This window comes from Georgenia sp. SYP-B2076 (assembly GCF_003991205.1).
In the GTDB taxonomy this organism is placed as follows: Bacteria; Actinomycetota; Actinomycetes; order Actinomycetales; family Actinomycetaceae; genus Georgenia.
Genome location: NZ_RXOZ01000033.1, coordinates 111,208 through 287,575 on the forward strand (window position 1 = coordinate 111,208; position 176,368 = coordinate 287,575).

The following is a 176,368-nucleotide window of genomic DNA, read 5'->3' on the forward strand; positions in this document are numbered from 1 at the left end:
CTTCTCCGCCTGCCGGATGAGTCTGTCGCAGACGGCACGCACCACGGCGGGGTCCCCGTCAGGGCCCAGGAAGGCGGCATAGACGTGGCGGCGCTCGACGACGTGGCTCACCAGTGCGGTCAGCCACCCCGCGTACTCCTCCATGTCGTCCGTGCCCGGTGCGGCGGGGGCGGCGATCCGCGTCAGCAGGTCGGCGACGAGTGTCTCGGCAAGTTCGGCGACGCTGTCGAAGTGCTTGTAGAAGGTCGTGCGGTGCACACCGGCGCGCCGGCACAGCGCCGAGACATCGATGTCGGCCGGCGGCATCTCCTCGGCCATGTCCATCAGGGCCTCCTGGAGCGCAGCGAGGGTGCGCTGGGCGCGCGGGTCCGAGCTTCGGTAAGCAGCCATGGACGTAATGTCGCAGGTCACAGGGCTATAAGTCCATTGGTGCTACGAATGATGGCCAGCGGGCTCCGCGGGACAGCGCGCGGACGGTGCCCAGCGCGGACGGTGCCCCCAGCAGGACTCGAACCTGCAACCTACGGATTAGAAGGCCGTTGCTCTATCCATTGAGCTATGGGGGCCGCACTACCAGAGATTAGCGGCACGGGCCCCCCTCCCGCGGCGACCCCCACGTGCGCACCGGCGCGCGTCCCGTCGCACCCTGTCGTATCGCCGATAATGGCCGGGTGCCCCCTCAGCCCACGGATGTCGTCGACCGCGCCGGCGTCGACCGCGCCGATGCCGGGCCCACCGACGCCGGGCGCGGGGACGTCCCGCCGTCCGCCCGCGTCGGCGTCCTCACGGACCTGCGGGCCCACGTGGAGCGTGTGCGCCTCCCGCTCGACGTCCCGGGCGCACCCCAGCTGCGCGCGCTGCGCGAGGAGCTGCTGACCCAGATCGACACCCGCCTGCTCCCGCGGCTGCGCGAACCCGCGGCGCCCGCCGTCGTCGTCCTCGCCGGCTCCAGCGGTGTGGGGAAGTCCACGCTGCTCAACTCGGTGGTCGGCGCGGACGTCAGCGCGGCGGGCGTGCTGCGCCCGACGACGCGCCGGGCCGTCCTGGCGGTCCACCCGGACGACGCCGCCGCGCTCCGCGCGAACCCGCTCGCCGGTCAGGTCGACGTCGTCACGGACGACGTCGTGCCCGCGGGCCTGGCGCTGCTGGACGCGCCCGACATGGACTCCGTCCACGCCGAGCACCGCGTCACGGCGGCCGCGCTGCTGGACGCGGCGGACCTGTGGGTGTTCGTGACCACCGCCGCCCGCTACGGGGACGCCCTGCCGTGGCGCCTGCTCACTCGCGCCGAGGAGCAGGGCGTGGCCACCGCCGTCGTGCTCAACCGGGTGCCGGCGCGCGTGCTGGCGGAGGTCCGCCGCGACCTCCTCTCCCGCATGGCCGCCCTCGGTCTGGGCTCGGCACCGCTGTTCCTCGTCCCGGACGCCGGCCCGCACGAGGGGCCGCTCGATCCCGCTGCGGTCGCCGAGCTCGGCGGCTGGCTCTCGCTGGTGGCGGGCCGCCACCAGCTGGCCGGGATCGTGCGCCGCACCGATCGTGGCGCGCTGACCGGGATGGCGGACCAGCTGCTCGCCCTCGCCGCGGGGGTCGAGGCCCAGGTGGACGCGACGGCGGAGCTTCGGGCCGCCGCGGCCGACGCCGCGAGCGCGGGCGCCCTGGCGGTGGCCGACGCGATCCGTGAGGGCCGCGCGGCGGACGGCGCCCCCACGACCCGCTGGCTCGCGCTCACCTCGACCGGCGGCCCGCTCGCCCCGGTGGTCGCCGGGGCCCGGGTGCGGGCCGGCTGGCGCGGGCGCGCGCTGGCCGACCGGAGCGCCGCCGCGCGCGCGGCGGGGGTGGAGGCCGCGGCGGAGGTGGAGGCAGTCCTCGGGGACGCCCTCCGCGCCGCCGCCGCGGCGGCGCTCGCGGCCTGGCAGCCGGTCCGCCTCGGCGCGCAGCGGCTCGGGGGGCCCGCCGCGCCGACGTCCGCGCTGGGCGCCGTCCCGTCGGCCGGGTCACGGGCCGCCGGCGCCGTGCAGGCCTGGCGGGACCGGGTGCTCGCCGACGCCGCGCCCCTGGCGCCGCGCGTCGCCAGGGTGATGGACGCCGAGTCGCTGGCCGCCCTCGTCGTGGCGGCCGCGGCGGGACTGCGCGGGGCGAGCGTCGCGGTCGGGACCACGCTGGGCGACGACGGCGCGGCGCTGGTCGAGCGGGCCCGTGCGGACCTCCTGGGCCGCGCCGGGGAGGCCGTGCGCGGCGCCGTCCAGCCGTACCTCGACGCGCTCGACCCGCCGGCCCCCGAGCTCGCCGCCGCCCTGCGGCTGCGCGCCGCCGACCTCCGGGAGCAGGCATGACCTTGACGACCACCGTGACGGCGACGCCGGCGCGGCACACCCCGCACGGGGCGGCGCTCGCCGACCGCGCCGCCGCGCTGACGGCCGCGCTCGACACGGCGGGCGCGCAGGTCGACCCCTTCGTGGCCGCCCGGGCCCGCGAGGGCCTCGCCGGCGTGCAGGCACGCCTCGCCGTCGGCGTGGACCGCACCGTGGTGGCCCTCGTGGGCGGCACCGGTTCGGGCAAGTCCTCGCTGTTCAACGCCATCTCCGGGCTGCGCTTCGCCGACGTCGGCGCCCTGCGGCCGACGACGGACGAGGCGGCGGCCTGCGTGTGGGGCGGCAACGCGGACGCGCTCCTGGACTTCCTCGAGGTCTCGCCGGCGCGGCGCATCGAGCGGGAGTCCGTGCTCGACGGCGAGAACGAGCGGGCGCTGCACGGGATGGTGCTCCTCGACCTGCCCGACCACGACTCCATCGCCCTGGAGCACGCGGCCGAGGTGGATCGGCTCCTGCCCCTGACCGACGTGCTGGTCTGGGTGGTGGACCCGCAGAAGTACGCCGACAACGCCCTGCACGAGCGCTACCTGACCGCCCTGCGCGGGCGTCAGGAGAACATGCTCGTGCTGGTCAACCAGGTCGACACGATCCCGCCCGCAGCCGTCGAGCGGGTCCGGGAGGACGTGCGGGCCCTGCTGGTCGCCGACGGCCTAGACCGGGTGGAGGTCCTGGCGACGTCGGCGCTCGAGCACACCGGCATCGAGGCGGTACGCGAGCGGCTCGGCCGGGCCGTCGCCCGGCCGTCCGTGGCGGCCAGCACCGCCGCCGCCGAGGTCGACGCGGTGTGCGCGCGCCTCGCCCCGGCGGTCGGCGCCGCGGGCGCCGACGCGACCCCCGGCGAGGTCGCCGTGGCCGACGCCGCGGCCGCCCTGGCCCGCGCGGGCGGAGCCGTGGCGCTCGCCGACTCGCTCCGGCCCTCGGGCCGCGGGGACGGCCCCGCCCGGCCCGAACCAGCGGCGGAGGCGGCCGTGGCGGCCCTGCGGGACGGCTGGGTGGCCCGGGCCCGGGAAGGGCTGCCGGCCCGCTGGGCGGCGGCGGTCGACGAGGCGGTCGCGCCCGCGGCCACGCTGCGCGCGGCCGTGACCGAGGCCGTCGGCGCCGTCGCGGTGCCGGCGGCACGCAGCCGGCGCGCGGACCGCCAGATCCTGTTGGCGGCCCTCTTCGCCGTCGCCGGGGCCGGCTGGGCCGCCGTCGCGCTGGTCCAGGCGTCCGGATGGCTCGTGGTCCTCGCGCCGGCGGCCGTCGCCGTGGCCGCGGGCGCCGTGCTGCTCGCCCGCGCCCGGGCCGTCCGGCGGGCCGACGTCGCGGCCCTGTCCGCGGACTACGTCGAGCAGGTGACAGTGCGGTGCCGCCGCGTCGTGGAGGAACAGCTGGTGTCGCCGGTGGCGCTCGTCCTGGGCCGCCACCGTCAGCTGCGCGGGGCGCTCGACCACCGCTGACACCGGTACGTCCACAGCACGCGCTGATGCCGTCGCGTGCACAGTCCGGGCGGCGTGGCCTGTCACCCACCCGCCGGGACCGGCACCGTGGCGCCCGGGGCCGGCGCCGGGCCCGCCCCGGACGGAGGAGCGAGCATGAGCGACAAGGTCGAGATCACGGTCCGCGGCCGGGTGGGCACCGAGCCGGTGCGCCGGGTCGGGGCGAGCGGCACCACGTGGGTCACGTTCCGCCTGGGGGCCACGCCCCGGGCGCGCGACCGCGTCACCGGGGAGTACAAGAACACCGAGACCCAGTGGTTCACCGTCAAGACGTGGGGCGACTTCGCCGAGAACGTCGGGGTCTCCCTCGGCCGCGGCGTCCCCGTCCTCGTCCAGGGCAGGGTCTACGTCGACACGTGGTCCGGGGAGGGCGGCGAGCGCTGGGACCACGTGATCCACGCCCAGACCATCGGGGTGGAGCTGTTCGGCGGCACCGTGAAGTACCTCCGGACGATCCGGGAGAGCGCCGCCGCACCGCCCGAGGGGGCGCCGGGCGCCACCCCGGACCTCACCGGACTGGACGGCCAGGGGGAGCGTCCGCTGTCCGACGGCGCGCCCGCGGCGCGCCCAGTGGACCCGGGGGACGACCCCGAGGACGGCACCGACCTCGACGAGAAGCGGCCCGGCTACCTGATGTCGGACTCGGGGATCCCCGTCGGGTGACCACCGCCGGGCGGCTCGCGGCCGGATGGCCTGCGCCGGCCGAGCCGTGCGGAGACTCACCGCCGGCCCGCCGGCCCGCCGGTCCGCCGGCGGGGCGGGCAGGCGACGGGTATCGGGGCGGTCGGGCACGTGGAGGAGCCCGCGCGGCTCGGGAGGGTGGGCAGCATCGCGTCCGGGCGATGAGGGGCGGACCATGGGCGTGTCCTACCCTGGTACCCGAAGCGGCCTGCCTGGCGGGCAGGCCGACCCCCACGCGAAGTGATGCGGAGAGCAGTGGCTGAGTACATCTACTCGATGGTCCGGGCGCGCAAGGCCCACGGTGACAAGGTCATCCTCGATGACGTCACCATGGCGTTCCTGCCCGGCGCGAAGATCGGCATGGTCGGCCCCAACGGCGCCGGAAAGTCCACGATCCTGAAGATCATGGCCGGGCTGGACACCCCGTCCAACGGCGAGGCCCGGCTGACCCCCGGGTTCACGGTCGGCATCCTGCAGCAGGAGCCGCCGCTGAACGAGGAGAAGACGGTCCTCGGCAACGTCCAGGAGGGTGTCGCCGACATCCTCTCCAAGGTCGAGCGGTTCAACGAGATCGGCAACCTCATGGCCGAGCCCGACGCCGACTTCGACGCGCTCATGGACGAGATGGGCAAGCTCCAGACGGAGATCGACGCCCGCAACGCGTGGGACCTCGACGCCCAGCTGGCCCAGGCGATGGACGCGCTGCGCTGCCCGCCGCCGGACGCCGACGTCACCGTCCTGTCCGGCGGTGAGCGCCGCCGCGTGGCGCTGTGCAAGCTCCTCCTCGAGCAGCCCGACCTGCTGCTCCTCGACGAGCCCACGAACCACCTGGACGCCGAGTCCGTCCTGTGGCTCGAGCAGCACCTGACCAAGTACCCCGGCGCCGTCATCGCCGTCACCCACGACCGGTACTTCCTCGACCACGTCGCCGAGTGGATCGCCGAGGTCGACCGCGGCCGCCTGTACCCCTACGAGGGCAACTACTCCACGTACCTGGAGAAGAAGGCCGCCCGACTGGACGTCCAGGGCAAGAAGGACGCCAAGCTCCAGAAGCGCCTGAAGGACGAGCTCGAGTGGGTCCGGTCCAGCGCCAAGGGCCGCCAGACCAAGTCCAAGGCACGTCTGGCCCGCTACGAGGAGATGGCCGCCGAGGCGGACCGCACCCGCAAGCTTGACTTCGAGGAGATCCAGATCCCGCCGGGCCCGCGCCTGGGCTCCGTGGTCCTGGAGGCCGAGGGCGTCAAGAAGGGCTTCGGGGACCGGGTCCTCATCGAAGACCTGTCCTTCTCGTTGCCCCGCAACGGCATCGTCGGCGTCATCGGTCCCAACGGCGTCGGCAAGACCACGCTGTTCAAGACCATCGTGGGCCTCGAGCCGCTCGACGGCGGCGACCTCAAGATCGGCGAGACCGTCAAGCTCTCCTACGTCGACCAGAGCCGTGGGGGCATCGACCCCACCAAGACGCTGTGGGAGGTCGTCTCCGACGGGCTGGACTTCATCCAGGTCGGCAACGTCGAGATGCCCTCGCGCGCCTACGTCTCCGCGTTCGGCTTCAAGGGGCCGGACCAGCAGAAGCCGGCGGGCGTGCTCTCCGGCGGTGAGCGCAACCGGCTGAACCTGGCCCTGACCCTCAAGCAGGGCGGGAACCTCCTGCTCCTCGACGAGCCCACGAACGACCTGGACGTCGAGACCCTCGGGTCGCTGGAGAACGCCCTGCTGGAGTTCCCGGGCTGCGCCGTCGTCGTCACGCACGACCGGTGGTTCCTCGACCGGGTGGCCACGCACATCCTGGCCTACGAGGGCACCGAGGAGGACCCCGCGAACTGGTACTGGTTCGAGGGGAACTTCGACTCCTACGAGGCCAACAAGATCGAGCGGCTCGGCGCGGACGCGGCGCGCCCGCACTCCGTCACCTACCGCAAGCTCACGCGCGACTGATCGTCGGCCGGCCGGGCGGGGCCCACAGGGTGCCGTCCGGCCGTCGTCGCTCAGACAGCGGCGGCCGCCGTGCGGCCGGCAGAACCGCCCGCACGGGCCGAGACGGCCGGGGGACCGGCGGGAGGGACCGGCATGGCACGGCTGACGATCCCGGTGAGGCTCCGATGGAGCGACATCGACGGCTACCAACACGTCAACAACGCGAAGATGTTCACCATCCTCGAGGAGGTGCGCATCGCCGCCTTCTGGGCGAGCACGCCCGGCGACGCGGAGTTCGACGGCGGTGCCGTGGCCGGCGGCGGACCGGTGGCCGGCGGCGGACCGGCCGGTTCGGAAGCGACCGCTCCCGAGGGCGCCGCGACGGACGACGGCGCGCGGCCGGGCACGAAGGTCCTCGCCACCGGTCCGGGCTCGGGCACGAACACCTACATCGCCCGGCAGGAGATCGAGTACCTCGCGCCGGTGCCGTACACGCTGCGGCCGCTGCCGGTGGAGCTGTGGATCTCGCGCCTCGGCGGCGCGAGCCTGGACGTCTGCTACGAGATCCCCGGCCCGGACGGCGTGGCGGCCCGCGCCATGACCACGATCGTCCTCATCGACGAGAAGAGCGGCAGGCCGCGACGCATGACGGAGGCGGAGCGCGCGACGTGGGCGGCCTTCCTCGACGCCCCGGTACAGTTCCGCCGCCGCCCCGACGGCACCGACGCGTAGGCCCGCGCGCGGGGTGTTGGACCGTCAGCTGAGCAGGCCGCGGACGGCCTTCTCGACGGCGCCGTGGGTGTCCGGCGGGGTCGCCTCCGACGGGGCGCCGACCTTCCTGGCCAGCGCCGGGTCGATCGTCTCGCCGCGCTCGGCCAGGTTGATGACTCGGGCGTCGACGTAGGAGGCGCGCGCCACCGCCGGGGTGTTGCCCAGGTAGGCGGCCACGGACTTCACCGCCGCCCGCTCGGCGCGCTTGCGGGCGGTGGCGGTGGCCGCCCCCGGGGTGCGCCTGGCCAGCTCCAGCGCGGCCAGCACCGTGCCGTGCCAGGTGCGGAAGTCCTTCGCGGAGGCGTCCGCGCCGAGGCGGAGCTTGATGTAGTCGTTGATGTCGCCGCTGGTGATGTCGTGCCAGCCGCGGTCGTCCTGGTAGGCGAGCAGCTCCTCGCCGCCGCCGCGCCGGCGGCGCATCGTCGTCAGGGGCGCGACGAGCTCGTCGTCGTGCAGCTCCAGCCGCCGGGCCTGCCCGGACTTGGCGCGGTACGCGAAGGTGAGCCGGCCGTCCTGGCCGATGCGCACGTGCCGCTTGCGCAGCGTGGCCAGCCCGTAGCTGCCGTTCTCGTCGGCGTAGGTCTCCCCGCCCACCCGGAAGAACCCCAGGTCGAGCAGCCGGAAGGCCACCGCCAGGGCGCGTTCCTTCGGCATGCCGGGCTTGCGGAGGTCCATCGTGACCCGCCGCCGCGCGGCCGGCAGGCGCTCGGCCAGCTCGAGGACGCGCTCGTGCTTGGCGGCGTCGCGCGTGGCGCGCCAGGCGGGGTGGTACAGGTACTGTCGGCGCCCGGCGTCGTCGGTGCCGACGGCCTGGATGTGGCCGTTGGGGTCCGGGCAGATCCACACGTCCCGCCAGGCCGGCGGGATCACGAGGGACCTGCAGCGGGCCACGACCTCGGGGTCCGTCACCCGCGTGCCGTCCGGGTTGAGGTAGGAGAACCCCTTGCCCGCGCGGCGGCGGCCGTACCCGGGCTTCTCCGGGTGCGACCGCCGCAGGCGCACGCCGACGACCGTCTTCATGAGGCCAGTCTGGGCAGCGGGTCGCCGCGCCGCCACGCGAAGGGGGCGGCGCGGGTGGCCGGCGGCGCGGCGCGGGTGGCCGGCGGCGCGGCGCCGGTGGCCGGCGGCGCGGCGCAGGCCGGACCGCCGGGGACCTACCGCGCGTCCGGCACGCGCACCATGCCCTCCTGCGCGACGGTGGCGACGTGGGTGCCGGAGCGGTCGAAGACCTTCGCGATCCCGAGGCCCCGACCGCCCTGCGCGCTGGGGGAGTGCTGGACGAAGAGCAGCCACTCGTTGACGGAGACGGGACGGTGCCACCACATGCTGTGGTCGAGGCTCGCGACGCTCAGGCCCGCCGTCTGCCAGCTGAGCCCGTGCTCGCGGAGCACCGGCTCGAGCATCACCTGGTCGCAGGCGTAGGCGAGCAGCGCGCGGTGCTGGAGCTGGGTGGTGCCCTCCGGCAGCGGGGAGCGCGCCCGCATCCACAGCATCTGCTCGTCCGTGCGCTCCTGGGTGGGGCGCAGGTAGACGTTCTCGCCGACGTGGCGGATGTCGAAGCCCGCGATGGAGGACATGAACCGCGCGGCGGGGTCGTCGATGGCGCTGAAGAGGGTGATGGCGCTGGTCAGCCCCTCGGGGTCGGGGGCGTCGGGGGCGCGCTCGCTGTGGTCCCGCCCGGGTTGGTCCTCCTGGTAGGAGCTGATCATCGACAGGATGGGCTTGTCGTGCTGGAGGGCGTGGGTGCGGCGGGTGCTGAAGGAGCGGCCGTCGTGGAGGCGCTCCACGGCGAACGTGATCGGGACGTCGAGGCGGCCCGGCCGGAGGAAGTACCCGTGCACGGAGTGGAGCTGGCGCACGCCGTCGCCGTCGTCGGGCAGGGTCTCCCCGGCCGCGATGATGGACTGGGCGAGCACCTGCCCGCCGTAGACGCGGGCGTTGAGCTGCGGCAGGGACGTGCCGGAGAACTGGTCGTCGCCCAGGCGCTCCAGCCGCAGCGTCCGCAGCACGGAGGCCAGGGGTTCGCCGGCGGTCGGGGGGACGGTCAGGGGACGCTCGGGCATCCGCGCTCCTTACAGGTGGTTCGGGACAGACGGTTCGGGGAGGCGCGGCTCAGATGAGCGGCGCCCGGCTCGCGTCCGGGGTGTTGACCATCGCGTGCGCGGCGCGCACGAGGTAGTCCCAGAGCTGCCGCTCGAGCTCGGGCGCCAGGTCGAGCTCGTCGACGGCGTCGCGCATGTGGCTCAGCCACCGTTCCCGCGCGTCGGGGGTGACGGCGAAGGGCATGTGGCGGCGGCGCAGCATGGGGTGGCCGCGGCGCTCGGAGTACGTGGTGGGCCCGCCCCAGTACTGCTCCAGGAACATCCGCAGGCGCTCCTCGGCGCCTTCCCAGTCGTCCTGGGGGTACAGCGGCGCGAGCCCCGCGTCGGCGCGGACGCCCTGGTAGAAGCGGTGGACGAGGCGCGTGAAGGTGTCGTGCCCGCCCATGCTCTCGTAGAGCGAGGCCATCTCGAGGGGGTTGGTGCTCACCCGGCCATCATCCCAGGCTCACAGGCCCAGCTCCGTCAGCACCGGCAGACCCGCGCGCACCGCGGCGCGGGCGGCCTCCGCGGACTCCGCGTCGACGGCGGCGCGGGCCAGCTCGCGGCAGCGCTGGAGGTCCGTGGCCCCCAGCACCGCGGCGACGTCCGCCAGGGCCCGCGGGGTCATGGACAGGCTGGAGACGCCTAGGCCGACGAGCACGACGGCGAGCGCCGGGTCGGAGGCCGCCTCCCCGCACACGCCCACCGGGCGGGACTGCTGGGCGCCGCCGCGGCAGGTCTCCTCCACCAGGCGCAGCACCGCCGGCTGCCAGGAGGTGGACAGCTCGGCGAGCGAGCCGAGCATCCGGTCGGCGGCCATCGCGTACTGCGTGAGGTCGTTCGTGCCGATGGAGGCGAAGGCGGCCCGCGCGAGGATCGGCCCGGCCAGCAGGGCGGCGCTGGGGACCTCGACCATCACTCCCGCCGTGGTGAGCCCGTGCCTGGCGCACGACGCGACGAACTCCTCGGTCTCGGGCACGGTCGCGATCATCGGGGCCATCACCCAGACGTCGGCGGACTCCGCCGCGGCCGCCTGCGCGATGGCCTCGAGCTGGTGCTCGAGCACCTCCGGGGCGCGGCGCGCCGTCCGCAGGCCCCGCACGCCGAGCGCGGGGTTCGCCTCCTGGGTGTCGGTGACGAACGGCATGGGCTTGTCGGCGCCGGCGTCGAGGGTGCGGATGACGACCTTCCGGCCGGGGAACGCGGCCAGGACGGTGCGGTAGGCGGTCACCTGTTCCTCGACGCTGGGCTCCTGGCCGCGGTCCAGGAAGCAGAACTCCGTGCGGAACAGGCCCACCCCCTCCGCGCCGGCGTCGGCCGCCGCGCGGGCGCCGGCCGGGTCGCCGACGTTGGCCAGCAGGGCCACGGGGTGGCCGTCGGCGGTCTGCCCGGAGCCGGCGAAGGTGCGCACCTGTGCGGCGCGCTCGGCCGCGCGCCGCACCGCGGCCTCGTCGGGCGCCAGGTCGATGGTGCCCGCGGCGCCGTCGACGAGCACGACGCGGCCCTCGGTCAGCGCCGCGGCGTCCGTGACGCCCACGACGGCGGGGATGCCCAGGGCGCGGGCGAGGATGGCGGTGTGCGACGTCGGGCCGCCCTCGACGGTGACGATGGCCCGGACCCGCGCCGGGTCGAGCAGCGCGGTGTCGGCGGGGGCGAGGTCGCGGGCGACGAGGACGAACGGCTCGTCCCGCTGCGGGACGCCGGGCACGGGGGCGCCGGTGAGGACGGCGATCAGGCGGTCCCGCACGTCGGCGACGTCCCGGGCCCGCTCGGCCATGTAGCCGCCCAGCGCCCGGAACTTGTCGGCCACCTCGCCCGCCGCCTCCCACGTCGCGCGGGCGGCGGGGAGCCGGTCGGTGGTCACCTTCTTCGCGGCGGAGCGCAGGAGGCTGCGGTCGCTGGCCATCTGCGCGGTGGTCTCGAGCAGCTCGCGCCGCTCGCCCTCCACGGTGGCGGCCGACGCCTTGAGTGCGGCGGAGACCTCAGCGGCCGCCTCGGCGATGCGGGCGGCCTCGGCCTCGACGTCGACGTCGTCGCCCAGCCGGGCGCTGGCCGGTTCCCCTGCCGGTTCGCTCAGTCGCGCCACGGGGCCCGCGGCCTGGCCGGCGCTGACGCCCACGCCCCTCAGGACCGTGGCGCCCGCCGGCGGCGCGGCGGGCGCGCCCAGGGGGGCGGACGGCGGGTTGAGGGGCTCGGGCGGACCCCCGGCGGGGGCTGCGGCGGTGGGGGCTGTGGCGGCTCGCGGGGCGCCGGTGCCCTGCTGCTCGGTGCTCATCTGCGTTCCCGTCGACGGCGGATGCTTTGGGGTCATCATGCCGCTGACCGGCTGCGCTGTCCCTCCCGGCGTTCCCTGTGAGCGACGTCGCAGTTCTGGCGGGCGGCCCTTCGGCGCGCAGGTAGGCTTGGCGGATGAGACGGCGGGCACTCGTGCCCGCGTGAGAAGCGTGAGTGTGGAGGTAGCAGATGAGCAAGGCCGAAGACATCCTGGCCGCCCTGGGAGGTGCCCCCAACGTCGTCGAGGTGGAGCCGTGCATCACCCGGCTGCGCGTGGAGGTCCGCGACCCCGCCGCGGTGGGGGAGGGGGACCTGAAGTCGACGGGTGCCTTCGGGGTCGTCCGCTCGGGGCGCGTGGTCCAGATTGTCGTGGGCCCCGAGGCCGACGGCCTGGCCGAGGAGATCGCCGCCCTGCTCTGACCCGGCGGCTCGGACCCGGTGCCCGGTGCGGGCGCGCCCAGCGCGCCCGCACCGGGCACGACCATGTCCGGGCCCGGGCGCCCGCACGTCCCGGGACCGGACGAGAAGCACGCCGACGGCCGGCCGGCGTGGTCCGCGAAGGCCGTGACGCCGTCGTTCTGGCAGGATCGAGGACTCACGCCGCCGACCGTGGCCGTGCCGGACGAGTAGGAGCGAGATGACGTCAACGCCAGCCCCGGTCACCGAGGTTCCCAGCGAGGCCCTGCGGCGGCTCGCCGACGCGTGCGAGGTGGCCACGGAGTTCTGGGACTTCACCGGTCACCACCGGGTGGTCTCGGCCGCGACGATCCGCGCGGTCCTCACCGCGCTCGGGGTGCCGTGCCGCACCGACGCCGACGTGCCGGCGGCCCTCGCCGAGGTCGAGGCGGCGCCGTGGCGCTCGCCCCTGCCGCCGTCGGTGGTGGTGCGCGGCGGCCGCGAGCACGACCTGGCCGTCCACGTCCCCGACGGCGAGTCCGTCACCGTGCACGTCGAGCTCGAGGGCGGCGCCCGTCGCGTCCTGGCCCAGCGCGACGCGCAGGTCGAGCCCCGCGACGTCGACGGCGTCCTGACCGCGCGGACGACCGTCGTGCTGCCCGCCGACCTGCCCGAGGGCTGGCACGAGATCGTCGCCGAGATCTCGGGGGCGGGCACCTTCACGACGGCGCTCGCCGTCACCCCCGACCGGCTGCCGGAGCCGTCCGGCGCGACCTCCCGCGGCTGGGGCTTCATGGCCCAGCTGTACTCGGTGCGCTCCGCGCGCTCCTGGGGCGTCGGGGACCTGGCCGACCTGGCCGAGCTGACGAGCTTCTTCGGTGAGCTGGGCGCGGACTTCCTCCTGATCAACCCCCTGCACGCGGCCGAGCCGACGGGGCACATGACGCCGTCGCCCTACCTGCCCGTGACCCGGCGCTTCGTCAACCCGCTGTACATCCGGCCCGAGCAGATCCCCGAGACCGCCTACCTGCCCGGCCCGCAGCGGGCCCTCGTGGAATGGGCGGCCGAGGAGGTCCGGCCCGTCAACGCCACCACCGACCCCATCGACCGGGACGCCTCCTGGACGGCGAAGCGGCAGGCGCTGGAGGTCATCCACGCGGTGGGGCGCAGCAGGTCCCGGCAGCGCTCGCTCGCGCGTTTCCGCGCCGCGGAGGGCAAGGGGCTCGAGGACTTCGCCCTGTGGTGCGCGCTGACGGAGAAGTACGCCGGCCGCCGGTGGCCCGACGAGCTGACGGACGTGCACTCCCCGTTCGTGGCGCGGGCGCGCCGCGACCTCGCCGACCGCGTGGACTTCTACGCCTGGCTGCAGTGGGTGGCCGACGAGCAGCTCGCCCACGCCCAGCGGGTGGCCAAGGAGTCCGGCATGGGCATGGGCGTCATGCACGACCTGGCCGTGGGCGTGCACCCCGACAGCGCCGACGCCTGGGCGCAGCGCGAGGTCTTCGCCCAGGGCATCGGCGTGGGCGCACCGCCGGACATGTACAACCAGCAGGGCCAGAACTGGCACCAGCCGCCGTGGCGGCCCGACGCGCTGGCGCGGACCGCCTACGCCCCCCTGCGTGACATGGCCCGCACGGTGCTGCGCCACGCCGGGGCGGTGCGCGTGGACCACATCATGGGCCTGTTCCGCCTGTGGTGGATCCCGGCCGGCATGGGCGCCGGCGACGGCACGTACGTGCGCTACGACCACGAGGCGATGGTGGGGGTGCTCATGCTCGAGGCCGCCCGCGCCGGCGCCGTGGTCATCGGCGAGGACCTCGGCACGGTCGAGCCGTGGGTGCGGGACTACCTCACCGAGCGGGGCGTGCTGGGCACGTCCGTGCTGTGGTTCGAGAAGGACGAGCACAACCAGCCGCGCGAGCCCGAGGAGTACCGCCACCTGGTGCTGGCCACCGTGGACACCCACGACCTGCCGCCCGCCGCGGGCTACCTCGCCGAGGAGCACGTGGACCTGCGCGAGCGCCTCGGCCTGCTCATGGACCCGGTGGCGAAGGTACGCCTGGAGGCGCGCATGGAGCGCGAGCGGATGATCGCCCGGCTGCGCGAGCACGGGCTCGTGGGCGCCGCCCCGACGGAGCGGGAGATCATCGAGGCGCTGCACGCCTACATCGTCCGCACGCCCGCCGTCCTCGTCGGGGTCTCGCTGACCGATGCCGTGGGGGAGCGGCGCACCCAGAACCAGCCGGGCACGGACACCGAGTACCCCAACTGGAAGGTGCCCCTGGCGGACGGCGCCGAGCGGGTGGTCATGGTCGAGGACCTGCCCGGCTCCGCGCGCCTCCTCTCCCTGGTCGCCGCGGTGCGGGCGGCCCTCGGCGAGGACGACCGCCTGGCGTAGCGGGACGGCGACGGAACCGTAGCAGCAAGCGCTATCCGCGCTCCGTGCCCGGGATGCCCCGGCAGTGGTCGGTCCGCCGCCCCCGGGCGCCGGCGGCCTCGCTGCTCCTCGACGTGGGTCGCTACCGGACGGGCCTCCCACGGCCGTCGTCGCCCTGGGCCCGGCCGGGCGCGGCCGTCCCCTCCTGGGCGGCGACGGCGCCCGCGTCGCCGGCCGGCACGGGCTGCGACTCCTCCTCGGCGGCGCGCCGGCCGGTCGTGACGGCGGCGGCCTGCTGGGCCTCGTCGAAGACCGAGGGGGCGCCGCCACCGGCGACGTCGCCCTCCTGCTCCCGGCCGGGCGTGCGCAGGTTCCATCTCTTGATCGCGAAGCTGAAGATGAGGTAGTAGACCACCGCGTACCCGAGCCCGATGACGATCAGCCACAGCGGCCGGGTGGCGATCCCGAAGTTCAGCACGTAGTCGATCGCGCCCGCGGAGAAGGTGAACCCGTGGTGGATGTCCAGGGCGTTGACGAGCGCCAGCGAGGTACCGGTGAGCACGGCGTGCACCGCGTACAGCGGGAACGCCACGTACGCGAAGGCGTACTCGAGCGGCTCGGTGATGCCCGTGAGGAACGCGGTGAGGGCGACGGAGACCATGATCCCGCCGGTGACCTTGCGCCGCTCCGGCCGGGCGTTGCGCCAGATGGCCAGGGCCGCGGCGGGCAGCGCGAACATCATGATGGGGAAGAACCCGGTCATGAAGGTGCCGGCGGCCGGGTCGCCCGCCAGGAAGCGGGCGATGTCGCCCTGGACCACCGCGCCGGTGTCGGGGTTGGTGAACTGGCCGAACTGGAACCACGGCAGGCTGTTGAGGAGGTGGTGAAGCCCGAAGGGGATGAGCAGCCGGTTGACCGTGCCGAAGACGAAGCCGCCGATCACGGAGTTGCCCGGGTGGGTCACCCACTCACCGAACCCGCCGATGACGAAGTTGAAGGCCGGGTAGACGAGCGCGAACAGCACGGCGACGACGACCGAGACCAGCGCCGTGATGATCGGGACCAGCCGGCGCCCGCCGAAGAACGCCAGGTAGGGCGGCAGCTTCGTGCGGTAGAACCGCTGCCACAGGAGCGCGGCGATGATGCCGATCGTGATGCCGCCAAGCACGCCGTAGTTGATGGTGGGCGTGCCGTCGGGGCCGGGCGCGCCGAACGTCGGGGCGAGCGCGTCCAGGACCGCCTTGAAGGTGAGGTAGCCGATGAGCGCGGCGAGGGCCGTGGAGCCGTCCGACTTGCGGGCGAAGCCGATCGCGACACCGATGGCGAAGATGATCGGCAGGTTCCCGATGATGGCGGTGCCGGCGGCCGCGAGGACGTCCGCGACGGGCTGCATCCAGCCCATGCCGGCCCAGCTCGACACCCCCTTCGCCCCCAGCATGTCGGGCTGCCCGAACCGGAGCATGAGCCCCGCGGCGGGCAGGGTGGCGATCGGCAGCATGAGCGAGCGACCTACCCGCTGGGCCTGCGCGAAGCCGGGGATGTGCCGCTTCTGTCTGGCGGCCGTGACACCTGCGGCGGTGGCGGTCATCCGTGCTCCAAGAGTGGTCGAGGAACGCCCGGCCACCGGCGAGGCACGCCGGTGCGACGCTCCGTGGTCCCGGGCCGGGAACGGGCAGGCTCCCGCACGGTCTGGCTCACTACAGCGGTCCGCCGACGCGCTGTCAAGAGATGCCGCCGCCGCCCCCGGCCGGTGGCCGCGCCGGGCGGCCGACACCCGGGCCCGCGGGCCGGCCGGGAGCGCGCCGCCTTGACAGGCCCCGGTGCTGGGGGTCTGATCAGCATGACCGGGCCAGCGGGGTCCGGTGCGGGCGCCCGACGGCGCGCGGCGGGGGCTGCCCCCGCCGTAGGAGCACGGCGTGATGCCGTGACGGAGGAGCACAACATGAGCCAGGCGGAGCAGATCCTCGCGGCCCTCGGCGGGGACGCGAACGTCCTCGACCTCGAGGCGTGCATCACCCGGCTGCGCGTCGAGGTGGAGGACCCCGCCAAGGTGGACGAGGCGGCCCTCAAGGCCGCCGGCGCGTTCGGCGTCGTCCAGCAGGGCTCGGCCGTCCAGGTGGTCGTGGGACCGCAGGCGGACACCATCGCCGAGGACATCGAGGACCTGCGGTGACGCTGAGCATCACCGCGCCCGTCGCCGGCACCGTCCTCGCGCTCGCGGACGTGCCGGACCCCGTCTTCTCCGCGGCCCTCGTCGGCCCCGGCATCGCCGTCGACCCCGGCGACGTCCCGACGGCGGAGGTGGTCGCGCCCGTGGCGGGGACGATCATGAAGTTCCACCCGCACGCCTTCGTCATCATCGCCGAGGACGGCACGGGCGTGCTCGTGCACCTCGGCCTGGACACCGTCCAGCTCGGCGGCAAGGGCTTCACCCTGCACGCCGCCGAGAAGGACGTGGCCGCCAAGGGGCAGCGCCTCGTGACCTGGTCACCGCAGGAGGTCCACGCCGGCGGCCGCTCACCGGTCACCCCCGTCATCGTGATGGAGCGCAAGGCGGACCAGCTGAGCCTCAGCGTCGCCCCGGGGGACGTCGTCGCAGCGGGCGACGAGCTCTTCACGTGCGGGTGAGCGGCTGAGTGGCCGGCGACCCGCTGGCCGCCCGGGTCGGCGCCGTGCTGCGCGCGCCCGGGGCGGGGCTGCTGCTCGACCTGGACGGGACCCTGGTGGACTCGGAGCCGACGCACCGGGCCGCGTTCCGCCGCTACTTCGGACGCCGCGGGTGGCAGGTGCCGGACGAGACGATCCGCCTCTTCGCCGGGCGCCGCGGCACGGAGGTCTTCGCCGAGCTCGACGGACCGTGGGCCGGCGAGGACCCGGCCGCGCTCACCGACGCCGTGCTGGCCAGCCTGGACGTCGCCGCCCATCCGCCGACCCCCGTCCCCGGCGCCGCCGCGGCGGTGGCCGGGTGGCGCGCCGCGGGCGTGCCGGTCGCGGTGGTCACCTCGGCGACGCGGGCCTGGGCCGGCGCCGCGCTCGCGCTGCTCGGGGTCGCCGACCTCGGCGTCGCGCTCGTGACGGCCGAGCTGACACCGGTGGGCAAGCCCGATCCCGGGCCGTACCGCCGCGGCGCGGAGGTGCTGGGGGTGGCCGCGGATCGCTGCGTGGCCGCGGAGGACACCCCCGCCGGGATCGCCTCGGCCGTGGGCGCCGGCGTGGGACTCGTCCTGGGCGTGACCACCAGCCACGGCGCCGACGCGCTCCGCGCCGCCGGCGCCCACGAGGCCGTCGGCGACCTGACGGCGCTCGTGCCGCCGGTCGCGCGGGCGGACGGGGCCTGAGAGCACAGACGGAGCCCCGCCCCTCGTCCGGGGCGGGACTCCGTCTTCGGCTCCGTGGCCCAGGCTCAGGCCTGGCGCGCGCGCCGGTCGGCCTCCTGGGCCCGCACGGCGCGGCGGGCAGCGTCGAGGTTCTCGGTCACGAGCCGGCGCAGCGCGGGCGCCGCGTCCTCGTGCTCGGCGAGCCACGCCTCCGTCAGCGCGACGACGTCGACGCCCAGGGGCTGGGCCAGCCCCGCGAGCTTGCCGGGGTAGAGCCCGATGACGATGTTCTGCGCCATCTCGCTCGTCTTCTTCTCCCACACGTCCACCAGGACGTCGAAGTACGCACCCGCGGAGGGCGCGAGCAGGGCACGGTCGTGGACCTGGGTGAAGCCCGCGATGACGTTGGACTGGACGGCGTTGGGCAGGGCGTCGGACTCGACGACGTCCGCCCACGCCCGCGCCTTGTTCGCCGCGGTGGGAACGGCCGCGCGGGCCCGCGCCGCCTGCTGGTGGCCGCTCGCCGTGGCGTCGCGCCCCAGCTCGGCGTCGATGTCCGCCTCGCCCGCGCGCCCGCCGGCGACCAGGCCGAGGAGGAGCGCCCAGCGCAGGTCCGTGTCCACGGCCAGGCCCGGCAGGGCGGACGAGCCGTCGAGCAGGGCGGCGAGGGTGTCGAGCTGCTCGCCGGTGACGGCGTGCGCGGCCACCGCGCGGACCAGCTGGAGCTGGGTGTCCGAGCCGCCCGTCGCCGCGCGGGCCAGGTCGAGGAGGCGGTCCGCCACGGTCGCCGAGAGCTCGTCCCGGGCCTCGGGCGCCGTGTAGGAGCCGAGCGCGGCGGCGAGCTGGCGCAGCAGCACCTGGACCACCGAGGAGTCCGTCTCGGCGGCGATGGAGGCCAGCACGAGGTCGATGAACTTCCGCGCCGCCCACTCGCCGTCGCGGGTCATGTCCCACGCGGACCCGAGCACGAGCGCCCGGGGCAGCGACTCGGCGAAGCCGCCCAGGTGCGCCACGGCCGTGGCGAGCGAGCGCTCGTCCAGCCGGACCTTGGCGTAGGCGAGGTCCTCGTCGTTGACGAGCACGAGGTCCGGGCGCCGGGTCCCGACCAGCTCGGGCACCTCGGTGCGTGGGCCGTCGACGTCGAGCTCGACGCGGACGGTGCGCTCCAGGCGCGCCTGCGGGCCCTCGCCGATGACGTCGTACCCGCCGATCACGAGGCGGTGCGGGCGCAGCGTGGGGTGCTCCGCGGGGGCCTCCTGGACCACCGTGAACGAGGTGATCGTCTCGCCGTCGCCCGCGGGCTCGGTGGCGATCTCCGGGCGCAGCAGCGTCACGCCCGCCTGCTCGAGCCAGACCTTCGACCACGAGGCGAGCTCGCGACCGGACGTGGCCTCCAGCTCGACCAGGAGGTCCTTCAGCTCGGTGTTGGAGAAGGCGTGCTTGGCGAAGTAGCGGCGCACGCCCTCCAGGAAGGCGTCACGGCCCACCCACGCGACGAGCTGCTTCAGGACGGACGCGCCCTTGGCGTACGTGATCCCGTCGAAGTTGACCTCGACGTCCTCAAGGTCGTTGATCGTCGCGACGATCGGGTGCGTAGACGGCAGCTGGTCCTGGTTGTAGGCCCACGACTTCTCCAGCGAGGAGAACGTGGTCCAGGCGCTGGTCCAGCGCGTGGCCTCGGCGGCGGCCAGGTGAGAGGCGTACTCGGCGAAGGACTCGTTCAGCCACAGGTCGTTCCACCACCGCATGGTGACGAGGTCACCGAACCACATGTGCGCGAGCTCGTGCAGGATCGTCACGGCCCGGCGCTCGACCGTGGCCTCGGGCACCTTGGACCGGAAGACGTACGTCTCGACGAACGTCACGGCGCCGGCGTTCTCCATGGCCCCGGCGTTGAACTCGGGCACGAAGAGCTGGTCGTACTTCTCGAAGGGGTACGGGCGGCCGAACGCCTCCTCGTAGAACGCGAAGCCCGCGCGGGTGATGTCCATGATCTCCTCGGCGTCGAGGTGCTCGGCCAGGGAGGCGCGGCAGTACACCCCCAGCGGGATGGTGCGCCCGTCCGCGGACGTCAGCTCCCCGGTCACCCGGTGGTACGGCCCGGCGACGATCGCCGTGAGGTAGGAGGAGATGACCTGGGTGGGGGCGAAGCGCCACGTGGTGGAGGACGACCCGGCCGGCTCCGGCGCGGCGCTCGCCGTGCCCGAGACGACCGTCCAGCGCTCCGGCGCCGTGACGGTGAAGGCGAAGGTCGCCTTGAGGTCCGGCTGCTCGAAGACGGCGAACATGCGCCGGGAGTCGGCCACCTCGAACTGGGAGTAGAGGTACGCCTCGCCGTCGACCGGGTCGACGAAGCGGTGGAGGCCCTCACCGGTGTTCATGTACCGGCACGTGGCGACCACCCGCAGCTCGTTGGCCGCGGCGAGGCCGTCCAGGGCGATCCGGGAGTCGGCGAACGCGGCGATCTCCACCGGGCGGCCGTTGAGGGTGATCTCCTCGACCGACTCGGCGATGAGGTCGATGAAGGTGGTGGCGCCCGGCGTCGCGGTGAAGCGCACCGTGGTGGTGGAACCGAAGACCCGGTCCCCGCGGGTGAGGTCGAGCTCGACGTCGTAGCTCTCGGTGGCCAGGGTGGCGGCCCGTTCCTGGGCCTCGGCGCGGGTGAGGTTCTCTCCGGGCATGGATCTCCTTCGGTGAGCGACGACGGCTTCGGGGCCGCGTCGTGGCTGCGGGTGCGTCCTGGCGTCCGTCTGCTCCGGCGGGCGAGGGCGCAGGGACCTCGATCCTCCCACGCGCGACGGTCCGGGCCGGCCTGGCACCTGCGCCGATGCACGCGCCGCGTCGGGAGTCCATAGCCGCGACGCACGGTTCGCCCGCGTCCGACCTGTCCGGTCCGCCCATTGACGCCCGCCGTGACCACACCGACGCTGACTGGCGTCGGTGACCGTCGGCGACCCGCTGAGGCACTTGCGCGTCCACGGCTCGTCCGGGTCCATCCGGGGAGCCGTGAGGCCGACCACCGACGTCCCACGGCCATCGGAGGCAAACATGCTGTCACACCGGAGGGCCGGCCGCCCCAGGTCGGTCCTCGCCGTCATGACCTCGTTCCTGCTCGTGCTCCTCGTCGCGTCGCCGTCCCGGGCGGACGCCGACGACCGGGTCGCCGGTCACGCGCGGACCTGGTCCGTCGCCGTCGGGCAGGAGTCGGAGCACATGGCCATCGAGGGGATGGCCTTCCTCCCCGACGAGATCTGGATCAACGTCGGCGACACCATCAGGTGGCGGGCCAACTCGGCAGAGATCCACACGGTCACCTTCCTGGCGCCGGGCGAGGCGCTGCCGGAGTTCAACCCCATGGACCCGCGGCACCTCAACCGGCAGGGCGGAGACAACCACGACGGCACGACCTACCTGAACTCCGGGATCATGTCGACGATGGAGGACACCGGGCTGGACGCCACGTCGGTGCACACGTACAAGCTCACGTTCACCACCACGGGCGACTTCACCTACTACTGCGTCGTCCACGGGCGGACGATGCGCGGGACGGTCCACGTGCGGCCGGCGGGCACGGCGTACCCGCACACCCAGAAGGCCTACGACTCCCAGGCGCGCAAGGCCACCGCGAAGATCCTCGCCGACGGCCGCGCCTTGCGCAGCCGTGCCGCGGAGCAGGCGACGAGCCACCGGGTGTTCATCGGCGCCGCCGACGAGACGGCCATGGTCATGCGGTTCGTCCGGCAGGACGTGACCGTCCACGTCGGGGAGTCCGTGACCTTCGACAGCAGCCTCAACAGCTACTTCGTCCCGCACACCGTGACCTTCGGGCCTGAGCCGGACTCGATCTTCGCGCCGCCGGTGGGCGACCCGACGAACTTCACCGGTGGCGAGCTCAACTCCGCCATCCTGCCCCCGGGCCAGAACTTCACGGTCACCTTCAACAAGGCCGGCACGTTCACCTACATCTGCACCCTCCACGACGACATGGGCATGGTCGGCACCGTCGTCGTCAACCGCTGACGCGCCGCGCACGCACCGGTGTCGCCCCGCGGCCCTGCCCGCTGGGCGACACCGATGAGCGACGGCCCCGTCCGGTGGCGCAAGATGGGGGGCATGAGCGAGACCACCGGAACCACGACCGCCCACACCGCAGACTTCTGGTTCGACCCCATGTGCCCCTGGGCCTGGATGACCTCCCGCTGGATCGGCGAGGCGCAGCAGGTGCGCGACCTCACCGTCCGCTGGCACGTGATGAGCCTGTCGGTGCTCAACGAGGGTCGGGACCTGCCCGAGGAGTACGCCCGCCTCATGGAGCGCGCCTGGGGACCGGTCCGCGTGGTCAACGCCGCCCGCCAGTTCCACGGCGAGGACGTCGTCAAGCCGCTCTACGACGCCCTCGGCACCCGCATCCACCCCGGCGGCCGCGGTGACGACCTCGCGGCCGTGATCGACGAGGCGCTCGAGGAGGTGGGCCTGCCCCGTGACCTGGCGCGATACGCCACCACCGACGAGCTCGACGAGTCCCTGCGCGCCTCCCACCAGGAGGCCATCGACCTCGTCGGCGAGGACGTCGGCACGCCGGTCGTCGCCGTCGACGGCGTGGGCTTCTTCGGTCCCGTCGTCACGCCCGCCCCGAAGGGGGAGGCCGCCGGCCGGCTGTGGGACGGCGCCGTCCTCGTGGCCACCACCCCCGGCTTCTACGAGATTAAGCGCACACGGACCTCGGGCCCGGTCTTCGACTGACATGGCGTAGCGTGACGTGGCCCGATCCCGGGGACGAGCAAGGAGAGTTGATGGCACAGGCAGGGACCGGCAGGCTTCGGACGGGTGAGACGGCCGTGGTTGCGGTTTCCGCCGTGCTGGTACTCGTCTTCGTGGTGCTCCTCCTCATGCGGATGGCGGGCCCGGGCGAGGCGGCCGCGTCGGCGAGCACCGCTCCCGAGGAGCCCGCCCCCGCGACACCCAGCCCGACGGCTGCGCCGGTCGGTGAGGACCTCTCCGGCGTGGACTTCGACTTCGCCGCCCCGAGCGGGAACATCGCGTGCGCGATCGGCGCCGAGCGGGCGCTGTGCGGGATCGCCAGCTTCGACTTCGCCGAGCGGATCCCCGCCGCGGAGGTCGCGGCGTGCCCGGGCACCGTCGGGCACTTCGTCGAGGTCACCGCCGAGGGCGCCTCCCTCGTGTGCGACACCTCCGGCCAGGACCTCACGATCGATGCCACGGGCATCGCGACCCTCGACTACGGCCGGCAGCAGAGCAAGAACGGCTTCACCTGCGACTCGACCAGGGACGGCATGTCCTGCGTGCACGACGAGACCGGCTACTCCTTCTCGGTGCGCCGCGCCGGCTACACCCTCTCGTAGCCGCAGATGACCCTCACCCGTAGCGCCTCGCTCGAGGGCGCCCTCGGCCCCCGCGCGCTCGCGGCCGCCATCTTCGCGATGGCCGTCGGCGGGTTCGCCATCGGCACCACCGAGTTCGCGACGATGGGGCTCCTGCCCCGGATCGCCGAGTCGTTCGACGCGACCATCCCGCAGGCCGGCTACCTCGTCTCGGCGTACGCGCTCGGCGTCGTCGTGGGCGCGCCGGCGATCGTCCTCGCGCTGCCCCGCGCCCCGCGCACCGGCCTGCTCGCCGGGCTCGCGCTGGCCCTCGCGCTCGGCAACGGCCTGTCCGCCCTCGCGCCGACGCTGCCCACGGAGCTCGCCGCGCGCTTCCTCGCCGGCCTGCCGCACGGGGCGTACTTCGGCATCGCCGCGCTCGTCGCCTCGGCGATCTCCCCGCCGCAGCGCCGGGCCCGGTCCGTCTCCCTGGTCATGGTCGGGCTGACCGTCGCGACCATGCTGGGCGTGCCCATCTCGACGGCGCTGGGCCAGGGCCTCGGCTGGCGCTCGGCGTACTGGCTCGTCACCGCCGTCGCCGTCCTCGCCTTCCTGGCCATCTGGCGCTGGGTCCCGCCGGTGGCGGTGCGCCCGGGGGCCTCGGCGCGCCGGGAGCTCAGCGCGCTGCGCTCGAGCCAGCTGTGGCTCGCGGTGGCCACGGGTGCCGTCGGCTTCGGGGGCATGTTCGCCGTCTACAGCTACATCACGCCGTCGATGACGCAGGTCGCCGGGATCAGCGAGACCGACGTGCCCTGGGTGCTCGCCGTGTTCGGCGTCGGGATGACGCTGGGCACGCTGCTGGGCGGGCGGGTCGCGGACCGGTCCCTGTTCGGGGCGATCTTCGGCGGCCTCGCCGCCATGGCGGTCACGCTGGCCGCCTTCGCCCTCTGGGCGACCGGCCCGGTGCCGGCCATCCTCCTCGTGCTGCTCGTGGCCGTGGCCAGCCAGCTGATCGGGCCCGCGCTGCAGACCCGCCTGCTGGACGTCTCCCGGCAGGGACCCTCGCTCGGCGCGGCGCTGCACCACAGTGCCCTCAACATCGGCAACGCCCTGGGCGCGTGGGTCGGCGGCGTCGTCATCGCCGCCGGGTACAGCTACCTCGCCCCGGCGTGGGCCGGGGTCGCCCTCGCGCTGGCGGGCCTGGCGGTGGCGGGCTTCGCGCGACTGCTGGAGCGGCGCGCCGGCCCGCCCGGCCCCTCGGACATGATCGGCTGACCCGGCACCGGGGCCGGCATCCCGCACGGGGGAGCCGGCCCGGGCCGCTGCGCGGCGGCTACCAGATGCGCACGCGCTCCTCCGGCGGGAGGAACAGGGCGTCGCCGTCCTGCACGCCGAACGCCTCGACGAAGGCGTCCATGTTGCGCACCACGCCGTTGCAGCGGAACTCGTCGGGGGAGTGCGGGTCGATCGTCAGGAGCCGGATGACCTCGGCGTCGCGGGCCTTCTCGCGCCAGATCCGGCCCCAGGAGACGAACACCCGCTGCAGCCCGGTGAGGCCGTCGATGACCGGCGCGTCGGCGAGCCCGGCGAGGCCGCCGGCCCGCAACGCGATGTCGTAGGCCTTGATGGCGATGGACAGCCCGCCGAGGTCGCCGATGTTCTCCCCGATCGTCAGGGCGCCGTTGACGTGGTGCGAGCCGTCCAGCTGGGCGGGTGAGAACGCGTCGTACTGGCTGATGAGCGCCTTGGTGCGCTTCTCGAACTCCGCGCGGTCCGCGTCCGTCCACCAGTCGGTGAGCCGGCCGGTGCCGTCGTACTTGGAGCCCTGGTCGTCGAAGCCGTGGCCGATCTCGTGCCCGATGACGGCGCCGATCCCGCCGTAGTTCCACGCGTCGTCGGCCGCCGGGTCGAAGAACGGCGGCTGGAGGATCGCGGCGGGGAAGACGATCTCGTTCATCGTCGGGTTGTAGTAGGCGTTGACCATCTGCGGCGGCATGAACCACTCGTCACGGTCCATGGGCCTGCCGAGCTTGGCGAGGTCGCGGCGTTCCTCGAAGAGGTTCGCGGCCCGCACGTTGCCCAGCACGTCGTCCGCGTGGACCTCGAGGGTGGAGTAGTCGCGCCACTTGTCCGGGTAGCCGATCTTGGGCGTGAAGGCGTCGAGCTTGCCCAGCGCCCGCGCCTTCGTCTCCTCGCTCATCCAGTCGAGGGAGGAGATCGACTCGCGGTAGGCGGCGATGAGGTTGTCGACCAGGCGCTGCATCGCGGCCTTGTGGTCCGGCGGGAAGTGCCGGGCCACGTACAGCTCGCCGACCGCCTCGCCGAGGGCCCCCTCCACGAGGGCGACGCCGCGCTTCCAGCGCTCCCGGAGCTCCTCCGCGCCGGTGAGGGTGCGGCCGTAGAAGTCGAAGTTCTCCTCCACGAAGGCCTGCGGCAGGTACGGCGCGCGCGCGTGGACCACGTGCCACGTGAGCCACATCCGCAGCGAGTCGACGTCGAGCGACTCCCAGGCCGCGGCGAACGCGACGAGGTACGAGGGCATCGCGACGATGAGGTGGTCGAAGGCGCCGTCGGGCACCCCCAGCGCGGCGCGCCACAGCTCCCAGTCGAAGCCGGGCGCGGTGGCGACCATCTCGTCCCACGTCATGGGGTTGTTGATGAGGTCCGCCTCGCGCGACCGGACCTTGTCCCAGTGCCCGGCCGCGAGCGCCGTCTCGACGCCCATGACCCGTTCGGCCGCGCCCATCGCCTCGCCCTCGGTCACCAGGCCGCTCAGCGCCAGCATCGAGGCCACGTGCGCGACGTAGGCCGTGCGGGTGGCCGCGTGGGCCTCCTCGCGGTAGTAGGACTCGTCCGGCAGCCCAAGGCCGGACTGCCAGAAGAACACGATGTAGCTCTCCGGGTCGTTGAGGTCGGTGTCGACCCCGTACCCGACGCCGCCGGTCACGCCCGTCGGCTGCAGGGCCCCCATGGCCCGGGTGAGCGCCTCCCGGTCGAGGGCAGCGGTGAGCAGCTCGAGGTCCGTGCGCAGCGGGGCCGTGCCGAGCGCCTCGATGCGCTCGGTCGCCATGAAGGAGGCGTAGACGTCCCCGATCTTCCTGGCGTTCTCGGGGCTGCCCTCGGCGGGCCCCTCACCGCCGGCCGCGGCGTCGATGATCGCCCGCACCCGCTCCTCGGAGAGGTCGCGCAGGGCGTGGAACGAGCCGTCACGGGCCCGGTCTGCCGGGATGACGTGCTCGCGCAGCCACGTGCCGTTGACGTGACGGTAGAGGTCGTCCTGCGGGCGCACCGCGCGGTCCATGGCCTCGAGGTCGCTCATGGGGACGGGAGAGCTCACGTTCGTCGTGGTCATCCTCCGACCCTACGGCAGCGGGCCCGGGCGGGTCTCGCGGGCCGGCGGCACCCTGGCGCCCCGGCCACGGGGCCCGACGGTGGTCGCTGGCGTGAAGTGCCCGTGAACATTGGCACAATGACCCCTATGCGTATCCATATTGCCGGCGACCACGCCGGGTTCGAGCTCAAGGCCGCGCTCGTCGGGCACCTCCAGGCGGCCGGTCACGACGTCGTCGACCACGGCGCCCTGACGTACGACGCCGAGGACGACTACCCCAGCATGTGCATCGCCGCCGGCGAGGCCACCGTCGCGGACCCGGGCTCGCTCGGCATCGTCCTCGGCGGCTCCGGCAACGGCGAGCAGATCGCGGCCAACAAGGTGGTCGGCGTGCGTGCGGCGCTGGCATGGAACGTCGAGACGGCGAAGCTGGGGCGCGCTCACAACAACGCCAACGTCGTCGCCCTCGGCGGCCGCATGCACAGCCTCGAGGAGGCCACCACGATCGTCGACGCCTTCCTCGCCGAGCCCTTCTCGGGCGAGGCCCGCCACCAGCGCCGCATCGACCAGCTCCTCGAGTACGAGGCCACCCGTACCCGCTGAGCCCGCTCGTTGTAGGCGCGCCCGCCGGGCCGGCCGTCCGGGCGCCGGCTCGACGGGCGGTCGTGCGTCAGAAGCCCCAGCTGGTGGCCGGCGCGACGGGCCACGCGAAGGCCGCCGACGCCGGCGCCAGCGTGCCGGGCACGAGCTCGGTGACGCGGGCGGCCAGCGCCAGCGCGCCGAGCGTCGTCCCGCCGAGGTACGCCGAGGCGAGGTCGGCGACGTCGAGCGCGAGGCCCGCCGGCTCGTCGGTGCGCTCCGCCGTCGCGCCGTCCGGTCCGCCGCGCAGCCGCCAGCGGCCGTCGTTGCTCGCCAGCACGGCGTCACGGACCTCGAGCACGACGTCGACGCCGGCCTGGTAGCGGCGCGCGGCGAGTGCCGCGGGCACGTCCAGCAGACGCAGCCAGACGTCGTCGTGCGTGATCGCCTGTGCCGCGCGGTGGTCCAGGAGGAGGCCGTGGAGCGCGTCGTCGGGCGCGAGGTGCCCGGTCTCGACGGTGCCCATGAGGTCCAGGTCCACCAGCGCGGCCCACAGGGCGCGGGCGGCGGCCGCGTCCAGCGCGACGGCCTCACGCACCTGCACCACGCCCTGGGGCAGGTGGGAGCCCGACCAGACGGAACGACGGCGGAACAGCGCGTAGCCGCGCGGCTCGCCGGCGGGGGCGCGGACGACGGCGATGCGCAGCGCCTCCGCCCCCCGCCGGTCCGAGGGGCGGTCCCGCAGCGGGCGGCCGCGCAGCGCCGGGCTGTCCCGGGTGATCCAGCCGGGGCGGTCCACGGCGCGGTGCACGCCGTCCACGAGCGGCCCGTGCCGCGCCGCGTCGGCGCGGTCGAGGTCGACCACGAGCTCGTCGGCGCCGGCCACCTCGCGCATGGCCGCGCCGCGCGGCAGGGTCATGTGCAGGTGCTGGGTGGCGACGCCGTAGCCGTAGCGGCCGTAGATGCCGACTTCGGCCGCGTTCAGCGTCGAGAGGACCTCGCCGCGGGCCAGGGAACCGCGCAGGTGCGCGGTGAGCATCCCCCGCGCCAGCCCGCGGCGACGGTGGCCCGGGTGCACGCTGACCCACGTCAGCCCCGCGGTGGGGACACGCGCGCCGCCCGGCACGGGCAGCGCGAAGGCGTAGGACGAGTGAGTGGCGACGAGGCGCGGCGAGGCGCCGTCGCGCTCGTCCCACACGCCGACGGAGCGACCCGGCTCCAGCGGCCAGACCATGACCGCGGCGTCGTCAGGCTCCGGCTCCTCCGCGAACGCCCACTCGTCGACGTCGAGCATGGCGCTGCGGTCCGCCTCGTCGTCGAGGACGGCCAGGCGGTACCCGGCGGGCAGGGAGACGTGGGGGGCGATGGCCTCGGTCGCGCCGGCGTGGGTGTTCACGCGAGGAATCATGACATTCCGTCGCGGCCGGCCGGTGGGGCCCGCTCCTCGGGTTGGTCGCGGTCAGGCGCCGGCCGGGCGCACCGTCTGCCGCCGGACCGCCTGCTGGGCGGCTCCCACGGCGAGGACCATGCTCAGCGGGACGAGCACCACGACCACGACGGGCAGCAGCGCCGTCAGCCCCGCGCACACCGCCACCAGCGCGCCCTGGACGAGCCAGCGCGCGAGCTCGGGGACCCCCGCCGGCCGGCGCTGGGCGACGGCGGCGCCGCGCGCGTGCTCCCCGGCGTCACCCGGCGCCAGGAGCAGCGCCCGCCACGAGCGCGCCCGCACCCCCTCGGCCACCGCGCCGCACAGCAGCCACGCGGCCCCGGCGACGACCGCGCCCACCCATCCGCCGACCACCAGCGCCACGGCGAGGGCCACGAGCGGCAGGAGCGCGGCCGAGGCCAGCGACCCGAGCACCAGCGCGCGGGTGTCCGACGTCCGGGCACGGGCGAGCCCGACCACCATCACCGCGACCGCGGTGGCCACGAGCCAGCCGCCGACTGTCGTCGCCAGCGCGCCGATCGCCGCCGGCGCGCCGGCGGCCGCCACCCCGGCCGTGAGGGCGGCGGCGGCGAGGACCCCGGCGACGACGAGCATCCACAGCGCGTGCCGGCGGGCGCCCTCGCGGGCGGCGTCGACCACAGCCCGGACGTCCAGGTGCTTGTGGGGGACGGAGTCGTCGCAGTGCTCGCAGCGGTAGGGGTCGTCGGCGGGGGCGGGTGCGGCGGCGTTGGTGGTGTGCTGGCTCATCGTGCTTGCGATCATAAGCGGGTGCACCCAGAACGGACGGACCTGACCGAGCTCGTGCTCGACGTCGTCGAGCAGATCCCCCCGGGGCGGGTGACCACGTACGGGCTCGTCGCCGAGGCCGTCCACGCCCGCACGGGCCGCAGCCACGCGCGGCATGTGGGAACCATCATGTCGACCTACGGGGCCGAGGTGCCGTGGTGGCGGGTGGTGCGCGCCGACGGCACCCTTCCGCGGGCGCTGCGCGCCAGCGCCCTGGCGCACTACCGGGAGGAGGGCACACCCATGAGCCCGCTCGTCGGCGGAAAGGTGGAGCTGCGCCGCGCCCTGTGGGACGCGCCGGAGTGCTGGCAGGCCCCACCCGGGTTGCCCGCCCACGACGACCCGAGGGGCGGGGCCAGTGCCTGAGGGACACACGGTCCACCGGCTCGCGCACGCGTTCGGCGAGCTCTTCGGCGGGCAGAGCCTCGCCGTCAGCTCGCCGCAGGGGCGGTTCGCCGACGGCGCCGCCCTGCTCGACGGCACGGTCCTGCGGGGCACCGAGGCGCACGGCAAGCAGCTGTTCCTCGCCTTCGCGCCGGACGGCGCGCCGCGTTCGGCCGACCACCCCGACGGGCCCGGCGGCCACGACGTGCGGTGGTTGCGCGTCCACCTGGGGCTGTATGGGTCGTGGACGTTCGCGGGCGACGAGACGTTCCACGCGCCGCACGCCATCGGCGCCCCGCGGCGACGGGTGGGGGAGGAGGAGACGCCGCTCGCCGCCTCACCCGACGAGGACGAGGGCATGGACCTCGCCGACGGGGGCGTGGACCTCGCCGACGCGGACGCTCCCGGCCCGTCGACGCCCGGAGTGCCTGACGGCGGGTGGCCCGGGACGGCGGCACCCTGGCACGCGCCCGACCCGCGGGGCGCGGTGCGGGTGCGCCTGCTCGGCGAGCACGGGGTCGCCGACCTCACCGGCCCGACGGCCTGCGAGGTGATCACGGACGTGGAGAAGTCCGCGGTCCACGCGCGCCTCGGCCCCGACCCGCTGCGCGCCGACGGCGACCGCGAGGCGTTCGTCCGCGCGGTGCGTGCGCGGCGTCGCGCGATCGGCGAGCTGCTCATGGACCAGTCGGTGATCGCCGGGGTCGGCAACATCTACCGTGCCGAGGCGCTCTACCGCGCGCGGGTGCACCCCTTGCGCCTGGGGCGGGACGTCCCCGCCGCGCGACTGCGCGCCATCTGGGACGACCTCGCGGTCCTCATGGCCGACGGCGTGGCCACGGGCCGGATCGTCACGACCCGGCCGGAGGACCGCCGCGACCCCGAGGACCGGTGGTACGTCTACCACCGCTCCGGGCGGCCGTGCCTCGTGTGTGGGAGCAAGGTGTCCGAGGCGCCCATGGCCGGGCGCCGGCTGTTCTGGTGCCCGCGCTGCCAGCGCGCACCGCGCCGGTCGTAGGGCGGCCAGGCGCGCGCCGAGTGGGCGGGGTGCGGGCCGGGACGGGCCGCGCTCCGGCGTCGGACCCCGGGCGGGTGCGGCGCGGGGACGGGCCGCGCGCCGGCGTCGGAACGGCGCGGGACGCGCTCAGATGTACAGCGCCGGGTCCGCCCAGGGGTCGAGCTGGAGCGCGGCGGGCGCCGAGCGCGGCCGGGCCGGGATCCCCACGGCGACGGCGCCGGCCGGGACGTCCCTGACGACGACGGCGTTCGCCCCGATCTTGGCGTCGGACCCGATGGTGACCGGGCCGAGCACCTTGGCGCCGGCGCCGATGACCACGCGGTCGCCGACGGTGGGGTGGCGCTTGCCGCGGCTCATGGAAACCCCGCCGAGGGTGGTGCCGTGGAACATCACGACGTCCTCGCCCACCTCGGCGGTCTCGCCGATGACCACGCCCATGCCGTGGTCGATGAACAGCCGCCGGCCCAGCGACGCGCCCGGGTGGATCTCGATCCCGGTGCGCGCCCGCGCGAACTGCGAGAGCAGCCGGGCCGGCAGCTTGAGGAGCGGGTTGGCGTGCCACATCCGGTGTGCCAGGCGGTGGAGCCACAGGGCGTGCACGCCGGGATAGGCGAGCGCGACCTCCACCAGGGTGCGCGCCGCCGGGTCCCGGCGGCGCGCGGCCTGCAGGTCCTCCAGCAGCAGCTGGCGGAACGGCAGGTGAGAGTCGTGCACGTCAGTCGACCAGGCCCTCGAACAGGATGGTGGAGAGGTAGCGCTCGCCGGACGACGGGATGATCACGACGATCGTCTTGCCGGCCATGTCCGGGCGGTGGGCGATGTTCACGGCCGCGGCCAGCGCCGCCCCGGAGGACAGCCCGACAAGCAGGCCCTCCTCGGTCGCGGCGCGGCGGGCCCACGTCACGGAGGTCTCGGCGTCGACGTCGAGGACCTCGTCGTAGATGCTCGTGTCCAGGATCTCGGGCACGAAGTTCGCGCCGATGCCCTGGATCTTGTGCGGGCCCGGCTGGCCGCCGTTGAGGATCGGGGACTCGGCCGGCTCCACCGCGAACATCTTCACGCCGGGCTTGCGCTCCTTGAGCACCTGGCCGACGCCGGTGATGGTGCCGCCCGTGCCGATGCCGGAGACGACGGCGTCGACCTGGCCGTCGGTGTCGGCCCAGATCTCCTCGGCGGTGGTCTTGCGGTGGATCTCCGGGTTGGCCTCGTTCGCGAACTGGCGGGCCAGGACGGCGCCCTCGCGCTCGGCGGCGATCTCCTCGGACCTGTCCACGGCGCCCTTCATGCCGGCGGCCGGCGGGGTGAGCACGAGCTCGGCGCCGAAGGCGCGCAGCAGCGCCCGGCGCTCCTTGCTCATCGACTCGGGCATGGTCAGGACCACCTTGTAGCCGCGGGCCGCGCCGACCATCGCGAGCGCGATGCCGGTGTTGCCCGACGTCGCCTCGATGATCGTGCCGCCGGGCTTGAGCTGCCCGGAGGCCTCGGCCGCGTCGACGATCGAGACGCCGATGCGGTCCTTGACGGAGCTGGCCGGGTTGTAGAACTCGAGCTTGGCGAGGACGGTGGCGTTCGCGCCGTCGGTAATCCTGTTGAGGCGGACGAGCGGGGTGCGCCCGATGAGCTCGGTGACGTCGTTGTAGATCGTGGCCATGGTGTTCCTCTTCCTGGATGCGATACCGGGCCGGTGGGTCTCGGCCCGAATGGTGAGATCGGTGCGTGGGACCGGCGGTGGTCCCGCGGGGGCTGGAGCGCCAGGCATGCGGGGTCGCACGCTTGAGCCGGGCGCTCTACAGACAGACGGGGCGGCAGGAGGACAGCACGACGACGGAACGGGCGACGAGCGTCTCGCTCACAGCGGCGTCCTCACTTCCGTGGTGGGCCGGCGGCGAACCGGCGACGGCACGCCGACATCGGTCGGCCCCCGGGCTGGCGCTGGCCGACGTGGAGCGCCGACCTTGAAGCCTCAACCACCTTAGCGTGCGACGTGCACCACACGCACGGCGCCCCGCCGGGCGTGGGCGCAGGCGCGGGCGAGCTCTGCGCACGCGCGGTCGGGTTTCTGGAGGCTGCGTGGTCGGTGAACCTGCCGGTTGCGCCATCCGTAGACCCGGAGGTGCGCCGGCGGTGGATCTGGGCGCGTCATCGATGGGCCCAGAGGTCGCCCCGCCCGCGGACCCGCAGGCCGGCGCGCGCTGCGCCCGCCGGTTTCGCCGGCCGGCCGCGCCTGCTGGCCTCGCAACTCGCCGCGACACTCCGCCGCGCCCCGCTGCGCCCGCCGTGCGCGACGGCGTCGCTGCGCGCGCCGGCCTCGCAACCTCGCCGCGTGCGGGCCTCGCTGGGCCCGCCGTGCCGGGCCCCGACACCTTCTACTCGCGCCAGCAGAACCAGGTCCGACGACGCGGCCGCAGATGGCGACGACCGTCAGCCTGGCGGAGCGGCGGAACCGTCAGCCCGGGGGAGAGGCGGAACCGTCAGCCCCCGAGGCGCAGCCCCGGCGGCTCACCGGGCGCCGGCGCGGGAGCGCTCGGCGAAGGTGTTGAGCAGCGCCGCGCCCGTCGCGGCGTCGTCAACGGTGACGACGAAACGGCGGCCGCCGGTGCGGTGCACGGCGATGGCCTCGCCAGCACGGACCACCACGCCGACCGTGCCGTCCAGGGAGATGCGCAGCCCCCAGCCGCCGAACTGGCGGAACGGCCTGACCTCCGTGACCTCGGCTCGCTCGATCTCGGCCGAGGGGACGTGCTGGCGGGGCCAGCCCAGCGCCCCCTTGGCGGTGAGGCCCGAGGCGTCCACGCGGACGTCCCACACGAACATCGTGAGCACGGGCGGCAGCACCGCCACGAAGATGACGAAGACGAACCAGCTTTCCGCCGCGACGCCGAGGGCGATGCCGAGGGCGACGTACAGGGCGCCGAGCGCCCAGGCCCACCGTTGCACGCGATGGCCGGCGCTCACGCGGTGCGCCCACACCGCCCGTTCGTGCGCGCCGAGCGTGGCCCGGCTGGCGCCGTCGGGCACGGGGGCGGTCGTGGGACGCTCCGGGTCGGCGCCGGCGAGCAGGCCGGCCGCGAAACCGGCGAGTACGGCGGCCGCGGTGGCCAGGGCGAGGCCGAGGTCGGGGACGGCCGCGCGGTGGGGGTCGTCCAGCCCCAGCTGTGCGGCGGCCTGGGCGACGAGGATGCCCGTGAAGTACACGGCGGTCCCGGTCGCCAGCGCCAGCACCATGCGGCGCGTCAGCGCGGTACGACCCACGGTCAGCGACAGCACCGCCAGGACGACGAAGCTCGTCCCGCTGATCACGCCGGTGGTGATGAACAGCTCTCGGACGGGGCCGACCCGGTCCACGCCCCCGACGCCCCAGTGCAGCGCCACCTGCTCGGGCAGGCGCGGGACCCACCTCAGGACGAGGCCCCACCCCGCCGCGATCACGGCCGCGGGGACGACCACACCGAACAGCCACGCCCGCGCACGATGGGGCAGGGGCGCGCGGGTGGTGTCGGCCACGCTCATCGCTTCTCCTCGGGTGTGTCGATCATCGTGGCGACCGCCGACAGGGGCATGTTCAGCTCCCGTGCGACGTCGCGCACCTGGCTGATCGCCCGGCGCAGCTGTTCGTAGCGCTCGGCCGCGTGGGCCGTGATGACCGCACCGCGGCCGCGGCGCAGCTCGAGCAGGCCCTCGTCGCGCAGCACCTGGTAGGCGTGCAGGACGGTGTGCTGGTTGACCTCGAGGGACGCGGCGAGATCGCGCGCGGAGGGCAGCCGGTCGCCCGAACGGGCGTCGCCGGAGACGACGGCGGTGCGCACCTGCCCCGCCAGCTGCTCGAAGAGCGGTTGGGGCGAGGTCGGGTCGATGCGGAGCAACATACGGACAGAGTATTGCTCTAGCGCAACTAGAGCAATACGCTTCCGGCCCGGTCGGTTATGCCGGCCGCAACCGCGGGTCCGGCACCGCGTCGCGGACCCAGTGGCGGACGACGTCGTTGAACAGCCCGACGTCCTCGACGTTCCACGCGTGGTGCATAGCGGGCGCGATACGGCACAGGGCGTGCGGCACGGCGCGAAGCAGGTCGGGGAACGAGCGCCGGACCGACGCGGGCTCCTTGCCGCCGGCGACGGCGAGCAGCGGCCCGCGGTAGGCACCCAGTCCCGCCGGTGTGCCGCCGTCGAACACCTCTCTCATCATGCGCACGGCGTTGTCCTTGGTGACGGTGAGGCCGTGGTCGACGAAGAGGCTGCGGGAGTCCTCCGGCAGGCCGAAGGCGCGGGACTGGGCGTGCCAGAACCATCTCTTGTCCCACAGGTTCAGCTGCGCGTTCCCCAGCCGCCGCGTGCCTCCGTGCACCCCGGTGAGCGGCACCCCGCTGATCAGCCCGGACTCCACCACCTCCGGGTGCTCGGCCAGCAGGCGTGTCGCGACCACCCCGCCGAGGGAGAGGCCGACGACGTGCGCCCGCCCCCCGCGTGCGTGCGCGGCGATGGTCCGCGCGACGTCCGCGGCGGTCGCCGCCAGGCTGTCCCAGCGCTCGTGCGCGCGGTCGCCGAACCCGGGCAGGTGCGGCGTGAGGATGTGGAAGTCCGCGAGGCCGGTGACCTGCGGGTCCCACATCCAGTTGGCGACGTTGCCGCCGTGCAGGAAGACGATCGTCGTGCCGGCGTGCGCACCGGATGAAGGATGCTCGACGGGGTAGCCGCCTGGTCGGGCCGAGGCGTGGGCGGTCATGGCAGGTTCCTCTCGACGGTGTCCAGCCATTCGAGCTCGGCGCGGACGTGGGTGAGCCCGTTCTCCAGGGTGGCGAGCATGAGATAGCCGCCGCGGTCGTGGGCCTCGGCGTGGCGCGCGCGCCTGGCCGTGAGCTCCGTGAGCAGGACCTCAGCCTGTGCGCGACGCTCGCGAAGGAGGTCGAGCACCTGCTCCCTGCCCAGGCTCCCCGCGAAGAAGATCCGCGCGAGGAACGGTTCCCGCTCGGCGTGGGGCGTGAGGTCGGAGGCGAGCCACTCCGTGAGCGCGCGGCGGCCGGCCTCGGTGATGTGGTGCTCCTGGCGGTCGGGAAGGCCGACCCCCGGGACCACCTCGACGGTGGCGTAACCGTCCCTCACCAGGCCGGCGAGGGTGCGGTAGACCTGGGCTTTGTCCGCCGCCCAGAAGTGGCGGATGGTCGAGTCGACGTGCTTCTTCACGTCGTAACCGGTCATGGGCGCGATGTTGAGCAGGCCGAGGATCAGTCGTGCAAGCACCATGCGCATAGTAGACCACACAACTAGTCGATAATACGTCTATGCGCGTTCCCCGCGCTGAGGCTCGCGTCCCGGTGCCTGCGCGCGCTCGCTCGCGCTCGCGGTGCCTGCGCCCGCCGTCGCTCGCGCCTGCGCTCGCGTTCCCGGCGCCGCGCGGCCGCTGTCGGCGGCGGCGGGGGAGGTGGCGGCGGATCGGGCGAGGCGGCGGGAGAGCGGGCCTGCGGTCAGCGGACCGGGTGCTCGACGACGGTGGTGCCCGCCGGCCGGGGTGCGGCGGCGCCCGAGGTCAGGGAGGCGAGCAGAGACGTGAGGGCCTCGCCGTCGTCGGCGGCCAGAGTGAGCCGGACGGCGGACGCGCCGTGCGCGACGTCGTAGACGCTCACCCCGCGCGCGTGCAGCTCGGCCTCGATCCGGCCTGCGGCGGCATGGGGGAGGTCTACCTCCCACAGCCCGAGGCGCTCGAGGGAGACCACCGGGGCGACTTCCAGCGCCCTCTGGACGGCGTCGGAGTAGGCCCGCACGAGCCCGCCGGTGCCGAGCTTGACCCCGCCGAAGTAGCGCACGACGACGGCCCCGACGTCGCTCAGTCCCGACCCGCGCAGCGTCTCCAGCATGGGCATCCCCGCGGTGCCGGCGGGCTCGCCGTCGTCCGAGGAGCGCTCCACCCGGTTCGCGCCGGGGACCTCGACGACGAACGCGGAGCAGTGGTGCCGCGCGTCCGGGTACCGGCCGCGCGCGTCGGCCACGAGACGCCGCGCGTCGCCCTCGTCGTCGATGCGGCGCAGTACGGTGAGGAAGCGCGAGCGGCGCACCTCCGTCGTCGCGGTCACGTCGTCGCCGCGGGCCAGCCGGAGGTCGCTCACCATCCGAGTATCCCGCCGCGCGCGCCGACCGGCCCCAACCTACGGCTACCGCGACCGCGCCGACCCGCGACCACCGTGACCGCCGCGATCCCGGCGTGGGAATGTCCCGCCGCGCCCCGCGTTCTACAGGCGTCGGGAACGACCCCGGCACCCGTTCAACAGAGAGGGGACGCGCCGATGGCCAAGAGCACCGAGCTGCGACCCGTGATCAAGCTGCGGTCCACCGCCGGGACCGGGCACACCTACGTCACCCGCAAGAACCGGCGGAACGAGCCCGACCGCCTGGTCCTGCGGAAGTTCGACCCGGTGGCCCGTCAGCACGTGGAGTTCCGCGAGGAACGGTGACGACGTCGCGACGGCGACCCGGAGGGGCCGGCGTCGCCCTTGCACCCGTATCGACAAGGACAGGTCATGAAGAAGGACATCCACCCCGCATACGCCCCGGTCGTCTTCCGTGACTCCTCGGCGAACTTCGCCTTCCTCACCAGGTCGACCCTCACCTCGGGGAAGACCATCGAGTGGGAGGACGGCAACACCTACCCGGTGGTCGACGTCGACATCTCGTCGGCCTCGCACCCCTTCTACACGGGCCGCTCGCGCGTGGTCGACACCGCGGGCCGCGTGGAGAAGTTCCGTCAGCGCTACGGCAAGCGGCCGGAGAACAAATAACTGGCGACCCGCGCCGCGCCCGGCGGGCCGCCCGACGGCTTTCGGGGGGCATGCGCGGCCAATGTCACACCCGGTGTAGGCTGTCCAGGTTGGCTAGACGGTCCTTCCACGTGGGAGGGTAGTCGTCGGCAACATCCCTCTACGTACGGAAGGAGCGGCAAGGGCATGGCAGTTCCGAAGCGCAAGATGTCCCGCAGCAACACCCGCTCTCGCCGGTCCCAGTGGAAGGCGGCGCTCACCGAGCTCGTCGTCATCCGCGTCCAGGGCCGCGAGGTCAAGGTGCCGCGGCGACTGGCCAAGGCTTACCAGAAGGGCATGCTGGTCGAGGGCTGACCCTCACCAGTGCCTGACGACGGGCCCCCCCACCGACTCGGTGAGGGGGCCTTTCGCTTGCCCGGCGGCGGGCCGTCCGGACGCGACCGCGGCCCGGAGAACGACGAAGCCCGAACCCAGGAGGGTTCGGGCTTCGTCGTGGATGTCGTGCCAGATGGAGCGGGTGACCGGGATCGAACCGGCACCATCTGCTTGGAAGGCAGAGGCTCTACCATTGAGCTACACCCGCGGGGGATCCCGCACGAGGATTCTAACCAGATCTGACGGGTACCTCCGCACCGGCGCACGACGGCGACCGGGATGGCCCCCGTGGTCTCCGCGGGCCGTGCGGACGTGCCGGGGCCGGACGGCGCGGGGGACGCCCGTCGGACCCGTACAATCTCGGTGGCGCCGTCACCGGCGCGACGGGATGTGGCGCAGGTTGGTAGCGCGTCCGCTTTGGGAGCGGAAGGTCGTGGGTTCGAATCCCGCCATCCCGACCGCTGTGAAGTCGCAAGACACCGCCTACAGCCCGGACCCTCAGCTCGAGGCGCGCGCTGCGAGGTGCACCGGCCAGGTGCAGGCAGGTCGCCAGGCACCGCCAACTCGGCCGGACGCCGGCATCGTCGCCGGCGCCCGTGTCGCAAGCGGCCGGCTACGCAGGCGAACCGATCTGCCGGGTCGCGCGCGGACAGCGCCGCCGTGTCGCCGCGAGCCCGGTGTCACGCGTCCCTGCGCCTCAGCACCACGGCGCCGGCTCCGAGAGCCACGACGGCGTAGGCGCCCACGACTCCCACGCCCTCCCACGCGGCGAGCGGTGACGCAGCCGAGAACGCGTTGCTGACCGACAGGAACGACGTCGCCGCAGGCAGTGGCAGGTAGGTCATGGCGTCCTGGACCCAGTCGAGGTTGACGAACTGCAGGACGCCCGGCAGCAGCAGGAGCACGGTCACGACAGCGGTGATCGTCCCAGCGGTGCTGCGGATGATCGCGGCGAGACCGAGGGCGAACAGGCCGGCCACCACAAAGAAGTACGTCATACCGCCGACGACCTGCCACGTCCGGGCGTCGTCCAGTGCCGGCACGAGGTCGTGGCCAGACAGGAGGGGCGCCGAGACCAGGGCCGCAACCACGAGGCCGACGACGCTGACACCCACCGTCACCACCGTGATGGTCAGTGCCTTGGCGGCCAGCATGCTCAGCCGGCGAGGCACCGCGCTCAGGGTCGACCTGATCATGCCGGTGGAGTACTCCCCTGTGAGCAGCAGGGCGCCCAGCACCGCGACCGTGAGCACCCCGACCTGGTACCCCCCGGTGACGACCTCTGCACCGATGATCTCGAACGAGGCGGCTTGCTCACTCGTGGCGCCGGGCGCTCCGGCGGGGATCCGACCATCGAGCATGAGCCCCACCCCGTAGGCCTGCAGGAGGGCGAAGCCCGACATGAGGACGACGGTCAACCCCAGCGTCCACCACGTCGAGCGCAACGAGAAGAGCTTGATCCACTCCGAACGCAAGGTCCCGCCGAAGGTGAGACGAGGATGAACGTCGCGGAGGTGCCGGCGCGACGCGACGGCCGGGGATGTGGTGACGGGGCTCATCGGATCAGGCCTTCCTGTAACCGACGGCGTAGTACCGAAGGTGTGTCCCTCCGCGTCCCGCGTGAGGTTCAAACGGGCATCCTCGAGGCCCGGCGTGCTGCGGGTGAACGCACGCAGCCCCCTGGAACGAACTGCGAAAGGGCCACATGAACAGCGATCATGGGCCATTTCCGGTCCAGAAAGCGCCAAATACTCCGATATCGTCGATCGGGTTTCCCCAGAACCGTGATCTCAGCCCTATCCGCGTTCGATCCACATGCCCGGCCGGCGCGGGTCACACGATCGAGGTGCCGGTCTCGTTGACCGTCATCTCGCCGGTCGTGGCGTTGCCGCCTGACCTGGGTCCGCCCGCGGGTGGACGCCGGCCCGCTCCGTGCGGACCAGGGCGGTCCTGGGCGGGTCGGGCGACCGCGCACGCCGTCGCGCACTAACCGCCCCGGTGGACCTCGATCGTCGGCGGCGTGGCCAGGCTCTGGCCGACCACGCAGTAGCGCTCCGTCAGCGTCCCCAGCTTCTCGAGCTGCTCGTCGGTCGCGTCGGTGTCCAGCGTGACGGTGAGGACGACGTCGGTGACGCCGACGGGTGCGGCCCGGTCCACGCCGAGCGTGCCCCGCGCGTCGAAGCGTCCCTCCGCGACCAGCTCCGCCGCGCGGACGTCGACCCCGAGGGCGGTGGCCACGCTGCGCAGGGTGACGCCGGCGCAGGCCAGCAGCGCCTCGAGCAGCATGTCCCCCGAGCACGCGTCGGAGCCGTCCCCGCCGGTGGCCCGGTGCAACCCGGCCCGTACCGGTCCCGCCCAGCTGCCGACCGTCGCGGTGATCCCGCCGTCCGCGAACGTTCCGTGCGCGCGCAGCGGCGTGAGCGCGGCCCGCGGGTCCTCGCGGTAACGGTCCTTGAGCGGCCGCTGCCGCTCCCTGAGCTCCGCGGCGTCCATGGCGCCAGTATCCGCGCGGGTCTGCGGGTGGGCCAGCCTCAGGGGCGCCCGTGTCCGGAGGCGTGGCACCTCGGCCACCGCCCACCGCGCCGGCGGACTCACCGGCCGCGGCGCGGGGGCGTGCTTGGTTGGGCTGGGCGGCGTGCTCGCGGGCCCATTGTCCTCGCCGTGCGCATGTGACCGTCCTCACACATGATGTGGCGATGACGAGAGTGATCAGCCCGACGACATGTGAACGGTGCACAGGCGAGCTGGGGCGCCATCGGCATGTCCAGCTCGTGACGCCGCCGAGGGGCGGGCGCGCCGAGCACGTGTGCTGCGCCTGCCACGCCGCGGCGCTGGGCCTGCCGGAGGTGGACCTCGCCTGCCGCCCGCCGAGCCGGGCGCTCGGCCGGGCGGCGTAGGCGCCGCAGCACCCGGACGGCGGGTCCGTTGACCGCCGTGACCGGACGGCTTCTGGCCACCGATGGTGCTCGAACTTGCCCTCGTGACCTAGGATTGGTCGGTCTGCCCACTGGGCAACCCGGCGAGGTGCCACGAGCAGGCATGACCTTCCCCGTCGTCCTCCGGCGGGAAAACCCGACCGTCCATCCGATGAGTGGAGAGCACCGCAGTGAAGAGCGCCGTCGAGAACCTTGAGCCCACCCGGGTCAAGCTGACCGTGGAGGTGTCGTACGACGAGCTCAAGCCGAGCCTCGACCACGCCTACTCCCACATCGGGGAGCAGGTCAACGTGCCTGGCTTCCGCAAGGGCAAGGTCCCGCCCCGCATCCTCGACCAGCGCGTGGGGCGCGGCGCCGTCATCGAGCACGCCGTCAACGACTCCGTCCCCGGGTTCTACAACCAGGCCGTCGCGGAGACGGACATCAAGCCCATGGGCCAGCCGAGCATCAACGTCACCGAGATCCCCTCGGTCACCGGGGCCCCGGGCGGCCAGCTGATCTTCGAGGCCGAGGTCGACATCCGGCCCGAGATCACGCTGCCCGCGCTGGACGGCATCGAGCTCACCATCGATGACGTGACGGTGACCGACGACGACGTCGCCGAGCGCCTGGACGCCCTGCGCGAGCGCTTCGGCTCCCTGGTGGGCGTGGACCGCCCCGTGGCCGACGGCGACTTCGTCGTCATCGACCTCACCGCCAAGGTCGGCGACGAGGAGGTCGACTCCGTCTCCGGCGTCTCCTACCAGATCGGCTCGGGCAACATGCTCGACGGGCTGGACGAGGCACTGACCGGCGCGAGCGCGAACGAGACGAAGGTCTTCACCGCGGCCCTGGCCGGCGGCGAGCACGCCGGTGAGGACGCCGAGGTCACCGTGACCGCGACGGCTGTCAAGGAGCGGGACATGCCCGCCGCCGACGACGACTTCGCCCAGCTGGCCTCCGAGTTCGACACGATCGAGGAGCTCCGCGAGGACCTGCGCGCCCAGGTCGCCAAGGACAAGGCCGCCGACCAGGCGGTCCAGGCCCGTGACCGCCTCCTCGAGCGCCTGCGCGAGGCCACCGACTTCCCGGTCCCGGCCGGCGTCGTCGAGGCCGAGATCAAGCGCCACCTCGAGGCCGAGGGCAAGGAGGAGGGCGACGAGCACGGCGAGGAGGTGCGTGAGGAGATCACCGACCTCATGCGCGACCAGCTGCTGCTCGACACCCTCGTCGAGGAGCTCTCCGTGGGCGTCACCCAGAACGAGCTCCTCGAGTTCCTCATCTCCAACGCCCAGCAGTACGGCATGGAGCCCAACCAGTTCATCCAGGCCGCGTCGCAGACCGGCCAGCTCCCGGCGTTCATGGGCGAGATCGCGCGCAACAAGGCCCTCGCGGTCGCGCTGCGCAAGGTCGTCGTCAAGAACGGCGCCGGCGACGTCGTCGACCTGAGCGAGTTCATCGGCTCCGACGAGCTCGACGCCGCCGGCCCCGAGGACGCCGCTGCGTCGGCCGAGAGCGCCGAGTCGGCCGAGTCGGCCGAGTCGGCCGAGTCCGCGGACTCGCCCGAGAGCCCCGAGTCCGCCGACTCGCCCGACGAGGCCGGCGAGGCGACGGCCGAGAAGCCCGCCGCCAAGAAGGCCCCGGCCAAGAAGGCCCCGGCCAAGAAGACGGCGAAGGCCGACACCGAGGCGAAGGCCGAGGAAGCCCCCGCCAAGAAGGCCCCGGCCAAGAAGGCACCCGCGAAGAAGGCGGCCGCCAAGGCGGACGAGGCGTAGCCCTCCCTCCAGACCCGGCGTCACAGACGGGCCCGACCCCCACGGGGGCCGGGCCCGTCCGCGTACCGGGGCGGCCGGCGGTGCACCGCTCGGTGAACGTGCGCCGTGAGCGAAAAGGGCGGTCGGGAGAAAGGATCTGGTGGGTGGCGGCGTTAGTGTCCAGACACGGACCAGAACCGGTCGAGACGCCGGGGTCGACACCCGGGCAAGAAGGAGCATGCACGTGAGCGAGCAGATGCCGCAGGCCAGGACCGAGACGACAGGCATGGGCCTGAACGACAACATCTACAACCGGCTGCTCAAGGAGCGCATCATCTGGCTCGGCTCGGAGGTCCGCGACGAGAACGCGAACGCCATCTGCGCCCAGATGATGCTGCTGTCCGCCGAGGACCCGGACAAGGACATCTACCTGTACATCAACTCGCCGGGTGGGTCGATCACCGCCGGCATGGCGATCTACGACACGATGCAGTACATCCAGCCCGACGTCTCCACCGTCGCCATGGGGATGGCCGCCTCGATGGGGCAGTTCCTGCTCTCCTCCGGCACGAAGGGCAAGCGCTACGCCACCCCGCACGCCCGCGTCCTGATGCACCAGCCGTCCGGCGGCATCGGCGGCACGGCCACGGACATCCGGATCAACGCCGAGCTGATCCTCCACATGAAGCGGACGCTGGCGGAGCTGACCGCGGAGCAGACCGGCAAGACGGTCGAGCAGATCAACAAGGACTCCGACCGGGACCGCTGGTTCACCGCCCCTGAGGCCCTGGAGTACGGCTTCGTCGACCACGTCGTCGAGAGCTCCTCCTCCGTGCCCGGCGGCGGCGGCACCAACACGAAGTGACGCCCCCGAGCCACGTCGACCCTCTCACCCCAGGAGTTCCCTTGAACAGCCCATTCCTCGCCCAGACCGGTGCCATGCCGGCGTCCACCGCCCCGGCCATGCCGTCCTCGCGGTACGTGCTCCCCCAGTTCGAGGAGCGCACGGCCTACGGGTACAAGCGGCAGGACCCGTACACCAAGCTCTTCGAGGACCGCATCATCTTCCTCGGGGTGCAGGTGGACGACGCCTCCGCCGACGACGTGATGGCACAGCTCCTCGTCCTGGAGAGCCAGGACCCGGACGGCCTGATCACGATGTACATCAACTCCCCGGGCGGCTCGTTCACGGCCATGACGGCGATCTACGACACGATGACGTACATCAAGCCGCAGATCCAGACGGTGTGCCTCGGCCAGGCGGCCTCGGCCGCCGCGGTGCTGCTCGCCGCCGGCTCGCCGGGCAAGCGCCTGGCGCTGCCCAACGCGCGCGTGATGATCCACCAGCCCTCCCTCGAGGGCGGCGGCTACCTGCAGGCCTCGGACATCGAGATCCACGCCAACGAGGTGCTGCGCATGCGCACCTGGCTCGAGGACACCATCGCGATGCACTCCGGCACGCCCGTCGAGCAGGTCCGTCTCGACATCGAGCGCGACAAGATGCTCACGGCCGAGCAGGCCAAGGAGTACGGGCTCGTGGACCAGGTGCTCGAGTCGCGCAAGACGCCGGTGCTCACGAAGGCCTGAGCGGGTCGCTCCGGGGGTGACGCCCGGGCGCGTGCCGTCCGGATTCGGGCGCGCACGCGGCCCGGGCGTCTCCGCACCCGGGATGTCCGCGCGGCGGGCAGGACAGACATGTGCCGCGTGGTGTGGAATGGTGAGGTACGGCCGGCGCGGCCGCACGTTGTAGGTGGACGAGACGAGAGGGTGGTGGGGCCCGGTGGTTCGCACAGGTGAAGGGGCAGACCTGCTCAAGTGCTCGTTCTGCGGGAAGAGCCAGAAGCAGGTCAAGAAGCTCATCGCAGGCCCGGGTGTGTACATCTGCGACGAGTGCATCGACCTGTGCAACGAGATCATCGACGAGGAGCTCGCGGAGTCGAGCGAGCTCGGGCTGGTCGACCTGCCCAAGCCGAAGGAGATCTTCGACTTCCTCGAGGAGTACATCATCGGGCAGGACCCCGCCAAGCGGTCGCTCGCCGTCGCCGTCTACAACCACTACAAGCGGGTCCAGGCCAAGGAGAACTCCGCCCAGGACGACACGAGCGTCGAGATCTCCAAGTCGAACATCCTGCTCATCGGGCCGACGGGCACGGGCAAGACCTACCTCGCGCAGACCCTGGCGAAGATGCTCAACGTCCCGTTCGCCATCGCCGACGCCACGGCGCTGACCGAGGCCGGCTACGTCGGTGAGGACGTGGAGAACATCCTCCTCAAGCTCATCCAGGCCGCGGACTTCGACGTGAAGAAGGCCGAGAAGGGCATCATCTACATCGACGAGATCGACAAGATCGCGCGCAAGAGCGAGAACCCGTCGATCACCCGCGACGTCTCGGGCGAGGGCGTGCAGCAGGCCCTGCTGAAGATCATCGAGGGCACGCAGGCGTCGGTGCCGCCGCAGGGCGGCCGGAAGCACCCGCACCAGGAGTTCCTGCAGATCGACACCACCAACGTGCTGTTCATCGTGGCGGGCGCGTTCGCGGGCCTGGAGGAGATCATCTCCGCGCGGGCCGGACGCCGGGGCATCGGTTTCGGCGCGCCGCTGCGCTCCGCCGACCAGGAGGTCGACCTCTTCGGTGAGGTCCGCCCCGAGGACCTGCACAAGTTCGGCCTCATCCCGGAGTTCGTCGGCCGCCTGCCCATCGTCGCCACCGTGAGCACGCTGGACCAGTCGGCGCTGGTGCGGATCCTCACCGAGCCGCGCAACGCCCTGGTCAAGCAGTACCAGCGCATGTTCGAGATCGACGGCGTGGAGCTGGAGTTCACCGACGACGCGCTGGAGGCCATCGCCGACCAGGCCCTCCTGCGCGGCACCGGCGCGCGTGGCCTGCGGGCGATCATGGAGGAGGTCCTCCGCGAGGTGATGTTCGAGGTGCCCTCGCGCGACGACGTCGCCCGCGTGGTCATCAGCCGCGAGGTGGTCCTGGAGAACGTCAACCCCACCCTCGTGCCCCGCGAGGCGGTCACGAAGCGGCGCACGCCGCGCGAGAAGACCGCCTGACCGCAGCATCGACGCCTGGCCGGGCCGCCCATTCTGGGCGGTCCGGCCAGGCGCGTTCGGGGGCCGGGACCGGCCCGGGAGTGCGCCCGGGAACGCTCCAGGGGCGCCCCGGGAGAGCGCCCCTGGGGCGCCCCGCGAGCGGCGCGGGAGCGGCCAAGCATCGGCGCGGGAGCGGGCCGAGGGGCCCCGCGGTGCGGGCCGACGGCGCGGCCGTGGCACCAAGTGACCATGAGGACAACTGCCGCCGGGGCGGTCTAGCCGTGCCCCGCACAGTGGGGCACAGTGGTGCCCACCACTGGTCCCGACAGAGTGAGGTTCCTGATGCGACTTGACCGGATCACGGCCGACCTGCCCACCGACGTCCCGTTCGCGACCGTCGTGCTCGACGCGACCCGCGAGAGCGAGACGGGGGAGCAGGCCGTGCTGACGCGGTGGAAGGACCTGCGCCGCTCGCTCGAGGGCCAGGGGGCCCCGGAGGACGCCCTGGAGGCGCTCGAGGAGCGCGTCCGGGTCATCAGCCGCGCCGGCGGCCAGCACGGTCGCGTGCTGGTGGCTGCGGGTGGCGAGATTCTCCTGGATTGTTCCCTCGCCGAGCCCCCCGCGGCCGACGAGGCCCTCTTCGCCGAGGGGCCGAACGCCTTCGCCCTGGCGCGGGTCGCCGACGAGCACGTCCGCTACCTGCTCGTGGCCGTGGACCGGTCCGGTGCCGACCTCACCCTGCACGACTCGGCCCAGGCGGCCGCCGCGAAGAACGGGACCACCTCGCTGGAGGGCGGCCACGACGTGCTGACAAAGGCGGGCGCAGGCAGCCGCGCGCAGGGCGGCTTCCGCACCGGGGGCCGCGCCCAGCGCCGGTTCGAGACGCGCGCGGAGGACTCCTGGGAACGCAACGCCGAGGCGGTAGCCGCCGAGCTGGATCGCATCGTCGGTCAGCGGCACCCCGAGCTGGTCGTGCTCACCGGCGACGTCCGGGCACGCGCGCTGGTCGTCGACGCCGTGGGGCCCGCCACCCGTGAGGCCCTCGCCGTGGTCGAGGGCGGCTCACGCGCCGACGGCGTGAAGGAGGGCGTGTTCGCGGCGCGGGTCCGCGACACGCTGCAGGAGTTCCGTCTGCGCCGCCGCGAGGTGGTCCTGGACCGGTTCCGGCAGTTCCAGGGGCAGGACGGCCCGGCGCTGACCGGACGGATGGACGTCCTGGACGTGCTGCGCCGCGGCCAGGTGGCCGAGCTCATCGTCACGGAGGCCGTCGCCGGGCCGCCGTCGTCGCTCGCGGGGAAGAACCTGTGGGTGGGCGACACGCCGCTGGAGATCGGGCTGAGCGAGCAGGACGTCGCCGACCTCGGCGTCTCCACGCCGCGGAAGATGCGCGCCGACCTGGCCCTCGGCCGGGCGGCGCTGGCCCAGGGGGCCGGCATCACCGTGGCCGACGAGGCCAGCATCGCCCTGGCCGACGGCGTCGGTGCGCTGCTGCGGTGGCACGACGCCGCGACCCCGAACGACAGGGTCTTCAGCCAGAGCGCCGACGCGCACCGGGTCTGACCCCGGGCGGCGGGGCGGGGCGGACGAGGCGGGCGGGGTGACGCCGCTGCACCGCCTCGTCCGCCGGCGCCGGTCCCGGCCCGGCCACGCGGGTTCCGGCCGGCCAGCGCGGGTTCCGGTCCGCCCCGCGGTCGCGGCGGCGCGGGCCGCGTCCCGAGCCCGGCGGCGCGGTCCCCGCGGTGGCCGGTGGGTGGACGCCGCTGGGCGCGCCCGCCCCCGCACGTAGGATCGGGCCATGACTGAGGGGATCCACCGCAGCAACGAGCCCGCCGAGGTGCCCGGCGAGCTCCGGGAGGCTCGGGCCACCATCGACAACATCGATGCGGCCCTGGTCCACCTGCTGGCCGAGCGGTTCCGGTGCACGAAGAAGGTCGGGGTCATCAAGGCGCACCTCAACCTGCCGCCGTCCGACCCGGGCCGCGAGGAGCGGCAGGTCGCCCGCCTGCGCGCGCTCGCCGAGGAGGCCGGCCTCGACCCGGTCTTCGCGGAGAAGTTCCTGAAGTTCATCGTCGAGGAGGTCATCCGCCACCACGAGGACATCGCCGGCACGATGGCCGAGGACGGCGCCCAGCAGGCCGTGCCGGGCGCGGTAGGCCCCCGGGCCTGAGTGGCCCTGTCGCCCCCCGCGCCTTCGCGCCGGTGAGCGCCCTCCTGCCGTGCCGGTCTATCCCGTTGGCTCAATCCACGGAGGGTCGGGACCTTTCCGCAGCGCCGACGGCCACGCGGTTCTGGTGGCGGACGCGCGGAGCCCTCGGGGTGGGCGTGGTCGCCATGGTTGCCGTGGCCTTGCCCCACACGCGAGGCACGGCGCCGCGCCACCCGGTCGGCGAGGTAGAACCTCTCCGGCGAGCCAGCACATCTCGGCCTTCTATCTCGCCGCAGTTGTTCTACCTCGGACGGTCTCCCCTCAGAAGGGGGGACCTGGCCGCGGATCTCACGCCGGTTCCCGGTGGTCCCAGGCGGTGCGACGAACAGGCGGGCGGTCCTCGGCGGTCTCCCGCCCGCCGAAGCGGGCCCCGGGGAAGGCGTCCGAGGAGATGACCGGTCGCCGCGGCAGGGGGCGAGCGCCTGGACAGGGCGCGCCCCTCCGCCAGTCCCTGTTAGTAGATGACCGCTCGCCGGCAGAAAGCGCTCGCCGGCATGGGGGAGGCGCGCCGATCAGCCGTAGATCGACTCGACGTCCGCGGCGAAGTCCTTGAGCACCAGCGCGCGCTTGACCTTCATCGAGGGGGTCAGGTAGCCGTTCTCCTCGGTGAAGTCCGTGGTGAGCACCTTGACCTTGCGGATCGACTCGGCCCGCGAGACCACGTCGTTGGCGCGGGTGACGGCGCGGTCGAGCGCCGCCAGCACGCGCTCGTCGGCCGCCGCCTCCTCGACGCTCATCGCGGGCAGGTGGTGGTTGGCCAGCCAGCCCGGGAGCATGTCCGCGTCGAGGGTCACCAGGGCGCCGATGAACGGCTTGCCCTCGCCCACGACGACCACCTGGGAGACGAGCGGGTGGCCGCGCAGGCGGTCCTCCAGGACGGCGGGGGCGACGTTCTTGCCGCCCGCGGTCACGATGATCTCCTTCTTGCGGCCCGTGATGCGCAGGTAGCCGTCGTCGTCGAGCGTGCCCAGGTCACCGGTGACGAACCAGCCGTCGGCGTCGAAGGCCTCCGCCGTCGCCGCCGGGTTGTTGTGGTAACCGCGGAAGACGTTCCCGCCCTTGACCAGCACCTGGCCGTCCTCCGCGATGCGGACCGACGTGCCCGGGTAGGGCGGCCCGACGGTGCCGATCTTGACCAGGCCCGGCCGGTTGACGGTGGTCGGGGCGCCGACCTCGGTGAGGCCGTAGCCCTCCAGGACGACGACCCCGATGCCGCGGTAGAAGTGACCCAGCCGCTCGCCCAGGGGCCCGCCGCCCGAGACGGCGTAGACGAGGCTGCCGCCCATCGCGGTGCGGATCTTGCCGTAGACGAGCCGGTCCGCCAGCGCCCGCTGGGCCTTGAGGGCGGCGGACGGGCCCGCGGCGCTCTCCAGCGCCCGGGAGTACTCGATCGCGACCTTCGCGCCCCAGCGGAAGATGCGCTGCTTGGTGCCGGAGCCGGCCTTCGCGTCGGCGGCGTTGTAGACCTTCTCGAACACGCGCGGGACGGCGAGGAGGAAGGTGGGCTTGAACGCGTCGAGGTCGGCCACGAGGTTCTTCGCGTCCGGGACGTGGCCCATGACGGCGCCGGAGTACACGCACAGCACCTCGACGAACCGGGCGAAGACGTGCGCGAGCGGCATGAACAGCAGCGTGCGCTTGTTCCCGCCGCGGACCACCTGGCTGAAGTTCGGGTCGTCGCTGCCGTTGACCACGAGGGAGACGAAGTTCCCGTGGGTCAGCTCCACGCCCTTGGGCCGGCCGGTGGTGCCGGAGGTGTAGATGATCGTGGCGAGGGAGTCCATGCCGAGGGCGGCGGTGCGGTCCGCGACCTCATGGTCGGCCACGTCCGCGCCGGCCTCGACGAGCTGCGCGACGGCGCCGTCGTCGATGACGAAGACGCGCTCCAGGCCCGGCACCTTCCCGATCAGGGCCCGCGCGATCTCGGCCTGCGCCCGGGTCTCGGCGAAGACGACCTTGACCTCGGCGTCGGACACGATCCACTCGACCTGGGCGGCCGAGGACGTCTCGTAGACGGAGACGGGGACGGCGCCGGCGGACCAGGCCGCGAAGTCGAGCACGGTCCACTCGTAGCTGGTGCGGCTGAGGATGGCCACCCGCTCGCCCGGGGCGACGCCGAGCGCGACGATGCCCTTGGCGACGGCCGCGACGTCGGCGGCGAACGCCCGGGTGGTGACCGGCACGAACTCGGTGCCCAGCGCCGACTTGCGCTCGAAGATCGTGCCCTCGGGCGACTTCGCGAGCCGGTCGGTGAGGATCCGGGGGATGGACATCTCCGGGCTCAGGCGCCCCACGCCGGGGGTGCTCGCCTCACGTCCCGCGCTCAGCTGGTGCGTGCCTGTCTCGTCCATCAACGTCCCTCCAGTGTGGCCGCCCGGGGCGGCCGCGGACGTCGCCGCCGGCGGGGATGCCCCGGCCGACGGCGACGCGTGGTCTCAGCGGCGCGGCTCGGCCTCGTCGAGCTCGTGCCCGGTCACGTCGGCGTGCTCGGCGGCGGACGACCCGACGATCTCCAGGTCGCCGCGGACCCGCCCGGCCGCGCGCAGGTCGCCCAGCGCCTGCTGGAGGTACGCGACGGCGGCCGCGGGCACCTCGAGGCGGGCCCGGGCGAAGGTCGTGCGCTGGGACACCTTGGCCTCGGACTTGACCTTGCGCAGCGCGGCCAGGGCCTGGCCGGTGGCGCCGATCAGGGCGGGGTCGCCACCCGCCGCCGCGGCGCGCAGCGGCTCCGCCGTCGGCCAGGCCGCCTGGTGCACGGAGCCGGCGCGGTACCAGCTCCACACCTCCTCGGTGGCGAAGGGCAGGACCGGGGCGAACAGGCGCAGCATCGTGTCCACGGCGATGGCCAGCGCGGCACGGGCCGAGGCGACCTCGGCGTCCGGCAGCGTGCCCTCGCGGTTGTAGGCGCGGTCCTTGACGAGCTCGAGGTAGTCGTCGCAGAAGGTCCAGAAGAACGTCTCGGTCGTCTCCAGGGCCCGGGTGTGGTCGTAGGCGTCGAGGGCGGCCGTGGCGGCCTCGACGACGTCGGCCAGGCCCGCGAGCATCGCCCGGTCGATCGGGGTGGTCACGGCCGCGGGGTCGAGCACGATCGGGGCGTCCCCGCCCATGGTGAGCGCGAACTTGCTGGCGTTGAGGATCTTGATGGCCAGCCGCCGGCCGATCTTCATCTGCCCGACCTCGAACGCGGCGTCGGTGCCCAGGCGGGCCGAGGCCGCCCAGTAGCGCACGGCGTCGGAGCCGTGCTCCTCGAGCAGGCCCATCGGGGTGACGACGTTGCCCTTGGACTTCGACATCTTCTTGCGGTCGGGGTCGAGGATCCAGCCGCTGATGGCGGCGTGGCGCCACGGGAGCGCCCCGAATTCCAGGTGCGCCCGGACCACGGTGGAGAACAGCCAGGTGCGGATGATGTCCTGGCCCTGGGGGCGCAGGTCCATGGGGTAGACGCGCTCGAACAGGTCGGGGTCGCGCAGCCACCCGCCGGCGATCTGCGGGGTCATCGACGACGTCGCCCAGGTGTCCATGATGTCGACCTCACCGACGAAGCCGCCGGCGACGCCGCGCTGGTCCTCGGTGTAGCCCGCCGGCACGTCGATGCTCGGGTCCACCGGGAGCGCGGCCTCGTCGGGCACGAGCACGCGGTCGTAGTCCGGCTCGCCGTCGGCGTCCAGGGCGTACCAGACGGGGATCGGCACGCCGAAGAAGCGCTGGCGGGAGACCAGCCAGTCGCTGTTGAGGCCGCCCACCCAGTTCTCGTAGCGCACGCGCATGAACGCCGGGTGGAAGTCGAGCTCCTGCCCGCGCTCGAGCAGCTCCTCGCGCAGGTCCTGCCCGGAGCGGCCGGTGTACGGGCGCCCGCCGTTGCGGATGTACCACTGCCGCGACGTGACGATCTCCAGCGGCTTGTCGCCCTTCTCGAAGAAGTTCGTCTTGCGCTGGGTGGGGGTCGGCTCGCCGTCGAGGTCCCCGGCGTCGCGCAGCGCGTCGACGACGGCGGTGCGCGCGGAGAACGTCGTCTTGCCCGCCATCTCGGCGTAGAGGGCGCGCCCGGTCTCGTCGGTGATCCAGTCCGGCGTCTCGCCCAGGATGCGGCCGTTGCGGCCCAGGACCGGACGGGTGGGCAGGTCGAGCTCGCGCCACCACTGGACGTCGGTGAGGTCGCCGAAGGTGCAGCACATCGCGATGCCGGCGCCCTTGTCCATCTCGGCGGCCGGGTGGGCGAGGACGGGCAGCTCGACCCCGAACAGCGGCGAGGTCACGGTGGTGCCGAAGAGGGCCTGGTAGCGCTCGTCGTCGGGGTGGGCGATGAGGGCCACGCAGGCGGCCAGCAGCTCGGGGCGGGTCGTCTCGATGTAGAGCGCCTCGCCGCCCGGCTGGTGGAAGGCGACCTTGTGGTAGAAGCCGGGGTAGTCGCGCGCCTCCAGCTCGGCCTGGGCGACGGCGGTCTGGAAGGTGACGTCCCACAGCCCCGGCGCGGCGGCCTGGTAGGCCTCCCCGCGGGCGAGGTTGCGCAGGAAGCCGGCCTGCGCGACGAGCTGGGAGTCCTTGCCGATGGTCTGGTAGTGGTGGTCCCAGTCCACGCTGAGGCCGAGGTGGCGCCACAGCGCCTCGAACTGCTGCTCGTCCTCGGCGGTGAGGCGCTGGCACAGCTCGATGAAGTTCTTCCGGCTGACCGGGATCTGGTCCGCGGCCTTGACGGACTTGCCCTCGCCGCCGATGTGCGGGGGCGTGAAGTCCGGCTCGTAGGGCAGCGACGGGTCGCAGCGCACGCCGTAGTAGTTCTGCACGCGCCGCTCGGTGGGCAGGCCGTTGTCGTCCCAGCCCATCGGGTAGAACACCGACTTGCCGCACATGCGCTGGTAGCGGGCGACGACGTCGGTGTGGGTGTAGCTGAACACGTGGCCCACGTGCAGCGACCCGGAGACCGTGGGCGGCGGGGTGTCGATGGAGTAGACCTGCTGGCGGGTCGCGGTGCGGTCGAAGGCGTAGGTGCCGGCCTGCGTCCACGTGGAGTTCCAGCGGTCCTCGAGGCCGTCGACGCTCACCTTGTCCGGTACCGACGGGGCCGGGAGGGTCTCGGCTTCGGGGACGGTTCCGGTCAGGGGTGCTTCGCTCATGGTGGGAGATTCTTTCACGTCGGCGGCAGTGGGCGCCGTCACGGTCCGCGGACGCCGGCGGGCCGGCTCGCCGGCGGCCGCCACGGAGGTAGAACAAGGACGAGGTAGAACAGTTGCGGCGAGGTAGAACGCTCAAACCTTCTACCTCGCCGCAACTGTTCTACCTCGCCGCTGTTCTACATCGCCGCGCGGGTGACGATCGGCCGCGCGGGCAGTCGCGCGCTCAGGCCATCCGGTCCACGAGCATCCCGGCGAAGGTGCCCAGGGCGTCCTTGATCTTCCCGGCCGGCACGGGCTCGAGCTCGGCGACTGCGACGGCGGCCCAGGTCCCGGCGACCTCGCGGGCCTGCGCGACCGACGTCGTGGTTGCGCAGGCCGGTGACGACGGGGCGCAGGGTGTCGTTGGAGTGGAGCGCGGCGCCGAGCCGGCCCAGCACGGCGGCGCCGTCAGCGTCGCGCGATGGTGATCAGCCTGTCGAGGATGTGCTCGCCGTCGGTGCGGATGCCGTCGTGCTGGTAGTCGTTGGTGATCCACGGGCGCAGGCCCTTGATCGCGCGGGCGGTGGCGAGGGACAGCTCCAGGGGCACGAACATGTCGTCGACGTAGATCGCCGCCGCCACCGGCACGGTGTTCGCGGCGAGCACCTTCGGGTCGTACAGCGCGGGGAAGTCCTCCTTGGCGGCGAGGAGGTCGGCGGCGTCGGCCAGCGGCCGCAGCGCCGGGTCCTCGCGCAGCTGCCACGGGTAGATGTGCTCGCCCGTGAGGTAGTACGGGGTGGCCGGCCAGGCCGGGTCGGCGTCCTCGGCCATCGAGGCGAACTCCCCGCGCACGCGCTCCGCCGCCCAGTGCGTGGCCGACCCCTGCGCGTAGATGGCCTCGTGCAGGACGGCGTAGAGCGGGTTGCCCGCGTAGCTGACCAGGGCGCCGACGTCGGCCAGGAATGACCGGGTCAGCCGCCGGGCGCCGCCGACGCTGACGAAGGGCTCCTCGAGGACGTAGTGCAGCGCGTCGAAGCCGAGGTCCGCGCCGAGCCGGATCCCGATCTGCCGCAGCCGGCGGGCGGAGAGCCGCTCGCCCGTGGGGAGCAGCTCCTCCGTGCCGGCCAGGTGCTGGGCGACCTCCCGCAGGCGCGCCTGGTCGTCCGGGTAGCGGGCGAAGTACTGGTGGTTGCGCCGGGCCGTCTTGGCGTAGGTGAGGCGGTAGACCTCCTCGGCGGTCGCCGTCAGGCCGGGGAGCCCGGCGACGACGAACGCCTCCCGCAGGCCCTCCGGGGCGCGCGAGAGGTACGCCGTGATGACGAACCCACCGAAGGACTGCCCGAGCACCGACCAGGGCCGGCCGCCGGCGAGCTCGCGGCGCAGCGCCTCGGCGTCCGCGACGATGGCATCCGCCCGGAAGTGCGCGAGGTAGTCCGCCTGCGCGGCCGCGTCGCCGCGGGCCGTGACGGTCACGGCGTCCGCCGGGCTCGAGTGCCCGGTGCCGCGCTGGTCGAGGAGGACCACCCGGTAGTCCTCCAGGGCCCGGTCGACCCAGCCGGTGATGCGCGCCGGCCGGTCCCCGCGGCTGCCGGGGCCGCCCTGGAACCAGACCAGATGGGGGCGCTCGGCGCCGCCGTCGCGCACGATCTCCCGCGCGAAGAGCTGGATGGTCTCGCCGGCCGGGGCGGCGGGGTCCAGCGGGACCGCCAGGCGGTGCTCGTAGACGTCGTGCCCGTCGATCCGGTAGCGGGAGGTGTCCATGGACCGATTCTGCCCTCCCCGGCCGGGGCCCGGACCCCGGCCGGGGTCCGGATCCCGCCCGGTGTCGCGGCCGTCTACCGGGCGCGCATCATGGGCGCCGTGCTGGCCGGGGCCCCGCCGGACTGGGCGTCGGAGAGCCGGGCGACCGTGGCCTCGGCGCGCCGCACCCGGGCCAGGGCGTGGCCGGGCAGGGCGTCGGCGAGGAACTCGTACGCGTCGGCCGTCTCGCGGGCCGCGCGGTCGCCGGTGCGCGCGGCACCCACGGTCGCTCCCCACCAGTCGGCGATGTCGCCCCAGCCCGGCGCGGCCAGCGAGCCGCCGAAGTGCTGCACCGCCAGGGCGGAGCACAGCACCGCGAACCGCAGCCGCTGCTCGAGGGCCCAGCCCTGCAGGGTCCCGGTGACCAGCGCGGCGGCGAAGACGTCCCCCGCGCCGGTGGCGTCGATGGCGTCGACGCGCAGCGGCTCCACCTGGACCTCCTGCCCCGTCGCTGAGTCGACGGCGAGGGCGCCCTCCGCGCCCAGGGTCACCACGGCCAGGGGCACGTGCTCCGCCAGCAGCCGGGCCGCGGCCGCGGGCGAGTCCGCGCGGGTGTACGCCATCGCCTCCACCGCGTTGGGCGTGAACGCGTAGCAGCCCGTCAGCCGGTCCAGGTGCGCCGCGTCCCAGACCTCGGTGGGGTCCCAGGCGGCGTCGGCGAAGACCAGCGAGCCGGCGTCCGCCACCGCCCGCCACCACGGCACCTCGTCCCGTGCGGTCTCGGTCAGCTCCGCCACGACGGCGCGGGCCGGCGGGGCGGCGGCGATGAGGTCCGTGGCGGCGTCGGGGTCGGGATGCCCGTGGGTGACCATCGCCCGGTCGCCCCCGGAGGCCATCGACACGGTCACCGAGGTGTGCCAGTGCTTGTAGCGGCGGGACGCGGACAGGTCCACGCCCTCCTGCTCGCCGAGCACGGTCCACAGCCAGTCCGCGTACGCGTCGTCGCCGAAGCCCGCCGCGAGGCCGGTGCGCAGCCCCAGCCGCGCGGCCGCCACCGCGAGGTTCGCGATGCCGCCGGGGGCGGAGCCCATGCCCTCGGCCCACACCTCCGTCCCGGCGCGCGGGGTGCTGGGCAGCCCCGTGAAGACGATGTCGAAGAAGACCGGCCCGGCGACCAGCAGGTCCAGGGCGGCGTCGGCGGGCTCGGGGCTGGGGGGCTGGGTGCTCATGGTGAGGACGATCCTCCCATCCCGCTAGCGTGGCCTGGTGATTCTCACCATCCTCGGCGGCGGCGGGTTCCGCGTGCCGCTCGTCTACCAGGCCGTCGCGGCCGCCCGGGCACGCGTCGACGTCGACCAGGTCGTCCTGCTCGACGACGACCCCGACCGGCTCGCCACGATGACGCGCGTCCTCGCCCAGCTCGCCGACGAGGCCGCCGACGCGCCGGCCGTGCGCGCCACCACGGACCTCGACGACGCCGTCACCGGGGCGGACGTGATCTTCTCCGCCATCCGCGTGGGCGGGACGGCCGGGCGGACCCACGACGAGCGGGCCGCGCTCGGCGAGGGCCTCCTGGGTCAGGAGACCGTCGGGCCCGGGGGTCTCGCCTACGCGTTGCGCACGGTGCCGGTGGCCGACCGGGTCGCCGCGCGCATCGCCCACCTGGCGCCGGCCGCGTGGACGATCAACTTCACCAACCCGGCGTCCATCGTCACCGAGGCCATGCGCGCACGCCTGGGCGGGAGGGTGCTGGGCATCTGCGACACCCCCATCGCCCTGGTGCGCCGGGCGCTGCGGGCCGTCGGGCGGGACCCCCTCGCCTTCGACCGCGGCGACGTCGAGGTCGACTACGCCGGGCTGAACCACCTCGGCTGGCTGCGGGCGCTGCGCGCCGACGGGCGGGACCTGCTGCCGGGGCTGCTCGCGGACGACGCCGCCCTCGCCGGCCTGGAGGAGGTCCGGCTCATGGGCGCCGACTGGGTGCGCGCGCTCGGCGCGCTGCCCAACGAGTACCTGTACTACTACGACTTCACCCGCGAGGCCGTGGCCGCCATCGCGGGGCAGGAGAGCACCCGCGGGGAGTTCCTCGCCGTCCAGCAGGGCGGCTTCTACGCGGCGGCCGCCGCCGAGCCGGGCCGGGCGCTGGCGCTGTGGCGGGAGGCCCTGGCCGTGCGGGAGGCCACCTACATGGCCACCGAGCGGGAGAGCGCCGACGCCGGGGCACGCGAGTCCGAGGACCTGGGCGGCGGCTATCACGAGGTGGCCGTCGACCTCATGGCCGCGCTGCTCGGCGCCGAGGAGCACCGCATGATCCTCGACGTCGCGAACCGCGGCGACGACGGCGCCGCGATCCTCCCGGGCCTGCCGACCGACGCCGTCGTCGAGGTGCCGGTGCGCGTGGACGCCACGGGCGTGCACCCGCTGGCGCTGCGCACGTCCCTGGCGCCCGCGATGCTCGCCCGGGTCGCCGCGGTGAAGGCCAGCGAGCGGCTGATCATCGAGGCCGCCCGCACCCGCTCGCGCGAGACGGCGTGGAAGGCGTTCGCGGCGCACCCGCTCGTCGACTCCGCGGCGGTCGCCCGGCGGCTCGTCGACACGCTCTGAGGCCGGCGATCGCCCGGCCGATTCGCCTGCACGGCACGGCCCGCTGAGGGACGCTATGCGGGTGCACCGGCGCGCCCGCGACCGGGCCGAGAGGGGGACGACGATGACCATCCGACTCTGGTCACGCGAGGCCGAGCCCGAGGCCTCCGCGGAGTTCCGGCGCGTGCTGTGGACGGGCGAGCACAGCCAGCTCGTGATCATGACGATCCAACCGGGCGGTGACATCGGCGAGGAGACCCACTGGGACAACGACCAGATCCTCAGCTTCGTCTCCGGGTCCGGGAAGGCCGTGGTCGAGGACGACGAACAGTTCGTGACCGCCGGCGACATCGTGGCGGTCCCGGCGGGCACCCGGCACAACTTCATCAACGTCGGCCCCAACCCGCTCGTGCTGTACACGATCTACGGGCCGCCGCACCACGCCGACGGCGCCGTGCACGCGACCAAGGAGGACGCCGAGAAGGCCGAGGTGTCCGGGCAGGACGAACCGCCGCAGGGCTGAGCGCGGGCGCTCTCCGGCCGGGCGCGCGTGGGCGGCGGGCCGGGCGCGCGTGGGCGGCGGGCCGGGCGCGCGTGGGCGGCGGGCCGGCCGGCGCCGGCCGGCCGGCAGGTGGCGGCGGGCCGGCCGGCGCTGGCGGTCCCGCGGGCGCCACGCCCCCGCCGGTCCGCGAGGACCTCCTCCTGCTGGCGGCGATCTTCCACGACATCGGCAAGGTCCCCGGCGGCCGCCACCACGCCGAGGCGGGCGCGCGCCTCGTGGGCCCGATGATGGACCGCCTCGGCCTGGCGCCCGCGGACCGGGACACCGTGGTCCTGCTCGTGCGCGAGCACCTGCTGCTCGCCGAGACCGCCACGACGAAGAACCTGCGCGACCCGGTGGTCATCGCGCACGTGGCCGACGCCGTCGACGAGCGCCCCGAGGTCCTGGCGATGCTGCGGCGCCTGACCGAGGCCGACGCGACGGCCGCCGGCCCGCAGGCGTGGACGTCGTGGCGGGCGGGGCTGGTCGACACCCTTACCGCTCGGGTGGCCGCCACTCTCGCGTTACCCTGACCTACAGTCCTTCTCCCTGCCGACCCGAGGTACCGCCTTGTTCGCCAACCTGTCCGACCGGCTCACCGCCTCCTTCAAGCAGCTCCGCGGCAAGGGGCGCCTGTCCGAGGCTGACATCGACGCGACCGTCTCGGAGATCCGTCGCGCCCTGCTCGAGGCCGACGTCGCCCTCCCGGTCGTGCGCTCGTTCACCGCCAACGTGCGCGAGCGGGCCAAGTCCGCCGAGGTCTCGGCCGCGCTGAACCCGGCGCAGCAGATCATCAAGATCGTCAACGCGGAGCTGGTCGAGATCCTCGGCGGCGAGGCGCGCGACCTGCACTTCGCCAAGCACCCGCCGACGGTCATCATGCTCGCGGGCCTCCAGGGCGCGGGCAAGACGACCCTGGCCGGCAAGCTGGGCAGGTGGCTGCGCGAGCAGGGCCACACGCCGCTGCTCGTCGCCTCCGACCTCCAGCGGCCCAACGCCGTCACCCAGCTCCAGGTGGTCGGCGGGCAGGCCGGCGTGCCGGTGTGGGCGCCCGAGCCCGGCAACGGCGTCGGCGACCCGGTCGCCGTCGCCCGCTCCGGCATCCAGCACGCCCGCGACAAGCTCTACTCCGTCGTCGTGGTCGACACCGCCGGACGCCTCGGCATCGACACCGAGATGATGCAGCAGGCCGCCGACATCCGCGACGCCGTCGACCCGGACGAGATCCTCTTCGTCCTCGACGCCATGATCGGGCAGGACGCGGTCACCACCGCCAACGCGTTCGCCGAGGGCGTCGGCTTCACCGGCGTGGTCCTGTCCAAGCTCGACGGCGACGCCCGCGGTGGCGCCGCGCTGTCCGTGCGCGGCGTGACCGGCAAGCCGGTGCTCTTCGCGTCCACCGGCGAGAAGCTCTCCGACTTCGAGCGCTTCCACGCCGACCGGATGGCCTCCCGCATCCTCGACATGGGCGACATCCTCACCCTCATCGAGCAGGCCGAGCGCACGTTCGACGCCGCGCAGGCCGAGGAGATGGCCAACAAGATCGCCGGCGACGGTGACTTCACCCTCCAGGACTTCCTGGCCCAGCTGGCCCAGCTGAAGAAGATGGGCTCGATGAAGAAGATGCTCGGCATGCTGCCGGGCATGGGCCAGATGCGTGAGCAGCTGGAGAACTTCGACGAGCGCGAGGTGGACCGCGTCGAGGCGATCGTCCACTCGATGACGCCGGCCGAGCGCACGAACCCCAAGATCCTCAACGGCTCGCGCCGCCAGCGCATCGCCCGGGGCTCGGGTACCACCGTCACCGAGGTCAACGCGCTCATGGAGCGCTTCGAACAGGCCAAGACCATGATGCGGCAGATGGCGCGCGGCGCCGGCAAGGGCATGCCCGGCATGGGCATGCTGCCCGGCGGCGGGAAGAAGGCGAAGGGCCGGATGGCGCCCCCGCCGAAGAAGGGCAAGAAAGGCAAGTCCGGGAACCCGGCCAAGCGCGCCCAGCAGGAGCTCGAGGCCTCCCAGCAGGTGGCGCCGCAGGCGCGGGCCGGCTCTGCGTTCGGGCTGGGCCAGCCGAAGGCGCAGGAGGTTCCCGACCTCGAGGAGCTGCAGAAGTACCTGCGCTGACGCCCCCCTCCCTCGCCGAGCGGTCAAGTACTGACCGGGCGGCCATCAGCGCTGCCGTGGTGAGCCGGCGGGCGGCGCCGACGTCGCCGCCCGCCCCCGGGAACAGCCGCCCGCCCCCGGGAACAGCCGCCCGCCCCCGGGAACAGCCGCCCGCCCTTGGGAACACGGGGAAGACTTCGTACGGATAGTCAGTACGAAGTTTTCGGCGTGCGAGCGGAGCCGGCGAAGCGCCGAGGTTGGGAGAGCGCCGTCAGCGTCGTCAGGCTCAGCCGCCCCGTGAGGCCAGCTCGATAGCCCACGCGCGGGCGCGCGCCTGGGCGGTGTCGGACGGCGGAGGGCCGGCGTTGACGGGCGCGCGCGGCGGCACCGCCCCGGTTCCGGGGTCAACCGAGGCCCCGGGGTCAACCGGGGCCCCTGGGCCATCCCCGGCCCCTGGGCCAACCCCGGCCCCTGGGCCATCCCCGGCCCCCGGGCCAGCCCAGGCCCCCGGGCCAACCCGGGCCCCGCCGGCTGCTCCGAGATCAGCCCGGGCGTCGGCCCCGGCGCCGCGGTACCGGTCCGCGGCCAGCCGCGGGCGGCGGCGGCCACGAGGTCTGGCGGCAACGCAGGGCCCATGGCGGTCATCTCCTCCCGCTCACTCCCGTGCACACACGCGACCACGCACCCACGCAGCCAGACACGCAGCCGCGGCCTCCCTACCTGCCCATGCTGGCACGCCGGCGCGTGAGAACGTAGGGCGCATGAGTGACGTGCTGCACCTCCAGGGGACCGTCGTCGTCGACGACCGCACCGAGCTGCCCGAGTGCTGGGTGACGGACGGCCGCCTGAGCCTGACCCTGCCGGCCGGGGCGGAGACGGCCCGCACCCTCACGGGCTGGGTGCTGCCCGGGCTCGTCGACGTCCACTGCCACATCGGCCTCGGTCCCGACGGCGAGGTCGACTACGAGGAGGCGCTCCTCCAGGCGAAGGCCGACCTCGACGCCGGGACGCTGCTCGTCCGTGACGCCGGCTCGCCCATGGACAACCGCTGGGTGCAGGAGCGCACGGACCTGCCGGTCCTCATCCGCGCCGGGCACCACCTCGCCCGGCCCAAGCGGTACCTGCGCCACTACGGCCTCGAGCTCGACGACGTCGCCCAGCTGCCCGAGGCCGTGGCCGAGCAGGCGAGGTTCGGGGACGGCTGGGTCAAGATCGTCGCCGACTGGATCGACAGGTCCGACGGCGCCGACTCCGACCTGCGCCCCCTCTGGCCGGCCGACGTCCTGGCCGACGCGGTCGCCGCAGCCCACGAGAACGGCGCGCGCGTCACCGCCCACACCTTCGCGCACGAGACGATCGACCCCCTCCTCGACGCCGGCGTCGACGGCATCGAGCACGGCACCGGCATGGACGCCGACCACATCGCGGAGGCGGCCCGCCGGGGCATCCCGGTGACCCCCACCCTCCTGCAGGTCGGCTACTTCGCGTCCTTCGCCACGCAGGCCGGCGCCAGGTACCCGCGCTACGCCGCCCGGATGTCCCGGATGCACGCCCGCCGCTACGAGCAGGTGCGCGCGTTCCATGACGCCGGCGTCCCGCTGCTCATGGGCTCCGACGCCGGCGGCACCATCGCCCACGGCTCACTCCCCGCCGAGCTGGCCGAGGTCGTCCGCGCCGGTGTCCCGGCCCGCGACGTCGTCGCCGCCGCGAGCTGGCGGGCCCGCGCCTTCCTCGGTGCCCCGGGGATCGCGGACGGCGCGAGCGCCGACGTCGTCATGTACGACGCCGACCCCCGCGACGACGTCGCGGTGCTGACCCAGCCCTCCGCCGTCGTCCTGCGCGGTCGGCTCGTCTGACCGCGGAGGCGTCAGGAGCCTGCGACGACCGCCGCCGACGTCGCGGCCGTGACGGCGGCGGACGTGGCGGCGGTGACGGCCGCGACGGCCTTGCGCACCGCCTCGCCGGCGAACTCGCCCGCGGCGATGGCCCGAGCCCGACGGCGTAGCTCGCGCTTGTCGAGGCCCGAGCCGGCCATGACCCTCGGGACCTGGTCCACGGCGCCCAGCAGCGACACGAGCGCCGCCTCGCGGGGGGTCGGCGTCCGGCCGAGCGCGAGCACCTCGACTAGGCCCCGGCGCACGTCGCGCTCGTGCGCCGAGTCCACCGCGGGCCACGAGCGGGTGGGGAAGATGCCGAGCACGCGGCCCTGCTCGGCCCGCAGGATCCCGCGCCCGACGAGGCGGTCCAGCAGGCCCGGCCGCAGCTGCTTCGCCAGGCCGGGCAGGTGGTCCTGAGGCTTGCCGGGCCGCCGGGTGCCGATGCGCCGCAGCGCCTCGTCCAGCACGCCGTCACCCGTGGGGGAGGGGTCGCGCACGACGAGACGGCCGGGGCGCACAGCCCCGCCGGGCTCGGACACGACGACCCGGCCGGCCGTGGCCAGCTCGAGCACGACGGCGCCGGCCAGCGCCAGGTCCAGCCGGGTGCCGTCCAGCGCGGCCCGGCCGCTGGAGTCGTCGGTCAGCAGAAGCAGCAGGTCCTCGGCGAGCAGCATGACGACACCGTACCGAGGCCCGGGCGCGGGCTTCCCGGGAATCCCTTGCGCCTTCCGCGGTTCCGTGGTTCATTGGTCCAGTAATGAACCACGGAGGGGGTCGGATGTTCGAGGGACGTGAGCCCATCTACGTGCAGATCGCCCAGCAGATCCGCGCCGAGATCCTCGCCGGGACCCTGCCCGAGGAGGGCCAGGTCATGTCGACCACCCAGTACGCGACGACCTACCGCATCAACCCCGCCACCGCCGCCAAGGCCTTCGCCGAGCTGGTCGACGAGGGCCTGCTCTACAAGCGCCGGGGCGTCGGCATGTTCGTCGCGACCGGCGCCCGGGAGCGCCTGCTGGGCCAGCACCGCCAGTCGTACTTCACCGAGGTGCTCGACCCCGCCCTCGCCCAGGCCGAGCTGCTCGGCATCGGCGTCGAGGAGCTGGTCGAGCACCTCACCCGCAACCACCCGAGGAGGGCCGCGCGATGAGCGCACTGCAGGAGACAGCCGGGTTCGACGTCGCCGTCCGCGACCTGACCGTGCGCTACGGCCGCACCACGGCGCTCGACGGCGTCACGTTCGACCTCCCCGCCGGCGGCATCTACGGGCTGCTCGGCCGCAACGGCTCCGGCAAGACGACGCTGCTGTCCGTGCTCGCCGCCATGCGGCGGGGGGCGTCGGGGCAGGTGCGCGTGGACGGCGAGGACCCGTTCGAGAACGCCCGCGTCATGGGTGGCACCAGCATCACCCGCGAGGGCGGCGACGTGCTGGCCCACGAGCGGGGCAAGGTCAACCTCAGGTATGTCGCCGCTATGCGTCCCGGGTTCGACGCCGCCTGGGCCGAGGAGCTCCTCGACGCCTTCGCCGTCGACGGTCGCAAGGCCCCGGACAAGCTCTCCCGCGGGCAGCGCTCCGCGCTCGGCGCCGTCATCGGCCTCGCCACCCGCGCGCCGCTGACCATCTTCGACGAGGTCCACCTGGGCATGGACGCCCCGTCGCGTCAGCTGTTCTACGACGTGCTGCTCGCCGACGTCATCGCCCACCCCCGCACCGTGATCCTCTCCAGCCACCTCATCGGCGAGATCGAGCACCTCCTGGAGCGGGTGGTCATCCTCGACGGCGGCACGGTGCTCCTGTGCGAGGAGGTCGACGTCCTGCGCGCCAAGGGCGTGACCATCACCGGGCCGGCCGACCGCGTCGCCACCGCCGTCGCCGGCCTCGGCGTCGTCGGCACCCGCGACCTCGGCCGGACCCGGCAGGTCACGATCTTCGACGACCTCGACGACGGCGCCCTCGACCGGGCGGCCGCTGCCGGCCTCGAGCTCGGCGGCGTCCCCCTGCAGGACCTGTTCATCCACCTGACCGCGAGGGAGTCCCGATGACCACGCTCACCACCATCAGGCCCGTCCGGGCGCCGTGGCTGCGCGCCGCCCGCTGGCAGCTGCGGTCCCAGGCCGCCGTGGGGGCGTGGCTGTGGGCCACCATGGCCGTGGCCGCCACGGTCGTCGTCGGCCTCCTCAGCCGCTTCGCCGACGTCGAGGTGTCGATCTTCCAGTTCAGCAGGCACGGTGCCCTGTGGACGGGCTTCGCGATGGCGGTCATCTTCTGCACCGCCGGCCTCGCCGCCCACGTCGCCAGCGGCCTCACCCGTGCCGCGTTCGTGCGGGCCACCGTCGTGGTCGGCGTCGTCGTCGGTGTCGTCTACGCCCTCCTCGCCGGAATCGGGCTCGAGCTTGAGGGGCTGGTCTACGGCGCCAACGGGTGGAGCCACGTCGGGTCGGGCGGTGGCGTCGACCCGCAGCACGGCTTCGACCCCCCTTCGGGGCTCGGGGTCGTCCCCGGGCTGGCGCTCTCGTTCGTCGCCGGCCAGCTCAGCGGCCTGCTCGTGGGGATGGCCTACTACCGGCTCGGCGGCTGGTGGGGCACCGTCGTCCTGCCGCTGACCCTCGCACCGATCTACCTCGTCGGCTCTCCGAGCCTGACCACCGGTCAGCTCCAGCTGCTCGCGCCGCTGGACCTGTCCGCCCCCGCCGCCGCCATCGTCTCCGTGGCCGTGCTCGCCGCGGCCGCGCTGGCCTACTACCTCCTCGCCCGGCACGTCCCGATCCGGAGCGTCCAGTCATGAACCCCGTCGTCGAGGCGCCGGCCCGGCATCCAGCTCCAGGACCTGGGGCGGCGGGCGAGGACCGCCCGGTGACCGTGGCGCGTCCCACATCGCAGGGTTTCTTTGACGCCCCGGGATCTGGCAGAATGACCCGCTGTACTCAGCGCGGCCGGCCCTCTCACCGTCCGAGGCTGTGTCCTGCGACCAACCGAGACGCCGAAACCCACCGGGGTCCTGCGCGGTCCACCGACATCGAACCAGGAGTGACCACCTAGTGGCAGTCAAGATCCGTCTCAAGCGCATGGGCAAGATCCGCGCGCCGTACTACCGCGTCGTCGTGATGGACTCGCACACCAAGCGCGACGGCCGGGCGATCGAGGAGATCGGCAAGTACCACCCCACCGAGGAGCCTTCGCTCATCGACATCAACTCGGAGCGGGCGCAGTACTGGCTCTCCGTGGGCGCCCAGCCCTCCGACCAGGTCGCCGTGCTCCTCAAGATCACGGGTGACTGGCAGAAGTTCAAGGGCCTGCCGGGCGCCGAGGGCACCCTGCGGACCAAGGACTCCTCCGCGGAGACCGCCGCCGAGACCAAGGCCGCCGCGGTCAAGGCCGCCGAGCAGGACGCGGAGAAGCGCAAGGCCCGCGCCGCCGAGGACAAGGCCGCCAAGGCCGAGTCCGACAAGGCTCCTGCCGAGGCGCCCGCCGAGGCCGAGGGCGACGCCGAGGCTCCCGCACAGGACGCCTGATCCCCGTGCTGGCTGACGCTCTCGAGCACCTGGTGCGCGGCATCGTCGACCACCCGGACGACGTGCACGTCTCCGCCCGTTCGCTGCGCCGCGGCGAGCTGCTGGAGGTGCGCGTTCACCCGGAGGACCTGGGTCGCGTGATCGGCCGGGCCGGGCGCACCGCCCGGGCCCTGCGCACCGTCATCGGCGCGCTGTCGACCACCGGTCCCGTCCGGGTCGACGTCGTGGACACCGACCGGCGCTGAGCTCGTCCGCCGCAGACCCGGCCCCCGCCACGGCGCGGGCCGGGTCTGCGCGTATCCGGGGGCAGCTGCCCCACCACCCATCTGCATCAAAGGAGCCGGCGTGCTGCTGACCGTCGCGATCATCGGAGCGCCCCACGGTCTGCGCGGGGAGGTCCGTCTGGATCTACGCACGGACGACCCGCGCCGCCGCCTCGCCGAGGGCAACGTGATCGAGACCGAGCCGGCCGACGCCGGCCCGCTGACCGTGGCCCGCACCCGCAACGTCCAGGACTCCTGGTACGTCGTCTTCGACGAGGTGCACGACCGCACGGGCGCGGAGTCGCTGCGCGGGGTCCGGCTCGTCGTCGAGAGCGACGAGGACGAGGGCGACGACGACGAGGGCTGGTACCCCCACGAGCTCGTCGGCCTGCGCGCCGTCCACGTCGACGGTCGCGCGCTCGGCACCGTCAAGGACCTCGAGGTCCTGCCCGCCCAGGACGTCCTGGTCATCGACGAGCCCGACGGCGCCGAGGCCCGCGTGCCCTTCGTCGCCGCGTTCGTCCCCGACGTCGACGTCGAGGCCGGCACGATCACCCTCGACCCGCCCCGGGGGCTCTTCGCCTCCGACCCCGCCGACGACGAGGACGAGGAGCCGCGGCGCACCGGGCCCGGCACCGACGGGGCCGGCGAGCAGGAGGGCTGACGTGCGGCTCGACGTCGTCACCATCTTCCCCGGCTACCTCGACGCGCTGGACCTCTCCCTGGTCGGCAAGGCCCGGCGCGACGGGCTGCTCGACCTGCGCGTGCACGACCTGCGCGGCTGGGCCACCGACCGCCACCGCACCGTGGACGACACGCCCTTCGGCGGCGGGGCCGGCATGGTCATGCGCCCCGACGTCTGGGGCGTGGCCCTCGACGACGTGCTCGGGCTCTCCGCCGACCCGTCCGGCGCGCCGGACGCCCCCGACGCTCCCGGGACGCCGGACGCCCGTGGGGCCGACGCGCCCGGCGCGCCCGACGCCGGCGCGGCGGCCCACCGCCGCGTCCTGCTCGTCCCGACCCCCTCCGGCGACCGGTTCACCCAGGCCATGGCCGAGGACCTCGCCGCCGCCGACCAGGTGGTCATCGCCTGCGGGCGCTACGAGGGCATTGACGCCCGCGTGGCCGAGCACTACCGCGCGGAGCCGGGCATCGAGGTGCACGAGATCTCCCTCGGCGACTACGTCCTCAACGGCGGGGAGGTGGCCGCCCTCGTGGTCGTCGAGGCGGTCGCCCGCCTCCTGCCGGGCGTCATCGGCAACCCCGAGTCCCTCGTGGAGGAGTCGCACGGGGCGGCGGGGCTGCTGGAGTACCCCGTCTACACCAAGCCGCCGGTCTGGTCCGGGCTGGAGGTGCCCGACGTGCTGGCCTCGGGCCACCACGGCAGGGTCGCGCGCTGGCGCCGCGACCAGGCGCTGGCGCGCACGGCGGAGCGGCGCCCCGACATGCTCGCCGCCCTCGACCCGGGTGCCCTGGACCGCGCCGACCTCAAGGTCCTCGCCGCCCACGGGTGGTTCGTGCCCGCGCCCCGCGCCCCGGGGACGCCCGTCGCCCCGACCCGCGTGCGCGTGCGGCGCGCGACGGGGGCCGACGTCGCCGCCCTCGCGGCGCTCGCCGCGGCCACCTTCCCGCTCGCCTGCCCGCCCCACATGGCGCCCGCGGACGTCCAGGCCTTCATCGACACGCGCCTGTCCGAGCGGCACTTCGCCGCCTACGTGGCCGACGACGCCCGCTACCTCGTGCTGGTGGCCGAGGCCGCGGGCGAACTCGTCGGCTACACCCTCCTCGTGCTGCCCAGGGAGCCCGGGGAGCCGCCGTACGCCCCGGACGTCGCCGACGCCGTCGGCGCCCGGCCCGCCGCGGAGCTGAGCAAGTGCTACGTGCTCCCGGCCTACCAGGGCACCGGCGTCGCGGGTGTCCTCCTCGAGGCGACCCTGGACACCGCCCGGACGCTCGACGTCGCGGGGGAGCGCCTCGCCGTCGTCTGGCTCGGCACGAACCAGGGCAACCGGCGGGCGCAGCGCAGCTACAGCCGGCACGGCTTCACCGTCGTCGGCACCCGCCGATTCCGGGTGGGGGACAGCCTCGAGCAGGATCTGGTCATGGCGCGGGCGCTGCACGTGGCGGACCCCACAGCACAGCACGACGGCGGCCGTTAGGCCGGCCGTGGCGGCTGTGGCAGACTAGGGAGGCCGTGCGTCGCGAGACAGCGCCCGTCGGACCTGCCGCAGGGGGTCCACAAGGCCCGCAGACGCCGAGCGACCCAGATACCACGGTGGCCCCGGCCGCCCCGAGAATCGCGCGTGACCTGTGGCACGGGCGGGAAGAGATCACATGCAGACCCTGGACATGGTCGACGTCGCCTCGATGCGCGACGACATCCCGAAGTTCTGGCCCGGTGACACCCTCAAGGTCAACGTGAAGGTCGTCGAGGGCACCCGCTCCCGCATCCAGGTCTTCCAGGGCGTGGTGATCGCCCGCTCCGGCGCCGGGGTGCGCGAGACCTTCAAGATCCGCAAGGTCAGCTTCGGCGTCGGCGTCGAGCGCACGTTCCCCGTGCACTCCCCGTCGATCGAGTCGATCGAGGTCGTGACCCGCGGTGCGGTCCGTCGCGCGAAGCTGTACTACCTGCGCAACCTCCGCGGCAAGAAGGCCAAGATCAAGGAGAAGCGCGACACCGTCGCGCGCTGACCGACCGCGTCAGCCGTCCGCTGCCCGGTACACCTCTCGTGTACCGGGCAGCGGTGTGTCAGGGGCTTGTATGGTCGTCCCCGAGGCCGCCGCACCGTCCGTGTGCCCGGTCCCTCGACCAGCGCACATCTGCATCGCACGAGGGAGCTGAAGCACCGACGTGAGCACCAGCAGCACCGGCACGCCCGACTCTGCACCACAGGATCCGGGGCGGGAGGGCCGCGCGGAGCTCGGTGCCGACGCGCGCGAGGCTATGCCGCCGACCTACCCGCCGAGCCACGAACCCGCCTCGACGGCGCCCGCCCGGCCGCCCGCCGCGTCGGGCAACGGCCGGTTCCGCGGCACGCCCGACCGCCTCGGCGGCGCGCCAAATCACGCCGGCAGCGAGAAGGCGCCCCGCAAGGGCGGGTGGTTCCGCGAGAGCGTGACCGTGATGGTCTCCGCGCTCGTGCTCTCAATCCTCATCAAGACCTTCCTCGCGCAGGCGTTCTACATCCCCTCCGGGTCCATGGAGAACACGCTGGCCGTGGGGGACCGGGTGATGGTCAACAAGCTCGCCCCGGGGCCGTTCGACCTCGAGCGAGGGGACATCGTCGTCTTCGTCGACCCGGGCGGCTGGCTCGGCGAGCTGCCCCCGGACACCAGGCCGCAGTGGCAGCAGACCATGAGCCAGGTCCTCACCTTCGTCGGCCTGCTGCCCCAGAACGCCGGGCACCACCTCATCAAGCGCATCATCGGCGTGGGCGGGGACACCGTCGCGTGCTGCGACGACCAGGGGCGGCTCACCGTCAACGGGACGTCCATCGACGAGCCCTACCTCAAGGCCGGGACCAGCCCCAGCGACGTCGCCTTCACCGCCGAGGTGCCCGAGGACCACGTGTGGCTCATGGGGGACAACCGCTCCAACTCCGAGGACTCCCGCGCCCACCTCGGCGACCCGGGTGGCGGCATGGTGCCGGTGAGCAACATCGTCGGGCGCGCCTTCGTGGTGCTCTGGCCGGCCGAGCGCATCAAGCTCCTCAACAACCCCGAGGCGACCTTCGCCAAGGTGACGGACCCGCCCGTGAAGGAGCCGGTGCCGTGACCCGTGCCCAGGCGACCGGGCGTGCCCCGGCCCGCGCCCAGGCCCCGGCACGCCCCGTGCCCTCCCGGGAGCTGGAGTCCTCGCTCCTGCGCGCCCTCGGCCCCGGCGCGCTGCTGGCCGGGATGGACGAGGTCGGCCGCGGCGCCCTGGCGGGACCGGTGAGCGTGGGCGTCGCCGTCGTCCACGCGGGGACCTCCGACGACGTCCCCGACGGCCTCGCCGACTCCAAGCTGCTCACCGCCCGGGCGCGCGAGGACCTCGTGGACCCCGTCCGCGCCTGGTGCGCGGGCTCCGCCGTCGGGCACGCCGGCCCCGACGAGATCGACGCGCTGGGGATCATCGCCGCGCTGCGGCTCGCCGGGCGCCGGGCGCTGGCCGAGCTCGCCGCCGTCGGCCTCGCCCCCGCCCTGGTCGTCCTCGACGGCGTCCACGACTGGCTGAGCGAGCCGGCCCAGGCTGACCTGTTCGCGCCCGAGCCGCCCGTGGTGCTCGTGCCGGGGACGGGCACCGGCGTGGTGACGCCCCCGGTGCGCACCCAGGTCAAGGCGGACGCGAGCTGCTCGGTGGTGGCGGCCGCCAGCGTGCTCGCCAAGGTGACCCGGGACGCCATCATGGTGGGGCTCGACGCCGAGCACCCGCAGTACTGCTGGGCGGGAAACAAGGGCTACAGCTCGGCCGAGCACGCGGCCGCGCTGCACGAGCACGGTGCGACGGTCCTGCACCGGCGCTCCTGGCACCTCCCCGGGTTGGAGGCGGGGCCCGACGACGGCCCGGACGGCGCGCGCGACGGTGGCCCGGACGGCGGGCCCGCGGAGGCCGCGGTCGACACGAACCCGCAGGTGGGCGACTTCGCGGACCCGTGGACCGCCGGGTCCGCGGGCGTCCTCGCAGGCAGGGCATGATTGACCTGTGAGCGCTGAGGACCTGGAGAACTACGAGACCGAGCTGGAGCTCGACCTCTACCGTGAGTACCGCGACGTCGTGGGGCTCTTCTCCTATGTCGTCGAGACGGAGCGACGCTTCTACCTCGCCAACGGCGTGGACGTGCAGGTGCGCTCGGCTGGGGGAGAGGTCTTCTTCGAGCTGACCCTGACGGACGCGTGGGTGTGGGACGTGTACCGGTCGGCGCGCTTCGTGAAGTCCGTGCGCGTCGTGACCTTCAAGGACGTAAACATCGAGGAGCTCGCCAAGCGCGACCTCGAGCTGCCCTGACCGCGCGCCTCGTCCCCGAGGGTGCCGCGCCCGTCCACAGGCGTCGCGTCCTGCCACCCCCCCCACAGCCCGGTCCCTGAGCCGGGCCCGATGACACCCAGCCCCGCCACGCTGGTGGCCGGAGGTGGTCGCCGTGAGGGCGAAGGACGCGGTGGGGGCGTACGGGGAGCGGGTCGCCGCGCGGATGCTCGCCGACCACGGGCTGGAGGTCCTCGAGCGCAACTGGCGGTGCGCCGCCGGGGAGATCGACCTCGTCGCCCTGGACCGCGCCGCCGACGAGATCGTCTTCGTCGAGGTCAAGACCCGCCGCGCTACGTCGTACGGCCACCCCGCCGAGGCCGTCACCCGCATCAAGCTCGCCCGGCTGCGCCGCCTGGCGGGGCAGTGGCTCGCGGAGCACGACGTCCACGCCGGCGGCGTGCGCCTGGACGTCGTCGCGATCCTCGCCCGCTGCCCGGGCCCCGCCCTCGTCGAGCACCTGCGGGGGGTGGGCTGAGTGGGGCTGGGACGCACCTGGACGGTCTGCCTCGTCGGGCTCCAGGGCCACCTCGTGGAGGTGGAGGCCCACCGCAGCCCCGGCCTTCCCACCTTCACGCTCGTGGGCCTGCCGGACACCGCGGTGAGCGAGGCCCGTGAGCGCGTCCGCGCCGCCGTGACGTCCAGCGGCCTGCCGTGGAACGCGCGCCGCATCACCGTCAACCTCTCCCCGGCGTCGCTGCCGAAGACTGGCACGAGCCTCGACCTGGCGCTCGCCGTGGCCGTCCTCGTGGCCGACGGGCTGCCCGCCGCCGGGCCGGCCGCGGGCACCGTGCACCTGGGCGAGCTGGGCCTGGACGGCCGGGTCCACGCCGTCCGCGGCATCCTGCCCGCCGTGGCGGCCGCCGTCACGGCCGGGCGCCGCGACGTCGTGGTCCCGGCCGGGAACGCCGCCGAGGCGGCACTGGTCCCGGGCGCCCGGGTCCATGCCGTCCGGCACCTGGCCGAGCTCGTGGTCCACTACGGCGGCCGCGCCGGCGTGCCCGAGCCGCTGGCGCCCCCGGACGATCCGGCCTCGGGTGACCCGGCCACGGGCGAAGCGGCCCCGGCGGCGCGGGGCACCGGCCCGGGACCCGACCTCGTCGATGTGCTCGGTCAGGACGAGGCCCGCTTCGCCCTCGAGGTCGCCGCCGCGGGCGGCCACCATCTCTTCCTCGTGGGCGCCCCCGGCGCCGGCAAGACGATGCTCGCCGCCCGGCTCCCGGGCCTGCTGCCCGACCTCTCGGACGCCGAGGCGGTGGAGGTCACCGCCGTCCACTCGGTCTCGGGCATGTTCGACCCCGCGGGCGGCCTAATGCGGCGGCCGCCCTTCGAGGACCCGCACCACACGGCCACGCCGGCGGCGGTCATCGGGGGCGGCAGCGGCATCCCGCGCCCCGGTGCGGCCACCCGCGCCCACCGCGGAGTCCTGTTCCTCGACGAGGCGCCGGAGTTCTCGCCGAGGGTGCTCGAGACGTTGCGTCAGCCCCTCGAGCACGGCGAGCTCGTCCTGCACCGGGCGGCGGGCTCGGCGCGGTACCCGGCTCGGTTCCAGCTCGTCCTGGCCGCCAACCCCTGCCCGTGCGGCAAGGCCGTCGGCAAGGGCCTGCGGTGCACGTGCAGCGCGGCGGAGCGCCGGCGGTACCTGGGGCGCCTCAGCGGCCCGCTGCTCGACCGCATCGACATCCAGGTCGACGTCGAGCCGGTCACCCGCGCGATGCTCGCCCTCGCCGGCGCCCCGGAACGGTCCGCCGACGTCGCCGCCCGGGTCGCCGCGGCGCGGGAGCACCAGCACGCCCGTCTGGCGGGCACGCCGTGGCGCACCAACGCCGAGGTGCCCGGCTCCTGGCTGCGCGGCCCCGACGGTGGTCTCCCGGCCGACGTCCGCGGGTCCCTCGAGCGGGCCATGGACCGCGGCTCGCTGAGTATGCGCGGGCTGGACCGGGTGCTGCGCCTGGCCTGGACGCTCACGGACCTGGGAGGCCGGGACCGGCCCACGATCTCCGACGTAGGCACCGCCATCGGGCTGCGCACCAGGGGAGCGAACGATGCCTGAGCTGCCCTTCGACGCCTCCGACCCGCGGCTGGCCGCAGCGGCCTGGAGCGGGCTCGCCGAGCCGGGGGACCCGGCGGCCGGCACCCTCGTCGCGCACCTGGGCGCGGTCGAGGCGCTCGACTGGCTCACCCGCGCCGCGCGCGGCCCGGCCGGGGCCGGTGCGGGGTCCCGGCCGTGGGAGCAGGCCGTGGCCCGGTGGGCGCCCCGGCTCGAGAACCTCGACGTGCGGCGCGAGCTCGACATGCTCGACCGGCTCGGCGGGCACCTCGTCCTGCCCACGGACCCTGCCTGGCCGGCGGGGCTCGACGACCTCGCGGACACGCGGCCGTTCGCGCTGTGGGTGCGCGGCGCGCTGCCGCCCGGCGCCGCGGTCGCCGTCGTCGGCTCGCGCGCCGCCACCCCCTACGGCCAGCGGGTGGCCGCGGACCTCGCCGTCGGGATCGCCGAGGCCGGGACCGGCGTGGTCTCGGGGGGCGCGTACGGCATCGACGCCGCGGCCCACCGCGGGGCGCTGGCCGCGGGCGGGCCCACCGTCGCGGTGCTGGCGGGCGGCGTGGACCGCCCCTACCCGACGGGCAACACGGCCCTCCTCGAGGCGGTCGTCGCGTCGGGAGCGGTCGTCGCGGAGGTCCCGCCGGGCTGCGCGCCGAGCCGGTCCCGGTTCCTGGCCCGCAACCGGCTCATCGCGGCGCTCGGGCGCGCGACCGTCGTCGTGGAGGCCGCCTGGCGCTCGGGCGCGCTCAGCACCGCCGCCCACGCCGCCGGCCTCTCCCGACCGGTGGGGGCCGTGCCGGGACCGGTGACCTCGATGGCCTCGGCCGGGTGCCACCGGCTCCTGCGCGAGCAGGGCGCGGTGTGCGTCACGGACGCGGCCGAGGTGCTCGAGCTGGCCGGGCCCGCCGGCACGCACCTGCCCGCCGAGCCGCCGGTGCAGCCCGGCCTGCTGGACGGGCTGGACCCCCGCGCCGCACGGGTGCTCGACGCCCTGCCGGCACGCGGCTCGGCGCCCGTCGCCAACCTGGCCCGCACCGCCGGGCTGCCGCTGGCGGACGTGCGGGCCGCGCTCGGCGCCCTCGAGCTGGAGGGCAGGGCCGAGCGGGCGGGCAGCGCGTGGCGGCGGCGCCGGTGAGGCGCCGCCGGTCCGGGCCGGTCGGTCGTACCGTGGGGGCGTGACCGGAAGCGCGCGGGCAGGGACCCAGGACCGACTGCTCGAGGCCTTCGCCCGGTTCCTGACGCTCCAGCGCGGGCTCAGCGCGCACACCGTGCGCGCCTACCTCACGGACGTGGGCCAGCTCCTCGACCACGTCACCGCCGGCCGGGACACCGACGCGCCCGATGACGACGTCGAGGCCGCCGGCGACGGCGGGGAAGCGCCCGGTGACGGTGCCGCACCGACCCGCGACGACGCCGGAGCGCCGGGAGCCGACGACGGGCGGGACGCCGCGGGCGCGGTCGACCTGACGGGGCTGGACCTCACCACGCTGCGCAGCTGGCTGGCGGACCAGCAGCGCCGCGGCATGTCCCGCGCCACCCTGGCCCGCCGGGCCGCCGCCGTCCGCACCTTCTGCGGCTGGGCGTACCGCGCCGGCTACCTCCCGCACGACGTCGGCGCGCGGCTGCGCAGCCCCAGGCCGGACCGGCACCTGCCCACGGTCCTGGCTGTCGACGACGCCGCCCACCTGCTCACCACCGCGCAGGAGCGTGCCGCGGACGACGACCCGGTGCACCTGCGGGACTGGGCCGCCCTCGAGCTCCTCTACGCCACCGGCGTGCGGGTCAGCGAGCTCGTGGGCATCGACGTTTCCGACGTCGACGCCCGGGAGCGCACGGTGCGCGTGACCGGCAAGGGCGACAAGCAGCGCGTCGTGCCCTTCGGCATCCCGGCTCAGCGCGCCCTGGACGCGTGGCTGGTGCGCGGGCGCCCGACGCTCGCGACGCCGGCCTCGGGCGGCGCCCTGTTCCTCGGGGCACGCGGCGGCCGCCTCGACCCGCGGACCGTCCGCGGCGCCCTACACCGCCTCACCGCGGTCGCCGGCGTGCACGACCTCGCCCCCCACGGGCTCCGGCACTCCGCCGCGACCCATCTCCTCGCCGGCGGCTCGGACCTGCGCACCGTGCAGGAGGTGCTCGGCCACACCTCCCTGGCCACCACACAGCGCTACACCCACGTGACGCCGGAGCGGCTGCGCGCCTCCTACCTCCAGGCCCACCCGCGCGCCTGAGCGCGCGCCGCCGCGGCGGCGGGCGGCAGCCCGACGGCGGAGGGCAGCAGCCGCACGACCGCCGTGGCGCCGACGAGGGCGAGCGGGTCGAGATAGGTCGTCCGGTCGGTGCGGGCGCCCCAGTGCAGGCACGCCGGCTTCCACGCCGGGCAGTGGCCGGCCACGAGGTGGCCGAGCACGTCACCGGCGCGGACCCGCTGGCCGGCCGCCACCGCCGGCTCGACCGGCTCGTAGGTGGTGCGCACGCCGTCGACGTGCTGCACGGAGACCACGGGCCGGTTCACCACGGGCCCCGCGAAGGCCACGACGCCGTCAGCCGCCGCGAGGACGGGCGCGCCGACGGCGAGCGCGAGGTCGACGCCCCGGTGCCCGGCGTCCCAGGGCTGGCCGGGCCTGTCGAAGGCCCGGACCACCTCGGCCGGGCCGCCGGTCGGCCATGCGTACTCCACGTCGCCCGGGGCGGGCGCGCCGCCGGGCGGCCCCGTGCCCTCGAGGAGCGCCGCCGGGCCGCCCCGGCCGGCAGGGTCGCCTGCCCCCGCCGGCGGGGCCGCCGTCGCCACGCCCGAAGCCGAGGCGGGCGCCGCGCGCGGCTCACCAGCGGGCGCCGTGACGGTGCCGAGGACGCCGAGGGAGACGGCCGCCAAGGCGGCGAGACCGGCGACGAGCGGGAGACGCGAGGCGTGCGCGAGGACCATGGGCACCACGGTGGCGGGCCCGTCGCCCGGCCGCCCCGCGCGCCGGCGGGCGATGTGGACGCGGGGGCACCATCGCCGCCTGTGGACGGCCCGGCCCGTCGGCGATCCCAGGCCCCGCACCCGCGCGAGGTCACGGGCGCCGCACGAGGTGACGGGCGCCGCACGAGGCGGGAGGCCGGGCGCCACGGCCCATCGGCTACGATGAGACCTGCAACCGGCGTCAGTCGGTTGACAACGCGTGCCCGCACATCGTCGTACCAGCCCGCCCGGCCTGCCGGGCGAGTCGCGGTCGGCGAGGCGAACAGCGGCGGTCCTCTCCTCGCGAGGGGTGCTGTCACCGCGGGCACCAGGGTCCGCGGCCACCCGGCCGACGGGCAGACAACCGAAACACGGGCCACGACGCGCCACGCGAGAACGCGGCGCGCGGGGCCCCTTGCGTGCGGGTGACCGCACCACGAAAGGACGTGCCATGGCCGTCGTCACCATGCGCCAGCTCCTCGAGAGCGGCGTGCACTTCGGGCACCAGACCCGCCGTTGGAACCCGAAGATGAAGCGTTTCATCTTCACCGAGCGCAACGGCATCTACATCATCGACCTGCAGCAGTCGCTGACGGACATCGACCGCGCCTACGAGTTCGTCAAGGAGACCGTCGCCCACGGCGGCAACATCCTCTTCGTCGGCACGAAGAAGCAGGCCCAGGAGGCCATCGCCGAGCAGGCCCAGCGCGTGGGCATGCCCTACGTCAACGAGCGCTGGCTCGGCGGCATGCTGACCAACTTCGGCACCGTGCACAAGCGTCTGCAGCGCCTCAAGGAGCTCGAGCAGGTCGACTTCGACGACGTCGCCGGGAGCTCCTTCACCAAGAAGGAGCTGCTCATGCAGCGCCGCGAGCGCGACAAGCTCGCCCGCACGCTCGGCGGTATCCGCGACATGGCCAAGGTTCCCTCCGCCGTGTGGATCGTGGACACGAAGAAGGAGCACCTCGCCGTCGCCGAGGCCCGCAAGCTCAACATCCCCGTCGTCGCGATCCTCGACACCAACTGCGACCCCGACGAGGTCGACTACCGCATCCCGGGCAACGACGACGCCATCCGCGCCGTCTCGCTGCTGACCCGCGTGATCGCCGACGCCGCCGCGGAGGGCCTCGTGTCCCGCCACGGCGGGGGCACCGGTGCGACCACCGCCGAGGAGCCCCTGGCCGAGTGGGAGCGTGAGCTCCTCGCCACCCACGAGGCCGAGCAGAGCGCCCAGGCCTCCGTCGTCGCCGCCGACGCCCCCGACGAGGCCGTGGCCGCCGCGCAGCAGACCGCCGGCGCCACCCACGACGCGGAGCAGGTCGCCGAGGCCGCTGACGCGGCCGAGGTCGTCGCCCCCGTCACGGGCGGCGAGGGCACCGACGTCACGCAGGTGGCCGACAACTCCGCGGCCGCGGAGGACGCCGTGGCCGCGCAGGACGCCGGGACCGCCGAGTCCGCCGAGCAGGCCTGAGAACTAGCACCCGAGGATCTGGAGAGGATCATCAATGGCGAACTACACCGCCGCTGACATCAAGGCCCTGCGCGAGAAGACCGGCGCGGGCATGCTGGACGTCAAGAAGGCTCTCGACGAGGCTGACGGCGACTCGGCCAAGGCCCTGGAGCTCATCCGCGTCAAGGGCCTGAAGGGCGTGGCCAAGCGTGAGGGCCGCACCGTCGCCGAGGGCCTGGTCGCGGCGAAGATCACCGCCGACGGCGCCGGCGAGACCGGCGTGATGGTCGAGGTCAACTCCGAGACGGACTTCGTCGCGAAGAACCAGACCTTCATCGACTTCGCCGACAGCGTGCTCGCCGCAGCGGTCGCCACCGAGGCGGCCGACGCGGACACCCTGCTGGCCGCCGAGGTCGACGGGGAGACCGTGCAGGCCAAGGTCGACGGCGTCGCCGCCACCATCGGCGAGAAGATCGCCGTGCGGCGCGTGGCCCGCCTGTCCGGCGCGAAGGTGTCGAGCTACCTGCACCGCACCGCTCGGGACCTCCCGCCGTCGGTCGGGGTCCTCGTGGCCACCGACGCCGCCGGCGCGGACGTCGCGCACGACATCGCGATGCACGTCGCGGCGTTCTCCCCGAAGTACCTCAGCCGTGAGGACGTCCCCGCCGAGGTCGTGGCCAGCGAGCGCCACATCGCCGAGGAGACCTCCCGCAACGAGGGCAAGCCCGAGGCGGCCCTGCCGAAGATCGTCGAGGGCCGCATGAACGGGTTCTTCAAGGAGAACTGCCTGATCGACCAGGCCTTCGCGAAGGACAACAAGAAGACCGTCGGCAAGGTTCTCGAGGAGGTGGGCGGCACGATCACCGGGTTCGCCCGCTTCCGCGTCGGCGCCTGACGCACGCATCCGGTGGCCCCGGCCCGGCGACGGGCCGGGGCCACCGGCGCATCTGCGCCCGGATGCCACGGCAGCGTGGGCGACCGGTGCCTGGGTGCCCACGGGCGCCAGCGCGGGCGCACCCGCGCCACTAGACTTCCTGCCGACCTTGATCCGCACCGCCGCCCCGCTGGAGGCCACCGCACCATGACCGATCACACGACCGCCGACCACGTCGGGACCCGCCGTGTCCTGCTCAAGCTTTCCGGTGAGGTCTTCGGCGGCGGCAGGGTCGGTCTGGACCCGGACGTCGTCTCCGCCGTCGCCCGGCAGATCGCCGAGGCGGTCGCCGACGGCGTGCAGGTGGCCATCGTCGTCGGCGGTGGGAACTTCTTCCGCGGCGCGGAGCTGTCCCAGCGCGGCATCGACCGCTCCCGCGCCGACTACATGGGCATGCTGGGCACGGTCATGAACGCCCTCGCCCTGCAGGACTTCCTCGAGCAGGCCGGCGTGCGCACCCGCGTGCAGACCGCCATCGCGATGGGGCAGGTCGCGGAGCCCTACATCCCCCTGCGCGCGATCCGGCACCTCGAGAAGGGCCGGGTCGTGGTCTTCGGCGCCGGCGCGGGCCTGCCCTTCTTCTCCACGGACACCGTCGCGGCGCAGCGCGCGCTCGAGACCCACTGCGACGAGGTCCTGGTGGGCAAGAACGGCGTGGACGGCGTGTACACCGCCGACCCGAACGTGGACGCCACCGCCACGAAGCTCGACCACCTCACCTACGCCGAGGCGATCCAGCAGGGCCTGAAGGTCGTCGACGCCGCCGCCTTCAGCCTGTGCATGGACAACGACCTGACGATGCGCGTGTTCGGCATGGGCGAGCCCGGCAACGTCACCCGCGCCCTCCGGGGTGAGAAGATCGGAACGCTCGTGACCGCAACCCCGCTGAACGAAGGAGTGACGCTGTGATCGACGACGCCCTGCTCGAGGCCGAGGAGAAGATGGAGAAGGCGGTGGAGCGGGCCCGCGAGGAGTTCAGCCACATCCGCACCGGCCGCGCCAGCGCGGGGATGTTCAACTCGATCCTCGTGGACTACTACGGCGCCCCCACGCCCCTGCAGCAGCTCGGCTCGCTGACCATCCCCGAGGCGCGCACCGTGATCGTCACGCCGTACGACCGCTCGGCGACCAACGCGATCGTCAAGGCGCTGCGCGAGTCCGACCTCGGTGTGAACCCCACCGACGACGGCAACGTCATCCGCGTGGTCCTGCCCGCCCTCACGGAGGACCGGCGCAAGGAGTACGTCAAGCTCGCCCGGACGAAGGGGGAGGACGCCCGCATCTCGATCCGCTCCGTGCGCCGCAAGGCCAAGGAGGAGCTCGACCGCATCAAGAAGGACGGCGACGCCGGCGAGGACGAGGTCGACCGCGCCGAGAAGGAGCTCGAGGGCCTGACGAAGAAGCACGTGGAGCTCGTCGACGCCGTCCTCGAGGGCAAGGAACGCGAGCTGCTCGAGGTCTGAGCGGACATGGCACACGAGCGCGACGCCCAGGAGTCCTTCGTCGCCGCCCTGAGGCGGCTGGGCGAGGCGCGCCGCCGTGCCCGCACGGCGCTCGTCGAGCCGCCGCCCCCGCGGCCCAAGGCCCCGCCGGCCGGGCGGGCCGGGCGTGACCTCCCGGCCGCCATCGGCGTCGGCGTCGCCCTCCTGGTCGTCGTCGCCCTGAGCCTGTTCACCCGCCCCGAGGCCTTCGTCGTCCTCGTCGTCGTCGCCGCCTCCGGGGCGCTGTGGGAGCTGGCCCGCGCCTTCCTCCAGCGCGGCATCAAGATCCCGCTGCTGCCCTTGTGGGTCGGCACGATCGGCATCGTCGTCTCGGCGTGGGCGGCGGGGCCGGAGGCCATGCTCATGGCCTTCGTCCTCACCGCCGGCGGCGTCTTCATCTGGCGGGTGCTCGACGGCGGGGGCCGGGCCGCCGTCCGGGACGCCTCGGCCGGGATGTTCGCGGCCGCCTACGTGCCGCTCCTGGCGGGCTTCGCCGTGCTGATGCTCGCGCTGGACGACGGCCCATGGATCGTGGTCGCGTTCATCCTCGTCACCATCGGCAACGACATCGGCGGCTACGTGGCCGGCGTGCTGTTCGGCCGGACGCCCATGGCGCCCTCGATCAGCCCCAAGAAGTCCTGGGAGGGGCTCGCCGGCTCCGTGCTCATGTCTGCCGCGCTCGGCGCGGCGATGATGGCGCTGGTGCTGGGTGGCACGTGGTGGTCCGGTGCGCTGCTCGGCGTCGCCGCGGTGGCCGCCGCCACCACCGGCGACCTGGCGGAGTCCCTCCTCAAGCGGGACCTGGGCCTGAAGGACATGGGCTCGCTCCTGCCGGGCCACGGGGGCATCATGGACCGACTCGACTCGTTGCTGGTCTGCGCGCCCGTGTGCTATGTCATCCTCAGCGCGGCCACCGGTCAGCTGACCTTCTGAGAGGATGGTCTGCGTCATGACGCAGCAGACCCCAGCCCCCGTCCCTGTCCAGGTCAAGCCCTCGCACCAGGTGGAGCCGGGGGGCCGGCCCACGCTGACCTTCACGGCCAAGCGCCGCGGGAAGCCGCCGCGCCACCTGGCCGACCTCACCACCGCTGAGCGGTCCGAGGTGGCCAAGGAGCTGGGCCTGCCCGCGTTCCGCGCCGACCAGCTCTCCCGGCACTACTTCGCGCACCTGACGCGGGACCCGGCCGACATGACGGACCTGCCCGCGGACGCCCGCGAGCAGCTCACGGCCACCCTCATGCCCGAGCTGGTCACCAAGGTCCGGGACATGGTCGCGGACAAGGGCGCGACCGTGAAGTCCCTCTGGCGCCTCTTCGACGGCGCGATGGTCGAGTCCGTGCTCATGCGCTACACCTCGCGCACCACGCTGTGCGTGTCGTCCCAGGCCGGCTGCGGGATGGCGTGCCCCTTCTGCGCGACCGGCCAGCAGGGCCTGACCCGCAACCTCTCCACGGCCGAGATCGTCGAGCAGGTCCGCATGGCCGCCAAGACCTCCCGCGACGGCGACCTCAAGGGCGGGCCCACCCACCTGCGCAACGTCGTCTTCATGGGGATGGGGGAGCCGCTCGCGAACTACCGCACGGTGGTGAACGCGGTGCGCCGCATGGTGGACCCGGCCCCGGCGGGCCTCGGCCTGTCCGCCCGCAACATCACCGTCTCGACAGTCGGGCTCGTCCCGGCCATCGACAAGCTCGCGAAGGAGGGCCTGCCGGTCACCCTGGCCGTCTCCCTCCACGCGCCCGACGACGAGCTGCGCGACGAGCTCATCCCCATCAACTCCCGCTGGAAGGTGGGCGAGCTGCTCGACGCCGCCCGCCGCTACTTCGAGGCCACCGGGCGGCGCGTGAGCATCGAGTACGCGCTCATCAAGGACATGAACGACCACGCCTGGCGCGCCCAGCTGCTCGCCGACGAGCTCAACGCCCGCGGCCGCGGCTGGGTCCACGTCAACCCCATCCCGCTCAACCCCACGCCCGGCTCGATCTGGACGTGCAGCGACCGGGACGTGGAACAAACCTTCGTCGACACGCTCCGCAACGCGGGGATCCCGACGACCGTGCGGGACACTCGTGGCAGCGACATCGACGGCGCCTGCGGCCAGCTCGCCGCTGAGGTGCTGGTGGAGAAGAAGCAGGAGCAGTGATGAGCACGATGTTCCCCTCGGCCGGCAAGATGCGTACCGGCTACGACCGGCAGCAGGTCGAGGAGTTCTTCACGCGCGCGCGCGGCGCCTACGAGTCCGGGCAGGGCCTGGCCGGGACGCCCGCCCCGGGCGCCTTCGACGAGCAGTCGGTGCGCGCCGCCGCGTTCGACCTGGTCCGGGACGGGTACGCCACCGCCGCGGTCGACGCGGCGCTCGACCGGCTCGAGGCCGCGTTCGTGCAGCGCCGGCGCACCACCTTCGTCGCCGGCAAGGGTGACCAGGCCTGGATGGACCACATCGCCGAGCTGGCCACCACCCTCTACCCCCGGCTGCTGCGCCCCGCGGGCGAGCGGTTCCGGGCCCCGGAGCGCGGCCGCGGCTACGACCGCGCCGCCGTGGACGAGCTGCTCGAGCGCCTCATCGCGTACTTCGACGACGGCGGCGACCTCACCGCGGTCGACGTGCGGACCACGACCTTCCCGTCGGCGCGCGCCGCCCACGCGTACCACGAGGGCACCGTCGACGCGTTCCTCGACCGCGCCGTCGAGGTGCTCGTGGCGGTCGAGTGACCGAGGTGCTGGCGCGCGCCGCCCGTGCCATGGCACCGACCGCGCCGACCGACGTCGTCCTGCTCGGCTCCACCGGGTCGATCGGCACCCAGGCGCTGGAGGTCATCGACGCGGCCGCCGAGGGCGCCTACCGGGTGCGGGCGCTGGCGGCGGGCGGCGGGAACCTCGAGCTGCTCGCCGAGCAGGCCGTCACCCACCGCGTGCCCGTCGTCGCCGTGGCGACCGGCGACGCGGGCGACGTCGCCCGGCTGCGGGACCTGCTCGCCGACGAGGTCGCCCGGGCCGCCGGGGACGTGACCGTGCCGCAGGTCCTCGCCGGCCCGGATGCCGCCACGGAGCTGGCCGGCTCCCTCGCCGGCACCCCCGCCGGGCGGCGCGCCGTCGTCCTCAACGGCATCACGGGCTCGGTGGGGCTGGCTCCCACGCTCGCCGCGCTGCGCTCGGGCGCCACGCTGGCGTTGGCCAACAAGGAGTCCCTCGTCGTCGGCGGGGCGCTCGTCCGCCAGGCGCAGCAGCGCCCGGGCCAGGTGGTGCCCGTCGACTCCGAGCACTCGGCCATCGCGCAGGCGCTGCGCTCCGGCCGGCACGAGAAGGGCATGACCAGCCCGGTGGTCACCGGCCGCACCGAGGTGCGCCGCATCATCCTCACCGCCTCCGGCGGCCCGTTCCGCGGGCGCACGCGGCGGGAGCTGGCCGGTGTCACCCCCGCGCAGGCCCTCGCGCACCCGACGTGGGCGATGGGCCCGGTCGTGACGATCAACTCCTCCACCATGGTGAACAAGGGCCTCGAGCTCGTCGAGGCGCACCTGCTGTTCGACGTCCCGGCCGAGGACGTCGTCGTGGTGGTGCACCCGCAGTCGGTGGTGCACTCGATGGTCGAGTTCCACGACGGCTCGACGATCGCCCAGGCGTCCCCGCCGGACATGCGGCTGCCCATCGCGCTGGGCCTGACGTGGCCCGAGCGCGCCGAGCACGTGGCGACGCCGTGCCGGTGGGACGCGCCGACGGCGTGGACGTTCGAGCCGCTGGACGAAGAGGTCTTCCCCGCCGTGGCCCTCGCCCGCCAGGCCGCGGCGGCCTCGCCGACCCACCCCGCCGTCCTCAACGCCGCCAACGAGCAGTGCGTGGCGGCCTTCCTCGCCGGGCGCCTGGCCTACCTGGACATCGTCGGGGTCGTCGAGGAGGTCCTGGCCGCGCACCCGCACCCCGCCGGCGCGGCGCTGCTCCTCGAGGACGTCCTCGGTGCCGAGGACTGGGCCCGTGCGCGCGCCGACGAGCTGATCGCGCGGCGCGCCTGACCGGGGAACCCGCCGCGCCTGACCGGGCGGAACCAGGGCGGCCCGCTGCACGTTGTTCCGGTGCCCGGCCCACACCCACCGCACCACCCACCGCCCAGCTGGAAGGAGCCACGCCGTGGACTTCGTCATCGGAGTGCTCATCCTCGCGGTTGGACTGATCCTCTCGATCGCGCTGCACGAGATCGGCCACCTCGTGCCCGCCAAGAAGTTCGGCGTCAAGGTGCCGCAGTACATGGTGGGCTTCGGCAAGACCCTCTGGTCCCGTACCGTCCGCGGCACGGAGTACGGCATCAAGGCCCTGCCGCTGGGCGGCTACGTCCGCCTCGTCGGCATGTACCCCCCGGCGCGCACCGGGCGCGCGAGCCTGCGCAGGGACGGGCGCCCCACGATGGTCCAGGAGGCGCGCGACGTCGCGCTGGCGGAGCTCGGGCCGGGGGAGGAGCACCGCGCCTTCTACCACCTCACGGTGCCCCGCAAGCTCGTGGTCATGCTCGGCGGCCCCGCGATGAACCTCCTCATCGCCACGGTCCTCATGGGGGTCATGGCCGTCGGCCTGGGCATCGCCCAGTACACCGCCACGGTCGGCAACGTGCAGCAGTGCGTCCCCGCAGACCCGGCCCGCGCGGAGTGCGCCCCCGGCGACCCCGCCGCGCCGGGCGCCGCCGCCGGCCTGCGGCAGGGCGACGAGGTCGTCTCGTGGGCGGGGACCCCGGTCCACGACTGGGCGGACATCACCGCCGCGATCTCCTCCGGCGGCACCGTCCCGGCCGCCGTCGTCGTCGAGCGCGACGGCCACCCGCGCACGCTCCAGGTGACCCCGAGGCTGACGGAGCGGCCGGTCGTGGACGCGAGCGGCGCGCCCGTCACCGACCACTCCGGCCGGCCCCGGACCGAGATGCGGCCCTACGTGGGCATCGGCCCGACGTTCGAGCTCGTCCGCCAGAGCCCGGCCGCCGTCCCCGGGCTGGTGTGGACCACGTTCACCGGCACCGTCGACGTCGTCCTCCACCTCCCGCAGCGGCTCGTGGGCGTCGCCCAGGCCGCGTTCGGCACCGCGGAGCGGGACCCGGGCGTCGTCGGCCTCGTGGGCGTGGGGCGCTTCGCGGGCGAGATCGCCTCGGTCGACGGCGCCGGGTACGGCCTCGCCGAGCGCAGCGCGGACATGCTCTCCCTGCTCGTCTCGCTGAACATGGCCCTGTTCGTCTTCAACCTCATCCCGCTGCTGCCGCTGGACGGCGGCCACGTGGCGGGGGCGCTGTGGGAGGGCGCCCGCCGCCAGGTCGCGCGGGTGCGGGCGCGCCCCGACCCGGGCCCCGCGGACACCGCCCGACTGCTCCCGCTGACCTACGTCGTCGTCGCGTTCATGCTCGGCATGAGCCTGCTGCTGGCCTACGCCGACATCGTCAACCCGCTCACCTTGACCGGCTGAGCACGCGCCCCCGCGCGCAGGACCGCGGGGCGGCTCGCGCGCCTCCCTTGCCGGCCGGCGCGCCCGTGGGGCGCGATGGTAACGGTCACACCTGCGCCCTGACGGCGGGTGCGGACGGGACCGGGTGCGATACTGGGTCGGTGAGCGTACCGATCTCCCTGGGAATGCCAACCATCAAGGAAGCACCGCCTGTCCTCGCGCCGCGTCGCAAGACGCGCCAGATCCGCGTCGGCTCCGTCCTGGTCGGTGGCGACGCGCCGATCTCCGTTCAGTCGATGACGACGACGAAGACCCACGACATCAACGCCACCCTCCAGCAGATCGCCGAGCTCACGGCGTCCGGGTGCGACATCGTCCGGGTGGCGTGCCCCACGGACAAGGACGCCGAGGCGCTGCCGATCATCGCCAAGAAGTCCCAGATCCCGGTCATCGCGGACATCCACTTCCAGCCGAAGTACGTCTTCGCCGCCATCGAGGCCGGCTGCGGCGCTGTCCGGGTGAACCCCGGCAACATCCGCAAGTTCGACGACCAGGTCAAGGAGATCGCGCAGGCGGCCAAGGACGCCGGCATCTCGATCCGCATCGGCGTCAACGCCGGGTCGCTGGACCCGCGCTTGCTGCAGAAGTACGGCCGGGCGACCCCCGAGGCGCTCGTCGAGTCCGCGGTGTGGGAGGCCTCCCTCTTCGAGGAGCACGACTTCCACGACTTCAAGATCTCCGTCAAGCACAACGACCCGGTGGTCATGGTCCGCGCCTACGAGCTGCTCGCCGAGCGCGGCGACTGGCCCCTGCACCTCGGGGTCACCGAGGCCGGGCCGGCGTTCCAGGGCACCATCAAGTCCGCGACCGCTTTCGGCGCCCTGCTGAGCGAGGGCATCGGGGACACGATCCGCGTCTCGCTCTCCGCGCCGCCGGTCGAGGAGGTCAAGGTCGGCAACCAGATCCTCGAGTCGCTGAACCTGCGCCCGCGCAAGCTTGAGATCGTCTCGTGCCCCTCCTGCGGGCGCGCCCAGGTCGACGTCTACACGCTCGCCGACGCCGTGACCGCCGGGCTCGAGGGCGTCACCGTCCCGCTGCGGGTGGCCGTCATGGGCTGCGTCGTCAACGGCCCGGGCGAGGCCCGCGAGGCCGACCTCGGCGTCGCCTCCGGCAACGGCAAGGGACAGATCTTCGTCAAGGGCGAGGTCATCAAGACCGTGCCCGAGGACCAGATCGTGGAGACCCTCATCGCCGAGGCGCAGCGCATCGCCGCCGAGATGGGCGAGTCGGACGGCGCGGCGGCGGCCGGTTCGCCGGTCGTCTCCGTCAGCTGAGCCGCGATCGTGCCGTTGTGGCGCCGGCCCGCGCCGGTGGTGCGCCCGCTGACCGCCGACGACCGCGACGCAGCGATCGAGCTGTGCCGGCGTGACCCCGTTGGGGCCGTGCTCGCGGGCGTGCAGGTCGAGCGTCTCGGCCTGCCCCGCCCGCCCGGCACCGAGCTGCTCGGCGTCGTCGACCACGACGGCGGATCCTCCGCCCTGCGGGCTGTGTGCTGGGCCGGCGCGAACCTGGTGCCCGTCCAGGTCTTCGGCGAGGTGCTCGACGACCTCGTTGAGCACGTGCGCCGCCGCGGGCGTCGCTGCTCCTCCATCGTCGGCCCGGCCGAGCAGGTGCTCCCGCTGTGGGAGCGGCTAGCCCCGGTGTGGTCCCACCCCCGCGAGGTCCGCGAGGACCAGCCGTCCATGGTGATCGACGACGACCCCGCCGTCGGACCGGACCCGCGCGTCCGGCTCGCGCAGCCCGAGGAGGTCGCCCTCGTGCTGCCCGCCAGCGTGGCGATGTTTACCGAGGAGGTCGGCTACGACCCGACGATCGTCGGGATGTCCTACGCCGCCCGGGTGGCCGAGCTCGTGGGCACCGAGCGCACGTACGTGCGCATGGAGGAGGACGACGGCGCACCCCGCGTCGTCTTCAAGGCGGACGTCGGGGCCCTCGCCCTCGGCGTCGCCCAGATCCAGGGCGTGTGGGTCCACCCCGACCTGCGGGGCCAGGGGCTCGCGAGCGCCGGGATGGCCGCCGTCGTCGCCGACGTGCGCGCCCGCCTCGCCGGCACCGTCTCGCTCTACGTCAACAGCTACAACGCGGCCGCGCTGGCAACGTACCGGCGCGTGGGCTTCCGCCAGGTCGGCAGCTACGCGACGGTCCTGTTCTAGCCGCCCCAGGTCACGTCAGCGGGCCATCTCGGCTGCCGGCGTCCGCTGTCGGTCGCCCGCCGCGCCAGCCTGGACGGTCCCGGTCAGCTCCGGTCGCCCGCCGCGTCAGCGCAGCAGCTTCGACATCCGCCGGTCGGCCAGGATGCGGCCGCCCGTCTGGCACGTCGGGCAGTACTGCAGCGAGGAGTCCGCAAAGGAGACCTCCCGCACCGTGTCCCCGCACACGGGGCACGGCTCCCCGGTGCGGCCGTGCACGCGCATGCTGCGCCGCTTGGCGTCCTTGAGCTCTGCCGCGGGTTTGCCCGAGGCCTGCCCGATGGCCGCCCCCAGCACCTCGAGCATCGCCGTGTGCAGGCGCCGGGCGGACTCCTCGTCGAGCGTGGACGTCAGCGCGAACGGGCTCATCCGCGCGACGTGGAGGATCTCGTCGGAGTAGGCGTTGCCGATCCCTGCGATGACCGACTGGTCCCGCAGGAGTCCCTTGACCTGCTGCTTGCGCGGTGCCAGGAGCGCACGGAACTCGTCGAGCCCCAGCCCGAGGGGCTCGGGGCCCAGCGTGGCGACGGCGGGCACGTCGTCCGCCCGGGCGACGACGTGGACCGCGAGCCGTTTGCGGGTGCCCGCCTCGGTGAGGTCGAACCCGGCGCCGTCGTCGAGGCGGACACGTAGGGCGATGGGCGAGCGACCGGGCCGGAGCGCGGCCTTGGGGACCGTGTCGTACCAGCGCAGCCACCCGGCCCGCGCGAGGTGGAAGAGCAGGTGCAGCTCGCCGTCGGCGCCTGCGGTGGCGATGTCCAGCCACTTGCCGCGGCGGAGGACGTCGGAGACCTGCGCGCCCACCAGGGCCGACGGTGCGGGGGAGTAGGTCTTCAGCGCGCTGACGGCACCCACCTCCACGCCCGTGAGCGTCCTGCCCATCGTCCGCCCGCGCAGGAACGCGGCCAGTCCCTCGACCTCCGGCATCTCGGGCATGGGGTCATCCTGGCGCAAGACGGCAGGAAGTGGGGCCCGCTCCAGGTCAGGAAGCCGTCCAGGCGCGGAACCGTCGTCCAGGCGCGGAACCGTCGTTGTGCACAGAACCGCCCTCGAGCACAGAAACGCCGTCGAGCACGGAAACGCCGTCGAGAGGGAGCGGCTGGAGGTTCTGGGCCCCAACTTGCCACAGGTGTCCCGCCCCCCTCCGCCCCACTGCCTCCACCCTCGGCCCGGCACCGGCCTCCGCCACCGGCCTCCGCCCGCGTCGAGTGGCACGAAATGGTCCGGTCCATCGGGGACGCGGACACCGGCGAGGGACGGCGGCGACCCCGATCCCGGTGACGGGGGTGGGCGGCCTCCCCAGGCCGCGCCCGCGCGCCGGGCGAGATAATCGGGTCGTGAGCTCCGACACGTCCCGGATGTCCGACACGAAGACGCACACCGCGGCCCTGTCCGTGCACGGTCTGGGCAAGCGTTTCAGGGACCGGGTGGCGTTCGAGGACGTGTCGTTCGAGATCGGGTGGGGCGAGGTGTTCGGCTTCCTCGGGCCGAACGGTGCGGGGAAGACGACGACGGTGCGCACCCTTGGCACGCTCGTGGCGCCGACCTCCGGCTCCGCGACGGTCGCGGGCGTCCCGCTCACGCCGGAGAACGGCGTGGAGATCCGGCGACGGATCGCGGTCCTGCCCGAGTCGCCGGGGCTGTACCTGCGGCTGAGTGTGGTCGAGAACCTCGAGTGCTTCGCCGACCTGTACGAGACGCCCGCCGCGTCCGCGCGCATCGACGCCGCGTTGCGCGCGGTGGGTCTCGGCGACCGGGCGCACGACGTGTGCGGGGCGCTGTCGAAGGGGCTGCGCCAGCGCGTCGCCCTGGCCCGGGCGCTGCTGAGCGATCCGCAGGTGCTGTTCCTCGACGAGCCGACCGCCGGCCTGGACCCGGCGGCCACCCATGACGTCCACGAGCTGATCGAACAACTTCGGCAGCTCGGCGTGACGATCTTCTTGACGACGCATCGCCTCGAGGAGGCGGAGCGGCTGTGCGACCGAGTGGCGATCCTGAACACCACGCTGCGCACGATCGGTCGGCCCGACGAGCTGCGCGACCGGCTGTTCGCGAAGGCACTGACGGTTCGGACGCGTGCCCCGCTCGCCGACCCGCACCGGGTGTTCGCCGACCTGCCCGCCGTCGACGGTTGGCACCAGGACGGAACCGGTACCTACGTCCTGGCCGTGTCCGACCTGACGGTCGCCGCCCCCGGTGTCACCCGGGCCCTCGTGGCGGCCGGCGCCGACGTGCTCGCGATCCGCGAGTCGCGCCACAGTCTCGAGGACGTCTACCTCGAGCTCATCGGCTCCGACAGCGCCCTGAAGCCGAGATGAGCGTGAGCAGGCGGCGGGTCCGGGCCATCGTGCTGAAGGAGCTCCGGGAGTACCGGCGCAACCGGTCGCTCGTCGGCGGAATGACGATCGTCCCGCTGATCTTTCTCGTCCAGCCGCTGGTTGCCGTCTTCGCCGAGCCCGCGTCCGCGTCGGCCCAGCTGGGCCGTCAGCACGAGCTGCTGTACCTGCTGGGGATCCCGGCGCTGGTGCCCTCGCTGATCGCGAGCTACTCCGTGGTCGCTGAACGCCAGCAGGGCACCCTTGAGCCGGTGCTCACGACGCCGATCCGCCGCGAGGAGCTGCTGCTGGGCAAGGCGCTGGCCATCCTCCTGCCCTCGATCGTGGTCTCCTACGGCGTCTACGGCCTCTTCCTGGCGTGCGTCAGGGCCTTCGCCCGGCCGGCCGTGGCCTCGGGACTCCTCCGCGGGCCGGACGTCCTCGCCCAGCTGATCTTCACGCCACTCCTCGCCACGTTGTCGATCTGGATCGGTATCGCGATCTCGAGCCGGTCGAGTGACATCCGCGTCGCGCAGCAGGTCAGCATGCTCGCGAGCCTCCCGTCGATCGCGGTGACCACGCTGATCGCCATCGGCGTCATCCACGCGACGCTGGGCCTGGCGCTCGTGCTCGGCGCCGCCCTGCTGCTCGCCGCCGGCCTGGGCTGGCGGCTGACGTCTGCGGCATTCGATCGCGAGCGGCTGATCACCCGCACCAGATGACGGCCCACCCGCGCGGGTCGTGGTGGTCATCGCGCGACACGGACCCGGTCCTCCCACGACGCTGGCCCGGTCCTTGGCGCCCGGGCCCGACCCAGTGCGTGCGCCCCCGACCCCGGCGCGTGCGCCCCCGGCGCGGTGTGAGCGTCGTCGCGGGTGGCCGCCACCGGGGGGAGCGCCGCGCGGCCACTAGGCTGGCCCGCGTGCTGATGAAGATGTCGTCCCTTTTTGTTCGGACCCTGCGTGAGGACCCGGTCGACGCCGAGGTCGCGAGCCACCGGCTGCTGGTACGGGCCGGGTACATCCGGCGCGCCGCCCCGGGGATCTACACGTGGCTCCCGCTCGGGCTCAAGGTGCTCGCCAAGGTGGAGCAGATCGTCCGCGAGGAGATGGACGCCATCGGCGGCCAGGAGGTCCACTTCCCCGCGCTGCTGCCCAAGGAGCCCTACGAGGCCACGGGCCGCTGGGACGAGTACGGGCCCAACCTCTTCCGCCTGCAGGACCGCAAGGGCGCCGACTACCTCCTGGCCCCCACCCACGAGGAGATGTTCACGCTCCTGGTCAAGGACCTGTTCTCCTCGTACAAGGACCTCCCGCTGGCGCTGTACCAGATCCAGACCAAGTACCGCGACGAGGCCCGCCCGCGCGCCGGCCTCATCCGCGGCCGCGAGTTCATCATGAAGGACGCCTACTCCTTCGACGTCGACGACGCCGGCCTGGAGCGGTCCTACGAGCTGCAGCGCGGCGCGTACCAGCGCATCTTCGACCGTCTCGGCCTCGAGCACGTCATCGTCCGTGCCATGAGCGGCGCGATGGGCGGCTCGCGCAGCGAGGAGTTCCTGCACCCGACGGCGATCGGCGAGGACACCTTCGTGCGCTCGCCGGGCGGGTACGCCGCCAACGTCGAGGCGGTCACGACGCCGGCTCCCGCGCCCGTCGACTTCACTGACCTGCCCCCGGCCGTGGTGCTCGACACCCCGGACTCGACGACCATCGACACGCTCGTGGAGGCCGCCAACCGGCTCCACCCCCGCAGCGACCGGCCCTGGACCGCTGCGGACACCCTCAAGAACGTGGTCCTCGCCCTCGTCCACCCGGACGGCACCCGCGAGGTCGTCGTCGTCGGGCTGCCCGGTGACCGCGAGATAGACCTCAAGCGCCTCCAGGCCGGCGTCGAGCCCGCCGAGGTCGAGCAGGCGGGGGAGGAGGACCTGAAGGCGCACCCCGAGCTCGTCAAGGGCTACATCGGTCCCGCCGTGCTCGGTCCCAACGGTGCGCCCCGCGACGAGAACGGCGACGGCGGCGCCCTGCGGTACCTGCTCGACCCGCGCGTGTCGCCCGGCACGAGCTGGGTCACCGGCGCGGACGCGGACGGCAAGCACGTCTTCGGTCTCGTCGCCGGCCGCGACTTCACCGCGGACGGGACGATCGAGGCCGCCGAGGTGCGTGCGGGAGACCCCGCGCCGGACGGCTCCGGCCCCCTCGAGCTGGCCCGCGGCATCGAGATCGGTCACATCTTCGCCCTCGGCCGCAAGTACGCGGCGGCGCTAGACCTGAAGGTCTTGGACCAGAACGGCAAGGCCGTCGTCGTCACGATGGGCTCCTACGGCATCGGCGTGACGCGTGCGCTCGCCGCCCTCGCGGAGGCCAACCACGACGAGCACGGCCTGGTCTGGCCGATGCAGGTGGCCCCGGCGCACGTCCACGTCCTCGCCACCGGCAAGGGCGAGGAGATCTTCGCCGCCGCCGAGCGCCTCGCCCAGGGGCTCGAGGCCGCCGGGATGGAGGTCCTCTACGACGACCGTCCCAAGGTCTCCGCCGGTGTGAAGTTCGCGGACGCCGAGCTCCTGGGCGTCCCCCTGAGCGTGGTGGTGGGCAAGGGCCTGGCCGACGGCGTCGTCGAGGTGCGTCAGCGCCGTAGCGGCGAGCGGGAGGAGATCGCCCCCGATCTGGCGGTCGCGCGCCTGCGTGAGCTGGTGGACGAGGCGCTCGCCGGGTAGGCGGCCGCCCGCTCGTCGGCGGGTGTTCGCCCGGGCGGATGCCGGGCGGACGGCGGGATGTCAGCCCGGGCAGAGGCCGGGCCGCCTGCCCGGGCGGACGCCCGGGTGCTGAGGAACACTTGGTACGCATGACCCAAGATCGGTCCGCCATGGTGACGTGGGGACGGCGCGCCTGGGGCGTGATCGGCGTCGGCATCGTCGTCGTGGTCGTCGTCATCGCCGCGAGCAAGGTCAGCCTGGTCCTCACGCCGATCGTGCTGGCGCTGTTCCCCGCGGCGCTCGTCAACCCCTTCTCGTCCCGGCTCCGGCGCAGCAGGCTGCCGAACGCCCTCGGGGCGCTGGTCATCCTGCTGTCCCTGCTGCTCGTCTTCGCGATCCCCGCGTACCTGATCGCGCCGGCCTTCGCCGCGCAGGTTCCCGAGCTCGCCCGGTCCGTGACAGGCGGCCTGGACCAGCTGGACTCCGCCGTCGACTGGTCGAGGCTGCCCGGCAACATCACCGGCCTCAGCGACCTCGCCTCCCAGGCGGCGGCCGCCCTGCGCGGTGGCGGCGCGCTCACCGAGGGCCTCGGCGTCGTGCAGCAGGTCGGCGACTTCGCCACCGGCCTGGTGCTGATGATCGTGATCCTGTTCTTCTACCTCAAGGACGGGCGGCGGATCTGGCAGGCGATCCTCGACCTCGTGCCGGGCAGGTACGCCGGCGACATCGACACCGTCGCGCGGGAGTCCTTCTGGACAATCGGGGCGTTCCTGCGCGGGCAGCTGCTCGTCGCGCTCGTCGACGCGGTCTTCATCGGCCTGGGCCTTTGGGCGCTCGGCGTCCCGCTGGTGCTGCCCCTGGCGGTGCTGGTCTTCTTCGGTGGGCTGTTCCCCATCGTCGGCGCGTTCCTCTCCGGGACCGTCGCCGTCGTCGTCGCACTGGCGGACCAGGGGCCGGTCACGGCGCTGCTCGTCCTCGGCGTGGTCCTGCTCGTCCAGCAGCTCGAGGGACACGTCCTGGCGCCGATCATCCAGGGCCGGATCATCGCGCTCCACCCCTTGATGATCATCCTGTCGGTCACGACGGGCGGTGTGCTCATGGGAATCCTGGGCGCCTTCCTCGGGGTGCCCGTCGCCGCCGTCCTCGCGCGGATCGTCGACCACCTCCGGGGCCGCGCGCCCGCGGCAGGCCCCGCGGCACACGCGGGGGCGCCCCAGGGCGTCGAGGACGCCGTGACCGCCGAGCTCGCGGACCGCTCCGGACAGGCCGGGACCGGCGGGCGCGATCCGGGGCCGGGAGAGGGGTCGCGTGCGGGCGACGGGCCGCGCCAGGGGGGCATGGCCGGCGTGCGGGGCCCGGATGGCCGCCGCGACGGCCCGACGTCCGGCGGGGGCTCGGCGCCCGAGTAGGCGCCCGGCGCGACGGCGGTGCTCCCGGCCCCGCGTCAGCCCAGGCCCGGCAGGGCGGGCAACGTCCCGCCCCAGGCGTGCACCCGCGCCGCGGCGTCCTCGGCGGCGGCCACGAGCGCCTCCCGGTGCCCGGGGTCGGCGCGGCCCAGCAGATAGGTCCAGTGCGCCAGGAGTACCTGCTCCGCGGCCACAGCGAGGTTCTGCTCGGCGCTCAGGGATGGACCCGTGGCCACGTCTGCACCCTCCACCCCGCCCGGGCCGGTGAGCGGGCCGGTGAGGTCGTACGCGCCCATCCGCTCGTCGGGGGCACCCGCCGCGATGGCCGCGTCCACCAGCCCCTGCAGGTACGTCGCGCGCTCGGCGGCGTCCTCCCGGGCGGCGCCCTTGCTGCGCGCCGCGACCGTCTCGAGGCTGTAGCGCGCGGAGTCGAGCACGCGCACCGTCACCCCGTCGACGCCGACCCCACGCAGGTCCTCGGCGGTCATCGGCGCGCCCGCCGATGCCGCCGCCGGCTCGCCGAGCGCGGCCGCGAGGTCGGCCGCGGCGTCCGCCCGGGAGATCGACACGGCGGCCAGGACGGCGGCCAGGGCGTCGTCGTCGGCCTCCAGCGCACCGGCCCGCGCGCTCGCGGCGCCCTCGCGCACGAGCGTCAGGGCGTCCCGCGCGGTGGGCTCCGCCGTCGGCGCGGCCGTGGACACCTCGGGTGTGGCGACGCCGGCGGGGGCGCCCTCCGGCCACGCCATCCACACGCCGCCGAGGGCCGTGGAGTGCGACTGGGCGTCCGCCGCCGCGTCCCGGAGGGCCGCCGCGACGGCGGGGTCGGCGTCGGTGATCTCGGACACCGTCCCGGTGATCGTGGCGGCGTCGACGGCCGCGTCCTGGCGGAGGACCTCGACCGCGTCGGGCGTGGGCACGGCAGGCGGCGGGGTGTCCAGGCGCACGCCGCAACCGGCCAGCAGGGCCGCGGCGGCAACTGTGGCGGCCGCTCGCGTGCCGCGCCGACTGAGGGCGCGCGGACGGTTCTGGGGGGCCCGGTGGGCGGCGCGAGGAAGGGGGGACATCGGTGCCGATCCTCCCACGCGCGGCGTGGGGGCCGTGCCCGGGTGGGTAGTCTGTGGGATTGACCGTGATCGCCCCGGTCCTGCGTGAAGGAGATGTTCTCGATGAGTCCCGCCCGTCCATCCGACCTGCTCAACCGGCTGCGCGCTGCGCTCGAGCCGGTGGTCGGCGCCTCGGGACTGTTCCTCGAGGACGTGACCGTCGCGGCCGCCGGACACCGCAAGATCGTCCGCGCCGTGGTGGACCTGCCCGACGGCCCCGGGGGCGTGAGCTCCGACCAGCTTTCCGAGGTCTCCCGCGAGATCTCCGGCGTGCTCGACGACGTCGACCTCGTGGAGGGCGCCTACACCCTCGAGGTCACCACCCCCGGCACCGACCGCCCGCTCACCGAGCCGCGGCACTACCGCCGCGCCGTCGGACGGCTCGTCACCGCCGAGACGACGGCGGGGCGCGCGGTCACCGGCCGCCTGCGCGAGGCCGACGCCGCGGGCATCGTCCTCGACGTCGCCGGCCGGCGCGAGGAGCTCAGCTACGCCAAGCTCTCCCGCTCGCGTGTCGAGCTCGAGCTCAGCCGACCCGACGAGGCCTGAGGAGGACCTATGGACATTGACATGACTGCTCTGCGCCTGATCGAGAGCGAGCGGGGGATCAGCCTCGACGTCCTCGTCCGGGCGATCGAGGAGGCCCTCCTGCTCGCCTACCACCGCACCCCCGGCGCGATGGAGAAGGCGCGTGTCGAGCTGGACCGCCGCACCGGCCGGGTGACCGTCCTGGCGACCGAGGTCGACGAGGAGGGCCACGACGCCGGCGAGTTCGATGACACCCCGACGGGGTTCGGTCGCATCGCCACCGCCACCGCCCGCTCGGTGATCGTGCAGCGCCTGCGCGACGCCGAGGACGACCAGGTGATGGGCAACTACCGGGACAAGGCCGGCGAGATCGTCAGCGGCGTGGTCCAGCAGGGCCGCGACCCCCGCACCGTGCTGGTGGACATCGGTGACATCGAGGCGGTGCTGCCCGCGCACGAGCAGGTGCCCACCGAGAAGTACGTCCACGGTGACCGGCTGCGCGCCTACGTGCTCGACGTCAGCCGCGGGATGAAGGGCCCGTCCATCACCCTGTCCCGGACCCACCCGAACCTGGTGCGCAAGCTCTTCGCGCTGGAGGTCCCCGAGGTGGCCGACGGGTCCGTCGAGATCATGGCGATGGCGCGCGAGGCGGGCCACCGCACCAAGATGGCCGTGCGCGGCAACGTGCCCGGCCTCAACGCCAAGGGCGCCTGCATCGGCCCGATGGGGCAGCGTGTGCGCGCCGTCATGACGGAGCTGAACGGCGAGAAGATCGACATCGTCGACTACTCCGACGACCCGGCCCGCTTCGTGGCCAGCGCGCTCTCGCCCGCCCGCGTCAGCAGTGTCGAGGTCGTCGACGCCGAGGCCCGCGCGGCCCGCGTCGTCGTGCCCGACTACCAGCTCTCCCTCGCGATCGGCAAGGAGGGGCAGAACGCCCGCCTCGCCGCGCGGCTGACCGGCTGGCGCATCGACATCCACTCGGACACCGAGTCCGACGGCGCGGCCCCCGCCGCCGCGTTGGGTGAGGTGTCCGTCACGGACGAGCACGCCGAGGGCGCGCAGGGGTAGAGTGTTCGTTGGGCATGAGCCCGGAATCCCATATGAGCAGACGCAACGAGACATCCACGCCCGGCAACGGGCCGCTGCGCACCTGTACGGGATGCCGGGAACGGGCCCCGAGGTCCGCCCTGGTACGCCTCGTCCTGGACACCGCCGCGCAGCGCGTGGTGGTGGACCCGGGCCGTGACGCACCGGGACGCGGGGCCTGGCTCCATCCGAGCCAGGAGTGCCTGGATCTCGCCCTGAAGCGCCGAGCGCTTCCACGGGCCCTGCGCGCTGCAGGGCCGGTGGACACCGGCGGGCTGGGCGGGTGGTTCGGCCAGCACGATCCTCGCGAGGCGTCAGATGCGCCCCGCGAACACTGAGTCATCGACGAAGAAAGCGGGTTGGAAGCCGATGGGCACCCGATGAGTACCCAGCGATGAGCTGCCAGCACTAAAAGCGGTCCACCCTGTCCGGGCGGGCCGAGACAGGGAGAGTTGTGGCAAAGGTCCGCGTCCACGAGCTTGCGAAAGAGCTCGGCGTCGACAGCAAGACGGTGCTCGCGAAGCTTCGCGAGCAGGGGGAGTTCGTGAAGTCGGCATCGTCGACGATCGAGGCCCCGGTCATCCGCCGGCTGCGCGAGGCATTCCCCGCAGGGGAAGCACCCACTAAGCCGAACGGCCCCAGCGCCGCGCGGCCCGCAGGCAGGACGGCACCCACCCCGGGTCCCGCCCGACCTGACACCGAGCCGGCGGCGGCACCCGCCCCGGCCGCACCGCAGGCTCCCAGCGAGCCCGCGACCACCCAGGCACCGGCCCCCGCAGCGCCGACGGCGGCACCCGCCCCGGCCGCTCCGGCCCCGGCCGCTCCGGCCCCGGCGGCCTCGGCACCGGCTGCTCCGGCACCGGCCGCACCGGCACCTGCCGCTCCGGCCCCGGCCGCTCCCGTGGCGGCCCCGGCACCCGCGGCCCCGCCCGCGGCCCAGGCGCCCGCCCCCGAGGGGACGGAGGCCACCGGGGCACGCCCCGCGGCCCGGTCCAACGCACCCAAGCCGGGTGCGCGTCCGGCGCCCGCGCCCGAGGCGAAGCCGCAGACCGGGACCCGTCCCGGCGCCGGCACCCGTCCCGGCGCCGGTCGTCCCGGCGCGCCGCGTCCGGGCAACAACCCGTTCGCGCCCTCCCAGGGCATGCCCCGCGCGGGCGGTTCCGGTCGTCCCGGTGCCGGCGGCGGCGCACCCCGCCCGGGCAACAACCCGTTCGCGCCCTCCCAAGGGATGCCGCGCCCGGGTGGGACCGCAGGTCCCCGTCCCGGCGGCACCGCAGGTCCCCGACCCGGCGGCACGGGTGGTCCGCGTCCCGCGGCCGCGCCGCGTCCCGGCGGTGGCCCGCGCCCGAACCCGAACATGATGCCCGGCCACAGCTCCGTGGCGCGGCCCGGTGCGGCACCCGCCCGTGGTGGCGGCCGTGGCCGTCCCGGCGCCGCCGGCACGGGTGGCGCACCCGGTCGTCCCGGTGGTGGCGGCGGCTTCGCCGGTCGTCCCGGCGGCGCCGGCGGCCGTGGTGGCCGTGGCGGCACGCAGGGCGCCTTCGGTCGCGCCGGCGGCCGTCCGGTCCGCGGACGGAAGTCGAAGCGTGCGAAGCGTCAAGAGTTCGAGCAGCAGTCCGCGCCGTCGATCGGCGGCGTGCAGGTCCCGCGCGGCAACGGCTCGACGGTCGTGCGCATCCGGGCCGGCGCCTCGCTGGCGGACTTCGCCGACAAGATCGACGCGAACCCCGCAAGCCTGGTGACGGTGCTCTTCCACCTCGGCGAGATGGCCACGGCCACCCAGTCGCTGGACGAGGACACCTTCAAGGCGCTGGGCGACGAGCTCGGCTACGTGATCGAGATCGTCTCGCCCGAGGAGGAGGAGCGTGAGCTCCTCGGCAGCTTCGACATCGACCTCGAGGCCGAGGAGGCCGGCGAGACCGACGAGGACCTACATCCCCGCCCGCCGGTCGTGACCGTCATGGGTCACGTCGACCACGGCAAGACCAAGCTCCTCGACGCCATCCGTTCCACGGACGTCGTCGCGGGCGAGGCCGGTGGCATCACCCAGCACATCGGTGCGTACCAGGTGACCACCCAGCACGAGGGCGACGAGCGTCCCATCACCTTCCTCGACACCCCGGGCCACGAGGCGTTCACCGCCATGCGTGCCCGTGGCGCGCAGGTGACGGACATCGCCATCCTCGTGGTGGCCGCGGACGACGGCGTCATGCCGCAGACCGTGGAGGCGCTGAACCACGCCCAGGCGGCCGGTGTGCCGATCGTCGTGGCCGTGAACAAGGTGGACAAGGAGGGGGCCAACCCCGCCAAGATCCGTCAGCAGCTCACCGAGTACAACCTCGTGGCCGAGGAGTACGGCGGCGACACCATGTTCGTGGACGTCTCCGCCAAGAACCGCACGGGCATTGACGACCTCCTCGGGGCCGTCCTGCTCACCGCGGACGCCGCCCTCGACCTGCGTGCCAACCCCGACAAGGACGCGCGCGGTGTGGCCATCGAGGCCAACCTCGACAAGGGCCGCGGCTCGGTGGCCACGGTGCTGGTGGAGTCCGGGACGCTGCACGTCGGCGACTCGATCGTGGCCGGTACCGCCCACGGGCGTGTGCGTGCCATGTTCGACGAGCGCGGCGACACCGTCGCCGAGGCCGGGCCCTCCCGCCCGGTCCAGGTCATCGGGCTGCAGTCGGTGCCCCGCGCCGGCGACAGCTTCATCGTCGCCCCCGACGACCGCACCGCCCGGCAGATCGCCGACAAGCGGGCCGCCGCCGACCGCGCCGCCAACCTGGCCAAGCGCCGCAAGCGCATCAGCCTCGAGGACTTCACCAAGGCTCTCGAGGAGGGCAAGGTCGAGACCCTCAACCTCATCATCAAGGGCGACGTCTCCGGTGCCGTCGAGGCACTCGAGGACGCCCTGCTCAAGATCGATGTGGGCCGCGAGGTCGAGCTGCGGATCATCCACCGCGGCGTCGGTGCGATCACGCAGAACGACGTCAACCTCGCGACGGTGGACTCCGCCGTCATCATCGGCTTCAACGTGCGCCCCGCCGAGCGGGTCGCCGAGCTGGCCGACCGCGAGGGCGTGGAGCTGAAGTTCTACTCGGTGATCTACGACGCCATCGACGAGGTGGAGAGCGCGCTCAAGGGCATGCTCAAGCCCGAGTTCGAGGAGGCCCAGCTGGGCACCGCGGAGGTCCGCCAGGTGTTCCGCTCCTCCAAGTTCGGCAACATCGCCGGTTCGATCGTGCGCTCCGGCACCATCCGCAGGAACACCAGCGCGCGGATCACGCGCAACGGCGTCGTGGTGGCCGACAAGGTCAACATCGACTCCCTGCGCCGGGAGAAGGACGATGTCACGGAGGTCCGCGAGGGCTTCGAGTGCGGCATCGGCCTCAGCACGAAGGACGTCCAGGAGGGCGACATCATCGAGACCTTCGAGATGCGCGAGAAGCCGCGCGCCTGACAGGTCGTCAGCCCGGGCGGGCGGAGCTGCCGCAGGCAGCCACCGCCCGCCCGGGTACCGGGCCGTCGTCGTGCCCGCACGGCGACGGCCCCGACCAGCACCATCAGCGACCTCGCGGCACCTGCCGCGAGGTCGCTGCTGCTTCACCGACATCTCTCGTGGCGGCTCCGCCGCCCATGCGAGACAATCACGTCCGAATCCGCCGGCCCCCGGGCCGGCCCCCATCGAGGAGATCCCCATGGCCGACGCCCCTCGCGCCCGCAAGCTTGCCGAGCGCATCCAGCAGATCGTCGCGCGGATGCTCGACACCCGGATCAAGGACCCGCGACTGGGCTTCGTGACCATCACCGATGTCCGCGTCACGGGTGACCTGCAGAACGCGACGATCTTCTACACCGTGTACGGATCGGACGAGGAGCGGGCCTCCTCGGCGGCCGCGCTCGCCTCCGCGCGGGGCCTCATCCGCTCCGAGGTCGGCAAGCAGACCGGCATCCGGCTCACCCCGACCATCGAGTTCGTGCTCGACGCCGTCCCGGAGACCGCCGCCAGCCTCGAGGACGCCCTGCGCGCCGCCGCCCAGCGTGACGCCGAGGTGGCCGCGCTGGCCGCCCGCGCCACCTTCGCCGGCGAGGCCGACCCGTACCGCCGTCCCGACGAGGACGACGACAACGATGACGAGGACGTCGCCGCCGACGAGCTCGAGGACGCCCTCGGCATGGTGGCGGACGACGACGCCGACGGCTCCGCCGCGGACGGCTCCACCGGCGGCTCCGCCGGCGCCCCCGCCGACGAGCGCGCGCAGGGCGCCACCGGGGACGCGCGGTGACCTCTCGCGACGCCGGCCCGCGGGCGGGAGACCGCCCGGCGGCCCGCGACGGGAACCGGCCGGAGCTGCCCCGCGGGCGCGCGACCGCCGCCGACGGGCTGCTCGTGGTCGACAAGCCCCAGGGCCTGACCAGCCACGACGTCGTCGCACGGGCCCGCCGGCTCGCGGCCACGAAGAAGGTCGGGCACGCCGGCACGCTGGACCCCATGGCCACCGGCGTCCTCGTCCTGGGCGTCGGCCGCGCCACGCGTCTGCTGACGTATCTCGTCGGCGCGGACAAGGAGTACACCGCCACCGTCCGGCTCGGGCAGCGCACGGTGACGGACGACGCCGAGGGCGAGGTCACCGCGGCGCCCGGCGCGGCCGCTGTGGTGCGCCCGGACGGCACGGTCGACGCCGACGCCATCGAGGGCGCCCTGGCCGCCCTCCGCGGCCCCGTCACCCAGGTGCCCAGCGCCGTCTCCGCGATCAAGGTGGACGGCAGGCGCTCCTACGCGCGGGTCCGCGGCGGCGAGGACGTGGTCCTGCCCGCCCGGCCCGTCACGATCCACCGGCTCGAGGTGACCGCCGCCCCCCGTGTCGCGCACGTCGACGGCCCGACGCCGGGCGGCACCACGGTGGTCGACCTCGACGTCGTCGTGGGCTGCTCCTCCGGCACCTATGTGCGGGCCCTCGCCCGCGACCTCGGGGAGGCCCTCGGCGCCGGCGGGCACCTCGTCGCCCTGCGACGCACCCAGGTCGGACCGTTCACCCTGGCGCACGCACGGACCATCGACGAGCTCGCGGCCGAGGTCGCGGCCCAGGCCGAGGAGCCCGAGCCCGCGGGCCTGGGCGTGATGAGCCTGACCGACGCGGCGACGTCGTGCTTCCCGGCCCGCGTCCTGACGGCGGAGGAGACGCGCGACGTCCGCGTCGGCAAGGCGCTGACCGCCACCGCGACGCCCGCCGACCCGGCCCCGCCGGTTCCGCCGGCTGCGGACGCGCCGGCTGCGGACGCGCCGGCCCCGCCGGCCGGCACCGGGCCCACCGGCCGGGACCATCCCGTCGTCACGGCCGCGCTCGCGCCCGACGGGCACGTCGTCGCGCTCCTGACCGACCGAGACGGGAAGGGCAGGCCGGTCCTCGTCCTGGACCCGGCGTAGCGAGCCGGGCAGCGCGGACGGGACGAGCCGCGCGGCGAGATAGGGTCGACCACGCGCGCCGCGGCGCGCACCCCAGACGAGGAGGACGCGCGTGCAGGTGTGGACCGGGATCGAGCAGGTCCCCGCGGACCTCGGTGCCACCGTGGCCACGCTCGGCATCTTCGACGGCGTCCACAAGGGTCACCAGGTGATCCTGGGCGCCACCGTCGCCGAGGCGGAGGCCGCGGGACTGATGTCCGTGGCGGTCACCTTCGACCCGCACCCGGCCACGGTGCACCGCCCCGAGGAGCACTTCCAGCTCATCGCCTCGCTCACCGACCGGCTCGAACGGCTGGCGGCCACGGGCCTGGACGCCGTCCTCGTGCTGGAGTACACGCTCGACTTCGCCCGGGCCACGCCGGAGGAGTTCGTGCGCCGGTACCTCCTCCAGGCCCTGCACTCGACGCTGGTCGTGGTGGGGGAGGACGTGCGGTTCGGGCGGGACAACTGCGGCGACCGCCACACCATGGCCGAGCTGGGCCGCTCCCTGGGCTTCGGCGTGGAGATCCTCAGCGACATCCGCGCGGAGAACGGGCGCCGCTGGTCCTCGACCTGGGTGCGCGAGCTGCTGGCCGCCGGGGACGTGGCCGGTGCCGCGGAGGTCCTCGGGCGCGCGCACCGCGTGCGTGGCGTCGTCGTCCACGGGTTCAAGCGCGGGCGGGACCTGGGCTACCCCACCGCGAACCTCCTCGCCGACGACCTCGGCGTCGTCCCCGCGGACGGCGTCTACGCCGGCTGGCTGATCCGGCCCGAGCACGCCCCGGACGACGGCACGTCCAAGCGCCTGCCCGCCGCGATCTCGGTGGGGACGAACCCCACCTTCCACGACGTGCAGCGCACCGTCGAGGCGTACGTCCTGGGGCGCACCGACCTCGAGCTGTACGGCGAGGAGGTCGTCATCGAGCTCGTCGAGCGGCTGCGCCCGATGGTGACGTTCGACGGCATCCCGGCGCTCCTGGAGCAGATGGCCGACGACGTGGCGCGCAGCGCCGCGATCCTGGGGGTGCCCGCGCCCGCGCGCCCCGACGTCTACGCCGCGGACCCGCCGACCGGCTGACCGCAGCAGACCTGCCGACCGGCTGATCGCCGCCGACCCGGGCGACCGTGGAGGGCGGTGTGTGGCGAAGGCCCGGTCGCGGGGGATCCTGCGCGCCTGATAGGCTGCTCGGTGCCGTCAAGCCGGCCACGGATGTGTCATGCCCGGGTGGAAATGCCCCGGTGCTCCGTGCAACGACCTACAAGGAGAACCAATGGCCCTCGCTGCCGACGTCAAGCAGTCCATCATCGCTGAGTACGCCACCCACGAGGGTGACACCGGTTCGCCGGAGGTCCAGATCGCGATGCTGAGCCAGCGCATCAAGGACCTCACGGAGCACTTCAAGACCCACAAGCACGACCACCACTCGCGCCGCGGCCTCATGCTGCTCATCGGTCAGCGCAAGCGTCTGCTGACCTACCTCGCCGCCGAGGACATCGAGCGTTACCGCTCCCTCATCGCGCGGCTCGGCCTGCGCCGCTGATCTAGCCGACCGGCTCGGACCGACAAGGTCCGGGCCGGTCGTGCATGCCCGCCGCTCCCGTGCCGGGAGGGACGGGCCGGGCCACCCGGCCCACCACCGAAGAGATCCATCCCCACTCCGCACCGGCCACGCACGACCGGTCCTCGGTAGTGGCCTCCGGAACGCGACGCCACGTCGCCGACGTCCGTGGGCCTCGATCGATGACCGCCGGGCCCCCGGGCGGACGGACCAGAAGGAGGGCACCCATGGAGGGTCCCGAGATCAAGTTCGCCGAGGCCGTCATCGACAACGGCAAGTTCGGCACGCGCACCGTGCGCTTCGAGACGGGCCGCCTGGCCCGCCAGGCCGCCGGCTCCGCCGTCGCCTATCTCGACGAGGAGACGATGGTGCTCTCGGCCACCACGGCCGGCAAGCACCCCAAGGAGCAGTTCGACTTCTTCCCCCTGACGGTGGACGTCGAGGAGCGCCAGTACGCCGCCGGCAAGATCCCCGGCTCGTTCTTCCGCCGCGAGGGCCGCCCCTCGACCGAGGCCATCCTCGCCTGCCGCCTCATCGACCGCCCGCTGCGCCCGTCCTTCGTCAAGGGCCTGCGCAACGAGGTCCAGATCGTCGAGACGGTCCTGGCCATCCACCCGGACGACTCCTACGACGTCCTGGCCATCAACGCCGCGTCGATGTCCACGCAGATCTCCGGCCTGCCGTTCTCCGGCCCGATCGGCGGCGTCCGCATCGCCCTGATCGACGACCAGTGGGTCGCGTTCCCGCGCTACAGCGAGATCGAGAAGGCCGTCTTCTCGATGGTCGTCGCCGGCCGGGTCGTCGGTGACGACGTCGCCGTGATGATGGTCGAGGCCGAGGCCACCGACAACGCCTGGACGCTCATCAAGGAGCAGGGCGCGACGGCGCCGACCGAGGAGGTCGTCGCCGGCGGCCTCGAGGCCGCGAAGCCGTTCATCAAGGCCCTGTGCGACGCGCAGTCGCAGCTCGCCGCCACCACCTCCAAGGCGACCGTGGAGTTCCCCCGCTTCCTCGACTACCAGGACGACGCCTACACGGCCGTCCAGGAGCAGGTCTCCGCCGACCTCGCCGAGGCGATCACCATCGCCGACAAGCAGGCCCGCGAGGCCCGCCAGGACGAGATCCGCGCCGCGATGCTCGACGCGCTCGCCGAGCGTTTCGCCGGCCGCGACAAGGAGCTCTCCGCCGCGTTCCGCGCCGTCGCCAAGTCGGCCGTGCGCCAGCGCGTGCTCAAGGACGGCGTCCGCATGGACGGCCGTGGCCTCAAGGACATCCGCACCCTCTCGGCCGAGGTCGAGGTGCTCCCGCGGGTGCACGGCTCGGCGCTGTTCGAGCGCGGCGAGACGCAGATCATGGGCGTCACCACGCTGAACATGCTGCGCATGGAGCAGCAGCTGGACACCCTCAGCCCGGTGACCCGCAAGCGCTACATGCACAACTACAACTTCCCGCCCTACTCCACCGGTGAGACCGGCCGCGTGGGCTCCCCCAAGCGCCGCGAGATCGGCCACGGCGCGCTGGCGGAGCGGGCCCTCATGCCCGTGCTGCCCTCCCGCGAGGAGTTCCCCTACGCGATCCGCCAGGTCTCCGAGGCCCTCGGCTCCAACGGGTCCACCTCGATGGGCTCGGTCTGCGCCTCGACCCTGTCGCTGCTCAACGCCGGCGTGCCGCTGCGCGCGCCCGTCGCGGGCATCGCCATGGGCCTCATGAGCGACACCGTGGACGGTGAGACCCGCTACGCGGCCCTCACCGACATCCTCGGCGCCGAGGACGCCTTCGGCGACATGGACTTCAAGGTCGCCGGCACCCGCGAGTTCGTCACGGCCATCCAGCTCGACACCAAGCTCGACGGCATCCCCGCCTCCGTGCTGGCCGCCGCGCTGACCCAGGCCCGCGACGCCCGCCTGTACATCCTCGACGTCATGAACGAGGCCATCGACTCGCCCGACGAGATGGCCCCGACCGCCCCGCGCGTGATCACCGTCAAGGTCCCCGTGGACAAGATCGGCGAGGTCATCGGCCCGAAGGGCAAGATGATCAACCAGATCCAGGAGGACACCGGCGCGGACATCTCGATCGAGGACGACGGCACCGTCTACATCGGCGCCACCGACGGCCCCTCCGCCGAGGCGGCCCGCCAGGCCGTCAACGCGATCGCCAACCCGCAGATGCCTGAGGTCGGCGAGCGCTTCGTGGGCACCGTCGTCAAGACGACGTCCTTCGGCGCCTTCGTCTCCCTGACCCCGGGCAAGGACGGCCTGCTGCACATCTCGCAGATCCGTCGCCTGGTCGGCGGCAAGCGCGTGGAGAACGTCGAGGACGTGCTCGCGGTGGGCCAGAAGGTTCAGGTCGAGCTGGCCGAGATCGACCCGCGCGGCAAGCTGTCGCTGCACGCCGTCGTCGAGGGCGAGGAGGACGGCGAGAGCCAGTCCGACGACGCCGCCCCGGCCGGCGAGCAGTCCGGCGAGGCGCGCGAGGACGGTCACCGCGAGGGTGGCCGCGACGGCGGTCGCCGTCGTGACCGCACCCGCACCCGTCGCCGTGAGGGCGACGAGGCCGAGACCGCGCAGGCCGACGCCTGAGGATGCCCCAACAGCTGAACCTCGGCCCGGCCGGTGCGCCGGGCACGGAGGTCCACACCGAGCAGGACGGCAGCGTCATCCGGCGCTCCGTCCTGCCCGGGGGGATCCGGGTGCTGACCGAGGCCATGCCCGGTCAGCGCTCGACCGCCGTGGGCGCCTGGGTGGCCGTCGGCTCGCGCGACGAGACGGACGGCCACCACGGCTCCACCCACTTCCTCGAGCACCTGCTCTTCAAGGGCACTCCGACGCGTACGGCGCTCGACATCGCCGAGGCGTTCGACGCCGTCGGCGGTGAGGCGAACGCCGCCACCGGCAAGGAGCACACGTGCTACTACGCGCGGGTGCTCGACGCCGACCTCCCCATGGCGGTGGACGTCATCACCGACATGGTCACCTCCTCGCTGCTCGACGCAGGCGAGCTCGAGACCGAGCGCGGGGTCATCCTCGAAGAGCTCGCCATGAACGACGACGACCCCGTCGACGTCGCCCACGAGCGCTTCACCACGGCCGTGCTGGGCGACCACCCGCTCGGCCGCCCCATCGGCGGCACACCCGAGACCATCCGCGCCGTGCCGCGCGAGGCGGTCCTGGACCACTACCGGCGCACCTACGTGCCGCGCGAGCTGGTCGTCACGGCCGCCGGCAGCGTCGACCACGACGTCCTGTGCGCGCAGGTGCTGCGCGCGGTGCAGGCGGGAGGGTGGACCCTCGACGCGGACGCCGTCCCCGCGGAGCGGCGCGTCGGCGCGGTCGTCGCGGAGAACCGGGGCGTCCGGGTCCCCGGCTCCGGCGCGCTGGTCGTGCCCGGACCCGAGTCCGCGCTGCTGCCCGCCACGGGCAGCGCGGTGACGGTGCACCGCCCCACCGAGCAGGCCAACGTGCTGCTCGGCGGGCCTGGCATCCCCGCCGGCGACGACCGCCGCTACATCCTCTCGGTCCTGACGACCGTGCTCGGCGGCGGGATGAGCTCGCGGCTCTTCCAGGAGATCCGGGAGAAGCGCGGCCTGGCGTACTCCACGTACGCCTTCGCGTCCTCCTACGCCGAGGCCGGCACGTTCGGCCTCTACGCGGGGTGCGCGCCGGGCAACGTCTCCCAGGTGGTGGAGCTGTTCACCGCCGAGTGGGACCGCCTCGTGGCCGACGGCATCACCGACGACGAGCTGCTGCGCGGCGTGGGGCAGCTGCGCGGCAACATGGTCCTCGGGCTCGAGGACAACGGCTCGCGCATGTCCCGCCTCGGCCGCGCCGAGATCGTCCACGGCGAGCTCACCAGCCTCGACGAGATGATCGAGCGGATCTCCGAGGTCACGGCCGAGCAGGTCCAGGTGCTCGCCGCGGAGCTCGCGGCCGCGCCGCGCTCGCTCGTGGTCGTCGGGCCGTTCGACGACGACATCGCCGCCAGGCTCCTGCACCGGTAGTCCGCCGCACCGCCGCCGTCCCGCACCGTTCTCGGTGCGGGGCGGCGGCGTCTGTGCGTCGAGCGGGGCGGCGGATGCCGCGTCGAGCCGTCCAATTTCCCGATGCAACGAATGGCAACAAGTTGTCGTCCGTATGTCTGGGCCGGGATGGTGAGCCCTGTTCCTGGGCTTTACCTGGGAACGGCATGTGCCCGGTCGCTGCCGATCGGGAGAGCAAAAGCGGTACGGGAGCGTCGTCAATTGTGTGCTCCCGCGAGTGAACCGTCCACCGAGGTCGAGGGAGACCAACCAGATGAGGACTCGCAAGGCAGTCACGCGTCGTCGGGGCATCGCAGCCGCCGTCGTCGCCATCCCCCTCTCGCTGGCCCTGGCCGGCGGGGCGTTCGCCGCCCCGCCCAGCCACTCCAGCGCGGGAGGCAACCCGCCCGCCCACTCCAACGCCGGCGGCGCGAAGTCGCCGGACGTGGAGAGCAGGGTCAAGCCGATCATCAAGAAGGGTCAGCGCGAGTTCCGCGACCTCAACGCCAACAAGAAGATCGACCCGTACGAGGACTGGACGAAGTCGGTCGACAAGCGGGTGGACGACCTCGTCTCGCGCATGTCGCTGGAGGACAAGGCCGGCCTCATGCTCATCGACACGCTCAACGCCGAGTGCATCAACGGCGACCGCGCATCGATCTCGGGCACCGGGCTCGACTACATCAACAACCAGCGCATGCACCGCCTCATCTTCCGCAACACCGTCACGGACAAGCCGGTCTGCGGCGCGCCCGGCGGCGGGTTCGGAGCCACCACCAGCGTCACCCCGGCCGAGGCTGCCAGGTTCATGAACCGCGTCCAGGAGGCCAGCGAGCGCACCCCCCTCGGCATCCCGGTGCTGTACAAGTCGAACGCCCGCAACCACATCGACCCGGACGCCCGCGCCGGCATCAACGAGTCCTCGGGCGCCTTCTCCGCGTTCCCGAAGGAGGCGGGCATCGCCGCCGCCGCCCTCGGCGAGCAGTCGCGCCGGACGGGCAAGGCACCCACCACGGGCGACATGTCCGTGGTGGAGGACTTCGCCGGCGTCATGGGCGACGAGTGGGAGTCCATCGGCCTGCGCGGCATGTACGGCTACATGGCCGACCTGTCGACCGAGCCGCGCTGGTACCGCACGCACGAGACGTTCACCGAGGACGCCGACCTCAACGCGAACATCATGACGTCGCTCGTGGAGACCCTGCAGGGGCCCGTCGACAAGAAGGGCGTCTCGCTCAGCCCCGACACGTCCGTGGCGCTGACCATGAAGCACTTCCCTGGCGGCGGCCCGCAGGAGCTCGGTCTGGACCCGCACTACTCCTTCGGCAAGACGCAGGTGTACCCGGGCGGAGCGTTCGGCGAGCACCTCAAGCCGTTCGAGGCCGCCATCGACGCCGGCGTGTCCTCGATCATGCCGTACTACGGCGCGCCGATCGACGTCACCTATGACGGCGTCACGTACGGCCAGACCGGCATGGCTTTCTCCAGCCAGATCAACAACGACCTGCTCCGGGGCAAGCTGGGCTTCCAGGGCTACGTCAACTCCGACACCGGCATCATCAACGACCGTGCCTGGGGCCTTGAGAACGCCTCCGTGCCCGAGCGCGTCGCGGCCGCCGTCAATGGCGGGACCGACACGCTGTCCGGCTTCCACGACGTCAAGACCATCACGGACCTCGTGGCTGGCGGCAAGATCACCGAGGAGCGCGTGACGCTCGCCGCCGAGCGGCTGCTCACCCCGATGTTCCAGATGGGCCTGTTCGAGAACCCGTACGTCGACGAGGCCGAGGCGACCGCCACGGTGGGCAGCGAGGTCAACCGCAAGGTCGGCCTGGACGTGCAGCGCAAGTCCGCCGTGCTCCTGCAGAACAAGGAGGCTGAGGATGGGGACAAGGCCCTCCCGCTGAAGGACGGCTCGTCCGTCTACATCCTCGGGGACTTCAAGGAGGAGACCGTCGCAGCCAAGGGCTACACCGTCATCAACGGCAACAAGCTCGTCGACGGCAAGCGGCCCAGCGCGGCGGGCGCAGACAAGGCCATCATCACGGTGACGGCCAAGAACAAGAACACGAGCACGTACGACAGCAAGGCGGCGGCCGCCGACCCGAAGACCCCGATCAACCCGATCGTCATGCCCGGGACCGCCGCCCTGGACGGCCAGCACAAGTTCGGCGCCGAGGACGTGTGCGTCTCCTACGACACCAGCGCGCCCTGCACCGACAACGGCCTGCGCTTCGGCGGCTCCTTCCCGTGGGAGTCGAGCATCCTCGACTTCTCCGGCATGGCGGAGTCGCAGTCGTGGCAGGTCGTGCCCTCGCTGAGCGAGATCCAGCAGGTCATGAACGAGGTCGGCGCGGAGAACACCATCCTCCACGTCTACTTCCGCCAGCCGTTCGTCCTCGACGAGGCCAGCGGCCTGCGCGACGCCGGTGCCATCGTGGCCGGCTTCGGCATCAGCGACACGGCGCTGATGGACGTCCTGTCCGGCGACTTCAAGCCTCAGGGCAAGATGCCCTTCGCCCTGGCCGGCACCCGCGCGGCGATCGAGCAGCAGTTCAGCGACCTCCCGGGCTACAAGGAGACAGAGGACGGGGCGCTGTTCCCGTTCGGCTTCGGTCTCACGTACGACGATGACCGCGGCGGCAAGGACGACCACGGCGGCAAGGACGGCCGTGGCGGCAAGGGCGGTCAGGGCGGCCGTGGCGGCGGTCACCGATGACGGCGGGTCATCTCGGCGGTGACCGCGCCCGCGGTTGATCGCGAGACTGCATGAGCCCTGACCGCATCGACCGGGTGGCGGGAACCGCCACCCGAGGCCGGAGGCGGTAGGGACGCGGCGGCGCCCGTGGCTACCAGAGCCACGGGCGCCGTCGCGCGTCGTCGGCCGCGGCGCCCGGCTGGTGGGCCCTCGCGGTGCGCGGGTCCCCGATCACCTACGCTTCCCTGTGTGACCTCCCCCCTCTCAGTAGCAGTGGTCGGCGCGCACGGGCGCATGGGACGCGCGGTGTGCGACGCGGTCGACGGCGCGCCGGACCTCCAGCTGGTAGCCCGGCTCGACGCCAGCGATGCCATCGCGGACCTCGCCGGCGGCCCCGCCCGGGTCGCCGTCGAGTTCACCGTCCCCGGCGTGACCGAGGCCAATGTTCACGCCCTGATCGACGCGGGCCTCAACGTGGTCGTGGGTACCACCGGCTGGACCGAGGAGTCGCTGGGGCGGGTGCGCGAGCACCTGGCCGAGCGCAACGCGCACGCGGGTGACGGCGCCCTCGGCGTCCTCGTCGCCCCGAACTTCGCGCTCTCCGCCGTGCTGGCGATGAGGTTCGCCCAGCAGGCCGCGCGCTTCTTCGACTCTGCCGAGGTCGTCGAGCTCCATCACCCCAACAAGGTCGACGCCCCGTCCGGCACGGCGATGACGACGGCCCGCCACATCGCGGCGGCCCGCGCCGAGGCGGGACTCGGACCGATGCCGGACGCCACGGAGAAGGAGGTCGACGGCGCCCGCGGCGCCGTCGTCGACGGCGTGCACGTCCACTCCGTGCGACTGCGCGGTCTGGTCGCGCACGAGGAGATCCTGCTGGGCAACCCGGGGGAGCAGCTGACCATCCGCACGGACTCCTTCGACCGTTCGAGCTTCATGCCCGGCGTCCTGCTCGCCGTGCGCGAGGTCGTGAAGCGGCCGGGGCTCACCTTCGGGCTCGACCAGGTCCTCGACCTGAGCTAGTACCGCACTCGCCGGGCGGGCTCCGGCCTCGCTCGCTGCCTCCGCCGCACCGGGTCCTCAGAGCTCCGCGTACCAGCAGATCTCGACCACCGGCGTGCCGGCGATGTCCAGGGTGCGCCGCACCCCCGCCGGCGCGAACCCGGCCTGGCTGAGGAAGCGGGTGCGGGACTCGTCCCCCTGCACTGCCCAGGTCTGCACCCGCGCCGCACCCTGCTGACGGAGGATGTCCGCGCACGCGGCCAGCAGCCGGGAGCCGTGCCCGCCACGCGCGTGCGCGGCGGGAACCTCGAGGGCCAAGATCTCGGCGGTGCCACCGCCCGGGGCGCCCTCGCCCGGGGCGCCCACGTCGGCGCCGTCCCCCACCGGTGTGTCCTGCACGTCGGCGCCGTCCCCCACCGGTGTGTCCTGCACGGCGGCGCCCGGGGAAGCATCCTCACCCGGCTCGACGTCGACGGCCACCTCCGCGGGCGCGAACGCCGCGAACCCGACGACCTGCGCGCCCGCGCAGGCCGTCAGCACCCGGTGGCGCGGCGACGGGGGCGAGGAGATCGCCGCCGCCCAGGACGCACCGAGCGCCTCGGGGGTGATCGCACCGGCAACCTCCGGCCCGACCTCGTGTCCGGTGCCCGCCGCCAGGGTGGCACGCAGCGTCCGGGCATGGATGTCACCCAGCAGCGGGGCGTCCTCCACCAGCGCGGGGCGTACCGAGAGGTCCGCACTCGGGCGAAGAGGGTCGTTGTGCGCGTGACCAGCGTGCGGGTCGTGCCGCGGCTCCTGCCGCGGGTCGGGGCCGGCCCCGCCCCCTGGCGCGGTCGAGGCGATCAGGCGGCCGAGCAGGTCGTCGTCTGGCGAGAGGTCGTCGATCGTGGTCACGGTGCCAGGCTAGCCGCGCCGCGAGGCGCACCACGATGTGGGACGGCGGCGGGGGAGTGACCCGTGACGGCGATACCGTCATGTCATGGACTCCACCGCCCAGGCCACCGAGGCAGACCGGATCCCGTCGCGCACCTTCGGGTCCGTCTCGACGGCGATGGTCACGCCCTTCCACCCCGACGGCACGATCGACATCGACTCGGCCGTACGGGTGGCGGTCAAGCTCGTCGACGACGGGTGTGACGCCCTGGTCCTCAACGGCACCACCGGCGAGTCCCCGACCACGCACCAGCCCGAGAAGGACGACCTGATCCGCGCCGTCATCGACGCCGTAGGGGAGCGGGCCATGATCGTCGGCGGCGCCGGCTCCAACGACACCGCCCACGCGGTGCGGATGGCGCAGAGCGCCCAGGCGGTGGGGGCCAGCGGGGTGCTCGTCGTCTCGCCGTACTACAACCGCCCCTCCCAGGAGGGCGTCTACCAGCACATCAAGGCGGTCGCCGACGCCGTCGACGTCCCGGTGCTCCTCTACGACATCCCCGGCCGCACCGGCGTGGCCATCGGTGACGAGTGCCTCGACCGTCTCGCCGAGCACCCGCGGATCCTGGGCGTCAAGGACGCCACGGGCAACGTCCCCGCCGGCTTCGAGCGCATGGCGCGCACCGGCCTGGAGTTCTACTCCGGCGACGACGGCCTCAACTTCGACTGGCTCGCGCACGGCGCCTCCGGCGTCGTCTCCGTCGTCGGGCACGTCGCGGCCGGCGCCTATGCCGAGATGGTTCGTGAGGTCGACGCCGGGGACCTGCCGCGCGCCCGCGACGTCGCGGCACGCATGCGCCCGATCGTCGCCGCGCTGATGGGCGGTGGTCAGGGCGCCGTCATGGCGAAGCACGCGCTCCACCTGCAGGGCTTTATCTCCAGCCCCACCGTGCGCCTCCCGCTCGTCCAGTCCTCGCCCGCCGAGGTCGCCGAGCTCGAGAGGGTGCTGCGCGAGCACGGGCTCCTCGCCGCCTGAGCCGGGCGGCCGCCGCGGCCGGTCGGCCCTGGCCCGGCGGCCCTGGCCCGGCGACCTCGGCCCGGCGACCTCGGCCCGGCGGCCCCGGCTTGGCGGGGCCGGCCCAGCGCACCCGACCCGGATCCAAACCCGGTGCGACCGTTCGGTGACACAGCCGAGCGAGACAGCCCGGCACCGCCGGCCCGCTCGCCTGGCAAGATGGTGGCGTGAGCCACCCGCATCCAGAACTGTCCACGCCCGGCCCCATCCCCCAGGGAGGCCTGCGCATCGTCCCGCTCGGCGGGCTCGGCGAGGTCGGCCGGAACATGACGGTCTTCGAGCACGCCGGCCGGTTGCTCATCGTCGACTGCGGCGTGCTGTTCCCGGAGGACACCCAGCCCGGCGTGGACCTGATCCTGCCGGACTTCGAGTACATCGCCGATCGCCTCGACGACGTCGAGGCCATCGTGCTCACGCACGGGCACGAGGACCACATCGGCGGCGTCCCCTACCTGCTGCGGCTGCGCGGCGACATCCCGCTGATCGGCTCCCAGCTGACGCTGGCCTTCCTCGAGGCCAAGCTGAGGGAGCACCGCATCACGCCGGTCACCCTCGCGGTGCGCGAGGGGCAGACCGAGCAGCTCGGCCCGTTCGGCCTCGAGTTCGTCGCCGTCAACCACTCGATCCCCGACGCCCTCGCCGTCATGATCCGCACCGCCGCCGGCAATGTGCTGCACACGGGCGACTTCAAGATGGACCAGCTCCCGCTCGACGGACGCATCACGGACCTGCGCGCCTTCGCCCGCCTCGGTGAGGAGGGCGTGGACCTGTTCATGACCGACTCGACCAACGCCGAGGTCCCCGGCTTCACGTCCCTCGAGCGCGAGATCGGACCGGTGCTCGACCACGTATTCGGGCAGGCCACCGGCCAGATCGTCGTCGCGAGCTTCTCGTCGCACGTGCACCGCGTCCAGCAGGTGCTCGACGCCGCAGCCCTGCACGAGCGCAAGGTCGCCCTGGTCGGCCGGTCGATGGTGCGCAACATGAACATCGCCGCGGACCTCGGCTACCTCAAGGTCCCGCCGAACACCCTCATCGACGTCAAGAAGATCGACAGCTACCCGCCCGAGGACACCGTCCTCATGGCCACCGGCTCGCAGGGCGAGCCCATGGCGGCGCTGAGCCGGATCGCCAACAAGGACCACCGCGTCTCCGTGGGGCCGGGGGACACCGTGGTGTTCGCGAGCTCACTCATCCCGGGCAACGAGAACTCGGTCTACCGGGTCATCAACGGGCTGACCCGCCTCGGCGCGAACGTCGTGCACCAGGGCAACGCCAAGGTCCACGTCTCGGGCCACGCGAGCGCCGGCGAGCTCCTGTACTGCTACAACATCGTGCGGCCGAAGAACGTCATGCCCGTGCACGGCGAGATCCGCCACCTCGTGGCCAACGGGGCCCTCGCCGTCCAGACCGGTGTGCCGGCCGAGCGCGTGGTCCTCGCCGAGGACGGCGTGGTGGTCGACCTCATCGACGGCAAGGCCCGCATCGCCGGGGCCGTGCCCTGCGGCTACGTGTACGTGGACGGCTCGTCCGTCGGCGAGATCACCGACGCGGAGCTCAAGGACCGCCGCATCCTCGGCGAGGAGGGCTTCATCGCCATCTTCGCCGTGGTGGACACGACCACCGGCAAGGTCCTCACGGGCCCGCACATCCAGGCCCGCGGGATGGCCGAGGACGACTCCGTCTTCGACGCCATCCTTCCCGACGTCACGGAGGCGCTGACCGAGGTGGTCGGGCGCGGCAACGCCGACCTCCACCAGATGCAGCAGGCCATGCGCCGCGTCGTCGGCCGCTGGACCGCCAAGCGGCTGCGCCGCAGCCCCATGATCATCCCGACGGTCGTCGAGGCCTGAGCCCGGGGCCTGGTCCCGGGGCCTGGTCCCGGGGCCCGACCCCGGGCGCCGCGCTCCCGTGCCACCTGTGCCAGGATGCGCCGGTGCGTTTCGTCCTCGCCGTGCTGCTCGCCGCCGTCTGCTTCGGCACGACGGGCACGGCGGGCGCGCTCGGACCGGAGAACGCGAACGCGACCCAGATCGGCGCCGCGCGCATCCTCGTCGGCGGCGGCGCACTGGCGGCCGTCGCTGGGCTGACCCTGCTGGCGAACCGCCACAGGGCCAGCGGGACGACGGGGGCGTCGGGCGCGGTGACGCGCGCCCTCACGGCCTCCCGGCCCCCGACGACGGGCGCCCGAGCCGTGGGGTCCTCGCTGCTGGTCGTCGTGATCGGCGCGTGCGGCGTCGTGGCGTACCAGCCGATGTTCTTTGCGGGAACCTCCGTCAACGGCGTCGCGATCGGCACCGTCGTCGCCCTCGGGTCCGCGCCGGTGCTCACCGGGGTCCTCGACTGGGCGATCCACCGCCGCTTCCCCGGGACGGCGTGGATCGCGGCGACGGCGATCGCGACCTGCGGCGTCGCCGTCCTCGGTGGGGCGACGGGCGCCGCCGGTCCGGCGGCCGCCACCACGGTGCCGGCGCCTCTCGGACTGCTCGCCTCGGTGGGGGCGGGGGCGTCGTACGCGGTCTACACGCTCGCGGGCAAGGAGCTCCTCGATCGGGGCTGGTCCCCGACGGGATCGATGGGCGCCCTCTTCGGGCTGGCCGCGGCCCTCAGCATCCCGCTGCTCGGCACCGACGCGGGCTGGCTCGCCACGGGACCGGGCCTCGCGATGGCACTCTGGCTCGGCCTCGTCACCACGACGCTGGCCTACCTCCTCTTCGGGTACGGCCTGGCCGGGCTGCCTGCCTCGGTCGTGGCGACCCTGACCCTCGCGGAGCCGCTCACGGCGAGCGTGCTCGGGCTGCTCGTCCTGCACGAGCACCTGTCGCCCGGCGCCGTGACCGGCCTCGTGATCCTCGCATGCGGCATCCTCACCCTCACCCTCACCCTCGCCGCCCGCCGGCCAGTGCGGCCGGCCGCGTAAACCCGCGCCACCGCCGCACGACAACCCTGGGGATGATCTGCCGGGCCGCAGGGCACGCACCGCGGGGAACGTGATGCGGCGCACCTGCGGCGCGGCGGGGGTGCCGGGGCGGGAGCGCGGGGCTAGTTTGTCCCCATCATGGCTACCCGTACGACTTCCCCCGGACGGTCGGCCTCGACGGCACGTGGATCATCCGCGCGCAGTACTCGCGGAGGCAAGGGATCCGGTAGCCGCGGGCGGACGGCTCCGCCGTCGCGCCCGAAGCGTAGCTCGCTCCCCGTTCGCTTCTTCCGTGGCATCTGGATGGGAGGAGCGCACGTGGTGGGAGGCACTGCCCGAGGGGTCGGTTCCGGGGCGAAGGATCTCGACCCCGCCCTGCGACGGGACGGGGTGGCCTTCCTGCTCCTCGCGATGGCGATCGTCGTCGCACTCCGGGAGTGGTTCGGGCTCTCCGGCATCGCCGGTGACGCCATCCACCACGTGGCCGCCGGCGTCGTCGGCGTCCTCGGCATCCTCCTGCCGATCGTCCTGGTCGGCATGGCCGTGCGCCTCATGCGCCACCCCGAGCGCACGCAGGCGAACGCGCGCGTGACCGTGGGCCTCGTCGCCGTCACGACGGCGGTGTGCGGCCTGATCCACGTCGCGTCCGGCTTGCCCCGCCCCACCGAGTCCTTCGCGGCGGTGGAGTCGGCCGGCGGCCTGCTCGGTTGGATGGCGGGGACGCCACTGACCGTCCTGCTCTCGGCGTGGGGCGCGGTCCCGCTGCTCCTGCTTCTCGCCCTCTTCGGCGTGCTCGTGGTCACGGCCACCCCGGTCGCGGCCGTCCCACGCCGCCTCGCCTCCGCCGGGAACTGGCTGGTGGGCCGGGCGCCGGAGGAGGGCGAGGAGGTCACCGCCGAGCTCGTCGCCGCGGACGGCACCCCGCGCCCGCCGGCGCCCCGCCGGCGCCGGACGCCCCGCGCCATCGAGGCGCCGACCGTCGTGCCGGGGGAGTACGACGCCGACGAGGCGTTCACGCACCCGCACGAGCTGGCCCCCGCCGACGACGTCGACGCCGCCGCGACGACGGCGCTGGCCGCCGCCCGCCGCGGCAAGGGCCGCAAGCGCGCCGAGGCCGCGCCGACCGCAGAGACCGCCGACGCGGCGGCCGACCCCGCGGCGGACGAGGCCCCGAAGGCCGAGCTGGAGGCGCCGCCCACCCAGGCGCTGCCCGCGCGCGCCGAGCAGCTCCAGCTCGCCCCGGACGTCATCTACACCCTCCCCGCCGACGACGTGCTCATCAAGGGCGCCCCGCACAAGCTCCGCTCGGCGGCCAACGACCGCGTGGTCGAGGCCCTGACGACCGTGCTCACCGAGTTCTCCGTCGACGCCCACGTCACCGGCTTCTCCCGGGGGCCCACCGTCACCCGGTACGAGCTCGAGCTGGGCCCGGGCGTGAAGGTGGAGCGGATCACCGCGCTGAGCAAGAACATCGCTTACGCGGTGGCCAGCGCGGACGTGCGCATCCTCTCCCCGATCCCCGGCAAGTCCGCGATCGGCGTCGAGATCCCCAACACCGACCGCGAGACCGTGGCGCTGGGCGACGTGCTGCGCTCGTCGGTGGCGCGCCGGAGCGAGCACCCGCTGGTCGTGGGCGTCGGCAAGGACGTCGAGGGCGGCTACGTCGTCGCCAACCTCGCGAAGATGCCCCACCTGCTCGTGGCCGGTGCCACCGGCGCCGGCAAGTCGAGCTTCGTGAACTCGATGATCACCTCGATCATGATGCGCTCGACGCCCGAGGAGGTGCGCATGGTCCTGGTCGACCCGAAGCGGGTCGAGCTGACCATCTACGAGGGCATCCCGCACCTGATCACGCCCATCATCACGAACCCCAAGAAGGCGGCCGAGGCGCTCGAGTGGGTGGTGCGCGAGATGGACGCCCGCTACGACGACCTCTCGGCGTTCGGCTACAAGCACATCGACGACTTCAACGCCGGGGTGCGCTCGGGCAAGGTCAAGCCCCTGCCCGGCAGCGAGCGGAAGATTGCGCCGTACCCGTACCTGCTCGTGATCGTCGACGAGCTGGCCGACCTCATGATGGTGGCCCCCCGCGACGTCGAGGCCTCGATCCAGCGCATCACCCAGCTCGCCCGCGCGGCTGGCATCCACCTCGTCCTCGCCACGCAGCGGCCGTCCGTGGACGTGGTCACGGGCCTGATCAAGGCCAACGTGCCCTCCCGCCTCGCCTTCGCGACCTCCTCCCTCGCCGACTCCCGCGTGGTCCTCGACCAGCCCGGCGCCGAGAAGCTCATCGGCCAGGGCGACGCGCTGTTCCTGCCCATGGGCTCGTCCAAGCCCATGCGGGTCCAGGGCGCGTGGGTCACCGAGTCCGAGATCCACGCGGTCGTCGAGCACGTCAAGGCCCAGCTTCAGCCCACCTACCGCGAGGACGTCGTCCAGACGGTCGCGAAGAAGCAGGTGGACGAGGACATCGGCGACGACCTCGACCTGCTGCTGCAGGCGGCCGAGCTCGTCGTCACGACCCAGTTCGGTTCCACCTCCATGCTCCAGCGCAAGCTGCGGGTGGGCTTCGCGAAGGCCGGGCGCCTCATGGACCTGCTCGAGTCCCGGGAGATCGTGGGCCCGTCCGAGGGTTCCAAGGCACGCGACGTGCTCGTCCAGCCCGACGACCTGCCCGCCACGCTGGCGATGCTGCGCGGCGAGGACGCGCCCGCCGCCGCCGCGGGCCCGGGCGCGGGCCCCTACGACGTCGATGGGGACGAGCCCGCCGCGCCGGTGGACCGGTACGCCGACGGCGTCGCCGGGCACGCGCCGCCGGCGGCGGCGGCGGACTACGACGACGGCGACGAGGAAGACGGCGAGGACGCCTGGCAGCTCACCGGGCGCTAGCTCCGCGCGTGCTCGACGCCCCGTCACGACGGTGCCGCACAGGTGGCCCCGCCGCCGCGGCGCTGCCGGGCCAGATGGCCGAGCCGCCGGGACGACGGCACGGATCGCGATACAAAGCGGTGCCAAAGTGACGGATGCGACGGGGAGCGTCCTCCGACCGGGGTCTCCGCCCGCGGTTGTGGCGCGATCCCCGCGCTGGACGCCGGGCGCCGTGCGGCCGCCGGGGACCTAGGCTGAGCGGGTGACGACAGATCCCGCAACGACGCCGTCCGGCGCGAGCACTCCCGCGGCCGTGCCGCTGTGGAACATCGCGAACGTGCTGACGATGCTGCGCATCGTGATGGTGCCGGTCTTCGCGTGGCTGCTCCTTCAGGACACCACCACGCTGCGGCTGTGGGCCACAGTCGTCTTCCTCCTCGCGGCCGCCACGGACAAGCTCGACGGCTCGCTCGCGCGCAGCCGGGGCCTGGTGACCGACTTCGGCAAGATCGCCGACCCGATCGCCGACAAGGCGCTGGTCATCACGGCGCTCGTGCTGCTCTCGATGGACGGGTCGCTGCCGTGGTGGGTCACCGTCGTGATCATCGTCCGCGAGCTCGGCATCACCGTGCTGCGGTTCTTCATGATCCGCCGGGCCGTGATGGCCGCCAGCAAGGGCGGCAAGCTGAAGACCACCCTGCAGATCCTCTTCATCGCGCTCCTCCTGGTGCCGTGGGCGAACCTCGTGCCGAGCGGGATCGCCGACGGCATCAACGTGCTGACCTGGTTCATTGTCCTCGTGACCGTGGCGGTCACCGTGATCACGGGCCTCGACTACGTCGTCCAGGCGATGCGGATCGCCCGCGCCACTCCCGACCCCGGCCAGCGAGGCACGGCGGGGCCGACCGGTGACGGCCTCCCCGAGGGCCCGGCAGGTGCGGCGGGCAACGGCGTTCCTGACGGCCCCGCGCCCCAGGGCTGAGCCGCGCGTGGCTGAGCGCGGTCCGGTGGCCGGCGCGGTGCCCGGCGCGGGCGGTGCCGCGCCGGCCGTGGAGCGGCTGGTCATGATGCTCGAGGCGCGGGGCGCGACCCTGGCCGTCGCCGAGTCGCTGACCGGCGGGCAGGTGAGCGCCGAGCTCGTCCGCGTCCCGGGCGTCTCCGCCGTCCTGCGGGGCGGAGTCGTCGCGTACGCCACCGACCTCAAGTGCGAGCTGCTGGGTGTTGACGCCGGGCTCCTGGCTGAGCACGGGCCCGTGCACCCGGACGTCGCGCGGCAGATGGCACGCGGCGCGGCGCATCGCCTGGGGGCGAGCCACGGTGTCGCGACAACGGGTGTCGCCGGTCCCGGCGCGTCGGATGGACACCCGGCGGGGACGGTCCACGTCGCTGTGCACGGCCCCGGCGGGATCCGTGTCCGCCGGCTCGCCCTGGCAGGCTCCCGCGCCACCATCCGCGGCGCGGCGTCGGCCGCGGCCCTGGCGCTGCTGGCGTCCCTCGTTGCGGACGAGCGGGAACAATCGGCGGCGCCGCGCCGTTGACACGAGTGATGGCTACCAGTCGATACACGTACCGCGCGGGATCGCGCGGTGCTGCGCAATCCCCCCGACGTCCCGAGGGGCGTGTCGAAGTCCGCACAGGCAAGCGCCCCGCCCCCGCGGCGGGGTACGGTATGAGGACAACGCCCAGCCGGGCAGGGGAGGAGGGCCGCACGATGATCCTGCTACGTCGTGAGATCGGGGACGTGCTACGTGACGCCCGCCAGCGTCAGGGTCGAACCCTTCGTGAGGTCTCCTCAGCCGCGCGCGTGTCCCTCGGCTACCTCAGCGAGGTCGAGCGCGGTCAGAAAGAGGCTTCGTCCGAGCTGCTCGCATCCATCTGCGAGGCGCTCAACGTTCCGATGAGCTTCGTGCTCCGAGCCGTCTCCGACCGTGTCGCAGTGGTCGAGGGCGTGCATGTGCCCGATACCGTGCCGGACGAGCTGCTGCGTCGAGAGAGCGTGCTCCAGCCGGTCGGTTGACTCCGACCCTGACCTACGCACCGCCCGCGAGGCCCGGACCATCTGGTCCGGGCCTCGCGCTGTGTCCGGGCGCCTTCAGGGAGCGGCGCCGTGTGGCCGGGCGCCCGCTCAGGGAGCGGCCTGGCAGCTCGGGCAGTAGTAGGCGACTCGCGCCGTGGGTGCCCGGCCCACCTCGCCCCGGGCCACCGGGGTGCCGCAGCGCGGGCACGGCTGCCGTTCCCGGCCGTGCACGTTGGTCGTGCGCCGGGCGTCTCCCGTCGCCGTCGGCGTGCGGGCCTGCGCGGAGCGCAGCATCAGCCGCCGCGCCGTCGCCACGAGGTCGGCGGCGGTGTCGCCCAGCGTCCCGGCCGGGCGCCACGGCCAGACGCGGTGCGCCCACAACGACTCGGCCATGTAGATCGTGCCCAGGCCGGCCACCACGGTCTGGTCCAGCAGCACCTCACCGATGCCGCGGGCGCCCTCCGCGAGGACGCGCTCGGCCGCAGCGGCCATGTCGACGTCGGGGGCCAGCACGTCCGGGCCGAGGTGGGCGAGCAGCCGGTTCTCGTCCCTGGTGCGGAGCAGGTCCATCATCCCCAGGTCGATCCCGAGGCACGCCCACCGGTGGCTCGCGAGCACGGCGCGGACCTGCGGGGAGCGGTCGGCGCGGCTCGCGCCGGCGGCCAGGTCGGCGGTCCGCACCAGCCTCCACCGCCCCTCCATGCGCAGGTGGGTGTGGAGGGTCCGGCCGTCCCCGAGCCTGGTGAGCAGGTGCTTGCCGTAGGTGCCGTGCCCGACGACGGCGACCCCCGCGAGGTCCTCGCCGCCGAGGTTGGGCCAGCGCAGCTCGCCGCGCACGAGCACCTCCCCGGCCAGGGCGGCATCGAGGCGCCGCGCGACCCGCAGGACGATGTCGCCCTCAGGCACGGCGCGCCCCGGTGAGGATCATGGGCCCGATGGTGCCTCGCCGCCGACCCGCGCGGCAACAGCCAGCGGCGGGGGCGTCCCCGCCGCCTCGGCCCGCCGTTCCTGGCGCCACGCGGGCAGGTAGAGCGGCGCAGCCACGGCCAGCACGACCGCCCCGACGATCATGGCCGCCCCGACGCTGAGCCCGTCCGCCAGCCACGTCAGCGCGATGACCCCCAGGGAACCGGCCGGCTGGGACGCCATCGAGCTCAGGGAGAGCACCGTGGCCCGTTGCGGACCGTGGACCTGGCGGTGCAGCAGGCTCTGGTGCGCGGGGTCGGACGCGCCGTTGACGACGTAGCAGGCCAGGTAGGCGGTGACCACGCCCACGACGCCGGTGAACAGGCCGATCCCGACGACCGTGACGCCCTGCACGACGCGCATGAGCGCCGCGGTGCGCGCGAGGCCGAGGCGGCGCCCGACCCAGGGCAGCGCCGCGGCGCCGGCGGCGGAGAGCAGCCACGCGGCCGAGCTCGCCGGGCCGGTGATCGCCGCGGCGGCTTCGCCGCCGACGATCTCCGCGAGACGGACCGGGGTGAGCGTCTCGAAGGCCACCATGCCGAAGCCCCAGGTCAGCTCCACGGCGACGAGGGCGAGCAGCACACGGTTGTGCCGGAGCACGGACACGCCGTCGGCGATCGCCCGGGGGGTGCGGGCGGCCGCCCGCCACGCGGCGCGCGCGCCCGTCGTCATCGGCGTCTCCACCATCAGCACGGCGATCCCGGCGAGCCCGAGGACTTGCAGGAGGAGCGACGCGGCCACCGGCACGGCGAGCGCGTCGAGGACCGGCACCGGGTCGAGGACGACCAGTGCGCCGCTGAGGAGCGCCCCGCCGGCGATCGCCAGGCCGACGACGACGCCCTGGGCGCTGAGCGCGCGGTCGATGGGCGCGTGGCCGCCGACTGCCATGGCCGCATCGACGTACCAGGCCTCGAGCGGGCCGCTGTCGAGGGCGCGGTAGACGCCCTGCAACGCGAACACTGCGGTCAGGAGCACGGCCGTGTCGGCGACCAGGTACAGGCCCGTCGAGACGACGCCCACGCCCGCGGCGAGCAGCAGGACGCGGCGGCGACCCACCGAGTCGGCCAGCCCACCGGTCGGCAGCTCCAGCGCGAGGACCACGAGGCCCTGGACCGACACGGCCAGCCCGACCTCGCCCAGACTGAGGCCACGCTCGAGGGGGAGCAGCACCGTGATGGGGATGATGAGGCCCACCGGCAGCCAGCGCAGGGCGCTGAGGGCGAGGAACCGGCGGCGCAGCGAGCGGGCACTCAGCCCGCTCACGACGCGTCCCCGGCCACCTCGGGGAACGTGTGGAGGAAGACGAAGACGCGGTGGGTGTCGCGCGCGGGGCCGGCGGCCGCCGAGGCCGGGGTGCGGTAGCGCTCGATGACCTCGTCGATCTCGCCGACGAGCGAGACCAGGTCGTCCGGGGAGAGGTCCAGCGCGTAGTCCGAGGCCCCGGCCGCGTCGCGCCACGGCGCGGGCCAGCGCGCCTCGTCACGCCGCCACGCATCGGCGCGGGTCTGGAAGTGGCGCGCGTACTCGCCCTGGAGCCAGCTGTGCGCCGCGCGGCTCTCCGGGTCGTCGTCGAAGTCGCTCGCGAACCACGAGTGGCTCTCGTGGGCGGCCCGCCACCAGCGCTCCCGACGGGTGCCCTCGCCGGTCTCCTCGACGAGCCCGACCTCCGCGAGCTTGCGCAGGTGGTAGCTCGTGGCGCCGGTGTTGGTCCCCAGCGTCCGCGCGAGGGCGGTGGCTGTGGCGGGGCCGTCCAGCCGCAGCGCGCTGAGGAGCCGGCTGCGCAGCGGGTGCGCGAGGACCTTGACGGCTCGCGCGTCGAGCCGTGCCTGGCGGGAGTCTTCCATGGAGTGCACAGTAGTTATGCACAATAGTTGTGTAAAGGGGTGCGGGGGTTCAGAGCCAGCGGTGCTTCTTGAAGATGACGTAGAGCACGATGCCCATGACGAGCATGGCGAGCAGGGCCAGGGGGTAGCCGAGGCGCCAGGCGAGCTCGGGCATGTTGCGGAAGTTCATCCCGTAGATCGTGCCGACCAGGGTGGGCGCGAAGAGGATCGCCGCCCACGAGGAGATCCGCTTGACCTGCTCGCTCTGCGCGTAGCTCGCCTCGGTGAGGCTGCGCATCTCGTCGTTCTGCCGCTGGGTCTCGAGGGTGGCGCTCACGGTCAGCGCGTTCTGGAGGAGTACGCGGAAGGAGTCGGCACGCTCGACGACGCGGAGGATGTGGTCGCGCACGTCCCGCAGGCTGTGCTGGAGCTCGATGTCCGCGTCGGTCGTGCTGAGTCCGCGCGCGAGGCGCTCGACCATCTCGATGAGCGGCTGGGTGGCGCGCTGGAACTCGATGACCTCGCGGGAGAGCTCGTAGATGCGGCGGGATACGGAGGGGTCCCTGCTGAAGAGCTGGTCCTCGATCTGGTCGATGTCCTCCTCCAGGCCCGCCACGACCGGCGCGTACTCGTCGACCACCTGGTCGAGAATGGCGTACAGGACCGCAGTGGGGCCCAGCCGCAAGATCTCGGGCGCCCCCTCCAGCCGTCTCCGGACACGGGCGAGGTCGGGCGACTCCGCATGACGGACGGTGACGACGAAGCCTCGCCCGACGAACACGTGGAGCTCGCCGAACTCGACCTTCTCCGTGCTGTCGATGTAGCGGGCCGGCCGCAGGACCGTGAAGAGCGTCTGCCCGTAGCGTTCCAGCTTCGGGCGCTGGTGCGCCTTGGTCGTGTCCTCCACGGCCAGCTCGTGCAGGCCGAACTCGCGGGCGACCGCCTGCACCTCGCCGCTGTCGGGCCGGTACAGCCCGATCCACGCCATGGCGTGCTGCGCGTTCAGCAACGCGAACGTCTCGTCGAGCGTGCTGGGGCGTGCCGTCCGTACGCCGTCGACGTAGATCGCGTTGTCCACCAGCGTCACGACGCCCTGCCTCTCCTCGGTGCCGCGCCCTGCCGGTGGTGCGGGCGCGCCAATCCAGCATGGCACGGCCGCGTCGGCGCGGCGACGGCGCGGCGGGCCCCGGGACACGAGCGCGGCGACGGCGCGGCGGGTCCCGGGACACCGGCGCGGCGCCGGCGTGACGCGCCCGGCGCGCGTCGGCACACTGGCTGGATGCGCGAAGCATTCGCCCACGAGGCCGTCCTGGCGATGGCCGCTGACGGCGATACCGGGGCGCCCGGGGCGGCGATCACCGTGGAGCTGTGCGGGCACTGGGACCACGAACCGCCGTGCCCGCTCGCGCCGCATCACACAGGCGCGAGGCGGGTCGGCGAGGACCTCCACCTGACGATCCTGTTCGTCGCCGCCCCCGACCAGGAGGGCGAGGTGCGCCGCCGGATCGACCGCGCGCTGGCCGCCGGCCGGCTTCGGGGGCCGGACGGCGTGACCACACGCTGGCAGCTGCTCACGAGCCGGAGGGTCGTCGTCCCAGACGACCAGCGGCGCCTCGCCCAGCGGCTCCTGGGTGGCTGAGGGGAGCCGGAGCGGCCCCGCCGGGCGGCTCAGGCGCCCGTGAGCCTGTCGCGCAGCGCCTGCTCGTCTGCCTTCTGCGCGGGGGTCATGTCCGGGAAGTCGGACAGCTCGGCGATCTGACGCACCTCGATGACCGCCTCCGAGCCGAACTCCTCGCCGGCCCCGAGAGGCGCGCGGCGCGCCCACTCCACGGCCTCCTCCTTCGAGCCCACCTCGATCATCCAGAAGCCCGCGAGGAGCTCCTTGGACTCCGTGAAGGGCCCGTCGGTGACGCTGGTCCCGCCCTTGGAGTGGGTCACCCGGGTGCCGGTAGCGCTGGACAGCAACCCCTCGGCGGCGAGCAGGGCACCGGCCTGTGCCAGCTGGTCGTTGTACCTGCCCATCGCCTCGAAGACCTCCGGGCCGGGCGTCTCGCCGGGGTCGGAGTCACCCTTGAGCAGCAACATGAATCGCATGGTCGTCCTCCTTGGTCGGGCCGGGGTGGTGCCGGCGTGGGCCGGTCGAGGTCTCGGCCGGCTCCCCGTCATGCTCACGTCGAACCGCGCCGGCTGCTTTCGACACGGAACGGCCTCCTCACACGGAACGGGCCCGACGACGAACCGTGCGCCCGTCGCGCGCCCCTCAGCTGTCCCGGCCGATGAGGGCGTCCAGCCTCTCGAAGCTGTCTGTCCACCCTCCCCGGTGCAGGGCGAGTCGTTCCTCGGTCGCGAACACGCCGTGCGAGAGGGACACCGCCGTGGCGTCGCCGGCGGCGGCCAGCGACAGCGTGACCACCGTCTCGCGGTCGTCGGGGGCGGGTTCATCCCACCTGAACGTGTAGACGAGGCGGGCCGGCGGGTCGATCTCGAGGAACTCGCCCGAGACGTGGAACACGTCGCCGCCGGGCGTCAGCATGGAGAAGCGGTACCGGCCGCCGGCCCTCAGGTCGAGCTCGGTCTCGGGCATGGTGAATCCGTGCGGGCCCCACCACCTGGCGAGCTCGGCGGGCTCGGTCAGCATGCGGAAGACGCGCTCGCGCGGCGCATCGAGGGTGCACGTCAGCTCGAGGAGTCCGTCCGGCCGCCCGTCCATGACCCGACCCTGCCATCCGCCGGTGCCGAACAGAAGAGCCCGGCGGCGCCACGCCGTCGCCCCGCCCGCGACGGGCCGGGTACCTCGGGACAGGGTGCGGATGGGGGAGGATCGAGACGTGACCACGTCCCTGCGGGATGCCGTCGACGTCGCCTCGTGGCGGCGCGAGGTGCATGCCCTCTACGCCGAAGTCCGCGCCGAACCGTCGCCGAGCGCGGCCCACGCGCTCTGGGTGGCCGGCCGCAGCGACCTGTTCCGCTCCCACCCGGCCTCGCCGCGCGTCGGCGGCCAGTCCCTCAGGCACGCGGACTACGACCAGGCCTTCCGGTTCGAGCTCCCCGTCGTCGAGGCCGAGCCGGAGGCCTGGGCGGTCGCGACCGGGACCGACGGCGTCGCCCGGTTCCAGCGTGTCGGACGGTTCGAGCTCCCGGGGCTCGGGTCGCTCGACGTGTGGTGGCTGTGCTCGTACGGCGGCGGGCTCTTCGTCCCCTTCCGCGACGGCACGGCCGGCACCTCGACCTACGGCGCGGGGCGCTACCTCCTCGACACCGCCAAGGGGGCCGACCTCGGCAGGACGTCGCAGGAGACCTGGGTCGTCGACCTCAACTTCGCCTACAACCCCTCGTGCACCTACGACCCCCGCTGGGCCTGCCCGCTCGCCCCGGCGGGCAACCGGATCGAGGCGCCCGTGCCGGTCGGCGAGCTCGTCCCCGAGGGCGGGCACTGAACGCGGGCGACTCAGCCCAGCTCGGACCGCGCCTGCTCGGCCGCGCGCGCCTTCAGCCGCGCCTCCTCGGCCCGGACCTTCGCCTGGGTCGCGCGTTCCGCCTCCAGCCAGGCCGGCATCTCGGCGAGCAGCGCCTTGATCTCGTCGGTCGTCAGGGGCTCGGTGACGCCACCGCGCGTGAGGCCGGACACGGACACCCCCAGGCGCCACGCCACCTCGTGGCGCGGGTGGGGGCCGTTGTGCCGCAGCTGGGTCAGCCACTCGGGCGGGTTCGCCTGGAGGTCGTTCAGCTCGTCCCGGCTGACCACCCCGTCCTGGAACTCCGCCGGCGTCGCGGACAACAGCACGCCCAGCTTCTTGGCGGCGGTCTGGGGCTTCATGGTCTGGGGCTTGGGCGTGCTCATGCCCGAAAGCGTAGGCGGTGGCGGGCGGGAGGCCGAACCGCGCTGCACTATCCTCGGGGTGCAGCAAGCACGCCGACGACCGGAGGACCGAGATGACGGAGCCGTTCCGCGTCCGCTTCGCCCCCGGGGTGACGCCGGACAAGTGGCTGAAGATCTGGGCGAGCCGGATGCCCGCGAGCCCCCTCGAGGCCGCGCAGGTGGAGGAGGCCGGGCAGACCGCCGTGCTGCGCGCCGGCGAGGCGGACATGTGCTTCGTCCGGCTCCCGGTCGACCGTGAGGGCCTGCACGTGATCCCCCTCTACGGCGAGGTCCCCGTCGTCGTGGTGGCCAAGGACCACCCCGTCGCCGCGTTCGACGAGGTCGCCGTCGCGGACCTGGCCGACGAGCACCTGCTCCAGGACCCCGACGACGTGCCGGAGTGGCGCGCCGTCGCCCGGGAGCTGCGGGACGGCACCCGCGTGGACGTGCCCACCATGACGGTGAAGCAGGCGGTCGAGGTGGCGGCCGCCGGGGCGGGCATCGTCATCGTGCCGATGTCCCTGGCGCGGCTGCACCACCGCAAGGACGTCGTGCACCGCCCCGTCACCGGCGTCGCCGAGCGCCAGGTCGCGCTGGCCTGGCGGGCCGACGACGAGGACCCGCGCGTCGAGACGTTCATCGGCATCGTGCGCGGCCGGACAGAGCAGAGCTCCCGGGGCGGGGCCGCGGCGCCCGCCCCGAAGAAGGCCGCCGGCGGGAGGCGGGCCACCCCCACGGTGGCCCCGCGCCCGCGGCGGGGCACGCCCCGCCGGCGCTCGCGGTAGCCGCGGAGCCGGTGCTCTGCCGGCTCCCCGGCGCGGGCGAGGTCAGGACGGGTGGGCGCCGATCACGACGGTCGCGTCGAGCTCGTCCGACGTGACCACCACCGGGACCAGCCCGCGGCGGGCGACGAGCGCGGCGGTGCCGGCCGCCTGACGCCGGCTGGTCTCCACCAGGAGGTGGCCACCAGGCGCGAGCCACCGCGGCGCGCAGGCGATCAGCCTCCGCTGGACGTCGAGCCCGTCCGGGCCGCCGTCGAGCGCCACCCGCGGCTCGTGCGTGCGGGCCTCCGGGGGCATCGTCGGGATCGCCCCCGTGGGGACGTAGGGGGCGTTCGCGGCGAGGACGTCGACGCGGCCGCGCAGCATGGCGGGCAGCGGCTCGTCGAGGTCGCCCCGGTAGACCCGGCCCGCGGCGGCGGCCACGTTGCGCCGCGCGCAGCGCACCGCGGCCGGGTCGATGTCCGCGGCGTGGAGCTCGACCGGGCCCAGCCGGGCGGCGAGCGCGGCCCCCACCGCGCCGGAGCCGCAGCACAGGTCCACGACGACGGCCCCCGGTCCCGCGAGGCGGGTGGCCTCGCGGACGAGGAGCTCGGTGCGGCGGCGCGGGACGAACACCCCCGGCTCCACCGCGATCCGCAGGCCGCAGAACTCCGCCCACCCCAGGACCTGCTCCAGGGGGAGGCCGCCGGCCCGCCGGGTGACCAGCTCGGCCAGCTCGGCCGGGCTCCGGGCCGCGGAGACCAGCAGCGCGGCCTCGTCCTCGGCGAACACGCAGCCCGCCGCCCGCAGCCGGGCGACGACGGCGGACCTCGCGTGGGGCGACGGTGAGCTCGGCATGGCCCCTCTCAGCGCCGGGTCTGGTGCGGGACGCGCAGCCGCAGTCCACGGGGGGTCGGCCCGAACCCGGCCGCCTCCAGCCCCTGGCGCAGGGCCCCACGGGCCTCGAGCGCCGGGGCGCCGTCGAGCCGCTGGACGGTGAGCGCGCCCAGGGCCCCGGTCGCGGCGGCGCCGCCCAGGGCGGCCGTCGCCGGTTCGAGCAGCGCCGCGTCCTCGGTGAAGGAGAGCAAGGACCGCCCGCCCTTCTCGACGTAGAGCACCAGCGCGCCGTCGGCCAGGACGACGACCGCGCCCGCCTTCCGCCCGGGTCGGTGGCCCTCCCCGGCGGTGGTGGGCGGCCAGCCGAGCGCGGCCCCGTACGGGTTCGCGGGGTCCGTGGCGGCGAGGAGGTCCACCCGTGGGGCGGCCCCGGAGCCCGGCGCCTGCTCGCGCTCGCGGCGCGCGGCGAGGCTCGCGGCGTCGCCCCGGAGGCGGTCGACCACCTCGGGCAGGGCGAACTGTGCCGCGCCGAGGCCCTCGACGAGGTAGCCGCGGCGCACCTGGCCCGACTCCTCCAGCCGCCGCAGCACCTGGTAGGCGGCCCCGAAGCCGCCGGGCAGGTCCTCCAGGCCGGCGGCGCCGCGCACGAGCAGGCCGTGGCGCTCGAGGAGCGCCACGGTCAGCGCGGTCACCCGCGCCGTGCGGGCCGCGGCGTCGTCGCCCGCGGACGCGCCCGGCTCCAGCGGCGCGGCGCCGCCCGGCGTGTGCACCAGCGACCAGCGCCCCGCCGCGGCCGGCAGGTTGACCGCGCCGGTCGGGCGGGCCCCCGCGAGCGCGGACCGGGAGAGCGCCGCCCGGCGCAGGCCGGCGCCCGGACGCAGGGACCGGGCCCGTGCCGGCGCGGTCGGGGCGGAGTGCGCGGGCCGCCCGCCGCGGAGCCGGGCGCGCACCGGCACGAGCGTGTCGTTCGTGACGAGCCCCGCCCAGACGAGGTCCCAGAGGGCCTCGAGCACCTCGGTGGGCCGGGCGCTGGCGGCGCGGCCGTCGGCGGCGAGCTCGTCGGGCGGTAGCAGGTCACGGAAGAAGCGGCCGCCGCCGGCGCCCAGCACGCTCAGGAGCCGCTCGTGCAGGCTGGCCAGCGCCGGCGTCGCGGGCGGCCGGGCCGGCGCGAGGTCGGTGACGGCGTCCGCGGGCAGGAGGGCGAGCATGCCGTCCACGCCGGGCAGCGTGCCCGCACCCACCCACACGATCTCCCCGGCGCTGGTGAGCTCGTCGAGCATCGCGGGTGAGTAGTCCCGCACCCGCGCCGGGAGCACGAGGGACTCCAGCGCGGAGGCCGGCACGAGGGCACCGGCCAGCTGGTCGACGACGGTCAGCACCCCGTCCGCGCCCCGCAGCTCGGGGCGGGCGCCGACGGGCGCGACGTGCTGCCAGCGGGGGAGGAAGACTCCCAGGGTCTGCGGGCCGACCGGCTCGACCTCGCTGCGCAGATGGGCGAGCGAGCGGCGCCGGATGCGGCGCATGACCTCGGCGTCGCAGTACTCCACGGGCGGCGCCGCGACGACGTCGAGCTCGTCCGGCGACGCCAGCGCCACGAGGGACCGGGGCTCCGCGCCGTCCGGCCCCGCCGCCGCACCGGGGGCCGCGGCGAGGTGCCCGTCGGCCGGCGCCACCGGGCTGAGCCTGCCCTGGACCATCGCCCCGGTGCGGACCAGGTCGGCCAGGACGGGGAGGACCGCGCCGGGTCCGAGGCCCAGACGCCCCGCCACGTCGGCGGCGGTGAACGGGCCGTGGGTGCGGGCGTGGCGGCGTACCAGGTCTCCGAGGGGGTCGGGCAGCAGCTCCAGGACCGCCTCCGGCAGACCGACGGGCAGGGCCGTGCCCAGGGCGTCGCGCAGGCGGCCGGCGTCCTCCAGGACCGCCCACTGGTCGGTCCCGGCCACGCGCACGGCCATGATCCGGCGCTGGTCCTCCAGCTCCGCCAGCCACGTCCCCACGAGCTCGGGCGTGACGGCGCGGGCCTCGAGCTCGGCGGTGCGCAACGGCCCCAGGCGGCGGACGAGGTCGACCACGCCCTCGGCGTCCCGGGCGCGGGCGCGCTCCGTGCGCAGGCCCACCTCCGCGGACACCTGCGCCACGGCGTCGGGGTCGAGCAGGTCCGCGAGGTCGCCGAGGTCCGAGCCGACGAGCTCCGCGAGCAACGCAGGGTCGAGCGTCAGCGCGGTCGCGCGCCGCTCGGCCAGCGGGGCGTCGTCGCCGTAGAGGAACTGCGCCATGTACCCCATGAGGAGCGAGCGGGCGAACGGCGAGGGGGCGGTCGTGGCGACCTCGACCACCCGGACCTCCCGGGACGCGACCCGGCGCATGAGGTCCGTGAGCGCGGGCACGTCGAAGTCGTCCTGGAGACACTCGCGCACGGCCTCGAGCACCACGGGGAAGTCGGGGTAGCGCGAGGCCACCGCCAGCAGCTGCGCGCTGCGCTGGCGCTGCTGCCACAGCGGCTGGCGCCGGTCCGGGCGGCGGCGGGGCAGCAGCAGCGAGCGGGCGGCACCCTCGCGGAAGCGCGCCGCGAAGTGCGCGGACCCGGTCAGGGCCGCGACCACGAGGCCGGAGACCTCGGCCGGGTCGAGCAGCAGGCTCCCGACGTCGAGGGGGCCGGACTCGTCGGCGTCCATGTCGGGCAGCCGCAGCACGATCCCGTCGTCGCTGGGGGAGGCGTGCACGTCCATGCCGGTGGCCTCGCCCAGCCGCGCCGTCAGGACCATGGCCCACGGGGCGTGCACCCGCGCGCCGTAGGGCGAGTGCAGGACCACGCGCCAGTCACCGAGCTCGTCGCGGAAACGCTCGACGACGATGGTCCGGTCGTCGGGCAGCGGCCCGGTGGCCTCACGCTGCTCGCCCAGGTACGACAGGACGTTCTCGACGGCCCACCCGTCCAGCCCGGTCGCCGCCAGCCGCTCGGCGGCGGAGTCCTCGAGGTGGGCGACGAGCTCGCGGGTCGTGGCGCCCAGCGCGCGACCGAGCTCGGCGGGCCGGCCGGGGGAGTCGCCCTTCCAGAACGGCAGGCGCCCGGGCTGTCCGGGTGCGGGCGAGACGAGCACCCGGTCCGGCGTGATCGCCTCGATGCGCCAGGTGCTCGTGCCGAGGGTGAAGGTGTCGCCCACGCGCGACTCGTAGACCATCTCCTCGTCGAGCTCGCCGACCCGTCGGCCGGCGCCCCGGGCCCCCGAGGTCACGGAGGCGGTCGAGCCGGGGCGGTCGTCGTCGGCGGGGCCCGGCCCGGCGGCGAGGTAGACGCCGTAGAGGCCGCGGTCCGGGATGGTCCCGCCGCTCGTGACGGCCAGGCGCAGGGCGCCAGGCCGGGCGCGGAGCATGCCGGCGGTCCGGTCCCACACGATCCGGGGGCGCAGCTCGGCGAAGTCCTCGCTGGGGTAGCGGCCGGCGAGCATGTCCAGCACCGCCGTCAGCGAGCGGTCGCCGAGCGTGGCGAACGGGGCGGAGCGCCGCACGATCGCCGCGACGTCCTCCACGGCGAGATCCTCCATGGCCAGCATCGCCACGACCTGCTGGGCGAGCACGTCCAGCGGGTTCGCCGGCGTGCGGACCTCCTCGATGAGGCCGGCCCGGGCGCGCGCGGAGGCGACGGCCGCCGGCAGCAGCTCGCCGCGGTAGGTGGGCAGCACGACGCCGTGGGACAGCGCGCCCACCTGGTGCCCGGCCCGGCCGACGCGCTGGAGCGTCGAGGCCACCGACGGGGGCGCGCCCACCTGCACCACGAGGTCCACCGCCCCCATGTCGATGCCGAGCTCGAGGGAGGAGGTGGAGACGACGGCCCGCAGCTGGCCGGACTTCAGGGCCGTCTCGGTGCGCACCCGCTCCTCGCGGCTCATCGAGCCGTGGTGGGCGCGCGCGATGACCTCCGACGTCGCCAGCGCGGTGCCGGACTGCCCGGGGACGGCGGCCGCCCACGCCCCGCCCGCCGCCCGCACGGCGTCGTCCGTCCCCGCGCCCTCCTGGCGCGCCTGCCACTCCTCGTTCAGGCGGGCCGTGAGCCGCTCCGCGGACCGGCGGGAGTTGGTGAAGATGATGGTCGAGCGGTGCTCGGCCACGAGGTCGACGACCCGTTCGGTCAGGTGCGGCCACACGGAGGGATGGCGCTGCTCGGGCGGCGCGCCGGCCGCGTCCCCGGACAGGTCGGGGCCGTCGTCGGCGCCCGCGCGGGCGGCGGCGCGCAGGGGCGTGGCGGAGGGGTCGGCGAGGTCCTCGACGGGGACCACGACGTCGATGCGCAGCTCCTTGCTGCTCGCCGGCTCGACCACGCGCACGGGCCGGCCGCCGTCCTGCAGGCCGCGGTGGCCGGCGAGGAACGTCGCGACGGCGCCCACCGGCCGGACCGTTGCGGAGAGCCCGACGCGCTGGGCGGGGACCGGCAGGAGCTCGTCGAGGCGCTCGAGGGAGAGTGCCAGGTGCGCGCCGCGCTTGGTGCCGGCGACGGCGTGCACCTCGTCGAGGATGACGGTCCGGACGCCGCGCAGGCCCTCGCGGGCCGAGGAGGTCAGCACGAGGTAGAGCGACTCGGGGGTGGTGATGAGGATGTCGGGCGGATGGGTGGCCATCCGACGGCGCTCGGCGGCCGGGGTGTCCCCGGTGCGCACGCCCACGCGCACGTCGTTGACGGCGGCGCCCAGGCGCGCGGCCGCCTGCGAGATGCCCACGAGCGGGGACCGGAGGTTGCGCTCGACGTCGGCCGCGAGGGCCTTGAGCGGGGAGACGTAGAGCACGCGGCAGCGCTGGGCGGCCTCGGGCACCTCGCCGGTGAGCATCTGGTCCAGCGCCCACAGGAACGCGGCCAGGGTCTTGCCGGAGCCCGTGGGCGCGACCACCAGGGCGTGCTCGCCGGAGGAGATCGCGTCCCACGCGCCGCTCTGGGCGGGCGTCGGGGCCGCGAACGCCCCGGAGAACCACGCGCGGGTCGGCTCGGAGAAGGGCACGTGGTCATTGTGCCGCCCGCCACCCACACGCACGCGCGTGCGACGGGTCCGTGCGGTCGTGCGATTCTGGGGGCGTGAAGCACTCAGAGTTCTGGCAGGTGGTCGAGGAGACCTTCGGCGCCGGCTACGGCCGTTCCCTGGCGCAGGACCTCGTGCTGACCAGGGTGGGGGGCCGGACGGCGGAGCAGGCCCTGGCCGACGGCTTCGCCCCGCGGGAGGTGTGGGACGCCGTGTGCGACGAGATGGAGCTCCCCGACACCGTCCGCTGGCGCCACCGGATGGACCCCAAGGAGAAGCGCCGCGGCGCGCCGCGGGCGTGACGTGGGAGCCGGCGTGTCGGGAATGACTTCGAACAGACGTTCAGCGTAGGCTCGTCCACAGGCGACGACGGCCGCGAGTCTCCACACCACCGCGGGGGCCCACGGCCGGATGTCAGTGGTCGGGCATAACGTCGCTCGCAGGTAGCCGTCCGGAGAGGGCGGGCCCTGCACCAGACCAGCCCTGACCCGAAAACCCGGGCCGCCCCGGCGGCCCGATCGCCCGAGAGGTGACTGACATGCCCGCTCCCGTAGCAGACCGCAGCAAGGCCCTGGAGGCCGCGCTCAGCCAGATCGACCGCCAGTTCGGCAAGGGCTCGATCATGCGCCTGGGCGACGAGACCCGCGCCAAGGTCAAGGTGATCCCCACCGGCTCCGTCGCCCTCGACGTCGCCCTGGGCATCGGTGGACTCCCGCGCGGCCGGGTCGTCGAGATCTACGGCCCGGAGTCCTCCGGAAAGACCACGGTGGCGCTGCACGCCGTCGCGAACGCGCAGAGGGCCGGCGGCGTCGCCGGTTTCATCGACGCCGAGCACGCGCTCGACCCGGACTACGCCCAGAAGCTCGGCGTGGACACCGACAACCTGCTCGTCTCCCAGCCGGACACCGGTGAGCAGGCCCTGGAGATCATGGACATGCTGATCCGGTCCGGGGCGCTGGACATCGTCGTCATCGACTCGGTCGCGGCCCTGGTGCCCAAGGCCGAGATCGAGGGCGAGATGGGCGACTCGCACGTGGGCCTGCAGGCCCGCCTGATGTCGCAGGCGCTGCGCAAGATCACCGGTGCGCTCTCGTCCTCGGGGACCACCGCCATCTTCATCAACCAGCTGCGCGAGAAGATCGGCGTCTTCTTCGGCTCGCCGGAGACCACCACGGGCGGCAAGGCGCTGAAGTTCTACGCCTCCGTGCGCCTGGACATCCGCCGCATCGAGACCCTCAAGGAGGCCTCGGTCCCGGTCGGCAACCGCACCCGCGTCAAGGTCGTGAAGAACAAGATGGCCCCGCCCTTCAAGCAGGCCGAGTTCGACATCCTCTACGGCGAGGGCATCTCCCGCGAGGGTGGGCTCATCGACCTCGGCGTGGAGAACGGCATCGTGCGCAAGTCGGGCGCCTGGTTCACCTACGAGGGCGACCAGCTCGGCCAGGGCAAGGAGAAGTCGCGCCAGTTCCTCAAGGACAACCCCGAACTGGCCGACGAGATCGAACAGAAGATCCTCACCAAGCTCGGTATCGGCGAGGCGGCCGAGAAGGCGGCGGCCGCCGAGGCCGCCGAGGCCGCCAGCAAGGCGGCCGCCGACGAGGTCGCCGTCGAGTTCTGAGCCCCATGACTGCACCCGGCGGCGACCGGTGGCGGCGCACTCGTCCCCGTGACGAGCTCGAGCCGCCGCCGGTCGGCGCGGCCGCAGAGGACGCCGAGCCGGACGCGGAGGAGGTGGCGCGCACCATCGCCCTGCGGCAGCTCACGGCGGCCCCGCGCAGCCGCGCCCAGCTCGAGCAGTCCCTGGCGAAGAAGGACGTCCCCGCCGAGGTCGCCGCCCGGGTCCTGGACCGGTTCACCGAGGTCGGGCTCGTCGACGACGCCGCCTACGCCGACATGCTGGTTCGCACGCGCCACTCCGAGCGGGGGCTGGCGCGGCGGGCGTTGGCCGAGGAGCTCCGGAAGAAGGGCATCGGGCCCGAGGTCGCCGGCGCCGCGCTGGAGCAGGTCGCCGACGAGGACGAGGAGGCGGCCGCCCGACACGTCGCCGAGAAGAAGGCCAGGAGCACGCAAGGCCTCGACAGGCAGGTGCGCCGGCGGCGGATCGCCGGTGTGCTGGCCCGCAAGGGCTTCGCGCCGGGCGTGGCGATGCGGGTCACCGACGAGGTGCTCGCCGCCGAGGGCGCGGAGGACGGCGCCGTCTGGGACGACGACCCCCTCTGACGGCCCAGCCGCGACAGGGCCGAGGCGCCGGCGGCCTTAGCCGCTACAGGACGGGCGCGCCCTGCTCCTGCGCGGCGACCTGCGTCCTGCCGGCGGTGCGCCTGTCGAGCCTGCGCGCCACGCGTTCGGCGACCTTGCTGAGGGTGTAGTTGATGAGGATGAAGATGACCGCGGCCACGATCAGCGCCGGCAGCAGGTTGGCGTTGGAGGTGCCCACCAGCCGCGCCTGCCGCAGCAGCTCGGTGTACGTGATGATGTAGCCGAGCCCGGTGTCCTTGAGGATGACCACGAGCTGGCTGATCATCGACGGCATCATCGCGATCAGCGCCTGGGGCACCTCGACCAGCCGCAGGCACTGGCCCCGCGTCAGGCCGATCGCCAGCGCCGCCTCGCGCTGGCCCCGCGGGAGGTTGTGCACGCCGGAGCGGACGAGCTCGGCGATGACGGACCCGTTGTACAGCGTCAGCCCGACGACGACCCCGTAGAACGGCGCCTCGCTGGGCGGGACCAGGCCGCCGAACGAGAACAGGTTCCAGAAGAAGATCATCATGATCAGCACGGGCACCGCGCGGAAGAACTCCACGATCGCGGAGCTGACCCACCGGACGGCCGCGAGATCGGACAACCGGCCCAGGCCGAAGATCAGACCGAAGACGTTCGACGTGACGATCGCGACCGCCGCCGCCTTGAGGGTGTTCCACAGCCCCGGCAGGAAGTAGTCCTGCCAGATCGTCGCCGTGAGGAAGGGCTGCCACTTGGCGGCGGTGAGCTGGCCCTTGCCGTGGAGGGCGAGCACGACCCAGGCGAGGACGCCGAGGGCGAGGAGCGCACCGACGACGTTGAGGACGGCGATGCGGCGCCGGGCCCGGGGCCCGGGGATGTCGAAGAGACCGGAGCTCATTGTGCGACCCCCAGGCGGCGGGAGAGGGCGGTGGCCACCAGGCCGATGGGCAGCACGATCACGAGCCACCCCAGGGCGACGACGAGGAAGATGGCGACCATGAGGTCGGACCGGAACTCGATCATGGTGAGCATGAGGGTCGAGGCCTGGAGCACGCCCGCCGCCTGCGCGACGGTGGTGTTCTTGGCCAGGGCGATGAGGGTGTTGCCGAGCGGGGCGATCGCCCCGCGGATGGCCTGCGGCAGGATCACCATGCGCATGGACTGACCGAAGGTCAGCCCGATCGCCCGCGCCGCCTCGGCCTGGCCCGGCGGGACGGTGTTCACCCCGGAGCGCAGGGCCTCGCAGACGAACGCGGCGGTGTAGAGGGACAGCCCGAGCACCGCGAGCCGGAAGTTGTTGTCGAGGAGGAACGTCGGCGACTGGCGGTCGGCGAGCACGATCCCGAGCTGGCCCCACAGCCCCAGGGAGCACCCGAGGATGATCAGGGTCAGCGGGGTGTTGCGCACGAGGTTGACGTAGGTGGCGCCCGCCCACTGCAGGCTGGGCGCGGGGGAGACGCGCATGACGGCCAGGACCAGGCCGATCACGAAGGCGAGGACCCCTGAGTAGAGCGTCAGGCGGACGTTGACGAGGAACGCGCCCAGGATGTCGTAGCTACCGAGCAGCTCGGCGATGCCGTCGAGGTAGTCGCCCACTCGGTCCTCCAATCAGTCGTCCGGGGCGGTCGGTGGAGCGGTACCTGGGGCCGGCGGGCCGGCCCCAGGCGGCGTCCGTCAGGCGCAGGGCTGGACCTTGGGCGGGTTCAGCTTCGGGTTGGGGGTGTACCCCTCGCCGGCGTTCTTGGTCACGAGCTTCTGCCAGGTGCCGTCGTCGATCATGTCGGTGATGGCGGTGTTGACGTCCTCGCAGACGTCGTTCTCCTTCGGCAGGCCGACGCCGTAGTTCTCCTCGGAGAAGGGGTTGCCGACGACCTTGAACTGGCCCTTGTACTCCGGCTGGGCGGCGAAGCCCGCCAGGATGATGTCGTCGGTGGTCACGGCGTCGACCTGGCCGGCGCTGAGGAACTCCACGCACTCGGAGTACCCCTGGGCCTCCTGGAGCTGCACACCGGCGGCGAACTGGTCCTTGACGCGCTGCGCCGACGTCGAGCCCGACACCGAGCACAGGACCTTGCCCTCGAGGGCCTCCGGCCCGGTGATCTCGGTGTCGTCCGCGCGCACCAGGAGGTCCTGGCCGGCGACGAAGTAGGGGCCGGCGAACGCGACGGACTCCTTGCGGGCGTCGGTGATGGAGTAGGTCGCGAAGATCATGTCGACCGAGCCGTTCTGCAGGAGCGTCTCGCGCTGGGAGGAGACGGCCTCCGTCCACGTGATGTCCTCCGGGGTGTAGCCGAGCTTGCCGGCCACGTACGTGGCGACGTCGACGTCGAAGCCGGTGTACTTGTCGCCCTCCTTCAGCCCGAGACCCGGCTGGTCGAACTTGATGCCGATGGTCACGCCCTTGCCGGAGCCGCTCGCCGACGAGGTGCCGCCAGAGCCGGGCTGGCCGCCGCCGCCGGAACAGGCGGCCAGGGCAAGGGTGGCTGCCAGGGTGAGGGCGATCCCGGCTCTACGTGTGCCTCGCATGGTGTCTCCTTCTGTCGGTCCCCGGGCGGGGAAGTGAGGTCGTGCGGGCTCAGTGGCTGAGCAGCTTGGACAGGAAGTCCTTCGCCCGGTCGGACTTCGGGCGGGTGAAGAACTCCTCGGGCGTGGCCTCCTCCACGATGTGGCCGGCGTCCATGAAGACCACGCGGTCGGCGGCCTTCCGGGCGAACCCCATCTCGTGGGTGACGACGACCATCGTCATGCCGTCACGGGCCAGCGACGTCATGACGTCGAGGACCTCGGTGATCATCTCGGGGTCCAGCGCCGAGGTCGGCTCGTCGAACAGCATGACCTTGGGCTGCATCGCCAGCGCGCGGGCGATGGCGACGCGCTGCTGCTGACCGCCGGAGAGCTGCGCCGGGTGCTTGGCGGCCTGGTTCCCCACCCCCACCCGCTCGAGCAGGGCGGTGGCGCGGCGCTTCGCCTCGGCCGGCTTGACGCCCTTGGCCTTGACCGGGCCTAGCGTGACGTTCTCGAGGATGGTCTTGTGCGCGAAGAGGTTGAAGGACTGGAAGACCATCCCGACGTCCGCGCGCAGCCGCGCCAGGTCCTTGCCCTCCTCGGGAAGCTCCTTGCCGTCGATCGTGATGGTGCCGGAGTCGATGGGCTCGAGCCGGTTGATGGCCCGGCACAGCGTGGACTTGCCGGATCCGGAGGGCCCGATGACGACCACCACCTCGCCCCGGCGGACGGTGAGGTCGATGTCCTTGAGCACGTGCAGGTCGCCGAAGTGCTTGTTCACGTCCTTCAGGACCACGAGGGGCGCGCCGAGGGTGCGGCCGCCCGCGACGTCGGGCGCGGTGTCACCGGCCGGCACGGTCGAGGTCTGCTGGGCGTCCGTCATGGTGGTCAACCTAACTGCCGATTGTTTCCTGTCAGGCGTGGGCCGGTAACAAAGTGGATACAAAGCAGGCACAGAACGCGGCGGGCCTTGGCACGATCTTGACACAACGGGTCCTCCCAGGCGCCGCCGACCGCGCTGGCACCCGTCCCCGGCGCGGCGGCGGCGGGCCCGCGCTACGGCCCGGCCGGCGCGGCGATCTAGACTCCAGCCACCATGTCTACGCCGCTGACCGCCCCCGCCGTGCCCGCCGAACCGCTGCCCCGCACCTACTTCGTGCGCACGCTGGGCTGCCAGATGAACGTGCACGACTCGGAGCGTCTCGCCGGCCTGCTCGAGGCCCAGGGGTACGTGCCCGTCGGCGACGTCCCCGAGGCCGCCGCGCGCGCGACGGACGCCGGCGACGGCGGCGCCGACGTCGTCGTGATCAACACCTGCGCGGTGCGGGAGAACGCCTCGTCGCGGCTGTACGGCAACCTCGGCCAGCTCGCCTCGGTCAAGCGCACCCGCCCGGGCATGCAGATCGCCGTCGGCGGCTGCCTGGCGCAGAAGGACCGCGCGGGCATCGTCGAGCGCGCCCCGTGGGTCGACGTCGTCCTGGGCACCCACAACCTCGACGTCCTGCCCGCCCTCCTCGACCGCGCCCGCCACAACCGGGAGGCGCAGGTCGAGATCGAGGAGTCCCTCAAGGTCTTCCCCTCCACGCTGCCGACCCGGCGGGAGTCCGCCTACGCGGCGTGGGTGTCGATCTCCGTGGGCTGCAACAACACCTGCACCTTCTGCATCGTGCCCCACCTGCGAGGCAAGGAGCGCGACCGCCGCCCGGGCGACGTGCTCGCCGAGGTGGGGGCCGTCGTCGCGCAGGGCGCCATCGAGGTCACCCTCCTCGGGCAGAACGTCAACAGCTACGGCGTCGGCTTCGGCGACCGCGGCGCGTTCGCCAAGCTGCTGCGCGCCTGCGGGGACGTCGAGGGCCTCGAGCGGGTGCGGTTCACGTCACCACACCCGGCCGCCTTCACGGACGACGTCATCGAGGCCATGGCCGAGACGCCCAACGTGATGCCCAGCCTGCACATGCCCCTGCAGTCAGGCTCGGACACCGTGCTGCGGGCGATGCGGCGCTCCTACCGGCAGGCGAAGTACCTCGGCATCATCGACCGCGTCCGCGCCGCGATCCCCGACGCCGCGATCACCACCGACATCATCGTCGGCTTCCCCGGCGAGACCGAGGAGGACTTCCAGGCCACGCTGGACGTCGTCGAGGCGAGCCGGTTCTCCTCCGCCTTCACGTTCCAGTACTCGCCCCGCCCCGGCACCCCCGCCGCGGACCTGCCGCCGGTGCCCGCCGAGGTCGTCACCGAGCGCTACCAGCGCCTCGCCGCGCTGCAGCAGCGCATCTCCACGCAGGAGAACGAGCGGCAGGTCGGGCGGACCGTGGACGTCCTCGTCGCCGAGGGCGAGGGCCGCAAGGACGACGCCACCCACCGCATCACCGGGCGGGCGGCGGACAACCGGCTCGTGCACGTGGCGCTGCCCGCGGGGCTGCCCGCGGCGGAGCGCCCGCGCCCGGGGGACATGGTCACCGCGACCGTCACCCACGGCGCCCCGCACCACCTCGTGGCCGACTCGGCGCGGGCCGGCGGCACCTACCTGCTGCGCCGCACGCGCGCCGGGGACGCGTGGGACCGGCGCCAGGGCCTGGCCGAGGAGCCGCACGGCCACGGCGAGCCGGTCCCGGCCGGGCCCGTCACCCTGGGCATGCCGACGCTGCGGCGCTGACCCGGAGCGTGCCCGCGGGCGCCGACGCCGGGGCTCGCCCGCCCGCGGGCGCCGGGGCTCGCCCGGCCGCGTCGCGCTCAGAGGTCGGGGGCCGGGTCGTCCGGGTCGGGCATGGACCGCGCGAGGGCCTGGAAGAACTGCACGCCCGCGGAGAGCCCGCCCTCGATGATGTCGAGCAGCTGGCGGTCCGTCGCCCCGGCGCTGACGTCCGCCATGATCTCGGTGCGTACCGTCATGCCCTCGGAGGACGGCGAGGTGAAGACCGTCGGCCAGATCTTGTCCCGGTTCCAGTCGTTGTTGGCCTGCATGACGGCGGCGTGCAGGTCCTCGGGGACGGTCCGGCCCCAGGTGCCGCGCACGCTGAGGAAGTCCTTGTCCTCCCCGGCCAGGCGCAGGTGGAACTGGTAGCCGTCCCAGACCCCGGAGAGGGAGGCGTCCGGCTCCGTCCGCACGTGGTAGCCGCGGTTGGTCACCACCTGGCGCACCCGCTCCGCGGTGACCGGCACCGTCCGCTCCGCCGGCCCGATGAGCTGGCCGCGGCGCAGGTCCCCGGCGGGCGGGGGCACTCGCGGGCGCACGTCCGGCGCGGGGCGCGCACCGGACGGCCGCTCGGGTGCGGGCGGCTCCTGCCTGCCGGGGACGTCCGGCCGCAGCCACCTCGACCACCAGCTCACGAGAGCGACGCCGGCGGCTGGGCGGCGGGGTCGGGGTAGCGGATCTCGAGGTCGCGCATCATGCGCATGCCCTGCCCGATGCCGCGCTGGAGCAGTACCGTCAGCTGGTTGTCGCTGACGCCGGCGCCGAGCGGTGTGGAGACCTCGGCGACGACGCTCAGCCGGCCGTCGTCGAGCACCCGCACGTAGCACTTGGGTCCCACGAACTCCCGGTTCCAGTGGTCGACGAGCATCAGCACCTCCCCGAGCCGCTCGAGCGCGAGGCGCCGGTGCCAGGAGCCGCGCACCTGCAGCACGGACTCGTCGGGGCCGAGCAGGTAGATGTGGAAGATGGCCTGCGCCCACATGGCGCCCAGGTCGTCGTTGCGGTCACGGATGAGGGGGTAGTCGAGCGCCTCGAGGACCGCGGCCACCCGGGCCTTGGTCAGCGGCAGGACGACGTCGCCGGCGGACGCCGCGCCGGTCGCCGCCTCGGGACCGCCGGGTGGTCCCGCGTGCGGGCCCCGCTCGTCGGACGCACCAGGCCAAGCCATACCGCCGAGCCTAGCCGCGCTGCCCGCCGCGCGCCGGGTAGGTTTGCGTCGTGGGGGACGGGGCAGAACACGGCGTGGCCGGGGCGCGCGCGGCGGGGGCGACCGCCGGTGGGACGCGCCCCGGACCCGTCGCAGCCATGGGCCGGGAGCCCGGCGCACGGGTGCCGGACGTGGTAGCCGTCGTCGGGATGACGGCCACCGGCAAGTCCGGCCTCGCGCTGGACCTCGCCGAGGCGCTCGGTGGCGCAGGCGCCGTCGAGATCATCAACGCCGACGCCATGCAGCTCTACCGCGGGATGGACATCGGGACCGCCAAGCTGCCCGTGGCGGAGCGCCGGGGCATCGTCCACCACCAGCTCGACGTCCTCGACGTCCGCGCCGAGGCCACCGTGGCCGCCTACCAGGAGGCCGCCCGGGCCGACGTCGCCGCGATCCGCGCCCGTGGGCGCCTGCCGATCCTGGTGGGCGGCTCCGGCCTGTATCTCCGATCGGTGCTCGACCACCTGGACTTTCCCGGGACCGACCCGGAGGTGCGGGCCGAGCTGGAGGCGCGCGCGGAGCGGCTGGGGACCCGGCCGCTGCACGACGAGCTCGCGCGCCTCGACCCCGGCGCCGCCGCCCGGATCGACCCGCGCAACACCCGCCGGGTGGTGCGGGCCCTCGAGGTCATCGCCGTGACCGGCGAGATGTTCTCGGCGCGCATGCCCGAGCACGTCTACGCCCTGCCCGCCGTCCAGCTGGGCATCGCGGTGCCGCGGGCGGAGCTCAACGAGCGGATCGCGGCCCGCGCGGCCCAGATGATGGCGGGCGGCCTCGTGGAGGAGACGGAGGCGCTGCTCGCCCGGGGCCTGGCCGACGGGGTCACGGCCCGCCGCGCCGTGGGGTACGCGCAGGCGGCGGCCGTCGTCGCCGGGCGCCTGACTCGCGAGGAGGCGGTGGAGGCCATCTCCATCGCCACCCGCCAGCTCGCCCGCCGTCAGGAGAAGTGGTTCCGCCGCGACCCGCGCATCACCTGGCTCCAGGTGACGGACCCCACGGACATGCTGGCCGCGGCGCTCCGTATCGTGGAGCCATGACCTCCCCCTTCGGTCGCCTGGCCGGCCGCACCCTGACGACGGGCCACGGCACCGAGAACGACTTCGTCCTCGTGCCCGACCCGGACGGCGCGCTCGAGCTGAGCGCCGTCGAGGTCGCCGCGGCGTGCGACCGCCACGCCGGCATCGGCGCCGACGGCCTCATCCGCGTGGTGCGCTCACGGTCCCTGCCCGAGGGCGGTGCGGTGCTGGCGGACGCCCCGGCCGCCGAGTGGTTCATGGACTATCGCAACGCCGACGGCTCCATCGCGGAGATGTGTGGCAACGGGGTGCGGGTCTTCGTCCACTACCTGCGCCTGCGGGGGCTGGTCGACCTGCCCGCCGGCGGCAGCGTCGTCGTCGGGACCCGCGGCGGGGCGCGGCGCGTGACCTTCGACGGCGAGCAGTACACCGTGGAGATGGGCCGCTGGGCCATGCCGGGCGGGCTGGCGGCGGTGCAGGCCGGCTACGACGTCGCCGTCGGCGTCCCGGGCGTCGAGGGCACCCGCGGCGGGCTCCGCGTGAGCATCCCGAACCCCCACACAGTGGTCGCCCTGCGCGACGAGGCGGAGCTCGCCGGCGCGGTCCTCACCGGGCTGCCCGCCTACGACCCGGTCCCGCCGGAGGGCACGAACCTCGAGCTCGTCGTCCCGCTCGGTGAGGACGACGCCACCGGGGAGGCCGTGGGCGCGGTGCGCATGCGCGTCCTCGAGCGCGGCGTGGGGGAGACGCGCTCCTGCGGCACGGGGACCTGCGCCGCGGCCCTGGCCGTCCGCGCCTGGGCGGGGACCGGCGCGCCCGACACCTGGCGGGTGCTCGTGCCCGGCGGCGAGGTGACCGTCAGGGTGGTCGGGGACACCGTGACGCTGACCGGCCCCGCGGAGCTGACCGCCGAGGTCACGCTCCTGGCCTGACCGCCGACGTCGTGGGGGCCGCCCGGGGCGGCCGGAAGCGTGGATCGACCGGAGGGGGCAGGCATGCCGAAGAAGAAGCACAAGCCGCGCAAGCAGGGGCGTCCGCTGCACCACGGCGCGCCGCGCGCCGCCCGCGGGACGGGCGGGACGGGCCCGGCTCGCGGGACGGGCGCCGCACGCGGGACGGGCGCCGGGACGGCCGGGACGCCCCTGCTGGAGGAGTTCGAGCGCTGGGCGCGCGGTCTGGACCTGTTCGTCGAGGACAGCACCTGGCTGGTCGCGACGGCCATCGACCTCAAGCGCGGCCACCTCGGCTCCGCCGACCCCACCGCGTGGACGGCCGCCGAGATCCGCGCCGTGCTGACCGAGCTGTTCCCGCGCCACGTCGACCTCGATGCTGGCGAACGGCTGCTGCTCACCCCGACGATCACGCTGTACCTGGGCTTCCTCGGCATCACCGGCAGGCTGGTCTCCCCCCTGACGGAGGACGAGCTCACGGAGCTGATGGAGGGGCTCGCCGACGAGGTCCCGACCTCCTTCGACGCCGGGCCCCGCCCCCTCGGCGGCGGCCGGGGCGAGCTCGGCGTGACCGACGACGCCGCCGTCCCGGGGGAGGGGGGAACCGTCCCCGACGGCGCGGGCGGAGCGGGCGCCGTCGCGCCCGGTGCGCGCCAGGATGTCGTCGCGGCGCGCTGGCCGGCCTTCCTCGGGCCGGAGCCGAACACCCGGGACCTGCTTCTTGCCTCGCCCGGCGCGGGGGCGAGCGCCGCCTGGTTCGACGCCTCGGTGCTGCTGCGCCGTGCACGCGCGCTCCTGGGCTGGGTCGGCGAGCGCCGGCCCGTCACCGCGACCGGCGCGCTGCGACGGGCCGACACGGCGGAGGCGACGGCGCTGCTCGGCATCGCCCCGACCGGGTCCGGGCCGCAGTCGATGTGGCAGGTGCCCGAGCTCGCCGTCCTGTGGCACGCGATGGTCCGGGCCGGGTTCCTGCGCGTGGACGAGACGCACGTCGCCCCCGGCGACGAGACGCTGCCCGGGCCTGGGGCGCCAGCGGAGCAGACGACGGGCCCCGCTGCGATGCTGCACGTCGCCGCGCTCGAGGTGTTCCTCGGCGCCGTGCCCGGCGGCCCGACCGGTCACGCCCCGGACCTCACGACGGGCGCGGTCGTGCGGGCCGCGGCCCCGGGCGGCTTCACGCTGCGGGTGCCGGCCGCCGTGCCGTCCGCCGGCCTCGCCGGAACCCACCCCGCCCGCGAGGCGGAGGTCGCCGCCCTGCTCCGCGCCGACCTCGACGCCCTCGAGGCGCTGGGGGTCCTGACGCGCGAGGACGAGACGTTCCGGCTGCCCGGGCCCATGTCCGCCGTCGTGCGCGCGACGCTGCTCATGCTCGGACAGCCGCGCGACGGCGCCTCCGCCGTCAGCCGCCCGGGCGGACCGTGAGCACTCGGAACCCCTTCGCGCTCGCGGTGCGGGCGACGTCCATGCCGAGCTCGTCGGCGAGCCAGCGGTGCAAGGAGTCGGCCCCGAGGTTCTTCTGCACCACCAGCTGGGCGCGGCCCGTCGGGGCCAGCAGGGCGAGCCAGGCGCGCAGCAGGTCGTGGAGGGCGGCCTTGCCGACGCGGATCGGCGGGTTGGACCAGATCTCGTCGACCTGAGTGCCGGCGCCGGCGAGGCGGGCCAGGGCAGCCCCCGCCTCGAGGACCGTGACGTTGCCCAGGCCGAGCGACGCGGCGTTGCGGCGCGTGAGATCGAGCGCACGCTCGTTGACGTCGACGCCGTACACCCGCGCCCCCGGGGAGGCCTGGGCGAGCGCCAGCGTGACCGGCCCCCAGCCGCACCCCACGTCCACGAGCGTGCCCGTGGCCGGGGGGTCGTCCACGGCGTCGAGCAGCACCCGGGTGCCCAGGTCGAGGCGGTCACCCGAGAAGACGCCGGCGGCGACCTGGACGTGGACGTCCGTGCCGCGCAGGCGCACGTGCAGGGGGCGCAGGTCGGCCGTGGAGGCCGGCCGGGCGGAGAAGTAGTGGTCCGGGTTGCTCACGTCCGTCAACCTACCCGCCGCGCCGCCACCGCCCGGGCGGGGATAAACGTTGGCGCCGCCCGCCGGGCGTGGGATCCTGGACGGGTAGCCACGGAAGGACGCCATGACCCGCACGGAGAACACCCCCACCGAGCACCTCGACGAGACGGCCCAGGGGGCGCAGCAGGCGGCTGAGGATGTCGTCGCGCGCATCCTCGCCCGAGCCGGGACGTCGCTGAGGTCGACGGAGGGCACGGCGCTCGAGTCCGGGGACGGGCACGGGCAGGGGCCCGAGGACGGCGAGGACTACGACGGCGACCAGCTCGACCGCGAGGAGCGTGCGGCGCTGCGGCGGGTGGGCGGGCTGTCCACCGAGCTCGAGGACGTCTCCGAGGTCGAGTACCGGCAGCTGCGCCTCGAGCGCGTGGTCCTCGTGGGCCTGTGGTCCACCGGCACCACCGAGATGGCCGAGGTGTCCCTGCGCGAGCTCGCCGCGCTCGCGGAGACCGCCGGCTCGGAGGTCCTGGACGGCCTCCTCCAGCGACGCGCCACCCCGGACCCGTCGACGTACCTCGGCTCGGGCAAGGCCGCCGAGCTGGCGGAGATGGTGCGCGCGTCCGGCGCGGACACCGTCATCGTCGACGGCGAGCTGAGCCCCTCCCAGCGCCGCAGCCTGGAGGACATCGTCAAGGTCAAGGTCATCGACCGCACCGCCCTGATCCTCGACATCTTCGCCCAGCACGCGAAGTCCCGGGAGGGCAAGGCGCAGGTGGAGCTCGCCCAGCTCGAGTACCTCCTCCCGCGCCTGCGCGGCTGGGGCGAGTCGATGTCCCGCCAGGCAGGTGGGCGGGTGGCCGGCGGTGAGGGCATCGGCTCCCGCGGCCCCGGTGAGACGAAGATCGAGCTCGACCGGCGGCGCATCCGCACGCGCATGGCCAAGCTGCGCCGCCAGATCAAGGACATGGCGCCCTCACGGGAGACGAAGCGCGGGTCCCGCCGCGCCAGCCAGGTGCCCTCGGTGGCCATCGCCGGGTACACCAACGCCGGGAAGTCGTCGCTGCTGAACCGGCTCACCGGTGCCGGCGTCCTCGTCCAGAACGCCCTGTTCGCCACCCTGGACCCCACGGTGCGCCGGGCGACCACGCCGGACGGGCGCGCCTACACCCTCACCGACACCGTCGGGTTCGTGCGGTCCCTGCCCACCGAGCTCGTGGAGGCGTTCCGCTCCACCCTCGAGGAGGTGGCCGAGTCCGATCTGCTGCTGCACGTCGTCGACGCCGCGCACCCCGACCCGGAGGGCCAGGTCAGCGCCGTCCGGGCGGTGGTCGCCGACATCCCCGGCGGCAGCGAGGTGCCCGAGCTGATCGTGCTCAACAAGGTCGACCTCGCCGCGCCCGAGGTCCTGGCGCGGCTGCGCACGCGCTACCCCGGCGCGGTCGCCGTCTCGGCGCGCACGGGCGAGGGCATGGAGGCGCTCGCGGCCCGCATCGCCGAGCTGCTGCCCCGGCCCACCGAGGACGTCGACCTCGTGGTGCCCTACTCGCGCGGCGACCTCGTCTCGCGCGCGCACACCGACGGCGAGGTCCTCGCCGAGACGTACGTGACGGGCGGCACCCGCCTGCGCGCCCGGGTCGACCCCGAGCTCGCGGCGGCCCTGCGCGCCGTCGGCGAGTCGCCCGACGAGGCGCCCGCCGCCCGCTCCGCGTCCTGATGGCGGACACCGCCACGCTCCTGGCCGACGCCGTGGCGTCCCTGGGCGGGACCAGCAGGCCCGGGCAGGAGCAGATGGCCGAGGCCGTCGCGCAGGCGCTGACGTCCGGGGAGCACCTGCTCGTGCAGGCCGGCACCGGCACCGGCAAGTCCCTGGCGTACCTCGTCCCGGTCCTCGCGCACGCCGTGGAGTCGGGGCAGCGCGCCGTCATCTCGACGGCGACGCTCGCCCTGCAGCGTCAGGTCCTCACCCATGACGCGCCGCGGGTGGCGGAGATCGTGGCCGCCCGCACCGGGCTGCACCCGGACGTCGCCCTCCTCAAGGGCTGGCACAACTACGTGTGCAAGCACAAGGTCGCCGGCGGCTACCCGGCCGACGAGGAGCCCGGGCTGTTCTCCGTCTCCGCGGCCACCGGCGTCGACCCCGCCGCGCCGGCACCGGAGGGGGCGCCGGGGGCGCAGGAGCGGGCCACGCTCGCCGAGCAGGTTCTGCGCCTGCGCGAGTGGTCCGAGGAGACCCAGACCGGCGACCGTGACGACCTCGTGCCCGGCGTGAGCGAGCGCGCGTGGCGCCAGGTCTCGGTCACGAAGATGGAGTGCCTCGGCAACCGGTGCCCGATGATCGCCGAGTGCTTCCCGGAGGCGGCCCGCCAGGCCGCCCGCGAGGCCGACGTCGTCGTCACCAACCACGCGATGCTCGGGATCGCCGCCGCGGGCTCGCCCAACGTCCTGCCCGAGCACGACATCCTGGTCGTCGACGAGGCGCACGAGCTCGCCGACCGGGTCACCGCCCAGTCCACGCTCGAGCTCAGCGCCGCCGTGGTCGAGCGCACCGCCCGGCTGGCCCGGCGCCACGCCGGGGTCAACAACGAGACCTTGGAGAAGGCCGCCGCCGCGCTCCGCGCGCGCCTGGAGCTGGTGCCGGACGGGCGCCTGCCCGGTGGGCTGCCCCCCGAGGTGCGCGACGCCGTCGTCCTCGTCGAGGCCGGCTCGCGAGAGGCCGTCAGCGCCATGAAGCCCGAGGCGGGCGCGAACGCCGCGGCGGACGCCGGGGGGCGGGCGATGGCCCGCTCCGCCATGGTGGTGCTGCTGGAGATCGCCGAGCGGCTCCTCGGGGACGGCGTCGCCCAGCGCCGGGACGTGCTCTGGTGCGAGCGCTCCCGGATCGGGTCCGAGCAGCCGCGGCTGCGCCTGGCCCCCCTCGATGTCGCCGGGTCGGTGGCCGACCGGCTGCTCGCGGGCCGCGCCGCCGTCCTGACGTCCGCGACCCTGACCCTGGGCGGCACCTTCGACCCCATGGCCAGGTCGCTGGGCCTGACCCTGGACGAGGACCGCGCCTGGCGCGGGCTCGACGTCGGCTCGCCCTTCGACTACCCGCACCAGGGCATCCTCTACGTCGCGCGCCACCTGCCCCCGCCGGGACGCGACGGCACGAGCGAGCAGGCGCTCGCGGAGCTCGTGGAGCTCGTCCGCGCCGCCGGCGGGGCCACCCTCGGGCTCTTCTCCTCCCGCCGGGGCGCCGAGGCCGCCGCCGAGCGGCTGCGCGCCGAGCTGGACACGCCCGTGCTGTGCCAGGGCGACGACCAGCTGCCCACCCTCGTGCGCCGCTTCGCCGAGGACGAGGCCACGTCCCTGATGGGCACGCTGTCGCTGTGGCAGGGCGTGGACGTGCCTGGCCCCACGTGCCGCCTGGTGGTCATCGACCGCATCCCGTTCCCGCGCCCCGACGACCCGGTCAAGTCGGCACGCTCCGAGGTCGTGGCCGCCGGGGGAGGCAACGGGTTCATGTCCGTGGCGGCCACCCACGCCGCGCTCCTGCTGGCCCAGGGCGCCGGGCGGCTGGTGCGCACCACCACCGACCGCGGCGTCGTCGCCGTGCTCGACCCGCGGCTCGCGACCGCGCGGTACGGCACCTACCTCACGCGCTCGATGCCGCCCCTGTGGCGCACGCACGACGGCGAGACCACGCGGGCGGCGCTGCGCCGCCTCGCCGCCGCGTCGGCGGGCACGGCCCCCGACGGCGGCGAGACAGGGGGCGCCCCGGCCGTCGCGGGGGCGGCCCCCGCGACGGCCTGAGGTCCTCACCGCTGGCGCGTCCGGCGCCTACGGAGCGGGCCGTCGGGGCGTGCGGTGGGCATCGCCCGTAGGGTGGACCGCGACAGCCACGCGTCGACAGGGGAGCACGAGGATGACTGAGCTGGATGAGGTCGGGGGCCGCGTCGAGCTGCTCGGCGGCCAGGGGGCCGAGCGCAGCAAGGTCGCGATCGTCGGTGCCGGCGCCGTGGGGTCGACCCTCGCGTACGCCTGCCTGCTGCGCGGCGCGGCCCGCGAGGTGGTCCTCTTCGACCTGAACAGGGCGAAGGTCGAGGCCGAGGCCCTGGACATCGCGCACGGCATCCAGTTCACCCCCATGGGTGAGGTCGACGGCTCCGACGACATCGCCATCTGCTCCGACGCGGACGTCGTCGTCATCACCGCGGGGGCGAAGCAGAAGCCCGGCCAGTCCCGGCTCGACCTCGCCGGCGCCACGATCGACATCATGCGTGACCTGGTCCCGCGGCTGGTCGAGGTGGCACCCCGCGCGACCTACATCATGGTGGCCAACCCGGTGGACGTGGTCACCTACGCCGGGCTGAAGATCTCCGGCCTGCCCGACAACCAGTTCTTCGGCTCGGGCACGGTGCTGGACACCTCACGGCTGCGTTACCTCGTCGCCCGCGAGTGCGGCGTCGCGGTGCAGAACGTGCACGCCTACGTCGCCGGGGAGCACGGCGACTCCGAGATCCCCCTGTGGAGCTCGGCGATGATCGGCGCCGTCCCGCTCCTGCAGTGGGGGCAGACCGTGGACGGCGGGATGCTCAACGAGGAGGTCCGGGGGCGCATCTCCGCCGACGTCGTCAACTCCGCGTACAAGATCATCGCGGGCAAGGGCGCCACCAACTACGCCGTCGGTCTCGCCGTGACCCGGATCATCGAGGCGGTGCTCCGCGACGAGGACCGCGTGCTGTCGGTCTCCTCGCTCCTCGACGACTACCTCGAGATCTCCGACGTCTGCCTGTCCGTGCCCAGCATCGTGGGCAGCCAGGGGGTCGGCCGCCGGCTGGTGCCGGTGGTGACCGAGAACGAGCGTTCCGGGCTGGTGCGCAGCGCGGAGTCCATCCGCGCCGTCGCGAGCAAGTTCGGGTTCTAGCCGGTCCTCACCCGACGGGCCGCCACGGGCGGCCCGTCACCGACCCGGTCAGCCCCGTCAGCCCGGTCACAGGCTCCGCAGGACGGTCACCACGCGCCCGAGCACCTGGGCGTCGTCGCCCGGGATGGGGGAGAAGGCGGGGTTCTGCGGCATCAGCCACACGTGGCCGCCGCGGCGCTGGAAGGTCTTCACCGTCGCCTCGCCGTCGATCATCGCCGCGACGATCTCGCCGTTCTCGGCCACGGGCTGGCGCCGGACGACGACCCAGTCGCCGTTGCAGATCGCCGCGTCGATCATGGACTCGCCGACCACCTTGAGCATGAACAGCTCGCCGTCGCCCACCAGCTCGCGCGGCAGCGGGAAGACGTCCTCGACGGACTGCTCCGCGAGGATGGGACCGCCCGCCGCGATCCGTCCGACCATCGGGACGTAGGCGGGAGACCCGGCGCGCAGGCCCTCGGCGTCGAACGCGCCCCGCGGGCCGGTGACCGACGCCGCGCGCGGGTCGTCCATGATCTCGATCGCCCGGGGGCGGTTCGGGTCGCGGCGCACGTAGCCCTTGCGCTCGAGCACCCCCAGCTGGTGCTTGACCGAGGAGGGGCTCGTCAGGCCGACCGCGTCGCCGATCTCACGCATGCTCGGCGGGTAGCCGTGCGCGGCGACCGCCGCCCGGATCGTCTCGAGGATGAGGCTCTGGCGCTCGGTGAGCTCGTCCCCGTCCTGTGCGCCGCGCCCGTTCTTCGTGCCCTCGACAGTGCTCATGACGGCGGTCCTTCCTGGCTCGCCGCCCCGTGGGCGGCTGGCGGGGGCGGATCGCGGGGAATCCGCCGATGTCAGTGGTCGATGGTGGGCTTCTCGACGCAAGCGTAGGAGTCATGGCCCGCAATATCAAACGTCTGTTCGACGGTGTGTCGACAACGGGCCGCCGAGGGCCTACTGTGTCGCACATACGTTCGACGAACATCCGTTCGAGGAGGAGCAATGAGCGCTCTCGAGGTACAGCCAGTCCTGGGTCCCACGTCGCCGCGGCGGCGCCCGGCCGCCCCGGCCGCGCGCCCGGTCCGCCGCGGCAACCTGCAGCTGGTCGGTCCCGGCTTCGTCCCGGTCGCGCCGGGCCCGACGCCGGCACGTCCGCCCGCTCGGGCGGCGCGCCCGTGGACCGCGGCCGCGAGGCAGCCCCTGCGCCTCACGCTGCTGGGCCGCCGCGTCGTCGCCGGGGTGGTCCTCCTCGCCGCGACGGCCGTCTCGGTCGGCCTGGGCGCCTGGGCCGGGACCGCGGCGCGGCACTCGGCCGCGGCCGACACGGCCGCCGTCACGGTCGCGGAGGGGGACACCCTCTGGGCCGTGGCCAGCGCCGCGGCGCTGCCGGGTGACGACGTGCGCGAGGTGGTCGGCCGGATCGCTGAGCTCAACGGGCTGTCCTCGCCGCAGCTGCGGGCCGGCCAGCAGCTCATCGTGCCCGCCGGCTGACGACCGGCTTTCCTGTCTCGTCCCCGACCCAGCACGGAGTGGCGGTGAGAGAATGGTGCCAGCGACGCGCGACCGCGTCGCCGGTGCGCACGGTCCCACGCTTGACGGGGCCTCCGCGCCGACGAGGATGAACCGGGACCCAGATCGCCCCGGTGCGCCGGACCGCACCCGGTCCGCAGGCGCAGGGAGGAGCCCAGGCGTGCACTGCCCGTTCTGCCGACATGCCGACTCACGTGTCATCGACTCACGCACCGCCGAGGACGGCGCCACGATCCGTCGTCGACGCCAGTGCCCGGCGTGCGGGCGGCGGTTCACGACGCTGGAGACCTCCAGCCTGAGCGTCCTCAAGCGGTCGGGCGCCACCGAGCCGTTCAGCCGCGACAAGGTGGTCTCGGGCGTGCGCAAGGCCTGCCAGGGGCGGCCCGTCTCCGACGACGACCTCGCGCTCCTCGCCCAGCAGGTGGAGGAGACCGTGCGCTCCAGCGGGGCCGCGCAGATCGACGCGCACGAGATCGGGCTCGCGATCCTCGGCCCGCTCCGGCAGCTCGACGAGATCGCCTACCTCCGCTTCGCCAGCGTCTACTCCTCCTTCAGCACGCTCGAGGACTTCGAGGTCGCGATCGCGGCGCTGCGGGCCGAGAACGCCGAGCGGGAGGGCGCGGCCGCGCAGGCCGCGGAGTCGGCAGCCGGGCTGCCCGCCGCCGGAGGGAACAGGTCGGTCGGCTCCGAGAACTTGGGCGACCAGAACGGCAACCCCACGGGCGCCGGTTCCGCTAGCCTTGTCTCAGCCGTCGGACCCGACCGGGCCCCGGCGCACTGACCGCCGTCGGCGGTGGCGGAGGGGAAGCCGCCACCACCGACGGCTTCTTTCTGGGCTCGGGGACTCCCTCGACCGGCCGTCAGCGCGCGTCCTCGCCGCGGTGCAGCAGCTGCTCGCGGACCGTGCGGCGCAGGACCTTGCCGAGCTGGGAGCGTGGCAGCTCGTCGAGCACGGCGATGCGCCGGGGCATGGCGTAGTGGGACAGCCGGTCGTGCGTCCACCGGCGGACCGTGTCCAGGTCCACGCGCGCCCCCGGATCGAGCACGAGCGCGGCGACCACGCTCTCGCCGCGAACGCCGTCCGGCAGCCCGACCACGGCGACGTCACTGACGCCCGGCATCGCGCGCACCGCGTCCTCGACCTGCGAGGGGTAGACGTTGAAGCCGCCGGAGATGATCAGCTCCTTGATGCGGTCGGCGAGCACCACGAAGCCATCGCTCTCGCGCCGCACGATGTCCCCGGTCCGCAGCCAGCCACCCTCGAGGAGCACGGCGGCCGACTCCTCCGGGCGGCGGTAGTACCCGGAGAACACCTGGGGCCCCCGGACGAGCAGCTCGCCGAGCTCGCCGTCGGGGACGTCGGTGGCGGGGTCCTCGGGGTCCACGATGCGGATCTGGGTCGACGGGAACGGGATGCCGAGGGCGCCCGGGCGGCGGCTCGGGCCCATGGGGTTTCCCAGGGCGACCGGTGAGCACTCGGTCATGCCGTACCCCTCGATAATCAGGCCGCCGGTGACGTCCTCCCAGCGGGCGGCGACCTCCGGGTCCAGGGCCATCGCGCCGGAGATGGCGAAGCGCACGGAGGTCAGGTCCGCGCCGCGCTCGATCGCGGCCCGGGAGAGCCGGTCGAACATGGGCGGCACCCCGGGGAAGAACGTGGCCGGGCGCCGGCGCATCGCCGCGAGGACCATGTCGACGTCGAAGCGCGGCAGCACCACCTGGGTGGCGCCGACCCGCACGGCGAACGTGAGCGAGAGGGTGAGGCCGAACGCGTGGAAGAACGGGAGCGCGGCGTAGAAGGTCTCGGTGCCGGGGCGCAGTCCCGGCACCCATGCCTCGCCCTGGGCGACGTTGGCCAGGAGGTTGCGGTGCGTGAGCGCCACCGCCTTGGGGGTCCCCGTGGTGCCACCGGTGTGCAGGAGGACCGCGAGGTCGCCGGCGCTCGGCTGCGGGTGGTCGCTCGCCACCGGGGCGGCCGTGCGCATTGCGCGCTCCCAGCTGCGGACGCCGGCGGGCACGGGGCCGCGCATGGCGCCCCGCTGGGCCCGCGCCGCGGCCACCGGCAGGCGCAGCAGCAGGCGTGAGCGCAGGGGAAGTGCCGCGGTGAGGTCGACCGCGAAGACCGTCCGGCCCCGACGGTCGCCGCCGGGGGCGACGCGGTCCAGCGCCTTCTCCCAGCACACGACGACCCGCGCGCCGTGCGCGTCCAGCTGGGCCTGGATCTCGGCCGGCGGGGCCAGCGGGTTGTGCTCGGCGACCACCGCGCCCAGGCGCAGCGCGGCGTAGAAGGCGACGACGTGCTGCGGGCAGTTCGGCAGCACCAGGGCGACGCGGTCGCCCGCCCGTACGCCCGCGTCCGCGAGGAGTCCGGCGGCACGTTGCACCTGCGCGGAGAGGGCGCCGTAGGTGGTCGTGGCGCCGAGGAAGTCCAGCGCCACCTTGTCGCCGAAGCGTGCGGCCGCGTCGTCCAGGAGCGCGGAGACCGCGTGGTCGGGCACCACGATCTCGGCCGGCGGGGAGGCGAGCGCCGCGGCGTCGTCTCCGCGGGTGGTGGGGCGGGAGTTCTCGGGCATGCGGCCTTGTCTCGGGTGGGACGTCGGCGTGCCACGGTGTGGAGGGCTGGCGTGGTTCCGGCGGAGCGATAGGTGAATGCTCCGAGCGTAACCTACGCAACCGTAGGTTATGTAGGGGCGGCGCCGTGGCGTCGGGCGCAGGCGGCGCGGGGTGCCGGACGCCGACGCCGGGCGCCGGACGCCACCGCCGGACCAGGGGCGCGGCGCCGGCGTGCCCGACAGGGCACGCCGACGCCGCGGGGGCGCCCTACAGGTCCGAGGACTTCGCGGCCCAGATGTTGATGCCCGCGTTCACGGCGTGCTCGTCGATCTGCGCGAGCTCGTCCTCGCTGAACTCCAGGTTCTCGAGCGCGGCGAGCGAGCTCTCCAGCTGGGCCACGCTCGAGGCGCCGATCAGGGCGGTGGTGACCCGGGGGTCGCGCAGCACCCAGGCGAGCGCCATCTGGGCGAGGCTCTGGCCGCGGGTCTCGGCCATGCCGTTGAGGGCGCGCACGTGCGCGAGGGAGGTCTCGCTGAGGAACTCCTTGCGCAGCGACCCGCCCCGCGCGGCCCGCGAGTCCGCCGGGATCCCATCGAGGTACTTGTCGGTGAGCATGCCCTGGGCGAGGGGGGAGAAGACGACGGCCCCCATGCCGCGGTCGCCGAGCACGTCGAGCAGGCTGGGCTCGCCCTCCTCGACCCACCGGTTGAGCATCGAGTACGACGGCTGGTGCACGAGGAGGTCCAGGCCGATCTGGTCCGCCACCTCGAACGCCTCGAGGGTGCGCTGGGCCGAGTACGAGGAGATCCCGGCGTAGAGCGCGCGCCCGGAGTCGACGGCGGTCTTGAGGGCGCCGAGCGTCTCCTGCAGCGGGGTGGTCACGTCGAAGCGGTGCGAGTAGAAGATGTCCACGTAGTCCAGGCCCATGCGCTCGAGCGACTGGTCCAGGGACGCGAGGAGGTACTTGCGCGAGCCGCCGTTCCCGTAGGGGCCCGGCCACATGTCGTAGCCCGCCTTGGTGGAGATGACGAGCTCGTCGCGCACGCCCGAGAGGTCCTCCGCGAGCATCCGCCCGAACGACTTCTCCGCCGACCCGGGGGGCGGCCCGTAGTTGTTGGCCAGGTCGATGTGGGTGACACCCAGGTCGACGGCGCGCAGCACGATGTCGCGCTGCGTCGCGTACGGGCTGGCCTCGCCGAAGTTCTGCCAGAGGCCCAGCGCGATGGCGGGCAGGTCGAGGCCGCTGCGTCCGCAGCGGCGGTAGGTCATGGAGTCATAGCGATCGGTCGCGGGGGTAAACATGCCTCCCACGGTACTGTGGCGCGCCGACCGTCACGGCGGACGTGGCGGTCGGCGCGTCGACCGGTCAGTCCCTCTCGTCGGGGCGCACCATGACGCGCAGCCGCAGCGTGTCCTCCATCTCGCGCACGGCGGCGACTGCCTCGCGCGGCAGCTCCGAGCCGATGTCGGTGACCACGTAGCCGATCTCGCCGCGGGTGCCGAGGATCTGGCCCTCGATGTTGGCGCCGTGCTCCGCGAAGGTCTGGTTCACGAGCGCGAGCACGCCCGGGGTGTTGCGGTGGACGAACGCCACCCGGTACCGGGCCGCCTCGGAGGGCTCGAGCGTGAGCCGCGGGAGGTTGACCGACAGGTCGGTCGAGCCCGTGCGCAGGTACTTGCCCAGCTTGCCGGAGACGAACAGGCCGATGCTCTCCTGCGCCTCCTGGGTCGAGCCGCCCACGTGGGGGGTGAGGATGACGTTCGGCAGGCCGCGCAGCTCGGAGTCGAACGCGTCGCCCGTCCGCTTGGGCTCGTCGGGGAAGACGTCCACGGCGGCGCCGGAGACCGAGCCGTCGAGGATCTTCTCGCGCAGCGCGCTGTAGTCGACGAGGAAGCCGCGGGAGAGGTTGAGGAACGCGGCGCCGTGCTTCATCTGCGCGAACTGCTCGGCGCCGAACATCCCGGCGTTGCCCTCCCGGCCGTCCACGTGCAGCGTGACGACGTCAGCCACGGTCAGGAGCTCGGCCAGGGAGCCCATGCGCTGGGCGTTGCCCAGCGCGAGCTTCTCGGCCGTGTCGAAGAAGACGACCCGCATGCCCAGCGCCTCGGCGACGACGGAGAGCTGCGTGCCGATGTTGCCGTAGCCGACGATGCCGAGCGTGCGGCCGCGGACCTCGTGCGAGCCGGTGGCCGACTTGTCCCACACCCCGGCGTGCAGCGCCTTGTCCCGCACGGTCAGCCGCCGGGTGAGCGAGATGATCTCCGCGACAGCGAGCTCGACGACGGAGCGGGTGTTCGAGAACGGTGCGTTGAACACCGCGATCCCGCGCCGGGCGGCGGCCTTGAGGTCGATCTGGTTGGTGCCGATGCAGAACGCGCCGATCGCGACCAGCCCCGGGTGCGCCGCCAGGACGCGCTCGGTCACGTGGGTGGTGGACCGGATGCCGAGGACGTCGACGCCGTCGAGGGCCTCGATGAGCTCGTCCTCGTCCAGGGCGCCGGGGCGCCGGACGACGTCGAGCCCCGCGGCGGCGAGGACCGCGTCGGCGTTGGTATGGGGGTTCTCGAGGAGGAGTGCGCGTGCCACCCGCCCATGGTCCGCTCGTCTCGCATTGCGGAGCAAGCCCGTCCAGCCCGTGGATGGCCCGGGGGCCCTACCCCCGGAAGCCGGCGGGCAGCTCCCCGGCGTGGACCACGTGCAGGCGGCGGGTCGGGCGAGTCATGGCGACGTACAGGTCGCCCGGCCCGCCGACGAGCACCGCACCCGGCTCGACCAGCACGACGACGTCGAACTCGAGGCCCTTGACCTCCACCGCGTCGAGCACGACGAGCCGGGACCCGAGGGGGTCGTTGCCGGAGGTGGCGAGCGCGGCACGCAGGTCGGTCTCGGCCGCCAGCGGCGCCAGCAGGTCGAGGTCGTGACCTGCGGGGACGACGACGGCCACGCGCCCCGACCCCGCGCCGTCGCTCGCGTCGAGCGCGGCGAGCTCGGCGCGGACGATGTGCACGACGGCGCCCGGGAGCTCCTCCGGGCCCGCGAGCCTGGTCGTCGCCAGGGCGCCGGGCAGGTCGCGGGCGGCGCGCACCGGGTAGGTGGGGGGCGCACCCTGGGCGGTCATCACCGCCGTCGCCGCGTCCATCACGGTGGCGGGCGTGCGGTAGCTGATCGTCAGGACGGACTCGCGCACGTGCTCGCTCGCGGCGCGGCCGAGCACCTGCGTCCACGACCGGGCGGGGTGGTGCCCGCTGCGCTGCGCCAGGTCCCCGACCACGGTCATCGAGCGTGAGGGGCAGCGGCGCAGCAGGGCCCGCCAGGCCATGGGGGAGAGCTCCTGGGCCTCGTCGACCACCACGTGCCCGTAGGTCCACGACCGGTCGGCGGCGGCGCGTTCGGCGGTGCTGAGCCTCGGGCCGGTGGCCGCGAACCGCTCGGCGAGCATCTCCGCGCTGACCATGCCCATGCCCAGCCCCTGGGCGGTGATGGCCTCCTGCGCGAACCGGACCTCCTCGGCGGCCTGGATCTTCGACTCGGCCCTGGCGCGGGTCGCCTCGGCCTGCTCGTGCGGCCCCAGGAGCTCGGCCAGCTCGTCCAGCAGCGGGACGTCGGCGACGGTCCACGCCGAGCCCTTCTCCCGCTCGAGGAGCGCGCGGTCGGCGGCGGGCATCGAGCCGGCGTGGCCCTCCAGCAGGTCGGGGCGGGCGTAGAGGCGCTCGAGCAGCCCGTGGGGCGTCGTCGGCATCCAGCACAGGTTCAGCGCCACGCGCACGTCGCGGGCGCTGCGCACGTCCTCCATCAGGTAGGCCCGCTCGGCGGCGTCGTCGACGCCCTTCTCGCCGGCGTACTCCCGCACGAGGGTGTTCAGCATCGTCAGGGCGAAGGTGTCCCGGGCCTGGTTGTGCGGCAGACCCGTGCGACGGGCCTTGGCCATCGCCGACCGGACGTCCTCGGGGTGCAGGTGCAGGGTGGTGCCCTCGACGGCGAGCTCCTGGACGGACCCGGGGACGCGCTGCAGGCCCCGGACGGCACGCGCGAGGACCTGCACCATGGCGGTACGGCCCTTGAGGACGGCCACCTCCTCGGGCTCGTCCGCGGTGGCGACGGTGCCGGGCAGGAGGTCGGCCATCGTGGTGGCGACGACGTCGCTCTCCCCGAGGGAGGGCAGGACCTGCTCGATGTAGCGGAGGAAGACCCTCGACGGGCCCACCATGAGGACGCCGGATCGCTCCAGGCGCTCGCGGTGGGCGTAGAGGAGGTAGGCCGCGCGGTGCAGCGCGACCGCCGTCTTGCCCGTGCCGGGGCCGCCCTGCACCACGAGCACGCCGTCCAGGGGCGAGCGGATCACGGCGTCCTGCTCGGCCTGGATGGTGGCCACGATGTCGCTCATGCGCCCGTCCCGCGCGGCCGACATGGCGGCGAACAGCGCGCCCTCGCCGGTCAGGCCGCTGGCGACCTCGTCGTCGATGTGCTCGTGGTTGAGCAGCTCGTCCTCGACGCCGAGGACGGTCCGGCCGCGGGTCATCAGGTGGCGGCGGCGGACGACGTCGCCGGGGTTCGCCGCGGTGGCCTGGTAGAAGGGGCGGGCGCTGGGGGCGCGCCAGTCGACGAGCAGCTGGTTGTGCGTCGCGTCGGACATGCCGATGCGCCCGACGTAGCGCGGGTCCTCGGAGCGCAGGTCGAGCCGGCCGAACACGAGCCGGTTCTCGACGTGGTCGAGGCGCGCGACGGCGTCGGCGTAGTGGGCGGCGAAGGCGTCCCGCTCGGAGCGGTTCTGCGGCGAGCCCGAGGGTCCCTCGCGGCGCACGTTCGTCAGGCGTGTGCCGTAGGACGCGCGCAGCGTGTCGAGGCGGTCGTAGACCTTGTCGACGTAGACCTGCTCCTCGGCGACGGCTGCCTTCGGGGGCGTCGCGGATGCGCTCGTCCCGGTCTCGGGCGTGGTGGCCGGTCCTGGCACGGAAGCTCCTGGGTGTAGGGCGAGGCCGGCCACCCGGCGGGGTGGTGCGGCGTTGGCACGGCCAACCATTATCCGCCTCGGCGGCCCCTCGTGCAGGCATCGCCCACCGCCCGGTGGTGCGCCGCCGGAGAGGCGGGCCGCGCGAGCGGCGTGGCGCGGCGTGTCCGTGGCCCCGCTTCGGCCGGTCCCCGTCCGGAGCCGGCTCGCGGAATTCCCGGACGGCCTGCGATGTTAGGTCATATAGATCTTGACCCTGACGTGAGAGGAGCGCCGACATGCGCGATCCCCTGGAGCTGTACACGATGAGCCCGCGCGCGTACGACGCCGCCCCGGTGCCGGTGCTCGTGCACGCGATGCGCGGCTCGCTCGACGCCGGGCACGCGGGCGCGCTGGTGGCGCGCCACCTCCTCGACTCCCTGCCCGTCGAGCGCATCGCGACCTTCGACGCCGACGCGCTCGTCGACTACCGGTCGCGCCGCCCGCCGATGACCTTCGAGGACTTCCAGTACACGGACTACGAGGAGCCCGTCATCGCGCTCGACCTGCTGCGGGACGACGAGGGCACGCCGCTGCTCCTGCTGCACGGACCCGAGCCGGACCTGCGGTGGGACGCGTTCACCACGGCCGTCATCTCCCTCGTGGAGGACCTCGGCGTGCAGCGCACGATCGGCGTGCAGGGCATCCCCATGGCGGTGCCCCACACCCGGCCGGTGACGGTCACCTCCCACGCCACCCGTGGCGGGCTGGTCGACCCGCAGCGCCACATGATGGGCACCGTCCAGGTGCCCGGGAACATCGCCGGCCTGCTCGAGCTGCGCCTGGGCCGCGCCGGCCACGACGCCCTCGGCTTCGCCGCGAACGTGCCGCACTACCTGGCCCAGGCCGAGTACCCGAGCGCCGCCGCCGAGCTGGTCCGCCAGATCTCCGGCAACACCGGCCTGGCCCTGCCCGTCGGGGAGCTCGAGGCCGCCGCGGCGGAGACCATGCTTCAGATCGAGGCCCAGATCTCCGCCTCCTCCGAGGTCGGGGCGGTGGTCCACGCGCTGGAGCAGCAGTACGACGCCTACATGGAGGCCGCCGCCCAGCCCGGTCAGACCACCCTCCTCGCGGAGCCCGGCAACATCCCCACGGCCGACGAGATCGGCGCGGAGCTCGAGGCGTTCCTCGCCGAGCACAAGCAGGGCGCGCCCGAGACGGACGAGCCCGGGGGCGGGCCGGCACGCCCCGAGCTGCCGCGCGGCGCGTCGGATACCGACGAGCGGCCGGCGGATGGGCCGCAGGCCTGAGCCCCACCGGGAGACCCTCGCAGCGACCGCTGCGAGGGTCTCGTCGTCTACGCGTTGTGAGCAGGGTCATCGGTACCGGGAGGGGCATCCCCGGCCCGGCCGGCCCGGGGCTGGAACAATGACGGGCGTGTCGCCCTTCCAAGACCCCGCCCCGCCCCGCCTGGCCTTCCTGGTGTGGGGGGCGGGCCTCGCGGCGTACATCGTGGCGGTCACCGGGCGCACCTCGCTGGGGGTCGCCGGCCTGGAGGCCATCGACCGCTTCGGCATCAGCGCCTCGACGCTCTCCCTGTTCTCCGTGGTGCAGCTGGCGGTCTACGCCGCCGCCCAGGTCCCCGTCGGGATCGTGCTCGACCGCATCGGCAGCCGCAAGGTCCTCGCCGTCGGCGCCGTCATCCTTGCCGGCGGTCAGCTCATGCTGGCCCTCGTCGACACCCTCCCGCTGGCGCTCGTCGCCCGCGTGCTGGTCGGCATCGGCGACGCCACCGCGTTCGTGTCCGTGCTGCGCCTCGTCCCGGCCTGGTTCGCCGCGCGCAGGGTGCCGGTCCTGACCCAGATGACCGGCATCATCGGCTCGACCGGTCAGATCGTCTCCGCGGTGCCGTTCCTGGCGGCGCTGCTGACCTTCGGGTGGACCGCGGCGTTCGCGTCGCTGGCGGCCCTCGGGATCTTCATGGGCGCCGTCGCGGCGATCGTCGTGCGCGACCGGCCCGCGCCCCGGGTCCGGGTGGCGGGGGCCCGTGCCCCGTCGGGGCGGGACGCGGCGGTGCAGCCGGTCGGGACCGGCGCGGAGCTGCCGCCGACGTCGGTGCCGACCCCCGCCCGGGAGAAGGTCACGATGCGGGCCGTGCTCACCGAGCCCGGGACGTGGCTCGGGTTCTTCACCCACTTCGTGTGCCTGTTCCCGACCAACACCTTCACGCTCCTGTGGGGCGTGCCGTTCCTGACCGCCGGCCAGGGCGTGAGCGCGCAGTCCGCCAGCGCGCTGCTCACCCTCAGCGCCCTCGCCGGGGTCGTCTTCGGTCCCACCTTCGGCGAGCTGCAGGCACGCCACCCGCTGCGCCGGTCCTGGCTCGTGCTCGGCGCCGTCGTCTTCGTCATCGCCGCCTGGGCGTCGGTGCTCATCCCGGACACCCCGCGCCCGATGTGGCAGCTCGTGGTGCTGGTCATCGCCCTGACGGCCTCCGCGACCGCCTCGAACATCGGGTTCGACTTCGCCCGCACCTTCGTGCCGCCCGCGCGGCTGGGCACCGCGACGGGCATGGTCAACGTCGGGGGCTTCGTCGCCTCGCTGATCTCGATCTTCCTCGTCGGCCTCGTGCTCGACGTCGCGCGCCCGGGCGGGGAGTACATGCTCGCCGACTTCCGGGCCGCGTTCTCCGTCCAGGGCCTGCTGTGGGCCGTGGGCCTGGCCGGGCTCTTCCTCGCCCGGCGGGCGACCCGGCGGGGGATGGCCGAGCGCGGCGTCGTCGTGCCTCCGGTGCGCGAGGCCATCGCCCGCATGCGCGCAGCCCGCCGGCACGAGGGCTAGGCCGCCGCGTCGCGCACCGGCGCCCCGCGATTCCGGCCGGAAAATTGCCGCCAACTCGGGGCATAACTGCTGGCGGGGGAATCGTGACCCATGCCATAGTGGGCGCGTTGCATCTGCGTTTCCCTGACGTGCGACCCGGGACCGGCCGGAGCCGGCCCCACGTCCGTGCACGCGGCCCCCGGGCCCGCGCCGGACGAGCAAGGAAGTGGGACGGCATTGCGGCGATTCACCGGGCCGGCACGGGTCGGCCCACCAACGTCCCGGAAGGACACAGCAAGATGGCACAGGGAACCGTGAAGTGGTTCAACGCTGAGAAGGGCTTCGGTTTCATCGAGCAGGACGGTGGCAACGCGCCTGACGTGTTCGTCCACTACTCGGCGATCCAGTCCGACGGCTACCGCTCGCTCGAGGACGCGCAGCGGGTCGAGTTCGAGATCACCCAGGGCCCGAAGGGTCCGCAGGCGGAGAACGTCCGCGCTCTCTGACGCACCCGGTCGGCCCGCAGGGCTGCCCAGCGAGGGGCCCGCACCATGGCGGTGCGGGCCCTTCGTCGTGCCCGGGCGCGCCGCTGGGGCGCGCCCGGGCCGCGCCGCGCCGCCGAGGGGGTGCCGGGCGCGCCGCTCAGGGCGTGGCGCCCGGCCCCGTCGTCGCCGCGTCGCGCTCCGGGGCGAGCGTGCCCCGGAACGTCGCGAGCTCGGCCCCGTGCACGAGCCTCACCGGCAGGGGGAGCCGGCGCAGGTCCCGCTCGAGGCGCGCCATCGGCAACGGCGCCGCGGACGCCGCGAGCACGACGTTTCCGTAGCGCCGGCCCCGCAGGATGGCCGGGTCCGCGAGGAGCGCCACGGAGGCGAAGAGCTCCTGGAGGGCCGCGACCTCCGCGCGCGCCTGGCGCAGCGGCGGGTGGTCGGTGAGGTTGACCAGGTAGAGCCCGTCCGGGCTCAGCACGCGGCGGACCTCCGCGGCGGCCTCCACGGTGCGCACGTGCCGGGGCACCAGGCCGGCGTCGAAGACGTCGCGGACGACCACCTCCCAGGCACCGTCCGGCAGGGTGGCGGTCACGGCGCGCGCGTCCCCGCTGCGGATGCGCAGCCGCGGCGCCCGGGGCAGGTCGAACCAGGTCCGGACGAGATCGGCCAGGACGGCGTCCAGCTCGACCGCCAGCTGGGTGGAGCCGGGGCGCCGCGCCTCGAGCGCGCGCGGCAGCGCGCAGCCCGCGGCGCCCAGGTGCAGGGCCCGCACCGGCCCGGCCGGCCGCGCCGCGTCCAGGACGGCCGCCATCTGCTGCATGTACTCGAACTCCAGGTGCGCGGGGTCCTCCAGGTCCAGGCACGAGCTCTCCGTCCCGTCGAGCAGGAGCGTGACCAGGTGCCCGGCGCCGGGCTCGCGGCGAAGGGTCGCCGTGCCCAAAGACGTCGGCACCGGCCCGGTGGGCAGGTCCGCCGGCATGGACGCACGGCGGGGCGGGGCGGGGCGGCGACGGTCGGGCACGTGGCCACGTTAGCCTGGGGGGACGGACCGGACGGGGGAGCGACGAGATGAGCCGAGCGCCGCGCAGCGCGCAGGCCCGTCGCTCCTGGGGCGACGACGACACCGGGGCCACGATCCTGCACGTCGACATGGACGCGTTCTTCGCCTCCGTCGAGCTGCTGGACCACCCGGAGCTTCGGGGGCGTCCGGTCATCGTGGGCGGCGAGCACCGCGGGGTGGTCTCCGCCGCCAGCTACGAGGCCCGCGCGTTCGGCGTGCACTCGGCGATGCCCGTCGCCCGCGCGCGGGCGCTGTGCCCGCAGGCCGTGGTGCTGCCCGGACGCCACCGCCGCTACGCAGAGGTCTCCGCCCAGGTCATGACGGTGATGGGCGAGGTCACCCCGGTGATGGAGAAGGTCAGCATCGACGAGGCTTTCCTCGACGTCACGGGCGCGCTCCGGCGCATGGGGCCGCCCGTGGCGATCGCCCGGTGGCTGCGCCGGGAGATCCGCTCCCGCACCGGGGTGCCGGCGTCCGTGGGCGTGGCGGCGACCAAGCACGTCGCCAAGCTGGCCTCCGCGCACGCCAAGCCGGACGGGCTGCTCCTCGTCCCCGCCGCCGCGACCGTGGAGTTCCTGCACTCGCTCCCGGTGGGGGCGCTCTGGGGCGTGGGGGAGAAGACCGGCGTCGTCCTCGAGCGCCACGGGATCGACACCGTGGCCGAGCTCGCGGCCACCCCGCTGCGCGCCCTGCACCGCATGCTCGGCGTCGCCGCCGGCCAGCGCCTGCACGAGCTCGCCTGGGGGATCGACCCACGCGGGGTCACCCCCGGGCGGGAGGAGAAGTCGGTGGGCACCGAGACGACCTTCGACGTGGACTGGACCGACCGCCGCGTGCTCGAGCGGGTGCTGCTCGAGCAGGCCCACCAGTGCGCCGCCCGCCTCCGGGCCGAGGGCATGCTCGCCGCCACCGTCGCGATCAAGGTCCGGATGGCCGACTTCACGACCCTCACGCGCTCGCGGACATTGGGCGCGCCGACGGACCTGGCGCGCGACATCGTCACGGCCGCCCGCGAGCTCTTCGCCGGCGTCGAGATCCCCGCGGACGGCGTCCGCCTGCTCGGGGTGCGCGCCGAGCGGCTCTCGCGCGCGGCCAGCACCGGTGTTCAGGCCACCCTCGACGAGAATGTCCACCAGGCGCGCGCCGAGCGGGCGATGGACGGTGTGCGGGCCAGGTTCGGGTCCCAGGTGCTCCGCCCGGCGTCGCTGCTTGAGACGCGGCACGATCCGGCTTTCCCGAGCGCGCGCGGGGACATATCCTGATCACTGAACCGGCGCCTCACGGGTGCCGGGATGGCGGGAACCATGGAGGTCCGATGCCTCTCTCCGAGTACGAGCAGCGCATGCTTCAGCAGATGGAGCAGCAGCTGCGATCTGACGACCCCCGGCTCGCCAGCACCCTGGCGGACAAGCCCCACGCGAACGTGCGGCGGCTGAGCCTGGGGGCATTGTTGTTCCTTCTGGGGTTGGGCGGCCTGGTCGGTGGCGTTGCCATCCCTCAGATCTGGCTCGGCGTGCTCGGCTTCCTCGCGATGCTCGGCGGCGTGATGCTCGCGATGAGCGGGCCTCGCGGCGGCGGCGCCCGGGGCCGCGGCGCCAAGCGGTCCGGCGGCCCGGGGGCGACGGCGTCTCCCGGCGGCTTCATGCAGCGCCAGGAAGACAAGTGGAACCGGCGCAACGAGGACCGGGGCCGCTAGCCCAGAGCGCACGGCCGGACGGCCGACGAACGACCCAGCCCGTGGCACCCGCCACGGGCTAGCTGCGTTCACCCGTCGTGCGCCACCCGGAGCTCGGGCGGCGCCGCGCTTTTCCCGGCGTGTCGCGCTTGCCGCGCCCGGACTCGACGTGCCTCCCCGCGCTTCCCTCCACCGCATGCCCCATAAAGGGTGCTCCAACCATCGGCTCACCCCACTTCGCTCCACCCCACTCTCAGGTGCCGCCTCAGCGCGCCGACAAGGTCTGACAAATGGCGGAATCCCGCCCCTCCACCAGCGCACCGGCAATGACGCCGCGGCTGATCACCGCATTGCGCCGTAAAGCCCTCCACCTCGGAACATGCCTCTGACCTGCGCTTTCTTCGGGTTGTCCCGCGAGATGGGGCCGTTTTTGCATTGACGGGGGAGGGAAGTGGAGTAATGTGGGGCCCTCGGGTGCGGCGCGGGTCGGAAGGGGGGTGCCGGTGTGTTCCTGGGGACCTATGCGCCTCACCTCGACGAGAAGGGCCGGCTGATCCTTCCTGCCAAGTTCCGCGAACAGCTCGCCCCCGGCATCGTCCTGACCCGGGGCCAGGAGCGGTGCCTCTACGCGTTCCCCGCGCGGGAGTTCGAGGACATGCACACCCGGCTGCGCCAGGCCCCCGTGACCAGCAAGCAGGCTCGCGACTACCTCCGCGTGTTCCTCTCCGGTGCCACCGACGAGGTCCCGGACAAGCAGGGGCGCATCACGATCCCGTCCAACCTGCGCCAGTACGCCGGCCTCGACCGTGAGCTCGCCGTCATCGGCGCGGGAACCCGCATCGAGGTCTGGGACGCAGCCGCGTGGGAGACATACCTCGCCGAGCAGGAGGTGGCGTTCGCCGAGACCGCCGAGGAGGTGGTCCCGGGACTCTTCTGAGCCGCGCACCCCACCGACCCCGGACACCCGACGACGCACCACCCGAGCAGCCCCCGCACGGCGAGGTCTCTCACCGCGACTCTGACGCACTTCCCCGGCGCCAGAGCAGGCGGAGGGAGTCCTGGCCGGGCGGTGGCGGGCCAGGCCCACCACCAGCACCCCACCCGCAGGCGACGCCTGCTTCGCGAACCAGGAGCACACCATGAGCCAGGCTGATGCAGCATCGCTGCACGTGCCGGTGCTCGCCGCGCGCTGCCTGGACCTCCTCGCCCCAGCGATCGAGCGCGAGGGCGCCGTGCTCGTCGACGCCACCCTGGGGATGGGCGGGCACACCGAGGCCGCGCTGCGCCGCTTCCCCGCCCTGCGCGTGGTGGGCATCGACCGCGACCCCCAGGCCATCGCCCTGGCCACCGCGCGGCTGGCGCCGTTCGCCGACCGCTTCACCGCGGTGCGCACCACGTACGACCACATCGACGACGTCGCCGCCGAGCACGGCACGGGTGGCCTCGTCGAGGGCGTGCTGATGGACCTCGGAGTCTCCTCCCTCCAGCTCGACGACGCCGAGCGCGGCTTCGCCTACGCCCACGACGCGCCGCTGGACATGCGGATGGACCAGTCCAGCGGGATCTCCGCCGCCGAGCTGCTCGCCACCGCCGACGAGGCCGAGCTCCGCCGCATCCTGCGCGCCTACGGCGAGGAGAAGTTCGCCGGCCGCATCGCCGCGGCGCTGGTCCGCCGCCGTGCCACCGACCCCGTCACCCGCACCGGCGAGCTGGTCGACATCGTGCGCGCCTCCATCCCCGCCGCCGCACGCCGCACCGGCGGGAACCCCGCCAAGCGGACGTTCCAGGCGCTGCGCATCGCCGTCAACGGCGAGCTCGAGGTCCTCGAGCGCGCCCTGCCCCGGGCCGTCGAGGCCCTCGCCGTGGGCGGGCGGATCGTCGTGGAGTCCTACCAGTCGCTCGAGGACCGCGCGGTCAAGACCGTCCTGGCCCGCGGGGCGACCTCCTCGGCGCCCCCGGACATGCCGGTCGAGCCCGAGACCCACCGCCCCTACCTGCGCCTGCTCACCCGCGGCGCGGAGGAGGCGGACGCCGAGGAGCGTGAGCGCAACCCGCGCGCCGCCTCGGTGCGGCTCCGCGCGGCCGAGCGGCTGCGCCCCACGCCCGACCACCTGCGTGCCACGCCCGACCAGCACCACCCGACCCGACCCCACAGACCAAGGAGGAACGCCGCATGAGTGCCGCGCCCGCACGCGCCCCGCGAGGCGCCGTACCCCGCAGTGCCCCGAGCTGGCGTCCGCGCCTGTCCGTGGTCCCGAGCCCCACGCCGGCGCGCAGCCTCATGGGCTACCTCGTCCTGTGCGTCGCCGCGCTCGTCGCCGCGCTGCTCGGGGCCCTCCTGCTCAACACGCAGATGGCGGCCACCGCCTACGAGATCCACGACCGGCAGGTCGAGCTGACCCGCCTGGACGAGGCTGAGGCCTCGCTGCGCGCCCAGGTGGAGGAGGCCGGCTCCCCGGCCGCGCTCCAGCGCCAGGCCGAGGAGCAGGGCATGGTGCCGGCCGAGAAGCTGCGGTTCATCCAGCTCTCCGACGGCCGCCTGCTCGGGTCCGAGACGCCGAGCGCCGGATGACCGACCGCGCCTCCGTCGCGGGCGGCCGCCGGGGACGGCGGCAGCTCGCGCTGGTCGCCGTGCTCACGCTGCTGCTCGTCTTCGGCGGGCGCCTCGTCTACGTCCAGGCGCTGCAGGGCCCCGAGCTGGCCGAGCAGGCCCGTGAGGACCGCACCCGCACCTCCCTGATCCGCGCGGCGCGCGGGGACATCCTCGACGCCGACGGCGAGGTCCTCGCCACCTCCGTGGAGCGCTTCAACGTCGGCGTGAACCAGAACCTCGTGCGCAACTACAAGCGCGTCGACCCCGAGACCAAGAAGGTCCTGGGCACCGGGGCGGCCGCCGCGGCCGAGGTGCTCGCCCCGCTGCTCGGCCGCGACAAGGCGGAGCTGGGCGCGGAGCTCGTGGGCGAGTCCACCTTCGTCTACCTCGCCAAGGGCCTCACGCCCGAGCAGTGGCGCGAGATCGACGACCTGGGCGTCCCGGGCATCGAGCCGGAGGAGACCACCGAGCGCATCTACCCCAACGGCACGACGGCGGGAAACATCATCGGCTTCGTCGGCCGCGACGGGAAGGGGCTGGCCGGGCTCGAGCTCACGCTGGACAAGAAGCTCACGGGCACGGACGGCAGCCTGACGGTCGAGATCGGCGGCACGGGCCAGGTCATCCCCACGGGCACCCGCGAGGAGGTGCCCGCCGTCCCCGGCCAGACCGTGCACACAACCGTGGACCGGGACCTGCAGTTCTTCGCGCAGCAGACCATCGACGCGCAGGTGGCCAAGTACGGCGCCGAGTGGGGCGCCGTCGTCGTCGAGGAGGTCGGCACGGGCCGCATCCTCACGATCGCGGACTCGAGCACGGTCGATCCGGCCAGCTACCAGGACTCCGCGGCGAAGGACCGCGGCTCGCGAGCCGTGCAGAGCCCCTACGAGCCTGGGTCGACCGGGAAGCTGCCCACCGTCGCCGCGGCGGTCGAGGAGGGCAAGGTCACCACCAGCACCCCCTTCACGGTCCCGGACCGCCTCACGATGCCCAACGGCCAGACCTTCAGCGACAACGACGCCCACGAGACGCTGCACCTGACCCCCACCGGGGTGCTCGCGATGTCCTCCAACACGGGCACGGTCCAGATCGGCGACCTCATCGACGACCACGTCCGCTACGGCTATCTCAAGAAGTTCGGGTTCGGCACCCGCACCGGCATCGAGCTGCCGGGCGAGAGCGGCGGGACGCTGCGCGAGCCCGACTCGTGGGACCCGCGCACCCGCTACACCACCATGTTCGGCCAGGGCATGTCCGTCACCCTCCTGCAGAACACCTCCATGGTCGCCACGCTCGGCAACAAGGGCGTGCGCGTCGACCCCAGGGTGGTCGACGGGATGACCGACGGGGACGGCACCCTCACGCCCACCGTGCCGCCCGAGGGCGTCCGGGTGGTCAGCGAGGAGACGGCCGCGACGATGGTCGCGATGATGGAGTCGGTCACGGCCGACGACGGCACCGGCATCCTCGGCCGGATCGACGGGTACCGGGTCGCCGCCAAGACGGGCACCGCCCAGATCGTCGACGGCTCGGGCGGGCTGAACTCCCGCCTCGGCTCCTACGTCGGCCTCGTCCCCGCCGAGAACCCCCGCATCGCCGTGGGCGTCGTGCTCTACAAGCCCGTGGGCATGTCCTACGGCGGCGTCATCTCGGCGCCCGTGTTCCGCGACGTCGCGAAGTTCGCGCTGCACACGCTCGGCGTGCCGCCCTCGACCACGCCGGCGCCGAACCTGCCGCGCACGGCGGGGCAGGGGTGAGCGCCGCCACAGGTGAGGAGCGCGGCGCCCGAGGAGTTCACAATGGGTCGGTGATCCCCGACAACCTGCTGCGCCCGACCACGCCCCGCCCGCACCGCCTCGGCGCCCTCGCCGAGGCCTTCCCGATCGACCCGGTGGGCGGCGGCGGGGCGGGCTGGGCCGACGTCGTCGTGCGCGGCGTCACCGCGGACAACCGCCAGGTCGCCGGGGGAGAGCTCTTCGCGGCGCACACCGGCGCGCACGTCCACGGCGCCCGCTTCGCCGGGGCCGCCGCCCGCGCGGGGGCGGCGGCGGTCCTGACCGACCCGGCCGGTGCGGCGCTCCTCGAGACCGCCGCGCCCCTGGGTGTGCCCGTGCTCGTCACCGAGGACGTCACCGCGCTGCTGGGCGAGCTCGCCGCCGAGCTCTACGGCCACCCCGGGCGCGCGCTGGCCACCTTCGCCGTCACCGGCACCAACGGCAAGACCACCACGGCGTTCATGCTCGACCACGCCCTGCGCGCCCTCGGCCGGACCACCGGGCTGATCGGCACCGTCGAGGTGCGCGTGGCCGGGCGCGCGGTCCCCGCGACCCTGACCACGCCGCAGCCCGCCGAGCTGCAGGCGATGCTCGCGGCCATGGTCGAGGCCGGCGCCTCCGACCTCGTCATGGAGGTCTCCTCCCACGCCCTCGCCCTGGGCCGGGTGGAGCCCCTGGTCTACGAGGTGGCCGGGTTCACCAACCTCACCCCCGACCACCTCGACTTCCACGGCGACATGGAGTCCTACTTCCAGGCCAAGGCCGCGCTCTTCGCGCCGGCGCGGTCCCGGCGGGGCGTCGTCCTCGTCGACGACGCGTGGGGCCGGCGCCTTGCGGACCAGGTGGCCCGGCAGGGCGGCCACGCCGCGACCCTGGCCACGCGGGCGGGCACGGACGCCGACTGGCGGGTGACCGAGTCGTCCGCGGGCGCCGAGGGCACGGCGTTGACCCTGACCCACCGCGACGGTCGGGCGCTGCGCACGCGGACCGCGCTGCCCGGGGAGTTCAACCTCGCCAACGCCGCCCTCGCCGCCGTCATGGTCCTCGAGAGCGGCGTGGAGCCCGCGGTCCTCGAGGCGGCGCTGGCGGCGACCGGGGGGCTGAGCCCGCAGGTCCCCGGCCGCATGGAGCAGCTCAGCGCCCGGCCGCGCGTCGTCGTCGACTTCGCGCACAACGCCGACGCGCTCGCCCAGGCGCTGGCCGCGCTGCGCCCCGGCACCGCCGGCCGCCTCCGGGTGCTCTTCGGTGCCGCGGGGAACCGGGACCGCGCCAAGCGACCCGAGATGGGCCGCCTGGCCGTGCTCGGCGCCGACGACGTCGTCGTCACCGACGACGACCCCCACGACGAGCCCGCCGCGCAGATCCGCGCCGAGGTCCTCGCGGGCGCCACGCCCCCTGTGCCGGACACCACCGTGCGGGAAATTGCGCTGCGCGAGGAGGCGATCCGTACGGTGGTCCTCGAGGCCGCCGACGACGACACCGTCCTCGTGGCCGGGCGAGGCCACGAGACGGTGCAGGAGATCGCCGGCGTCGCCCACCACCTCGATGACCGCGAAGAGGTGCGCGCCGCCCTGGCGCTGCGCACCGGAGGACAGACCCGATGATCACCATGACCCTCGCCGAGGTCGCCGCCGCCACCGGCGGGCACCCGGCAGGCGCCCAGGGCACGGACCCGGGCGACCTCGTCGTCGACGGCGACGTCGTCACCGACAGCCGGGCCGCGGGGCCCGGGAGCCTCTTCGCCGCGTTCGTGGGCGAGCGGGTGGACGGCCACGACTTCGTCGCCGCGGCCCTGGCCGCCGGCGCCGTCGGCGCGCTCGTCTCCCGCCCCGCGCCGGTGCTCGCGGCCGGCGCCGACGCGCGCCGCCTCGTCGTCGTCGACGACGTCGCCGCGGCCCTGGGCCGCCTCGCCCGCCACGTCCTGGCGCGGCTGCGCGCCGCGCGCACGGCCGAGCGCCCCCTGCGGGTGGTGGCCGTGACCGGCTCGGTGGGCAAGACGACCACGAAGGACCTCCTCGCGGAGCTGCTCGCCCCCCTCGGGCCGCGGATCGCCCCGCCCGGATCGTTCAACAACGAGATCGGCCTGCCCCTGACGGTGCTGCGCGCGACGGACACCACCAGCACCCTCGTGCTGGAGATGGGCGCCGACCACATCGGCAACCTCGCCTACCTCACCTCCGTCGCGCCGCCCGACGTGGCCGTGGTCCTGGCCGTGGGCCGCGCCCACCTGGGGGAGTTCGGCGGCATCGAGAACGTCGCGCGCGCCAAGTCGGAGCTGGTCACCGGGCTCGTGCCCACCGGCACCGCGGTGCTCAACGCCGACGACGCCCGCGTGGCCGCGATGGCCCCGCTCGCGCCGGGCCGCGTCCTGACCTTCGGCCGCGGCGCGGGCGCCGACGTGCGCGCCACGGATGTGACCACCGACGACGCCGGCCGTGCCCGCTTCACCCTCACCGCCGCCCAGGGGTCGGCGGCCGTGCACCTGGCCCTGGTCGGTGAGCACCACGTCGGCAACGCCCTGGCGGCGGCGGCCGTGGCCCTCGACCTCGGGGTGCCGCTGCCCGACGTCGCCCGGGCCCTGGCGGCCACCTCCGCCGCGAGCCCGCACCGCATGGACGTGCGCGAGCGCGCCGACGGCGTGCGGGTGATCGACGACTCCTACAACGCCAACCCGGACTCCGTCCGCGCCGGCCTGCGGGCGCTGGTCCGCCTCGCCGGCGGCGGCCCGCGCGACGGCGGCTCGCCCGACGGCGGCCGGAGCCGGCGCACCGTCGCGGTCCTGGGCGAGATGCTCGAGCTCGGGGAGGACTCCGTGGCCGAGCACCGCACGGTCGGGGCCGACGCCGCGGCCCTGGGCGTCGACGTCGTCGTCGCCGTCGGGCCCGGCACGCGCCCGCTCGCCGCCGCGGCCGGCGCCGCCGCGGGGTGCGAGGTCGTCGAGCTCGACGACGTGCCCGCGGCCGAGGCGTACCTCGCCCGGTCGCTGCGCGCGGGCGACGTGGTGCTCCTGAAGGGCTCGCACGGCTCCGGCATCTGGCGCCTCGCGGACGCGGTCCTCGCCCCGCGGTCCCCGGCCGGCGAGGGGATGCGCGCATGATGGCGGTCCTGATCTCCGGCGCGGTGGCGCTGGTGCTGTCCATGGCGGGCACCCCGTTGTTCGTCCGCCTGCTCGTGAAGCGGAACTACGGCCAGTTCATCCGCGAGGACGGCCCGACCGCGCACTTCACCAAGCGCGGCACGCCCACCATGGGCGGCGTCGTCATCATCGCCGCGACGATCCTCGGGTACGTCATCGCGAACCTCGCCACCGGCCGGACGCCCACGGCGTCGGGCCTGCTGCTGCTGTTCCTCATGGTCGGGCTCGGCCTGATCGGCTTCCTCGACGACTACATCAAGATCTCCCGGGAACGTTCCCTCGGCCTGAACCCCAAGGGCAAGATCATCGGGCAGGCCGCGATCGGCATCACGTTCGCGGTGCTGGCCCTGCAGTTCCCCAACGACAACTTCCGCACCCCGGCGTCCACCCGCGTCTCGTTCATCCGGGACACGGGCATCGACCTGGCGTGGGCGGGCCTCGGGCTCGGCCTCGTGCTGTTCGTGCTCTGGGCCAACTTCCTCATCACCGCCTGGTCCAACGCGGTCAACCTCACCGACGGGCTCGACGGCCTGGCCACCGGCACCTCCATGCTCGTGTTCGGCGCGTACACCGTCATCACCATCTGGCAGGCCAACCAGTCCTGCCAGTTCCTGCCCGAGCCGGGCCAGGGGTGCTACGAGGTGCGCGACCCCCGCGACCTGGCCATCGTCACCGCCGCGATCGTCGGCGCGTGCTTCGGCTTCCTGTGGTGGAACACCTCACCGGCTCAGATCTTCATGGGGGACACGGGGTCGCTCGCCCTGGGCGGCGCGCTGGCCGGTCTGTCGATCCTGACCCGCACGGAGATCCTCACGGCGATCATCGGCGGGCTCTTCGTCATCATCGTCATGAGCGACGTCATCCAGATCGGCTTCTTCAAGGCCACGGGCCGGCGGGTGTTCCGGATGGCGCCGCTCCATCACCACTTCGAGCTCAAGGGCTGGGGCGAGGTGACCATCGTGGTCCGGTTCTGGATCATCGCCGCGCTGTTCGCGGCGGGCGGGCTCGGCCTCTTCTACGCGGAGTGGGTGTCGGTGGCATGAGCGAGGACCTCTCCCGCCCGGCGGACCTGGGCGGCGCCCGCGTCGCCGTCGTCGGCCTGGGCGCCTCCGGCCGCGCGGCGCTCGAGGCGCTCGGCGCGGCGGGCGCGCGCCTGTCCGGGTTCGACGCGGCCGGGGCGGCGGTCGAGGCCGCCGCGGCCAGCGGCGAGGTCCCCGCGGCCGCCGCCCTGCGCGCCGTGGCCGACCCGGCCGAGCTCGCCGAGCAGGTGCTCGCGGGCCGGCCCGACATCATCGTGGTCTCCCCGGGCGTGCCCGCCGTCGCGCCGCTGCACGCGCGGGCGGCCGCGGCGGGCGTGCCGGCCTGGAGCGAGGTCGAGCTGGCCTGGCGGCTGCAGGCCCGCCGCGCGGACGGCTCGCGCGCTCCCTGGCTGACACTGACCGGCACCAACGGCAAGACCACCACCGTCGGGATGCTCGCCTCGATCCTCACCGCGGCGGGGGAGCGGGCCGAGGCCGTCGGCAACGTGGGCACGCCGATCGTGCGGGTGGCCACCCGGGGCGGCGCCGACGCGCCCGACGTCCTGGCCGTCGAGCTCTCCAGCTTCCAGCTGCACGCCACGCACACCGTCAGCGCGCAGGCGAGCGCGTGCCTCAACATCGCGCCCGACCACATCGACTGGCACGGCTCCTACGAGGCCTACCGTGCGGACAAGGCGCGGGTGTACGCCCGCACCCAGGTGGCGTGCGTGTACAACGTGGCAGACCCGCAGACCCGGCGCATGGTGGAGGAGGCCGACGTCGTCGAGGGCGCCCGCGCCGTCGGCTTCACCACCGCCACGCCCGCCGTCGGACAGCTCGGGCTCGTCGAGGAGTACCTCGTCGACCGCGCCTTCGGCCCCGACCGCCACCGCGCCGCCCTGGAGCTGGCGACGCTGGAGGACCTCGCGCACCTCGCCCCCGCCGGCGGCGACGTCCCGGCCCACGTGGTCGCGGACGCCCTTGCCGCGGCCGCCCTGGCCCGCGCCCACGGCGTCACCCCGGAGCGGGTGCGCCAGGGACTGCGGGACTACTCGGCCGGCGCCCACCGCATCGAGCTGGTGGCCACGGTGGCCGGCGTGGGCTACGTCGACGACTCCAAGGCCACGAACGCGCACGCGGCCGCCGCCTCCCTCGGCGCGGTCGCGCCCGGCACCGCGGTGTGGGTGGCCGGGGGCCTGGCCAAGGGCGCCACGTTCGACGAGCTCGTGCGCGCCCGGCGCGACCGGCTGCGCGCCGTCGTGCTCATCGGCACCGACCGGGAGCCGCTGCGCGGCGCGCTGGCGCGACACGCGGCCGACGTCCCGGTGATCGAGGTCGACGCCGCCCAGGATGAAGCCGTGATGCCCGAGGCCGTCGCCGCGGCGGCCCGGCTCGCCCAGCCCGGCGACACGGTGCTGCTGGCCCCGGCGTGCGCGTCGATGGACCAGTTCCGCAGCTACGCCGAGCGCGGCGAGGCGTTCGCGCGGGCCGCACGCGAGCTGGGGAGGGCGCACGGATGACCACCGTCGACGGTGCCCGGGGACGTCGCCCCGCCCGCGCTTCCGCCGCGCGCCCGGCCCGCCCCGCGCCCGGACGCAGCGCCGCCACCCGCACCGGCGCCACCGCGGCGCGCCCCGCGCGCGG

Annotated in this window: 158 protein-coding genes, 3 tRNA genes and 1 pseudogene (1 of these 162 cut by a window edge); 110 read left to right on the top strand and 52 right to left on the bottom strand. The window is 74.2% G+C overall.

The window, feature by feature from the left end; all coding sequences use genetic code 11:
- Both EJK16_RS14635 and EJK16_RS14640 read right to left on the bottom strand, forming a co-directional pair.
- Positions 1-390, bottom strand: the 5' portion of a protein-coding gene (locus tag EJK16_RS14635; RefSeq protein WP_127130582.1) for a TetR/AcrR family transcriptional regulator. 204 nt of this gene lie to the left of the window's left edge; only the first 390 of its 594 coding nucleotides appear in the window; its start codon is at positions 388-390; its stop codon lies beyond the left edge, outside the window.
- Positions 391-493: 103 nt separating this feature from the next.
- Positions 494-566, bottom strand: a tRNA-Arg gene (locus tag EJK16_RS14640).
- Between the two features lie 105 nt (positions 567-671).
- Between EJK16_RS14640 and EJK16_RS14645 the strand changes: the two genes are divergently transcribed.
- The 5 genes from EJK16_RS14645 to EJK16_RS14665 all read left to right on the top strand — a co-directional run bounded on the left by EJK16_RS14645 (position 672) and on the right by EJK16_RS14665 (position 7,180).
- Positions 672-2,333 (top strand): GTPase, encoded by a 1,662-nt coding sequence (locus tag EJK16_RS14645; protein ID WP_127130584.1) that lies wholly within the window; start codon positions 672-674, stop codon positions 2,331-2,333.
- Positions 2,330-3,811 carry a GTPase gene (locus EJK16_RS14650; RefSeq protein WP_127130586.1) on the top strand — a complete coding sequence of 494 codons (1,482 nt, stop codon included), beginning with the start codon at positions 2,330-2,332 and terminating at the stop codon, positions 3,809-3,811. Before EJK16_RS14645 ends, EJK16_RS14650 begins: the two co-directional genes overlap by 4 nt.
- Before the next feature lie 135 nt (positions 3,812-3,946).
- The gene (locus EJK16_RS14655; protein ID WP_127130588.1) at positions 3,947-4,513 is read left to right on the top strand and encodes a single-stranded DNA-binding protein; all 567 of its coding nucleotides are present in this window, start codon (positions 3,947-3,949) and stop codon (positions 4,511-4,513) included.
- Positions 4,514-4,786: 273 nt separating this feature from the next.
- Entirely contained in the window at positions 4,787-6,469 is a 1,683-nt protein-coding gene (gene ettA / locus EJK16_RS14660) for an energy-dependent translational throttle protein EttA (protein ID WP_127130590.1), read from the top strand.
- A gap of 132 nt (positions 6,470-6,601) precedes the next feature.
- A complete protein-coding gene (locus EJK16_RS14665) occupies positions 6,602-7,180 on the top strand; it encodes a thioesterase family protein (protein ID WP_127130592.1) in 579 nt (192 codons plus the stop codon).
- A gap of 24 nt (positions 7,181-7,204) precedes the next feature.
- On the opposite strand, the gene EJK16_RS14670 is transcribed toward EJK16_RS14665, so the two are convergent.
- From EJK16_RS14670 to ptsP, 4 genes are all read right to left on the bottom strand, one after another.
- The gene (locus tag EJK16_RS14670; RefSeq protein WP_127130594.1) at positions 7,205-8,239 is read right to left on the bottom strand and encodes a DNA topoisomerase IB; all 1,035 of its coding nucleotides are present in this window, start codon (positions 8,237-8,239) and stop codon (positions 7,205-7,207) included.
- Positions 8,240-8,373: 134 nt separating this feature from the next.
- Positions 8,374-9,282, bottom strand: a complete 909-nt coding sequence (locus tag EJK16_RS14675) for an acyl-CoA thioesterase II (RefSeq protein WP_127130596.1) — start codon at positions 9,280-9,282, stop codon at positions 8,374-8,376.
- A gap of 49 nt (positions 9,283-9,331) precedes the next feature.
- The gene (locus EJK16_RS14680; protein ID WP_127130900.1) at positions 9,332-9,727 is read right to left on the bottom strand and encodes a globin; all 396 of its coding nucleotides are present in this window, start codon (positions 9,725-9,727) and stop codon (positions 9,332-9,334) included.
- 39 nt (positions 9,728-9,766) lie between these two features.
- Complete coding sequence (ptsP, locus tag EJK16_RS14685) at positions 9,767-11,575, bottom strand: phosphoenolpyruvate--protein phosphotransferase (protein ID WP_127130598.1); 1,809 nt, start codon at positions 11,573-11,575, stop codon at positions 9,767-9,769.
- 188 nt (positions 11,576-11,763) lie between these two features.
- On the opposite strand from ptsP, the gene EJK16_RS14690 reads away from it, so the two are divergent.
- Both EJK16_RS14690 and malQ read left to right on the top strand, forming a co-directional pair.
- Positions 11,764-11,994 (top strand): PTS transporter subunit EIIB, encoded by a 231-nt coding sequence (locus tag EJK16_RS14690; protein WP_127130599.1) that lies wholly within the window; start codon positions 11,764-11,766, stop codon positions 11,992-11,994.
- A gap of 217 nt (positions 11,995-12,211) precedes the next feature.
- Entirely contained in the window at positions 12,212-14,368 is a 2,157-nt protein-coding gene (gene malQ / locus EJK16_RS14695; RefSeq protein ID WP_127130601.1) for a 4-alpha-glucanotransferase, read from the top strand.
- Between the two features lie 121 nt (positions 14,369-14,489).
- Here the strand turns inward: malQ and EJK16_RS14700 are convergent, their stop codons facing one another.
- Positions 14,490-15,935 (bottom strand): PTS transporter subunit EIIC, encoded by a 1,446-nt coding sequence (locus EJK16_RS14700; protein WP_127130603.1) that lies wholly within the window; start codon positions 15,933-15,935, stop codon positions 14,490-14,492.
- 252 nt (positions 15,936-16,187) lie between these two features.
- Between EJK16_RS14700 and EJK16_RS14705 the strand changes: the two genes are divergently transcribed.
- The 3 genes from EJK16_RS14705 to EJK16_RS14715 are packed head-to-tail and all read left to right on the top strand — an operon-like array spanning position 16,188 to position 17,685.
- Entirely contained in the window at positions 16,188-16,520 is a 333-nt protein-coding gene (locus tag EJK16_RS14705) for a glucose PTS transporter subunit EIIB (RefSeq protein ID WP_127130605.1), read from the top strand.
- Positions 16,517-16,975 (top strand): PTS glucose transporter subunit IIA, encoded by a 459-nt coding sequence (locus EJK16_RS14710; protein ID WP_127130607.1) that lies wholly within the window; start codon positions 16,517-16,519, stop codon positions 16,973-16,975. The genes EJK16_RS14705 and EJK16_RS14710 overlap by 4 nt, the downstream gene beginning before the upstream one ends.
- Before the next feature lie 8 nt (positions 16,976-16,983).
- Positions 16,984-17,685 (top strand): HAD family phosphatase, encoded by a 702-nt coding sequence (locus EJK16_RS14715; protein WP_127130609.1) that lies wholly within the window; start codon positions 16,984-16,986, stop codon positions 17,683-17,685.
- 65 nt (positions 17,686-17,750) lie between these two features.
- Here the strand turns inward: EJK16_RS14715 and pepN are convergent, their stop codons facing one another.
- The gene (gene pepN / locus EJK16_RS14720) at positions 17,751-20,345 is read right to left on the bottom strand and encodes an aminopeptidase N (protein WP_127130611.1); all 2,595 of its coding nucleotides are present in this window, start codon (positions 20,343-20,345) and stop codon (positions 17,751-17,753) included.
- 367 nt (positions 20,346-20,712) lie between these two features.
- Between pepN and EJK16_RS14725 the strand changes: the two genes are divergently transcribed.
- The 4 genes from EJK16_RS14725 to EJK16_RS14740 all read left to right on the top strand — a co-directional run bounded on the left by EJK16_RS14725 (position 20,713) and on the right by EJK16_RS14740 (position 24,260).
- Positions 20,713-21,684 carry a plastocyanin/azurin family copper-binding protein gene (locus EJK16_RS14725; protein WP_127130613.1) on the top strand — a complete coding sequence of 324 codons (972 nt, stop codon included), beginning with the start codon at positions 20,713-20,715 and terminating at the stop codon, positions 21,682-21,684.
- A gap of 93 nt (positions 21,685-21,777) precedes the next feature.
- Positions 21,778-22,407 carry a DsbA family protein gene (locus tag EJK16_RS14730; RefSeq protein WP_127130615.1) on the top strand — a complete coding sequence of 210 codons (630 nt, stop codon included), beginning with the start codon at positions 21,778-21,780 and terminating at the stop codon, positions 22,405-22,407.
- Between the two features lie 50 nt (positions 22,408-22,457).
- Positions 22,458-23,027, top strand: a complete 570-nt coding sequence (locus tag EJK16_RS14735; protein ID WP_127130617.1) for a hypothetical protein — start codon at positions 22,458-22,460, stop codon at positions 23,025-23,027.
- 6 nt (positions 23,028-23,033) lie between these two features.
- Positions 23,034-24,260 carry an MFS transporter gene (locus EJK16_RS14740; RefSeq protein ID WP_127130619.1) on the top strand — a complete coding sequence of 409 codons (1,227 nt, stop codon included), beginning with the start codon at positions 23,034-23,036 and terminating at the stop codon, positions 24,258-24,260.
- A gap of 58 nt (positions 24,261-24,318) precedes the next feature.
- Here EJK16_RS14740 and EJK16_RS14745 read toward each other — a convergent pair whose 3' ends face one another.
- Positions 24,319-26,337: a M13 family metallopeptidase gene (locus EJK16_RS14745; RefSeq protein WP_127130621.1), complete on the bottom strand. Its 2,019-nt coding sequence runs from the start codon at positions 26,335-26,337 to the stop codon at positions 24,319-24,321.
- Between the two features lie 126 nt (positions 26,338-26,463).
- Between EJK16_RS14745 and EJK16_RS14750 the strand changes: the two genes are divergently transcribed.
- Positions 26,464-26,919: a ribose-5-phosphate isomerase gene (locus EJK16_RS14750; RefSeq protein ID WP_127130623.1), complete on the top strand. Its 456-nt coding sequence runs from the start codon at positions 26,464-26,466 to the stop codon at positions 26,917-26,919.
- A gap of 67 nt (positions 26,920-26,986) precedes the next feature.
- Here the strand turns inward: EJK16_RS14750 and EJK16_RS14755 are convergent, their stop codons facing one another.
- Both EJK16_RS14755 and EJK16_RS14760 read right to left on the bottom strand, forming a co-directional pair.
- Positions 26,987-28,291: a GNAT family N-acetyltransferase gene (locus EJK16_RS14755; RefSeq protein ID WP_240646087.1), complete on the bottom strand. Its 1,305-nt coding sequence runs from the start codon at positions 28,289-28,291 to the stop codon at positions 26,987-26,989.
- Positions 28,292-28,354: 63 nt separating this feature from the next.
- Positions 28,355-29,089: a hypothetical protein gene (locus EJK16_RS14760; protein WP_127130627.1), complete on the bottom strand. Its 735-nt coding sequence runs from the start codon at positions 29,087-29,089 to the stop codon at positions 28,355-28,357.
- 21 nt (positions 29,090-29,110) lie between these two features.
- Between EJK16_RS14760 and EJK16_RS14765 the strand changes: the two genes are divergently transcribed.
- Together EJK16_RS14765 and EJK16_RS14770 are read left to right on the top strand one after the other, a co-directional pair.
- Entirely contained in the window at positions 29,111-29,494 is a 384-nt protein-coding gene (locus EJK16_RS14765; RefSeq protein WP_127130629.1) for an MGMT family protein, read from the top strand.
- Positions 29,487-30,530, top strand: coding sequence for an Fpg/Nei family DNA glycosylase (locus EJK16_RS14770; protein WP_127130631.1), 1,044 nt, complete (start codon positions 29,487-29,489; stop codon positions 30,528-30,530). The genes EJK16_RS14765 and EJK16_RS14770 overlap by 8 nt, the downstream gene beginning before the upstream one ends.
- Before the next feature lie 126 nt (positions 30,531-30,656).
- Here EJK16_RS14770 and epsC read toward each other — a convergent pair whose 3' ends face one another.
- From epsC to EJK16_RS14805, 7 genes are all read right to left on the bottom strand, one after another.
- Positions 30,657-31,244 (bottom strand): serine O-acetyltransferase EpsC, encoded by a 588-nt coding sequence (epsC, locus tag EJK16_RS14775; protein WP_240646088.1) that lies wholly within the window; start codon positions 31,242-31,244, stop codon positions 30,657-30,659.
- A gap of 1 nt (position 31,245) precedes the next feature.
- The gene (cysK, locus tag EJK16_RS14780; protein ID WP_127130633.1) at positions 31,246-32,181 is read right to left on the bottom strand and encodes a cysteine synthase A; all 936 of its coding nucleotides are present in this window, start codon (positions 32,179-32,181) and stop codon (positions 31,246-31,248) included.
- A gap of 848 nt (positions 32,182-33,029) precedes the next feature.
- Positions 33,030-34,040 (bottom strand): DUF1648 domain-containing protein, encoded by a 1,011-nt coding sequence (locus tag EJK16_RS14785; RefSeq protein WP_127130635.1) that lies wholly within the window; start codon positions 34,038-34,040, stop codon positions 33,030-33,032.
- A complete protein-coding gene (locus EJK16_RS14790; RefSeq protein WP_127130637.1) occupies positions 34,037-34,396 on the bottom strand; it encodes a GntR family transcriptional regulator in 360 nt (119 codons plus the stop codon). Before EJK16_RS14790 ends, EJK16_RS14785 begins: the two co-directional genes overlap by 4 nt.
- A 55-nt stretch (positions 34,397-34,451) precedes the next feature.
- Positions 34,452-35,252: an alpha/beta fold hydrolase gene (locus EJK16_RS14795; RefSeq protein ID WP_127130639.1), complete on the bottom strand. Its 801-nt coding sequence runs from the start codon at positions 35,250-35,252 to the stop codon at positions 34,452-34,454.
- Positions 35,249-35,770, bottom strand: a complete 522-nt coding sequence (locus EJK16_RS14800; RefSeq protein ID WP_127130641.1) for a PadR family transcriptional regulator — start codon at positions 35,768-35,770, stop codon at positions 35,249-35,251. Before EJK16_RS14800 ends, EJK16_RS14795 begins: the two co-directional genes overlap by 4 nt.
- Positions 35,771-35,991: 221 nt before the next feature.
- Positions 35,992-36,633, bottom strand: a complete 642-nt coding sequence (locus EJK16_RS14805) for a YigZ family protein (protein WP_127130643.1) — start codon at positions 36,631-36,633, stop codon at positions 35,992-35,994.
- Between the two features lie 174 nt (positions 36,634-36,807).
- On the opposite strand from EJK16_RS14805, the gene rpmG reads away from it, so the two are divergent.
- The 3 genes from rpmG (at position 36,808) to rpmF (ending at position 37,632) form a co-directional block, all read left to right on the top strand.
- Entirely contained in the window at positions 36,808-36,975 is a 168-nt protein-coding gene (gene rpmG / locus EJK16_RS14810; protein WP_127130645.1) for a 50S ribosomal protein L33, read from the top strand.
- A gap of 66 nt (positions 36,976-37,041) precedes the next feature.
- Positions 37,042-37,299 (top strand): type B 50S ribosomal protein L31, encoded by a 258-nt coding sequence (locus tag EJK16_RS14815; protein ID WP_127130647.1) that lies wholly within the window; start codon positions 37,042-37,044, stop codon positions 37,297-37,299.
- A 165-nt stretch (positions 37,300-37,464) separates the two neighbouring features.
- Positions 37,465-37,632 carry a 50S ribosomal protein L32 gene (gene rpmF / locus EJK16_RS14820; protein ID WP_127130649.1) on the top strand — a complete coding sequence of 56 codons (168 nt, stop codon included), beginning with the start codon at positions 37,465-37,467 and terminating at the stop codon, positions 37,630-37,632.
- A 155-nt stretch (positions 37,633-37,787) separates the two neighbouring features.
- Here the strand turns inward: rpmF and EJK16_RS14825 are convergent.
- Positions 37,788-37,861: transfer RNA gene (locus EJK16_RS14825), tRNA-Gly, on the bottom strand.
- Positions 37,862-38,037: 176 nt separating this feature from the next.
- Between EJK16_RS14825 and EJK16_RS14830 the strand changes: the two genes are divergently transcribed.
- Positions 38,038-38,111 (top strand) — tRNA-Pro (locus EJK16_RS14830).
- 222 nt (positions 38,112-38,333) lie between these two features.
- Here the strand turns inward: EJK16_RS14830 and EJK16_RS14835 are convergent.
- A complete protein-coding gene (locus EJK16_RS14835; RefSeq protein WP_164737362.1) occupies positions 38,334-39,212 on the bottom strand; it encodes an ABC transporter permease subunit in 879 nt (292 codons plus the stop codon).
- A 427-nt stretch (positions 39,213-39,639) separates the two neighbouring features.
- Positions 39,640-40,146 carry an OsmC family protein gene (locus tag EJK16_RS14840; protein WP_127130653.1) on the bottom strand — a complete coding sequence of 169 codons (507 nt, stop codon included), beginning with the start codon at positions 40,144-40,146 and terminating at the stop codon, positions 39,640-39,642.
- A 613-nt stretch (positions 40,147-40,759) separates the two neighbouring features.
- Here EJK16_RS14840 and tig point away from each other — a divergent pair.
- From tig to EJK16_RS14870, 6 genes are all read left to right on the top strand, one after another.
- The gene (gene tig / locus EJK16_RS14845) at positions 40,760-42,343 is read left to right on the top strand and encodes a trigger factor (RefSeq protein WP_127130902.1); all 1,584 of its coding nucleotides are present in this window, start codon (positions 40,760-40,762) and stop codon (positions 42,341-42,343) included.
- A 235-nt stretch (positions 42,344-42,578) separates the two neighbouring features.
- Entirely contained in the window at positions 42,579-43,187 is a 609-nt protein-coding gene (locus EJK16_RS14850; protein WP_240646105.1) for an ATP-dependent Clp protease proteolytic subunit, read from the top strand.
- A 74-nt stretch (positions 43,188-43,261) separates the two neighbouring features.
- Positions 43,262-43,909, top strand: coding sequence for an ATP-dependent Clp protease proteolytic subunit (locus EJK16_RS14855; RefSeq protein ID WP_127130904.1), 648 nt, complete (start codon positions 43,262-43,264; stop codon positions 43,907-43,909).
- A 193-nt stretch (positions 43,910-44,102) separates the two neighbouring features.
- The gene (clpX, locus tag EJK16_RS14860; protein WP_127130657.1) at positions 44,103-45,380 is read left to right on the top strand and encodes an ATP-dependent Clp protease ATP-binding subunit ClpX; all 1,278 of its coding nucleotides are present in this window, start codon (positions 44,103-44,105) and stop codon (positions 45,378-45,380) included.
- A 321-nt stretch (positions 45,381-45,701) separates the two neighbouring features.
- Positions 45,702-46,919 carry a Vms1/Ankzf1 family peptidyl-tRNA hydrolase gene (locus tag EJK16_RS19680; protein ID WP_164737363.1) on the top strand — a complete coding sequence of 406 codons (1,218 nt, stop codon included), beginning with the start codon at positions 45,702-45,704 and terminating at the stop codon, positions 46,917-46,919.
- 235 nt (positions 46,920-47,154) lie between these two features.
- Complete coding sequence (locus tag EJK16_RS14870; protein ID WP_127130659.1) at positions 47,155-47,526, top strand: chorismate mutase; 372 nt, start codon at positions 47,155-47,157, stop codon at positions 47,524-47,526.
- A gap of 551 nt (positions 47,527-48,077) precedes the next feature.
- On the opposite strand, the gene EJK16_RS14875 is transcribed toward EJK16_RS14870, so the two are convergent.
- The 4 genes from EJK16_RS14875 to EJK16_RS14890 all read right to left on the bottom strand — a co-directional run bounded on the left by EJK16_RS14875 (position 48,078) and on the right by EJK16_RS14890 (position 55,627).
- Entirely contained in the window at positions 48,078-49,916 is a 1,839-nt protein-coding gene (locus tag EJK16_RS14875) for an AMP-dependent synthetase/ligase (protein WP_127130661.1), read from the bottom strand.
- Positions 49,917-50,000: 84 nt separating this feature from the next.
- The gene (gene valS / locus EJK16_RS14880; protein WP_127130663.1) at positions 50,001-52,679 is read right to left on the bottom strand and encodes a valine--tRNA ligase; all 2,679 of its coding nucleotides are present in this window, start codon (positions 52,677-52,679) and stop codon (positions 50,001-50,003) included.
- A gap of 447 nt (positions 52,680-53,126) precedes the next feature.
- Positions 53,127-54,419, bottom strand: coding sequence for an alpha/beta fold hydrolase (locus tag EJK16_RS14885; RefSeq protein WP_127130665.1), 1,293 nt, complete (start codon positions 54,417-54,419; stop codon positions 53,127-53,129).
- A 74-nt stretch (positions 54,420-54,493) separates the two neighbouring features.
- Positions 54,494-55,627, bottom strand: coding sequence for a carbohydrate kinase family protein (locus EJK16_RS14890; protein ID WP_127130667.1), 1,134 nt, complete (start codon positions 55,625-55,627; stop codon positions 54,494-54,496).
- Positions 55,628-55,664: 37 nt separating this feature from the next.
- Between EJK16_RS14890 and EJK16_RS14895 the strand changes: the two genes are divergently transcribed.
- The 5 genes from EJK16_RS14895 to EJK16_RS14920 all read left to right on the top strand — a co-directional run bounded on the left by EJK16_RS14895 (position 55,665) and on the right by EJK16_RS14920 (position 61,478).
- Positions 55,665-57,002 (top strand): 6-phospho-beta-glucosidase, encoded by a 1,338-nt coding sequence (locus EJK16_RS14895; RefSeq protein ID WP_127130669.1) that lies wholly within the window; start codon positions 55,665-55,667, stop codon positions 57,000-57,002.
- A gap of 103 nt (positions 57,003-57,105) precedes the next feature.
- Positions 57,106-57,504: a cupin domain-containing protein gene (locus EJK16_RS14900; RefSeq protein ID WP_127130671.1), complete on the top strand. Its 399-nt coding sequence runs from the start codon at positions 57,106-57,108 to the stop codon at positions 57,502-57,504.
- Positions 57,505-57,575: 71 nt separating this feature from the next.
- Positions 57,576-58,055: an HD domain-containing protein gene (locus EJK16_RS14905; RefSeq protein ID WP_164737364.1), complete on the top strand. Its 480-nt coding sequence runs from the start codon at positions 57,576-57,578 to the stop codon at positions 58,053-58,055.
- 37 nt (positions 58,056-58,092) lie between these two features.
- Positions 58,093-59,643 (top strand): signal recognition particle protein, encoded by a 1,551-nt coding sequence (gene ffh / locus EJK16_RS14910; protein WP_127130675.1) that lies wholly within the window; start codon positions 58,093-58,095, stop codon positions 59,641-59,643.
- A 740-nt stretch (positions 59,644-60,383) separates the two neighbouring features.
- Positions 60,384-61,478 (top strand): amidohydrolase family protein, encoded by a 1,095-nt coding sequence (locus tag EJK16_RS14920; RefSeq protein WP_127130677.1) that lies wholly within the window; start codon positions 60,384-60,386, stop codon positions 61,476-61,478.
- Between the two features lie 11 nt (positions 61,479-61,489).
- On the opposite strand, the gene EJK16_RS14925 is transcribed toward EJK16_RS14920, so the two are convergent.
- Positions 61,490-62,173 (bottom strand): GPP34 family phosphoprotein, encoded by a 684-nt coding sequence (locus EJK16_RS14925; RefSeq protein ID WP_127130679.1) that lies wholly within the window; start codon positions 62,171-62,173, stop codon positions 61,490-61,492.
- Positions 62,174-62,277: 104 nt separating this feature from the next.
- Between EJK16_RS14925 and EJK16_RS14930 the strand changes: the two genes are divergently transcribed.
- The 16 genes and pseudogenes from EJK16_RS14930 (at position 62,278) to EJK16_RS15000 (ending at position 74,555) form a co-directional block, all read left to right on the top strand.
- Positions 62,278-62,649, top strand: a complete 372-nt coding sequence (locus EJK16_RS14930) for a GntR family transcriptional regulator (RefSeq protein ID WP_127130681.1) — start codon at positions 62,278-62,280, stop codon at positions 62,647-62,649.
- Positions 62,646-63,542: an ATP-binding cassette domain-containing protein gene (locus tag EJK16_RS14935; protein ID WP_127130683.1), complete on the top strand. Its 897-nt coding sequence runs from the start codon at positions 62,646-62,648 to the stop codon at positions 63,540-63,542. The genes EJK16_RS14930 and EJK16_RS14935 overlap by 4 nt, the downstream gene beginning before the upstream one ends.
- Positions 63,539-64,285 carry a hypothetical protein gene (locus tag EJK16_RS14940; RefSeq protein WP_127130685.1) on the top strand — a complete coding sequence of 249 codons (747 nt, stop codon included), beginning with the start codon at positions 63,539-63,541 and terminating at the stop codon, positions 64,283-64,285. Before EJK16_RS14935 ends, EJK16_RS14940 begins: the two co-directional genes overlap by 4 nt.
- 253 nt (positions 64,286-64,538) lie before the next feature.
- Positions 64,539-65,012 (top strand): 30S ribosomal protein S16, encoded by a 474-nt coding sequence (rpsP, locus tag EJK16_RS14945; RefSeq protein WP_127130687.1) that lies wholly within the window; start codon positions 64,539-64,541, stop codon positions 65,010-65,012.
- Between the two features lie 5 nt (positions 65,013-65,017).
- Positions 65,018-65,257, top strand: coding sequence for an RNA-binding protein (locus EJK16_RS14950; RefSeq protein ID WP_127130689.1), 240 nt, complete (start codon positions 65,018-65,020; stop codon positions 65,255-65,257).
- A 100-nt stretch (positions 65,258-65,357) separates the two neighbouring features.
- The gene (rimM, locus tag EJK16_RS14955) at positions 65,358-65,939 is read left to right on the top strand and encodes a ribosome maturation factor RimM (RefSeq protein WP_127130691.1); all 582 of its coding nucleotides are present in this window, start codon (positions 65,358-65,360) and stop codon (positions 65,937-65,939) included.
- Between the two features lies 1 nt (position 65,940).
- Positions 65,941-66,795, top strand: a pseudogene (gene trmD, locus EJK16_RS20315) (tRNA (guanosine(37)-N1)-methyltransferase TrmD); the annotation flags it as partial.
- A 129-nt stretch (positions 66,796-66,924) separates the two neighbouring features.
- A complete protein-coding gene (locus EJK16_RS20320; RefSeq protein WP_240646106.1) occupies positions 66,925-67,434 on the top strand; it encodes a GNAT family N-acetyltransferase in 510 nt (169 codons plus the stop codon).
- Between the two features lie 175 nt (positions 67,435-67,609).
- The gene (gene rplS / locus EJK16_RS14965) at positions 67,610-67,966 is read left to right on the top strand and encodes a 50S ribosomal protein L19 (protein WP_127130695.1); all 357 of its coding nucleotides are present in this window, start codon (positions 67,610-67,612) and stop codon (positions 67,964-67,966) included.
- A 160-nt stretch (positions 67,967-68,126) separates the two neighbouring features.
- Positions 68,127-69,050, top strand: coding sequence for a signal peptidase I (lepB, locus tag EJK16_RS14970; RefSeq protein ID WP_240646089.1), 924 nt, complete (start codon positions 68,127-68,129; stop codon positions 69,048-69,050).
- Positions 69,047-69,952, top strand: coding sequence for a ribonuclease HII (locus EJK16_RS14975; RefSeq protein ID WP_370276054.1), 906 nt, complete (start codon positions 69,047-69,049; stop codon positions 69,950-69,952). Before lepB ends, EJK16_RS14975 begins: the two co-directional genes overlap by 4 nt.
- Before the next feature lie 7 nt (positions 69,953-69,959).
- A complete protein-coding gene (locus tag EJK16_RS14980; RefSeq protein WP_127130697.1) occupies positions 69,960-70,262 on the top strand; it encodes a DUF2469 domain-containing protein in 303 nt (100 codons plus the stop codon).
- Between the two features lie 133 nt (positions 70,263-70,395).
- Complete coding sequence (locus EJK16_RS14985) at positions 70,396-70,758, top strand: YraN family protein (RefSeq protein WP_127130699.1); 363 nt, start codon at positions 70,396-70,398, stop codon at positions 70,756-70,758.
- Positions 70,759-72,333 (top strand): YifB family Mg chelatase-like AAA ATPase, encoded by a 1,575-nt coding sequence (locus EJK16_RS14990; protein ID WP_127130701.1) that lies wholly within the window; start codon positions 70,759-70,761, stop codon positions 72,331-72,333.
- Positions 72,326-73,462 (top strand): DNA-processing protein DprA, encoded by a 1,137-nt coding sequence (dprA, locus tag EJK16_RS14995; protein ID WP_127130703.1) that lies wholly within the window; start codon positions 72,326-72,328, stop codon positions 73,460-73,462. The genes EJK16_RS14990 and dprA overlap by 8 nt, the downstream gene beginning before the upstream one ends.
- Before the next feature lie 40 nt (positions 73,463-73,502).
- Entirely contained in the window at positions 73,503-74,555 is a 1,053-nt protein-coding gene (locus tag EJK16_RS15000) for a tyrosine recombinase XerC (RefSeq protein ID WP_127130705.1), read from the top strand.
- Here EJK16_RS15000 and EJK16_RS15005 read toward each other — a convergent pair.
- Positions 74,528-75,250, bottom strand: a complete 723-nt coding sequence (locus tag EJK16_RS15005) for a M23 family metallopeptidase (RefSeq protein ID WP_127130707.1) — start codon at positions 75,248-75,250, stop codon at positions 74,528-74,530. The two genes, EJK16_RS15000 and EJK16_RS15005, sit on opposite strands and share 28 nt — an antisense overlap.
- A 469-nt stretch (positions 75,251-75,719) precedes the next feature.
- Here EJK16_RS15005 and rpsB point away from each other — a divergent pair, with 469 nt between their 5' ends.
- The 11 genes from rpsB to EJK16_RS15060 all read left to right on the top strand — a co-directional run bounded on the left by rpsB (position 75,720) and on the right by EJK16_RS15060 (position 86,764).
- On the top strand, positions 75,720-76,739 hold the full coding sequence (rpsB, locus tag EJK16_RS15010; protein WP_127130709.1) for a 30S ribosomal protein S2: 1,020 nt from the start codon (positions 75,720-75,722) through the stop codon (positions 76,737-76,739).
- A 34-nt stretch (positions 76,740-76,773) separates the two neighbouring features.
- Positions 76,774-77,613 (top strand): translation elongation factor Ts, encoded by an 840-nt coding sequence (gene tsf, locus EJK16_RS15015; RefSeq protein WP_127130711.1) that lies wholly within the window; start codon positions 76,774-76,776, stop codon positions 77,611-77,613.
- 186 nt (positions 77,614-77,799) lie between these two features.
- Positions 77,800-78,561 (top strand): UMP kinase, encoded by a 762-nt coding sequence (gene pyrH / locus EJK16_RS15020; protein ID WP_127130713.1) that lies wholly within the window; start codon positions 77,800-77,802, stop codon positions 78,559-78,561.
- A complete protein-coding gene (frr, locus tag EJK16_RS15025; protein ID WP_127130715.1) occupies positions 78,558-79,115 on the top strand; it encodes a ribosome recycling factor in 558 nt (185 codons plus the stop codon). The genes pyrH and frr overlap by 4 nt, the downstream gene beginning before the upstream one ends.
- Before the next feature lie 6 nt (positions 79,116-79,121).
- The gene (locus tag EJK16_RS15030; protein WP_127130717.1) at positions 79,122-80,066 is read left to right on the top strand and encodes a phosphatidate cytidylyltransferase; all 945 of its coding nucleotides are present in this window, start codon (positions 79,122-79,124) and stop codon (positions 80,064-80,066) included.
- Between the two features lie 16 nt (positions 80,067-80,082).
- A complete protein-coding gene (gene rlmN / locus EJK16_RS15035; protein WP_240646090.1) occupies positions 80,083-81,276 on the top strand; it encodes a 23S rRNA (adenine(2503)-C(2))-methyltransferase RlmN in 1,194 nt (397 codons plus the stop codon).
- Positions 81,276-81,845: a DivIVA domain-containing protein gene (locus tag EJK16_RS15040; RefSeq protein WP_127130720.1), complete on the top strand. Its 570-nt coding sequence runs from the start codon at positions 81,276-81,278 to the stop codon at positions 81,843-81,845. Before rlmN ends, EJK16_RS15040 begins: the two co-directional genes overlap by 1 nt.
- Positions 81,846-81,874: 29 nt before the next feature.
- On the top strand, positions 81,875-83,143 hold the full coding sequence (gene dxr / locus EJK16_RS15045) for a 1-deoxy-D-xylulose-5-phosphate reductoisomerase (protein WP_127130910.1): 1,269 nt from the start codon (positions 81,875-81,877) through the stop codon (positions 83,141-83,143).
- A 115-nt stretch (positions 83,144-83,258) separates the two neighbouring features.
- Complete coding sequence (locus tag EJK16_RS15050) at positions 83,259-84,572, top strand: RIP metalloprotease (protein WP_127130722.1); 1,314 nt, start codon at positions 83,259-83,261, stop codon at positions 84,570-84,572.
- A gap of 164 nt (positions 84,573-84,736) precedes the next feature.
- Positions 84,737-85,885 carry a flavodoxin-dependent (E)-4-hydroxy-3-methylbut-2-enyl-diphosphate synthase gene (ispG, locus tag EJK16_RS15055; protein WP_127130912.1) on the top strand — a complete coding sequence of 383 codons (1,149 nt, stop codon included), beginning with the start codon at positions 84,737-84,739 and terminating at the stop codon, positions 85,883-85,885.
- Positions 85,886-85,894: 9 nt separating this feature from the next.
- A complete protein-coding gene (locus EJK16_RS15060) occupies positions 85,895-86,764 on the top strand; it encodes a DUF4081 domain-containing GNAT family N-acetyltransferase (protein WP_205739787.1) in 870 nt (289 codons plus the stop codon).
- 105 nt (positions 86,765-86,869) lie between these two features.
- Here the strand turns inward: EJK16_RS15060 and EJK16_RS15065 are convergent, their stop codons facing one another.
- Positions 86,870-87,736 (bottom strand): Fpg/Nei family DNA glycosylase, encoded by an 867-nt coding sequence (locus EJK16_RS15065; RefSeq protein WP_127130726.1) that lies wholly within the window; start codon positions 87,734-87,736, stop codon positions 86,870-86,872.
- A 401-nt stretch (positions 87,737-88,137) separates the two neighbouring features.
- On the opposite strand from EJK16_RS15065, the gene EJK16_RS15070 reads away from it, so the two are divergent.
- The 4 genes from EJK16_RS15070 to EJK16_RS15085 all read left to right on the top strand — a co-directional run bounded on the left by EJK16_RS15070 (position 88,138) and on the right by EJK16_RS15085 (position 93,222).
- A complete protein-coding gene (locus EJK16_RS15070; protein ID WP_127130728.1) occupies positions 88,138-89,118 on the top strand; it encodes an ABC transporter ATP-binding protein in 981 nt (326 codons plus the stop codon).
- Entirely contained in the window at positions 89,115-89,837 is a 723-nt protein-coding gene (locus EJK16_RS15075; protein ID WP_127130730.1) for an ABC transporter permease, read from the top strand. The genes EJK16_RS15070 and EJK16_RS15075 overlap by 4 nt, the downstream gene beginning before the upstream one ends.
- Before the next feature lie 206 nt (positions 89,838-90,043).
- Positions 90,044-91,834 (top strand): proline--tRNA ligase, encoded by a 1,791-nt coding sequence (locus EJK16_RS15080; RefSeq protein ID WP_370276059.1) that lies wholly within the window; start codon positions 90,044-90,046, stop codon positions 91,832-91,834.
- Positions 91,835-91,962: 128 nt separating this feature from the next.
- The gene (locus tag EJK16_RS15085) at positions 91,963-93,222 is read left to right on the top strand and encodes an AI-2E family transporter (protein ID WP_164737365.1); all 1,260 of its coding nucleotides are present in this window, start codon (positions 91,963-91,965) and stop codon (positions 93,220-93,222) included.
- A gap of 35 nt (positions 93,223-93,257) precedes the next feature.
- Here EJK16_RS15085 and EJK16_RS15090 read toward each other — a convergent pair whose 3' ends face one another.
- Positions 93,258-94,283 carry a DUF4439 domain-containing protein gene (locus EJK16_RS15090; protein WP_127130734.1) on the bottom strand — a complete coding sequence of 342 codons (1,026 nt, stop codon included), beginning with the start codon at positions 94,281-94,283 and terminating at the stop codon, positions 93,258-93,260.
- A 102-nt stretch (positions 94,284-94,385) separates the two neighbouring features.
- On the opposite strand from EJK16_RS15090, the gene rimP reads away from it, so the two are divergent.
- From rimP to dapB, 12 genes are all read left to right on the top strand, one after another.
- Complete coding sequence (gene rimP / locus EJK16_RS15095; RefSeq protein WP_127130736.1) at positions 94,386-94,871, top strand: ribosome maturation factor RimP; 486 nt, start codon at positions 94,386-94,388, stop codon at positions 94,869-94,871.
- 9 nt (positions 94,872-94,880) lie between these two features.
- Entirely contained in the window at positions 94,881-95,921 is a 1,041-nt protein-coding gene (gene nusA, locus EJK16_RS15100; protein WP_127130738.1) for a transcription termination factor NusA, read from the top strand.
- 32 nt (positions 95,922-95,953) lie between these two features.
- The gene (locus EJK16_RS15105; protein ID WP_205739788.1) at positions 95,954-96,277 is read left to right on the top strand and encodes a YlxR family protein; all 324 of its coding nucleotides are present in this window, start codon (positions 95,954-95,956) and stop codon (positions 96,275-96,277) included.
- Positions 96,278-96,393: 116 nt separating this feature from the next.
- A complete protein-coding gene (infB, locus tag EJK16_RS15110) occupies positions 96,394-99,399 on the top strand; it encodes a translation initiation factor IF-2 (RefSeq protein ID WP_127130742.1) in 3,006 nt (1,001 codons plus the stop codon).
- 238 nt (positions 99,400-99,637) lie between these two features.
- Positions 99,638-100,225, top strand: a complete 588-nt coding sequence (rbfA, locus tag EJK16_RS15115) for a 30S ribosome-binding factor RbfA (RefSeq protein WP_127130744.1) — start codon at positions 99,638-99,640, stop codon at positions 100,223-100,225.
- Positions 100,226-100,290: 65 nt separating this feature from the next.
- Complete coding sequence (gene truB / locus EJK16_RS15120; protein ID WP_205739794.1) at positions 100,291-101,367, top strand: tRNA pseudouridine(55) synthase TruB; 1,077 nt, start codon at positions 100,291-100,293, stop codon at positions 101,365-101,367.
- Positions 101,368-101,458: 91 nt separating this feature from the next.
- The gene (locus EJK16_RS15125) at positions 101,459-102,463 is read left to right on the top strand and encodes a bifunctional riboflavin kinase/FAD synthetase (RefSeq protein WP_127130748.1); all 1,005 of its coding nucleotides are present in this window, start codon (positions 101,459-101,461) and stop codon (positions 102,461-102,463) included.
- Positions 102,464-102,656: 193 nt separating this feature from the next.
- Positions 102,657-102,926, top strand: coding sequence for a 30S ribosomal protein S15 (gene rpsO / locus EJK16_RS15130; RefSeq protein ID WP_127130750.1), 270 nt, complete (start codon positions 102,657-102,659; stop codon positions 102,924-102,926).
- Between the two features lie 245 nt (positions 102,927-103,171).
- Positions 103,172-105,526 (top strand): polyribonucleotide nucleotidyltransferase, encoded by a 2,355-nt coding sequence (locus EJK16_RS15135; protein WP_127130752.1) that lies wholly within the window; start codon positions 103,172-103,174, stop codon positions 105,524-105,526.
- Positions 105,527-105,528: 2 nt separating this feature from the next.
- Entirely contained in the window at positions 105,529-106,944 is a 1,416-nt protein-coding gene (locus tag EJK16_RS15140; protein ID WP_127130754.1) for a pitrilysin family protein, read from the top strand.
- Between the two features lie 292 nt (positions 106,945-107,236).
- The gene (locus EJK16_RS15145) at positions 107,237-109,681 is read left to right on the top strand and encodes a glycoside hydrolase family 3 N-terminal domain-containing protein (protein ID WP_127130756.1); all 2,445 of its coding nucleotides are present in this window, start codon (positions 107,237-107,239) and stop codon (positions 109,679-109,681) included.
- Between the two features lie 228 nt (positions 109,682-109,909).
- Entirely contained in the window at positions 109,910-110,683 is a 774-nt protein-coding gene (gene dapB, locus EJK16_RS15150; RefSeq protein WP_127130758.1) for a 4-hydroxy-tetrahydrodipicolinate reductase, read from the top strand.
- Between the two features lie 57 nt (positions 110,684-110,740).
- On the opposite strand, the gene EJK16_RS15155 is transcribed toward dapB, so the two are convergent.
- Positions 110,741-111,556, bottom strand: a complete 816-nt coding sequence (locus EJK16_RS15155) for a GNAT family N-acetyltransferase (RefSeq protein WP_127130760.1) — start codon at positions 111,554-111,556, stop codon at positions 110,741-110,743.
- 85 nt (positions 111,557-111,641) lie between these two features.
- Between EJK16_RS15155 and dapA the strand changes: the two genes are divergently transcribed.
- The 7 genes from dapA to EJK16_RS15190 all read left to right on the top strand — a co-directional run bounded on the left by dapA (position 111,642) and on the right by EJK16_RS15190 (position 120,415).
- A complete protein-coding gene (gene dapA, locus EJK16_RS15160; RefSeq protein WP_127130762.1) occupies positions 111,642-112,571 on the top strand; it encodes a 4-hydroxy-tetrahydrodipicolinate synthase in 930 nt (309 codons plus the stop codon).
- Positions 112,572-112,777: 206 nt separating this feature from the next.
- Positions 112,778-114,463, top strand: a complete 1,686-nt coding sequence (locus tag EJK16_RS15165; RefSeq protein ID WP_127130764.1) for a ribonuclease J — start codon at positions 112,778-112,780, stop codon at positions 114,461-114,463.
- 83 nt (positions 114,464-114,546) lie between these two features.
- Positions 114,547-115,530 (top strand): DMT family transporter, encoded by a 984-nt coding sequence (locus EJK16_RS15170; protein ID WP_127130766.1) that lies wholly within the window; start codon positions 114,547-114,549, stop codon positions 115,528-115,530.
- Between the two features lie 138 nt (positions 115,531-115,668).
- A complete protein-coding gene (locus EJK16_RS15175; protein WP_127130768.1) occupies positions 115,669-118,419 on the top strand; it encodes a DNA translocase FtsK in 2,751 nt (916 codons plus the stop codon).
- A gap of 241 nt (positions 118,420-118,660) precedes the next feature.
- Complete coding sequence (gene pgsA, locus EJK16_RS15180) at positions 118,661-119,380, top strand: CDP-diacylglycerol--glycerol-3-phosphate 3-phosphatidyltransferase (protein WP_255411510.1); 720 nt, start codon at positions 118,661-118,663, stop codon at positions 119,378-119,380.
- A gap of 7 nt (positions 119,381-119,387) precedes the next feature.
- Positions 119,388-119,936 carry a CinA family protein gene (locus EJK16_RS15185; protein WP_370276056.1) on the top strand — a complete coding sequence of 183 codons (549 nt, stop codon included), beginning with the start codon at positions 119,388-119,390 and terminating at the stop codon, positions 119,934-119,936.
- A 173-nt stretch (positions 119,937-120,109) separates the two neighbouring features.
- On the top strand, positions 120,110-120,415 hold the full coding sequence (locus EJK16_RS15190) for a helix-turn-helix domain-containing protein (RefSeq protein WP_127130770.1): 306 nt from the start codon (positions 120,110-120,112) through the stop codon (positions 120,413-120,415).
- A 108-nt stretch (positions 120,416-120,523) separates the two neighbouring features.
- Here EJK16_RS15190 and EJK16_RS15195 read toward each other — a convergent pair whose 3' ends face one another.
- From EJK16_RS15195 to EJK16_RS15210, 4 genes are read right to left on the bottom strand one after another with little or no spacing between them, the layout of a single operon-like run.
- Positions 120,524-121,321 (bottom strand): Fpg/Nei family DNA glycosylase, encoded by a 798-nt coding sequence (locus tag EJK16_RS15195; RefSeq protein WP_127130772.1) that lies wholly within the window; start codon positions 121,319-121,321, stop codon positions 120,524-120,526.
- 18 nt (positions 121,322-121,339) lie between these two features.
- On the bottom strand, positions 121,340-122,644 hold the full coding sequence (locus EJK16_RS15200) for an MFS transporter (RefSeq protein ID WP_127130774.1): 1,305 nt from the start codon (positions 122,642-122,644) through the stop codon (positions 121,340-121,342).
- Complete coding sequence (locus tag EJK16_RS15205; RefSeq protein ID WP_127130776.1) at positions 122,641-123,225, bottom strand: helix-turn-helix transcriptional regulator; 585 nt, start codon at positions 123,223-123,225, stop codon at positions 122,641-122,643. The genes EJK16_RS15200 and EJK16_RS15205 overlap by 4 nt, the downstream gene beginning before the upstream one ends.
- A 49-nt stretch (positions 123,226-123,274) precedes the next feature.
- On the bottom strand, positions 123,275-124,291 hold the full coding sequence (locus EJK16_RS15210) for a magnesium and cobalt transport protein CorA (protein WP_127130778.1): 1,017 nt from the start codon (positions 124,289-124,291) through the stop codon (positions 123,275-123,277).
- Positions 124,292-124,483: 192 nt separating this feature from the next.
- Here EJK16_RS15210 and EJK16_RS15215 point away from each other — a divergent pair, with 192 nt between their 5' ends.
- Positions 124,484-124,843, top strand: a complete 360-nt coding sequence (locus EJK16_RS15215; protein WP_127130780.1) for a hypothetical protein — start codon at positions 124,484-124,486, stop codon at positions 124,841-124,843.
- A 29-nt stretch (positions 124,844-124,872) separates the two neighbouring features.
- On the opposite strand, the gene EJK16_RS15220 is transcribed toward EJK16_RS15215, so the two are convergent.
- The gene (locus EJK16_RS15220) at positions 124,873-125,298 is read right to left on the bottom strand and encodes a YciI family protein (protein WP_127130782.1); all 426 of its coding nucleotides are present in this window, start codon (positions 125,296-125,298) and stop codon (positions 124,873-124,875) included.
- A gap of 166 nt (positions 125,299-125,464) precedes the next feature.
- Positions 125,465-125,914 carry an SRPBCC domain-containing protein gene (locus tag EJK16_RS15225; RefSeq protein WP_127130784.1) on the bottom strand — a complete coding sequence of 150 codons (450 nt, stop codon included), beginning with the start codon at positions 125,912-125,914 and terminating at the stop codon, positions 125,465-125,467.
- A 118-nt stretch (positions 125,915-126,032) separates the two neighbouring features.
- Here EJK16_RS15225 and EJK16_RS15230 point away from each other — a divergent pair, with 118 nt between their 5' ends.
- On the top strand, positions 126,033-126,641 hold the full coding sequence (locus EJK16_RS15230) for a DUF1684 domain-containing protein (RefSeq protein WP_240646092.1): 609 nt from the start codon (positions 126,033-126,035) through the stop codon (positions 126,639-126,641).
- An 11-nt stretch (positions 126,642-126,652) separates the two neighbouring features.
- Here EJK16_RS15230 and EJK16_RS15235 read toward each other — a convergent pair whose 3' ends face one another.
- Positions 126,653-127,045 (bottom strand): DUF5997 family protein, encoded by a 393-nt coding sequence (locus tag EJK16_RS15235; RefSeq protein WP_127130788.1) that lies wholly within the window; start codon positions 127,043-127,045, stop codon positions 126,653-126,655.
- Between the two features lie 92 nt (positions 127,046-127,137).
- On the opposite strand from EJK16_RS15235, the gene EJK16_RS15240 reads away from it, so the two are divergent.
- On the top strand, positions 127,138-127,848 hold the full coding sequence (locus EJK16_RS15240) for a LysR substrate-binding domain-containing protein (protein WP_127130790.1): 711 nt from the start codon (positions 127,138-127,140) through the stop codon (positions 127,846-127,848).
- Between the two features lie 42 nt (positions 127,849-127,890).
- On the opposite strand, the gene EJK16_RS15245 is transcribed toward EJK16_RS15240, so the two are convergent.
- Entirely contained in the window at positions 127,891-128,682 is a 792-nt protein-coding gene (locus EJK16_RS15245; protein ID WP_127130792.1) for a putative protein N(5)-glutamine methyltransferase, read from the bottom strand.
- An 8-nt stretch (positions 128,683-128,690) separates the two neighbouring features.
- Complete coding sequence (locus EJK16_RS15250; RefSeq protein WP_127130794.1) at positions 128,691-133,652, bottom strand: ATP-dependent helicase; 4,962 nt, start codon at positions 133,650-133,652, stop codon at positions 128,691-128,693.
- 74 nt (positions 133,653-133,726) lie between these two features.
- Here EJK16_RS15250 and EJK16_RS15255 point away from each other — a divergent pair, with 74 nt between their 5' ends.
- The 3 genes from EJK16_RS15255 (at position 133,727) to EJK16_RS15265 (ending at position 135,890) form a co-directional block, all read left to right on the top strand.
- A complete protein-coding gene (locus EJK16_RS15255) occupies positions 133,727-133,972 on the top strand; it encodes a DUF3046 domain-containing protein (RefSeq protein WP_127130796.1) in 246 nt (81 codons plus the stop codon).
- Between the two features lie 236 nt (positions 133,973-134,208).
- Entirely contained in the window at positions 134,209-135,288 is a 1,080-nt protein-coding gene (gene recA / locus EJK16_RS15260) for a recombinase RecA (protein WP_127130798.1), read from the top strand.
- A 5-nt stretch (positions 135,289-135,293) separates the two neighbouring features.
- Entirely contained in the window at positions 135,294-135,890 is a 597-nt protein-coding gene (locus EJK16_RS15265; RefSeq protein ID WP_127130800.1) for a regulatory protein RecX, read from the top strand.
- 43 nt (positions 135,891-135,933) lie between these two features.
- On the opposite strand, the gene EJK16_RS15270 is transcribed toward EJK16_RS15265, so the two are convergent.
- From EJK16_RS15270 to EJK16_RS15285, 4 genes are all read right to left on the bottom strand, one after another.
- On the bottom strand, positions 135,934-136,791 hold the full coding sequence (locus tag EJK16_RS15270) for an amino acid ABC transporter permease (RefSeq protein WP_127130802.1): 858 nt from the start codon (positions 136,789-136,791) through the stop codon (positions 135,934-135,936).
- The gene (locus tag EJK16_RS15275; RefSeq protein ID WP_127130804.1) at positions 136,788-137,489 is read right to left on the bottom strand and encodes an amino acid ABC transporter permease; all 702 of its coding nucleotides are present in this window, start codon (positions 137,487-137,489) and stop codon (positions 136,788-136,790) included. Before EJK16_RS15275 ends, EJK16_RS15270 begins: the two co-directional genes overlap by 4 nt.
- Positions 137,490-137,567: 78 nt before the next feature.
- Entirely contained in the window at positions 137,568-138,419 is an 852-nt protein-coding gene (locus EJK16_RS15280; protein WP_127130806.1) for a glutamate ABC transporter substrate-binding protein, read from the bottom strand.
- A 49-nt stretch (positions 138,420-138,468) separates the two neighbouring features.
- Entirely contained in the window at positions 138,469-139,281 is an 813-nt protein-coding gene (locus EJK16_RS15285) for an amino acid ABC transporter ATP-binding protein (protein ID WP_127130808.1), read from the bottom strand.
- 213 nt (positions 139,282-139,494) lie between these two features.
- On the opposite strand from EJK16_RS15285, the gene miaB reads away from it, so the two are divergent.
- On the top strand, positions 139,495-141,057 hold the full coding sequence (miaB, locus tag EJK16_RS15290) for a tRNA (N6-isopentenyl adenosine(37)-C2)-methylthiotransferase MiaB (protein ID WP_127130810.1): 1,563 nt from the start codon (positions 139,495-139,497) through the stop codon (positions 141,055-141,057).
- A gap of 77 nt (positions 141,058-141,134) precedes the next feature.
- Here the strand turns inward: miaB and EJK16_RS15295 are convergent, their stop codons facing one another.
- Together EJK16_RS15295 and EJK16_RS15300 are read right to left on the bottom strand one after the other, a co-directional pair.
- Positions 141,135-141,731: a YbjN domain-containing protein gene (locus tag EJK16_RS15295; protein ID WP_164737366.1), complete on the bottom strand. Its 597-nt coding sequence runs from the start codon at positions 141,729-141,731 to the stop codon at positions 141,135-141,137.
- Entirely contained in the window at positions 141,728-142,264 is a 537-nt protein-coding gene (locus EJK16_RS15300) for a YbjN domain-containing protein (protein WP_127130814.1), read from the bottom strand. The genes EJK16_RS15295 and EJK16_RS15300 overlap by 4 nt, the downstream gene beginning before the upstream one ends.
- A gap of 137 nt (positions 142,265-142,401) precedes the next feature.
- On the opposite strand from EJK16_RS15300, the gene miaA reads away from it, so the two are divergent.
- From miaA to EJK16_RS15315, 3 genes are all read left to right on the top strand, one after another.
- The gene (gene miaA / locus EJK16_RS15305) at positions 142,402-143,340 is read left to right on the top strand and encodes a tRNA (adenosine(37)-N6)-dimethylallyltransferase MiaA (RefSeq protein ID WP_127130918.1); all 939 of its coding nucleotides are present in this window, start codon (positions 142,402-142,404) and stop codon (positions 143,338-143,340) included.
- Positions 143,337-144,251 (top strand): diaminopimelate epimerase, encoded by a 915-nt coding sequence (gene dapF / locus EJK16_RS15310; RefSeq protein WP_127130816.1) that lies wholly within the window; start codon positions 143,337-143,339, stop codon positions 144,249-144,251. The genes miaA and dapF overlap by 4 nt, the downstream gene beginning before the upstream one ends.
- Before the next feature lie 63 nt (positions 144,252-144,314).
- Positions 144,315-145,691, top strand: coding sequence for a hypothetical protein (locus tag EJK16_RS15315; protein ID WP_127130818.1), 1,377 nt, complete (start codon positions 144,315-144,317; stop codon positions 145,689-145,691).
- Here EJK16_RS15315 and EJK16_RS15320 read toward each other — a convergent pair.
- Positions 145,669-146,292 (bottom strand): class I SAM-dependent methyltransferase, encoded by a 624-nt coding sequence (locus EJK16_RS15320; RefSeq protein ID WP_240646093.1) that lies wholly within the window; start codon positions 146,290-146,292, stop codon positions 145,669-145,671. The genes EJK16_RS15315 and EJK16_RS15320 overlap by 23 nt on opposite strands.
- Positions 146,293-146,395: 103 nt before the next feature.
- On the opposite strand from EJK16_RS15320, the gene hflX reads away from it, so the two are divergent.
- From hflX to EJK16_RS15335, 3 genes are all read left to right on the top strand, one after another.
- Positions 146,396-147,982: a GTPase HflX gene (gene hflX / locus EJK16_RS15325; protein WP_127130822.1), complete on the top strand. Its 1,587-nt coding sequence runs from the start codon at positions 146,396-146,398 to the stop codon at positions 147,980-147,982.
- Positions 147,982-150,057 (top strand): ATP-dependent DNA helicase, encoded by a 2,076-nt coding sequence (locus tag EJK16_RS15330; RefSeq protein WP_127130824.1) that lies wholly within the window; start codon positions 147,982-147,984, stop codon positions 150,055-150,057. The genes hflX and EJK16_RS15330 overlap by 1 nt, the downstream gene beginning before the upstream one ends.
- A 112-nt stretch (positions 150,058-150,169) precedes the next feature.
- Entirely contained in the window at positions 150,170-151,171 is a 1,002-nt protein-coding gene (locus EJK16_RS15335) for an L-lactate dehydrogenase (protein ID WP_127130826.1), read from the top strand.
- A gap of 66 nt (positions 151,172-151,237) precedes the next feature.
- Here EJK16_RS15335 and lexA read toward each other — a convergent pair whose 3' ends face one another.
- Positions 151,238-151,933, bottom strand: coding sequence for a transcriptional repressor LexA (gene lexA, locus EJK16_RS15340; RefSeq protein ID WP_127130828.1), 696 nt, complete (start codon positions 151,931-151,933; stop codon positions 151,238-151,240).
- Between the two features lie 219 nt (positions 151,934-152,152).
- On the opposite strand from lexA, the gene EJK16_RS15345 reads away from it, so the two are divergent.
- Together EJK16_RS15345 and nrdR are read left to right on the top strand one after the other, a co-directional pair.
- Positions 152,153-152,641 carry a LysM peptidoglycan-binding domain-containing protein gene (locus EJK16_RS15345; RefSeq protein ID WP_127130830.1) on the top strand — a complete coding sequence of 163 codons (489 nt, stop codon included), beginning with the start codon at positions 152,153-152,155 and terminating at the stop codon, positions 152,639-152,641.
- A gap of 199 nt (positions 152,642-152,840) precedes the next feature.
- On the top strand, positions 152,841-153,461 hold the full coding sequence (gene nrdR, locus EJK16_RS15350; protein WP_127130832.1) for a transcriptional regulator NrdR: 621 nt from the start codon (positions 152,841-152,843) through the stop codon (positions 153,459-153,461).
- Positions 153,462-153,540: 79 nt separating this feature from the next.
- Here nrdR and EJK16_RS15355 read toward each other — a convergent pair whose 3' ends face one another.
- From EJK16_RS15355 to EJK16_RS15370, 4 genes are all read right to left on the bottom strand, one after another.
- Positions 153,541-155,253 carry an AMP-binding protein gene (locus tag EJK16_RS15355; RefSeq protein ID WP_127130834.1) on the bottom strand — a complete coding sequence of 571 codons (1,713 nt, stop codon included), beginning with the start codon at positions 155,251-155,253 and terminating at the stop codon, positions 153,541-153,543.
- A gap of 247 nt (positions 155,254-155,500) precedes the next feature.
- The gene (gene mgrA, locus EJK16_RS15360) at positions 155,501-156,535 is read right to left on the bottom strand and encodes an L-glyceraldehyde 3-phosphate reductase (protein WP_127130836.1); all 1,035 of its coding nucleotides are present in this window, start codon (positions 156,533-156,535) and stop codon (positions 155,501-155,503) included.
- Between the two features lie 64 nt (positions 156,536-156,599).
- Positions 156,600-157,820 (bottom strand): phosphoglycerate dehydrogenase, encoded by a 1,221-nt coding sequence (serA, locus tag EJK16_RS15365; protein WP_127130838.1) that lies wholly within the window; start codon positions 157,818-157,820, stop codon positions 156,600-156,602.
- 67 nt (positions 157,821-157,887) lie between these two features.
- Complete coding sequence (locus EJK16_RS15370; protein WP_240646094.1) at positions 157,888-160,185, bottom strand: AAA family ATPase; 2,298 nt, start codon at positions 160,183-160,185, stop codon at positions 157,888-157,890.
- 275 nt (positions 160,186-160,460) lie between these two features.
- Here EJK16_RS15370 and EJK16_RS15375 point away from each other — a divergent pair, with 275 nt between their 5' ends.
- The 3 genes from EJK16_RS15375 (at position 160,461) to EJK16_RS15385 (ending at position 163,484) form a co-directional block, all read left to right on the top strand.
- A complete protein-coding gene (locus tag EJK16_RS15375) occupies positions 160,461-161,471 on the top strand; it encodes a proteasome assembly chaperone family protein (RefSeq protein ID WP_127130842.1) in 1,011 nt (336 codons plus the stop codon).
- Positions 161,472-161,589: 118 nt separating this feature from the next.
- Positions 161,590-162,999, top strand: coding sequence for an MFS transporter (locus tag EJK16_RS15380; RefSeq protein ID WP_127130844.1), 1,410 nt, complete (start codon positions 161,590-161,592; stop codon positions 162,997-162,999).
- A 278-nt stretch (positions 163,000-163,277) separates the two neighbouring features.
- Positions 163,278-163,484, top strand: a complete 207-nt coding sequence (locus EJK16_RS15385; RefSeq protein ID WP_127130846.1) for a cold-shock protein — start codon at positions 163,278-163,280, stop codon at positions 163,482-163,484.
- A gap of 136 nt (positions 163,485-163,620) precedes the next feature.
- Here the strand turns inward: EJK16_RS15385 and EJK16_RS15390 are convergent, their stop codons facing one another.
- Positions 163,621-164,487 (bottom strand): spermidine synthase, encoded by an 867-nt coding sequence (locus EJK16_RS15390; RefSeq protein WP_240646096.1) that lies wholly within the window; start codon positions 164,485-164,487, stop codon positions 163,621-163,623.
- 47 nt (positions 164,488-164,534) lie between these two features.
- On the opposite strand from EJK16_RS15390, the gene EJK16_RS15395 reads away from it, so the two are divergent.
- From EJK16_RS15395 to murD, 10 genes are all read left to right on the top strand, one after another.
- Positions 164,535-165,788 (top strand): DNA polymerase IV, encoded by a 1,254-nt coding sequence (locus tag EJK16_RS15395; protein WP_127130848.1) that lies wholly within the window; start codon positions 164,535-164,537, stop codon positions 165,786-165,788.
- A gap of 53 nt (positions 165,789-165,841) precedes the next feature.
- A complete protein-coding gene (locus EJK16_RS15400) occupies positions 165,842-166,222 on the top strand; it encodes a DUF3040 domain-containing protein (RefSeq protein WP_127130850.1) in 381 nt (126 codons plus the stop codon).
- A gap of 484 nt (positions 166,223-166,706) precedes the next feature.
- Positions 166,707-167,138 (top strand): division/cell wall cluster transcriptional repressor MraZ, encoded by a 432-nt coding sequence (mraZ, locus tag EJK16_RS15405; protein ID WP_127130853.1) that lies wholly within the window; start codon positions 166,707-166,709, stop codon positions 167,136-167,138.
- A gap of 202 nt (positions 167,139-167,340) precedes the next feature.
- Entirely contained in the window at positions 167,341-168,378 is a 1,038-nt protein-coding gene (rsmH, locus tag EJK16_RS15410; RefSeq protein ID WP_127130855.1) for a 16S rRNA (cytosine(1402)-N(4))-methyltransferase RsmH, read from the top strand.
- Positions 168,375-168,773 (top strand): hypothetical protein, encoded by a 399-nt coding sequence (locus EJK16_RS15415; RefSeq protein ID WP_127130857.1) that lies wholly within the window; start codon positions 168,375-168,377, stop codon positions 168,771-168,773. Before rsmH ends, EJK16_RS15415 begins: the two co-directional genes overlap by 4 nt.
- Entirely contained in the window at positions 168,770-170,551 is a 1,782-nt protein-coding gene (locus tag EJK16_RS15420; protein ID WP_127130859.1) for a penicillin-binding protein 2, read from the top strand. The genes EJK16_RS15415 and EJK16_RS15420 overlap by 4 nt, the downstream gene beginning before the upstream one ends.
- Positions 170,552-170,601: 50 nt before the next feature.
- Positions 170,602-172,173, top strand: coding sequence for a UDP-N-acetylmuramoyl-L-alanyl-D-glutamate--2,6-diaminopimelate ligase (locus tag EJK16_RS15425; protein ID WP_240646097.1), 1,572 nt, complete (start codon positions 170,602-170,604; stop codon positions 172,171-172,173).
- Complete coding sequence (gene murF, locus EJK16_RS15430; protein WP_127130861.1) at positions 172,170-173,666, top strand: UDP-N-acetylmuramoyl-tripeptide--D-alanyl-D-alanine ligase; 1,497 nt, start codon at positions 172,170-172,172, stop codon at positions 173,664-173,666. Before EJK16_RS15425 ends, murF begins: the two co-directional genes overlap by 4 nt.
- Positions 173,663-174,748, top strand: coding sequence for a phospho-N-acetylmuramoyl-pentapeptide-transferase (gene mraY / locus EJK16_RS15435; protein ID WP_127130863.1), 1,086 nt, complete (start codon positions 173,663-173,665; stop codon positions 174,746-174,748). The genes murF and mraY overlap by 4 nt, the downstream gene beginning before the upstream one ends.
- Positions 174,745-176,244: a UDP-N-acetylmuramoyl-L-alanine--D-glutamate ligase gene (gene murD, locus EJK16_RS15440; RefSeq protein ID WP_127130865.1), complete on the top strand. Its 1,500-nt coding sequence runs from the start codon at positions 174,745-174,747 to the stop codon at positions 176,242-176,244. Before mraY ends, murD begins: the two co-directional genes overlap by 4 nt.
- Positions 176,245-176,368 lie beyond the last annotated feature (124 nt).

Coding starts and splice junctions, on each gene's coding strand:
- EJK16_RS15270 (WP_127130802.1), bottom strand. CDS start 136,791: ATGAGCTCCGGTCTCTTCGACATCCCCGGGCCCCGGGCCCGGCGCCGC.
- EJK16_RS15080 (WP_370276059.1), top strand. CDS start 90,044: ATGAAGATGTCGTCCCTTTTTGTTCGGACCCTGCGTGAGGACCCGGTC.
- EJK16_RS14760 (WP_127130627.1), bottom strand. CDS start 29,089: ATGAGCCAGCACACCACCAACGCCGCCGCACCCGCCCCCGCCGACGAC.
- rimP (WP_127130736.1), top strand. CDS start 94,386: ATGAGTCCCGCCCGTCCATCCGACCTGCTCAACCGGCTGCGCGCTGCG.
- EJK16_RS14900 (WP_127130671.1), top strand. CDS start 57,106: ATGACCATCCGACTCTGGTCACGCGAGGCCGAGCCCGAGGCCTCCGCG.
- rpmF (WP_127130649.1), top strand. CDS start 37,465: ATGGCAGTTCCGAAGCGCAAGATGTCCCGCAGCAACACCCGCTCTCGC.
- EJK16_RS15135 (WP_127130752.1), top strand. CDS start 103,172: ATGGAGGGTCCCGAGATCAAGTTCGCCGAGGCCGTCATCGACAACGGC.
- EJK16_RS14785 (WP_127130635.1), bottom strand. CDS start 34,040: ATGAGCGTGGCCGACACCACCCGCGCGCCCCTGCCCCATCGTGCGCGG.
- EJK16_RS14885 (WP_127130665.1), bottom strand. CDS start 54,419: ATGGACACCTCCCGCTACCGGATCGACGGGCACGACGTCTACGAGCAC.
- nusA (WP_127130738.1), top strand. CDS start 94,881: ATGGACATTGACATGACTGCTCTGCGCCTGATCGAGAGCGAGCGGGGG.
- EJK16_RS15030 (WP_127130717.1), top strand. CDS start 79,122: ATGGCACACGAGCGCGACGCCCAGGAGTCCTTCGTCGCCGCCCTGAGG.
- EJK16_RS15240 (WP_127130790.1), top strand. CDS start 127,138: ATGACGGAGCCGTTCCGCGTCCGCTTCGCCCCCGGGGTGACGCCGGAC.
- lexA (WP_127130828.1), bottom strand. CDS start 151,933: ATGAGCACTGTCGAGGGCACGAAGAACGGGCGCGGCGCACAGGACGGG.
- mraY (WP_127130863.1), top strand. CDS start 173,663: ATGATGGCGGTCCTGATCTCCGGCGCGGTGGCGCTGGTGCTGTCCATG.
- EJK16_RS15190 (WP_127130770.1), top strand. CDS start 120,110: ATGATCCTGCTACGTCGTGAGATCGGGGACGTGCTACGTGACGCCCGC.
- EJK16_RS15140 (WP_127130754.1), top strand. CDS start 105,529: ATGCCCCAACAGCTGAACCTCGGCCCGGCCGGTGCGCCGGGCACGGAG.
- EJK16_RS14650 (WP_127130586.1), top strand. CDS start 2,330: ATGACCTTGACGACCACCGTGACGGCGACGCCGGCGCGGCACACCCCG.
- EJK16_RS14655 (WP_127130588.1), top strand. CDS start 3,947: ATGAGCGACAAGGTCGAGATCACGGTCCGCGGCCGGGTGGGCACCGAG.
- EJK16_RS14875 (WP_127130661.1), bottom strand. CDS start 49,916: ATGGACGAGACAGGCACGCACCAGCTGAGCGCGGGACGTGAGGCGAGC.
- EJK16_RS14815 (WP_127130647.1), top strand. CDS start 37,042: ATGAAGAAGGACATCCACCCCGCATACGCCCCGGTCGTCTTCCGTGAC.
- EJK16_RS15245 (WP_127130792.1), bottom strand. CDS start 128,682: ATGCCGAGCTCACCGTCGCCCCACGCGAGGTCCGCCGTCGTCGCCCGG.
- EJK16_RS14890 (WP_127130667.1), bottom strand. CDS start 55,627: ATGAGCACCCAGCCCCCCAGCCCCGAGCCCGCCGACGCCGCCCTGGAC.
- EJK16_RS14730 (WP_127130615.1), top strand. CDS start 21,778: ATGAGCGAGACCACCGGAACCACGACCGCCCACACCGCAGACTTCTGG.
- EJK16_RS14705 (WP_127130605.1), top strand. CDS start 16,188: ATGACCGGGCCAGCGGGGTCCGGTGCGGGCGCCCGACGGCGCGCGGCG.
- EJK16_RS14800 (WP_127130641.1), bottom strand. CDS start 35,770: ATGGTGCTTGCACGACTGATCCTCGGCCTGCTCAACATCGCGCCCATG.
- EJK16_RS15285 (WP_127130808.1), bottom strand. CDS start 139,281: ATGACGGACGCCCAGCAGACCTCGACCGTGCCGGCCGGTGACACCGCG.
- EJK16_RS15235 (WP_127130788.1), bottom strand. CDS start 127,045: ATGAGCACGCCCAAGCCCCAGACCATGAAGCCCCAGACCGCCGCCAAG.
- EJK16_RS14690 (WP_127130599.1), top strand. CDS start 11,764: ATGAGCAAGGCCGAAGACATCCTGGCCGCCCTGGGAGGTGCCCCCAAC.
- valS (WP_127130663.1), bottom strand. CDS start 52,679: ATGAGCGAAGCACCCCTGACCGGAACCGTCCCCGAAGCCGAGACCCTC.
- rplS (WP_127130695.1), top strand. CDS start 67,610: ATGCAGACCCTGGACATGGTCGACGTCGCCTCGATGCGCGACGACATC.
- EJK16_RS15355 (WP_127130834.1), bottom strand. CDS start 155,253: ATGCCCGAGAACTCCCGCCCCACCACCCGCGGAGACGACGCCGCGGCG.
- EJK16_RS15420 (WP_127130859.1), top strand. CDS start 168,770: ATGACCGACCGCGCCTCCGTCGCGGGCGGCCGCCGGGGACGGCGGCAG.
- malQ (WP_127130601.1), top strand. CDS start 12,212: ATGACGTCAACGCCAGCCCCGGTCACCGAGGTTCCCAGCGAGGCCCTG.
- dapF (WP_127130816.1), top strand. CDS start 143,337: ATGACCTCCCCCTTCGGTCGCCTGGCCGGCCGCACCCTGACGACGGGC.
- EJK16_RS14840 (WP_127130653.1), bottom strand. CDS start 40,146: ATGGACGCCGCGGAGCTCAGGGAGCGGCAGCGGCCGCTCAAGGACCGT.
- EJK16_RS14670 (WP_127130594.1), bottom strand. CDS start 8,239: ATGAAGACGGTCGTCGGCGTGCGCCTGCGGCGGTCGCACCCGGAGAAG.
- EJK16_RS19680 (WP_164737363.1), top strand. CDS start 45,702: ATGCGACTTGACCGGATCACGGCCGACCTGCCCACCGACGTCCCGTTC.
- mgrA (WP_127130836.1), bottom strand. CDS start 156,535: ATGTTTACCCCCGCGACCGATCGCTATGACTCCATGACCTACCGCCGC.
- ptsP (WP_127130598.1), bottom strand. CDS start 11,575: ATGAGCACCGAGCAGCAGGGCACCGGCGCCCCGCGAGCCGCCACAGCC.
- EJK16_RS15375 (WP_127130842.1), top strand. CDS start 160,461: ATGCGCGATCCCCTGGAGCTGTACACGATGAGCCCGCGCGCGTACGAC.
- EJK16_RS15005 (WP_127130707.1), bottom strand. CDS start 75,250: ATGGTCCTCGCGCACGCCTCGCGTCTCCCGCTCGTCGCCGGTCTCGCC.
- EJK16_RS15040 (WP_127130720.1), top strand. CDS start 81,276: ATGAGCACGATGTTCCCCTCGGCCGGCAAGATGCGTACCGGCTACGAC.
- EJK16_RS15205 (WP_127130776.1), bottom strand. CDS start 123,225: ATGGAAGACTCCCGCCAGGCACGGCTCGACGCGCGAGCCGTCAAGGTC.
- EJK16_RS15105 (WP_205739788.1), top strand. CDS start 95,954: ATGAGCAGACGCAACGAGACATCCACGCCCGGCAACGGGCCGCTGCGC.
- EJK16_RS15085 (WP_164737365.1), top strand. CDS start 91,963: ATGACCCAAGATCGGTCCGCCATGGTGACGTGGGGACGGCGCGCCTGG.
- hflX (WP_127130822.1), top strand. CDS start 146,396: ATGACCCGCACGGAGAACACCCCCACCGAGCACCTCGACGAGACGGCC.
- EJK16_RS15145 (WP_127130756.1), top strand. CDS start 107,237: ATGAGGACTCGCAAGGCAGTCACGCGTCGTCGGGGCATCGCAGCCGCC.
- EJK16_RS15215 (WP_127130780.1), top strand. CDS start 124,484: ATGCGCGAAGCATTCGCCCACGAGGCCGTCCTGGCGATGGCCGCTGAC.
- EJK16_RS15300 (WP_127130814.1), bottom strand. CDS start 142,264: ATGGCTTGGCCTGGTGCGTCCGACGAGCGGGGCCCGCACGCGGGACCA.
- rpsO (WP_127130750.1), top strand. CDS start 102,657: ATGGCCCTCGCTGCCGACGTCAAGCAGTCCATCATCGCTGAGTACGCC.
- EJK16_RS14850 (WP_240646105.1), top strand. CDS start 42,579: ATGCCGCAGGCCAGGACCGAGACGACAGGCATGGGCCTGAACGACAAC.
- EJK16_RS14675 (WP_127130596.1), bottom strand. CDS start 9,282: ATGCCCGAGCGTCCCCTGACCGTCCCCCCGACCGCCGGCGAACCCCTG.
- EJK16_RS14935 (WP_127130683.1), top strand. CDS start 62,646: ATGAGCGCACTGCAGGAGACAGCCGGGTTCGACGTCGCCGTCCGCGAC.
- ispG (WP_127130912.1), top strand. CDS start 84,737: ATGCCAACCATCAAGGAAGCACCGCCTGTCCTCGCGCCGCGTCGCAAG.
- rpsB (WP_127130709.1), top strand. CDS start 75,720: ATGGCCGTCGTCACCATGCGCCAGCTCCTCGAGAGCGGCGTGCACTTC.
- tsf (WP_127130711.1), top strand. CDS start 76,774: ATGGCGAACTACACCGCCGCTGACATCAAGGCCCTGCGCGAGAAGACC.
- EJK16_RS15220 (WP_127130782.1), bottom strand. CDS start 125,298: ATGCGATTCATGTTGCTGCTCAAGGGTGACTCCGACCCCGGCGAGACG.
- EJK16_RS15385 (WP_127130846.1), top strand. CDS start 163,278: ATGGCACAGGGAACCGTGAAGTGGTTCAACGCTGAGAAGGGCTTCGGT.
- EJK16_RS14735 (WP_127130617.1), top strand. CDS start 22,458: ATGGCACAGGCAGGGACCGGCAGGCTTCGGACGGGTGAGACGGCCGTG.
- EJK16_RS15400 (WP_127130850.1), top strand. CDS start 165,842: ATGCCTCTCTCCGAGTACGAGCAGCGCATGCTTCAGCAGATGGAGCAG.
- EJK16_RS15280 (WP_127130806.1), bottom strand. CDS start 138,419: ATGCGAGGCACACGTAGAGCCGGGATCGCCCTCACCCTGGCAGCCACC.
- EJK16_RS14790 (WP_127130637.1), bottom strand. CDS start 34,396: ATGTTGCTCCGCATCGACCCGACCTCGCCCCAACCGCTCTTCGAGCAG.
- miaA (WP_127130918.1), top strand. CDS start 142,402: ATGGGCCGGGAGCCCGGCGCACGGGTGCCGGACGTGGTAGCCGTCGTC.
- murD (WP_127130865.1), top strand. CDS start 174,745: ATGAGCGAGGACCTCTCCCGCCCGGCGGACCTGGGCGGCGCCCGCGTC.
- EJK16_RS14925 (WP_127130679.1), bottom strand. CDS start 62,173: ATGCTGCTCGCCGAGGACCTGCTGCTTCTGCTGACCGACGACTCCAGC.
- recA (WP_127130798.1), top strand. CDS start 134,209: ATGCCCGCTCCCGTAGCAGACCGCAGCAAGGCCCTGGAGGCCGCGCTC.
- EJK16_RS14940 (WP_127130685.1), top strand. CDS start 63,539: ATGACCACGCTCACCACCATCAGGCCCGTCCGGGCGCCGTGGCTGCGC.
- EJK16_RS15175 (WP_127130768.1), top strand. CDS start 115,669: ATGGCTACCCGTACGACTTCCCCCGGACGGTCGGCCTCGACGGCACGT.
- EJK16_RS14740 (WP_127130619.1), top strand. CDS start 23,034: ATGACCCTCACCCGTAGCGCCTCGCTCGAGGGCGCCCTCGGCCCCCGC.
- EJK16_RS14665 (WP_127130592.1), top strand. CDS start 6,602: ATGGCACGGCTGACGATCCCGGTGAGGCTCCGATGGAGCGACATCGAC.
- EJK16_RS14745 (WP_127130621.1), bottom strand. CDS start 26,337: ATGACCACGACGAACGTGAGCTCTCCCGTCCCCATGAGCGACCTCGAG.
- murF (WP_127130861.1), top strand. CDS start 172,170: ATGATCACCATGACCCTCGCCGAGGTCGCCGCCGCCACCGGCGGGCAC.
- miaB (WP_127130810.1), top strand. CDS start 139,495: ATGTCTACGCCGCTGACCGCCCCCGCCGTGCCCGCCGAACCGCTGCCC.
- pepN (WP_127130611.1), bottom strand. CDS start 20,345: ATGCCCGGAGAGAACCTCACCCGCGCCGAGGCCCAGGAACGGGCCGCC.
- EJK16_RS14930 (WP_127130681.1), top strand. CDS start 62,278: ATGTTCGAGGGACGTGAGCCCATCTACGTGCAGATCGCCCAGCAGATC.
- EJK16_RS15395 (WP_127130848.1), top strand. CDS start 164,535: ATGAGCCGAGCGCCGCGCAGCGCGCAGGCCCGTCGCTCCTGGGGCGAC.
- EJK16_RS14795 (WP_127130639.1), bottom strand. CDS start 35,252: ATGACCGCCCACGCCTCGGCCCGACCAGGCGGCTACCCCGTCGAGCAT.
- EJK16_RS15415 (WP_127130857.1), top strand. CDS start 168,375: ATGAGTGCCGCGCCCGCACGCGCCCCGCGAGGCGCCGTACCCCGCAGT.
- dxr (WP_127130910.1), top strand. CDS start 81,875: ATGGCACCGACCGCGCCGACCGACGTCGTCCTGCTCGGCTCCACCGGG.
- EJK16_RS14835 (WP_164737362.1), bottom strand. CDS start 39,212: ATGAGCCCCGTCACCACATCCCCGGCCGTCGCGTCGCGCCGGCACCTC.
- EJK16_RS14700 (WP_127130603.1), bottom strand. CDS start 15,935: ATGACCGCCACCGCCGCAGGTGTCACGGCCGCCAGACAGAAGCGGCAC.
- EJK16_RS15315 (WP_127130818.1), top strand. CDS start 144,315: ATGCCGAAGAAGAAGCACAAGCCGCGCAAGCAGGGGCGTCCGCTGCAC.
- EJK16_RS15335 (WP_127130826.1), top strand. CDS start 150,170: ATGACTGAGCTGGATGAGGTCGGGGGCCGCGTCGAGCTGCTCGGCGGC.
- EJK16_RS14725 (WP_127130613.1), top strand. CDS start 20,713: ATGCTGTCACACCGGAGGGCCGGCCGCCCCAGGTCGGTCCTCGCCGTC.
- dprA (WP_127130703.1), top strand. CDS start 72,326: ATGCCTGAGCTGCCCTTCGACGCCTCCGACCCGCGGCTGGCCGCAGCG.
- rlmN (WP_240646090.1), top strand. CDS start 80,083: ATGACGCAGCAGACCCCAGCCCCCGTCCCTGTCCAGGTCAAGCCCTCG.
- EJK16_RS14805 (WP_127130643.1), bottom strand. CDS start 36,633: ATGGTGAGCGACCTCCGGCTGGCCCGCGGCGACGACGTGACCGCGACG.
- pyrH (WP_127130713.1), top strand. CDS start 77,800: ATGACCGATCACACGACCGCCGACCACGTCGGGACCCGCCGTGTCCTG.
- EJK16_RS15380 (WP_127130844.1), top strand. CDS start 161,590: ATGACGGGCGTGTCGCCCTTCCAAGACCCCGCCCCGCCCCGCCTGGCC.
- EJK16_RS15065 (WP_127130726.1), bottom strand. CDS start 87,736: ATGCCCGAGATGCCGGAGGTCGAGGGACTGGCCGCGTTCCTGCGCGGG.
- EJK16_RS14920 (WP_127130677.1), top strand. CDS start 60,384: ATGAGTGACGTGCTGCACCTCCAGGGGACCGTCGTCGTCGACGACCGC.
- EJK16_RS15075 (WP_127130730.1), top strand. CDS start 89,115: ATGAGCGTGAGCAGGCGGCGGGTCCGGGCCATCGTGCTGAAGGAGCTC.
- EJK16_RS15090 (WP_127130734.1), bottom strand. CDS start 94,283: ATGTCCCCCCTTCCTCGCGCCGCCCACCGGGCCCCCCAGAACCGTCCG.
- rbfA (WP_127130744.1), top strand. CDS start 99,638: ATGGCCGACGCCCCTCGCGCCCGCAAGCTTGCCGAGCGCATCCAGCAG.
- EJK16_RS15345 (WP_127130830.1), top strand. CDS start 152,153: ATGAGCGCTCTCGAGGTACAGCCAGTCCTGGGTCCCACGTCGCCGCGG.
- dapA (WP_127130762.1), top strand. CDS start 111,642: ATGGACTCCACCGCCCAGGCCACCGAGGCAGACCGGATCCCGTCGCGC.
- EJK16_RS15265 (WP_127130800.1), top strand. CDS start 135,294: ATGACTGCACCCGGCGGCGACCGGTGGCGGCGCACTCGTCCCCGTGAC.
- EJK16_RS14750 (WP_127130623.1), top strand. CDS start 26,464: ATGCGTATCCATATTGCCGGCGACCACGCCGGGTTCGAGCTCAAGGCC.
- rpmG (WP_127130645.1), top strand. CDS start 36,808: ATGGCCAAGAGCACCGAGCTGCGACCCGTGATCAAGCTGCGGTCCACC.
- EJK16_RS20320 (WP_240646106.1), top strand. CDS start 66,925: ATGGCGCCCGCGGACGTCCAGGCCTTCATCGACACGCGCCTGTCCGAG.
- EJK16_RS14870 (WP_127130659.1), top strand. CDS start 47,155: ATGACTGAGGGGATCCACCGCAGCAACGAGCCCGCCGAGGTGCCCGGC.
- rsmH (WP_127130855.1), top strand. CDS start 167,341: ATGAGCCAGGCTGATGCAGCATCGCTGCACGTGCCGGTGCTCGCCGCG.
- EJK16_RS14680 (WP_127130900.1), bottom strand. CDS start 9,727: ATGGCCTCGCTCTACGAGAGCATGGGCGGGCACGACACCTTCACGCGC.
- EJK16_RS14855 (WP_127130904.1), top strand. CDS start 43,262: ATGCCGGCGTCCACCGCCCCGGCCATGCCGTCCTCGCGGTACGTGCTC.
- EJK16_RS15330 (WP_127130824.1), top strand. CDS start 147,982: ATGGCGGACACCGCCACGCTCCTGGCCGACGCCGTGGCGTCCCTGGGC.
- EJK16_RS15225 (WP_127130784.1), bottom strand. CDS start 125,914: ATGGACGGGCGGCCGGACGGACTCCTCGAGCTGACGTGCACCCTCGAT.
- cysK (WP_127130633.1), bottom strand. CDS start 32,181: ATGGCCACGATCTACAACGACGTCACCGAGCTCATCGGGCGCACCCCG.